The sequence below is a fragment of the Vibrio jasicida 090810c genome, from assembly GCF_002887615.1.
Lineage (GTDB): Bacteria > Pseudomonadota > Gammaproteobacteria > Enterobacterales > Vibrionaceae > Vibrio > Vibrio jasicida.
In genome coordinates this window covers 285,981-516,666 of record NZ_CP025792.1, presented here as the reverse complement: position 1 = coordinate 516,666, position 230,686 = coordinate 285,981, and the positions used below count along the sequence as shown (strand labels likewise).

The 230,686-nt window shown below is 44.8% G+C and carries 179 protein-coding genes and 2 pseudogenes (1 of these 181 running past the window's edge); 90 read left to right on the top strand and 91 right to left on the bottom strand.

Annotated elements, in window-relative coordinates; all coding sequences use genetic code 11:
• The 7 genes from C1S73_RS02525 to C1S73_RS02495 all read right to left on the bottom strand — a co-directional run.
• A protein-coding gene (locus tag C1S73_RS02525) for a glycosyltransferase family 4 protein (protein WP_038872668.1) crosses the window boundary here: on the bottom strand, positions 1-434 show its 5' portion. 646 nt of this gene lie to the left of the window's left edge; the window shows 434 of its 1,080 coding nt (coding positions 1-434); it begins with the start codon at positions 432-434; its stop codon lies off the left edge, out of view.
• The gene (locus tag C1S73_RS02520) at positions 409-1,935 is read right to left on the bottom strand and encodes a sigma-54-dependent transcriptional regulator (protein WP_038872671.1); all 1,527 of its coding nucleotides are present in this window, start codon (positions 1,933-1,935) and stop codon (positions 409-411) included. The genes C1S73_RS02525 and C1S73_RS02520 overlap by 26 nt, the downstream gene beginning before the upstream one ends.
• Before the next feature lie 278 nt (positions 1,936-2,213).
• Positions 2,214-2,597: an Hpt domain-containing protein gene (locus C1S73_RS02515; RefSeq protein ID WP_038872674.1), complete on the bottom strand. Its 384-nt coding sequence runs from the start codon at positions 2,595-2,597 to the stop codon at positions 2,214-2,216.
• Positions 2,598-2,609: 12 nt separating this feature from the next.
• The gene (locus C1S73_RS02510) at positions 2,610-3,296 is read right to left on the bottom strand and encodes an AAA family ATPase (RefSeq protein WP_038872677.1); all 687 of its coding nucleotides are present in this window, start codon (positions 3,294-3,296) and stop codon (positions 2,610-2,612) included.
• On the bottom strand, positions 3,296-5,395 hold the full coding sequence (locus tag C1S73_RS02505) for an SLBB domain-containing protein (protein ID WP_038872680.1): 2,100 nt from the start codon (positions 5,393-5,395) through the stop codon (positions 3,296-3,298). Before C1S73_RS02505 ends, C1S73_RS02510 begins: the two co-directional genes overlap by 1 nt.
• Positions 5,392-6,240: an OmpA family protein gene (locus C1S73_RS02500; RefSeq protein ID WP_038872683.1), complete on the bottom strand. Its 849-nt coding sequence runs from the start codon at positions 6,238-6,240 to the stop codon at positions 5,392-5,394. The genes C1S73_RS02505 and C1S73_RS02500 overlap by 4 nt, the downstream gene beginning before the upstream one ends.
• Positions 6,241-6,266: 26 nt before the next feature.
• Positions 6,267-6,587, bottom strand: coding sequence for an STAS domain-containing protein (locus tag C1S73_RS02495; protein WP_038872685.1), 321 nt, complete (start codon positions 6,585-6,587; stop codon positions 6,267-6,269).
• 316 nt (positions 6,588-6,903) lie between these two features.
• On the opposite strand from C1S73_RS02495, the gene C1S73_RS02490 reads away from it, so the two are divergent.
• Positions 6,904-7,746, top strand: coding sequence for a DNA ligase (locus C1S73_RS02490; RefSeq protein ID WP_038872688.1), 843 nt, complete (start codon positions 6,904-6,906; stop codon positions 7,744-7,746).
• A gap of 30 nt (positions 7,747-7,776) precedes the next feature.
• Here the strand turns inward: C1S73_RS02490 and C1S73_RS02485 are convergent, their stop codons facing one another.
• Complete coding sequence (locus tag C1S73_RS02485; RefSeq protein WP_038872692.1) at positions 7,777-8,808, bottom strand: DUF3080 domain-containing protein; 1,032 nt, start codon at positions 8,806-8,808, stop codon at positions 7,777-7,779.
• A gap of 106 nt (positions 8,809-8,914) precedes the next feature.
• Positions 8,915-10,285: an MATE family efflux transporter gene (locus tag C1S73_RS02480; protein WP_038872695.1), complete on the bottom strand. Its 1,371-nt coding sequence runs from the start codon at positions 10,283-10,285 to the stop codon at positions 8,915-8,917.
• A 297-nt stretch (positions 10,286-10,582) separates the two neighbouring features.
• On the opposite strand from C1S73_RS02480, the gene C1S73_RS02475 reads away from it, so the two are divergent.
• The gene (locus C1S73_RS02475; RefSeq protein WP_038872698.1) at positions 10,583-11,194 is read left to right on the top strand and encodes a riboflavin synthase; all 612 of its coding nucleotides are present in this window, start codon (positions 10,583-10,585) and stop codon (positions 11,192-11,194) included.
• 107 nt (positions 11,195-11,301) lie between these two features.
• On the opposite strand, the gene C1S73_RS02470 is transcribed toward C1S73_RS02475, so the two are convergent.
• On the bottom strand, positions 11,302-11,496 hold the full coding sequence (locus tag C1S73_RS02470; RefSeq protein WP_038872701.1) for a CPXCG motif-containing cysteine-rich protein: 195 nt from the start codon (positions 11,494-11,496) through the stop codon (positions 11,302-11,304).
• A 251-nt stretch (positions 11,497-11,747) separates the two neighbouring features.
• Entirely contained in the window at positions 11,748-12,614 is an 867-nt protein-coding gene (locus tag C1S73_RS02465; RefSeq protein ID WP_038872704.1) for a fructosamine kinase family protein, read from the bottom strand.
• Positions 12,615-12,838: 224 nt separating this feature from the next.
• Between C1S73_RS02465 and C1S73_RS02460 the strand changes: the two genes are divergently transcribed.
• The 3 genes from C1S73_RS02460 (at position 12,839) to C1S73_RS02450 (ending at position 15,254) form a co-directional block, all read left to right on the top strand.
• A complete protein-coding gene (locus C1S73_RS02460) occupies positions 12,839-13,807 on the top strand; it encodes a response regulator (protein WP_038872772.1) in 969 nt (322 codons plus the stop codon).
• Positions 13,807-14,769 (top strand): GGDEF domain-containing protein, encoded by a 963-nt coding sequence (locus C1S73_RS02455; RefSeq protein ID WP_038872706.1) that lies wholly within the window; start codon positions 13,807-13,809, stop codon positions 14,767-14,769. Before C1S73_RS02460 ends, C1S73_RS02455 begins: the two co-directional genes overlap by 1 nt.
• A gap of 140 nt (positions 14,770-14,909) precedes the next feature.
• The gene (locus C1S73_RS02450; protein WP_038872708.1) at positions 14,910-15,254 is read left to right on the top strand and encodes a DUF3802 family protein; all 345 of its coding nucleotides are present in this window, start codon (positions 14,910-14,912) and stop codon (positions 15,252-15,254) included.
• Between the two features lie 34 nt (positions 15,255-15,288).
• Here C1S73_RS02450 and C1S73_RS02445 read toward each other — a convergent pair whose 3' ends face one another.
• Positions 15,289-15,777, bottom strand: coding sequence for an NlpC/P60 family protein (locus C1S73_RS02445; RefSeq protein ID WP_038872711.1), 489 nt, complete (start codon positions 15,775-15,777; stop codon positions 15,289-15,291).
• Positions 15,778-15,916: 139 nt separating this feature from the next.
• On the opposite strand from C1S73_RS02445, the gene C1S73_RS02440 reads away from it, so the two are divergent.
• The 6 genes from C1S73_RS02440 to C1S73_RS02415 all read left to right on the top strand — a co-directional run bounded on the left by C1S73_RS02440 (position 15,917) and on the right by C1S73_RS02415 (position 20,363).
• Positions 15,917-17,935 (top strand): methyl-accepting chemotaxis protein, encoded by a 2,019-nt coding sequence (locus C1S73_RS02440; RefSeq protein ID WP_038872713.1) that lies wholly within the window; start codon positions 15,917-15,919, stop codon positions 17,933-17,935.
• A gap of 221 nt (positions 17,936-18,156) precedes the next feature.
• Positions 18,157-18,573: an NUDIX hydrolase gene (locus C1S73_RS02435; protein ID WP_038872715.1), complete on the top strand. Its 417-nt coding sequence runs from the start codon at positions 18,157-18,159 to the stop codon at positions 18,571-18,573.
• Positions 18,570-19,046, top strand: a complete 477-nt coding sequence (locus C1S73_RS02430) for a hypothetical protein (protein WP_038872717.1) — start codon at positions 18,570-18,572, stop codon at positions 19,044-19,046. Before C1S73_RS02435 ends, C1S73_RS02430 begins: the two co-directional genes overlap by 4 nt.
• 150 nt (positions 19,047-19,196) lie before the next feature.
• Positions 19,197-19,523, top strand: coding sequence for a YceK/YidQ family lipoprotein (locus C1S73_RS02425; protein WP_038872720.1), 327 nt, complete (start codon positions 19,197-19,199; stop codon positions 19,521-19,523).
• A 201-nt stretch (positions 19,524-19,724) separates the two neighbouring features.
• Positions 19,725-20,105 carry a hypothetical protein gene (locus C1S73_RS02420; protein WP_038872723.1) on the top strand — a complete coding sequence of 127 codons (381 nt, stop codon included), beginning with the start codon at positions 19,725-19,727 and terminating at the stop codon, positions 20,103-20,105.
• Positions 20,106-20,144: 39 nt separating this feature from the next.
• The gene (locus C1S73_RS02415; RefSeq protein ID WP_038872726.1) at positions 20,145-20,363 is read left to right on the top strand and encodes a hypothetical protein; all 219 of its coding nucleotides are present in this window, start codon (positions 20,145-20,147) and stop codon (positions 20,361-20,363) included.
• A gap of 6 nt (positions 20,364-20,369) precedes the next feature.
• Here the strand turns inward: C1S73_RS02415 and C1S73_RS02410 are convergent, their stop codons facing one another.
• A complete protein-coding gene (locus tag C1S73_RS02410; protein WP_050566735.1) occupies positions 20,370-20,594 on the bottom strand; it encodes a DUF7661 family protein in 225 nt (74 codons plus the stop codon).
• Positions 20,591-21,409, bottom strand: a complete 819-nt coding sequence (locus C1S73_RS02405; protein ID WP_038872727.1) for a sterol desaturase family protein — start codon at positions 21,407-21,409, stop codon at positions 20,591-20,593. The genes C1S73_RS02410 and C1S73_RS02405 overlap by 4 nt, the downstream gene beginning before the upstream one ends.
• A gap of 183 nt (positions 21,410-21,592) precedes the next feature.
• On the opposite strand from C1S73_RS02405, the gene C1S73_RS02400 reads away from it, so the two are divergent.
• The 3 genes from C1S73_RS02400 (at position 21,593) to C1S73_RS02390 (ending at position 24,138) form a co-directional block, all read left to right on the top strand.
• Positions 21,593-22,342 (top strand): tRNA-uridine aminocarboxypropyltransferase, encoded by a 750-nt coding sequence (locus C1S73_RS02400; RefSeq protein WP_038872729.1) that lies wholly within the window; start codon positions 21,593-21,595, stop codon positions 22,340-22,342.
• 173 nt (positions 22,343-22,515) lie between these two features.
• Complete coding sequence (gene nagK, locus C1S73_RS02395) at positions 22,516-23,424, top strand: N-acetylglucosamine kinase (protein WP_009706081.1); 909 nt, start codon at positions 22,516-22,518, stop codon at positions 23,422-23,424.
• A gap of 216 nt (positions 23,425-23,640) precedes the next feature.
• Entirely contained in the window at positions 23,641-24,138 is a 498-nt protein-coding gene (locus C1S73_RS02390; RefSeq protein ID WP_038872730.1) for a VPA0510 family protein, read from the top strand.
• Between the two features lie 79 nt (positions 24,139-24,217).
• Here the strand turns inward: C1S73_RS02390 and C1S73_RS02385 are convergent, their stop codons facing one another.
• From C1S73_RS02385 to C1S73_RS02360, 6 genes are all read right to left on the bottom strand, one after another.
• Positions 24,218-24,484, bottom strand: a complete 267-nt coding sequence (locus C1S73_RS02385; RefSeq protein WP_038872732.1) for a DUF2960 domain-containing protein — start codon at positions 24,482-24,484, stop codon at positions 24,218-24,220.
• A 74-nt stretch (positions 24,485-24,558) separates the two neighbouring features.
• A complete protein-coding gene (locus C1S73_RS02380) occupies positions 24,559-26,337 on the bottom strand; it encodes a bifunctional molybdopterin-guanine dinucleotide biosynthesis adaptor protein MobB/molybdopterin molybdotransferase MoeA (protein WP_038872733.1) in 1,779 nt (592 codons plus the stop codon).
• A complete protein-coding gene (mobA, locus tag C1S73_RS02375) occupies positions 26,334-26,921 on the bottom strand; it encodes a molybdenum cofactor guanylyltransferase MobA (RefSeq protein ID WP_038872734.1) in 588 nt (195 codons plus the stop codon). The genes C1S73_RS02380 and mobA overlap by 4 nt, the downstream gene beginning before the upstream one ends.
• Positions 26,899-27,618: an energy-coupling factor ABC transporter ATP-binding protein gene (locus tag C1S73_RS02370; RefSeq protein WP_038872735.1), complete on the bottom strand. Its 720-nt coding sequence runs from the start codon at positions 27,616-27,618 to the stop codon at positions 26,899-26,901. Before C1S73_RS02370 ends, mobA begins: the two co-directional genes overlap by 23 nt.
• A gap of 43 nt (positions 27,619-27,661) precedes the next feature.
• Positions 27,662-28,360, bottom strand: a complete 699-nt coding sequence (locus C1S73_RS02365) for an ABC transporter permease (RefSeq protein ID WP_005427748.1) — start codon at positions 28,358-28,360, stop codon at positions 27,662-27,664.
• A gap of 6 nt (positions 28,361-28,366) precedes the next feature.
• Positions 28,367-29,185 (bottom strand): ABC transporter substrate-binding protein, encoded by an 819-nt coding sequence (locus C1S73_RS02360; RefSeq protein WP_005441551.1) that lies wholly within the window; start codon positions 29,183-29,185, stop codon positions 28,367-28,369.
• 343 nt (positions 29,186-29,528) lie between these two features.
• On the opposite strand from C1S73_RS02360, the gene C1S73_RS02355 reads away from it, so the two are divergent.
• Together C1S73_RS02355 and C1S73_RS02350 are read left to right on the top strand one after the other, a co-directional pair.
• Positions 29,529-30,980, top strand: coding sequence for a sigma-54-dependent transcriptional regulator (locus C1S73_RS02355; RefSeq protein ID WP_038872736.1), 1,452 nt, complete (start codon positions 29,529-29,531; stop codon positions 30,978-30,980).
• Entirely contained in the window at positions 30,970-33,012 is a 2,043-nt protein-coding gene (locus C1S73_RS02350) for a sensor histidine kinase (RefSeq protein ID WP_038872737.1), read from the top strand. The genes C1S73_RS02355 and C1S73_RS02350 overlap by 11 nt, the downstream gene beginning before the upstream one ends.
• Before the next feature lie 107 nt (positions 33,013-33,119).
• Here the strand turns inward: C1S73_RS02350 and C1S73_RS02345 are convergent, their stop codons facing one another.
• The gene (locus tag C1S73_RS02345; RefSeq protein ID WP_038872738.1) at positions 33,120-33,998 is read right to left on the bottom strand and encodes a mechanosensitive ion channel family protein; all 879 of its coding nucleotides are present in this window, start codon (positions 33,996-33,998) and stop codon (positions 33,120-33,122) included.
• A gap of 2 nt (positions 33,999-34,000) precedes the next feature.
• Positions 34,001-36,346 carry an ATP-binding protein gene (locus C1S73_RS02340; protein ID WP_038872739.1) on the bottom strand — a complete coding sequence of 782 codons (2,346 nt, stop codon included), beginning with the start codon at positions 36,344-36,346 and terminating at the stop codon, positions 34,001-34,003.
• 400 nt (positions 36,347-36,746) lie between these two features.
• On the opposite strand from C1S73_RS02340, the gene C1S73_RS02330 reads away from it, so the two are divergent.
• Positions 36,747-38,339 (top strand): ABC-F family ATPase, encoded by a 1,593-nt coding sequence (locus C1S73_RS02330; RefSeq protein WP_038872740.1) that lies wholly within the window; start codon positions 36,747-36,749, stop codon positions 38,337-38,339.
• 284 nt (positions 38,340-38,623) lie between these two features.
• On the opposite strand, the gene C1S73_RS02325 is transcribed toward C1S73_RS02330, so the two are convergent.
• A complete protein-coding gene (locus tag C1S73_RS02325; protein WP_038872777.1) occupies positions 38,624-39,448 on the bottom strand; it encodes a formate dehydrogenase accessory sulfurtransferase FdhD in 825 nt (274 codons plus the stop codon).
• Positions 39,449-39,768: 320 nt separating this feature from the next.
• On the opposite strand from C1S73_RS02325, the gene C1S73_RS02320 reads away from it, so the two are divergent.
• The 10 genes from C1S73_RS02320 (at position 39,769) to cobB (ending at position 49,623) form a co-directional block, all read left to right on the top strand.
• Positions 39,769-40,233 carry a DUF3305 domain-containing protein gene (locus C1S73_RS02320; RefSeq protein WP_038872741.1) on the top strand — a complete coding sequence of 155 codons (465 nt, stop codon included), beginning with the start codon at positions 39,769-39,771 and terminating at the stop codon, positions 40,231-40,233.
• Entirely contained in the window at positions 40,223-40,861 is a 639-nt protein-coding gene (locus C1S73_RS02315; protein WP_038872742.1) for a DUF3306 domain-containing protein, read from the top strand. The genes C1S73_RS02320 and C1S73_RS02315 overlap by 11 nt, the downstream gene beginning before the upstream one ends.
• Before the next feature lie 310 nt (positions 40,862-41,171).
• Positions 41,172-42,833 (top strand): 4Fe-4S dicluster domain-containing protein, encoded by a 1,662-nt coding sequence (locus tag C1S73_RS02310; protein WP_005441573.1) that lies wholly within the window; start codon positions 41,172-41,174, stop codon positions 42,831-42,833.
• Between the two features lie 9 nt (positions 42,834-42,842).
• The gene (locus tag C1S73_RS02305; protein ID WP_038872743.1) at positions 42,843-43,475 is read left to right on the top strand and encodes a TorD/DmsD family molecular chaperone; all 633 of its coding nucleotides are present in this window, start codon (positions 42,843-42,845) and stop codon (positions 43,473-43,475) included.
• Between the two features lie 73 nt (positions 43,476-43,548).
• Positions 43,549-43,749, top strand: coding sequence for a twin-arginine translocation signal domain-containing protein (locus C1S73_RS02300; protein ID WP_005427585.1), 201 nt, complete (start codon positions 43,549-43,551; stop codon positions 43,747-43,749).
• A 10-nt stretch (positions 43,750-43,759) separates the two neighbouring features.
• Positions 43,760-46,615: a formate dehydrogenase subunit alpha gene (locus C1S73_RS02295; RefSeq protein WP_033006499.1), complete on the top strand. Its 2,856-nt coding sequence runs from the start codon at positions 43,760-43,762 to the stop codon at positions 46,613-46,615.
• A gap of 11 nt (positions 46,616-46,626) precedes the next feature.
• Positions 46,627-47,235 carry a formate dehydrogenase FDH3 subunit beta gene (gene fdh3B / locus C1S73_RS02290; RefSeq protein ID WP_005427693.1) on the top strand — a complete coding sequence of 203 codons (609 nt, stop codon included), beginning with the start codon at positions 46,627-46,629 and terminating at the stop codon, positions 47,233-47,235.
• 13 nt (positions 47,236-47,248) lie between these two features.
• The gene (locus tag C1S73_RS02285; protein WP_038872744.1) at positions 47,249-48,301 is read left to right on the top strand and encodes a formate dehydrogenase subunit gamma; all 1,053 of its coding nucleotides are present in this window, start codon (positions 47,249-47,251) and stop codon (positions 48,299-48,301) included.
• Positions 48,285-48,701 (top strand): hypothetical protein, encoded by a 417-nt coding sequence (locus C1S73_RS02280; RefSeq protein ID WP_038872746.1) that lies wholly within the window; start codon positions 48,285-48,287, stop codon positions 48,699-48,701. Before C1S73_RS02285 ends, C1S73_RS02280 begins: the two co-directional genes overlap by 17 nt.
• Positions 48,702-48,891: 190 nt before the next feature.
• Positions 48,892-49,623, top strand: a complete 732-nt coding sequence (gene cobB / locus C1S73_RS02275) for a Sir2 family NAD+-dependent deacetylase (protein WP_038872748.1) — start codon at positions 48,892-48,894, stop codon at positions 49,621-49,623.
• 179 nt (positions 49,624-49,802) lie between these two features.
• Here the strand turns inward: cobB and C1S73_RS02270 are convergent, their stop codons facing one another.
• From C1S73_RS02270 to potA, 5 genes are all read right to left on the bottom strand, one after another.
• A complete protein-coding gene (locus tag C1S73_RS02270; RefSeq protein WP_038872751.1) occupies positions 49,803-50,840 on the bottom strand; it encodes an extracellular solute-binding protein in 1,038 nt (345 codons plus the stop codon).
• A gap of 243 nt (positions 50,841-51,083) precedes the next feature.
• Entirely contained in the window at positions 51,084-52,115 is a 1,032-nt protein-coding gene (locus tag C1S73_RS02265) for an extracellular solute-binding protein (protein WP_038872754.1), read from the bottom strand.
• A gap of 102 nt (positions 52,116-52,217) precedes the next feature.
• On the bottom strand, positions 52,218-52,988 hold the full coding sequence (potC, locus tag C1S73_RS02260) for a spermidine/putrescine ABC transporter permease PotC (RefSeq protein WP_005389180.1): 771 nt from the start codon (positions 52,986-52,988) through the stop codon (positions 52,218-52,220).
• Positions 52,988-53,848 (bottom strand): spermidine/putrescine ABC transporter permease PotB, encoded by an 861-nt coding sequence (potB, locus tag C1S73_RS02255; RefSeq protein ID WP_038872757.1) that lies wholly within the window; start codon positions 53,846-53,848, stop codon positions 52,988-52,990. The genes potC and potB overlap by 1 nt, the downstream gene beginning before the upstream one ends.
• A complete protein-coding gene (gene potA, locus C1S73_RS02250) occupies positions 53,829-54,944 on the bottom strand; it encodes a spermidine/putrescine ABC transporter ATP-binding protein PotA (RefSeq protein ID WP_009706100.1) in 1,116 nt (371 codons plus the stop codon). The genes potB and potA overlap by 20 nt, the downstream gene beginning before the upstream one ends.
• A gap of 402 nt (positions 54,945-55,346) precedes the next feature.
• On the opposite strand from potA, the gene C1S73_RS02245 reads away from it, so the two are divergent.
• From C1S73_RS02245 to ttcA, 4 genes are all read left to right on the top strand, one after another.
• The gene (locus tag C1S73_RS02245; protein ID WP_038872759.1) at positions 55,347-56,144 is read left to right on the top strand and encodes a DUF2189 domain-containing protein; all 798 of its coding nucleotides are present in this window, start codon (positions 55,347-55,349) and stop codon (positions 56,142-56,144) included.
• The gene (locus C1S73_RS02240) at positions 56,137-56,973 is read left to right on the top strand and encodes a glucosaminidase domain-containing protein (RefSeq protein WP_038872914.1); all 837 of its coding nucleotides are present in this window, start codon (positions 56,137-56,139) and stop codon (positions 56,971-56,973) included. Before C1S73_RS02245 ends, C1S73_RS02240 begins: the two co-directional genes overlap by 8 nt.
• Before the next feature lie 17 nt (positions 56,974-56,990).
• Positions 56,991-57,653, top strand: coding sequence for a DUF2987 domain-containing protein (locus C1S73_RS02235; protein WP_038872917.1), 663 nt, complete (start codon positions 56,991-56,993; stop codon positions 57,651-57,653).
• A gap of 198 nt (positions 57,654-57,851) precedes the next feature.
• Complete coding sequence (ttcA, locus tag C1S73_RS02230; RefSeq protein WP_038872920.1) at positions 57,852-58,745, top strand: tRNA 2-thiocytidine(32) synthetase TtcA; 894 nt, start codon at positions 57,852-57,854, stop codon at positions 58,743-58,745.
• Between the two features lie 125 nt (positions 58,746-58,870).
• Here the strand turns inward: ttcA and uspE are convergent, their stop codons facing one another.
• The 10 genes from uspE to ccoN form a co-directional block, all read right to left on the bottom strand.
• Complete coding sequence (gene uspE / locus C1S73_RS02225) at positions 58,871-59,818, bottom strand: universal stress protein UspE (RefSeq protein WP_038872922.1); 948 nt, start codon at positions 59,816-59,818, stop codon at positions 58,871-58,873.
• Between the two features lie 181 nt (positions 59,819-59,999).
• A complete protein-coding gene (locus C1S73_RS02220; protein WP_038872924.1) occupies positions 60,000-60,746 on the bottom strand; it encodes an FNR family transcription factor in 747 nt (248 codons plus the stop codon).
• 90 nt (positions 60,747-60,836) lie between these two features.
• Positions 60,837-61,514: a sulfite exporter TauE/SafE family protein gene (locus C1S73_RS02215; protein ID WP_038872927.1), complete on the bottom strand. Its 678-nt coding sequence runs from the start codon at positions 61,512-61,514 to the stop codon at positions 60,837-60,839.
• A 9-nt stretch (positions 61,515-61,523) separates the two neighbouring features.
• A complete protein-coding gene (gene ccoS / locus C1S73_RS02210) occupies positions 61,524-61,688 on the bottom strand; it encodes a cbb3-type cytochrome oxidase assembly protein CcoS (protein ID WP_010447939.1) in 165 nt (54 codons plus the stop codon).
• A gap of 15 nt (positions 61,689-61,703) precedes the next feature.
• Entirely contained in the window at positions 61,704-64,067 is a 2,364-nt protein-coding gene (locus C1S73_RS02205) for a heavy metal translocating P-type ATPase (protein WP_038872930.1), read from the bottom strand.
• A 4-nt stretch (positions 64,068-64,071) separates the two neighbouring features.
• A complete protein-coding gene (locus C1S73_RS02200; RefSeq protein WP_038872933.1) occupies positions 64,072-64,548 on the bottom strand; it encodes a FixH family protein in 477 nt (158 codons plus the stop codon).
• A gap of 89 nt (positions 64,549-64,637) precedes the next feature.
• Positions 64,638-65,612 carry a cytochrome-c oxidase, cbb3-type subunit III gene (gene ccoP / locus C1S73_RS02195; protein ID WP_038872936.1) on the bottom strand — a complete coding sequence of 325 codons (975 nt, stop codon included), beginning with the start codon at positions 65,610-65,612 and terminating at the stop codon, positions 64,638-64,640.
• Entirely contained in the window at positions 65,612-65,788 is a 177-nt protein-coding gene (locus C1S73_RS02190) for a cbb3-type cytochrome oxidase subunit 3 (protein ID WP_009706108.1), read from the bottom strand. The genes ccoP and C1S73_RS02190 overlap by 1 nt, the downstream gene beginning before the upstream one ends.
• Before the next feature lie 9 nt (positions 65,789-65,797).
• On the bottom strand, positions 65,798-66,418 hold the full coding sequence (ccoO, locus tag C1S73_RS02185; protein WP_038872939.1) for a cytochrome-c oxidase, cbb3-type subunit II: 621 nt from the start codon (positions 66,416-66,418) through the stop codon (positions 65,798-65,800).
• 12 nt (positions 66,419-66,430) lie between these two features.
• Positions 66,431-67,858 carry a cytochrome-c oxidase, cbb3-type subunit I gene (gene ccoN / locus C1S73_RS02180; protein ID WP_033006505.1) on the bottom strand — a complete coding sequence of 476 codons (1,428 nt, stop codon included), beginning with the start codon at positions 67,856-67,858 and terminating at the stop codon, positions 66,431-66,433.
• Between the two features lie 256 nt (positions 67,859-68,114).
• Here ccoN and C1S73_RS02175 point away from each other — a divergent pair, with 256 nt between their 5' ends.
• The 4 genes from C1S73_RS02175 (at position 68,115) to C1S73_RS02160 (ending at position 72,252) form a co-directional block, all read left to right on the top strand.
• The gene (locus tag C1S73_RS02175; RefSeq protein ID WP_038872941.1) at positions 68,115-68,471 is read left to right on the top strand and encodes a hypothetical protein; all 357 of its coding nucleotides are present in this window, start codon (positions 68,115-68,117) and stop codon (positions 68,469-68,471) included.
• A gap of 113 nt (positions 68,472-68,584) precedes the next feature.
• Positions 68,585-69,772, top strand: a complete 1,188-nt coding sequence (locus tag C1S73_RS02170) for an FIST signal transduction protein (RefSeq protein WP_038872944.1) — start codon at positions 68,585-68,587, stop codon at positions 69,770-69,772.
• The gene (locus C1S73_RS02165) at positions 69,762-71,492 is read left to right on the top strand and encodes an ATP-binding protein (protein WP_038872946.1); all 1,731 of its coding nucleotides are present in this window, start codon (positions 69,762-69,764) and stop codon (positions 71,490-71,492) included. The genes C1S73_RS02170 and C1S73_RS02165 overlap by 11 nt, the downstream gene beginning before the upstream one ends.
• Before the next feature lie 289 nt (positions 71,493-71,781).
• Positions 71,782-72,252: a helix-turn-helix domain-containing protein gene (locus C1S73_RS02160; protein WP_081634806.1), complete on the top strand. Its 471-nt coding sequence runs from the start codon at positions 71,782-71,784 to the stop codon at positions 72,250-72,252.
• 95 nt (positions 72,253-72,347) lie between these two features.
• On the opposite strand, the gene C1S73_RS02155 is transcribed toward C1S73_RS02160, so the two are convergent.
• The 4 genes from C1S73_RS02155 to matP form a co-directional block, all read right to left on the bottom strand.
• Positions 72,348-73,562 (bottom strand): HDOD domain-containing protein, encoded by a 1,215-nt coding sequence (locus tag C1S73_RS02155; protein ID WP_038872948.1) that lies wholly within the window; start codon positions 73,560-73,562, stop codon positions 72,348-72,350.
• 131 nt (positions 73,563-73,693) lie between these two features.
• Positions 73,694-74,017, bottom strand: coding sequence for a hypothetical protein (locus C1S73_RS02150; protein ID WP_038872950.1), 324 nt, complete (start codon positions 74,015-74,017; stop codon positions 73,694-73,696).
• Positions 74,018-74,130: 113 nt separating this feature from the next.
• Positions 74,131-74,442, bottom strand: coding sequence for a DUF3634 family protein (locus C1S73_RS02145; RefSeq protein ID WP_038872952.1), 312 nt, complete (start codon positions 74,440-74,442; stop codon positions 74,131-74,133).
• 11 nt (positions 74,443-74,453) lie between these two features.
• Positions 74,454-74,903, bottom strand: coding sequence for a macrodomain Ter protein MatP (gene matP / locus C1S73_RS02140; RefSeq protein ID WP_038872954.1), 450 nt, complete (start codon positions 74,901-74,903; stop codon positions 74,454-74,456).
• A 211-nt stretch (positions 74,904-75,114) separates the two neighbouring features.
• On the opposite strand from matP, the gene C1S73_RS02135 reads away from it, so the two are divergent.
• Positions 75,115-76,755 (top strand): S16 family serine protease, encoded by a 1,641-nt coding sequence (locus C1S73_RS02135; protein WP_038872956.1) that lies wholly within the window; start codon positions 75,115-75,117, stop codon positions 76,753-76,755.
• Positions 76,756-76,825: 70 nt separating this feature from the next.
• Positions 76,826-77,344 (top strand): bifunctional 3-hydroxydecanoyl-ACP dehydratase/trans-2-decenoyl-ACP isomerase, encoded by a 519-nt coding sequence (gene fabA, locus C1S73_RS02130; protein WP_038872958.1) that lies wholly within the window; start codon positions 76,826-76,828, stop codon positions 77,342-77,344.
• A gap of 129 nt (positions 77,345-77,473) precedes the next feature.
• Here fabA and rmf read toward each other — a convergent pair whose 3' ends face one another.
• From rmf to C1S73_RS02060, 14 genes are all read right to left on the bottom strand, one after another.
• Positions 77,474-77,647, bottom strand: coding sequence for a ribosome modulation factor (gene rmf / locus C1S73_RS02125; RefSeq protein WP_005532367.1), 174 nt, complete (start codon positions 77,645-77,647; stop codon positions 77,474-77,476).
• Positions 77,648-77,817: 170 nt separating this feature from the next.
• Positions 77,818-79,551, bottom strand: a complete 1,734-nt coding sequence (locus tag C1S73_RS02120) for a DUF3466 family protein (protein WP_038872960.1) — start codon at positions 79,549-79,551, stop codon at positions 77,818-77,820.
• A 7-nt stretch (positions 79,552-79,558) separates the two neighbouring features.
• The gene (locus C1S73_RS02115) at positions 79,559-81,478 is read right to left on the bottom strand and encodes an ABC transporter ATP-binding protein (RefSeq protein WP_038872963.1); all 1,920 of its coding nucleotides are present in this window, start codon (positions 81,476-81,478) and stop codon (positions 79,559-79,561) included.
• Positions 81,456-81,707, bottom strand: a complete 252-nt coding sequence (locus C1S73_RS02110) for a glutaredoxin family protein (RefSeq protein WP_038872965.1) — start codon at positions 81,705-81,707, stop codon at positions 81,456-81,458. The genes C1S73_RS02115 and C1S73_RS02110 overlap by 23 nt, the downstream gene beginning before the upstream one ends.
• A gap of 22 nt (positions 81,708-81,729) precedes the next feature.
• Positions 81,730-83,856 (bottom strand): bifunctional 23S rRNA (guanine(2069)-N(7))-methyltransferase RlmK/23S rRNA (guanine(2445)-N(2))-methyltransferase RlmL, encoded by a 2,127-nt coding sequence (gene rlmKL, locus C1S73_RS02105; protein WP_038872968.1) that lies wholly within the window; start codon positions 83,854-83,856, stop codon positions 81,730-81,732.
• A gap of 512 nt (positions 83,857-84,368) precedes the next feature.
• The gene (locus tag C1S73_RS02100) at positions 84,369-84,911 is read right to left on the bottom strand and encodes a cell division protein ZapC (protein ID WP_038872971.1); all 543 of its coding nucleotides are present in this window, start codon (positions 84,909-84,911) and stop codon (positions 84,369-84,371) included.
• Between the two features lie 164 nt (positions 84,912-85,075).
• A complete protein-coding gene (gene pyrD / locus C1S73_RS02095) occupies positions 85,076-86,086 on the bottom strand; it encodes a quinone-dependent dihydroorotate dehydrogenase (RefSeq protein WP_038872975.1) in 1,011 nt (336 codons plus the stop codon).
• Between the two features lie 293 nt (positions 86,087-86,379).
• Positions 86,380-91,221: an NAD-glutamate dehydrogenase gene (locus tag C1S73_RS02090; protein WP_038872978.1), complete on the bottom strand. Its 4,842-nt coding sequence runs from the start codon at positions 91,219-91,221 to the stop codon at positions 86,380-86,382.
• 198 nt (positions 91,222-91,419) lie between these two features.
• Positions 91,420-91,638, bottom strand: coding sequence for a DUF2835 domain-containing protein (locus tag C1S73_RS02085; RefSeq protein WP_078607003.1), 219 nt, complete (start codon positions 91,636-91,638; stop codon positions 91,420-91,422).
• A 66-nt stretch (positions 91,639-91,704) separates the two neighbouring features.
• Complete coding sequence (gene pepN, locus C1S73_RS02080; protein ID WP_038872981.1) at positions 91,705-94,311, bottom strand: aminopeptidase N; 2,607 nt, start codon at positions 94,309-94,311, stop codon at positions 91,705-91,707.
• 232 nt (positions 94,312-94,543) lie between these two features.
• The gene (locus C1S73_RS02075) at positions 94,544-95,209 is read right to left on the bottom strand and encodes a hypothetical protein (protein ID WP_038872985.1); all 666 of its coding nucleotides are present in this window, start codon (positions 95,207-95,209) and stop codon (positions 94,544-94,546) included.
• A 210-nt stretch (positions 95,210-95,419) separates the two neighbouring features.
• Complete coding sequence (prc, locus tag C1S73_RS02070; protein ID WP_038872987.1) at positions 95,420-97,414, bottom strand: carboxy terminal-processing peptidase; 1,995 nt, start codon at positions 97,412-97,414, stop codon at positions 95,420-95,422.
• A gap of 17 nt (positions 97,415-97,431) precedes the next feature.
• Positions 97,432-98,058: an RNA chaperone ProQ gene (gene proQ / locus C1S73_RS02065; RefSeq protein WP_038872990.1), complete on the bottom strand. Its 627-nt coding sequence runs from the start codon at positions 98,056-98,058 to the stop codon at positions 97,432-97,434.
• Positions 98,059-98,156: 98 nt separating this feature from the next.
• Positions 98,157-98,630: a GAF domain-containing protein gene (locus tag C1S73_RS02060; protein WP_038872993.1), complete on the bottom strand. Its 474-nt coding sequence runs from the start codon at positions 98,628-98,630 to the stop codon at positions 98,157-98,159.
• 92 nt (positions 98,631-98,722) lie between these two features.
• Here C1S73_RS02060 and C1S73_RS02055 point away from each other — a divergent pair, with 92 nt between their 5' ends.
• The 4 genes from C1S73_RS02055 (at position 98,723) to rsmF (ending at position 106,006) form a co-directional block, all read left to right on the top strand.
• Positions 98,723-100,519 carry an ABC transporter ATP-binding protein gene (locus C1S73_RS02055; RefSeq protein WP_038872996.1) on the top strand — a complete coding sequence of 599 codons (1,797 nt, stop codon included), beginning with the start codon at positions 98,723-98,725 and terminating at the stop codon, positions 100,517-100,519.
• 24 nt (positions 100,520-100,543) lie between these two features.
• On the top strand, positions 100,544-101,791 hold the full coding sequence (locus C1S73_RS02050; protein WP_038872999.1) for a paraquat-inducible protein A: 1,248 nt from the start codon (positions 100,544-100,546) through the stop codon (positions 101,789-101,791).
• Positions 101,784-104,438, top strand: a complete 2,655-nt coding sequence (locus C1S73_RS02045; protein ID WP_038873002.1) for an MlaD family protein — start codon at positions 101,784-101,786, stop codon at positions 104,436-104,438. Before C1S73_RS02050 ends, C1S73_RS02045 begins: the two co-directional genes overlap by 8 nt.
• A gap of 131 nt (positions 104,439-104,569) precedes the next feature.
• The gene (rsmF, locus tag C1S73_RS02040; protein WP_038873005.1) at positions 104,570-106,006 is read left to right on the top strand and encodes a 16S rRNA (cytosine(1407)-C(5))-methyltransferase RsmF; all 1,437 of its coding nucleotides are present in this window, start codon (positions 104,570-104,572) and stop codon (positions 106,004-106,006) included.
• 324 nt (positions 106,007-106,330) lie between these two features.
• Here rsmF and C1S73_RS02035 read toward each other — a convergent pair whose 3' ends face one another.
• The gene (locus tag C1S73_RS02035; protein WP_038873007.1) at positions 106,331-107,167 is read right to left on the bottom strand and encodes a CvfB family protein; all 837 of its coding nucleotides are present in this window, start codon (positions 107,165-107,167) and stop codon (positions 106,331-106,333) included.
• Positions 107,168-107,349: 182 nt separating this feature from the next.
• Between C1S73_RS02035 and C1S73_RS02030 the strand changes: the two are divergent.
• Positions 107,350-108,703, top strand: a pseudogene (locus C1S73_RS02030) (hypothetical protein).
• A 25-nt stretch (positions 108,704-108,728) separates the two neighbouring features.
• Here the strand turns inward: C1S73_RS02030 and C1S73_RS02025 are convergent.
• Entirely contained in the window at positions 108,729-109,220 is a 492-nt protein-coding gene (locus tag C1S73_RS02025; RefSeq protein ID WP_038873013.1) for a PaaI family thioesterase, read from the bottom strand.
• A gap of 396 nt (positions 109,221-109,616) precedes the next feature.
• Here C1S73_RS02025 and C1S73_RS02020 point away from each other — a divergent pair, with 396 nt between their 5' ends.
• A complete protein-coding gene (locus tag C1S73_RS02020; protein ID WP_038873016.1) occupies positions 109,617-110,669 on the top strand; it encodes a 3-deoxy-7-phosphoheptulonate synthase in 1,053 nt (350 codons plus the stop codon).
• A 32-nt stretch (positions 110,670-110,701) separates the two neighbouring features.
• Entirely contained in the window at positions 110,702-111,184 is a 483-nt protein-coding gene (locus C1S73_RS02015; protein WP_038873018.1) for a YajQ family cyclic di-GMP-binding protein, read from the top strand.
• 105 nt (positions 111,185-111,289) lie between these two features.
• On the opposite strand, the gene C1S73_RS02010 is transcribed toward C1S73_RS02015, so the two are convergent.
• Positions 111,290-112,210, bottom strand: coding sequence for an NAD(P)-dependent oxidoreductase (locus C1S73_RS02010; RefSeq protein WP_038873020.1), 921 nt, complete (start codon positions 112,208-112,210; stop codon positions 111,290-111,292).
• A 461-nt stretch (positions 112,211-112,671) separates the two neighbouring features.
• On the opposite strand from C1S73_RS02010, the gene C1S73_RS02005 reads away from it, so the two are divergent.
• The 5 genes from C1S73_RS02005 (at position 112,672) to C1S73_RS01985 (ending at position 117,865) form a co-directional block, all read left to right on the top strand.
• Positions 112,672-113,700, top strand: a complete 1,029-nt coding sequence (locus C1S73_RS02005; protein WP_038873022.1) for an amino acid ABC transporter substrate-binding protein — start codon at positions 112,672-112,674, stop codon at positions 113,698-113,700.
• An 82-nt stretch (positions 113,701-113,782) separates the two neighbouring features.
• A complete protein-coding gene (locus C1S73_RS02000; RefSeq protein WP_038873025.1) occupies positions 113,783-114,988 on the top strand; it encodes an amino acid ABC transporter permease in 1,206 nt (401 codons plus the stop codon).
• 1 nt (position 114,989) lies between these two features.
• Positions 114,990-116,087 (top strand): amino acid ABC transporter permease, encoded by a 1,098-nt coding sequence (locus tag C1S73_RS01995; protein WP_038873028.1) that lies wholly within the window; start codon positions 114,990-114,992, stop codon positions 116,085-116,087.
• Positions 116,088-116,110: 23 nt separating this feature from the next.
• Positions 116,111-116,860, top strand: a complete 750-nt coding sequence (locus C1S73_RS01990; protein WP_038873031.1) for an amino acid ABC transporter ATP-binding protein — start codon at positions 116,111-116,113, stop codon at positions 116,858-116,860.
• Positions 116,861-117,202: 342 nt separating this feature from the next.
• A complete protein-coding gene (locus tag C1S73_RS01985; protein WP_005446774.1) occupies positions 117,203-117,865 on the top strand; it encodes a Bax inhibitor-1/YccA family protein in 663 nt (220 codons plus the stop codon).
• A 75-nt stretch (positions 117,866-117,940) separates the two neighbouring features.
• On the opposite strand, the gene C1S73_RS01980 is transcribed toward C1S73_RS01985, so the two are convergent.
• Entirely contained in the window at positions 117,941-118,297 is a 357-nt protein-coding gene (locus C1S73_RS01980) for a putative quinol monooxygenase (protein ID WP_038873032.1), read from the bottom strand.
• Between the two features lie 419 nt (positions 118,298-118,716).
• Here C1S73_RS01980 and C1S73_RS01975 point away from each other — a divergent pair, with 419 nt between their 5' ends.
• Complete coding sequence (locus tag C1S73_RS01975) at positions 118,717-119,046, top strand: TusE/DsrC/DsvC family sulfur relay protein (protein WP_038873035.1); 330 nt, start codon at positions 118,717-118,719, stop codon at positions 119,044-119,046.
• A gap of 47 nt (positions 119,047-119,093) precedes the next feature.
• Here C1S73_RS01975 and yccX read toward each other — a convergent pair whose 3' ends face one another.
• On the bottom strand, positions 119,094-119,366 hold the full coding sequence (gene yccX / locus C1S73_RS01970) for an acylphosphatase (protein ID WP_038873038.1): 273 nt from the start codon (positions 119,364-119,366) through the stop codon (positions 119,094-119,096).
• A 90-nt stretch (positions 119,367-119,456) separates the two neighbouring features.
• On the opposite strand from yccX, the gene C1S73_RS01965 reads away from it, so the two are divergent.
• Both C1S73_RS01965 and C1S73_RS01960 read left to right on the top strand, forming a co-directional pair.
• Positions 119,457-120,860, top strand: a complete 1,404-nt coding sequence (locus C1S73_RS01965; protein WP_038873042.1) for a methyl-accepting chemotaxis protein — start codon at positions 119,457-119,459, stop codon at positions 120,858-120,860.
• A 186-nt stretch (positions 120,861-121,046) separates the two neighbouring features.
• A complete protein-coding gene (locus tag C1S73_RS01960; RefSeq protein ID WP_038873044.1) occupies positions 121,047-122,240 on the top strand; it encodes a class I SAM-dependent methyltransferase in 1,194 nt (397 codons plus the stop codon).
• Between the two features lie 67 nt (positions 122,241-122,307).
• On the opposite strand, the gene C1S73_RS01955 is transcribed toward C1S73_RS01960, so the two are convergent.
• Positions 122,308-129,222: a Calx-beta domain-containing protein gene (locus C1S73_RS01955; protein WP_063344644.1), complete on the bottom strand. Its 6,915-nt coding sequence runs from the start codon at positions 129,220-129,222 to the stop codon at positions 122,308-122,310.
• Between the two features lie 393 nt (positions 129,223-129,615).
• Here C1S73_RS01955 and C1S73_RS01950 point away from each other — a divergent pair, with 393 nt between their 5' ends.
• Both C1S73_RS01950 and C1S73_RS01945 read left to right on the top strand, forming a co-directional pair.
• Complete coding sequence (locus C1S73_RS01950) at positions 129,616-130,932, top strand: TolC family outer membrane protein (protein WP_038873745.1); 1,317 nt, start codon at positions 129,616-129,618, stop codon at positions 130,930-130,932.
• Between the two features lies 1 nt (position 130,933).
• Positions 130,934-131,557, top strand: a complete 624-nt coding sequence (locus C1S73_RS01945) for an OmpA family protein (RefSeq protein ID WP_038873742.1) — start codon at positions 130,934-130,936, stop codon at positions 131,555-131,557.
• An 82-nt stretch (positions 131,558-131,639) separates the two neighbouring features.
• On the opposite strand, the gene C1S73_RS01940 is transcribed toward C1S73_RS01945, so the two are convergent.
• Positions 131,640-147,629, bottom strand: coding sequence for a tandem-95 repeat protein (locus tag C1S73_RS01940; protein WP_102778941.1), 15,990 nt, complete (start codon positions 147,627-147,629; stop codon positions 131,640-131,642).
• Positions 147,630-148,032: 403 nt separating this feature from the next.
• Here C1S73_RS01940 and C1S73_RS01935 point away from each other — a divergent pair, with 403 nt between their 5' ends.
• The 4 genes from C1S73_RS01935 to C1S73_RS01920 all read left to right on the top strand — a co-directional run bounded on the left by C1S73_RS01935 (position 148,033) and on the right by C1S73_RS01920 (position 152,587).
• Positions 148,033-149,343, top strand: a complete 1,311-nt coding sequence (locus C1S73_RS01935) for a TolC family outer membrane protein (protein ID WP_038867610.1) — start codon at positions 148,033-148,035, stop codon at positions 149,341-149,343.
• A gap of 3 nt (positions 149,344-149,346) precedes the next feature.
• Complete coding sequence (locus tag C1S73_RS01930; RefSeq protein WP_038867609.1) at positions 149,347-149,961, top strand: OmpA family protein; 615 nt, start codon at positions 149,347-149,349, stop codon at positions 149,959-149,961.
• Positions 149,962-150,074: 113 nt separating this feature from the next.
• A complete protein-coding gene (locus C1S73_RS01925) occupies positions 150,075-150,428 on the top strand; it encodes a DUF2750 domain-containing protein (RefSeq protein WP_038867608.1) in 354 nt (117 codons plus the stop codon).
• 191 nt (positions 150,429-150,619) lie between these two features.
• Positions 150,620-152,587 carry a tetratricopeptide repeat-containing diguanylate cyclase gene (locus C1S73_RS01920; RefSeq protein WP_038867605.1) on the top strand — a complete coding sequence of 656 codons (1,968 nt, stop codon included), beginning with the start codon at positions 150,620-150,622 and terminating at the stop codon, positions 152,585-152,587.
• On the opposite strand, the gene queC is transcribed toward C1S73_RS01920, so the two are convergent.
• Entirely contained in the window at positions 152,544-153,242 is a 699-nt protein-coding gene (gene queC, locus C1S73_RS01915) for a 7-cyano-7-deazaguanine synthase QueC (RefSeq protein WP_038867603.1), read from the bottom strand. The genes C1S73_RS01920 and queC overlap by 44 nt on opposite strands.
• A gap of 14 nt (positions 153,243-153,256) precedes the next feature.
• The gene (gene queE, locus C1S73_RS01910) at positions 153,257-153,907 is read right to left on the bottom strand and encodes a 7-carboxy-7-deazaguanine synthase QueE (protein WP_038867601.1); all 651 of its coding nucleotides are present in this window, start codon (positions 153,905-153,907) and stop codon (positions 153,257-153,259) included.
• Positions 153,908-154,071: 164 nt separating this feature from the next.
• Between queE and C1S73_RS01905 the strand changes: the two genes are divergently transcribed.
• Positions 154,072-154,881, top strand: a complete 810-nt coding sequence (locus C1S73_RS01905) for a Cof-type HAD-IIB family hydrolase (protein ID WP_038867598.1) — start codon at positions 154,072-154,074, stop codon at positions 154,879-154,881.
• 73 nt (positions 154,882-154,954) lie between these two features.
• On the opposite strand, the gene C1S73_RS01900 is transcribed toward C1S73_RS01905, so the two are convergent.
• From C1S73_RS01900 to C1S73_RS01855, 10 genes are all read right to left on the bottom strand, one after another.
• Positions 154,955-156,394: a bifunctional NUDIX hydrolase/phosphatase PAP2 family protein gene (locus C1S73_RS01900; RefSeq protein ID WP_038867596.1), complete on the bottom strand. Its 1,440-nt coding sequence runs from the start codon at positions 156,392-156,394 to the stop codon at positions 154,955-154,957.
• Positions 156,395-156,701: 307 nt separating this feature from the next.
• Positions 156,702-158,255: a trypsin-like serine protease gene (locus tag C1S73_RS01895; protein WP_038867594.1), complete on the bottom strand. Its 1,554-nt coding sequence runs from the start codon at positions 158,253-158,255 to the stop codon at positions 156,702-156,704.
• Positions 158,256-158,455: 200 nt separating this feature from the next.
• A complete protein-coding gene (locus C1S73_RS01890; RefSeq protein WP_038867591.1) occupies positions 158,456-158,938 on the bottom strand; it encodes a GNAT family N-acetyltransferase in 483 nt (160 codons plus the stop codon).
• Positions 158,939-159,097: 159 nt separating this feature from the next.
• Positions 159,098-160,978: a propionyl-CoA synthetase gene (locus C1S73_RS01885; RefSeq protein WP_038867589.1), complete on the bottom strand. Its 1,881-nt coding sequence runs from the start codon at positions 160,976-160,978 to the stop codon at positions 159,098-159,100.
• A gap of 61 nt (positions 160,979-161,039) precedes the next feature.
• Positions 161,040-162,227: a 2-methylaconitate cis-trans isomerase PrpF gene (gene prpF, locus C1S73_RS01880; protein ID WP_038867586.1), complete on the bottom strand. Its 1,188-nt coding sequence runs from the start codon at positions 162,225-162,227 to the stop codon at positions 161,040-161,042.
• Between the two features lie 23 nt (positions 162,228-162,250).
• A complete protein-coding gene (gene acnD / locus C1S73_RS01875) occupies positions 162,251-164,860 on the bottom strand; it encodes a Fe/S-dependent 2-methylisocitrate dehydratase AcnD (protein WP_038867584.1) in 2,610 nt (869 codons plus the stop codon).
• A gap of 133 nt (positions 164,861-164,993) precedes the next feature.
• Positions 164,994-166,136, bottom strand: coding sequence for a bifunctional 2-methylcitrate synthase/citrate synthase (prpC, locus tag C1S73_RS01870; protein WP_038867582.1), 1,143 nt, complete (start codon positions 166,134-166,136; stop codon positions 164,994-164,996).
• A gap of 119 nt (positions 166,137-166,255) precedes the next feature.
• Positions 166,256-167,152 carry a methylisocitrate lyase gene (gene prpB, locus C1S73_RS01865; protein ID WP_038867580.1) on the bottom strand — a complete coding sequence of 299 codons (897 nt, stop codon included), beginning with the start codon at positions 167,150-167,152 and terminating at the stop codon, positions 166,256-166,258.
• Between the two features lie 12 nt (positions 167,153-167,164).
• Positions 167,165-167,884 carry a GntR family transcriptional regulator gene (locus C1S73_RS01860; protein WP_009696948.1) on the bottom strand — a complete coding sequence of 240 codons (720 nt, stop codon included), beginning with the start codon at positions 167,882-167,884 and terminating at the stop codon, positions 167,165-167,167.
• A 277-nt stretch (positions 167,885-168,161) separates the two neighbouring features.
• Complete coding sequence (locus C1S73_RS01855) at positions 168,162-169,052, bottom strand: hypothetical protein (protein WP_005426534.1); 891 nt, start codon at positions 169,050-169,052, stop codon at positions 168,162-168,164.
• A gap of 134 nt (positions 169,053-169,186) precedes the next feature.
• On the opposite strand from C1S73_RS01855, the gene C1S73_RS01850 reads away from it, so the two are divergent.
• From C1S73_RS01850 to C1S73_RS01760, 19 genes and pseudogenes are all read left to right on the top strand, one after another.
• Positions 169,187-171,169 carry a type VI secretion system Vgr family protein gene (locus tag C1S73_RS01850; protein WP_038867577.1) on the top strand — a complete coding sequence of 661 codons (1,983 nt, stop codon included), beginning with the start codon at positions 169,187-169,189 and terminating at the stop codon, positions 171,167-171,169.
• The gene (locus tag C1S73_RS01845) at positions 171,169-171,777 is read left to right on the top strand and encodes a DUF6931 family protein (protein ID WP_038867575.1); all 609 of its coding nucleotides are present in this window, start codon (positions 171,169-171,171) and stop codon (positions 171,775-171,777) included. The genes C1S73_RS01850 and C1S73_RS01845 overlap by 1 nt, the downstream gene beginning before the upstream one ends.
• The gene (locus tag C1S73_RS01840) at positions 171,774-172,076 is read left to right on the top strand and encodes a PAAR domain-containing protein (RefSeq protein ID WP_005426629.1); all 303 of its coding nucleotides are present in this window, start codon (positions 171,774-171,776) and stop codon (positions 172,074-172,076) included. The genes C1S73_RS01845 and C1S73_RS01840 overlap by 4 nt, the downstream gene beginning before the upstream one ends.
• 201 nt (positions 172,077-172,277) lie before the next feature.
• A pseudogene (locus C1S73_RS01835) lies at positions 172,278-173,728 on the top strand (type VI secretion system protein TssA).
• A 33-nt stretch (positions 173,729-173,761) separates the two neighbouring features.
• Entirely contained in the window at positions 173,762-174,283 is a 522-nt protein-coding gene (locus C1S73_RS01830) for an Hcp family type VI secretion system effector (RefSeq protein ID WP_005443647.1), read from the top strand.
• A gap of 20 nt (positions 174,284-174,303) precedes the next feature.
• Positions 174,304-174,807 (top strand): type VI secretion system contractile sheath small subunit, encoded by a 504-nt coding sequence (gene tssB / locus C1S73_RS01825; RefSeq protein WP_038867571.1) that lies wholly within the window; start codon positions 174,304-174,306, stop codon positions 174,805-174,807.
• On the top strand, positions 174,807-176,285 hold the full coding sequence (gene tssC, locus C1S73_RS01820; RefSeq protein ID WP_005451931.1) for a type VI secretion system contractile sheath large subunit: 1,479 nt from the start codon (positions 174,807-174,809) through the stop codon (positions 176,283-176,285). Before tssB ends, tssC begins: the two co-directional genes overlap by 1 nt.
• A 68-nt stretch (positions 176,286-176,353) precedes the next feature.
• Positions 176,354-177,748, top strand: a complete 1,395-nt coding sequence (locus C1S73_RS01815; protein WP_038867569.1) for a type VI secretion system contractile sheath domain-containing protein — start codon at positions 176,354-176,356, stop codon at positions 177,746-177,748.
• Positions 177,748-178,170 carry a type VI secretion system baseplate subunit TssE gene (tssE, locus tag C1S73_RS01810; RefSeq protein ID WP_005451929.1) on the top strand — a complete coding sequence of 141 codons (423 nt, stop codon included), beginning with the start codon at positions 177,748-177,750 and terminating at the stop codon, positions 178,168-178,170. Before C1S73_RS01815 ends, tssE begins: the two co-directional genes overlap by 1 nt.
• Complete coding sequence (tssF, locus tag C1S73_RS01805) at positions 178,163-179,914, top strand: type VI secretion system baseplate subunit TssF (RefSeq protein WP_038867567.1); 1,752 nt, start codon at positions 178,163-178,165, stop codon at positions 179,912-179,914. Before tssE ends, tssF begins: the two co-directional genes overlap by 8 nt.
• A 12-nt stretch (positions 179,915-179,926) precedes the next feature.
• A complete protein-coding gene (locus C1S73_RS01800; protein ID WP_173399955.1) occupies positions 179,927-180,865 on the top strand; it encodes a type VI secretion system baseplate subunit TssG in 939 nt (312 codons plus the stop codon).
• A gap of 57 nt (positions 180,866-180,922) precedes the next feature.
• The gene (tssH, locus tag C1S73_RS01795; protein ID WP_038867565.1) at positions 180,923-183,529 is read left to right on the top strand and encodes a type VI secretion system ATPase TssH; all 2,607 of its coding nucleotides are present in this window, start codon (positions 180,923-180,925) and stop codon (positions 183,527-183,529) included.
• 12 nt (positions 183,530-183,541) lie between these two features.
• Positions 183,542-184,345: a hypothetical protein gene (locus C1S73_RS01790; protein WP_005426574.1), complete on the top strand. Its 804-nt coding sequence runs from the start codon at positions 183,542-183,544 to the stop codon at positions 184,343-184,345.
• 3 nt (positions 184,346-184,348) lie between these two features.
• A complete protein-coding gene (locus C1S73_RS01785) occupies positions 184,349-185,287 on the top strand; it encodes a type VI secretion system-associated FHA domain protein (protein ID WP_038867563.1) in 939 nt (312 codons plus the stop codon).
• The gene (tssJ, locus tag C1S73_RS01780) at positions 185,287-185,769 is read left to right on the top strand and encodes a type VI secretion system lipoprotein TssJ (RefSeq protein WP_038867561.1); all 483 of its coding nucleotides are present in this window, start codon (positions 185,287-185,289) and stop codon (positions 185,767-185,769) included. The genes C1S73_RS01785 and tssJ overlap by 1 nt, the downstream gene beginning before the upstream one ends.
• Positions 185,770-185,795: 26 nt before the next feature.
• Complete coding sequence (gene tssK / locus C1S73_RS01775; RefSeq protein WP_038867558.1) at positions 185,796-187,127, top strand: type VI secretion system baseplate subunit TssK; 1,332 nt, start codon at positions 185,796-185,798, stop codon at positions 187,125-187,127.
• 6 nt (positions 187,128-187,133) lie between these two features.
• Entirely contained in the window at positions 187,134-188,387 is a 1,254-nt protein-coding gene (icmH, locus tag C1S73_RS01770) for a type IVB secretion system protein IcmH/DotU (protein WP_038867557.1), read from the top strand.
• The gene (tssM, locus tag C1S73_RS01765; RefSeq protein WP_038867555.1) at positions 188,384-191,773 is read left to right on the top strand and encodes a type VI secretion system membrane subunit TssM; all 3,390 of its coding nucleotides are present in this window, start codon (positions 188,384-188,386) and stop codon (positions 191,771-191,773) included. The genes icmH and tssM overlap by 4 nt, the downstream gene beginning before the upstream one ends.
• Before the next feature lie 2 nt (positions 191,774-191,775).
• Positions 191,776-192,492, top strand: a complete 717-nt coding sequence (locus tag C1S73_RS01760; protein ID WP_038867554.1) for a protein kinase domain-containing protein — start codon at positions 191,776-191,778, stop codon at positions 192,490-192,492.
• A gap of 26 nt (positions 192,493-192,518) precedes the next feature.
• On the opposite strand, the gene C1S73_RS01755 is transcribed toward C1S73_RS01760, so the two are convergent.
• Positions 192,519-195,662, bottom strand: coding sequence for an HD domain-containing phosphohydrolase (locus C1S73_RS01755; protein ID WP_038867614.1), 3,144 nt, complete (start codon positions 195,660-195,662; stop codon positions 192,519-192,521).
• A gap of 207 nt (positions 195,663-195,869) precedes the next feature.
• The gene (locus C1S73_RS01750; RefSeq protein WP_038867552.1) at positions 195,870-198,998 is read right to left on the bottom strand and encodes an HD domain-containing phosphohydrolase; all 3,129 of its coding nucleotides are present in this window, start codon (positions 198,996-198,998) and stop codon (positions 195,870-195,872) included.
• Positions 198,999-199,515: 517 nt separating this feature from the next.
• Between C1S73_RS01750 and C1S73_RS01745 the strand changes: the two genes are divergently transcribed.
• The gene (locus C1S73_RS01745) at positions 199,516-200,004 is read left to right on the top strand and encodes a prepilin-type N-terminal cleavage/methylation domain-containing protein (protein WP_038867550.1); all 489 of its coding nucleotides are present in this window, start codon (positions 199,516-199,518) and stop codon (positions 200,002-200,004) included.
• Positions 200,005-200,096: 92 nt separating this feature from the next.
• The gene (locus C1S73_RS01740) at positions 200,097-200,546 is read left to right on the top strand and encodes a GNAT family N-acetyltransferase (RefSeq protein ID WP_009704384.1); all 450 of its coding nucleotides are present in this window, start codon (positions 200,097-200,099) and stop codon (positions 200,544-200,546) included.
• 158 nt (positions 200,547-200,704) lie between these two features.
• On the opposite strand, the gene C1S73_RS01735 is transcribed toward C1S73_RS01740, so the two are convergent.
• Positions 200,705-201,103 carry a GFA family protein gene (locus tag C1S73_RS01735; RefSeq protein WP_038867548.1) on the bottom strand — a complete coding sequence of 133 codons (399 nt, stop codon included), beginning with the start codon at positions 201,101-201,103 and terminating at the stop codon, positions 200,705-200,707.
• Between the two features lie 283 nt (positions 201,104-201,386).
• Here C1S73_RS01735 and C1S73_RS01730 point away from each other — a divergent pair, with 283 nt between their 5' ends.
• The 7 genes from C1S73_RS01730 (at position 201,387) to C1S73_RS01700 (ending at position 209,974) form a co-directional block, all read left to right on the top strand.
• The gene (locus tag C1S73_RS01730) at positions 201,387-202,364 is read left to right on the top strand and encodes a tripartite tricarboxylate transporter substrate binding protein (RefSeq protein ID WP_009704382.1); all 978 of its coding nucleotides are present in this window, start codon (positions 201,387-201,389) and stop codon (positions 202,362-202,364) included.
• Positions 202,365-202,592: 228 nt separating this feature from the next.
• Entirely contained in the window at positions 202,593-203,087 is a 495-nt protein-coding gene (locus C1S73_RS01725; RefSeq protein WP_005451900.1) for a tripartite tricarboxylate transporter TctB family protein, read from the top strand.
• A gap of 20 nt (positions 203,088-203,107) precedes the next feature.
• Positions 203,108-204,634 (top strand): tripartite tricarboxylate transporter permease, encoded by a 1,527-nt coding sequence (locus C1S73_RS01720; protein ID WP_005451899.1) that lies wholly within the window; start codon positions 203,108-203,110, stop codon positions 204,632-204,634.
• A gap of 152 nt (positions 204,635-204,786) precedes the next feature.
• A complete protein-coding gene (locus tag C1S73_RS01715; RefSeq protein ID WP_038867546.1) occupies positions 204,787-205,557 on the top strand; it encodes a sulfite exporter TauE/SafE family protein in 771 nt (256 codons plus the stop codon).
• Between the two features lie 559 nt (positions 205,558-206,116).
• Positions 206,117-207,532 (top strand): tryptophanase, encoded by a 1,416-nt coding sequence (tnaA, locus tag C1S73_RS01710; RefSeq protein WP_038867543.1) that lies wholly within the window; start codon positions 206,117-206,119, stop codon positions 207,530-207,532.
• A 94-nt stretch (positions 207,533-207,626) separates the two neighbouring features.
• Entirely contained in the window at positions 207,627-208,844 is a 1,218-nt protein-coding gene (locus C1S73_RS01705; protein ID WP_038867613.1) for an aromatic amino acid transporter, read from the top strand.
• A 26-nt stretch (positions 208,845-208,870) separates the two neighbouring features.
• Entirely contained in the window at positions 208,871-209,974 is a 1,104-nt protein-coding gene (locus C1S73_RS01700) for a porin (RefSeq protein ID WP_050566682.1), read from the top strand.
• Between the two features lie 138 nt (positions 209,975-210,112).
• On the opposite strand, the gene C1S73_RS01695 is transcribed toward C1S73_RS01700, so the two are convergent.
• From C1S73_RS01695 to exaC, 4 genes are all read right to left on the bottom strand, one after another.
• Entirely contained in the window at positions 210,113-211,084 is a 972-nt protein-coding gene (locus C1S73_RS01695; protein WP_009704380.1) for a TAXI family TRAP transporter solute-binding subunit, read from the bottom strand.
• Between the two features lie 213 nt (positions 211,085-211,297).
• Positions 211,298-214,345 (bottom strand): efflux RND transporter permease subunit, encoded by a 3,048-nt coding sequence (locus C1S73_RS01690; protein WP_038867541.1) that lies wholly within the window; start codon positions 214,343-214,345, stop codon positions 211,298-211,300.
• On the bottom strand, positions 214,342-215,112 hold the full coding sequence (locus tag C1S73_RS01685) for an efflux RND transporter periplasmic adaptor subunit (protein WP_038867539.1): 771 nt from the start codon (positions 215,110-215,112) through the stop codon (positions 214,342-214,344). The genes C1S73_RS01690 and C1S73_RS01685 overlap by 4 nt, the downstream gene beginning before the upstream one ends.
• 270 nt (positions 215,113-215,382) lie before the next feature.
• Positions 215,383-216,903: an acetaldehyde dehydrogenase ExaC gene (gene exaC / locus C1S73_RS01680; RefSeq protein ID WP_038867536.1), complete on the bottom strand. Its 1,521-nt coding sequence runs from the start codon at positions 216,901-216,903 to the stop codon at positions 215,383-215,385.
• A gap of 248 nt (positions 216,904-217,151) precedes the next feature.
• Between exaC and C1S73_RS01675 the strand changes: the two genes are divergently transcribed.
• A complete protein-coding gene (locus C1S73_RS01675) occupies positions 217,152-218,915 on the top strand; it encodes a sigma-54-dependent Fis family transcriptional regulator (RefSeq protein ID WP_038867533.1) in 1,764 nt (587 codons plus the stop codon).
• Positions 218,916-218,978: 63 nt separating this feature from the next.
• Here the strand turns inward: C1S73_RS01675 and C1S73_RS27870 are convergent, their stop codons facing one another.
• Positions 218,979-219,116: a hypothetical protein gene (locus C1S73_RS27870; protein WP_009704374.1), complete on the bottom strand. Its 138-nt coding sequence runs from the start codon at positions 219,114-219,116 to the stop codon at positions 218,979-218,981.
• A gap of 342 nt (positions 219,117-219,458) precedes the next feature.
• Here C1S73_RS27870 and C1S73_RS01670 point away from each other — a divergent pair, with 342 nt between their 5' ends.
• Positions 219,459-220,361: a LysR family transcriptional regulator gene (locus tag C1S73_RS01670; RefSeq protein WP_038867531.1), complete on the top strand. Its 903-nt coding sequence runs from the start codon at positions 219,459-219,461 to the stop codon at positions 220,359-220,361.
• A 99-nt stretch (positions 220,362-220,460) separates the two neighbouring features.
• Here the strand turns inward: C1S73_RS01670 and C1S73_RS01665 are convergent, their stop codons facing one another.
• Positions 220,461-221,981: a DUF1254 domain-containing protein gene (locus C1S73_RS01665; protein ID WP_038867529.1), complete on the bottom strand. Its 1,521-nt coding sequence runs from the start codon at positions 221,979-221,981 to the stop codon at positions 220,461-220,463.
• Positions 221,982-222,252: 271 nt separating this feature from the next.
• On the opposite strand from C1S73_RS01665, the gene C1S73_RS01660 reads away from it, so the two are divergent.
• Positions 222,253-222,459, top strand: coding sequence for a hypothetical protein (locus tag C1S73_RS01660; protein ID WP_038867526.1), 207 nt, complete (start codon positions 222,253-222,255; stop codon positions 222,457-222,459).
• A gap of 14 nt (positions 222,460-222,473) precedes the next feature.
• Here the strand turns inward: C1S73_RS01660 and C1S73_RS01655 are convergent, their stop codons facing one another.
• The 7 genes from C1S73_RS01655 to C1S73_RS01625 form a co-directional block, all read right to left on the bottom strand.
• Complete coding sequence (locus C1S73_RS01655; protein WP_020197503.1) at positions 222,474-223,007, bottom strand: hypothetical protein; 534 nt, start codon at positions 223,005-223,007, stop codon at positions 222,474-222,476.
• The gene (locus C1S73_RS01650; RefSeq protein WP_038867524.1) at positions 223,000-223,842 is read right to left on the bottom strand and encodes a hypothetical protein; all 843 of its coding nucleotides are present in this window, start codon (positions 223,840-223,842) and stop codon (positions 223,000-223,002) included. Before C1S73_RS01650 ends, C1S73_RS01655 begins: the two co-directional genes overlap by 8 nt.
• A 199-nt stretch (positions 223,843-224,041) precedes the next feature.
• On the bottom strand, positions 224,042-225,490 hold the full coding sequence (gene gnd, locus C1S73_RS01645) for a decarboxylating NADP(+)-dependent phosphogluconate dehydrogenase (protein ID WP_038867522.1): 1,449 nt from the start codon (positions 225,488-225,490) through the stop codon (positions 224,042-224,044).
• A 40-nt stretch (positions 225,491-225,530) separates the two neighbouring features.
• Positions 225,531-226,247: a 6-phosphogluconolactonase gene (pgl, locus tag C1S73_RS01640; protein WP_020197501.1), complete on the bottom strand. Its 717-nt coding sequence runs from the start codon at positions 226,245-226,247 to the stop codon at positions 225,531-225,533.
• Positions 226,244-227,746 (bottom strand): glucose-6-phosphate dehydrogenase, encoded by a 1,503-nt coding sequence (gene zwf / locus C1S73_RS01635; protein WP_038867519.1) that lies wholly within the window; start codon positions 227,744-227,746, stop codon positions 226,244-226,246. The genes pgl and zwf overlap by 4 nt, the downstream gene beginning before the upstream one ends.
• A 619-nt stretch (positions 227,747-228,365) precedes the next feature.
• Positions 228,366-229,052, bottom strand: a complete 687-nt coding sequence (locus tag C1S73_RS01630; protein WP_038867518.1) for a response regulator — start codon at positions 229,050-229,052, stop codon at positions 228,366-228,368.
• On the bottom strand, positions 229,049-230,668 hold the full coding sequence (locus C1S73_RS01625; RefSeq protein WP_038867517.1) for an ATP-binding protein: 1,620 nt from the start codon (positions 230,666-230,668) through the stop codon (positions 229,049-229,051). The genes C1S73_RS01630 and C1S73_RS01625 overlap by 4 nt, the downstream gene beginning before the upstream one ends.
• Positions 230,669-230,686 lie beyond the last annotated feature (18 nt).

Genomic DNA, 230,686 nt, shown 5'->3' with positions numbered 1-230,686 from the left:
AACCACACTTTTCCCGTTGGTGTTTCTCCGGCATGGTAGGTAGAAATAAGACGAGGGAAGGTACGTGTAAACAGTTCGGCGCTGCGCGCAAGTAAGCTAGCTTTGTAGCCGTGAGTGTGGATAACGCTTGGTTGATGCTCTGCAACCGCAATGGTAAGCCGTTTTACCGCAATGACAGAATGTGTGTCATTATTCTTGGGGCAAAGTTGGTGTAAGTAGCTTACGGGAACATCGGAATCGGCCAACCTAGAAACAAGCGATGCTGGTGGGTTGTACTCAACCACCAATACCACTCTAACGCGGACATGAAATGCTTGTAATCCTTTGGCAAGCTCAAGGACGTGACTTTCTATGCCACCAAAAATGCGGCTGTCGAGTAAAATCCAAACCTCGCCAGCGATAGGTATCTCACGATTGTTCGAGATTAGCCTCATCCGCTTCCCACGCTTGTTTTTTACGATAAACAGTAGATGGACTCAGCTCTAACATTACCGCGGCGTTGAGTACGTTACCATCGCAGTAGGCTATCGCATTTTGAATTGCTTCCCGTTCCACCTTCCACATCGGTCGAATGGTGCCGTCCGTATTAAAGTACGGTGACGCGACTTGTGCAGAAGCACTCATTGGTATCGGTTCGGGTCTGGTTACCGGTTCTTGAGGCAGCATATCGGTAGCGATATGTTCAACGGGCTGTATTGGAGAAGGCTTAGCAACGGTGGTCGGTGCGGGTTCTACGGGCTGCGTAATTACACGTGCTTTTGATGGCTTGCGAGTTAGCTGCGCGGGTAGATGCGCGACGGTGACTTTGTCTTCATTGTTTAACACCACGATGTTACGGATGATGTTTTGCAATTGACGAACATTCCCCGGCCAGTCGTAATGTTTGATCACGTACTGTGCTTCATTATCGATATTGTTGAACTTCTTTTTGTCCTGCTTGGAGTAGGTGGTCAGAAAATGCTTAGCAAGAGTGACAATGTCACTACCTCGCTCTCTGAGTGGCGGCATATCAATAGGTACAACATGGACGCGATAGTATAGATCTTCGCGGAAGCGGCCTTCTTCGACTTCCGTAAGTGGGTCGCGGTTTGTCGCACAGATGATGCGAACATCCACTTTCATTTCTTTGGTCGCGCCAAGTGGCGTGTAAGTGCCTGTTTGTAGAAAACGGAGCAGCTTTTTCTGCATTTCCAATTCCATCTCACACAGTTCATCTAGGAAGAGGGTTCCACCATGAGCAACGGTTGCTGCACCTTTCCTATCTGTTGTCGCACCAGTAAATGCGCCTTTAACGTGACCAAAAATTTCGCTTTCCATTAAATCTCGTGGAATAGCACCACAGTTGATGGCAATAAAGGGTTTGTCACGACGATCACTTTGACGATGGATTGCTTCGGCACAGACTTCTTTACCAGTACCACTCTCACCAACGATAAATACACTAGCAGAGGTTGGAGCAACAGCATCAATGGTTTTGTAGACGGCTTGCATTGGCAAACTAGAACCGATGAATCCATGGTAATTGTGTCGGTCGAAGGTAGATTGAATGTTTTCTACTAAGTTTTCTAACTTGGCACGTTTAAGGTGAAGTGCAACAGAGGTCTTGAGTCGGTCTGCGTTGATGGGCTTTTCAAGAAAGTCTTCCGCACCTTTTTGAATTAAACCTACCGCAATGTCTACGCTGCCATGTGCGGTTGCAATGATGACTGAGGTTGGAATTTCATTCTCATTGATCCAATCAAGAACGTCTTCCCCGGACATATCGGGTAATTTTAAATCGAGAATGATGAGTTGTGGTTTACTTCTCTCAATGAATTGGATGGCCTCACGCCCAGTTTCTACGTGAAAGATGTCGTAAGGTTCGTCCTTGACATACTGTTTGTATAGTATGGCTAGTGAGGTAGAGTCTTCTACCAATAACACCCTTGGTCTCATAGTCCTTTCCCAACTTTTATTCGCTTTCCGTTAAAACCTTTAATCAGTACTGACACTGTATTGGTTCTAACGTTGCTTTGTCAGCTTGTGAGTCAGTTCGCGAGAATGAATAGTTGTCGTACTCTCAAGCAGATAGCTTCTTTTCTATTCTCATTTTGAGAATCGTTATATTTAAGTATTAGCACAGGTTGGGAGTCTTGCAGAAAATTCTTTATTTTTTAGCTAATTAAATAAATCAATATATACCCAAGCGTGTTGAAGTTACCTAGGTATAGACCTTAATCCTCAAATCCTTGCTCCTTTCTCTGATTCAAGGCAATAAAGGAATTTTCGGCGAGTTGCGGCAATGATTGGCATAGGAGTAGGGCTTGTTGAGTTTCACCTTCCACGCAGTGTTTCTCAATGGTTCTCGCATGTCGAGAAAGGGTACGGTTCCCCAGGGCAAGTGCGGAGCTGCCTAGAGTGTGCACCTCAAACTCTAGGGTGTTGATATTGCAGGTTTCTAATGCTTGTTTGATCTTTTCTACCCGTTCGCGAGACTCATCGATGTAGTGCTCAATGAGTGTGGGCATTATCTCAGCGCACGTATCTTTGATCATTTGTTGAAGAATCAATTCATCGACCAATTCAGGCTCTACGGCCACATCTGTGTGATTGTTCATTGGATACGCTCCCTATAAGGTAAATAATTCGCTGTCTTTAATCTGTTGCGATATTTTTGCTTTTAACTTGCCTGGCAAAAAGCGCAGCTTTTTTACCTGACGAATCAATTCGTCTTTTAAGCCTGCATTGTGCTTCATGTTTAATACCGCCCCAAGTAGGTTGGCGTTACTGTTCTCTAATAGTTTTTTGGCTTGGTTAATTTGTGTAGTTGTGGTCGAACCGTAACAGGCGACTAATATGCTCGCATCACAGACGCCTGCAACCACTTGAGCGGGGATGTTATTACGATTTAAGCTCAATAATGGTGAGGTGTCGATGACGACACGATCATATTGGTCCAACCAAGTCTCAATGACTTTTTTAAGCATGGTTGGATCGCGATAAGCGAGTTGCGTGCTGGCCATCGATGGGGCCGTTAAGCCGACTAAGGTCTGATGATCTTCTTCTCTTGCGATGAGCTGTCCGATGCCGTCTTGCTCAGGAAATTCATGCACCGTATTGTATGCAGGCTTGAACAAATTCAAATCCACGTAAAGCGTGTTATGCCCTGCAAGAATCAAACGCTCGGCCAAAGCGGAAGCCACGGATGTCACGCCGTCTTCGGATTGACAAGCGACGATACATAGGGAGCGATGGCCTTTTAATTCGGCCTGTAAGTAGATTTGTTCGATTTCAGCATGAGTCGCAGGAATAGTCATTACAGCGCTCCTATTAACACAATGGTGGTCGTGATTTGCAAAAGGTCACGTAAGCCAGCCCGTGCTTTCTCTGCAAAACTCTCATCTTTGTGTGGAATATAGATAGTGTCGCCCGCGCGGATAACCGGAAGGTCATAAATGTTAGCGGTTTTACTAAACTCGGTTAGATCGAATGTACGAGCTTGGCCTTGGCAACAAGACATGTTGACCACGCTAATTTTTTCTACGTAAGCGTTATCACTTGGTCCTCCGGCTTCTGCCAATAGGTCAAGGATTGTCATATTGTCATTAAACACGTAACGACCTGGGTCTCTCACTTCTCCCAACACTCGTACGGTCGACTCTTTTGAGCGGTCAAGCCAGTTCTTATTCTTCTCAGGGATGTAGATGGTGTCGCCCGGGCGAACATCCGGCAAGATGTTTTCATCACCGGTTTCAAAATACATCGATAGGTTTAATTTGCTGACTTTAGCGTAACCAAGACCACGGTGCGTTACTCGAATATTATGAATATCGGCATCTTTCGTTGGGCCGTCAGCCGCAGAAAGAATGTCGAGAAAGTGCATCTCATTGGTAAAACGGTAGCGGCCTGGAGAGTTGATTTGTCCAAAAACATAAATAGACGCATCTGAACTTTGGCTAACCCATTGTGATTTGTTGTCTGTTGGATCATCTGGCAGGGCATGAATTCGAACCACGGTTCCTGCAGATACGCTCGGTAACTTAGAGGTTGGTGAGCCTTGTAGGATGTACTTGTCCAAATCAAACTGAGTCATCTTACCGTTATTCGCCACTTCTATTTTGCTGGTGTCTGCGCGGCGAGTAGGGCCGCCAACGTGGGCGAGTAGGTCAATCAAATCCATTTCATTGGACCATTCGATTCGACCTGGACGAACCACTTCCCCCATCACTGCGACAGCTCGGCTTGGTGCGACTTTCAACCATGATTTTTCATTCATATCGGTTTTCTCAGGGACGAAAATAGCGTCTCCTGAGGATATTGCAGGCGGTCTCGCAGAAGTGAGCCCCTCTGTGTGTGCCGTAAGGTCGAATTTGATCACTTGTCCGTTCGCTTTAATCACACGGATTTGGCGGGATTCAGCAAAACGAGTAGGGCCGCCAGCGTTGGCGAGAATGTCCATAAAGCTCGCGCCTTTTTTGCCTTCAAATGCTCCAGGGTTTGCGACTTCACCCATAACATAAACAACATTGGCACCCGCTTTTATCTCTTCCTCTTGCTTAGGCACAAAGATGGTTGCCCCTGGTAAGATATCTGGTAGTAAGTTGGAATCACCTGAGTCTAGGTAGCGCTTTAGGTTAAAAATCACTGGTGTATTGTTGGTGATCACACGGATTTGTTCGACACTCGCGAAGCGCGTAACACCACCCGCTCGCATCACAACGTCGACGAGTGTTGTGTTTGGCTTGTATGTGAATGAGCCGGGTGCGTTCACCTCACCAAACACTTTGATAGCTTTCGTTTCATCTGCACTGTCGCCAGAGTTGGCCAGTTTAGCAGCGTCAAATTCTTGCTCTATGTTACCAACGAGAGGAGAGGCAGGGACGAAGAGAACATCCAGAGATTCAAGCGTCGGCAGTTGGGTGTCATCACCAGTATCAAGGAAGCGTTTGTAATCGAATTCGATGTTCTTGTTACCGCGCTTGACGATGATTTTATCCAGCTGCGCACCAGCACGGAGTCCACCGGCTTCGTATAGGAACATTTGAATGTTAGAGCCGGCTTGTAAAGTGTATTCTCCGGGTTTGACCACATAGCCTTGAACGGATATGAGTAGTTGCTGCTGCTTGATGAAAACGCGCGCGTTGTTCACGTCTCGATAAACGGATTTCAGGTTTTCGATAATCACATCTTGAAGTTGCTTTTCATTATATCCAGCTACAAATACAGGTCCGATTTCCGGTAGGCTGATGCGACCTCGTTTATCGACTTGGAAGCCTTTGTTTAGTGAGGCTTCTCCTGGAAGGTTGATTTGGACTAAATCACCGACTTTAACGACATCGTCTTCCGCAGCCCAACTCGCATTTATGTTGATCATGCAAAGTAACAAAAGGGCGACAATCGATTTGAGGATGCTCATAGCGTGTCTCCCATTTCTGTTGTGCTGTCAGAATTTGAGTTGAGTACTTCAATGCTTACTCGGCGGTTGGTCAAGCGAATCGCTGGTGTTTGTCCTTCGTAGAGTGGGAGCTTTTCACCCACGGATTTTGTTTGCACGCGATCAGAGGTGATACCGAAGACATTGAGGTATCGTTTTACTTGTTCTGCACGTTCTTGTGCGAGCTTTTGGTTGTATTCCGGTTCGCCAGTAACGTCGGCATGACCCGTTACCACTAAGGAGAGAGAAGGGTGCTCTCGTAAAATGTAAGCCGCTTCCGCAAGGTGTCCCATGTACTTTGGATTGATTTCGGCAGAATCGACGGCGAACTGATTATCGATATTGAGCAGGTCATAGACGTCAGCGACGATGTTTAAGTCGCTGCGCAGAGCTTCAATGTCTTGCGGCGGCGAGCAAGTGGTTTGAGAGAGCACGTAATCAAGTTGTTGTTCCAGTTGGCTCAATCGACGACGCTGAATCACAATATCGTTTGCAGCATCAAGTAAAAGCCCGCCCTCGAGTTCTCTTGCGATTCGATTTTGCTTTTCTAATGCTTGCACTACGGCAGCAGGGAAACACCATCTTGCGCCTTCATCAATTAAGGCATCTAAATGAAGTTTTGTGAGTTGCCAATCGAAGCGAAGCCCATGCTCTGGGCCAAGAGGCTCATCAGGCATAACCGGTGAAAACTGATAATTCTCGATAGAAATATCTTGGTAACTTTCCGCCATGCCGCCCTGACCATGATCGGGGTAGCTAAACGCTGAGCAACCAACAACGCCGACAACGAGACCGCTCATTACACTTTGTCGTATTAGATTCACCATGCCAACCTCCGTATTAACCGGTGTTTTTAGTGGCCTTTTGAATTGACGGGAATCGCATGATTTATACGTAACAGGCTCATTATCTCTAACGGTTGTCCCGATACGTTTTCGATTATCATACTGCGTTCACGTTCAACTAGGCGCTTATATAAATAAACAATGGCACCAATCCCTGAGGAATCAAGAAATTGGACGTGTTTGAGGTTGATTTCGACTTCCTTGTGATCATCGCTGTGAATTACCTCATCAATATGATGCTGAGCTTGACGACAGCCTTTTGCGTCTAAATCACCAAAAAATTCGATGGTCAATGTGTTTTGGTCGGTTTCCAATTTTCGCAGTTCCATAGTGCATTCTCCGTTAACAAACTGTCTGGTTGGTATAGAGCACGGAACATGCCAATAATAAAAGTTCATAAAAACATGCAGTTACTTATGCAAGTTCTTGGTTTTTATATTGAGAATTAAGGCGATTTCATTTTGAGAATCAAAAACGCATACAGATCGAAGAATTTATAAATGCTATTTCGATCTGAACTTTATGTGCGCGTTTGCATTTGCTTACTTATGAGTGTTGCTCTAGATCGTAGAATGCAAAATGTTGAGTAGGTGAATTGATCGACTTACGGTTCAATGGAGATGCTTTTTTGTACAAGGTCCCCACATGCCATTAAGAATGACATTGATTGCCCTCGCTGTAATTGCTTCTGCTCAGCCACAAGCTGATCCTAATTTACTTCCACCTGTCTCTTTAGCTGAATCATACCAAGATGGTATCGATGTCTCTCAGTATTGGTATAGCGAGAAACTGGATGGGATTCGAGCGTATTGGACCGGTCAACATCTCGTTACACGCAACGGCAACCGCATTTACGCGCCAGAGTGGTTTACCAAGGTATTGCCAGATTACCCTTTGGATGGCGAGTTATGGGCTGGTCGAGGAAATTTCCATCTTGTTCAACAAACGGTATTGGATAAAACGCCAGTAGAAGGCGCATGGCGACGAATCGATTTTATGGTTTTCGATATGCCGTATTCTGCGGGTGATTATCAAAAGCGCTACTACAACATTCAAGATCTGGTGTTTACGATTGACGCCCCTCATATTAAATACGTTGAGCATCGTGCAATTCAAGATGAGAAACATTTGTTCACGCAATTGGACCGAATTTCGCAATCTGACGGCGAAGGTGTGATGTTGCGAAAGGTATCAAGCCGATACCAAGCGGGTAGAGGTAGTGATTTACTCAAACTTAAGCGTTATGAAGATGCAGAGGCCTTAGTATTGGGCTACAAACCAGGAACTGGTCGTTTATTGGGTATGATGGGCGCCTTGTTGGTTAGGTTGGCAGACGGCACTGAGTTTTACATTGGTAGCGGCTTTACCGATGACGTTCGAAAATCTCCTCCTCGAATAGGATCTACCATTACGTTTCGCTACAACGGTTTTACCCATAATGGCAAACCAAGATTTGCCCGATTCTTGAGAGAACGGGCTTCACAATAAATCTAAATAACGGCGTATAAACGGCTTGAGCTAACTATTTCCGACTTTCACACCACAACGTTTAAATAGATTTTTCCAAAATTGCACATGCTTCATTGTTTCCTCACGAAACTGATCGTGTGCTTTTTCTATTCCATAGTTTGCACCATGAGCTTGCATTCTCTTTTCAACAAGGGAAAGTCCCCCGTCGAGTTGCTGATAGGTACTGTCGACGTATGCCATGTAAGGTTGAACCTCTGCAACATAAATTGTTTGGAAGACGTTTCTCAAGTAACGAAATTGCGTGGTATCACGGTTGGCACCACAAATGATTTTGTCTTGGTTTGCTTCGAGCATGTGTGTGGTTTGTTCTAACCAATGAGTCGCATCAATCAAAGTGTAATAGAGTCGACCAACGAGACGTGTTTTTTCGATCTCTTCTTGGTAGTTCACAATGGTCACATCGGGCAAGCGAGAAAGAGTGCGATATGGTGTTTGATACATTTCATCCAAAGCAAGGAAAGCATCTCGTACGTGTGCAACTTGGTCTTTGCTTTCCAATGGTAACCATTCAGATCCTGTTAGCTGTTTGCGCATGGCATCGCTAGTCAGCAACATATTGTCGAGATGCACTGTTAGATGGTGCCACTTCTGGCCGTACAAACCGTTCAGCTTTGTATTTTCTTCATCACTCAATGGGTAATCACTCAAGCAGCCATTCAGTGTTCTCAGCAGGTTGGTTTGATAATCAAAGTCGTAAAAGGCGTCTTGAACTTTACCCAGTTGAGAGTTTTTTTCTGCTAGTAAGTTAAACAAACCACATTGACGCAGTTGGTAGCTTTCGAGTAAGCCAAGTGATAGACGAGGGAGCTCTTGAAACAGTTCTCTTTTATCAGGAATAGTGACAGCGGGAGAGGCTTCTAACTCCGACTCCGACGTATCTAACACGTTGGCTAGGCGTTGATTGTATTTTTCGAATACCGCTTTCTCTGGGTTAAACCAGTCGTTGCACCCACTTAGTAAGGTTGTCGGTAGTACAAGCGCCGCAGCAACAAGGGAGCTTCTTACAAGGGAACTTCTCACAGCATTTCCTTTTTAATCACTTAGATAAGTATACCGCTTAACGAATATGAGAGATCAAAAAAGCCAGCGAGTGCTGGCTTTAAAATTTGGCGGGTTGAAGTTCGAGTTATTGCTGAGAGAAATTCAACTGAACTTCTGGCTCTTGATGGTGCATCCAACGTAAACGAATACCCAATAGGAAAGCCGCTGAAGATAGGCCTATGATGAAGCCCAACCAAAAGCCTTGTGCGCCCATTGGTTCAACAATCCAATCTGTGCGGCCAAGAATGTAACCAATTGGAAGTCCCAATAACCAGTACGCAACAAAGGTACGGTTGAAGATTGCACGCATGTCTTTATAGCCACGTAGTGCACCAGCAGCGATAACTTGAACCGCATCAGTGCATTGGTAGATTGCAGCAAACAGCAATAGCACCATCGCTAGTTCGATAACTTCTGGGTTATTCGTGTAAAGCAAAGCGATTTGCTCACGGAACAGAACCGTAAGAATCGCGGTCATCATTGCTAACGCTAAACCGACCATGACGCCAACACGAGAAGCGACGCGTGCGCCATCGACGTTTTCTTCCCCTAGACGGTGACCAACACGAATACTGACTGCGGCACCTACACTCATTGGCAGCATAAACACCAATGAAGAGAAGTTAATGGCGACTTGGTGCGCGGCAACAATGATTGAACCTAATGGAGAGACCAAAAGCGCGACCACAGCAAACAATGTCACTTCAAAGAACAATGCAGCGGCAACAGGGAAGCCGAGCTTAAACAGACGAATCTGAGCTTTCAGCTGTGGTTTATGAAATTCGCCAAACAGATTGATGCTTTTTAGACGAGCAGACGTAGTCACATAAAGGAAAAGCAGCCCAAACATCACCCAATAAACGATGGCTGTTGCGACGCCACAACCAACACCACCAAGGGCTGGCATACCAAACTTACCGTAAACGAAAATCCAGTTTAATGGGATGTTCAACATTAGGCCGATGAAACCAATCACCATGGCAGGCTTGGTTAGAGACATGCCATCAGTAAAGCTGCGTAACGTTTGGAATAATAAGAAAGCGGGTACTGCAAAAATAACCGCGTGGATGTAACCAACGGTTTTCTCTGTCATCGCTGCTTCTACATCCATCAATCCAAGTATGAACTTAGTTTGGAACAAAACGCCGATAATAGGGATGCTGATCAACAATGCCAAAACGATGCCTTGTTGGATCTCAAAAGGAATTTTTACTCGACGGCCAGAACCATTTAATTGAGCGACAACAGGTACAAGGGCCATCAATAAGCCAACGCCAAATAAAATTGACGGTAACCAAATACTTGCTGCAACAGATACCGCAGCCATGTCAGTAGCACTGACGCCACCAGCCATGACGGTATCCACAAACCCCATCCCGGTTTGCGCGACAGAAGCGATCAACACAGGGGTCGCCAGTTTAATAAGACTCGATGCTTCTTCTTTATAGCGATGCACGAAATACTCCAGAGCGGAACAATAAGTTGAAAATGAAATAAGTTGAAAATGAAATAAGTTGAAAAGATAGGGAGTACTCGAGGACAAAAGATGTGATGAACTGATCTGATGGTTGATTTTAGTCACTATAAGGTGAAAAAATGCCTCGGAGGAACTCCGCGCAGATGATAAACAATTGTATGCCCAGATGCCATACCCACAAGATAGGGATTTTTGGTTAATTGATAGACAATGGTAAAAACAGCTTGCGAATGTTCGTTCTGGCTATCAGTCGCTTCTAACAAATAGGTAAAGAGAATGTTTACAGGAATAGTTCAGGGTACGGCTAAAGTCGTTCAAATCGAAAAAAAAGAGCGCTTTCAAACTCACGTTATCGAACTTGAAGGCTCGTTAAGTGAAGGGTTAGAGATTGGAGCCTCGGTCGCACACAATGGTTGTTGTTTAACCGTCACCAAAATTGAAGGAACGCACATCAGTTTCGATCTAATGCAAGCAACCTTAGCTCTTACAAACCTAGGTGCATTGATAGAAGGCGACAGCGTAAATATTGAGCGAGCAGCCAAATTTGGTGATGAGATTGGTGGCCACAGTATGTCGGGGCACATCAGTTTAATGGGCGAAATTGTTGATGTGATTGATACACCAAACAACCGCACCATTTGGTTTGCACTGCCGCAAGAATCAATGAAATATGTACTTGCTAAAGGGTACATCGGTTTGGACGGTTGCTCACTGACCATCGGCGAAGTCGAAGAGAATCGATTCTCGGTGCATTTGATTCCGGAAACCCTGCAAAGAACCTTGTTTGGTGCGCGCCAGGTTGGAGAGAAAATAAACATTGAATTTGACCCGCAAACCCAAGCCATCGTCGATACGGTTGAACGTGTATTAGCAGCAAAGCAGTTGTAAGGCGTTTACTTATGACCGGAAACAAGAAAGGAGCTTAACCGCTCCTTTTTATATTTTGTGTAGATGTTTACTTCATGTAGATGATTACTCGGGGGGATTAAAGCTCTCTATTCGTAGTTATCGTCAATGAACAGTTCTACCTTTTCGTGCATCTCATCCACTTTCATGTTGAGGTGGATGGCGTGGCAGCACGCAGGGCAGTCGTCATAAAACTCTTGGTTACCATTACTTGCATCTAAAGTGATACCGATAGAGTGCCCACAGTGAGGGCATTTAACATGTCTTTCAGTGTAATTTTGCATACAAAAACTCCTAGTATTGCAGGGCTTTTAATACTTTGGTGTCTCGAAAATTCAGCCCTTGAACACTCGTCTTCTCTCTGGTGCAGAGATTCAAATTAAGTCGAGTTACTTTGAATATTAGGTGCAGTTGTTGCTAATTGAGTCGAAATAAGTACAAAAGTTGACCCCAAACTCATGATTGAGCTTGGGGCTTTAAACTAGGGTGATGTGCGTCGAATTTTTACATTCGGCAATGATCTTTCCCTTCCAGATCAATAAGAAATAATCTTCTTAATTATCGATTGGGCCTGTTCAAGATAGTGACCTCCGAACAAGTTACAATGATTGAGGATGTGATAAAGGTTGTAGATGTCTTTTCGTTCATCATAGCCTGTGGGTAATGGCGCAACGGATTCATATCCTTGATAAAACTCCGGTTGGAACCCACCAAACAGCTCAGTCATCGCGATATCACATTCACGATCTCCCCAATAGCAAGCAGGGTCAAAGCAGATAGGGCCAAATGGTGTCAATGCCGTGTTCCCATTCCACAAATCACCGTGAAGCAATGATGGCTCTGGAGCGTGATTGGCTAAAAGCTGTTTCACAACATCAATAAAGTCATCGATATCGACGAGGGTGACACCTTTTTCTTTCAGCAACTGTAACTGCCAACCTATTCGTTGCTCAGAAAAAAAGACACACCACTTTTTATGCCATTGATTTGGTTGAAGGGTAGAGCATATGTAATTGTCGGAATCAAATCCGAACTCTTTCTGTTCTCCCCACAAATGTAAACGCGCCAGTTGCTGGCCAAACTTAAAGCTGTGCTTTGCATCTTCAAGTGGTTTGGTTGGTAGGTAATTCAGGATCAAGAATGAGTGGGTTTTGGTTTTGCCCGCTAACACGACTTCAGGGACGAAAACCGTCGAGGTTTCACGTAACAAGTGAAGGCTTTCTACTTCAACTTCGAACTTAGATAAAAAGTCTCGATCATTGAGTTTGACGAAATAGCGCTGTTCTCCGTCATTGATCATGTAACTCTCACTGATGTCTCCACCAGAGAGGCGTGTCTTCTCAGTGATTTGATATTCGAACATCAAGGTATCAGAAAGCTGTTGCGATATTGCTTGCCACATACAAAACCTCGCTTATCTATTTGACCAACAATAGTTTAGGATAAACGGCGGAAGATTGACGCGCAGTTGAGCAAACTTCGACAATAAAACTGCTGCATATAGTAGAAAATGTGCATAAGTGTGAATCATGTCGCCTATAACCCTATGATTTATGGACTTAACATATGGAGCTATTGGTATACAACGAGTATTATTATTTTTTTGACTTTAGTTCCATTGGTGGCATGAAAATACTGATTTGTGATGATTCGGCGGTAGCACGAAAGTTGATATCCCGTTCCATCGTACACGAAACATCATTGCACCTGATCGAAGCCCAAGACGGTTACGAAGCGTTGACGATTCTAGCGGAACAAAATATTGACGTTTTGTTTCTCGATTTAACGATGCCGATTATGGACGGGTTCGAGGTACTAGAGTCTCTACCGGTCAGCAATTATCCCACTCAAGTTGTCATCATTTCTGGTGACGTTCAGCAAGAGGCTAAACAACGTTGTTTAGATCTTGGCGCAATCGACTTTATCGCCAAGCCTCTGTCAGAAGAACAGGTTATCCCGCTATACGAAACGTTAGGGTTGCAATACGCATTTAGCTCGAGTGGGAATGCAGCGCCAGCCCCCGAAATTGAGATTACCCCTCTGGCGAAATTTCGTGAAGTGGCCAACATCGCGTTAGGCAAGGGTGCTGCGATTATGGCCGACCATCTTCATGAGTTCATTCAACTGCCAGTGCCCCACGTTGGTCCATTGTCGTATGGAGAACTGCATATGACGTTAGTGGACGTGATCGGTCGAGACAGTTCAGTTGCCGTTGCTCAGCGATTTGTTGGTGGTGGTATCCATGGTGAAGCTCTAGTTTGTTTGCGTGGCAAAGACATCAATCAAATCGGAGAGCGCCTTGGTTATTTGCTTGAGTTCACTCGGCACAACGAGATTATCCTGAATGTGTCGAATCTTTTGGTATCTTCATTCTTAACGTCACTGGGTACACAGTTGGATAAGCAATTTTCGTTGCGCCAGCCTGCCATTATAGAAAACGTCATTCCATACAATGAAGAGAAGAGTGAATCTGGTGAACTCTTTACCATCGAATACACCTACATGGCAGAGGCGCTCGATTTTGAGTGTGAAGTTCTGTTTTTGATAGATAAATCATCCGTAGAAATCATCTATGAAATTATGGAGCTAATCTAATGTCCGAAATTACGCTGGACATAGCAGACTTTCATTGGGTTACCCAAATACTCGATACCATGGACTCAGGGCTCATCGTTTTAGATGAAGACTATAAAGTCTGCGTGTGGAACAGTTTTATGCAGTCTTACAGTGGCATATTATCGCAGAATATCCTCGGTGAATGTTTGTTTGACCATTTCCAAGATTTACCCCGAACTTGGCTAGAGACCAAGCTCAAGACGTCCGCGGATTTAGAAACTCGTTCATTTTCAAGCTGGGAAAACCGTCCATACCTTTTTAAATTCAACAACTTTTCGCCGGTTTCCAACAGCAGTCATTTGATGTTCCAAGATATTGTTATCACGCCGTTACGCTCGTTATCAGGCGAAGTGAGCCACATAGCCATTCAAATCAACGATGTCTCGGAAACCGCGCGTAATAGAATCCACTTAAGAGAAACCAACCAACACCTGTCTGAAATCAGCCGCAAAGATGGATTAACCGGATTATTTAACCGTGCTTATTGGGAACAGTCACTGAAGGAAGAATTCAATCAACTTAAAGTGATGGAAGGGGCGTGCTCATTGGTTATTTTTGACATCGACCATTTTAAAAAAGTCAATGATACCTATGGTCACCATACTGGGGATGAAGTAATCCGTCGGACGTCCAGTTTATTGCGGAAAACCGCACGCAGTAGCGACGTGTGTGGGCGTTTTGGTGGAGAAGAGTTTACCGTTTTATTGCCACATACCAACCAAGAACAAGCGTCCTATTTCGCAGAGCGTCTTAGAAAACGAATTGAGCAAGAAATCGTGAAAGTTGAAGACTTTTTGATTAACTACACGATAAGTATCGGTGTTTGCGAGTATAAATCTAACTTTGAGAGTCACACACAATGGCTGAAGAGTGCCGATGCAGCGTTGTATCGCGCGAAAGAGAATGGACGCAATCAGACTTGTTGTCATCAAGACGACTAACCTAATTGGATAAAAATCATTCAGTTGGCGCATCAATGCTTGTTAATATGAAATAAGTTAATGAAATTTTCTCGGCATGTCTTACTATTGAAACTAATTCGCTTTCATCTTCGAAGGCTTGCATTAAACGGAGAAAAACAGTGGTTGTAGAAACCGATGGATATCTCGCTCTTATAGAGCACCTGTCACTTAACTTAGATATTTTCACGTCTGAAATTGGTGACACAGGAACAGAAAGCATCGAAGATGTCGTGAATGACATGGTGGCGTCGAACATCATGGCGATTTTCGAACAAAACCCAGAACTGCATTCAAGTGTACGTTTCAAGCTACTTAAAGAAGCGGATGCCGTTGTTGAAGACCTTGGTGAAGTGTTAGCTGGCGTTTGGGGTAAGAAAGCGACCAACGAGCAAATTGCATTCCTTGATGAATACATTGCGCTAGTGAAAAACTTATTTGATACCGCTGTCGCGACTTACGATTGAACCTAGTCTCTCGTCATTTCGAACTAAAGAGGAGTTACATGGTAACTCTTCTTACTTGCCAAAACTTCGATGCCCAATATGGGTTGTCTATTCTTGAAATGATCACGCCTTTCGATGTAGAAGCGTGCATAAACTGCTTATTCCCTAGATAGATACCAACATGGTAAGTGGTTCTTCTTGTTTTGAAAAACACTAGATCACCCTGTTGTGCATCTGACCAGCTCATCTCTACGCCTCGCTTAGATTGCTGTCTTGTCGTTCTTGGTAACGACATTTGATATGCCTCGACAAAGGCTTTCTGTACGAAGGCAGAACAATCAATACCAGACTTTTTGGTTCCACCCAAGCGATAAGGCGTGCCTTCCCACTCATCATAAAAGTCGAACAGGCCCCGATTGTCGGAGAGCAGTTCAGTAACAGGAAGAGAGACCTCAGCTTGTGTTTCTGGATCGGGGGCGGACGAACATGCACTAAGTAGTACACTGATTATCAAAGGAAAATAAATACGACGCACATCACCCACCTGTCATCCCTACAACTTAAAACTGAAATATTAATGTCATGACCAATACCTAGTATGGGCAACAAATCACGTTTTGTCTCACTTCTGTGACGAATAAACGGAAAGTTGATTCAAACCCAAGAAAGAACATTAATTGATTATGACAACGCGCAAACGTCTACGCTTTTCTTTTTCACTGATTCAAACGATCAGTGCAACATTTTTAACTATCATCGCTCTTGTTATAGCCCTTTCTGTCTCAAGTTTCAAAGGAATGGAGCAGGTTGGCAAACAATTTGAAGAGTTGTCTCAAAAAGCGTTACCGATGGCGATGGCAAATGCGACACTGACAAGAAATGTTTTAGAGCAAGTAAAGTTGCTTAACTATGGAATGCAAATTTCTGATCCAGATGAACTTCCTCTCATCACCGCCAAAATTGACGCTCTCGCACAGCAAACTGAAGGTTTAATAGAACAAACATCGGGAGTCGCGGAACATTTATCTAACATGTTACAAGTAAATGTTCAGGAGTTGCATCAAGTCACCAATTCCATTTTATCGAAACAATCTGCGGTGATTCAAATGCAAAGCGACATTAACTCGGCCGTTGGTGGGTTTCGGTATGGGTTAAGTTCGATTGGTCCAGAGATGAACCGTATCAGCTCGTTTCTCAGCAACGACAACCCTGAATCGAGTGATGCGGCAAATCGCTTCATTGCATCCGCGAGCTCGATGGAAAGTACTTTCTTGGTCATGATGATGCAAACCGAGCTAGAGAAAGCGGAGCAAGAATACAGAGAAATGCGAAACCGTATCGCTGGTATAAATCTCGCTTACGATGACTTCAAAGAATGGCACCCTGAAGTGACTGAGTTCGCCAGCCTAACAGCACCTTATGAGATGGTACAGGCAGGCTTCAAAGATGAAGGGGTTTTGCGTTTGATTCTGGCGAAACTCGAACAGAGCGAGCAGCAAAAAGTGGAGTTTCAACGCGCCTCTCAGCTCTCAAACGAAACCATGTATTTGCTCGACCAAGTATCTGATTCCGCCTCAGCGTTGATTGATGAGCGTGAAACTATTGTCCACAGTACCATTCAAAACGTCAGCTTAATGGTTGTTGTTGCCGCTGGCGTCATCTCGCTTGTGGTGTTAGCGACTTGGTTTGGCCTCCGTACTTGGATCAATCGAGGGTTGAAAAACATCCTTACTCGTCTCTCCGCTTTAACGGAACATGATTTCCGAGATAGAGCGCAAGAGATTGGCCCGTTTGAGCTTAAAGAAGTCGCACGCAAACTCAACCAAGTTATCGATTCAACCCACGATTCGATTTCTACCGTCACGCGTAACTGCGAAACCTTGTACCAAACCGCTGAGATAAGCCACGATGCGGCCGAGCAAACAAATCAAAGCTTAACTTTGCAAAATGAAGCGCTGGCGAGCATGGTGACGACCATTACTCAGTTAGAAGCATCGATTAGAGAGATCGCGACGGTGACAAATGCCTCTTCCGAAGATTCGCATTTAGCGACAGAACACACAGTGAAGGGGGTTGGTGTGGTAGAGCAAAACCGTCAGCGTTTGGAGTCTCTTGAAAGCTCCCTTAATTTGAACGAGCGGTCGATGTTAGAACTCGACCAACGAGTTAAACAGATCCGCGAGATGGTAGACATGATCAGTGGTATTGCTGATAACACCAACTTACTTGCTTTGAATGCGGCGATTGAAGCGGCGCGTGCTGGGGAGCAAGGGCGAGGTTTCGCAGTCGTCGCCGATGAAGTACGCAAGTTAGCAAGTGATACGTCCCAACAAACCACAAATATTCGAGAGATGATGAATGAGCTTGTGGCTGCCGCAGAACGTTCACGTAAAGCGGTAAGTGAGTCGCGTGAAGAGATGGCGCATGCACTTCAATCGAGTCATGAAGTAAAGTCGGCTTTTTCGGATATCGATGCGGCGGTTCGACATAAACAGCTACGTGTCGAACAGATTTCTGTTGCGACAGAAGAGCAAGAACGAGCAACAGCCGATGTATCGCAAGCCATTACACATATTTCTGACCAAGGTGAATACACTAAACTCCAATTAGAATCCATGGTTGAAAGCTCAGAGCAAGTCGCAGACATCGCGGGGCATCAACAAGCGATGCTGCATAAATACGAACTGCATCAGGTGAGTTGATCCAGCATTAGGTAAGACCAAACCAACTTCCAATACGATCAAAGGCAGGGCATCGCTCTGCCTTTTTATTTTTTGACTCCAAGAGTGAGTGACCCAAATCGCAAATTGATTAACGGCACGGGAGAAATGTGTCATTAGTATTTGTTAATTCTTTGTTGTCGCTTCAGGGTTGTTAGAATATCTCGCAACACAAATATGCCTTCAGAATGAGGAGATATTCGTTGGTTATTAAAGTATGTCCTCTGGTATTGCGAAAACAAAACCGCGAGATTCTTCTTTTCAAACATCCTCTTGCGGGCGTTCAGTTGGTGAAAGGTACTGTCGAACCATTCGATTGCGACTTCTTAAGCGCGGCAAAAAGAGAATTGGCAGAAGAGTCGGGCATCGAATTGGTCAATCACACAACCTACTTAGGGGCTTGGGAGAGTGGATTTCAGGAGCAACGTTGGCATTTCGTTTTGTGTGAATGTGAAGTGTTGCCGGAACATTGGGTCTTCCACACTCAAGATGATTGTGGACATGATTTCGAATTATTTTGGCATGAAGTTGCGAAAGACATTTCCTCCCATGCGCACCCTGTCTTTCAGCGTGCTTTAGAGCAAGTTCGTCAGCTTATCCGCCTTGGAGCAATTAAGTGAAAGTTGAAATCGGTAATCACACGAATGCAGAGTTGCTTCAAGAACTCAAAGATCAACGCATTCAATTCAATCCGTTTGCCTTACAGCTGTTTGAAGATCAATTGATACAAACCAAACAAGGTGGCCAGACATTGTCTGTATTGGTAACAACGCCTTCGGAATTGGGGGCACCTTTTGGCGCAACGCTGGCTGAGCTTCTTGCTCATGCAGCTCTGAAAGGGCTAGAGCCTTGTCCGCTCGCCGTCGCACCATACTTGTTACTTCAAGGTATTTCGCTCACAAAAGACGAATACATAACGCTCGCTTCTTTGCCTCTTGCTCAGGAAGAGACCTATCCCAGAGGTTTGTATTTGCGTAAGCGGGATGATGGTGTTTGGCTAAGAGGTTATCGATGTGATGATGCTTTTATCTTTCCTCCTTCGATGAAGTTTGTGTTCATTGATGCGAAGACTAAAGAGGGAGAGCAATATTGACGTTTGACTATTACTCTTTCCCGACAATTTCACTGGGAGATTTGTTGCAGCTTCTAAACCACATCCAAACGTCACATCTCACGTTTATCAGCAGTAAGCGAAGAAATACGTAAATCATTCTCACGAAGGAAGTACAAACAAGGAAAGTTCATGAAAAAGCGACTCGTCATATTGGCAGCCATTGCGTCGCAAGGTTGTGCAACAATAGAGACCCTAAACCCAACAAACAATCATGTGAGAATCTCTCATGAGGGGAAGCAGAGCTACTGCAAGGAAATACCAAGAATTTACAGTGGAGTGAATTACAACATGTGTTTGTTGAATGGTGAGCCTAGCTATTCTGAAAACACGGGGCCCAAACTAGATGGGGTGCCTTTTTTTGTGTTTGATACTGCTTTTTCAGCGTTGGCTGATACCTTATTCCTACCGTACACGATAACGATGCAGGTACAGAAAGGGTCAATAGAGGTTAACTAAGCTTTCAAGCGAACCATCAAACCAAACGCTATGCTTTTATCAGGAGCGAAATGATAAGGAAGAACAGCCATTGTTGTTATTTCAACCTCTCACGTACGGTTTAAAGGCACTGTCGCTCTCAAAAATGGCGTTGAAATTACAATTATTTAGCTGATTTCTATATGCTTTGCGCATTCATTCAGATAAGGAAAGGAAACGATAATGGATAAATTCGTACTGTTTCTCCTATGCCTTTGCCTGACGGTGGGTGGTGCCATCCACATTTACGACAATATTGTCGATGGTTTTTTGCCTTACGATTTTGCCCCAGGCTGGTTAAACATGTATTGGAGCGCGCTTGGTCTCCTTGATTTACTCGCCGTTTATTTGCTGATCAGGCACCGCCGGACTGGGTTGGTTTTACTGTTATTGATTATGTTGAGCAGCGTAGGCTTTAACTCTTATGCGCACTATGGATTGGGCGTGTTGGAGAGCAGTGGACAACTGCAATGGCAAACGTTGTTATTAGGGTTTTCTATTGGAGTATCAATTTGGCTGTGGAATTCGCAAAAGCATCGCCATTCACGTCAGATATTCCGTTAATTATTGTTTTGTTATTAAGTATTTTTACAGGGATGAGAAATGGACAATTTTAAGGATCTTGCGAGCTTCGGAATTTTTGCCGCGCTATCGGGCTTTAGTTTTGGCGCAATCTTTTTTGGTGCTGCATTTGTTTACGCAGCCATCAATAAACAACAGGATGTGAGTGTATTCGCCATCTCTTCAATTGTTCTTGGGATTATCGGTTTGTTTGTTGGTGTGACCCAATCAAACAAAAAACGCGATTTGATTAAAGCCTAACGGTTTCTATTCAATCCGAAATACATTGGGATGAGTTGCGGTCGCGTGTTCGTGATACATATCATCTAGGTAGGTCAGTAACTCGTCTTCATCGAGAAAGGGCGGCACTACAAAGTCTCTGATTGGGCGCTTTATCGAAGTTTCCGAATCGATATAAAGCGTCCAAATCCCATCTTTGCATTCAGCAAGCATGATTTTTCCAAACACATTCACTTTCATTGAACTGCTCATGAGGAAGACTTTTCCTTATAACGAAATGGTTGGGTGATTAGTTTATCCAATCTTTGCTCGTCTTTGTCGCGGATCTCTGGAACACCAATCACAACATCATCATGACCTAACTCTGGTTGAGCGCGGTAGGTGCCAAACAAACGATCCCATATCGACAAGAAGAAGCCAAAGTTTGAATGTGTCTCGCGCACGATGACAGAGTGGTGCACGCGGTGCATGTCTGGCGTCACAACCAATTTGCGTAACTTCGAATCCCAAGGTAGTGGCAGCTTTGCATTGCTATGGTTAAACATCGCGCTAGCATTCAATACGATTTCAAACACCACGATGGCGATAGGAGACACGCCTAAAGCAAACACCGCAGCGATTTTTACAATCATTGAGAGAATGATTTCTATCGGGTGGAATCGTGTTCCGGTTGTGACATCGATATCCAAGTCTGCATGATGCATGCGGTGAAGTTTCCACAGCGGTTTAACGCGATGGAAAACTAAATGCTGTAGGTAGATGATGAGATCGAGTAACACAACGGCTATCAGCACATTTAACCAAGTCGGGAAGGAAAGTGCATTGAGTAGACCCCATTGGTTTTCATAAGCGATGATAGCAGCTTGGAAAGCGGCAATAGGCATGACAACAGCAATAACGACACTATTCAGCGCGACCAGTGTGAGATTGTTAAACCAGCGAAACGAACGGTCGACGGTCAACTGCTTTCTCGGTAGCTTGTTTTCCCACAGAGTACAAAGCAACAACACACCAATAAAGATGCTGAGTCGTAGCCAAGAAGGGTCGTTAAATGCTGTTTCGGTCACGCTAATTTCCTTGATTGATTCGCTTATTTGTTAAGACCTTAAGACTCCACCGTATCTTTCACCGAGAAGAAAGGAATGTGAATGTCCGTCCGTTTACGAGCATTTCTTGAGACTCACTGGCGATGCAAGTAGAATCGCGCTCTACTTTATACATGCACTTATTCTAACTGGCACTTTCTATCCATGAGAATCCACGCTTTCCATCGTTTATACCAGCACCGTCAATCTATCTCAACGAAGCCGTTTAACGCTCGTGGCTGTAAAGTGGTTCGCTGCCCATATTGTCAGGTTTCTGAGCAATATTGTTTGTGCGACATTCAGCCTAACATCGAATCCAATATTGCCTGCCTGCTGATCGTATCGGAAAACGAAGTGTTCAAGCCGAGTAATACCGGGCGTCTAATTGCTGATACGATTCAAGAGACCTACGTGTATCAATGGAATCGTACTGAGCCTTCTCAAGAGATGCTCACACTGCTAGAAAACGATGCTTATCAGCCTGTGGTTGTGTTCCCAGCAGATTACGTGGATGAGCCTGAACGTTTATTGGATGGTTTGAATCCAGAGCGTTTGAAGGCTTCCGATGGCTCAGATAAAAAATGGTTACTGATCTTCATTGATGGTAGCTGGCGAGAAGCGCGCAAGATCTTTCGCCGTTCAGAGTTTCTTAAATCTTTGCCTGTGCTTTCTATTGAGCCGGAATCATTGTCTGAATACATCATGCGCCGCTCGAACAATGAGCAGCATCTGTCTACAGCAGAGGTCGCGACGTTAGTATTCAAACAAGCAGGTGAAGAGCAAGCTTCGGAGTGTTTGCAATTGTGGTTTGAAGCCTTCCGTGAAACCTACATGCTGACGAAAACTCGCGTGAAAACCGACTGGTCTCGACCACATCTGAAACGTTTCAAAGAGTGGGCTAAAATCGAGAGCTAACTCTAAGGAATGAACTTTTGTTGATGGCTTGTTGTTCAACTGGCTTCAATGAGGGGATAAATCTGCATTCGGTCACGGTTTGCAGGCGTACAGATATGGATAATGCCTAAAGTTTATCTTTTTTGACTCCAGCATATTTTGGGAGTCGTTTGAGCTTTTTAGGAGAGAATTGCATGTATTACGGCTTTGATGTCGGTGGCACTAAAATCGAGTTTGGTGCGTTTAACGAAAAACTTGAGCGTGTAGCAACTGAACGTGTACCAACACCAACAGACAACTACGATTTGCTGGTAGAAACCATCGCAGGTCTGGTTAACAAATACGATGCGGAATTTGGTTGTGAAGGTACGATTGGCCTTGGTCTTCCTGGGATGGAAGATGCTGATGATGCAACTGTACTAACGGTTAACGTACCTGCAGCAAAAGGCAAACCACTTCGTGCTGATCTTGAAGCTAAAATCGGTCGCAGCGTAAAAATTGAAAACGATGCAAACTGTTTCGCGCTTTCTGAAGCGTGGGATGAAGACCTTCAAGACGAACCATCTGTACTCGGTTTGATCCTTGGTACGGGTTTTGGCGGCGGCTTCATCTACGAAGGGAAAGTATTCTCTGGTCGTAACCACGTAGCGGGTGAGGTAGGTCATACACGTCTTCCTATCGACGCATGGTTCCACCTAGGCGACAACGCACCTCTACTAGGCTGTGGTTGTGAAAAGAAAGGTTGTCTAGATAGCTATCTATCTGGTCGTGGTTTCGAGCTTCTTTACGCGCATTACTACGGCGAAGAGAAGAAAGCGATCGATATCATTAAGTCACACGCAGAAGGCGAAGCAAAAGCGGTTGAGCACGTTGAGCGCTTTATGGAGCTTCTAGCAATCTGCTTTGCGAACCTGTTTACTGCGACTGACCCACACGTTGTTGTACTAGGCGGCGGTCTATCTAACTTCGAACTGATTTACGAAGAGATGCCAAAACGCATTCCTAAGTACCTGCTTTCTGTAGCGAAGTGTCCGAAGATTATCAAAGCAAAACACGGTGATTCAGGCGGCGTACGTGGTGCAGCGTTCCTAAACATCAAATAGTCGTCTGAGTTTTCGATAAGCCAAAACACATAAGACCAACATTGAAAGCCTCGTTCTCCTTTAATGTGAAACGAGGCTTTTTTGTTTTTGTCGAACCATACTGCTGCTCTGTATTGCTGAGCTGCCATCTTTACTCAGCTTTACGCTTCGTTTACATCCCTTGAACTCTCGATTGATAAGCTGTTTTTATTGCTTCCACGAACAGTAGGAATGAAGATGTTCAACTCATCAAAATTACGCTACGGCGTTCTTAGCATCGCCTTAGTTGGTATGGTTTCACCGACGTTTGCCAAGCCTCCCGCACCTAAGCCACTAAAGCATGGAAAGAAGGTGGTGGTGGTAAAGCCTGTCTACCGTCCCGTTTATAAAGCGCCAGTTCATCGCGTATACCATTACAAGAAAATTCCGAGAACCGCGACTTACCTAGTGATAGCGGGGATCACTTATGCCGTCGTTGATAATGTCTATTACAAGCGAAGTGGCGATCAGTATATTTATGTGGAGCAACCTCCGGTATCTGTGCAAAGCCAAGTGAATACGGGGAGTACCACTGTCGTATCAAATAAGGGGATGGCAGGTAAGATAGTCGACGTGTTGCCGAATGAAGCAACCACGGTGACCGTTAATGGGGCGACTTTCTACGTTCAAGGCAGTGACTGGTATGCGCCAATTGCGGGAACGAACCAGTTTGTGATCGTAGAGCCTCAGCTATAGTGTGTTGATTTTGGATTTCATACATAAAAAAACTCGCGATTTGCCGCGAGTTTTTTGTTTTTAACTTTTGTGGTTAAGCTTATTTGTTCTTTTTACCTACGCCCAAGTTTTCTTTTTGAGCTAGGGTGATTTTGCTAAAGCCTAATTTTCTGAAATGATTGTCGCGGTAGTTACGTACTGCCTTCGTGTCAGATACTGCTTCGATTTGCTGCTCCATCTTTAGGTACTCAGTGATGTCGATACCTTCCGCCTCTGCAACTGCTTCTTGAATGTTGCGGTGTTGCTGGTACGAGAACGTCAGTTCTTTGTCTTGGTCTTTGTAAGTGTAAAGAATGGTGCGAGCCATAGCTGTCTCTCTGAAAAATTTTTCTGTTATCAATAAAAAGGTCAGACACGCTGACCTTTGAATTCTGAATCGGCCTAGATTCTGCCTTGAAGTGGGATAATTGTCACGCTTTCTCCCGTTTTTACTGTATCAACAGCAGGGGAGATTTCGATCAAACAGTTTGCCTCACTCATTGAACGCAGAATACCTGAGCCTTGTTTGCCCGTTGTGCGAACCGTTAAACGACCTGTTTCGTCTAGCTCGTAAATACCACGACTAAATTCGGTACGGCCTTGGCGAGAGCGCAGATTTTCTGTCGCAATGGCGTTGACTTTAAGTGGCTTCCAACCTTGTTCACCTTGCATCTTACGCAGCGCAGGCTCAACAAAGTTAATGAATGAAACCATCACAGCCACAGGGTTACCCGGCAAACCAAAGAAAGGCTTATCGTTGATTTGACCGAACGCAAGCGGACGACCAGGGCGCATGTTGATACGCCAGAAATCAATTTGTCCCAGCTTATCCAATGCCAGCTTAATGTAATCTGCATCGCCAACGGATACGCCGCCAGAAGTCATCACTACATCGGCTTGCGCAGAAGCATTTTCGAGCGCGTCAATCATCAATTGCTCGTTATCTTCTAGGATACCGAAATCCAAGATCTCGCAACCTAGTTTCTCTAACATGCCCATGATGGTGAAACGGTTTGAATCGTAGATTGAATTCGCTTTCTGTTCTGTACCCGGCGCTTGAACTTCGTCACCGGTAGAGAACACAGCAACTTTCAACTTGCGGAACACGTTCGCTTCGCCAAGGCCAAGAGAAGCAATCATGCCCATCTCAGGAGAGGCTAGGCGAGTGCCTGCGGTAAACACATCGCTACCAATTGCTAAGTCTTCGCCCGCTTGGCGAACGTTTTGACCGGTTTTGAGGCTCGCACCATTGAACGTGACTGTATCGCCATCTTGGGAAGCTTGTTCACGCATAACAACAGTATCACCATTGATAGGTGTTGGAGCGCCCGTCATGATCTTAACCGCTTGACCAACTTCTAAGGGCTGATCGTAAGCGTGACCCGCCATCACTTCAGCAACCACTTGGTAGCTTTCACGCTCGACGTCATCACCGCGAATGGCGTAACCGTCCATCGCTGAGTTGGTGTATTGCGGAACATTCACTGGTGACACAACATGCTCTGCAAGCACACGACCGTATGCACCTTCAATCTTGCACGCTTCGGTTTCAGCAACCGTGTTCACCAAAGATAGGATCTTTTCTTGGCCTTGAACGACAGAAAGGAAAGCTGGAGAAAGGGTATCGCAGCAAGCGGCTTCTTTCTCTTTACTCTTTGGCGCTTTCGCTTCTTGAACATACTGAATAACGAACTGGGCAATCGCCTCAAGATCGTTGATGTTCATTTGTGGCAGTTCAGAGTCCAATTCGCCGCTGTCTGAAGCAATCGCGATGATGTTTTCATCGTTTGGATGAAGCCAAGGCTTGCCGACTTCTTCACGGTGCAATTCGATCTTAGGGAACGCAATGTTTTTGCAGCCTTCCACTAGAACCACGTCTAGCTTGTCTTCGTCGAAACGCGTTAGTAGGTAATCAAACTCCGATTCTGACTCTGGTGTTTCTGTCATCAGTGCGAAGCGGTTACGAGAAGAGATCAGCATTTGCGATGCGCCTGCTTTACGTAGGCGATGGCTGTCTTTGCCCGGTTGGTCGACATCGAAGTTATGGTGAGCGTGCTTTAGCATACCGATGCGTAAACCTGCTTCGGTCAACTTTGGTAGTAATGCTTCAAGTAGCGTAGTTTTGCCCGTACCAGAGTAGGCAGCAAAACCAAGAATAGGGATGTTTAGCGTGTGTTTCATGATTCAAGTTGTCCAAATTGCGCCAATTCTTCAGGCGTATTTAAGTTGACGAAACAGTTTGGTGAGTCGCTAAAGTCAACGTAACTGGTGTTGCACTCTTTGTAGAGTAGGATGATCTTACGATCGCCACGTTCTAAAAACGCGGTCAGCTTTGGCAGTACGCGCTTGTGATAAAGCGTGAAGACAGGCTGCTGGTGGTCGCCATCATGAGCAACCAAAATATCGGTGTTTTCTTCTACTGCATTGCAAAAACGCTCAACAAGATCAGTGTTGATTTGTGGGCTGTCGCAAGGGACGAAACCAACCCAATCGGTTTCTGCATGAACCAAGCCCGCGTGGATACCGCCCATCGGACCTGGGAAATCTTTAAATTGATCGCTGAAGACGAAACCAAACGCACGGTAGGCGTCTTGGTTTCGGTTCGCATTGATCAGAATGCGTGGTGTTTGCGGAGATAAACGTTCGATAACGTGTTCGATGAGTGGCTTCTGATTCAGTTCGATCAGACCTTTGTCTTTTCCACCCATACGGCTGGCTTGACCACCAGCCAAAATGACCCAACTAGTTTGTGTTGGCTGAAGCATATGCGTTCTCTTGGGATGTTTCTTTTGGTATGACATACAAGAGTGGAGACTCTACCAAAGTCTTGTCTTTAATCCACCACTGTTTTTTACATAAATCCGTCAACGCGTTCGCTTGGTGGCTGGTCACAACAATACTAGAACCGCGATCAAGCAGATCTTTTGCCATGATAACCAGACGTTCAATCGACTCTTGGTCGAGAGAGGCACTTGGTTCGTCCATCAACAAAATCGATGGTTTTAAGATCCAAGCTCGTGCCATTGCTACGCGTTGCTTCTCACCGCCGGACAATACAGAGATGTGTTCGTCGGCTAAGGTTTCTAACCCTACCATGCGCAGCGCACTAATAACTTGAGCTCGCTTATCTTTTGCCGTGTCTTGTTGATATTTAACTCCATAAACGACGTTTTCATAAACAGTGCCGTCAAAAAGGTAAGGAGACTGATGGAGATAAATCACGTCAACACGACCATTGCGACGCGTCCACTTCTTCAACCAAGTATCTTTCGGTGCCACCACTTTACCCGTTGAAGGCTTGATCAAACCTGCAAGGATCTTGAGTAGGGTAGTTTTGCCAACGCCATTGTCACCTTTTAAGTAAATCGCGTCGTTTGGACCAATGGCCAATTCAGGGATGTGGAAAAGCACACGCTCTTTAAAGCGCATGGACAATTGCTCGGCGGTAATTTTTATAGTCATAATTCACCCTTACATTGGGTCGATGGCGAGTCGATTGCTTGCTTCATGTTCTTAGATAGCCTTTGCCTCTCATGCTCGATAAGAGGAAGTTGAGCGCTAACGCTAAGGATAGTAATACAATTCCTAATGCAACTCCTTGCGCAAAAGCACCTTTACTACTTTCCATAGCAATGGCAGTCGGAATATTACGGGTTACGCCCATAATGTTGCCACCAACCATCATTGAACAGCCTACCTCTGTGACGATTCGTGAGAATCCCGCAATGATAGCTGCCAATAAAGGAAAACGTGTCTCCCAGATCATAGTAGCAGCGATACGAGGTATTGACGCACCTAACGTAATCGCTGTTTCAACTGCGCGACGGTCACTTGATTGAAGCGCACCGTGCATCATGGAAACCAGAACCGGAAAACAGACGATCATTTGTCCTAAGATCATGGCTTTTTGCGTAAACAGCATTTGCCAATCACCCAAAGGGCCTGCTCTTGAGAGCATCATGTACAGCAGCAAACCAATCACGACCGTTGGCACCGCCTGCAAGGTGTTCACAATGGACAGTAAGAACCACTTACCACGAAAGTCGGTGTAAGCTAGGACAAAAGACATCAAAATAGACGGCAATACCACCAAAGATATTGCCGTAATAGAAACACTAAAGGAGACCGCAACGATCTCCCATAGGTCTGCATCAAAATTCACCAATAAGCGCAAGGCTTCTAGTGTTGTATCAGCAAGATTCATATTGCGTTATTTGCTCTCAGCATTCGCAACGAACAATTGTTTACCATTCAGACGGAAGCCATTGATCAGCTCTTGACCGCGTGGGTTCACCAACCAGTCACTGAACGCCTTCGCACCTTGGTAGTTGATGGTTGGGTAACGCTCTGGGTTCACCAAAATCACTTGGTACGGGTTAAACAGTTTTTCGTCGCCTTGGAATAGAATCGCAAGATCCAATTTGTTTTGGTAAGCCAACCAAGTACCACGGTCGGTCATGGTGTAGCCTTGCATTTCTGACGCCATGTTTAGAGTAGGGCCCATACCTTGACCTACGCTGCGGTAGCCACCAAAGTTTGGTTCCATCTTAGTTTGCGCCCAGATGCCTAGTTCTTTTTTGTGTGTACCAGAATCATCGCCACGAGAGATGAATGTCGCGTCTTTGTTTGCGATCTCTTTGAATACGTCTAGTACTGACGCATCGTCTTTTACTTGTGCTGGGTCAGCTTTAGGGCCAACGATAACGAAGTCGTTGTACATCAGTTTACGAGGAAGGACGCCGTAGCCGTTCTCAACAAACACACCTTCTGCTTTAGGAGCGTGTGTCATAACCAAATCAACGTCGCCGTTTTCACCCATCTTCAGCGCTTTACCAGTACCAGCAGCGATGATATCTACTTTGTAGCCAGTGTCTTTTTCAAATTGAGGAAGTAGGTAGTCCAGTAAGCCAGAGTGGTAAGTACTTGTTGTTGTCGCCAGACGAATGTGTTCGCCATCTTGAGCTGAAAAAGCAGAGTAGCTTACAAGAGTGATTGACGTTGCAGCTAGAGTCAGCGCAATTTTTTTCATTTTAGTTGTTTCCTTTCCAATGATTCTTTGGCTTCTTAAGTCTTGGGTTACTAAAGAAGTCGCCAGAGCGTCATAGCGCGCTCATATCACAAGTCATCTTAGGGTGGAGGAGCGAGAAGCGATGGTATTGCATTGATGTCTCCCACATCCTGAGGTCACTTGGACACTCCATATAGCAAACAAGATGCCAACATTTTACAAGCTCAAAATGTTTGATTTATGCGCTAATTCATGGACTTATTTGCATAAAAATTTGCGTTGGTACAAAATGTCGCACTTTTTGTAGGGTATCTCTGTTTAAACTTGGTACACTCTGTCCCATTCCAATCCAACTGGGGTAAATATGTCTACTCAATCCCATATTAGTACAAACCAACAATACAACGCTTTTTCAGTACTGGTCGTTGATGACGAACTCGGTATGCAAGCCATCCTTAAAAAGGCTCTGGGCAAACTGTTTTCGCAAGTCGATACAGCGGGCAGCATTGAAGAAGCGGAAGAGCTACGTAACTCACGCCACTACGATTTGATTCTGTTGGATATCAACTTGCCGGGGCGTTCAGGGATTGAATGGGAAGAGGCGTTTGAAGATGACGACAAACGCGCGGATGTCATCTTCATGACTGGCTACGCGGATTTGGAAATTGCAATTCGAGCACTGCAGCTTGGTGCGTCGGACTTTATCCTCAAGCCGTTTAACCTAGAGCAGATGTTGAAAGCGGTCAGCCGCTGTATGGATCGTCGTTTGACTGAGCGCATGCAATACGCGATGAAACGTGACTATCAGCGTCTTCACACGTCAGAAATCATTGGCGGCTCTGAGAAAACCCGTCAACTCAAACAGCTGATTACCCAGTTTGCGCCTTCTCGCGCATCAGTCTTGGTCGAAGGTGAGTCGGGAACAGGTAAAGAGCTCGTTGCGCGCGGCATTCACCAAGCGAGTGGTCGCACAGGACCATTTGTCCCACTTAACTGTGGTGCGATTGCACCAGAGCTTTTAGAGAGTGAACTATTCGGGCATACCTCAGGTGCTTTCACGGGCGCTAAAAAGTCTCGCGAAGGCCTTTTCCGCGTAGCGAACGGAGGTACATTATTCCTTGATGAAATTGGTGAAATGCCGTTATCCATGCAAGCGTCACTGCTGCGCGTGTTAGAGCAGCGTACCATTCGTCCGGTCGGTTCTGAACGCGAAATCAGCATTGATGTTCGTATTGTCGCGGCGACCAACCGCAACCTGCAAGAAGAGGTCAACAAAGGCAACTTCCGTAGCGACCTTTACTACCGTTTGAACGTGTTGAAGATCGAAGTCGCTCCCCTGCGTGAGCGCAAAACCGATTTGTTCGAGCTTGTGCCTTATTTTAGCAACATGCTAACGAGCGAACTGGGTATGCAAGCACCGAAGTGGGCGCATGAGGATATGGAAGCGATGAGTGAGTACGAATGGCCAGGTAATATTCGTGAGCTGAAAAACCTCATTGAGCGCTGCATCTTGTTAGGCAAACCGCCCGCGCACCATTGGCGTGAATTGAATGGAGGACATGCGCTGCCTAACGTGTCGATTACGGTTTCTCATACTGCAGAGCTGCCAACATTCAAAGAGGGCAGAGAGTTCAGCGGTGAAGGTTACCCAAACACTTGGACGCTAAAAGAGGTTGAAAAAGCGCATATACAACAAGTGGTTACTCTTCATGAAGGCAATAAATCTGCCGCTTCACGTGATTTGGGTGTGGCAAGAAAAACCCTAGAGCGCAAATACAAAGAGTGGGACTCTGAGGACGAGGATTATGCCGAATAGTACTTGGCAGCAACGCAAGGGACTGTCTAAATGGGCGTATCGGTTCAAAACAATGGTGCGCTATCGATTATTGATTTTGACCTCCGCGCCAATCTTTTTAACGTCATTGGCATTGATTGGTATCACGATCTATTGGTCGATTCACTATACGTGGCAAAATGCGCTGTTGGATGTATCAGAACGTCTTGGTGTGGCCAATAACAGCATCACCTTGCTACAACAAAAACAAGCGAACTACGTGAAATCGTTCGCGGACTCTTATGATTTTCGTACCCGAGTGAACCAAAATGTCCCACAAGCAGAGTTGCAAAAGTGGGTTACTGCGCAGAAGAAACGCTACGGGTTGGATTTTTTGTCCTTCCAACGTGTTAATGCGATGGAAAACAAATTCCGCTTTATGGATTTAACCAAGCGCGAATCTTTCTTCGATGTTCTGGACAGAAAAGAACTGGAAAAGCTAGACCCCGAACTTGCAAAACGTGCTGAAGTACCGATTCTAAAAAATGGTAGTGTGGAAGCGCGTGGCTTGGTGAGTCGAACCGTAATACCGGTTTACAGCCAGCAGAATGATTTAATTGGCTTCTTAGATGGCGGTTTGCTGCTCAACAACAGCACGGTATTGGTCGATCAAATTCGTGATCTTATCTATTTGAGTGATAACGACACCCTCCGTCCTGTGGGGACTCTGACGGTATTTTTGGATGATCTTCGTGTTAGTACCAATGTTCCCTTAGACAGTGACCAACGTTTGGGGCGCGCTATTGGTACGCGAGTGAGTTCTGAGGTGTACAACAAGGTATTGGAGGAAGGTGAGCAATGGGTCGACCGCGCGTTTGTTTACGATGCTTGGTATATCACCGCATATCAGCCAATCAAAGACCAATACGATAATGTCATCGGTATGCTCTACACCGGTTACTTGATGTGGCCATTCGTAAAAGCCTACATGACCAATATCGTCGAGATAAGCTTGATCACTTTAATGCTGCTCTTAGTTTCTGGTGTGATGGTATATCGAGGCTCGCGAGACTTATTCCGTCCAATTGAACGCATCCATACAGTCGTGAAATTAGTTCAGTTGGGTAAAGAAAAACGTATTGGGCCTCTCGGACTAGACGAACACCACGAGCTGGCTCAGTTAGCTCGCCAATTCGACAATATGTTGGATGCACTTGAAGATCGTAAAGTCGAGCTTAAAAACTCTGCGATGCAACTTGAAGGTAAAGTTCAAAAACGTACGGCGAGTTTGAAGGAAAAAACAGAACAGCTCGAACTCCATATTCAGCTGCTCAACCAAACGCGTGACAAACTGGTGGTCAACGAAAAGCTTGCCGCACTGGGTGAGTTAACTGCGGGTATTGCACACGAGATTAACAACCCAACCGCAGTGATTCTGGGTAACGTTGAATTGATTCAGTTTGAGTTAGGTGAAGAGGCAAGCCGCGTTCAGGAAGAAATTGACGCCATTCACGCTCAAATTGACCGTATTCGTAATATCACGCGTAGTTTACTGCAATACAGCCGTCAGGGTGGTGTGCAAGACGAAATTACGTGGCAACACGTGAACCCAATCATCGATGAGAGTATTACGCTGGTTAAAACCGGTACTAAGAAGCGCGACATCGAGTTTGTCACCGATTTACAGGCTCATACTTCGGTCGAGATCAATCGCCACCACTTGTTGCAGATTCTAGTGAACTTGCAGATGAATGGCATTCATGCGATGGACGGCAGAGGTAAGCTAACCGTCGTGAGTGAAGATTGGATTGAAGACGGCGAACTGAAAGGCGCAGCGATTCATGTCACCGATGAAGGTTGCGGTATCAAGCCAGAAAACTTAAGTCGTATCTTCTCGCCGTTCTATACAACTAAGCGTGACGGTACTGGTCTAGGGCTTTCTGTTTCGCAAAGTATTCTTAGCCAAACAGGCGGCGAACTAAAAGCTGAATCGGAATGGGGCAAAGGAAGCACATTCAGTATCTATCTGCCTAAAAAAGCCGAGTTGCTACTTGACGTTATGAATATTGTTTAGCGCTATTCTTGAACTGACTATGAGTCCCAATCAAATAAAAAGGGTCAGTAAATTTACTGACCCTTTTTGTATCTGTTTCTCTCTAAGTGCGAGAGGAAAACGTCGAATTAACCCGTATGCACCGCAATCTTTGGAGGATTGATTCCGTGCTTTTTAAACTCTTTCATTACACGTAGAGTAATGTCGGTTTCAAAGAGCTTCTCGTAGGCGGTATCTACCACATACGCCTTACACGTTAACTGAATTGCTAAGTAGTTATCAGTAATCGTCTGTTTTACGAGAACCGTCACAGGCTTCGGTAGATGGATATAGCGACTTGAAGAGGCCGCTTCCTGAATTAAATCACGTGCTAACGCAATGTCTTCATTCATGCCTACATAGAACGGAATCACCACCTGCATATCCAACGCACCATAGTTGCCGCTGACCACAACTTCACTCAAGAACTTGTTGTTTGGAATCGTAATGATGTCATCGGTTAGGGTACGCATACGCACAGAACGCAAACCAATAGCAATAATATCGCCGTAATTTCCTTCAAACGTGACGCGGTCACCAACTTGGAACGGTCTATCCACCATAACCGTCATACCCGCGATGAACGATGCCGCTAGGTCTTTCATTGCAAAACCAACGGATACCGCCAACGTACCACCAATCAAAGCAAGGATCTGGTCGTTGATGCGAAAGCTCATCATAAATACCACAGAGCCGGCAGTTAAGTAGATAAAGAACTGCAGGAATGATTGGAGCTTTTGCAGCACCATTCGATACTGCACAAATTGGCTACCAATACTTTCTACCATCGAGCTCATGAACTTAAGCAACAACCATGTACATGCAATTACGATGATAGAGAAGAACACGCCGCTCCAGCGAATTAAGCTGGCAATTTGCGAGATATTATCGACACTCGCGATTTCTTCAGTCGCCAATGCAGGGGAGCTCAATAAACATAGAGCCAATACGGTGAGTAGTTTTTTCATCGTTATTTCACCAATAAATGTTGACGGTCGAGAACGTTAGTAATGTGACGGAACCAGTGGTCCGACACGCGAGCTTTGTCTTCGCTCCACTCAATAAAGCCACGGCTTTGGAAGTAGCGAAGAGTACCGATAACTTCCGCAATACTGAGCTGGGTACATTCAGACAACTCTTCCGGCGATGCCACTTCAAGCTGAACAATAGAACGCAGAACGGCCAGCATAGGCTTCGGCATTTTTTCTAGTTCTTGAGATTCTGGTGCGTGGAATAATCGAACCACCACTTGCTGCGTCTCTTTATCCTGACGCAGGGACAAGCGGAAAAAGCGTAAGCCAACTGTCGGGTTACCATCCGAGTAATGCCACAGAATACGGTAGAAACCTTGTTTAGCACGTTCTTCTTCCGTGATGTCTTCTTGGTCCCATTGCTTAGGGACGACAAGACCATCAAACGTTACTGGGTTCTCAATCTCTTGGTTAATACGCGTATCAAACAGCGCAGACAGTTGTTTTTCACTCCAGCGCGGCATAAACGCCACCCAGTCAAACAACAAACGTTCGCCACGAGCACGGTCGACAAAACGCCAACTTGCTTTCTCAATCGCCATGACAACGCGGTGGTTCTTCTTAGAGCGACGAAGTAGGTTAGTCAGTTTAATCAAACCGCTTAAACCGCCTACCATTGGCTTAACTAAGCGCTGGGCGTTATCAACTGCGATAAGGTAAGGCGTATCACTTTTACGAAGATGCGCAAGAACCTGAATTTCAGACGCGTCTTCTTCCAAACCAAGCTGCAGAGCCAACTCTTTTAGCAACTCGCTGTAACCCGCATATGGACAGTTCAAATAAAGCGGTTCGGCGTTCTTCACTTTATTCAAGATAGTGCGCAGGAAGGTCGTTGTACCGACGCCACGCTCACCCGAGATAACGCACACGGCAGGGCTGTCTGTCAGGAGATATTTAGACAGATGCTTGATTTCATCAGAGGCGTAGTCCACCAACTCGCTTTCTTCGCTACCTGGGAGAATATAGTCGAACGCTTGATCGCCTTTTATTCGCACAAGATTGGTATCTGCACCGTTATTTCCCGTTTGTTTTGCGACTTCAATACGGAACAAATACGCTAAAGCTTGGCTAAACATGGTGTAGTTAGACAACATGGCAACAATGCGGTGTTTAAAGCTGTGCAGCATGATCCATATAGCAGCAATGGCGGTGCCGATAATGCTTAGTAGCACGGTGTCTTTTCGGCGGATGGCCCAGTTTACCCAAACAGGGCGGTCAGAGAGCTTTTCCGCGACTTCAAATACCTTCTTACGCCATAGGCGCAATACCGACAGCGTCACCAATACAAACCAAAAGAACAGTGCGCTGTAGATCCAAGAATAAATGGTGCCTTTGCCTAGTGTTCGAATCGAGATTTGCAAAATCACGCCTGCGACAATCGCGCTCCATACATAGCGACGAATGGTTGAAAGGCGTAGGGCAATCACCTCTTGGCTAGTGCTGCGGCTGTTACGGTAAGCAAACTCTAAAATGAAGCTGATGGCAATAGAACCACCCAACACCCACCACGTGAAGATCTCGAGAATGATCAAATGCTGCAAGCTCGGGATTTCTGATAGCACGCGAAGAGAAAGCGTAATTGCAATCAACCACGCAATCGCTCGGTGTGCACGACTAATGTACCAAATCAAACGAACCCAAATCGGAGGCTTGGCCACATTGTCTAATTGCGTTTCACGGAACAGCGTAATGATGCGCTTGCTGTTGGTTAACCACCAAACCAAGCCAAAGTAAATAAACAGTACTTTAATGCCTGCCCAAAGTACTGGGATTGGTGAAATGAACACCTCTTTTATCAGCGATTGGAATGAACGAATCTGGAAGAACAGTAAGTATTCCGCATTCAATTGAGTTTGACGCCACTCTTGCTTGAATTGGGTCACACCATAAGGACCAAAGCCAGTTAGCTTGTCGTGTGTAATCGGATCCGTCAGCGCTAATAATCGCTCTTTGCTTTGACCAAGGCTGTTCAGAGTCAAATTGCTAGACTGCGTTTCAAACCACTCTTTGTCTTCACCAGACTCGCGATAAGCTTTTAAATGTTGGTCAAAGATGAGGGTTTGTTTGCGCTGCTCGTTCATCACTGCATTAAGCAGTTGATTGACTTTGCGTTTGTCTTGGTCAGACATAAACAAAGGTTCAGGCAATTTGTTTATCTCCTGAGTGATCTCTTGCGCTACTGGCAATACTTGAGGCTCAGGTTGGAATTCGTACTCCCACTCAGCGTGAGCGGGTAAAGAAAGCACGAGACCGACTAGCATTAAAATGCGCGCCATGAAATGCATAAAATTCTCTTAAAACTTATAAGGTTAGAGTTAGTGTAGTTGCTTTATCGCGATATGCGAGTTTTACCCAATGACCGTGCGTGATGTTGCGATTTCCTTTGAGAAACGGATGCTCAATAAAGGAATAACGTACGGAATTGATAAAAGGGGACGCACTATAAACCCAATCTCATGGGGTATGTCAATGCTTAGTCATGACAGATTTATGTCTCACTTTTGAACCCGTTAGGGTAATAACCCTTAGAAATGGTAAGGTTTATGTTAGCCAAATCTCAAAAAACAACTGAACGAAGAAAGCTTTTTCTCATTAATTAATAAAAACAAAACTTGAAGTGTGTAGCCTTAAGCAGTAACGTTGCGCGGTTTTTCCCAATAAACTTGAATTGCTAAGGTAAAGGTTTTGATTTCCACAGCGAATATTACTCAACAATTTGGCGCTAAGCCGCTATTTGAAAACATCTCAGTTAAGTTCGGCGAAGGTAACCGCTACGGCTTAATCGGGGCTAACGGTTGTGGTAAATCAACCTTTATGAAAATCCTGAGTGGTGAGCTAGAGCAAACTAGCGGTAACGTAAGCTACGATCCGAACGAGCGCGTTGCAAAACTGAACCAGGATCAGTTCGCATATGAAGAGTTCACGGTTATCGACACGGTAATCATGGGCCATAAAGAACTATGGGAAGTGAAGCAAGAACGTGACCGCATTTACTCTTTGCCAGAAATGAGCGAAGAAGACGGCATGAAAGTGGCTGACCTTGAAGTTCAGTTCGCGGAAATGGACGGTTACATGGCCGAGGCGAAAGCGGGTGAGTTGCTTCTTGCTGTAGGTATCCCAATGGAGCAACACTTCGGTCTAATGAGTGGAGTGGCGCCAGGCTGGAAACTTCGTGTGCTTCTAGCGCAGGTTCTATTTGCTGACCCTGATGTGATGCTTCTTGACGAACCAACCAACAACTTGGATATGGATACTATCCGTTGGTTGGAAGACACGCTAAACGCGCGTAACTGCACCATGATCATCATCTCGCACGACCGTCACTTCCTAAACTCAGTATGTACGCACATGGCTGACTTGGATTACGGTGAACTACGTGTTTACCCAGGCAACTACGACGAGTACATGACAGCGGCTTCCCAAGCTCGTGAACGTCTGCTGAACGACAACGCGAAGAAGAAAGCACAAATCGCTGAACTACAAACGTTCGTTGCGCGTTTCTCTGCAAACGCATCGAAAGCAAAGCAAGCGACATCTCGTGCGAAGCAAATCGACAAGATCAAACTGGACGAAGTGAAAGCGTCTAGCCGTCAAAACCCATTCATTCGTTTTGAACAGTCTAAAGAGTTGTTCCGTAACGCTCTGATTGTTGAAAACCTAAGCCAAGGTTTTGAAGACGATCTGTTTGCTAACTTCAATGCGATTTTTGAAGTCGGTGAGCGCGTTGCAATCATCGGTGAGAACGGTGTGGGTAAAACAACCCTACTAAACACACTTGCTGGTGTACTAGAGCCACGCTCTGGTGAGTTCAAGTGGTCTGAAAACTCAAACATTGGCTACTACGCACAAGACCACGCGCATGACTTTGCAGAAGACATGAACCTGACAGATTGGATGGGCCAATGGCGTCAAGAAGGCGACGACGAGCAAGTGGTTCGTGGTTTCCTAGGTCGTATGCTGTTTGGTCAAGACGACATTAAGAAGTCAGTAAAAGTACTGTCGGGTGGTGAGCAAGGTCGTATGTTGCTTGGTAAGCTAATGATGCACAAACCAAACATGCTGCTAATGGACGAACCAACCAACCACATGGATATGGAATCTATCGAATCATTGAACACGGCACTAGAGCAGTACAAAGGCACATTGTTCTTCGTATCGCACGACCGTGTATTCGTAGACTCACTAGCTACGCGTATCATCGAAATCCGTGATGGTAAAATCACAGACTTCAAAGGCACTTACTCTGAGTTCCTAAAATCTCGTGGTATTGAAGGGTAATCCTTCTTCCGAATAAATAAAAAGACCTCATCGCGAGGTCTTTTTTTATGTCTATTCTTTGTGAGCGCTAATTCTTTGCTAGCGCTAGGTTGTGGCGTTCAATCCTTAAATTGCCTCATTAGATAAGCATAAATGCCAACGAGCCCGAAAGTAATGATCATCGAAACGATGATACCGCTTGGGGTGAGTAGATAATTCCACAGTTGATCGTTGTTCATCGTTCACATCCTTTGTGAATCCATATGATTGTTTAAGTCTAACTCATTTGGCGACTTAATGATGAGTTATTGATTTCCCTTTACGTCAAAATCAATTTTCTCTGCGCCTGTGAATACTTGGAAACGTAAACCTTTAGCACGAGCGATAGTGGTAATACCAAACTTCTTGGCTAGATCTAAGCCCATTTGCGTAACGCCAGAGCGAGACAGCAAAACTGGAATGCCCATTTGAGCGACCTTGATTACCATCTCTGATGTAAGGCGACCAGTTGTGTAGAAAATTTTATCTTCGCCGGTTTCTTGGTTAAGCCACATTTCGCCCGCGAGGGTATCAACAGCATTGTGGCGACCAACATCTTCCACAAATGACAGTACTTTATCGCCTTTGCACACTGCACAGCCATGAACTGCACCAGCTTTCTTGTAAGTGTCATTATAGTGCGTCAACGCTTCTAACGAGGTGTATATCTCAGACTGTTTGAGTGGCATTTGTGGTACTTGATAATCTTCAAGCTGCTTCATTACGTTGCCGTACATAGTGCCTTGACCACAACCAGACGTGACGGTCTTCTTCTTCAATGCACGTTCAAGATGTTCAATGTTCTCTTTGGTGATAACCGCAGCTGTGTGCGTTTCCCAATCGATAATCACAGATTCAATCGCTTCAGGATCTGACAAGAAGCTCTGGTTCTTCAAATAACCCAATACAAGTGCTTCTGGGCGAGAACCGAGTGTCATCAGTGTGACAATCTCTTTCCAGTTCAACATGACGGTAAGAGGGCGTTCACACGCAATTTGCTTAGTCAGCTTCTCACCGTATTCGTCAAACACTTCTACTTCGATGGTCTGTAGGGGATTTTCACTGGTTTTAATAATGTTTGGTTTTACCACAGTCATGTCCTGATGAATGAGAGAGCTCATGGACGCTCTCATTGATGGGTTCTTTTGTCTTAACAAGGATTACAAAGCAATTCTCATTCCAAAATAGCGGGTATAAATGAAATTGCGAGGCTTTACGTCAAATGTCTGCTAAAACTGAGAGTTCGCAGTAATGACACAGACTCACACTGACGGCTAGACTAATTTTGTATAGAGAGAAAAGTGAGTTTGATTTGGCGCGTTTATTGCTTTGTAACGCTAAAATGGTTGAAAGCAAAGTACAAAATGTCCTTTTCTGTCTTCAAGCCTACATAGAACAAACTGGATGAGTTATGTCGAATACGAAAGAGTTCGAGAACAAATACGAAAAATCAGAAGATTCATGGCCAATTGGCGTTGATTTGGTAGAGCACGAAATCAGCACTGGGATTTGGGTTACGACGCAATGGCAGCTTGCAGGTTTTGAAATCACGCCAACGGATGAGACTCAAGATGTGTGTTTACTGCAACTGCATAAAGATGAGCGCACTGATTACCGATTTAATCTAAGTTCTCAGCAACCTAAGTTGTTTTTAATTATGGATAATGTGGATTCTGGTGAAAAACCAATAATTCAATTACTTACTGCCTCTCAAACGGTTGCTGCGCAATATATGGATGGCGATAACCTCGTATTATCTAATGATATGCCGTTAGCTATTCAAGCTTGGATGGAAGCCTTTATTGGGCGCCACGGTGAGTTGTTAGAAGTAAGACGCAAGAAACGCAAAGGAGCGGGCAGAGCAAATGGCAACTAGTTTTTTTAGCCGTTGGTCGAAACGTAAATTAGAAGAAACCACAACCGAGCCTACAGACGCGAAGGTTGTGGAGCCTGTTGAATCTACTGAACCAGAAACCGCGCAAGCTCATGAAGAATTAAGCACTGAAGCGCAAACATTGGCTATCGAGGCTTCTGTTAGTGAGACTGAAGCTATAGGAGCAATGGCTCAAGAAGCATCAAGCGAAACTACTGATTCTGAAGAGATGTCCGTAGCGCAGCTATTGGTGTCTGAGGCTTCAGAGAGCGTTAAGAAAGCCGCACTGCGTAAGATGTTCTTATCAGAAGAGTTTAACGTTCGTGATGGCTTGGATGATTACGATGATGACTACAGTAACCTCAAGTCGCTTTCTGAAGGGGTGGCTGAAACACTTCGTGATTGGGTAAAAGAGAAAACGGAAGAAGAACCAACAGAAGAAACCGCACAATCAACTGAATCTTATGAAGAAAGTGATATTGAATCGGCTGATGTAGAACTTGCTGAAGGTGTCGAAATTCCCGAAGAACAAAAAGAACTGGATATAAACACAGTGCCTAGTGAGGGTGATATTCCAGAGACAAAACTAGACCCTGAAGAGGTGAGACAAAATATACCACACAAAGAATAGGTACATTTTGACTAAACGCTCAATGAACCGGCTGAGACAAAATGTCCCAGTCGGTTTTTTTATCCCTACAATTTCTAAGATAAATAGCTAACCCATTGAAAATTAGATGATATTTAATTGGCACGACATTTGCTATCTGTTGCTCATTACCATTCTTGTTGAAGTTAGACCATTTGCCCAACAGGCAGTGATAACCCGGGTGGGACTACCTAAAAGGGGTAGTTACTGACGAGTTAATCAGCAGAATCGCCTGCGCTAACTACAATGAAAGATGGAAGAAACTATCCATGCGTATAAATGGAACTGAGCAATGTTGAAACAACTATTAGAACAAGCAACTTCCAATAACGGTAAAGCGCGTCTGTATGCGTTTGAGAATACCGTAGAGTTGACCAATCTTATTCCACCAACGGTGAGCTACGAGAGTGGCGGTAATACACTGATTGTTGGACCGACTGCCATCATTGAGAGTGCAGCCGCGCAGCTATCTCAAATGAACAGCCTGACACTTCTTTCTACAGACGGAGAGAAAGGCACCAATCCAGAACTGTACTTTGCAAACTCAGTTCAGGTTTCTGGTTTCCTAGGCACGTTTGAAGTGCTTATCGAAAATAACGGTCTAACAAGCAACCTAGCAAAAGTCGCTATTAATAGTGATTGTTTCGATGTTGTTCTCGATCTTTGTCTAAGCAGCTGTATGTCAGAAGAGGTTCCGGTTCCGGGTTACTACCCAGTAGGACGCGGTTATCCAAAACTGGCTGAAGCGCTAGAAGAAATCCCGACATTAATGGGTACTTTTGATAAGCCAAAGTTCTTCCGTCTGGACACTGATCTATGTGCGCACAGTTCTCGTGGCGTGAAAGGTTGTGAGCGTTGTGTGGATGCTTGTCCTGCTGGTGCACTATCAAGTGAAGGCAGCGATAAAACCGGTCATCGCATCGAGATTAACCCATACCTATGTCAGGGCGTGGGTACTTGTGCAACGGCTTGCCCGACAGAAGCGATTCACTACGCGCTACCTAATCCTGAAGATACGCAAAAATTCATTGAACGCACCCTAGCGAACTACGAGCAAGCGGGCGGTCTGGATCCTATCGTTCTTATCTGTAGTTCTCGTCACGAGACTTACAACGTGATGGCACTGAAAGCGCTACCAGATAACGTGATTCCAATTGTGGTTGAAGAGCTTCCTTCTATCGGTATCGATACATGGTTCGCAGCTCTAGTTAATGGCGCGACGCAAGTGCTATTTGCAGCTTCTCGTTTTATGCCTGCAACCATCATTCGTGTTCTAAATAACGAAGTAGGTATCGCGCAAGAGCTATTGGATCAACTTGGTATCGCAAAAGAGACCATCGATATCCTTTACTTGGAATCGCTTCGTGAAGGTCCTCCAACACTATGTACAGATTCATTCGACCTTGCCCTTGGCGATCTTCAAGGTAACAAGCGTCAACGTTTGTTTACTGCGCTGGATGCAATGTCTTCTTCTCGTATTCCGGTTGAGAACATTGTTGAACTGCCTGCGAACGCGCCTTACGGCAATGTTTCTTGTGAAAGCAAAGATTGTACGTTGTGTATGAGCTGTGTGGCGGTTTGTCCAACACGTGCACTACATACTGATGGTGAATCTCCATCACTTAAATTCGTTGAACAAGATTGTATTCAATGTGGTTTGTGTGAAAAGGCATGTCCAGAGAAAGTTCTGACTTTAACGCCACGCATGAACTGGGTGAAAGAAGAGCGCCAAAAAGCGGTGGTGATTCATGAAGAGAAAGCAGCGGAATGTATTCGCTGTCATAAGCCATTCGCACCTCAGTCTATGATTGATATGCTACAAAATAAGTTACGCGGTCACTCTCATTTCTCTGATGAAGCGGCGATCAATCGCATCGCAATGTGTGAAGACTGCCGTGTGATCGACATGTTTGAGTCGATGGCAGAAGACCCAATGAAACAACTGAAATACTAGGAGCTCGCAGTGGATACACAACGAGAACAAGAACAAACACTGAGAACAGAGATCTACTTGGTTCTGTCCGCGCTTTTCCGTAGCGCACCAAGTGAGGAGATGATCGAGTTCCTGACTTCTCTAGAAGTTGAACCATCAGAAAGCGCAATGCAAAAAGCGTGGATTGTGCTTCAGCAAGCGGCGAAAGATTCCAACCGCGAAGCGCTCGAAGATGAATACCAAGATCTTTTCATTGGTATCGGTCGTGGTGAAGTGATGCCATTTGGCTCATGGCACATGACGGGTGCAATGATGGAAAAACCACTGGCTGAAATTCGTCACGATTTGGAACTGCTTGGTTTCGAGCGCGATGAGAATGTGAAAGAGCCGGAAGACCACATCGCGGCACTCTGTGAAGTGATGTCGATGCTAACGGGTGAAGAAGAAGATCTTCAACAAGCGGTGTTTAACAAACACATCGCACCTTGGTTTAACTCTTTCACGCAGCAACTAGAAAACGCACAGAGCGCGAACTTTTATAAGCCAGCTGCTCAACTGTGTGAGGCGTTCTTAACACTGGAACAAGTGCGCTTTAGCGTGAACACCAAAAGCAGTAAGCACAAATTAAAAATTGATGTGAAAAACGTCACTGATTACGAGTAATCGGGCAGTACTTGGTCATATCGATAGAGGGGCAATAGCCTCCAAAGATCTACCGTAAGGTAAGGAAGCAATGATGAAAGATAATAAAGAAATAAACACAAGCCGTAGGGATCTCCTGAAAGGCTTAACGACTGCAGCCGTAGCTGGTGCGGTTGTCGCTGGAACAACAAAAGTGGCAAGCGCTTCAGAAACGGTTGAGCCTTCTGAAAAAGACGTGAAGAAGAAAGGGTATCGTGAAACTCAACACATTCGCGATTACTACGACACACTTTAGGAGATAAAGGATGAAACTTGTCAAACGCTCCGACAGTGTGAGCAAAGAAACCAATCAGCTTGGCGTTTCCCGCCGTGCATTCATGAAAAACACCTCGCTTGCTGCTGGTGGTGCGGTTGTAGGTGCTAGTCTTTTTGCACCGGGCATGATGAAGAAAGCACAAGCTAAATCGGTGGATCCAGAAGCGAAAACAGAAGTAAAACGTACTATCTGTTCTCACTGTTCTGTAGGTTGTGGTATCTACGCTGAAGTTCAAAACGGCGTGTGGACAGGTCAAGAGCCTGCATTCGACCACCCATTCAACGCTGGTGGACACTGTGCAAAAGGTGCAGCACTACGCGAACACGGTCACGGTGAGCGTCGTCTTAAATACCCAATGAAGCTTGAAAACGGTAAGTGGAAGAAGCTTTCTTGGGATCAAGCGATCGAAGAAATCGGTAACAAGGTGATGGACATCCGCAAAGAGTCGGGTCCAGATTCCGTTTACTGGTTGGGTAGTGCGAAGCACAACAACGAACAAGCGTACATGTTCCGTAAGATGGCGTCGCTTTGGGGTACCAACAACGTTGACCACCAAGCGCGTATCTGTCACTCAACAACCGTAGCAGGTGTTGCAAACACTTGGGGTTACGGTGCGATGACCAACTCTTTCAATGACATGCACAACTGTAAGTCGATGCTGTTCATTGGTTCAAACCCTGCAGAAGCGCACCCTGTTGCGATGCAGCACATCTTGATCGCGAAAGAGAAGAACAACTGTAAGATCGTTGTTGCGGATCCTCGTCGTACTCGTACAGCAGCAAAGTCGGATCACTACGTATCGCTACGTCCGGGTTCTGACGTCGCGTTTATTTGGGGCGTGCTATGGCATGTCTTCGCGAACAACTGGGAAGACAAAGAGTTCATCCGTCAACGTGTATTCGGTATGGATGAAATCCGTGCAGAAGTGGCTAAATGGACACCAGCAGAAGTTGAGCGCGTAACTGGCGTTCCTGAGTCTGAAGTTTACCAAACAGCGAAACTGCTTTCTGAAAACCGTCCGGGTTGTATCGTTTGGTGTATGGGTGGTACTCAGCATACTACTGGTAACAACAACACACGTGCTTACTGTGTACTTGAGCTTGCGCTGGGTAACATCGGTAAGTCAGGCGGCGGTGCAAACATCTTCCGTGGCCACGATAACGTACAGGGCGCAACTGACCTTGGCGTACTATCTGACACGCTACCAGGCTACTACGGCTTGTCTGAAGGTTCTTGGCGTCACTGGTCGAAAGTGTGGGAAATCGATTACGAATGGATCAAAGGTCGTTTCGATGACAACGCTTACGGCGGTCAAAAACCAATGAACAGTGCAGGTATTCCTGTATCTCGTTGGGTGGATGGTGTTCTTGAAAACAAAGATAACATTCGTCAACGTGAAAACATCCGCGCAATGTTCTATTGGGGTCACGCAGTAAACTCTCAGACTCGTGGTCCTGAGATGAAGAAAGCGATGCAGAAGCTGGATATGATGGTTATTGTTGACCCATACCCAACAGTCGCAGCGGTAATGAACGATCGTACTGACGGCGTTTACCTGCTTCCTGCAACGACTCAGTTTGAAACGCACGGCAGTGTAACAGCATCTAACCGCTCACTTCAGTGGCGTGATCAGGTTATCGAACCATTGTTCGAATCTAAACCTGACCACGAAATCATGTACCTGCTAACTAAGAAGCTAGGTTATGAAGATCTGCTGTTCAAAAACGTACGCGTAGAGAACAACCAGCCAGTAATTGAAGACATTACTCGCGAATTCAACAAAGGCATGTGGACCATCGGTTACACAGGTCAAAGCCCAGAGCGTCTAAAAGCGCACCAACAAAACTGGCACACATTCCATAAGACATCTCTGGAAGCAGAGGGTGGTCCTGTGAATGGTGAGACTTACGGTCTACCTTGGCCATGTTGGGGTACGCCAGAGATGAAACACCCAGGCACACACATCCTGTACGATACGTCGAAGACGGTTGCAGAGGGTGGCGGTAACTTCCGTACGCGTTTCGGTGTTGAGTTTGAAGGTCAAAGCCTACTTGCTGAAGACAGCTACTCAAAAGGCTGTGAAATCAAAGACGGTTACCCAGAATTCTCTGACAAGCTAATCAAACAGCTTGGTTGGTGGGACGACCTAACGGCTGAAGAAAAAGCAGCAGCGGAAGGTAAAAACTGGAAAACTGACCTGTCTGGTGGTATCCAACGCGTAGCAATCAAGCACGGTTGTATCCCATTTGGTAACGCTAAAGCGCGTGCGATTGTTTGGACATTCCCGGACCGTGTACCGCTACACCGTGAGCCGCTATACACGCCTCGTCGTGACCTTGTAACGGATTATCCAACTTGGGACGACAAAGAAGCAATCTTCCGTGTACCAACGCTTTACAAGTCTATCCAGAAAGAAGACAAGTCTGGCGAATACCCAATCATCCTGACTTCTGGTCGCTTGGTTGAGTACGAAGGTGGTGGCGAAGAGACACGTTCAAACCCATGGCTTGCTGAACTTCAACAAGAAATGTTCGTTGAAGTGAACCCGAAAGACGCAAACGATCTTGGCTTCAAAGATGGCGATGACGTTTGGGTTGAAGGCGCAGAAAAAGGCCGCATCAAGGTGAAAGCGATGGTTACTCGTCGTGTTAAACCGGGTCTGGCGTTCATTCCGTTCCACTTCGGCGGTAAGTTCGAAGGTGAAGACCTACGTCCTAAGTACCCAGAAGGTACGGACCCTTATGTTGTTGGTGAAGCAGCCAACACGGCAACCACTTACGGTTACGACCCTGTTACTTTGATGCAGGAAACTAAAGTAACCCTATGTAACATTCGTAAAGCGTAAGGAGTCTGACAATGGCACGAATGAAATTCCTATGTGACACCAAACGCTGTATCGAGTGTAACGGCTGTGTTACTGCATGTAAGAACGAAAACGATGATGCGCTTGAGTGGGGTATTCAACGTCGCCGCGTAGTAACACTGAACGACGGTGAACCAGGCGAAAACTCAATCTCTGTTGCTTGTATGCACTGTACAGACGCGCCTTGTATGGCGGTTTGTCCAGCTGACTGTTTCGAGCACACAGAAGATGGCATCGTCCTTCACAACAAAGATCTTTGTATCGGTTGTGGTTACTGTCTGTTCGCTTGTCCATTCGGTGCGCCTCAGTTCCCGAAACAAGCATCGTTCGGTGAGCGTGGCAAAATGGACAAATGTACTTTCTGTGCAGGTGGCCCAAACACAGAACCAGGTTCTCTAGAAGAGCGTGAGAAGTACGGCGCGAACCGTATTGCTGAAGGTAAGCTACCTATGTGTGCGTCACTTTGTTCAACAAAAGCACTGCTAGCGGGTGATGCAGAGAAAGTTTCTGACATTTTCCGTCAACGTGTGGTTGAGCGCGGTGCGAAAAACGCAGGTTGGACAGACGGTAACGATCTTTCTTACGACGCAACTAAAAGCTAAGTAGGAGAGACACATGTTAAATACTCTTAAACGTGCGTCTCTTGTAATGCTGTCTATGATGACAGCATTACTGCTGACCTTTGCGATGCCAGCGTCTGCGCAAGAAGACACATCTCCAGTGGTACAACAGGAGATGACGCAACTTGCAGGTGCAGACTTTTGGCGTCAGGTCAAAGAGGGGCAAGAAGGCTATACCACGTCGAAATCAGCGGAACACGGTGTGCTGATCAGTACTCCGGGTGAGACTTGGTACATTCTTAAAGAGAAATGGATGTCTCCTGCGGGCGCTGTCGCAATTTTCGGCAGTATCGCAATGGTTATCATGGCTTACGTATTCGTTGGTCCTCTGATGCTAAGCAAGCCACGTACTGGCAAGAAGATGAAACGCTGGTCTCGACTAGACCGCGCACTACACTGGAGCATGGCGTTTACCTTCTTAACGCTAGCATTCAGTGGTTTGATGCTGGTTTACGGTAAGCACTTCTTAAAACCGTACGTACCGACTGAGTTCTGGGGCTTCATCGTCATGTTGGCGAAGCAGTACCATAACTACATGGGTCCGCTGTTCTTCATCTTGCTGATGTTTGTTCTGTTGAAATGGTGGCGTAAGTCCATTCCAACAATGACTGACATTCGTTGGTTCATGAAAATGGGCGGCATGGTTGGTAAGCATAAAGGTACGCATCCATCGGCTGGTTTCTCAAACGGTGGTGAGAAGGCGATTTACTGGCTGTTGATCTTCTTCGGTGCTATTGCTGCAGTGAGTGGCTTAGTTCTGGATTTCCCAATTTTCGGCCAAACTCGCCGCGATATGGAACTATCTAACCTTGTTCACGCGATTTCAGCACTGATTCTGATCTGTGGCTTTATCTTCCACATCTACATCGGTCTATTCGGTATGGAAGGTGCACTAGAAGGTATGGTTACTGGTGAAGTTGACGAGACATGGGCGAAAGAGCACCACGATCTTTGGTATGAAGAAGTGAAATCTAAAGAAGCGATGGGTGAGGCTGACACAGCTCAAACGGACGTAAAAGGAGCAAAGACGAATGAACAAACCTCATAACGGGATTTGGGTTGCCTACATCCTGAGTTGTTTTACTCCGTTTACGTTTTTGATCTCAGGCGTTATCGCAATCATTTACGCGGGTTACCGTTTGGATAAAGGTGAAGACAATGACGTAGTGAATTCACATTACTACGGCTTGATTCGCACATTCTTCCTGTACTTCACGTTCTTTGTTGTTCTGATCGTAACAGTGGCAACATCGAATGGTGTATTGGTTGGCGTAAGTGATTATTGGGTACACAGTACCTTGTTAGACACGGTTGCTTATTTCATTCCTTGGGTAGGTATGCTGTTCGCAACGCTTGCGATTCTCGTGTGGTTCCTACGTATGTACCAAGGTATGAACCAACTGCGCAACAATATGCCGCACAGACCGTCTACAGGTCCAAACCTTTAAAACGGTCTATCTGTTCAAAAGCCTCGCAAACGCGAGGCTTTTTTATTGTAGAAAATCTTCTTAATGTCACCAGTTTTTAAGCAGAAATTAGAGGCAAATCAGCAGGCTTACGACCATGGTCTAATCCTTATTGCTATTGTTGTTTTTGTATCGGTGTTAAGCTTAATAAAAAGAGCAACAAGGATAGGTTATGAATTTCCCATACAGAAATATTGTCGTACTTACTGGCGCTGGCATCTCGGCTGAGTCTGGTATTCAAACATTTCGAGCTCAAGATGGTCTTTGGGAGAATCACCGAATAGAAGACGTGGCAACGCCAGAAGGTTTCGACCGCGATCCGGATCTTGTTCAAAGCTTTTACAACCAACGTCGTTCAAAGCTTCAAGGCGAAGATATCAAGCCGAATGCGGCTCATATCGCACTAGGACGCCTAGAAGAGCAGTTGGAAGGCAAAGTGACTATTATCACTCAGAACATTGATAATCTGCACGAGAGAGGCGGTAGCGCCAATATCATTCACATGCACGGTGAATTGCTTAAAGCACGTTGCAGTGAATCCAACCAAGTCATCGAACATTCAGAAGACATTGAAACCGGTGAATTGTGCCATTGTTGCCAGATCCCAGCGCAAATGCGCCCTCACATTGTTTGGTTTGGTGAAATGCCACTACGCATGGGTGAGATCTATGCGGCTTTGGAAGAAGCAGACTTGTTTGTTTCTATTGGTACTTCTGGCGTGGTATATCCAGCTGCAGGCTTTGTACATGATGCGAAGATGCATGGTGCACATACGATTGAAATTAACTTGGAGCCAAGTGCTGTCGAGAGTGAATTTGAAGAGAAGCGTTACGGCAAAGCAAGTATTGAAGTGCCAAAATTGGTTGATGAAATTCTTGCTCTGGAAAACGAAGCCAGCGCTTAATTAAACGGACAGAACCTTCTTTAACAAAGGCATCGAGTGATTCGATGCCTTTTTGTATCTTGAAACGTTGTATTCTGATGCTTTGCAATTTGAGCAGTATGGATTGAGCCACAAATAGCGATCTTCAGATACAAGAAAAGCGGCCTAAGCCGCTTTTCTACACTATCTCGACAGACTGATTAGTTGTCTACTTTTAGCTTTTGGAAGTACTCATCGTAAAGCACACTTGCTTCACCAACTTCGTCTTGCCATGTACCGCTGTCCATCACTTCTTGTGGTGGGAAGATGCTTGGATCGTTAGCAAATTCTTTCGGTAGTAGGTCGTGCGCTGTTTTCACTGGAGTAGGGTAACCAATCTCTAGTGCAATCTTAGCAGCATTCTCAGGACGTAGTAGGAAGTCGATCATCTTATGAGCTGCATCAACATTCTTCGCGTCAGCTGGAATTGCTAGGCTGTCCATCCAGAAGATAGTGCCTTTTTCTGGCCAGATGATGTCGATGTTCGCGCCTTCTTGACGAGCCATGTAAGCAGAACCATTCCAAAGCATACCAAGTGATACTTCACCTGCTAAGTATGGGTTCGCTGGGAAGTCTGAGTTAAATACCAACACGTTTGGCATTAGCTTTTTCAGTTCTTCGTAAGCTGCTTTGATCTCGTCTGGGTTAGTCGTGTTTGGTGAGTAACCAAGTTTAGTCAATGCAATATGGAATACTTCGCGAGAATCATCCATCAGCATTAGTTGACCTTCCCACTTGCTATCCCAGAAATCGTCCCACTTAGAAACCGATGACTTGTCTAGCATGTCAGCATTGATACCAATACCGGTAGCACCCCAAATGTAAGGGATAGAGTAGTTGTTGTTCGGGTCGAACGGCTTGTTCAGGAAGTTAGTGTCTAGATCAGCAAAGTGAGAAAGCTTCTCTTTGTCGATCTTTTGCAGCATGCCTTCTTTACGCATTTTAGATACGAAATAGGTAGACGGTACTACCAAGTCGTAACCAGAACCTTGAGTTTTCAGCTTTGCGTACATGCTCTCGTTAGACTCGTACGTAGAGTAGATAACCTTAATTCCGGTTTCTTTTGTAAAGTCTTCAAGAACTTCGTTTGGAATGTATTCCGACCAGTTGTAGAAATACAGTTCTTGATCAGCAGCCATTGCAGGGGAAGCGATTAGCGTCGCTGCACACAGTGCGCTTGCGTAGAATTTACTTTTCATTTTATTTCCGTTTTGTTCAGCAACAGGTCAAATCAATACTAGTAACAGATACCGATTTGAGCCAAGTTGCGATAAGCACAATCCTGTTTATTTGAGCACGAACGTTAAACATCATGTCTTCATCGACGGAGAATGTTGAAGCTGTGTCAAATAAACCTAGCAACGTGTAATTATATCAGTCAATTACGAAAATAGGCAGCGTATTGCTGCCTATTTTCATTTACTAGATGGCTTATTAAGCGATTATTGGCCCGCTTTAAGCTTTAGGAAGTAATCTTCGTACTTCGCTGTCATGTCACCAACAGAGTCTTGCCATTCAACACGGTCAAGATCTTCTTGAGAAGGGAACAATGGTGCAACGTCTTTAAACTTAGCGTTAGACTCTGCAACAGCAGTCAGGTAACCCGTGTCAGCCGAGATTTGCTCTGCGATTTCTGGACGTAGTAGGAAGTCGATCATCTTGTGAGCAGCTTCTACGTTCTTCGCACCAGAAGAGATTGCAAAGTTATCAACCCAGCCGATACCGCCTTCTTTAGGGAATACAAGCTTTAGGTTCATGCCTTCGTTTTGAGCAGCTGCCGCGCTACCATTCCAAAGCATACCAACGCCAACTTCGCCAGACATGTATGGAGCGCCTGGGTTATCAGAGTTGAATACTAGAACGTTTGGCATAAGCTTTTGTAGCTCTGCGTACGCTTCGTCGATTTGTTTTGGATCCGTAGAGTTACCTGAGTAACCTAATTTACGTAATGCGATATGGAAGACTTCACGAGTGTCATCCATCAGCATTACTTGACCTTCAAGCTCAGGTTTCCATAGGTCAGCCCAGCTTTGGAACTCGTTTGGATCGTACATGTCAGCGTTAACCGCTAGACCTGTAATCGCAACAACGTGTGGAATAGAGTAGTCGTTGTTCGGATCGTAAGGCTTGTCTAGGTAGTTAGTATCTAGGTTACCGAAGTTTTTCAGTTTAGTCTTATCGATCTTTTGTAGCATACCTTCGTCACGCATCTTCGCTACGAAGTAAGTGGAAGGTACCACTAGATCATAACCTTGGTTATGAGTTTTTAGCTTTGCATACAAGGTTTCATTCGACTCGTAAGTCGAGTAGATGACTTTGATGCCAGTTTCTTTAGTAAATTGTTCTAGGATATTACTGTTGATGTAAGGACCCCAGTTCATAAATACTAATTCTTTATCATCCGCTGCCGCTGTACCAGAGAACAGAGAAAGCGCACATGCACTACCAGCTAATAGAGTAGCCCATTTTTTCATTGACGTTAGCTCCAAACCAAACGTTGTCCAATTTTGGACGATAGATAGAAAAACAGAATGGCATGTAACCATTCTGTTTCGTGATGTTAACGGATGCGGATTCTACTTTACTTTTTCTCTTGCTAGCAACTGAGAAATCACTACCAATACCAAAGAAACAATCAACATGACCGTTGCTAGGGCGTTCACTTCTGGTGAAATGCCCACCTTAACCATTGAGTAAATCTTCAATGGCAAGATTTCGTAAGTTGGACCTGTTACGAACGAGCTAATAATTACGTCGTCCAGAGACAGGGTAAAGCTCAATAACCAGCCCGCAGCTACCGCAGGTTTTGCAAGAGGAAGAATGATCTGTTTTAAGATTACCCATTCACTCGCGCCTAGGTCTTTCGCTGCTTCCAACATTTTCACATCAAAGCCATTTAGTCGGCTGTACACTGTTACCACAACGAATGGTAGACAGAAGGTGATGTGAGCAATCAATAAGGTAAAGAAGCCAAGCTGTGCACCTAATACAAGGAACAAAGCAAGTAATGAAATCGCCATAACGATATCTGGTGACATCATTACAACAAATAACATGCCGTTGACCGCGCCTTTACCTTTGAACGAGTAACGGAATAGGGCAACAGCCGTTAAGCTACCAATGATGGTTGCCGCTGTTGCAGAGAATACCGCTACGTTCAATGAATGCCATGCAGCCTGCATTAGGCTGTCGTTGTTTACTAAGGTTTCGTACCATTTCGTGGTGAAACCACCCCATTTCATACCAAATTTGTTGGCATTAAATGAGTTAACAATTAAGACGATAATTGGTAGATACAGAAAAGCATATACCAGCGCCATAAAGCTAAATCTAACTGTGCGTCCCATTAGTCTAGCTCCACTTTCTTATTCAATAGTTTGCCTGCTCTGTAGTAAGCATAAAGCATAACAGCCATTGCGAAGGTGAGGGCGATACTGGTCGCAGCACCAAATGGCCAGTCACGAGCGTTCAATACTTGGCTCTTAATTACGTTACCGATCAGTAGGTTCTTCGCGCCGCCAAGAAGGTCAGAGATGTAGAACATACCCAGTGCAGGTAGTAGAACCAACAAACAACCGCCGATAATGCCAGGCATTGTTAAAGGCAAAATTACTCGCGTAATGGTTTGAAACTTGTTCGCACCAAGATCTTTTGCCGCTTCAATGTAAGTGTTGTCTAGCTTCTCGATTGCCGAATAAAGCGGCAAAATCATGAACGGAAGAAGGATGTATACAAGACCGATCATCACTGCCGTTTCTGTATACATTAAGCGTATCGGCTTATCGATGATTTCCATTGCCATCAGCGATTTGTTTAAGACACCTTGTGTACCAAGAACAATCTTTAGTCCGTATGTACGGATCAGAGAGTTTGTCCAGAACGGTACGATAACCAAGAACAACATAAACGGACGCCATTTCTCTGGCATTTTCGCTACGATGTAGGCAAATGGATAACCGATAACCAAACACAACAATGTCGCGATGATCGCCATGTAGAAAGAGTGCATTAGCACTTTCGCGTACAGAGGGTCAAGCAAGCGAAGGTAGTTGTCGAAAGTAAACGTTAATTCAATTAGGTTTGCTTCATCACGCGTCAAGAAACTTGTACCAATAATCATTAGGTTTGGTACCAACACGAAAAGTGTTAACCAACCAACAATTAGGGCAATGATCGCGTTCTGAAGATTAAGCTTCTTGCTTATCATTTAGTACTACCTCCCAGCTCTCAACCCAAGTGATAGCGACTTTCTGGCCGAGTGAGTGGTCCACATCTGGATCATCTTCGTTAAAGAATTCGCTTACCATCACGCGCATACCAGAATCCAATTGAATAACTGAATCTAGCGTCATACCTTTATAGGTACGCTCTGTTACGTGACCTACGATGCCTTTTTCTTCAGACTCTTTAATCTCTTCGATACGCAAGTCTTCTGGGCGAAGTAGTACTTGAAGTTTGTCACCGGCTTGTGCTTCTTGATCGTAGTAAACCACCGATTCAACACCTTCAATTTCTGCACGGATACGTTTCTCATCTATACGATCTAGCATGGTTGCGTTGAATACGTTGATCTCACCGATAAAGCGAGCAACAAATAGGTTCTTAGGTTCTTCGTAGATCTCACGTGGAGAGCCATCTTGTTCGATAACACCGTCGCGCATAACAATAATACGGTCAGACATCGATAGGGCTTCTTCCTGATCGTGCGTAACGAAGATAAAGGTAATACCAAGTTGACGCTGAAGCTGTTTAAGCTCGATTTGCATTTGCTTACGTAGTTTGTAATCAAGTGCAGATAGAGATTCATCTAGCAGCAGTACTTTTGGCTTGTTCACAACCGCACGCGCAATCGCGATACGTTGTTGCTGACCACCAGAAAGTTGATGAGGCTTACGCTGTGCCATTTTTTCTAGGCGAACCATGCGCAGCGCATCCATTACTCGTGGCTCGATCTCTGCAGCAGGTGTTTTCTGCATACGAAGACCAAATGCAACGTTTTCAAATACGGTCATATGAGGAAAGAGTGCGTAACTCTGAAATACCGTGTTGACGTGCCTTTGCTCTGCAGGAACCTGTGTTACATCTTGGTCATCTAATACGATTTGACCGTTGTCTGCCGTTTCAAAGCCAGCGATCATGCGTAAAACCGTTGTCTTACCACAACCAGATGGGCCAAGAATCGTCAGAAACTCACCATGATTAACATCCAGATTTAAATTACCGATGATTTCCTTGCCATCGAAACTTTTGCTAATACCAGATAGACGAACTACTGGCTTTCCTGCTTGCTGTTTAGCGTTCAACGTCTGTATTTCTCCCACGTTCAAATTGGGTTATATCCCATTGATGTGACATTAGTCATTCACTTTTGAGGCGCGCATCATAATCACCAAAATTGTGAAATCAAAGCATTTTCTTATCTTGAAACAGAAAAAATTTTGCAGGCAAAAGTAAACATTCCTTACCATACTGTTTTTATGGGGGTATTTACGCTTTCGCTATCGTTTTGTAGGGTTTTAATTTCGCCAGCAAATGTTTTCAATTTCATAGATTTGCGAGTGGTTAATTATCGACCAAATAGAAGATATTGCAAGTATTGAGGCCGAGATCTGATTTTAGACTTGGAAAGATTTCATTTATAATGACGCCCTTATTAATTGGCTGGTTTTCCAGAAAAAAATTTACAAGTTAGCCTTGGATAACATATGAACAACGATTTTGAGAAAGATTTCAATTTAGGAGGGAGTGTAGAGCGAGCTCTTTCTGGCAAGTATGAACTAAAAGCGGGTGCTGTTTTTAGTGAGGCTTGGCGCACGACCATTCAACAATTTTTGTCCTTCTCGCCAGCGATCATCTTGTTGCTTTTCGTTCAGTTGGGCATCTTCTATATCGCATTGCAACTTCAATTAGGTGACCCAGGTGTGATTCTTGATGCGTTGCAAGACCCTGAGTCTTTTACCACTGACATCGTCTCTGCTATTTATGTCGCTAACTTTAGTTACGAAGTGATCAGTGCGCCAATTTATGCGGGTATCAGTTTGATGGCTATGAGCCATGTCGCTGGGTTGAAAACAAAAGTACGTCACGTTGGTAAAGGCCTACAATTCACGGTGCCAGTGATTTTAGCGACGCTATTTAGTCTAATGCTGCAGGGCGTAGCTGGGATGATTTTTCCTCTGCTATCGTTATACCTTTCTTTAGCTTTTAGTCATTCTATCTTATTGATTTGTGAGAAAAGAGTGCCACCAATGCAATCATTACTATTGTCTCTTCGTGCAGTCAACAAGAAGATTTTTGTTCTTGCAGGGCTTTACTTGGGCGTGATGTTGATGTTTATTATTGCTGCAATGTTCTACGGAATTGGCTTGATCTTCGTGCTACCGTTCTTCTTCCATTTGAAGGGAATCCTGTACCGCGAAATGTTTGGTATCAAGTTAAAGATCGTAGCGACACAGCAAAATGATAACGATCACGATGGTAACTCTCAGGTGTTTGATGCCTAAATCTTTAAAATCAATGAGTTTACGAGTGGCGGCTATCACAATAGCCGCCACTTTTGTTTCTGTAGGACCATATTTGCACTATGACCGCGAATATCGCAATGCGATTGACTCGCAGGTGGTACACGGCCCGGTAACACACCCAGACTTGTCTAACCTCCCTTATATTGGTGACATTCCTGATTTCAACTCGATTAAGGACACGAAAGATAAGAAGACAGCGTTCTTTGACTTCCTTCGACCGAAAATTACGTTAGAAAATCAGCGCATAGAAAAAGAGCGTGCCTTCTTAACGGCTTTGAAACTTGGCGAGTTAAGCTCAGAACAAACTTCATATGCTAAACGCTTGGCTGCACTTTACTCTTATCCATTACAAGACGAGACGGTAACGGAAACTTGGTTGGATGAAATGCTTAAGCGAGTTAATGTTTTGCCTGAGGCTTTGGTGTTAACACAGGCTGCGAATGAATCTGCGTGGGGCACCTCTCGTTTTGCAACCGAAGCAAACAACTTGTTTGGTCAATGGTGTTATAAGAAGGGCTGCGGAATCGTCCCTGCGAAACGCGGTGCAGGTAAAACGCACGAAGTAGAGAAGTTTGACACTGTACAAGAGTCTGTACATGGCTATTTTATGAATGTGAATCGTAATCGTGCGTATGTTGATTTACGTGATATTCGTGCGAATTTAGCAGGGAAACACAAGGATTTGTTATCTGTGGCGACGGCATCAGAACTTACTCACGGTCTGCTTGCTTATTCTGAACGCGGTATCGCTTATGTGAATGACTTGCGGGCGATGATTCGTCACAATAACGCTTACTGGACACAATAAAAGAAATAACGGATCGGATGAAGAAGTTAAGCCTAAGTTTACTGGGTAGTGCGGTACTGATCTTGGCATCGCCTATCACTCACGCTCAAGAATACATGTTTACGTATTCTAAACTTTACACGCAATTAAAGAACAATATTAAAGACGGCCATGATGACGTTAGAGTCGGTGTTTTCTTTGTTGATTCTGATACAAAACAATTGTGTGAAATCGAAAAAGCATGGATGGAAAAGGAAGAGCATTTTGAGGAGTTTGTGATACCAACTTCGAAAGAGCTACCGCTTCCTATAGATAAAAACCTAAAGTCAGCGAATCCACTTGTCTTTGTACAAACGCCCAAAGATACACGCTGTGATTACTCTCTTGTAGTCATGACGAAAGAACCGTTACAGGGTAGCGTTACGTACGAAGAATTGAAGCCTTTGATGCCTCAAATGCAAGCCTTACTTGAAGATCTTGGAGGTATGTTTGCGGGTTGGTTTACGCCCCAAGTACAAGGTGTAACCATGGAGTTCGCTAACGAACTTAATGATACTATTACGTTCTCTAATGGGGCTCAAAAAGCGATTGTTAATGGGAAGGTGCAAGTCGCAATGAGTGAAATTGGCGAGGGTGGTCATATGACATTACCTCAACCAACGACTCGTGTATTACCTTATCTACCGAATGCAAAAAAATAAGCATAAGAAACCGAAGAAGAGCTGCAATTGCGGCTCTTTTTTTGTTTCTAACGTTCATGACGCTGTTTTTGAGTGCATTTATTGATGAGTCCGTCACACAAACATTTAATCCTGCGCAAAAAGCTCGTATAATCCTCGCCCCATAGAAATCCAAGTTAGGAAGCCCTAGTCGATTTATCGGCGATGTGAGAGCCCGCAATGAACCAAGTAGATACAAGAAAAGAAACCCTAGAATTCAACAAGCTTCAGAAACGTCTTAGAAGACATGTTGGAAATGCCATTACTGATTACAACATGATCGAAGAAGGCGATGTTGTGATGGCATGTATTAGTGGTGGTAAAGATTCATTCGCGATGCTTGATATCCTGTTGAACCTACAAAAGGCAGCGCCTATCAAGTTTGAAGTTGTCGCAGTTAACCTTGACCAGAAACAGCCAGGTTTCCCTGAGCATATTCTTCCAGACTACTTTGAAACGCTGAACATTCCTTACTACATCGTAGACAAGGACACTTACTCAGTGGTTAAAGAGAAAGTGCCAGAAGGCAAAACAACTTGTGGCCTATGTTCACGTCTTCGTCGTGGTACACTTTATTCGTTCGCAGAGAAGATTGGCGCGACTAAACTGGCGCTTGGTCACCACATGGATGACATTGTAGAAACAATGTTCTTGAACATGTTCCATGGCTCACGCCTTAAAGCGATGCCACCAAAACTTCGTTCAGATGATGGTCGTAACGTAGTTATCCGTCCACTGACTTACTGTCGTGAAAAAGACCTAATCAAATACGCAGAACATAAAGAGTTCCCAATCATTCCTTGTAACTTATGTGGTTCTCAAGAGAACCTTCAACGTCAATCGATTAAAGCGATGTTGATCGATTGGGATAAGAAAACACCTGGTCGCGTAGAAGCTATCTTCAAGTCAATCCAGAACGTAAGTCCAAGCCAGCTTGCTGACCGTGAACTCTTCGACTTTGTAAACCTACCATTAGATCGTGAAGGTAACCGCGAAGAATACGAATTCAGTGAAGCAGTGGTATCTTCGACAAACATCGACGAATCAATGTTTATCGATGTAACCAACATCTAATTCGAAAAGAGGAGGCGAAATAAGCCTCCTTTTTAATTTGCGTGCCTTAAGGCCGTGAACAGAATAAAAAATCCCCCAACAAGTGGGGGATTTTCATTTCTATATCATTTCAAAAACAAGCGCTGTTATGTCGCTGTATTCGGATCGAGCGGACTGATGTAACCGTTTGGTTTTAATGCCAGTACGTCGCAATTGATTTTATCAATCACATGCTCAGCAGTGTTACCAATAAACACCGCAGAAAGCCCAGTGCGACCAGTTGTACCAAGAATCACCATCGCTGCACTTAGTTTTTCTGCTGTTGCTGGGATAATATCTTCTGGTAAGCCTTGCTCGACGATCGTTTGCTCTTCATCAAGACCATGTTTCTGGCGAAGCGCTTTCATTGCGGTTAAATGATGCCCACGTACAGCGTCTGTATAGGTTGTAGGATCAAATTCCGGCAACTCAATTGTGATGTTGGCTGGCGTAACAGGGTACGCATTAACAAGGTACGGGTCGGCATCAAGTCGGTTACTGATTTCTTTAAGACGCTCTACCATCGAATCATTCAAGTCAATATGTGTTGGATTTTCCGAGCCTACGTGAACAGAAGCGAGTATCTTCGCATGCTCAGGCCAATCAGCGTTCTTAATTAAAAGTACAGGGATAGGGCACTTACGCAACAAATGCCAATCTGTAGGAGTGAAAATGACGGATTCTAGAACGTCGTGCTTACGCGTTCCTTTAATAACGATGTCGTGACCGCCAGCAAAGACTTCAGCGATGATCGCTTCATAGGGGCGATTATGCCAAACAACACAAACATCAAAGTCGAAGCTATCGTCTAAATACGGTTGGGCTATCTTACGCATCCATTGTTCACGTTGGTGGATAACACCGCGACGCATAGCATCTCTTTCATCGACCGACAGCATTGAGGTCATGTCATACGAAAAATCGTAGATTGACAGAAAGAAAGTGATTCGGCTTCTGGATACACTTTTTCGAGCGAGTTGAACCGCTCTTGCAAGTGCTGGCTGCTCATCATTATTGATGTCAGCAACAACAAGGATCTTACTGTATATACTCATATCTAAGCCCACTTATTATTGTAAAACCAAATACTGAATATAAAGTAAATCAGTATATTGGAGTACACAAGGTACATTTTTACTGTAGCTCAGTTTGAAGAAGAATTTGAGGACTTTCGAAGGGATTTTAGAAGAAATATGATGTAGCTCATTTTCGAGCTACATCAATTGATAGGGCAAATTAGTCTTTGCTAACGCCTGCAAGTTCCATCAATGCATCGTGATCTAAGATGGTGATGTACTTACCTTTTACGCTCAGAATTTCAGATTTCTGGAAGCGACCAAGTAAACGGCTAATGGTTTCTACCGTTAGACCAAGATAGTTACCAATGTCACCACGAGTCATGGTTAAACGAAATTCACGAGGACTAAAGCCGCGCTGGGAAAAACGTGTTGATAGGTTGTACAGGAATGCAGCAAGACGTTCTTCTGCATTCTTTTTAGAAAGAAGCAGAATCATTTCTTGGTCGCCTTTAATCTCGTTACTCATCAAACGCATGATTTGTTGGCGAAGCTTAGGCATTTTTCCTGATAGGTCATCAAGGATTTCGTATGGAATCTCACAAACCATAGAAGTTTCAAGCGCTTGAGCAAAACTTGGGTGTTGGTCACCTGTTATTGCGTCAAAACCTACAAGGTCACCAGCTAAGTGAAACGCAGTGATTTGCTCATCGCCTTGCTCTGTAATGGTGTAACTCTTTATCGTGCCAGAGCGGATAGCGTACAGAGATTTTAGCTCATCACCTGCTTTAAAAAGCTCTTGGCCTTTTTGGATCGGCTTTTTACGCTCGATGATTTGATCCAACTGATCCAGCTCAGACTCGTTTAGAGTGAACGGAATACACAGTTGGCTAATGCTACAATCTTGGCAATGAATCGCGCAACCACCTGATTGGATACGCTTTGTTGCAGGTTTTTCAGAAATCATAACAACCTTTCACTATTTGATATACATCAATATTTTATCACCGCTTACTTCTAAAGGGTAGCAAAAAAATTATTGAAAACGACTTTCATACTATATGAAACCGAGCATTCGCATAGCTCCGGCGGCAGTATACACGCCATAAGTTATTAAGATTAACGCTGAGATGTTTCTAAATATTAACGACTTTTGCAACTTCTGAAAGTGGCTCGCTCCGTATCCGATCGCGAGCATCGATGGAAGAGTACCAAGACCAAATGCCAGCATGATCATCCCGCCACTTAATGCGCTTCCTGACATTGCTGACCAAGTGAGAGCCGAGTACACTAAGCCGCACGGTAACCATCCCCAGATAAACCCAAACGGGAGGGCATGTAAAGGGTGTTTGAGTGGGAGTAGGCTCCTACCGGCAGGTGAAATCAATTTCCAAAGGGACTGCCCAAGTTTTTCAATAATCAGCAGGCCTTGCCACCATTTAGCAATATATAAAGCAACCAAAATCATGAATATAGCCGCAATAAAGCGGAGCCACGCTAATGATTGGGTTAATCCACTCAGTTCAGACAAGCCAGAAATAGCCCCACCAACCATTGCTCCAACACAACCGTAGCTAGCGAGGCGTCCAATATTGTAGAAGAGAGGGATAACGGGTGAAGGCTTAGTGTTTTTTGTGCCCATAGAGAGTAGTGACGCGATACCACCACACATCCCCATACAATGACCAGCCCCGACCAAGCCAATCATAAAAGCACCGATAAAATCTGGACTCATAGAGTAACGTTACGGTTTTTTGTTATTTGGTTTTTCATCTTCATCGAGAAGAATGTTGTGGCCTTGTCGCTCTAGATCTTCAAACTGATCACTGCGAACGGCCCATAGGAAAATAGCAACCGCCACACAGACCAAAACAATGGCGATAGGGATTAAAATGTAAAGACTTTCCATGTTAGCTCTCTTACTTTACTTCTCTTTAAGCAGTCGCAATGAGTTGGATACTACAATGATAGAACTCGCAGACATACCAACAACGGCAACATAAGGTGCGACAAGACCTGCAACTGCCAATGGCAAAATTAGCAGGTTGTAACCTAAAGACCAAGCCAAGTTTTCTCGGATTATCTTTCTTGTACGTATCGCAAGTAATCTTGCTTCTAATAGCTTCTCTAAATTATCGCCTAGAAGGGTCATATCTGCAGAAGCTTTGGCGACATCCGTACCACCACCCATCGCAACGGATAGGTGTGCACCTGCAAGAGTAGGTGCATCGTTAATGCCATCACCGACCATCATAGTGATGTCGTTTTTATCTAGTCCTTGAAGATACGCGAGTTTGTCTTCTGGTTTTGCTGAGGCGATCACATGGTCAATACCCATTTCGTTAGCGACTGGTTGAGCGTTTTGCAAAGAATCACCAGTCAATAGCGTTGTCTTGATACCTGCATCCGCAAAACGCTGGATGAATGCTTTGCTCTCTTTACGAATCGGGTCACGGTAATTGAAGGTTGCAACGTGTTTTTCGTCGACAGAGAGATAGACGGCGTTGCTTTCATCTCGGTTCTCACCAACCACAAAAGTAGCGCTGCCGATCTTTACTGTCTTATTGTTCCAATTACCTTGAATACCAGAACCAATGATGTTTTGAACATTACTTACAGTAACGTCTTCTTGACCAAACCCTGAGAATGCCCGAGCAATAGGGTGGTTTGCGTGCGCTTCAAGTGCCGATGCGATCGCAAGTGCTTCACCTTCGTTAAAGCTAGCGAAGGTTTGAGTTTGATTAATTTCGATGTCGCCTTTGGTCAGCGTACCTGTCTTATCTACGACAAGATGATTAATCTTACACAACGTTTCGAAAACATGGCCTTTACGTAGCAAAATACCAAAATTACCCATTCGAGAGGTTGCACAAGTTAGTGCGGTTGGCGTTGCTAAGGATAGGGCGCATGGACAAGTCGCTACCAAAACAGACAGCATAATCCAGAACGCATCATCAGGTTTGGTTTGGTGCCAGTAAAGCCACGTGCCAGCTGAAATGATTAGAATCGCGCCAACAAAATAACGAGCTACTACGTCGGCAATTTCAGCGATTTTAGGCTTAGAATGCTGAGCTTCATCTTGAAGACGAACGATATTAGAAATCATCGAATCTGCTTTTGAATTCGTCACTTCGAGATCGAAAGACTCCTCGCCATTCAATGTGCCCGCATAAACGGCATCTCCCGCCTTCTTAACTACATGAACAGACTCTCCGGTCAGCATAGACTCGTCGATATGGATACGACCAGAAATCACTTTGCCATCGGCAGGAATATGTTCGCCAGGAAGAACGCGAATGCGATCGCCGACCTTTAGTGTCTTAACTGGGATTTGTTCACCGTCTAACGTGGTGGCAATCGCAGGAATGAGTTTAAGAAGGTTACCGCTAGCAGCCGCGGCTTTGCGACGAGCACGCATTTCTAAGAATCGACCAACCAACAAGAAAAAAGTAAACATCGAGATGGATTCAAAGAATACTTCACCTTGCTCTGTCACCGTTGCGATTAGACTTGCCACATAAGCAAAGATTAATGCGATGGACACAGGAACGTCCATACCAAGCGTTCGTCCTCTAATACTTCGCCATGCATTGAGGTAAAAGGGAAGCGCAGAATAGAGCAGTACAGGAGTTGCGAAGATTAAGCTTACCCATCGGAAGTAGTTTTTAAACTCCGGCTCTAAATCGCCAAAAACTTCCAGATACAACGCCACTGCTAACATCATTACTTGCATGGTTGCAAGGCCTGCAATGCCTAAGCGATACAGGTATTGCTTCATTGTGTGGTGATATGCGGCTTCTTGTTTATCCGCTTCAAAAGGTGCAGCCTTATAACCGAGTTTGTGAATCACAGAGAGCAATTCGCTGAGACGAACTTGTGTTTTATCCCACGCAAGTAAAGCTCGGTTCGTGGTGGTATTTACACGGATTGACACTAAGCCTTTTACGCCCGAGACTTGCTTTTCGATTAGCCAAGCGCAAGCTGCGCAAGAAACGCCATCCAAGGAAAGCGTGACTTCAGAGGTGTTCTCATTATTACGAACAAACTCCGATTGAACTTCTTCATTATCATAATGAATCAGCGCTTGGAGCTGTTCCGGAACTAAATCTGCTTTTTCAGCTGGTGCAGTGCGGTATTGGTAGTAGGAGACGAGCCCACTCTCGACAATGGTCTGTGCCACAGTTTCACAACCCGGGCAACACATGTCGCGAATTTCACCCAATATTTCTACTTTGAAATCCGTGTTGGCTGGTACATCTTCACCGCAGTGATAACAGGATTTACACATAGACTTACTTCATTAATATTGTTGGTTGTGCAGGGAATTCAACTCGACCTTGAATCATCCATTCTTTGTTGTGTGGTTCAAGTTCAACAAACCAAGGACCTTGAATAGAGTCTTCTTGCGTCAAACGATAGTTGCCTTTCGCATCGGCAGTGAGAAGCTTAGTAAAATCACGGTCTGGCAACGTGCGGTGTGTAAACGTCGCGGTTAGCGCAGGGAAGTGCGGCAGTTCTCCTTTGTTAAAAGAGATAACTACCGTGTTATCATCTGATGAAACGGTAGCGTTAAGACCAAGGTCTCGAGCGACATTCATTTTACTGATGTCGATGTTGATACCTTTGCCTTTTTTATAGTAATCCTCAGCGACCAAAGATACCGAGTTGTTGGCGAATACGATCACAGTAACGATTGTCCAAATCACCACAGTTAGAGGTAGGATGATCAGGAACCACGGCCAAAATTGTTTATACCAAGGCTTTACCATAAAAAAGTTCTCAACAGCTAAATGAAAAAATGTAAGGCTTTAAATTTAAAGGAAAGACAGCCCCTATGAAAGGGGCTGTTATTGAAATGTTACTTATTGTCAGAGTTGCTTAAACTCCAGACGTATGCCGCGACAAGTTGAACTTTGTCTTCGCCTAGAATGTCCTTCCAAGCTGGCATCACACCAGAGCGACCGTTCATAACTGTTTCTGTTACTGCAGCGCGTGAATCGCCGAATAACCAGTCTTGGTCAGTTAGGTCAGGTGCACCTACAGCAGGGTTACCTTTACCATCTGTGCCGTGACAAGCTGCACACACTACAAAGCGAGCTTTACCAGCTTCCGCTTCACGTGCATTCACTTTACGACCAGATAGGCTTAGCGTGTAGCTTACTACTTCTTGAACACCTTGTTCGCCAAGTGCATCTTTCCACGCAGGCATCTGCCCGATACGGCCTTGCATGATAGTAGTAACAATAGCTGCTGGCTCGCCACCGTATAACCACGCGTCGTCAGTTAGGTTAGGGAAGCCTTTCTGACCGCGAGCATCAGAACCGTGACATTGCGAACAGTTCTGTAGGAACAAACGTTGACCAACTTTAAGCGCTTCAGGATCTTGCGCAATCTCAGGGATAGGGCGTAGACCTTCTGAATTATGAGCAAGTGCACGGAACGCTTCTCCGAAGTAAGCATCTGCATCATCAAGCTCTTTAGCATATTGGTTAAGCTGCTTGTTTTCTTGTGCTCGTGCGATGGCTTCTTTAGATTCTTCCAACGTACGTACGGTTTGATCTGAACTCTGCCAGTTGAGGACGCCTTTAAAGCTACCTAGACCTGGAAATAGAGTTAGATATACAGCTGCAAACACAAACGTGCTCACAAATAAGTATGTCCACCATTTTGGCAGAGGGTTGTTAAGCTCGCGAATACCATCGTACTCGTGGCCCATGTCTTCCCCTTCCTCGACGCCCATTTTATCTTTAGCGCACCAAGTCAAGAGGATCGCACAGCCTACCAGCGTACCGACAGTAATCACGATAATCCAGAGACTCCAGAATGTAGTCATTACTTCTTCACTCCTTGGTTATTTGGGGTCGTTTTTTGCTCTTCGTCTGCAAACACCAAGTTAGCATCTTCTTCGAAACGTGCTTTACGTTTCTTACCAAATGCCCACCATACGATGCCAATGAAACTCGCGAAGAGTACTACGGTATAAATACTATGAATTGTACCGAAATCCATGTAACCCCCTTACTTCATTGCATGACCAAGAGACTGAAGGTAAGCGATGATTGCATCCATCTCTGTTTTACCTTCTACATCTTTAGCCGCATTCGCGATTTGTTCATCCGTGTACGGAACACCGAACTGGTTGCGGAATACTTCTAGTTTCTTCTGCGTCAGTTTGCCGTCTAGTACGTTCTCTTCTAGCCAAGGGAAACCAGGCATGTTTGATTCAGGTACTAGTTCACGAGGATCAATAAGGTGAACACGATGCCACTCATCAGAGTAACGTCCGCCTACACGAGCCAAATCTGGACCAGTACGCTTAGAACCCCATAAGAATGGGTGTTCCCAAACACTTTCACCGGCTACAGAGTAGTGACCGTAGCGCTCTGTTTCAGAGCGGAAAGGACGAATCATCTGACTGTGACAAACGTTACAACCTTCACGGATGTAGATATCACGACCTTCCATTTCCAGAGGAGTGTAAGCGCGTAGGTTTTCTACAGGCTCCGTCGTTTGCTTCTGGAAAATTAGAGGAGTGATTTCTACGAGCGCACCCCAACTAATTGCAAAGACGATGAAAATTGCCAACAAACCGACATTACGTTCTAGGATTTCGTGGCGATTATTCGAATTATTACTCATTCTTTAATCTCCTTATGCCGGTTGAGGGATAGCTTTTAGGCTTTCTTTAGGCGCCGTTACTGTTTTGTACGTGTTGTATGCCATTAAGAACATACCGAATAGGAAGATGAAACCACCTAAGAAACGTACGAAGTAGAACGGGTAAGATGCTTCTACAGATTCTACAAAGCTGTAAGTCAGTGTGCCGTCAGAGTTAACTGCACGCCACATTAGGCCTTGCATCACACCAGAAATCCACATTGCTACGATGTAAAGAACTGTACCGATAGTTGCCAACCAGAAGTGAACATTGATTAGGCTAACAGAGTACATGCGCTCTTGACCAAATAGACGAGGAACAAGGTGATATACAGAACCAATGGAAACCATAGCAACCCAACCTAGAGCACCGGAGTGAACGTGACCAATGGTCCAGTCGGTGTAGTGAGATAGTGCGTTTACAGTCTTGATAGACATCATTGGACCTTCAAAGGTAGACATACCGTAGAAAGACAACGAAACGATTAGGAAACGTAGGATAGGGTCATAGCGAAGCTTATGCCATGCACCAGACAGCGTCATGATACCGTTGATCATACCACCCCAAGATGGAGCAAATAGAACCAAAGACATCACCATACCTAGAGACTGAGTCCAGTCAGGTAGTGCTGTGTAATGCAGGTGGTGAGGACCAGCCCAAATGTACAGAGAGATCAGTGCCCAGAAGTGAACAATAGATAAACGGTAAGAGTAAACAGGACGTTCAGCTTGTTTAGGGACGAAGTAGTACATCATACCAAGGAAACCAGCGGTTAGTAGGAAACCTACCGCATTGTGTCCATACCACCATTGAACCATCGCATCCACGGCACCGGAGTAAATCGAGTAAGATTTACCAAGCGATACTGGGATTGCCATACTGTTCACGATGTGAAGTACTGCTACTGTGAGGATAAAGGCCCCGAAGAACCAGTTAGCCACATAGATGTGAGACGTATTACGTTTGACCAATGTTCCAAAGAACACGACCGCGTAAGATACCCATACAATCGCGATTGCAATATCAATAGGCCATTCTAACTCAGCGTACTCCTTACCTGAGGTAAAACCTAAAGGTAGGGTGATTGCTGCGGCTAGGATAATTGCTTGCCATCCCCAAAAGGTGAAGGCAACGAGTGGGCCACCAAAAAGACGTGTTTGACAGGTGCGCTGAACAACATAATAAGATGTTGCGAACAGAGCACTGGTACCAAACGCAAAAATTACCGCATTAGTATGCAGTGGACGTAAACGACTGTACGTCAACCACGGCGTATCAAAGTTTAGCTGTGGCCAAACTAATTGAGCGGCAATCAAAACACCAACAGCCATACCAACTATGCCCCATAAAATGGTCACAAGGGTAAATTGGCGAACGACTGTATAGTTGTAGTTTTGTTCAAGCTGCTTTACTTGGCTCATTTGCATGCTTCCAATTTCTAATTAACTACACTTTACTTCCAACACGACTTGCGTCGTAACACCACCCAAGTAAACTCTAGAATTTAAGTGTTATCATCACTTTATTTCCATTGCTGACTTTAATAAAAAGTGGCATTTTCAGCGAGTCACTATACTTGAATTAACAATTCAATGACAGAGTAGTAACCTTACTAGGCCTCTGGAAATCATTTTTTATTTAAAAAGTTTGAAGTTTGTAACAAGGATATTAGGAATTATGGCTGCACAAAAGTTAACAAAGGCAAGACTTGCACAAATCTTAATCATGCTCAGTCTTTTAATTGGTGCATTTTTCTGGAGAACCTTTACTTATGAGACGAGTAGCGTTGTGGATTGTTCACAAAAACAACGATGTGATGTAACAATCGGAACAGAAAAAATCACGATAAACAAGGGTTCTGATGGCTTTTCGATCGAAAGCATAGAAAATGGCAGTATAAAAATTGATCTAAATCAATCTGGTGAATTTATAGATCTGTCGGATAAATATCGCCAGAGTAATTGGAGTGATATTTCTGAGACTCGAGTAATTAATTTCAAAATAAGCGAAAACATTGTCCAAGTTCATTTATAAATCAGATCTGACGCGAGATAATGACGCTTCTTTATACAATTATTACTTTATTGTCTAGCGCTATATTGTCGTAATGGTATAACGGTTAAAGATCACACAATAATTAAACTCGTATGCAGTGCCAATCATTATTTACTCATATTACAGACGAATATTTAGCGATTAAGAAATTTCGCACGGAACTCTTTGAAGAGAACCTCTCTCACCTCATCTGCTATTACACAGAGGAGTATGACTTCCGTGCTATTCAATCAGCGTTTCGAGAGCTGTTTCCTAAACAGTCTCTCCACGGTGCGAGCTCGTGTCAGGCAATTATGACCAACCAAGGTTACCATCGTGGACCAGTCATCGCCGTTCTGGCTATCTATGATTCGGGACCACATTCCTATGGTACTGGAATTTCGAAATGTGGTGATTCTGTCGATACTTATGTGGATGAAGCGCTGAACATGGCCTTATCTCATGCTAACCGGGTCGGCGAGGTACCCAACCTTATTCTTTTACATGCCACGCCAGGGAATGAAGAGGCTGTAATTGAAGCGATCGATCAGCGGTTTGGTACTTTGGTTCCCATTATTGGCGGCTCTTCTGCCGACAATAACATAGAAGGGAACTGGTCTATTATAACCACGCAAGGAAGTGAAAAAGCTGGCATTAGCTTAACACTATTTTATTCATCTCAACCTGTCGATATTGCGTTTAGTGCAGGGCATTCCCCAACGGATATTACGGGAACTGCAACGAAAACCCATAACCGATGTTTATTAGAAATTGACGGTGAGCCAGCACTAGATGTTTATCGAAGATGGACAAACCACCAAAATAATCAACCAGATAACGAACAATTTCTGTTTACTAATGCCAGTGCTTACCCGTTAGGTCGTGTTGCCGGGTACTTATATGAAAGGCCTTATTACAAGCTGTCCCATCCCATTCGCGAGACCTCACACGGTGGCATCGAGTTGTTCACAACTATCGAAGAAGGCGAGCAATTAACGCTAATGAAAGGGAGTAGGGAGCATCTAATTGCAAGAGCTGCAAGGGTTGTTAATGCCGCTTTTAATCAAAAATTAGAAGAGTCTCGAAAAATAGGTGTGATCAATATCTTTTGTGCTGGTCCTATGTTGCACTTAAAGCAAGATATAAACAGTGTTTGCGAACAAATTAACCAAGAATTAGAACACCTGCCTTTTATTTGCCCATTCACATTTGGTGAGCAAGGAAGATTCATTGGTGGTGAAAATGGACATGGAAACTTGATGATATCATCAGCGATTTTCCATAAACCTTATGAAAAATAAATATTTAGAGATATATCAACAAGAAGCGTTGCAAGAAGCGTTAGTCGAACTTAAAGAAGCAAGGCAACGAGAAAAACTTCTGGCAGATGAAAACAAAGCCATTCTATCTGCTATCTCTGCAATGAGTGAGGCTCGAAATCGACACGAGATATTTTCCGGCCTTAACAACGTACTTAAAAAGTACATCAATTTTGATGACTTCATCGTGATCACTCGAGACCATACTAGAGACGCATTTAAAACCTTAATCTCTACAAATAGTGTGTTCGATAACTTAGATTGGTTACAGGGTAGCGTTTCCGAGCGAGCTTTAAACGGTGAGTGTATTTTACTGTTTGAGCCGCTAAGGTTACGTGAGTTTGAAAACCTTAACAGCTTCATACAAAGCCATGTTAATTCAGTTGTCTTAACTGGGATTAGAACCGAGGTAACCCAAAATATCATCTTATTGATCGGTGCTCAAAAAGGGCATTTTAGCATCGAGAACAAAGAGACATTAAGACGCTTTAGCCCCTTAATTGAACGCGCTGTTATAGATATTGAAACCAAAGAGAAGTTACAACGTATCGTTGACGTGCGTACATCTCAACTCGCCAGAGCAAGAGAAGAAGCGGAAAAGGCAAACCAATCGAAATCTGAATTTCTTGCCATGATGAGTCATGAGATTCGAACGCCGTTAAACTCGGTATTGGGAATGTTAGATATACTGCGCCAATCCATGCTTACCGATGACCAGTCCGAAGTCCTTGATCAAATGGAATGCTCGGCAGAACTCCTATTAGCGATCATCAGTGACATCCTTGATTTATCTAAGATAGAGTCGGGCAGCTTTCAATTAAATGAACAGTGGGTTGATTTGAGTGACGCTGTAACATTTGTTATTTCCCAACAAAAACAAGTAGCTACCAGTAAAAATTTGAACTTTAATTTAAGCTTCGGATTAGAAAAAAGTAAACAATATTGGATAGATTCCACCAGGCTTTCTCAGGTGTTGTTCAACCTGATCGGGAATGCCATAAAGTTCACTGACTTTGGTGAAGTTAATGTTACGGTCGAAGAACAAAATAACGAACTTAAAGTTTCAGTTATGGATTCCGGTATAGGTATTCCAAAGGCAAAATTGAATCACTTATTTACTGCATTTCATCAAGGTGATGGATCAATCACGCGTCGTTTTGGTGGTACAGGTTTGGGGCTTGCAATTACCAAACATTTAGTGGAAATGATGCGTGGTTCGATTTCCGTGAGCAGTAAAGAAAATGTCGGGTCTCATTTCTCTATAAGGATTCCAGTTCTCACACGTAATAACCAAGAGCGCCCAGTAAAGATTGAAGCGAACAGACCATCGAAGGCTCTGAATATACTTATTGTCGAAGATACCGAATCAAATCAGTTGGTGATCAAACTGATTCTAAATAAGTTGGGACATAATGTTTGTATAGCAAACAACGGATCTGAGGCCATCAAATTCTTGGAGCAAAATAGCCAAGAACTCGACATGGTACTCATGGATGTTTCAATGCCGGTAATGGATGGCATAACTGCGACAAGACTTATCAGAAAAAAAAGGATTTCAATTCCCATCATTGCTCTGACAGCCCATGCGTTGGAGAGTGATAAGAGAATGTGTTTGAAGGCCGGAATGGATGGCTTCATTTCAAAGCCAGTTCGCAGGCAAGATATTTACGAAGTGATTCAGTCACTAGTAGAAACTGCATAGCTCCTTAATATAGATCTTAACAATCGCAAGATTATTAAGATCTATATTAAGTATTTTATGGTAAATCACCATTATGTTTAATGAACCTAACAACCGATGTCTGAATTTGAAATCTGAGAGGGATAGGAGACCAATGTAGAGAAGATTTGGCGTACGCCTGTAGCACATTTAACATAATATACATAATGCGCACTTAATCTGTTAGAGCAATTTAGTAATGTCCGGTTTTAGCCACTTTAAAATGTCCTCCTAAGATTAACAACATTGTTTGCTTTTGAGGCTTTAACCGATGTTGATTACGATGGGTGAAAAAGATATTTATCGATTTAAGGTTCTGTCTGACGTCCGTGAAAAGCGATTACGTCAAGTTGATGCTGCAGTTATTTTAAATGTGTCTGTTCGTCATATCCGGCGTTTACTCAATCGACTCTCCACTTTAGGAGCTCAAAGTCTCGCGCACGCAGCTCGTGGTCGTCCAAGTAACCGACGTTACTCTGAAGATTTTAAAATTGAAATACTTAAGATCATCCACAAGTATTATTCTGATTTCTCACCAACGCTCGCTCTAGAAAAACTCTCAGAGCAACACAACATCGCTGTATCTAAAGAGACTCTGCGTCAATGGATGATCGCCGACAGACTTTGGGTCACACACTCTAAACGCAAGCCCCGAGTTTACCAACCTCTTTACCGACGTGATTGTTTAGGCGAGCTCGTTCAAATTGATGGCTCTCACCACGATTGGTTTGAAGGATCGTGACGCCGTAACCTTATCTTATTCAGTTCTATTTATTACGACATTAAAAAAGCGACTTGATATAGTCGCTTCAAACTTTTTGTGACACTGTCGCTTCTTTATATCATGAGCGTCATCTTCCCTGGAGCACTCATTCTAATTGATGATAATGCTTCCGCCGATATCTGGACGTTAGCAAACCAAAATGGTTTGTGCTTTTCTGCAAATACTGCACTTCTTGATAATCCATCATAGATTGCATATGCCCTAGCCTGCGCTAATGCTGCGCCATAGACACTACGCTCTAAAATTGGTTTGCTTTCTATGTCTTCAAGAACGGCAACTTTTATATGCTCTACATTCTTCGGCCATTGAAAGTTTTCTAAAAGTCTTTTAGTCACCAGCGCTTCCATATCGACAATGACTTTAGGCAAGAAAGCGGAATTTGGTCGGACATCTGCACAGGCATAATACTCATCTTTCCTGTTCGTTTTTCTATAGTTCAGCATGACTTCAATGAGTGCGTCTTCAAACGTATCTGTGAAGTGATTAATCAATACGATGCTACCTAAGCTACGAAGCGTTCCGATCAAAACACCACAATCGGGATCTTGAACATCTGCCGATTCCAATCGCATTTTGGTGACGTTGGCAGTCAAAACCAATTGTTGCCAAAACTTGGGAGTCAGGATTTTAGTATTACTATCTGACCATCTCATCATTGGGCGCGTCATTAAAACTGGGAATAGTTTGCGGCAATTTTCAATTCCAAGGCGACCAATCGCGACTCTTGCATCTGAACTAGTTTTAGCAGCACTTCCTCGCTCACGCAGTCTTGAGTTTTCAATCAGGTCTATAATCGTTGAGCTTAGCTGATGGCTATTGTTAGCCAAGTCTGTCAGTTTTGAAAAGCTTAGAGATGGAGAATAGGCAAACGATGCGAACAGCTCAAATGCGGGTATAATGCTCGATAATTTATCAATTGGAAGCGTTTCAAGCTTTTTCATTAACATTCGATCGGCGACTTTCGATACATCGCTGATGACTTTTTGCAGTGTTTTCTGCTTGTCTTCCACAATTTGGCGCTTTTCTTTTACTCGCTCTTGTTCGCACATGAGAAGTATTCTTTGGTTGCGCGTGATTCTGTCTTCTTCACTAAAGATCACGTCGTCACAATATCGCCCCTGTAAACTAAGGAGCTTATCCACTTGTGACTGATCCACTTGGTGATTCATACTAGCTAGCCACTTGGCATGTCTAAGTTCGACTTCTTTCGATACCTTGACTGCGATGTCCATTGCTTCTGGTGTATAGTTTTTCTGCGTGAGCAACAAACTGCTATTCCTAACGTTGTTTTTATTTTCCTGTTGGCAAGTTTATCTATAAAGACACAAGCAGTAAATGGAATGTGACATTAATTCCACTTATAAATATATCCAAGTTATCGAAATATTATTAGTGAATGCTAATCACCCGTTGTTATGTGAAGTCGTATGTATTTTTCCGCAAACTTATAACGATATCGTTTACCAATTTTTAAGTTTGATTTTGCAAATTTACAAACGCTTTTATCACCACTTCCCTTTACTTTTTTAATCTTCGCAGTCTTACCTTTATGCTCCATCTCAATCATTAGGTCACAATAACCTTCATAGCTATCAAATCGTCTATTGGTCTTCTTTTGCAATTCTGTTTTAATTTTCTTTGCAATGGGGTTCGTCTCTGAATCATCGGCTTTCGCGGCTGATACCCCAATTAAAAAACAGATTAAAGTGACAGTGTATCGCATGGAGCTTCCTTATGATTCATAAAAGAAAAACTCTAACTTACTGACTTAATAGATATAAAACGGGGCGCAATTAATGCGCCCCATTTAACAAGAATAAGTAACTGATAGTTTTCTTAAGCTCTTTTTTTCCCTTTGCTTGACTTAAAGCCTTGATGAGGGAAGACGTTACGAATTCGCTGCTGCACTTTCTTCGGAACTTGTTTCGAAAAGGTCAAACGCATTCCTGTTCGCTGATTATAAACTTTCATCTCACCATCAAAAGGGTCATGCTCAGCAATGTCTTGCAAGTTGTGTTTAAAGGAAGGAGGAATATGACCTTTCACTTTTGTAATGTGCCCTTTCTCAAACGATATTTTTAAGACAGGTCTATCTACAGCGATAAGCCAAAAAATAACAACAGCAGCAATCAAGATTACATAAAGCATTTGATACTCCATTAACTAGACAATAGTTTATTTAAATCTTCTTTAATCGAGGTTACTTTTTGACTGGCCTTCTCACTGCGAGAAGCTTCTGAGAGTAAATATTCAATTGCGTCAGAGAGTGTACAACCTAACTCGTTCGCACGATTTGACAGTTTCTCCCAAACTCGATAGTCAAGATCAATCGATTTCTTTTTGGTATGAACTTGTTCAGCATTGAAATGGCGCTTACGCTTGGCACGAATTGCCTGTTTGAGTTTATTCTCTAACTCTTCAGACATATGATTTTCAATCCAAGCAAGCACTAAAGTTGGTTCATGTTCTAATTTTCGTAGTTCTGCAACGGCAGCATCCGCTTCACTGGTATCAATATACTTGGTGATCGACTCACCATCTTTCCATTTTTTGATCAGATATTTCCATTTCCAACCACACTCTAGATTTTCAAGCTGCTGATATTTCATCCTTTCGACCCTTAAAACACATCTGGTGACAGCGTAACCCAGATGTTGCTATACAGCAATTAAAACTCCATAAAGTATCGATGTTGATCACTCATTTGTCGAAGGTTTAATCATATGAATATTCAGTATTTTTATATTGCTCAAATTCTCGCTATGGAGTTATAGGACGTTTCGTTATAATGAACTCAACATTGAATTAAGACGATTATTAATGAACCAACTTGACTGGCAAGACGTAACTCCTTCATTTAAGCCATATGAAGCACTATTAGAAACCGCCCCATTTCTCCCTGCAAAGACGTTTACTGACCTACAACCTCGCTTGACGGCAACGTTGAGTCGATTTGCTCGGGTAAATGGCCTCACAAGAGTCCTACTCGTAAACTGCGCAGATAATGCAATTTACCGTGAATTCGTTCGAGAAGCTGTAATCGATATTGCGTCTTTGCCAGTGGTTTCAACAGAGTCTCTAGACGCAAAAGATCTATTTGATCGATATAGCGTCAATACTGAAGGTCAATCAACTTTCGAGAATGGCTTATTATCGAAGGCTCATGGTGGCTATCTAATCGTTCCTGCTAACCTCATTTTGGCAAACGCAGTAAGATGGCCGAGTGTGAAAGCTGCGATACAAGGGGAAGCTTTTGCTCCGATTAACTTAACCCCGAATCGTATTGCATCCTCTCCTTTTGTAGCTCAGCATTATGACGTTAAGTTGATCATCACAGGTGACCGAACTCAATTGGCAGAGATTGAGTTTGTAGATGGCGATTTTTCTACGGGAATGACTATGTACACCGAAGTAGAAGAAGATATTCACATCTCTGAGCGTAGCCTCGCTCTTTATTTCGGCTTAGTGAATTGGATATGTAAAAAATATCAGCACCCTAGTTTGGACGATTCGGCATTTAAACGCTTAATGCTTGCCGGTATGCGTTATACGGAAGATCAACATTACCTACCTCTTGGTGTTCTTTGGCACAATCAATTGATTAGTTTAGCCAGTCAATATACTGAATGTGACACTATCAATTTTACATCGATTGATGCTGCCATTGATGACAAATACTATCGTGAGTCATATCTACCACAACGCGCCGTTGACGACATTCTTGATGGGCAAGTGATCATTGAAACTACCGGTGAACAAGTTGGGCAGATCAATGGCCTAACCGTTATTGATATGGCCGGACACCCTGTTTCTTACGGAGAGCCCGCTCGCATTTCGTGTGTGATTCATTTTGGTGATGGTGACATCTCCGACGTTGAACGAAAAGCGGAATTAGGCGGTAACTTGCACGCCAAAGGTATGATGATCATGCAAGCATTCTTGAGCTCGGCGTTAAACCTTGATGAGCCTCTGCCATATTCTGCATCTATTGTATTTGAGCAATCTTACAGTGAGGTTGATGGCGATAGCGCCTCATTAGCGGAATTGTGCTGTTTGGTGAGTGCCCTGTCTGAGTCTCCCGTTGACCAACAAATTGCGGTTACCGGCGCGGTTGACCAATTTGGCCGTGTCCAAGCCGTTGGCGGCTTAAATGAAAAAATCGAAGGTTTTTACCAAGTCTGTAAGCACCAAGGCTTTACCGGGGAGCAAGGGGTTATTTTACCTAAGTCAAACCTTAAACACCTTGCGCTACACAAAGATGTAATAGAAAGCATTAAAAATGGCGAGTTCCATATTTGGTCGGTTTCTACGGTAGATGAAGCTATCCCAATTCTGATGTCGAAGCCATTCCGTGGTGAAGATGACAGCATCATTGGCAAGATCGCCGAACGTATTGAAAACTTTGAAAGACATGAGCATCCTTTAGGAATTGTGGAGCGCATCAAAAACTGGTTTGTCTAGTACTGATCGGAGTTGTTTAGCGTACACGTGTTCACTAAGATGCAGCTATCAAAAATTGGAGTAATTGATAATGCAAAACAAACGTGATTCTTATAACCGTGATGATCTTTTAGCCTCTAGCCAAGGAGAGCTGTTTGGTCCTGGTTATCCGCAGCTTCCTGCGCCGAACATGCTAATGATGGATCGCATCAGTAAAATGTCTGAAACTGAAGGGGATTTCGGTAAGGGTTTGATCCTTGCAGAGTTGGACATTACTCCGGATCTTTGGTTCTTTGATTGCCACTTCCCTGGCGACCCAGTAATGCCAGGTTGTCTTGGTCTAGATGCAATGTGGCAACTGGTTGGTTTCTTCCTCGGTTGGGTTGGCGGCAAAGGTAAAGGTCGTGCTCTAGGTGTCGGCGAAGTTAAATTTACTGGTCAAATCCTACCAACAGCGAAAAAAGTAACGTACGAAATCCACATGAAACGCGTTGTTAACCGCAAGCTTGTAATGGGCTTAGCTGATGGTCGTGTATGTGTTGATGGTAAAGAGATCTACGTTGCGAAAGATTTGAAAGTTGGTTTATTCCAAGATACTTCTAGCTTTTAATCTCCTGCTTACAGATTATTCTTAAGGCTCCTTTTTGGGGCCTTTTTCATTTCTACATTCATCCTCGTTACAAATGTAGAAAAGGCTCTTAAAGAGCCTTTTCAAATCCTTCTGTTTGTATGTGGAGAGTTATTTGTAGAGACCAGATTGTTTTTCATCTCTGGCATCACGCCAACCACCTAACCAATATGACCGAGCATCAATTTGTTGATACGGACAAGCCTCTTGAGACCTCCCATTCAACCCAGCTTTATAGCCTTGAGATTGAGCTCGTTCTAGGCGATCACGCTTTTGTCTCTTCATAGTTAATTCCTCATACAGGTCCATTTACTAACGTACAGCTGATATTGTGAAACTTTGATGGAGCTTTTATGACTCCACTTATAAGAATCGATCAATTTGAGGATTTTCTCAAGGCATAAAAAAACAGAGGCTCATTTCTGTGAGCCTCTGCTTGATTTAAAAAATACTGACTATTTTCTACGGAACCCGAACAAACCTAGCATGGTCAAAGCCAACCAACCTAGACCCGCACCTTGTCGTTCTGCCGAATCTTCTTCAACGCTACGCGTTTCAATATCAGCAGCCGTTGCCCCAGCAATTGGAACTAGCTTAACGGCAACGATCTTCTCTTCACCATCACATGACGAGTTATGCGAGGTCGTTTTATAGCCACCACTACACATCATCGCTGTACCGGAAATTACGCCTGCATCGTTGATGTCCGTAGCATTAATGATACGGAATGCATTGTTCTCATCAGAGTGATCACCACCATTCGTTAAGTTATCTAAGAACCATGGCTTACCATCAAATAGTGTTGTAGAACGATCACTTGTCAGCTGTCCATCTTGGGTATACGGATAAATGAAACCACGTTTACGGCGAGGTTTACCATCATCTTCACGAGTGGCCTCTGCATCTAACTGACCCACAATTTCATTGTAAGCGTTAATACCACCCATGTGACCACCGGCGCCACTGAAGAAAATCCCTGTTGTTGGATAAAACGCACTAACAGACTCAGCACTCACGTTATCAACGATAAACAATCGATTAGGAGCAGAGCCTGTTGGCATTAAATAACCACCGGAACGTTTTGCTTCACCAATGGCGACAAAATTGTCATTGACGTCGGTTAAGCGAGAGTTTGAATGGACTGTATCACCATCTATACGTTGCTGTGCACCACTAACTTGTTTATTTTCCCAAGTAACGCCTGCGATAGAACCTGCTGTCGGCAATGTACCAACAAAGACAGTCGCATTCATGTAGTTGTCATCAGAGTAAGTGTTGTAACCGACACCGTATACAATACTTCCATCCTCAACAACACCACGCATGCTGCCTTGCGCTAAACGCTCGCCGTCTTTGGAAGTGTTGCTAGGCCAATCAACCTGACTTACCGTGCCAGTTGCATCCCAAATTGCCGCTTTTGAGGTATGGTGTGTACCATTATCGTTGGTTGCTTGTTCTGAGATGCTACCCACTGTAAATGTGTCATCGGTGCGCCATGCTCGGCTCGCAACAACGACAGCCTCATCACTACTTGGTACGATAGTTGGAGGCACTGGAGCTACTACCGTGTTTCTTGTTTCCAATTCAGAAGAGTCAGCATCGCTTACTACACTTTGGTTGCCAACGGGTTGACCATCAGCAGTAAGACTATTGATTACATTGTTGTATTTGTTTTCGTAAGCGTTTTCATCGCCTTCGACGAATGCAAAAGCATTTGTTGTAAAGTCTTTACTTAGCTCTTTACTCCATGGCTGCCAATGAACTGATGCCCAGGACTCACATGTTGAATAACGACGTTCGTTGTAACAATAGCGTTCGAAGTCGTCATATTCTTGTACATAATAGAAGCCAGAGTCCATCGCAAAAGGCACTTCCTCTCGGTAGCTAACACCATCAACGGCTTCACTTGCAGATAACGGTGTTGTACGAGTCTCGAGAGCCAGCTTGAATTGTTCTGCTGTACACCCTGCTGAATCGTTGAAACAACCTAAGGCATACGGAGCATCTGTACCAGGGTTTTCTACATCCCCCTGTTGGATCGCGACACCATAAGCTGTTGAGTAATCAATATTGTCCCCGTTGACTCCAGGATCCACCTCAACCACTTGATACAATGCTGCATTCGCATTCATTGCCGTGCCAACCATCATCGCGACGGCGGTCAATTTGAATTTGTTACTACAATTCATCGAATTCTTAACTGTCCTGTTGCATTGCTTCGAGTTCTTCCCATCTCTCGAATGCGATTTCCAACTCCTGCTCTACAGCAGTGAGCTGTTCCAATACCGGTTGAGTTTCTTCTACAGATTTGGCAAAAAACGATGGGTCATTCACCTGTTCTTGTAGTGCCTCAATATCCGACTCTAATTGTTCTAGTTTAGCTGGAAGAGCTTCTAATTCTCTTTGCAGCTTATACGATAACTTCTTCGAGTTGTTCTTAGGTTGCGTAGTTTTGGGAGTTTCCTCAACCACTTTCTCTTTCTTCGCTGTTTTTTCAACCGAGCTGCGCGAAGCGAGAGCTTGTTCACGTTGCTGTCTTGCATCGTGATAACCACCAACAAACTCCTCGATTATGCCGTTACCTTCAAAAATCCAACTGGTCGTTACTGTGTTGTCGACGAATTCACGATCGTGGCTAACTAATAGTAACGTACCCTGATAATTGGCAAGCATTTCTTCTAAAAGTTCCAACGTTTCGATATCCAAATCGTTAGTTGGTTCATCAAGAATAAGTAAATTGTTTGGTTTCAACAATATACGAGCAAGTAACAAACGGTTCTTTTCACCACCTGAAAGTGCTTTAACTGGCGTTCTAGCACGCTTCGGAGCAAACAAGAAATCCTGTAAATAACTCAATGCGTGACGCTGGCGACCACCAACCATCACTTCTTGTTTGCCGTCTGCTAGGTTATCGATAACCGTTTTTTCAGGATCGAGAATTTCTCGGTACTGGTCGAAGTAAGCCACCTCGAGTTTTGTACCGCAATGCAAACGGCCGCCTTGAGTTTCTAACTGACCTAATAGCAGCTTGAGCACGGTACTTTTACCGCAGCCGTTAGGACCAATTAGTGCAATACGATCGCCGCGCATAATGTTGAAGCTGAAGTTATCAACGATATTTTTACCGTCAAAAGCAAAAGAGATATTCTCTGCTTCAAAGACAATCTTGCCTGAACGAGAGGCATCATCGATGTTTAAGTTTACCTTACCCTGAACTTCACGGCGGTCACTGCGTTCTTCACGTAATTTTTTTAGAGCTCTTACTCGGCCTTCGTTACGAGTTCGACGTGCTTTAATGCCCTGTCGAATCCACACTTCTTCTTGAGCAAGTTTTTTGTCGAATTCTGCATTTTGCATTTCTTCAACACGAAGCATCTCTTCCTTCTCTACAAGGTAGTTCTCGTAATCTCCAGGGAATGATGCTAATTGACCGCGGTCGAGATCGACAATACGCGTTGCCATTGACTTGATAAACGTGCGGTCGTGCGAAATAAAGATGATCGAACCTTTAAAGTCTTTGAGGAAGCCTTCTAACCACTCAATGGTGGTCACATCAAGGTGGTTGGTCGGTTCGTCCAAAAGCAATACATCTGGATCGCATACAAGCGCACGCGCAAGTGCGGCTTTACGTTGCCAACCACCGGACAAATCCGTCAATTTTGTTTCGGGACTCAGCTTGAGAGCGCCCAAAACGTTATTAACGCGGTCATCAAAACGCCAAGCGTTCAAGTGGTCGAGTTGTTCTTGCACTTTTGCAAGACGATTAATGTTCTTTTCGCTCGGGTCATGCGTAACAAGATCAAGAAGATCATGGTAGATCTTGAGTAAATCGCCGACTTCTGCCAACCCGCCAGACACGAATTCGTAAACCGTGCCCTCTTGGTTACGAGGGGGATCCTGTTCTAAACGCGAAACCACCACATCTTGAGTCACTTGAATTTTGCCATCATCAAGCAAAATGTCTCCAGCGAGTACTTTCATCAAAGTTGATTTACCAGCACCATTTCGCCCTACTAAACAAACCCGTTCGTTTTCTTGTAGAGCAAATTCTGCTTTATCAAGCAGTGGATGGTCCCCAAATGCAAGTTGTGCATTATGAATGGTAAGTAATGCCATTATTTTCCAACCAATTTTTGAGTTGTTCCAAGTTAAACGGCCAGTTCAACTCAGAATTTTGATATTTTAATACAGGAATTGTGACGCCGTAACGCGAGAAGAGTTCATCATCTAGTGCAATATCGACAATGTTTGTGTGTTCGGCGAGACCTGCCTGACCCATAAGGTCATATGCCATCTCACAGAGATGGCATCCTTCAGTGCTGTATAGTGTGAACGCTTGTAACATCCTTTTATCTTTAATCCTTTGCTTATTCTACGTGAGACACTAACCAACAGTTGTGAATATGTTTATTGCGAGAGAAGTCTAGTGGCAATGTTTGCGAAGAAATATTCTGCGCTTTTAGCCCTAACTCTGCCAACGCAGCTTCATCCATTTTAAAGTGGCGTTTATTGTTTGAGAAAACGATCGTGCCACCTGAACGCAACAAACGCTTGAGATTGGTCATCAGCTTAATGTGATCACGCTGCACATCAAATGAAGTTTCCATACGCTTAGAGTTGGAGAATGTCGGTGGGTCAATAAAAATCAAATCATACTCACCTTTCGCATTCTCTAACCATTGCAAACAATCTGCTTGTTCAAAACGATGTTGACGACCAACACGACCATTTAACTGCATGTTGTCTTTTGCCCAGTTCAGATAAGTATTCGACATATCTACCGTGGTTGTCGAACGTGCGCCACCCATTGCTGCGTGTACGGTTGCGCTACCTGTATAAGCAAACAAGTTAAGGAAGTCTTTACCCTGAGCCATTTCACCCAAGCGACGACGAGTGATTTTATGATCCAAGAACAGACCTGTGTCTAGATAGTCGTGAAGGTTTACGATCAACTTCACGCCGTACTCGTTCACTTCAAGAGTTTCAGACTCCTGACCTAATTTTTGATACTGGCTACGACCTTTCTGCTTTTCACGAACTTTAAGAACAACTTTATTCGCTTCAACACCTGTCACCTGAATTGTGGCACGGATGATATCGGTCAAACGGCGTTTCGCTTTCTCTTCTGGGATATTCTTCGGAGCTGCGTATTCCTGAATCACAATTTGGTCGCCGTAAACGTCGATTGCTACGTTGTATTCTGGAAGGTCTGCGTCATAGATACGGTAACAGTCTAACTTCTCTTTACGAGCCCACTTACCAATCTTACCAATGTTTTTCTTCAAACGGTTTGAGAAGTCAGGTGCGATTTGAACTGTGGTACCGTTCGCTCCCTTCACTTCATCAGCGCTACGCTCTGCAATGCTGTAGTTCTTTTGGTGACACGGTAACGCACCGTTATTCAGTTTAAACTGTTTATCAGCACGCATGCGAAGACAGCTTAATAGTTCGTCTGAACTAGAGAAGATAGACGCGTTACAACCGCCAAATTCTGCTTTTAATTGGCCACCAAATGCTGTGTATAGCGCAATTAGACCTGGCTCAGTTCCAAGACGTTCACCATAAGGAGGGTTAGAAACGATAACGCCCGCTTCGAAACCAGCCGGACGGGTAAGAGTTGCAGCATCACCCTGAGCGAATTCAATCAACTCTTCGACACCAGCTCTGCGAGCATTGTCTTGCGCTACTTTCAGAACTCTTGGGTCGTTATCGAAGCCGAAAAACTTAGCGTCAACTTTTTTGACGCCACGACGAGCTTGTACATTAGCTTCAGATTTAATCTCTGCCCAAAGCTCAGGTTCGAAGTCTTCTAACGCTTCAAAGCCCCACTGTTTACGTTTAACACCTGGTGCCATGTTAGCAGCCATCATTGCTGCTTCAATCAATAAAGTACCAGAACCACACATAGGATCCAAAAGCGGTTGGTGAGTGTCCCAACCGCTGCGCATGATAATAGCTGCGGCTAGCGTTTCACGAAGTGGAGCTCGGCCAGATTCTGGACGGTAACCACGTTGATGAAGACCACTACCCACCATATCGACACCAAGAATCGCTTTGTCTTTATGCAGACGGACGTGAACACGGATATCCGGGTTCTCTTTACTGATGTTAGGACGAGGGAGCCCTTTTTTCTCGAAGCAGTCTACGATGCCATCTTTTACTTTCATTGCACCATACTGGCTGTTGCGGATTTCGCGGTTAGTACCGTTGAAGTCAACCACAAAACGCTTTGAGCTATGGAATTGGTTTACCCAGTTGATTGCAGACGTTGACAGATAAAGGTCCATGTCGTCGTTACAGGTAAACTCCGATAAAACACGTACAAATCGAGACGCCAAGCGGCTCCACAAACAGCAACGGTAAATCTGCTCATTCGTTGCTTTAAATTTTACGCCTGCCTGTACTGGTTTGGCGTTTTCAATGCCTAGTTTAGTCAGTTCTTCAACCAGCAAGTTTTCCATGCCATTTGAAGTTACCGCGAGATATTGATTCATAGTGTTCTTTCGTCGATAAAAAATGGCTTTGATTATACCTGACTTTACGATCAATGCCTCGTTTTTAAAGGCTTTTTCGATTTGTTAGCGCAATCCATCACCAACCCTTCCCGCTGAAAGTCAAAACACAACGCCTGTCATCAAGAAATAAGTCTCTTTTTCATTACCTAATAAAAACAATCTCTCCAGAAGGAGTGAATACTTATTTACCTCAAACCTGGTCTATACCAACCGAGAGTTGATTGTGTAATTTACTTACAAAGCGAACGTATAGGGGAATAAAAGGTGAAATATTAGGCGCAAAATTGCCTAATTTAAGGAAGCGCTAATATGAAAAAAGTGAAATAAAAGTGAGCTGCTTCATATATGAGATACGAAATCCCCCTCACCTAGGGGTGAGTTTGGAGAATGTACTAGGAGAGATTTGGAAAATTCTAGGCAAAAAAAATCGACCTAGTACGGTCGATTAATGCAAACAAAGGAACGAAATACAAAGAAAATCAAAAAGGAAACTACCCTACCATTGCCATTGGTGTCATCATAAATAAGTGATTAGCACATGACATTCTGTCATGCATGACTTTGATAGGCTGGCCGAAACCAAGTGCTTTACTTCCATTGAGCAAGAACTCTTCTTGCCCTACATAAGCACAAAGGCTAGAAGTATCACCTGCCTCAAGGACAATAAACACACCTTCGGAGTGTTGATTCGTTAAGAAAACCATATCCCCTTCTTCCGGTTCGTGATCGCATGCTTGAGCATCGAAGAACCAGCTCTTAGGCTGTACAGGTTTGTGGAAGCGTTTGGCGGCCACACAATAAAGTGTTAACTCTGCTTGGCGGTATTCGTTTATGTCGAGACAGCGAATTCGTTCGTTGTATGTTTGAAACGCGCTTGCATCATCAACTGTGAATTCATTTTCTGAGAAGGCGCAATTGACCAACAGCTTACGGCATAGATTGGTTTGGAAAATCATTTCCTCCCCTAAATCCAGCATTAAGCAAGCTTTGTGCTCGTCAAAATACCAATTCCATTTGTCGCTGGGTTTAAGCATTATTCCGTTCTCTTGTGACTAATTAAACAGCAATAAGAGGTAAGACGCTTAATTACCTACTCATGATTTTTAAATTTTACAAACGAACGGACAAAAAAAAAGAGGAAACGAATTCCTCTTTTTTAGTAACAAGCGTCGATTTCTCAACGATTTAGCGATTGATCTTATAGATTTTTAACAATATCGCGTACGAGACCAGGTCCGTGGTAGATAAAGCCTGTGTAAACTTGAACAAGTTGCGCACCTGCCATCATTTTCTCTTTTGCGGCAACGTATGAGTCAACACCGCCCACACCGATGATCGGAAGTTTGTCGCCAAGCTCTTCATGAAGTTTACGCACAACTTCTGTTGAACGTGATTGAACCGGACGTCCGCTTAGACCACCCGCTTCGTTTGCATGTTTCATGCCTTCAACAACAGTACGATCCAGCGTTGTGTTTGTTGCTATAACGCCGTCAATGTTGTTCTTGATCAGAGACTCACAAATCTGGCTGATTTCATCATCGCTCAAATCTGGTGCAATTTTCAGAGCAAGTGGTACGTACTTGGCATGCTTTTCTGCAAGTTCTGACTGTTTTTCTTTAAGTTCAGACAGTAATTCGTCTAACGCTTCACCGTACTGAAGCGAACGAAGTCCTGGTGTATTTGGTGACGAGATATTCACAGCGATGTAACCTGCGTACTCGTACACTTTTTCCATACAAATCAGGTAGTCCTCTGCCCCGTTCTCAATTGGTGTGTCTTTATTCTTACCAATGTTAATACCAAGAACGCAGTTGTATTTTGCCTTTCTCACATTCTCAACTAGATGATCCACACCTAGGTTGTTAAAGCCCATACGGTTGATGATACCTTCCGCTTCAACTAGGCGGAACAAGCGTGGCTTGTCATTACCGGGTTGCGGACGAGGAGTAACAGTACCAACTTCGACAAAACCAAAGCCCATAGCGTCAAATGCTTCGATACATTCGCCGTTTTTATCCAAGCCAGCAGCAAGACCAACTGGGTTACGGAATGTAAGTCCCATGCATTCTACTGGACGGTTCGGTAATTGTTGACGATAGAAAAGATCGAGAGGAGTGCCGTTGAAACGTTGGAAGTTTTTGATTGCAAGATCATGTGCCTTTTCGGCATCAAGTTGAAAAAAGCCAGTTCTGGCTAGACGGTAAAGCATTGTGCCTCCGAAAGAAAAAAGCCCCGTGTAAACGGGACAATATTATTTACTGTTTTTCGTCTCAATTCAATGAAAATGAATGAATTCAGCAAAATTGTACTTCTTATTTTAATTTTTCTTATAAAAACAGTCTATTACCTATACAAAACTGATGGCTTTTCGTTAAAAGCAAACGATTTCACGCCATGAAAACTTGAACTCTACGTTACATTGTCACTAAGGTTTGTGGTTTCGATTGCTTTAAGCATTAAAAAGCCTCGCATTTGCGAGGCCTTTATCTGAGTCAACTTACCCTATTCGTTCGAGGAACAATTTAGGTTAAGCAAAACCAACTCTCGAAGTGCTACTGAGAACTTCGCAAACTCATGAACTGAACCGACTTTAAATTCGTTTAGAATACTCTCCCAACGATGTAAAGACAGCTCATTCGTTGACATCCAATCCTCTAACGCTTGAATCACATCAAGATCTTCGCTTGAACAACCACAAGTCAACACTTGAGCCGTCAACTGACGTTGTTGCCAGTCTAGATCTTCACGGAATGCCGCTCGCGCCAATGCCTGCCAATTATTATCAACGGCTTGGCTATTGATTTGCTTCAAGAACCAGTGAAGTGATAAACGGTCACCCAAGTTGAAGTACAACTTCGAAGCTTGCTCTACTGTTTTACCTGTTTCGCTTGCTACTGTTGAAATATCCAGTGCTGATTGTAAGCTTGATAGACGAGCAACATGATGTGCTAGCTTCTCTTCTACTCCGCGTTCAACCCACTTCTTCGCAAGTTCGTTGTGCTCTTCTACTTCAGACTCAACTAGCATGGTGTCTAGTGTTTCAGTGATAGTGTGAACATCGTCTTTATACAAAGCAACCAACTCAGTCACTGTGCTCTTACTGCTACGATTACGTAGTAACCAGCGAGAGATACGACGCAGTGCACGGCGTACGTAGAACATGATTTCGTACTGTGCTTCCGCTGTTGCAACGTTATCTAGAGCACGGGTTTGCTTGAGGATATCTTCCAATCCGAAGATTTCACGGGTTGCACTGTAAGCATTTGCGATATCAACCACACTCGCGCCCGTTTCTTCTTGAAGACGAGTCACGAAATTACAGCCCATTTCATTAACCATTTGGTTAGCTAACGCCGTCGCGATGATTTCTGCACGCAGCGGGTGGTTTACCATTTGATCTTTGTAGTTACGGCGTAACTCACTTGGAAAGTAAGCAACTAGTTGTTTTCCATGGAATTCATCATTTGCAATCTCGTCAGCAACGAGTTGCTCTTTTAGAACCATCTTGCCGTAAGCAACCAACACTGAAAGCTCGGGACGCGTCAGACCAAGACCTTGTTTTTCGCGTTCAATCAGTGTTTCGTCGTCAGGAATGTATTCAAGCGCACGATCCAAGTACCCAGCTTTCTCCATCGTATGGATAAAGCGGATTTGCTCTTTAACAATGCCAACACCTTGCTGCTCGGTCACTGAAATCGATTCAGATTGACGGTAAGCATCGTCCAAAACAATTTCGCCAACTTCGTCTTCCATTGATTCAAGAATCAGGTTGCGTTGTTTAACCGTTAAATCGCCATTTGATACAAGGCCGTTCAAGAAGATCTTAATGTTCACTTCGTTGTCTGAACAATCTACACCACCAACGTTATCCACAAAGTCGGTATTTACACGTCCACCTGTGGTTGCGTACTCGATACGACCAAGCTGAGTCATACCTAAGTTACCGCCTTCACCAACGACTTTCGCTTTTAAATCACGTCCGTCGATACGGAGCACGTCGTTTGCACGGTCACCAACATCGGTATGCGTTTCGCTAGATGCTTTAACGTAAGTACCGATACCACCATTCCAAAGTAGATCCACTTCCATTTGTAAGATCATCTTAATCAGATCGTTTGGCGGCAAAGATGCTTTCTTAGTGCCCAACATCTTTTGGATTTCTGGTGTTAATTGGATCGATTTAGAGCGACGAGAGAAAATACCACCGCCCTTCGAGATCAAATCCGCGTTGTAGTCTTCCCAGCTTGATCGAGGGAGGTTGAATAAGCGATCACGCTCTACCCAACTGGTAGCAGAGTCAGGATTCGGGTCAATGAAAATGTGCATGTGGTTAAACGCAGCTTGTAAGCGAATGTGCTTAGAGAGCAACATGCCGTTACCAAATACGTCCCCAGCCATATCACCGACACCAATAGCCGTGAAATCAGTGGTTTGACAGTTGATACCCATTTCACGGAAGTGACGTTTTACCGACTCCCAACCACCTTTCGCAGTGATACCCATTGCTTTGTGGTCGTAACCATTAGAGCCACCTGATGCAAACGCATCACCTAGCCAGAAGTTATACTCGTCAGATACAGAGTTTGCCAAGTCAGAGAAAGTTGCAGTGCCTTTATCGGCTGCAACAACCAAGTATGGGTCGTCCTCATCATGACGCACGACACTCTTCGGCGGAATGACTTCACCTTCGATGATGTTATCGGAAACATCCAATAGTGCGCGGATGAAGCGTTTATAACAACGCTGACCTTCGGCAAAAATTTCATCACGGTTAGTTAGAGTGTGCTGACGTTTACATACGAAGCCACCTTTTGCTCCCACTGGAACAATCACCGTGTTTTTAACTTGTTGAGCTTTGACTAGGCCAAGAATCTCAGTACGGAAGTCTTCTTGACGGTCTGACCAACGTAGACCACCACGCGCGACTTTACCGCCACGTAGGTGAACACCCTCGATATCCGGTGCGTACACGAAGATTTCAAACGCAGGCACTGGCTGAGGAATGTCAGGGATTTCGCTTGGCTTCATCTTCAATGATAACCAAGGTTTTGGCTGCTTATCTTCGTCTAACTGGTAGTAGTTCGTACGTAGCGTTGCTATGATCATTTCCATATAACGACGGATAATACGATCATCATCTAGGCTTTCAACGCGATCCAATTGCTCGGTTATTTTCTTGATAAGATCGTTCTGACCTTTCTCACTACCCTTGTGTTTTGGATCGAATCGCTTAGCAAATAGATTCACCAGACCTGTTGCTAAATCAGGGTAATGGCTCAGGGTATCTTCAATATATTGTTGACTGAATGGGAAGCCAACTTGGCGCATGTAGCGAGCGTATGCACGAAGAATAGAAATTTCACGACCAGACAGTGAAGCGCCTAGCAACAAACGGTTGAAACCATCACTCTCTAAATTACCTGCCCAAATCGCCGCGAATGCTTGCTGGAAACGATCGCGAGCTTCACGAAGATCAACGGTCTTGTCGCTCTTATGCAGCATTGAGAAATCAAGGATCCAGAACGTTTGACCGTTGTTGGTTTCGATCTCATATGGAGATTCGCCGATTACACGTAAGCCAAGGTTTTCCAACATTGGCATAACGTCAGATAGGTGAATTGGCTCGTTGCGGTGGTAAAGCTTTAAGCGAACCGCTTTAGATTCTGCCGCTTCTTCTTGCGGACGGTAGAACAGCATACCCAGTTTGTTGTCATCGCTTAACGCTTCTAGACGTTCGATGTCAGCAACCGCAGAACCAGGCATCATGTCTTCTTTGTATGAACGAGGGAACGCGCTCATGTATTCTTTTGAAAGAGGAAGACCTTTACTCTCACCGAAGTTAGCAATGATGGATTCTTTTAGGCGGTCATCCCATGAAGTCGATACTTCCATTAAGTTCTGCTCAATCTTTTTCACGTCTACATCAATGTTGTTGTTGTCTACACGAACAATGTAATGGGTTCTTGCCAACGGACTTTCAGAGAAGAAAGTCGTAAATTCAACCTCTTGCTCGCAGCCAAAGTACTGCTTAAGAATGCGTTGAGTTTGGCGACGTAGTTCGGTGTTGTAACGATCTTTTGTCACATAAACCATGCAGCTAAAGAAACGCCCAAAAGGGTCTTTACGAACAAATAGACGTAACAAGTCACGATCTTGCATTTGCACGACGCCCATCCCCACTTCCAGTAGTTCTTCTTCACGAGCTTGAAGCAGTTCATCACGTGGGTAGTTTTCTAGGATGTTGTGCAGAGCTTTATAGGAGTACGATCCGTTGCGGTAGCCACTCGCTTCTAGAATGCGATCCACTTTCTCGCGGATAAGAGGAATACTTTGTACGGCTTGGTTGTATACAGCAGAAGTGTAAAGACCTGTGAAACGGTGCTCACCAATCACTTTGCCGTTCTTGTCGAATTTCTTAACACCAATGTAGTCAGTGTACGCTGGGCGGTGAATACGAGAGGCTTGATTGCCCTTAGTGATGATCAACGCATAAGGTTTTTTCGCTTCAAGGCGCGCAGAGTCTGACAGCTCAGAAAGCTTGATGCTGCGAACGCGACTGTCATCAGCAAACATGCCAAGGCCTTTCTCTTCCACCGGCTGAAGCTCAGTATCACCGTTGACGTTAACAAGATCATATTCCTTATACCCCATGAAGGTGAAGTTATGATCCCCTAACCAGCGTAGGTATTCGATCGTTTCATCTAAACGATCTGTTTTCATTGAAACACGATCTTTATTCTTCTCAAGGTCGTTGGTAACGATCTTAAGTTTTTCAACCATTTGCTTCCAGTCATCAACGACTAAGCGCGTGTCAGACAAGATAGTGAGCAGCTCATTTTTTAACGCTTGCATTTCATCTTTACTGGTTAAGCGATCAACTTCGATGTGGAATAGAGATTGAAGGACGCCGCCTTCACCATTAATGTCTGTCACTTGCCCTTTCTTATCGCGTTCTAGTTGCGTTGGGTTGTTAAGCATTAAGTGAGAGACAAGATCGAGTCGCGTTAGCGCCATCTTGATGGAATCCACCAAAAATGGGCTATCTGGAACAACAATTTCAACAATAGTGTGAGTCGATTGCCAACCTTGGCGGCTGACTGCTGGGTTAAATACCCTTACAGAGATGTCTTCTGGTTTCTTTTCATTGACGTGATGCCACAGACTAACCACGGCACCATAAAGGTCGGATTCGTTTCGCTGAATCAAGTCATCATCAGCAATGTTACTAAATAAGTGTTGAGCAAGTTTAGTTACAAGCGGTTGGTGAGAAAGCTCGAGTTTGTCTTGAATTAGTTGGTATACCTTTTCAAGCAGAACCGGCACTACATTTTCACGCGCGGTCATATTCACACTCCACATTAGAATTGTTGTTTTGTAGGGGGACTTAGTTTGGGGTTTAACCCCGAAACTAAGCATAGGTAATGCATACACTTATTGTAAAAGCATAATTACAAATGTTTAACAAAAATTCGCAGTGGTAAGAGGTGAAATGTTTGATTATGTGACTAAGATTCCTGTTTAACTCACTAGGAATATCAGGCATCACAGAGTTTCTAACTTTAGAAACTTATTATTTTGGTCAGTTGTGAGTCTAAAACGACCTCTAACGCCTAATTGACTAAGAAATGGTCTAAATTTTGATGCATCTAGTTGCACTCTTAAACCATTGTCAGTGATGACTTGTACCGAACTAGCGGCACCGGAATAGTGTGAAAGAAATGTTTGATAAGAGATATTGAGAGAGAAGTAATACTGGTTCATTAGAATGGATTATTGTCAGAACAAAAAACTAGGGTGACCTTAACGACCACCCTATTCTTTTGTAGATTATTCGTCTAGTGCTTTAGTCACTTTTTCGAATAGGTCTTTCGCTAAATTGTCCATCGCTTTAAGCTTTTCAAGCTCTGCACGGATAAGCGCTTGGCGGCCTTCATCGTATTTACGGAACTTCAATAGAGGATCGATCATACGAGACGCCACTTGTGGGTTGGTATCGTTCAACTGACGAAGGATCTCACCAGCAAACTGGTAGCCAGAGCCTGATTTATCATGGAAGCGTATAGGGTTTGCGTTTAAGAAAGAACCAATCAAGCTACGCGTACGGTTCGGGTTCTTCAAGCTAAATGCTTCGTGGCTCATGGTTTCTTTCACTTTCTCAAGTGCGTTTTCAACCGGGTTGCTGCCCTGAAGAACAAACCATTTGTCCATAATCAGACCATCGTGCTTCCACTTGTCACTGTAGTCCGCCATTAGGGCTTCACGACATGCAAGTTGCGCATTGTTCGCTGCACTCATTGCCGCGATCGTGTCTGTCATGTTGTTTGATGACTCGTACTGCGCTTTAGCTAGTTCATTGCCCTTTTCAGTGTGAGCTAGGAACTGCAGACATTGGTTACGCAAAGCTCGTTTACCAATAGCGTCATGATCAATGCTGTACTCCGCTTGGTTCAATGCGTGGTAAGTGGCACTAAGTTCATCTTCTAGTTCTTTAGAAAGTGACACTGTAATGCTATTCAGTACCGTATCTACCGCATCAATATCAATCTGCTTGTACCAGCCAGTGATTTCGTTAATTGAAGGTAAAGACAGAACTTGTGCGATAAACGCTGGCTCAAGATTCGCATCAAGTAACACGCCACGGAATGCATCGATTAAGTCTTCTGATAACTTAACCTCACCACCCGCTTGAACGTTAGTTACGTTTTGACGAATGTACTTCGCTAGTAGCATTTGGCTTGCATCCCAACGAGCAAAATCGTTTGTTGCGTGCTTCATCAAGAAGATCAGTTCATCATCGCTGTAATCGTATTCCAATTTAACCGGTGCAGAGAACTCACGAAGCAATGATGGCACTGGTTGTTCTGCGACGTTTTCGAATACGAAAGTCTGTTTGTCTTGCTTCACGTCCAGCACGTTGTGTACTGATTCACCGTTGATAACCAGTGGAATCACGTCACCGTTTTGCGCGTATAGCTCAATATCGAATGGAATATGTAGCGATTGTTTTTCTGATTGGTCGTGCGTTGCTTCAGTAAATTGCTCAACCGTTAGTGCGTAAGTTTTTGCTTCCGCATTGAATTCACTGTTTACACGAAGTGTTGGCGTGCCAGACTGGCTGTACCATAAACGGAATTGCTTAAGGTCAACGCCCGTTGCGTCTTCCATTGCAGAAACGAAATCTTCACACGTTGCTGCAGTGCCATCATGACGGTCAAAGTACAGTTTCATGCCTTTTTGGAAACCTTCTTCGCCAAGTAGCGTATGATACATGCGGATCACTTCGCTGCCCTTTTCGTACACGGTTAGCGTGTAGAAGTTATTCATTTCAATAACTTTATCCGGACGAATTGGATGCGACATTGGGCTTGAATCTTCCGCGAATTGAGGACCGCGGATAATGCGAACGTTGTCGATGCGGTTTACTGCACGTGAACCAAGATCAGATGAGAACTCTTGATCGCGGAACACGGTTAGGCCCTCTTTCAAACTCAGCTGGAACCAGTCACGACAAGTAACACGGTTACCCGTCCAGTTGTGGAAGTATTCGTGACCGATTACCGCCTCAATACCAAGGTATTCACGGTCAGTCGCGGTTTTTTCATTCGCAAGGACAAACTTCGAGTTGAAGATGTTTAGACCTTTGTTTTCCATCGCGCCCATGTTGAAGAAATCAACGGCCACGATCATGTAAATATCTAGGTCGTACTCAAGACCAAAGCGGTCTTCATCCCACTTCATTGAGTTGATAAGTGAAGTCATCGCATGACCAGCACGATCTAGGTTGCCTTTGTCGACAAAGATTTCTAGGTCAACTTTACGGCCAGATGTCGTAGTGTATTTATCACGTAGAACATCAAAATCACCTGCAACTAGTGCAAACAAATAAGCAGGCTTTGGATGAGGGTCTTGCCATTGAACCCAATGACGACCGTTTTCTGCTTCGCCTTCTGCAACGCGGTTACCGTTGCTAAGTAGGAACGGATAAGCAGCTTTGTCTGCAATCACTTTTGTTGTGTATTTCGCAAGAACATCTGGACGGTCTAGGTAGTAAGTAATACGACGGAAGCCTTCTGCTTCACACTGCGTACAAAACGCACCACCTGATTTGTACAGACCTTCAAGTGCCGTGTTTGCTTCCGGGTCGATCTTAGTAACGATTTCTAAATCAAATTCCGCAGGCAAATCACTAAGCACTAAAGAGGCTTCTTTTACTTCATGATGAGCCCAATCTTCACCATTTACTTTTACGGAGCGAAGCTCTAGCCCTTCACCGTCTAATTCTAAAGTTGTTGATTCGCCCTTTTGAACTACTTTTGATACTGCGGTCACGATAGTGTCGTTGTCGTAAAGATCAAACGTTAAATCGATATCAATAATCGCATGCGAAGGCGCTTGATAATCTTTGCGATATTTTGCTTGGGGAGCTTGAGACATGTCCATAAATCCTTGTATATAGAACCACAAAAATACCAGGACCGGAGGCTCAAACACCTCACACTGGTATCACGATATAAGCTATTTGTAGGGGTTGTGGTATCAGAATACAAGTCTTTCTATAAAAAAACGGAGCTTTTAGTGGCTTAGCTCCGCTTTCTGTTTAACATTTAATCAACATCAGAATATTTCACTATTAATAAACCAGCGTGAAATAATGGAAATGAATCATTTAGGGTGTGACTCGATTGAGTACCGCGTACATCTCTCCACTAGAATCCTCAATAGTAAGCTCGTTTTGGTTCAGCTTATAGCGCGTGCCATGCTCACCGTTTTCGTACAAAAGGACTAGGTGTTCACCCTCGGTATAAAAGACACCCTGTTTCACTGATTCTTCTCCAGATTCATTAGCGACACGGAACATAAAGACAAAATCAGGCTGGAGGATAAGGTCCATTTGGTTGATGTTGTTCGCCAACATACCGTCTCCTGCAACATGAGAGCTTGACCAAATACCAGCTAGTGCGTTGGAGAGTCCTTTGGTAAAAGTCACACCGTTTAGGTCAAGCGTGTTGTGGTTGTTTTGATAGGCGTAGATTTGAGGTTCATCTGTGTTTAACCCAAGAACAATGGTGTCCTCATTAGCGTTATATAGTCCTTCCCAATGATCGATAGAATAGTCTTTCTTTTGGATATCTATTGAGAAAGTATAATTAGAACCAAGTGTCAGTTTGATTGCGCGAAAATTCTCCGCTGAATCCTCAGGGTTTGGGTTCATTAAGTACCAATCCCCTATGAGAAAAGGAGTATCAAAGTGACTGAGTTCATCTTCTTTGTTGGTTTCCGCACTAGAAACGCTAAAGCAGCAAAAGCTAAGTAAAATAATGAACCATTTCATAACGGTATCCTTATCGTTTTCTTTTAGCTTAGGCTTTAGATCTCACTTTCGCGAAATATTTGATCTACATCACGTAAATTGTTTAAGAAAATTAAGCGCAGAATTAACTCATTTGCAGTGAATACTCCTAGCGAAAAGCGCATAAAAAAAGAGCGAATCACTATGACTCGCTCTTAAACAACAGAATTGCTAGTTGTTATGACTAAATTTTTAGCCTTTCAACATATCAACCATGACGGCTACTGATTCGTCCAGGTATACGTCTGGTGCTTCGTAGTCTTTCGGCACGTCATCCAAAGTCTTAAATGGTTTTTTGCCCATTGCAACTTGGCGTTCGTTGATGCGCTTCAAACGTAATGCTTCTGCTTCATCAGATTCTTCTTCACGAACTTTTTCGTTAAGAGACAATAAGTTATCATCCTTCTCTTTACGATACTTTTCGATATCTTCATTGATAAAACGGAACTCCATTTCATCAGCGATACGTTTGTTGTGAAGTTCTGTTAGTTTGGTAACCAAAGCGTCATTACTTGGGAACATCTGATATTTCGCTTTATCAATGCTGTCCCATGGTAGTGCATTGTCCTCAACACTCTCTCCAGTTTCACTTGGTTCCACAGGCGTTGGATAAGCAATATCTGGAGCAACACCACGGTTCTGAGTACTTCCGCCATCAATACGGTAGAACTTTTGAATCGTGTACTGAACATACCCGAGTTCTTTATCGAAAAGATCATAAATATGATTCAATGAACGATGTTGCTGAACCGTCCCTTTACCGAATGAGTTTTCACCCAAAATCACGGCACGATCGTAATCTTGCAGTGCTGCGGCAAAGATCTCAGAAGCAGAAGCACTATAACGGTTAATCAATACCGTCAGTGGTCCATCATAGCTGACTTGACCATCAGTATCCGCGTTAACTTTGATGCGACCATAACTATCACGAACTTGAACAACAGGGCCTTCTTTGATGAATAGACCAGTCAGTGCCGTTGCTTCGGTTAGAGCACCGCCGCCGTTGTTACGCAAATCGACGATAATGCCATCAACGTTTTTCGTTTTGAGTTCAGAAATCAGTTTATCTGTGTCTTTCGAGAGACCAACATAGAAACTTGGTACCTCTAGTACACCAATTTTCTTACCGTCTTTCTCTATTATTTCAGATTTGACTGCCCTGTCTTCTAAACGAACTTTGTCACGCACAATAGTGACAACGTAACTCTTAGCTTCTTTACCATCCGGCAAGATTTCTAGGTTAACTTTAGTCCCCTTAGGGCCTTTAATTAACTGAACAACGTCATCTAAACGCCAACCAATTACGTCAACAACATCTTCACCATCTTGCCCAACACCGATGATGCGGTCACCCTCACCTAACTGCTTACTTTTAGATGCCGGACCACCTGCAACAAGTGAACGAATCACTGTGTAGTCATCCGTCATTTGGAGCACTGCACCAATACCTTCAAGAGAGAGGTTCATCTCAGATTGAAATTGTTCAGCGTTGCGAGGTGATAAGTAGCTAGTATGCGGGTCGACTTCTCGAGCGAATGCATTCATGTACAGCTGGAAGGCATCTTCGTTACGAGTCTGAGTGATTCGCTTCATTGCGTTATTGTAACGCTTCTCTAAAACCTCTTTAATTTCTGGCCAGTCTTTACCAGTCAGTTTTAGGTTTAGAGCGTCGTATTTAACGCGTTTACGCCAAAGCTCATTTAACTCTGCTTCGTCTTTAGGCCAAGTCGCTTCAGAACGATCCAGTTCAATAAAGTCTTCAGTATCGAATTTGATTTCTTTATCAAGCAGAGTCAACGCATAGGCAAAACGTTCGAAACGTTTTTGCATCGAAAGGTTATAAACATCAAATGCAATCTTGTTGTTACCAGCTTTTAGCTGATCATCAAGACTGATCGACCAATCTTTAAAAGAATCAATGTCCGCTTGAGTAAAAATATTTCTATTGTAATCAAGCATTTCTACGTAGCGTTCAAAGATCGCTTTAGAGAAATCATCATTCAGATTGAAGTGCTTATAATGAGAGCGGGTAAATCGAGAAGTTACTCGTTTGCTGGCTGTTTCATGCTGAACTTCAGGAGCAAGAACCGGCAAGTCATCTTTGTTTAGTTTGGCTTCGAGAGCCTGAGCTGATGCTGCTAGCCAGAAGCTAGCAGCAATCAGTGTCACTTTTGAACGGCAATTCATGCGTAGGAGTATCTCCCTTATGCGCGCAAGTGCTCCGCTTTCACAACCATTTGCAGGCCGTTAGCAAGTTGAACACGTACATCTTCCTTATTGACTTCAACAATGGTCGCTGCCATGTTTCCTTTACCCATGTTCACGTTTACTGCATTGCCGATTGTGATTTCATCAGCGTTTAGCGCGCGTGTTTCAACAGGCTTACTTTCTTTTTGTACTTTTGGTTTGTTAGTACGACGAGGCTGTTGTGGCTTTTTAGCCGCAGGTTTCGCTTTCGCCTTACCCTCTTCACGAGCTTTTTGTGCTTGTTCTTTACGACGAGCCTGAACTTTCGCTTTGCTTTCAGCTAGTGTTGCTTTTGCGTGTTCTACGTGTTCTTCCTCTAGCTCACCACATGGGTTGCCATCTAGATCAACACGTACTGCACCTGGTTTTACACCGTGTAGGTAACGCCATGATGAAGTGTACTGTCTTAACGCTGCACGAAGCTGAGTTTTGCTTACTTTTTCGTCTTCATTTAGACGTTCCGCAAGATCTTGAAAAATACCAATTTTCAGAGGCTTTGCTTCACCTTCTAAAGTAAAGCACTTAGGGAAACATTCAGCAATGTATGCGATAACTTCTTTGCTGTTTTTTAACTTTTCAGTCATGAGGGTTCCTGGTTTGAGCGGATTTCCGCGAAGCATTAAGAAAAAATATTCTCGTATTATAGTGACATGCCAAGGAAAAACCACACTAGAGGACGAATTTATGCGTCGTTAGCGTGCGAATTAAGCAGCTTTTCTACTTCTGACATAAAATGAGTGAGTTCTTCTTCGTCTGTTTCATCGAATCGGCCGATATTTGGGCTATCAATATCCAATACGCCAGCCACTTCTCCATTGATAGTAAAAGGAATAACAATTTCCGAATTACTCGCAGCATCACAGGCAATGTGACCTTCAAACTCATGAACGTCGTATACTCTTTGTACGGTATTAGTTTGAGCAGCTGTACCACAAACACCACGCCCCATTGGGATACGAACGCAAGCAGGTTTGCCTTGAAATGGCCCAAGTACCAGTTCATTTCCTTTTTTAAGGTAAAAACCCGCCCAGTTGAGCTCGTCAAGCTCCATAAATAGTAGTGAGCTGATGTTGGCAAGGTTCGCGACGTAGTCTTTTTCTGACTCGATCAGCGCTACGGCTTGTTTGGTAAGTCTTTGGTATTGTTCTATGTTCATATTAACTTCCTACTTTTTATTTAGGCTTCCATTCTTACAGTATGGCGCTACAATGCAGCCCTACTTTTTAATAGGACTTATTCTCAATTACAATGAATCCGAAAAACGACACTATTAGCCGTTCTTGGTTGATAACACAAGTCAAAAAGCACAAGTCCAAGTTGATTGTGGCGAACTTGATTGCTGTTCTTGCAACCTTGATTAGTGTTCCAATCCCTCTTCTTATGCCTTTAATGGTGGATGAAGTCTTATTGGACAAACCGGCATCAGGCCTTGCGGCAATGAATGCAGTCTTACCTGAAACGTGGCATACACCTACGGGATATATTTTCTTTACTCTCTTTTTGGTTGTGCTCATGCGGGCAGGCAGCCAAGCGTTCAATATTCTTCAGAGCCGACAATTTACTTTAGTCTCCAAAACCATCACGTTTGAAATGCGAAGTAAAATGATCGACAAACTCGGTCGCATCAGTATTCGACAATACGAGACAAAAGGCAGCGGTGGCATCAATGCTCACCTTATCACCGACATTGAGACTATTGATAAATTCATTGGTTCTACGTTAGCTAAATTTGTTATCAGTTTTCTAACGGTGATTGGTACCGCCATTGTCCTTCTATGGCTCGACTGGCGTCTCGGCCTCTTTATTCTTTTGGTTAACCCTATCGTTATCTACTTCTCTCGCAAACTGGGGAGCATGGTTAAACACCTAAAACGTAAGGAAAACCATTCATTCGAAATCTTCCAGAATCGATTAGTCGAAACGCTAGATGGTATCTATCAATTACGCGCAGCAAACAAAGAACGAGAATTTCTACAGCAATTGAAGAACAACGCTGACCAAGTTCGTATTGATGCGGACAAGTATGCATGGCAATCCGAAGCCGCGGGTCGAGTTTCTTTCCTCTTATTTTTAATTGGCTTTGAGCTGTTCCGTGCTGTTGCGATGTTAATGGTGATGTTCAGTGACCTCACCATTGGTCAAATCTTCGCAGTATTCGGTTACCTTTGGTTTATGCTCTCTCCAGTCCAAGAACTACTGGGCATCCAATTCTCTTGGTATAGCGCAAAAGCCGCACTAAAACGCATTAACGACCTATTAGAATTGGAAGAAGAACATAGACCTGTCTCTAAGGTAAATCCTTTCAAAGAAAATAAAGAAGTTGATGTAAAAATCGAACATGTTGATTTTTCATACAATAATGAAAACAAAGTGTTGGACGATCTCTCGTTACACATCCCAGCTGGTAAGAAAGTAGCCTTGGTCGGTGCAAGTGGTGGTGGTAAATCGACGCTGATTCAGCTGTTGATTGGCGTATACAGACAAAACGCAGGTTCAATCCGTTTTAATGATGAACTGACAGACGACATTAGCTTTGAAGTGATACGCGACAAAATTGCCGTGGTTTTACAACAACCTATACTATTTAATGACTCGTTGAGGCATAATCTGACCCTCGGTGGGGATTTTGACGAAATATCATTGTGGCGCGCTCTAGAAGTTGCGCAGTTGCAAGATGTAATTTCTCAACTAAACCACGGTTTGGATACGCAAATCGGACGCAATGGTATTCGCCTATCTGGGGGCCAACGTCAACGTTTAGCTATTGCACGAATGGTGTTGAGTAATCCACAATTTGTTATCCTAGATGAAGCAACGTCTGCATTGGATACCGCAACTGAAGCGGCTCTTCATAAGGCGTTAACTGAATTCTTACGTGGTAGAACGACACTAATCGTCGCGCACCGCTTATCTGCCGTTAAGCAAGCTGATTTGATTTATGTGCTTGAGGACGGAAGAGTGACGCAAACAGGAACCCATGGTGAGCTTGTTGAGCAAGAAGGCTTATATCAAACCCTATACGGGGGCATTCAGTCCCACGCTTAAACCGTTCTTAGTGGAGAGGTCGTTGTGACCTCTCTGTCTAAACATGCGTCGCAACCCAATAATGTTCGCTTATGCCAAGGTTGCGAGTTACCTGTCGATATTGTCGATTTACCTAATCGAAGAAATGCGCACTGCCCACGCTGCGGTACTGAGTTGTATCGAGGTGGCAGTCCAAGCTTGTCTGGTAATCTTGCTATCGCGGTTACCTGCATTCTCCTGTTCATCCCTTCACATTTTTTTAATTTCATCAGCATTCGTCTGTTCGGTGTAATGATACCGGCAACACTGCCATCTGGGATGATTACGCTGTTTCAAGAAGGCTTTGTCCTTCTTTCTATCTTAATTCTGTTTTGCAGCTCCCTCGCCCCACTCATCGTATGCAGCTCTGTCGTAACCGCACATTGGTCATTACACAAGCGTTGGTTTAAAGGACTTAGGGTTTCACTGTGGCTAATCCAACACCTTAAACATTGGGTCATGCTGGATGTATTTTTGGTCAGTATTGCAATCTCCTGTTTCAAGCTTCAGGACTACTCTGACATTTTCGTCGGACCAGGATTGATCGGCCTCGTACTACTGCAAATCTTCACTGTTTTGTTGATTTCTCGTATTAGCGTCCGTCGCTACTGGGAGTCATGGCAGTCTGAGACGAGCTATGACTTTGAACACAAGGACGTACATTGTCACGAGTGTCACCTTTCTCAACCAGAAGGTGATAAATGCCGCCGTTGTAATCATGCGCTTTACCATCGTAAGCCAAATTCAATCCAAAAAACTTGGGCTTACCTAATCGCAGCAACCATTGCTATTTTTCCGGCGAACCTAATCCCTATCTCTATCTTGCTTACGAACGGCAAACGTTTAGAAGATACGATATTTTCGGGCGTTGCTGGTTTAGTCAAAAATGGGATGTACGGTATCGCAGTGATCATTTTTGTTGCCAGTATTGTCGTACCTGTGGCAAAAATCCTTGGTCTCACCTACATCTTGCTATGTATAAAATTTAAACGTTCGGTGTTTCGAAGACAGCGAATGATGGTTTACTTTGCAGTAAAGTGGATCGGTAAATGGTCCGTGATGGATTTGTTTGTTATCTCTATCATGATGACATTGGTCGATCGTGGACAAATTCTCGATTTCACACCAGGCTACGGTGCGGTAGCGTTTGGTGTAGTTGTCGTTCTTACAATGCTCGCCGCGGAGAGCATTGATCCAAGGCTTATCTGGGACCAAGCCCCAAAACAATCAGAAAAAGAGTCAATTAATGAGTGATCAGAACAGTTCTCAAACGTCATACGAGCCAGAGATAAAGAGGAGTAAAGGCATTTCTCCTCTTTGGCTCCTGCCGATCTTGACGATGATTTTAGCCGGTTGGCTCGTCGTTAAGTCCATTCATGACGCTGGACAGCGGGTACAAATCCACTTCTCTGATGCAGCCGGTTTAATTGCTGGCCGTACGACGATTCGCTATCAAGGCTTGGAAGTGGGTATGGTACGCGACATCAACTTGTCTGAGGATTTAGGCAGCATTTATGTCGATGCAGACATTTACCCAGAAGCAACCAAATTGCTTAATGAGAAAACACGCTTTTGGCTCGTTAAACCGACCGCAAGTTTAACTGGTGTATCTGGGTTAGATGCTCTTGTCTCCGGTAACTACATTTCTATCCAACCGGGTGACAGTAAAGAGTTTGAAACGTCGTTCCACGCACTTGACTCCGCACCTACTGATCTTCGCGTCACTCAAGGGCTCAATATCAAACTAAAAAGTCGTGACTTAGGCGGCGTTTCTATTGGTTCTCAGATTGTTTATAAAAAAATCCCTATTGGTGAAGTTTACAGCTACCAATTAAACGAAGATGCGAAATCCATTACGATCCAAGCCAACATTCAGGATCAATACCGACACATCATCAACAACCGCAGTCGTTTTTGGAATGTGAGTGGTATTGGTGCAAGCATCGGTTTTGAAGGCGTTGATGTCCGCCTAGAAAGCATGAGCGCCCTACTTGGTGGTGCGATCGCAGTCGACTCACCAGACGATGGTGAGCCAGTCGAAGATTATAAAGAATTTCGTTTATATAAAGACCTTAAAACCGCAGGCCGTGGTATCGCAATCAAAATTGCCCTTCCAGATGACAACAAAATCAGCGCTGAAGGTGCTCCGATCATGTATCGTGGGATTGAAGTCGGCCAAGTCACGGATTTAAACCTATCTGAAGGTCGTGAGGTCATTCTTGCTTCTGCTGCAATCCAACCCGCATTCAGTGACATGCTTACCTCTGGTACACGTTTTGTTCTTGAAGAAGCAAAAGTATCACTCTCTGGCGTCGAAAATATCGCTAACCTTGTTCGTGGCAATTTCTTAACCATCGTTCCAGGTGAAGGTGAACGTGCACGTCAGTTTACTGCTATTCGTAAAAACGTCTTTAATCAGCAGCAGGAGAAATCGATAGCGATTCGCCTTGTTTCGGACAACTCATTTGGCTTAGATAGCGGTGCAAACGTCCTCTACAAAGGCATTGTTGTGGGTTCAATCATTAAAGTAGGACTACTCGATGAAGAGAAAGCTCAGCAAGCGAATCATGAAGTTTTCATGGATGTGTTGATTGATCAAGAATACAAACACCTCATCAAATCCAACAACCGCTTCTATGTAACAGGCAGTGCATCGGCCGAGCTCACTGAATCGGGCCTCAGTGTGACGGTCCCACCGGCCAAACAACTGTTAACAGGTTCAATCAGCTTTGTTAGCCAAGGCGCGGAAAAGATTCAAAAAGAGTACCAGCTATTCCAAAGTGAATCTTTAGCTGAATTAGCGCAATACAACCAGAGTGGTTCGAAAACGCTTAACTTATTTGCTTCTGAGTTGCCTCCGATTTCAAAAGGCAGTCCTCTGCTCTACCGAAATCTGCCCGTGGGCAGCGTGTCTGATTTCAATTTAGTCGATGGTGGCGTCATCGTAAAAGCCACGATTGAAAACCGCTACGCACATCTGATTGCGGCTCAAACCGTATTTTGGAATCGCTCAGGCGTTGAGGTCGACGCTTCACTTGCTGGAATCACCGTTAAGGCACACCCGCTTAAATCCTTAATTAAAGGCGGTATCGCGTTCGATTCAATTCCAGGTATTGAGAACAAAATTGGCCAACGCTGGAAGCTCTATCAAGATCAAAAGCAAGCGCGTAAGTTTGGACGTGTCATCGCTTTGGAAACAGACGGTTCTCAGGAAGTAAGCAAAGGGATGCCAATAAAATACCAAGGTGTCAAAGTCGGTGAAGTCACTTTAGTGGTCCCTAACTTCCGCCGAGAAATGGTTGAAGTGACTGCCCGTATTTTGCCTGAATATGTGGAAGATATTGCCGTTACCGGGTCACACTTTTGGCTAACTGAGCCAGAAATTGGCTTAGGCGGTGTTAAAAACCTAGGCGCATTAGTATCTAAATCCATTAGCGTGGAACCGGGCCAAGGTGCAGCAGCATTCAAATTTGATCTAGAGAAAGGTAATGCGCGCTCACAAGGGATGCGTTTTACCTTACAAAGTGAACAGCGTGGCTCAGTACAGATTGGCACCCCTATCCTATACCGTCAAATGGAAGTTGGTCAGGTAACGGATGTGCATTTAGGAGAATTCGCTGATCGTGTGATTACCCAGATTGAAATTCAGCCAGAATATGCCTACCTAGTTCGTCAGAACAGTGTATTCTGGAACGTGTCTGGCGTTGATGTTTCGATTGGTTTAGGTGGAGCAAACATTAAAGCAGGTACAATTGATAGCCTTGTACGTGGTGGTATCGCTTTCTCAACACCAGAGCAATCTCAAATTCCACCAGCAGCAAAAAAAGGTCACTCTTTCTACTTGTACCCTCAAGCTGAAGAGAGTTGGTTGGAATGGCGCACAGCGATCCCCAAACCATGATTCATAGATAACCAAGATAGACTAAAGAGCAGCAATCGCTGCTCTTTTTATTACCGTAGCCTTTGTGGCTATTCGTTTCTAACCCAGTTTCGTATATCATTTGCAGCAAATTCTGCAATCGAGATTCCACTTTGCATCCTAATGTTTACATCCCAGAAGCATTTCTGGAAAAAATCAAAACTATTCTTCCTGCCCACCTCAACATGGATGACTTCGTAGCGTCGTGCCAAAAGCCGTTGCGCAAGAGTATTCGCGTTAATACGTTGAAAGTCAGCGTAGAGGCGTTTTTAGAGCGAGCAAAGGCAAAAGGTTGGAAGTTATCTCCTGTACCCTGGTGTGAGACTGGTTTTTGGATCGAAGCAGATGAATCGCTCGTACCATTAGGCAATACCGCAGAACACATGTCTGGGTTGTTTTATATTCAAGAAGCCAGCTCAATGATGCCGGTATCCGCCTTATTCATGAATGACGAATCGTATGACGCAGTGCTCGATACCGCTGCGGCTCCGGGCTCTAAAACAACTCAAATAGCTGCCTTAATGAACAATGAAGGCGTTTTGGTCGCGAATGAATACGCGGCAAGTCGTGTAAAAGTGCTACACGCAAACATCGAACGTTGTGGTGTGCGTAACGCAGCATTAAGTAACTTCGACGGTCGTGTGTTTGGTGGCTGGCTACCAGAACAATTTGATGCCGTTCTGTTAGACGCACCATGTTCCGGTGAAGGTACAGTGCGTAAAGATGAAGACGCAATGAAGAACTGGACGCAAACATCAGTCATTGAAATTGCAGACACTCAAAAAGATTTGATCGAAAGTGCGTTCCACGCTCTTAAACCCGGCGGCGTGATGGTTTATTCAACCTGCACGTTGAGCACGGAAGAAAACCAACAAGTTTGCCATCATCTTAAAGAAACATTTGGTGACGCGGTTGAATTCGAGAGCTTAAAAGATCTGTTTAATAATGCCGAGGCGGCGTTGACTGAAGAAGGCTTCTTACACATCTTCCCTCAAGTGTATGACTGTGAGGGTTTCTTTGTTGCACGTATACGTAAGCTTGCTGCCGTAGAAGCACCAAAAGTCAAAAAACGCATGGGTAAATTCCCATTTGTTAAAGCGTCTAACAAAGAATCCACTGATATCGCTAACCAGCTTCAAAGCGCAATGGAAATCAAGTTACCTGAAGACAGTACGGTTTGGATTCGTGATAAAGATGTGTGGCTTTTCCCAGACGCACTAGAGCCGATGATTGGCGAACTGCGTTTCTCTCGCATGGGTATCAAGATTGCCGAAGCGCATAAGAATGGCTACCGTTGGCAACATCAAGTAGCAACGGCGCTGGCGACAGGTTTAGAGAAAAATGCGATTGAGCTTACGATCGACGAAGCTCGTGAATGGTATATGGGCCGAGACGTTCGCCCTCAAAACATTCCAGCTGAGATGAAAACCGGCAAAGGCGAAGTATTAGTGAAGTACGAAGGCGCGATCATTGGCCTTGGTAAATGGGTAAGTAACCGCATTAAAAACGGCCTTCCACGAGAATTAGTGCGAGATAAGAACTTATTTTAGTAGCAAAGTGAAATGCTATAAATAAATGAAAAGCCATCGTATTTACGATGGCTTTTTGGTTCTAAAGCATGATTGGAACTGGGTTCACTAGCGATTCGAGTCCCCTGTACTAAACTGAAGATATCAAAGCATCGCTTTGAAACGGCATTTCTCTCTATGTTCACCAACAATATGTGTTGGTCAAAAGTTTAGCGCAGGCTCTATGAAAGGAGCCGTTTCCCCTAGGCCCAAAATAAGGACGAGTTTGGGCCATTTTTTTGACTGCTATTTTCGTCCAAATCGAGTTTGAACTTGATGAACCTCCGCCACCAGCAACTTAAAGCTCTATTCAGCGAGACGAATACCGTCTTTTTCAATCACGAGCTTACCTTGCTTGTACAAACCGCCGATGGTTTTTTTGAACGTGCCTTTACTTGTACGGAAAGCTGCAAAAATCGCTTCTGGCGTAGATTTATCGTTTAGAGGTAGGAAACCACCCTTCTTCTCTAAAAGCTCTAGGATTTTACTCGAAAGATCATCCATTTTCGCCACGCCTACTTTTTGTAGCGCAAGGTCGATTTTGCCGTCTTCGCGAATTTGCTTAATGTAGCCTTTCAGCTTTTTACCAATAAACAGCTTACCGAACACATCCGATGGGAAGATCATTCCCCAATGCTCGCCGTTCACAATCGCTTTATAACCAAGTTGGCTACGTTCTGCGATGATTAGGTTAACTTCTTCGTTCACTTCATAGTTTGCTGGCGTTTTATCCAGCCACTTATTGAACTTAGTTGTACCGACAATACGACCAGATGCTTTATCTGTGTACACGTAAACCAGAATGTTTTGACCAGCGGTAAAGCGCGCACGTTGCTCACTAAACGGGATAAGAAGATCTTTTTCTTTGATGCCCCAATTTACGAAAGCACCAGTGCTACTGACTCCTTCGACTTGCATTAGGCCCCACTCGCCAACCTGAGCAATGGGTTTATCAATGGTCGCAGCTAGCTGACTTTCTGAATCAAAGTAAAGAAATACGTCAATATGATCGCCTACATTCGTACCTTCTGGTACATATTTATTAGGCAGCATGACTGAACCGTAATCATCACCATCCAAAAATACGCCAAAATCAGCCGTTTTAGTGACTTCTAAGCTGTTAATTTGACCAATTTTAATCATTGAATTTGTCTCTTTTTAAATTTACTGGGAATTATACCCAAACTGACAAGAAAATCAGAGAGAAATACCATCCTCTCTGCTATGCTGTTGTCGTTCAACTACTTATCCTAGTCGACCTTAAGTTATTGTGCTTAATGGACGCTTATGGGTATAGGATGCTTTAGCAAAATCAGGAGCCTTCCTTGGTCACCGTCGACAAACAGGATTCGATAACCTTAAAAATTAGCCACGCATTGGCAAAGAGCAAAACGCTTGATCTTGATATCTATATTTTTGTGCCTGGTGAATTAGGTTTAAACTCCGACATCATCAGCGAGTCTGAGTTCTATTACACTTCCATCACGCAAAAACGTTCTTACTACAGTACAGAAGTGCTACTTCCTCTCGTGCATAGCCGCTTGGCCAAACGAGGGCGCCTATCTAATCGACAGTATCGCGTAAGTTTGAGTTTGTTTGCGTATCAATACGTCACAGCTCTGGATAAGGCCGTTGCAGCATTGAATAAGCATGACAACGACAGTGTTACCGCAGAAGAAGTGGATGAAGTCATCGAATTGACTATCGACATTCTTAAGCGTTTGAGACGTTCCATTCCTTATGAAGAAAATCTCAAGCGTTATTACGTAAACATTGATAACTACTTGTCTTGGTACACTGAGCAAAAATTTTTGTCTCTTGTCGCGCACCTTCCTCGCGAAGGCGATTACAGCACAATTAAAGATCGTCTGATTACTTTATGTGAGAAAGAGCAAGCCCACCGTAAACTCAACAACTATAACTCGCCGAGTGTCGTTGAAGATGTAACTCGTTTGTCGAATAAAATGCGTTTGCTGAGACGTTTGATTGAGCACCCTATCGTTTTAAGCGAAAAAAACGATGTCGATGGGAAACAACATCAAGCGTGCGATTAAAGGCATAGCCACGGGCTTGGTGATGGTCGTGGTCACAAGTACCGTTATTCTTGCCCGAGATTACTTAGGAGAGATTTCTGCATCTTTTATCATTGCGATGTCGTTTATCTATGCTCTACGTGAAATCTTTAAAGATGACCTACGCGACGCGATGTGGCGTTGGATCCGCAAAGGCAAACCGAAGTGGCGTAAGAAGTACATGGACCCGACAACAAAGAAAGTGGTGGGTCGAAAATTGGAATGGTTGGACTATCGTTCCCTTTCGAGCTTGCCTGATCGCATTCAGAACATTCGTAAGAAACGCGTCGTGCAGCGTGAAGAACAAATTCTTCATTACCATGCAAAAACTGAGATGGCGACGTCGTTATTTTTGAGTGGCTATGAACAAACTCGTGAAACGCTAAACATCAGTTTGCGCCCAATTATCCGTTTGATGGACAAAAGCTCTAACCGCGTATATCGCCTGAACGAAGGGCAAGTGAGTAAAGAGTCTGTAGAGAAGCGACACTTGGTCAACGTGATTGTGAAAGAAGACAACCACACTGACGAGCCTGTCTTCTATCGTTGGAAAGTCGTGTTAAACCGTTCGAAAATCGTGTCTATTGAGAAAATAGAATTGAATTAAACTAACGTCAGTCACCATTCTTAAGTTAAGCAGCCTGCTTTTGGGCTGCTTTTTTGATGGAGAGCGTTAAAGAGAACTCGGCCATTGGTTCATCACCATTAATCTTTGGACACAATGCGGTGATCTTCACATCTCGATTAACGCGTTCACCGGTTTCTAGCGTGATTTTGAGCATTTCATCAATCACAGGGCCATCATGACAGACAAAGTGTACGTCACCCTCAGGACGTTTTAAGAATTCAGCACTTACTCCTTTAAACGCGAGTGAAATCTTCTCTCCTTGCTCTTGTGCTTTACTCATAGCAAGAAAGCCACCAGCAACATCTGCCCCAACAGCCAATGCGCCAAAATACATACTATTAAGATGATTCTTGGTTCTTCGCTTGAGCGGGATTCTTACTTCGACATGCTGATCATCAATCGCAAGGATCTTCGGTCGACATAGCCAAATTAAAGGCACTTTTGAAAAGCCAAACAGATTGAGGTAAAGGTTTGCACGACGAACCGCTGAAAACATTTTGAAACTCCCCTTAAACTAGTCTGACCAGTCAATCAACAAACTTCAAAGATGTCAAAGAAATGTTAACGAGAAATCGATCTTGGTTAAAAAACAAATCGTTTGCGCATTTTCGCGTGACATGGTCACAATATATGAAACTCCCAACCTACAACGCTTTGCTTACGATTTGGCACAATTATTCTGTTAGCAAATAGAAAAAACGGTTATAAATTCAAACAACTATGTATTGATATCCAGAGCATGTTTTGTCATTTATATATAAGCAACACCAATGAATACCAACAGCAGTACATACAATTCGGTATTTACTAGATAAGAATCCCGTGAAACGGTTTATTCCTAACTATAATTCCGTTATCTTTACCGCTTCGCAATAGAGAATAAAGCTATAACATGCCTATAAAAACAGATGAATTGAGAACCCAACCTTTGGGTCCAATGCCGACACCCGCAGAGCTAGGTAGTGTACATCCAATCACTGATGATGTAGCTGACCGTATCGCTCAATCTCGTCGACAAATTGAAAAGATTTTAACTGGTGAGGATGACCGTATCCTCGCTATCGTTGGCCCATGTTCAGTGCATGACACTGAAGCGGCAATTGACTACGCGACGCGTCTTAGCGAAATTCAAGATCAGTACAAAGACGAACTGTTCATCGTTATGCGTACATACTTTGAAAAGCCGCGTACAGTAGTTGGTTGGAAAGGTTTGATTACTGACCCTAACCTAGATGGTTCTTATGCGCTTGAAGCCGGTCTTCACAAAGCGCGTAAACTGCTACTGGATATCAACAAGCTTGGTCTTGCGACTGCTACTGAGTTTCTTGATATGATTACAGGCCAGTACATTGCTGATTTGATCACATGGGGCGCAATTGGTGCTCGTACGACTGAATCGCAAATCCACCGTGAAATGGCGTCTGCCCTATCTTGCCCAGTTGGCTTCAAGAACGGTACTAACGGCAACGTGAAAATTGCCATTGATGCGATTCGTGCGTCTAAAGCATCACATTACTTCTACTCCCCAGACAAGAATGGGCGTATGACGGTGTACCGCACTAGCGGCAACCCTTACGGTCACATTATTCTTCGTGGTGGTGAGAAAGGCCCTAACTTTGACGAAGCTTCTGTTAAGCAAGCTTGTGACGCGCTAGCAGAGTTCGATTTGCCGCAGCGTTTGATCGTCGATTTCAGTCACGCAAACTGCCAAAAACAACACCGTAAACAAATCGATGTTGCTCAAGACATTTGCGACCAAATTAAGTCAGGCAGCACACGTATTGCTGGTATTATGGCAGAGAGCTTCATTATTGAAGGCAATCAGCCAATGACTGATATTAACAACCTAACTTACGGTCAATCGATCACTGACCCATGTCTAGGTTGGGATGATACTGTAACCATGCTAGATATGCTGGCAGCCGCAGTTAAATCCAGTAAGTAATTTCCCTATAACAAGATAATCAAGGAATCTTCATGCCATCGTTTGATATTGTTTCAGAAATCGATACCGTCGAACTACGTAACGCGGTTGATAACGCTAACCGTGAACTGTCTACTCGTTTCGATTTCCGCAATGTGAATGCGAGCTTTGAGCTAGTAGAAGAAAATGTAAAAGTGTCAGCAGAAGGCGAGTTTCAGCTTAAGCAAATGCGTGACATTCTGCGTAGCCACTTGGCTAAACGCAACATTGATGCAAATGCTATGGACGCAAAAAATCCAGAAGCAACAGGTAAAAACTGGCACCAAAACGTTGCTTTCCGCCAAGGCATTGATACACCAACCGCAAAGAAAGTGGTTAAGCTAATCAAAGACGCAAAGCTTAAAGTTCAAGCTTCTATCCAAGGCGACAAAGTTCGCGTAACAGGTAAGAAGCGCGATGATCTCCAAGCGACGATTGCAGCGATCCGTGAAGCAGATATGGGTATCCCATTTCAGTACAACAACTTCCGTGATTAATTCGGTTCCTCAATTAACACCTGTCGATTGAGGAAACCGAGAATTGAAAACGTCGACGAGTTATTCGTCGGCGTTTTTTATGTCCGTAAACTATATGCAAAATAATCAGATAACTAGGTCTTGCCCTTGCAATAAAGAGAATTCACTCGTCCCTGAAGGTACAAACACGCACACACGTAAGTTTTCTTTTTTCGCTTTAGTCAACATATCAGAAAGTTCGGTGGCACTTCTAAAAGGTTCACGTTCAGCATCCCTTCTTACCAACTCCATGACGTCCACTTCGCACATCGTCGAATATAAGGCAAGTTCGGCTTGCTGCATGTAACGGACTGCTTTGATAGGCAGCATTTCGACATCTTGCCCAACTTGAATCCAGGTACAGCTTCCCTCCTCGTCCAAAGGTTTTGCCATGGTTTGTTGATAAATGATTTCCAATTCGCGATTATCGCGAGCGTTCTCTACTTCTGGATGAGAAAAATAACTTTCCCAAAATTTCCTGCGTAAGTCGACGCTCGGTAGTGCCTCTTTAATCGAATTGCGTTTGGAGTTAGCGAACTCCGCCATCAATCCCATATTTTGCGGAAGAATAGCTTCAAGCTTTTCACGAATATTTCGAATCAAAACAGGAGACGCGCCACCACTTGAAATGGCAATTTGAATGCGACCACGATTAATCATTGAAGGCGTAATAAAATCACAGTACGGCTTGTCATCAACAACGTTAACTAATATGCCAAGCTCTTTAGCGTCTTTGTAAACCTGATGGTTTAACTCTGGATTATCCGTGGTTGCCCAAACTTGAATGAACGATTTCGTGACAATGTCACTAGAATAAAAACGTTGAATCCATCGCACTTGTTGCTCTTGCGCAAGCTTATCAAGAAAGTCGACAAGGCTTGGGGAGACAATCGTAACGTCCGCCCCAGCTTTAAGTAGGGCTTCTACTTTACGGCTTGCTACTTCACCACCGCCTACAACCAGCACGGGTTTATCTACTAAATCTAAGAACAGAGGAAAATATCGCATTTCAATCCATGATTACTTCAAATAACTGTCGAAATTCATGCTACCAAAAACAGGGCAACCTGTTCACCTAGTTTCGATGTCACAAATAATTTTTGTTCAAATTTTCGGCTTACTCAGCCCGCCTCTACTAATGATACTTTTAATAACAAATTATTATCCTTTTGTTTTTGACACTCTTTTAGTGATTGTTCTGATGCACTAATTTGACAACCAGTTGCACTATTTACAAACATTTAACATTTCGCCATTCTAAATCGCAAGGTTCTTTGTAAGTTCTCTCCAAAACTCTTTTTAAATTATATATTTGAGAATTAGCAGATCCTTACCTACGCTTATAACTGGTTGATTTGTCGATTACCGTTTCATTGAAAATCAACCAGATAGGACGATAACACAAATAAATTGGACACGTTGTATCAGGTCGCTCCTGATTAAACATGGATCATACAGGAAGGATACAAATGGCAAATAAACTCACAGTTCTTGCTTCCGTCGTAGCGGCTTCTACTGCCATGATGGCGACATCAGCGCAAGCAGCAGACACGACTCTGGACAAAGTCACAAAACAAGGTTTTATCACTTGTGGCGTAAGTACCGGTCTACCTGGTTTCTCAAACCCTAACTCTAAAGGCGAATGGGAAGGTATCGACGTAGAATATTGCCAAGCACTGGCCGCAGCCGTTCTTGGGGATAAAACGAAAGTTAAATATGTACCCCTAACCGCGAAAGAACGTTTCACTGCTTTACAATCGGGTGAAATCGATGTGCTTTCACGTAACACCACCTGGACACTTCATCGCGACACTGCTCTTGGTTTGAACTTCGTAGGCGTTAACTACTACGATGGTCAAGGCTTTATGGTGAAGAAAGATCTTGGTATCTCTAGTGCAAAAGAACTCGATGGCGCTTCTGTATGTGTGCAATCAGGTACAACCACAGAGCTTAACCTAGCAGATTACTTCCGTAACCAAGGTATGGCTTACAAGCCAGTGGTATTTGATACCGCCGCGCAAACCTCTAAAGGTTTTGATGCTGGTCGATGTGATGTTCTTACTACTGACCAATCTGGCCTTTATGCCCTTCGCTTAAACCTTAAAGACCCTTCTTCAGCAACCGTACTTCCAGAAATCATTTCAAAAGAACCACTAGGTCCTGTTGTTCGTCAAGGTGATGATCAATGGTTCAACATCGCTAAATGGACGCTATTTGCAATGGTGAATGCGGAAGAATATGGCATCAGTTCTAAGAACGCTGATGAAATGTTGAAATCGAAAGATCCAAACATCAAACGCATTCTTGGTGTTGACGGCCCTAAAGGTAAAGGTCTAGGTATCCGTGACGATTGGGGTTACCAAGTTATCAAGCAAGTCGGTAACTATGGTGAGAGCTTTGAGCGTACGGTAGGTACTGGTTCGCCTCTTAAGATTTCTCGCGGCGTAAATGCGCTGTGGAATGCAGGCGGCTTTATGTACGCACCACCTATCCGATAGAAACGAGTTAAATAAGGGCGGTGCATGCCGCCCTTTTTCTTGGCTGAATCTATTCTATATAAGGGTTTGAGGTTATCGCTGTATGAAACCGACGAATAATGCATCGCAAAGTACGATGTCCAAACCAAGCGGAAGCAAGAGTCTGATTTATAACCCAGCTTTTCGCTCTGCTATTTTCCAGATCATTGCCATCGCCGCACTGGTATTTTTCTTTTACACAATCATCAACAATGCACTAACCAATCTCGACGCTCGTGGTATCGCCACCGGCTTTGGTTTCCTAAATCAAGAAGCGGGCTTTGGTATTGGGCTCACACTCATCGAATATGACGAAACTTTCTCTTATGGGCGTACGTTTGTCATTGGCTTACTTAATACTGCACTCGTGTCTGTGTTGGGTATTATCCTCGCAACCGTCATAGGTTTCGTTATGGGGATTGCACGCCTTTCTTCTAACTGGCTGGTCAGTCGTTTAGCGGCTGTTTACATTGAAACGTTCCGAAATATCCCTCTACTTTTACAGATCTTTTTTTGGTATTTCGCGGTTCTACAAGCCCTTCCATCCCCAAGACAAAGCTTAAGTCTTGGCGAATCCGTTTTCCTGAATGTGCGCGGTCTTTACTTCCCCTCACCGGTAATTGAAGCTGGCGGTGGTCTTGTGGTTGCAGCACTCATCATAGGTGTCATTGCAAGTTTCTTAATCAATCGTTGGGCTAAAAACAAACAGCGATTAACAGGTCAACAAACACCAATGGGACGAATTGTGTTCGGTCTAGTGATTGGTCTGCCTTTGGTGGTTTACTTTGTAACAGGCATGCCGATCTCTTTGGAGTACCCAGAATTAAAAGGCTTCAACTTCCGCGGTGGTATCAGCATTATTCCGGAGCTCGCAGCCCTTCTGTTAGCGCTAAGTGTTTACACTGCATCGTTTATTGCTGAGATTGTTCGATCTGGTATTAATGCAGTGAATCATGGTCAGACCGAAGCCGCGATGTCGCTGGGTTTACCAAGAGCAAAAACATTGAAACTGGTGGTGATTCCGCAAGCATTGCGAATCATTATCCCTCCTCTAACAAGCCAATACTTGAACTTGACGAAGAACTCTTCGTTGGCAATGGCAATCGGTTACCCAGACCTTGTTTCGGTCTTTGCCGGTACAACGCTGAACCAGACTGGACAAGCGATCGAAATCATCGCAATGACGATGGGTGTATACCTAACATTGAGCTTGATAACGTCGGCGTTGATGAACTTGTACAACCGAAAAGTAGCGCTGGTGGAGAGATAATATGAGCACACATCAATTTCAGCCTGATCTCCCACCTCCGTCCAATACCGTCGGTATTGTGGGATGGCTGCGCAAAAACCTATTCAATGGCCCAGTGAACTCGGTTGTTACCATCATCCTTGCCTACATCGTGTTTTCTGCACTTTGGAACATTGCGGATTGGGCATTCATTAATGCCGATTGGGTTGGCACAACGAGAGATGACTGTTCCCGTGAAGGCGCATGTTGGGTATTTATCAGCGTACGCTGGGAACAGTTTATGTACGGTTTCTATCCAGAAGCTGAACTGTGGCGGCCACGTCTGTTCTACATTACCTTGGCGATATTCACAGTACTCCTTGCTTACGAAAAGACTCCAAAACGTATTTGGATTTGGTTGTTCTTTGTGAACATTTATCCGTTCATTATCGCAACATTGTTGTATGGCGGGGTATTTGGCTTAGAAGTGGTTGAAACACACAAATGGGGCGGCTTGCTGGTTACTCTGATCATCGCCTTAGTCGGTATCGTTGTCTCCTTACCTATTGGTGTGGCGTTAGCGTTAGGCCGTCGTTCCGATATGCCGATCATCCGCAGTATTTGTACTATCTATATTGAGGTATGGCGTGGGGTACCTTTAATTACAGTACTCTTCATGGCGTCCGTCATGCTCCCGCTCTTTCTTGCCCAAGGCTCAGAAACAGATAAGCTCATCCGCGCCTTAATTGGTGTTGTGATGTTTAGTGCCGCTTATATGGCAGAAGTGGTTCGTGGTGGCTTACAAGCCATTCCAAAGGGCCAGTACGAAGCCGCCGATGCGTTGGGTTTAAGCTATTGGAAAAAGATGGGACTGATCATATTGCCTCAAGCTCTTAAAATTACTATCCCTTCTATCGTGAACACCTTTATTGGTTTGTTCAAAGACACCAGCCTTGTACTTATTATCGGTATGTTTGATGTACTGGGTATAGGACAAGCAGCGAACACTGACCCTGAATGGTTAGGCTTCGCTACAGAAAGTTATGTATTTGTCGCGTTAGTGTTTTGGGTATTCTGTTTTGGCATGTCACGCTACTCGATATGGCTCGAAAATAGACTTCATACCGGTCACAAACGATAACTCATCAAGATCAAGGACGTATTATGACGCAACAACAAGACTATATGATCCAGCTGAAGGACATGAATAAGTGGTATGGTGAGTTTCACGTACTAAAGAACATCAACCTCGATGTAAAGAAAGGCGAAAAGATTGTTATCTGTGGTCCTTCTGGCTCTGGCAAATCGACCATGATTCGTTGTATCAACCGCTTGGAAGAACATCAAGCAGGCAACATCTATGTGTCAGGCACCGAATTAACCGAAGACCTAAAGAACATCGAAGCCGTTCGTCGCGAAGTCGGCATGTGTTTCCAGCACTTTAATCTCTTCCCTCACCTAACGGTCCTCGAGAACTGTACACTTGCCCCAATTTGGGTGAAGAAGATGCCAAAGGAAGAAGCGGAAGCCATCGCGATGCAGTACCTAGAGCGTGTTAAGATCCCAGATCAAGCAGATAAGTATCCAGGTCAGCTTTCAGGAGGCCAACAACAACGTGTAGCGATTGCGCGCTCTCTTTGCATGAGCCCAAAGGTAATGCTGTTTGATGAACCGACATCAGCGCTTGATCCAGAAATGGTTCGTGAGGTTCTTGATGTAATGGTTGAACTGGCGGAAGAAGGCATGACCATGCTTTGTGTAACACACGAAATGGGCTTCGCGAAAGAAGTCGCGGATCGCGTTATCTTCATGGATGCAGGTGAAATTATCGAAGAGAATAACCCTGTCGACTTCTTCGAGAATCCGCAATCGGATCGAACCCAGAACTTCCTCGCGCAAATTCTTCATCATTAATTAGTCGCAAAAAACGCTAAAAAAATGAAGCGTCGATTCGAAAAAATCGGCGCTTTTTGTTTGCCTCAGGTCGATGTTACTAAAATCCAGTTGATTCAATACGTTGTAAATTTGTTCGATTTTACAAAAAAGTTCGTGAGGTAACCTTCATCCCTTTGATTGCCAAGCCCTTCCTAACTATGCAAGGCAGTAATATTGTGTTACAAGTTGCCACATACATAACACACTATTTCTATTATTATTTTGTTCTAGAGATAGACGTGTCGGGCTTGATTTTTTGAACTTTCGGGCCCATATATGTCTATATATCAAAGATAAGACGGTCCCTTATAGAGGAAGATTATGAACAGTCCTATGTTTTCACGCACTACTACTCAAGAGAGTGCTCTACAAACCAACAAAGTATTGCGTAATACATATGCACTACTTTCAATGACTTTACTATGGTCAGCACTGGTTGCTGGCGTTTCAATGGCGTTTAACTTGCCACGTCCGGGCATTATCCTGATGTTGGTTGGTTTCTACGGCTTACTATTCTTGACTGAAAAAAACCGTAACAACAGCATGGGTTTGGTATTCACATTCCTATTTACTGGTTTCTTGGGTTACACCATCGGTCCAATTCTAAACATGTACATCGGTGCTGGTATGGGCGATGTGGTTCTTACTGCACTTGGCGGTACCGCACTGTCATTCATGGCAGCTTCTGCTTACGCTCTAACGACCAAACGCGACCTATCTATGATGGGTGGCCTGATGTTGTCTCTATTCGTTGTTCTAGTGGTGGGCATGATTGCGAGCATCTTCATCCAATCAACTATCCTGCACCTAGCAATGAGCAGCTTGTTTATTGTTTTCTCTACCATGGCTATTTTGATGACTACACAAGGCATCATCCGTGGCGGTGAAACAAACTACATATCTGCAACGATTACGCTATACGTTTCAATCTACAATATCTTCATCAGCCTACTAAGCATTCTAGGCATCATGAACGACGACTAATTCGTTAGATTGAATCCAAAACTCAAAAGCCCGAAGTTATACTTCGGGCTTTTTCTTTTCACTTTTTAGCAGTGTCTATTCTGGTTCATAGATGGGCGCATCGTAGTCATACCCTTCATCGCTGTATGCCGTAACCATCGCGTCTTCAACTAATCCTGTCTCGGCTTTCACTTGAGTTTCAAAGAAATGTTGAATCTGCTTTCTTCGCCCATGCGCTGCCCAAGATTCTGCATCTTCCCAAATTTCATTAAACACAATCGGATAGTCATTTCTCATCGCACTGGGGTGATCAATTTGCCGAGTGAGCATATATTGGATGCATCCCTCTTCTCGATAGGAATCTGGCTCTAGTGCTTTGAGTACTTCAAATAACTCGGCTTCTTTTCCTTCTTTTGGTTTAAATTGAGCTAAAACATAGACACGGCTTGTCATTCGATTTCCTTCATTGTTGAGTAGTGCTATCAAAAAGGTAAACGAACAATGAAAAAGTTCACGTCCAGTAACGATAAAGTGCGATACACATCGCCAGCAATAGCTGAATAAAACAAAAGGCAGTGAAATAACGATAACTCTGCTCTATTCCCACTAATAAAACAGAGACATTATTCCAAATTCAGCATAAAAATGCAGATACCAAAATACTCACCCCGATAATTTTCCAACAACGTGAATAAACTTACATTTTTGTGAATAATGGAAAAGTAGTTAGGCTCAACGCCTTTACCTTTACGTGAGCTCTCGATTGTGTAAATTTACTTCGCTCAGAAGCTTTCATAGATTCTTTTGTTGAGTCTAAGCTTCGCTCTACGCTACCCTATACACACCAGTGTTTACTTAGCGGATACAAAGCGATGTTCGTATACAACGGCAAAGAAATAGAAACCGATTCTCAAGGTTACTTACTTGATCACACCCAGTGGGAAGAAGGTATGATTGCGCTTCTAGCAAAAGATGAAGAAATCGAACTTACCGAAGCTCACTTAGAAGTAGTTCACTTCGTGCGTAATTTTTATGAAGAGTTCAATACATCACCAGCAGTTCGAATGCTTGTGAAAGCGATGGAAAAAGCGCACGGCCCAGAAAAAGGTAACAGTAAATACCTATTCAAATTATTTAAAAAAGGCCCTGCAAAACAAGCGACAAAATTGGCAGGATTGCCAAAACCAGCGAAATGCTTGTAGTACTCTAGTTTGCAAAAACACGACTAAAAAGATCACTGCTTATAAAACTATAAGATCTTAAATCCGCGGAAAGGTTTGTAAGATAGACTCTCTTGGGTAACGCTATCTACTGTTGCCGTCCGCGGTCCATCCTCCAACCACGCCGAAAACGCTGCGATTTGCGCCTCTGTACCACAAGCGATTACCTCAACATCACCATTGTTCAAATTCTTTGCATACCCCGTTAAACCTAACTTCAAACCTTGATGTGACGTGTGGTATCGAAATCCTACCCCTTGAACATGCCCTACTATCAGAAACTTCTCACACTTTAGTACCATCCGTATACCGCTCCCTATATTTGAGTGATATATTATTTGCGTCTATTTACCCCACTAAGGATAGTGGGTTTTTATATGGTTATAATAATTATGAAAGAAATTCCCTTCCGTTGGATTGATAAGTATCTCATCCATTTAAAAATTCAAGAAAAGTTCTATTTACTCTTCTTTCTTCCTCTTCTTGCATTGGTCATTCTCACTTTAGTCTTAAACAGTGCTGCTGACTCCATGATTTCTGGTTTGTATCAGGAAGAATTAATGCTGATGAAAGGGCTAATCGAGGCTGGTAACCTTTCGCAATCTCAAGTTGCAAACCTTATTGCTGGCTCAGACACCATTACCTTTGGTACTGGTCCAGATTCCGTGTCCGTGCTGAATGGCGCATTTAGCCTTGTAGCAAACCATGAGCAGTCTTTATGGACCGCACTTTCTACAACGCAAGTCAGTATTATTCTTGTGACTCTATTCATCATGGCGATGGGTGTTTACTACATCATGACTTTCATCGGTGGTGCGATGTTTACGATGAACAAAGCGCTCAACACGCTGGCAGATGGTGATCTAACCGCGCGTATGAATTTCTTCCGTGTTCGTGATGAGTTCAGCGAAATCGCGATTACTATCGACAAAGTAGCGGATCGCGAACAAAAGATGGTTCAGTCGATTCAAGAATCCGTAGCGCTGATGCAGCAAATCAGCTCAGACCTTAACCTTTCGATTCACAACAGCTCTGAGATCTCTAATACCCAACAAGAGCACCTTAACTCACTAGCAAGTGCAACAGAGCAGATGGCTTCCACGATTCGTGAAGTGGCAACGCTGGCTCATGACTCAAGCACACAAACTGATGATGCTCGCAGCGTCGCGCAATCAGGTCAGGTGAAAGTGGAAAATACCCTTCACTCTATCTCGAACCTTTCTACTGAGATCCAATCGGCATCTCAAGCGGTTGAAGAGCTAGATGCAAACGCAGCGCAGATTGATGAAGTGGTCACAACCATCAACGGTATCTCTGAGCAAACTAACCTACTCGCCTTGAACGCTGCAATTGAAGCGGCTCGTGCAGGCGAACAAGGTCGTGGCTTTGCGGTTGTTGCTGATGAAGTTCGTGCTCTTGCAGGCCGCACTCAACAAGCGACAGTTGAGATTCAAGCAATGATTGAAGCGCTACAACGTAACAGCCAATCACTGACTAAACTGATGGAAGTAACGGTTCACAATGCGAACGAAGGCCAAACTCTGATGGCTGAAGTGAACCACGAAATCGGCTCACTAGCAGACAAGAACCAAACTATCTCAGACAGCAGCATTCAAATTGCGACAGCAGCTGAGGAACAAGGTGTCGTGGCAGACAATATCGCATCAAGCGTTGAAGAGATTCGCATACAAGCAAACAATGTATGTACGATGATCAGCACAACGTCGCAAAACGTTGAGCAGCTTCGAGCTCAAAGTGACACCATGGAGTCGCTACTGACTGGCTTAAAAGCGTAATCGCTAAAACGAATAACTAGGGTCACTTCGGTGGCCCTTTTTTGTGTCTGGAAAACCCATCCGTTACTCCACTCATCAGTTTATAATTAAAGCCTCTACAAATGATTGGATTGTCGATGGATATTGCTTTTGCGGGCAACATCCCGGACAATACGCCCCTTTCAAAATTCAACAAGAGCTAAAGAAATGACAGCTGCTATCTATTTGGTTAAAGGTCGTGAGAAATCGGTTAAGCGCAAGCACCCTTGGATCTTCTCTCGAGGCATCAGTAAAGTTGAGGGCGAACCAGCGCTCGGCGAAACCGTTGATGTATTCACTCACGACGGAAAATGGCTAGCTAAAGCAGCGTACTCACCAGAGTCTCAAATTCGTGCTCGCATCTGGAGTTTTGAAAAAGAAGAAATCAACAAAGCCTTCTTCGTTAAGCGCTTCAACAACGCTCAGCTTCTTCGTGAAGACATTATCGAACGCGATGGCCTAACTGGCTACCGTCTTGTCGCGGCAGAATCTGATGGTATGCCTGGCGTTACTATCGACCGGTACCAAAACTTCTTTGTGTGTCAGCTTCTAAGTGCGGGCGCAGAATACAACAAGCAAGTGATTGTTGATGCTTTGGTTGAGTGTTTCCCTGATTGCAACGTTTACGAGCGTTCAGACGTCGCGGTACGTAAGAAAGAAGGTTTGAAAGAAACCACTGGCGTACTGCACGGTGAAGAGCCACCAAAATCAGTGGTGATTGAAGAGAACGGCGTGAAAATCAGCGTAGACATCGTTGGTGGTCATAAAACGGGTTTCTACCTAGACCAACGCGACAGCCGCCAACAAGCGATGAAGTACGTGAAAGATAAAGAAGTTCTGAACTGTTTCTCTTACACTGGCGGTTTTGGTCTGTACGCACTAAAAGGCGGCGCAAAACGCGTTATCAATGCGGACGTATCACAACCAGCTCTAGACACTGCTAAGTTCAACGCAGAACTGAACGAGTTTGATATCTCTAAAAAACGCGCTGTGTTCCTAAACGCTGACGTGTTCAAACTACTACGCGAATACCGTGACCAAGGTACGAAGTTCGATGTTGTGATCATGGACCCACCGAAGTTTGCAGAAAGCAAAGCACAGCTAAACGGTGCATGTCGTGGCTACAAAGACATCAACATGTTGGCGATGCAAATTCTAAACCCAGGTGGCACACTACTGACCTACTCTTGCTCAGGCTTAATGGACCAAGTTCTGTTCCAAAAAATCATTGCTGACGCCGCAGTAGATGCAAACCGCCAAGTTAAGTTCGTAGAGCGTTTTGAGCAAGCTGCCGATCACCCAACGGATACGGCTTACCCAGAAGGTTTCTACCTAAAAGGTTTTGCGTGTAAGGTCCTATAATCGGGCTTAGTCATAGCCAACGATAAAGAATTGAAACATAGAAAAAGGGCCTGTTGGCCCTTTTTTATTATGAATCTAGATTAACTTTCGTGAGAGCCGATAAGACATCTCTTTCAAAGTCCATATTTCCGATGATCAAGTCGCTAAACTCGGAAGCTCCTTTTTCAATGACGATCGTTTGGATGGAATTACCCTCGTTGTGGGTGATTTCAAGCGATAGATCTTCGCCGTCCACATTTAGGTCGATACTATTGAGCAGCTCTTCAATGGTGTTATGCCCTGCATCTTCAACAACTTGGTTTAGATCTAGAGTGTCGAGGTCTCGTTCAAAGCCACGCACCAAGTCCGTGCCGGAATCTAGTGAGTCATTAACCCATCTAAATATGTCCGCTTCGTTGTCATTACCAATTAAAATGTCATGGCTTACATCCACTTCCGCTTCGATGATGTTCGCAGTACCACCGCTCGCCGCGTTTACGCCACCATTTTCGTCAATCACAAACTGAAATGTATTTTCAGATTGGTCACCATCGTTATCGGTCAGTACGTAATCGAAGTCTAACGTTTCTACTGTGTCGCCTACCGCTCCATAGAAGGCATATGCGCCATCATTCAAATCGACTTCCAACGAGTGCTTACTGTCGATGTAGATAGTGAGCAACTTCGTGATATCGTCAAACGCATGTGAGATGTCGTTGTTGTTGTCTACAACCGTCAAGTCTGTACCGTCAAATGAATAAGTGACACCGTCATGTTCTATTTCGCTGATGTAACCGCCATCTGCACCAATACCTGTATCCGGTGATGTGGTGTACATGAGGTTACCACCAACAGGTTGAATCACGGACTGCAACATAACTGGAGGCAGCTGAGTAACGTCAGGCACGACTACACCATCAAGGTCTTGGTTTAAGAAACCATCGTAAGCAACACGGTCTAACTGATCAGGCATCAAGTTCACACCCATACCATAAGCCAACGCCGTGATCTGATTATCAGAATCGGTCAAGTGATCTATCCAACTGTCCTCACGGGCATCGTTGATGAATGATGAGGCTGGATTTGGTTGACCATCAGATAAGAAGTAGCTCACGTTTGATGCACTAGGTAACTTACCCGCATCATCCCAAGAGTCCTTCGCTTCATTAATTGCGCGATTGTAGTTAGTTGCACCGCCAGCAGTAAGTGTATCAATGTACGCTTTCGCTTCATCTACGGTTAACCATGTTGCCCCAGCAATGGCGTACGTTGTTGCTGAGCCACTGTATTTTATGATTTGAACCCGAGTTTGGCCAATCGATTCGTACTGATTTAATAACTGAGTTGCCGAGTCCTTCATTATTTGAAGACGATTACCCGTACGCATCGACCCAGAGACATCCATGATCAATTGAACGTTAGCGCTCTCTTTTGTTTCCGCGACCACATCATGAACAATGGATGTCGAATCAGGTGAATCATCTTCAATAACAACATTTGCTACCGCAGAGTTCGTCAAGCCAAGTGCATTCGAAACAATGACAGGAACCTCAATGTTTAAAGAATCCTCGCCAGAAGTATCTGGGTGATCTATTGGGCCAAGAAGTTCAGTAGAGATTGCCCCCGTATCATTGACCGTGATCTTAATGACCTCTTCTCCATCCGCTGAACCAACAAGCAATTGGTCGTTGTTGGACAAGATCCATGTGATTGCCTCACCGTTACTGGTTAGGTTCGCAGTTGGGACATTCAGTGCGACCGAGTCAACCGTTTGACCAAGTGTTAACTGATCCATATCTAACGTTGAATCTGTGGTGTCCATAAAACCATTCAGCGCGAAGTCATCGGCAATGGCATTACCCAAACCCTCTTCAGAAACATTAAGCGTGACGCCTTCAACAATCGGAGGCGCATATGGATTAACCGCAAAATTCCCCGTTTTACTGTCACCATCGTTATCGGTAATCGTGTAACTGAAGTCGATATCTCCATCACCACTCGGAGAGGTCAAAGGTACGTACTGGAAGAACTCCCACTTCCCAGTACTTGGCGTTAATTGAACTTCAAACGCCAACTCGCCGTTCGCTTCACCGACTAATCTGTTTGGGTTCTGAGGATCAATCGCAACACTAATAGCCTCGCCATCAAGCGTTTCTAGACCATTATCAGCACCATTAAGAACGATACTTCCTGGGCCATCCGCACCATAGAGTGCGCCTAAATTCCCCTCTGCTGTTGCAATTGGAATGGAGGAGTCAGCCCCAGTAAAGGTGATAGATTTGACAGTAAAGTCACTGTTGTCTGCGGTATTTGGCCCGTTCCCGTTGCCAGTTGCTTCAAGAATAACCTTGTCAAAACCACCCTGTTGAACACTAAAGTTAGCCGCATAGTCACCACTTGCCGCATCAGAGTTAAACGCTTGCTGTGCGATCAAAACACCATCTCGATAGAAAGACGCAAGACCTTCTTCTAGCTCCCCACCAAACATCTTCTCGAATTCGATCTCAGCCCCAAATGCAATCTTATCGCCCAAGTCGATGACCAATTGCTCTGAGACACCAGTATCATTGGCAAAACGATAGTCCACTTCATTAGCAAGTGGATAGCCGTTATTACCGACACTTTTCACACCAATACCTGATGAAGTTTGATTAATCTCTGCGGCGCCAAGATCGGTAGATTCATTAGACAAAAATCCCAAGGCAGTCACTTCGACATCTCCGAAAGTTCGGCTGAATGCATCGGATTCATTACCAACAAAACTAATATTGCCGGTGAGAATTTCCGGGATATCTGCCAGCGACACATCTACGGCTTGAGAAGACGTTGGAACATGTGGACAGTCATCCTCGACAACCACGTTCATACTTTGGGAGCTCGTGGTTTGACCATCACTCACTGAGATCTGCACATCAAAGTCGATCAAATCTTCGACGTCATTAACTGGATGATCGAGTGGCTCTAAGAGTGTGATGGTGTAACCCCATGTTCCTTGCCCTGCGGCACTTGGTTCTGTCAACACGACTGTTGCTACACTGGCAATACTTGCCGTTGATGCGGTGAGTGTTTGAGTATTGGCGTTCCAAGACCAAGTAACAGGTTCACCTCCAGATGCCAATCCATTTGGTCCGGAAAGTACAACACTCACGTTCGTCGTATCAGGGTCACTGACTGTGAATGAGCCAACAAAGCTCGCCGAGTTCGTGGAGTCTGAAGGAGTTCCCATAGTATCGGCGATACCATCAGGTAACCCTTCTTCAGAAACAATCGCATCAACCACATTGCCGATGGCCGGAGGCGCGTCGTTATCTAAAATCGTACCAGTACCTTGCACTGGCGTATTTTGGATAGAGGTTGCACCATCAAGCGTGAAGGTTTCAGAACTCTCAAAGACAGTATCATTGATGGTGTTTACAGTAACGCTGTAAGTTGTATCGTTCGCCGGTACGGTAACGTCAAAAGTACCATCTGGATTCACAGCCACCACTTGCGTTGAATTGTCCGCATAAGTAATAGTTGCTGAGGTCTCAGTGTAATCAACGCCACCATCTGCTGTACCATCAGCGAGTGTCATACTCACAACAGTATCTGTCGTACTCGGATTGCTTAACGTGACATTTAATGTGGCAGGATCACCTTCATTGACTGTCGCGCTGCTAATTGCAGCAACAACTGGACGGTCGTCATCTGGCTCAGGACCTGGGCCAGTACCATCATCAACAATGGTCCCCGTGCCTTGTGCTGGAGTATTTTGAGTCGATGTTGCGCCAGACAATGTGAAGGTTTCAGGGCCTTCAAAGACATCGTCATTGGTAGTATTTACAGTAACGCTGTAAGTTGTATCGTTCGCCGGTACGGTAACATCAAAAGTACCATCTGGATTCACAGACACCACTTGCGTTGAATTGTCCGCATAAGTAATAGTTACTGAGGTCTCAGTGTAATCAACGCCACCATCTGCGGTACCATCAGCAAGTGTCATGCTCACAACTGTATCGGTCGTACTTGGGTTACTTAACGTGACATCTAATGTGGCTGGATCACCTTCATTGACTGTCGCGCTGCTAATTGCAGCAACCACTGGACGGTCGTCATCTGGGTCAGGCCCCGGGCCGCTGCCATCATCGACAATCGTACCTGTGCCTTGTGCTGGGGTATTTTGAGTTAAGGTAGCGCCTGACAGTGTGAAGGTTTCGGGTCCTTCAAAGACATCATCATCGGTCGTATTAACGATAACACTGTAAGTGGTGTTATTAGCTGGAACAGTCACATCGAATGTACCATCCGGATTTACAGCCACCACTTGGGTTGAGTTGTCTGCATAAGTGATAGTGACCGAGGTGTCTGTGTAGTCCACGCCACCATCGGCAGTGCCATCAGCAAGTGTCATGCTCACAACTGTGTCCGTCGTACTTGGGTTACTTAACGTGACATCTAATGTGGCAGGATCACCTTCATTGACTGTTGCGTTGCTAATTGAAGCGACAACTGGACGGTCGTCATCTGGCTCAGGTCCCGGGCCACTACCATCATCAACAATGGTACCCGTGCCTTGTGCTGGAGTATTTTGAGTTGAAGTGGAACCTGACAATGTGAAGGTTTCAGGGCCTTCAAAGACATCGTCATTGGTAGTATTTACAGTAACGCTGTAAGTTGTATCGTTCGCCGGTACGGTAACGTCAAAAGTACCATCTGGATTCACAGCCACCACTTGCGTTGAATTGTCCGCATAAGTAATAGTTACTGAGGTCTCAGTGTAATCAACGCCACCACCTGCTGTACCATCAGCGAGTGTCATGCTCACAACTGTGTCCGTCGTACTCGGATTGCTTAGTGTGACATCTAATGTGGCAGGATCACCTTCATTAACTGCCGCGCTGCTAATTGACGCGACGACTGGACGGTCGTCATCTGGATCTGTGCCCGGACCGCTACCATCATCGACAATCGTACCGGTACCTTGTGCTGGGGTATTTTGAGTTGACGTAGAACCTGACAATGTAAAGGTTTCAGGACCTTCGAAGACATCGTCATCGATAGTATTCACCGTAACGCTGTAGGTTGTATCATTCGCAGACACAGTCACATCGAACGTACCATCTGGATTCACTGCCACCACTTGCGTTGAGTTATCTGCATAAGTGATGGTGACTGACGTATCGGTGTAGTCCACTCCACCGTCAGCAGTACCATCAGCAAGTGTCATGCTCACAACTGTATCGGTCGTGCTTGGATTGCTCAAGGTGACATCTAATGTAGCAGGATCACCTTCATTGACTGTTGCGTTGCTAATTGAAACAACAACTGGACGGTCATCATCTGGCTCAGGACCTGGCCCAGTGCCATCGTCAACAATGGTACCCGTGCCTTGTGCTGGTGTGCTTTGTGTCGATGTTGTACCAGTCAGCGTGAAAGTCTCCGCACCTTCCAAAATATCGTCATCGAAGGTATCGACCGTAACACTGAAAGTCGTTGTGTTTTCGGGTACATTTACCTCAAACGTACCGTCTGGATTCAGTAACACGACTTCGCTGGTATTATCTGAAAACGTGATCGTGACGGTTGTGTCCGAAAAATCCACACCACTTGTCGCAGTATCACCTGCAAGTTGCATGGTAACTACGGTGTTTGTTGTACTCGGGTTACTGAGATTTACGACAAGCGTAGCCGCCTCGCCCTCATTTACCGTTGCATCCGTAATAGATGCAACATTAGGTCGATCATCGTCTGGATTTTGACCAGGACCATCACCATCATCGCTTACGGTTGCTGTTCCTTCTGCGGGCTCTTCTTGAGTAGGTGTACTTGCAGTGAGCGTAAACGTTTCATCCCCTTCAAGTATTTCATCATTGTTCGTTACGACCGTGACAGAAAAGTTAGTATCATTTGCAGGAACCATCACTGTGAAAGAACCGTCCTCTGCAACGCTTACAGATTGCGATGTACCGTCTGAGAAGGTAACCAAAACAGATGTGTTATCGAAGTCACTCCCTCCTGTTGCACTGCCGTCGGCAAGTGTAAGAGTGACAGACGTTTCAGATTCACTTTGATTGCTTAAGACGACCTCAAAAACCGCAGGCTCTCCCTCATTAACGGTGACATCTGAGATAGAAAGCACAGTAGGACGATCATCATCAGGATTCTCTCCCGGACCACCCCCATCATCGCTGATGGTTGCTGTGCCAGTTACGGGGGCTTGTTGATTTGGCGTTGAACCACTGAGAGTGAAAGTTTCATCACCTTCTAAAAGTTCATCATTAAACGTTTGTACAGTGACAGTAAAAGTGGTCGTCTCGCTTGGTAAAACAATAATGAAATCACCATTCTCGTCGACGCTCACTTGTTGTTCTGTGCCATCTTCAAAAGTAATCGTCACGATGTTATTGAGGAAATCAGCGCCACTGTCTTCTTGTCCACCTGACGCACTGCCATCATCCAAAGAAAACGCTAACTCGGTTTCTTCGCTTGTTGTCCCATCAAGAGTGACATCAAAGTTTACATCTTCACCTTCGCTTACCGTTGGACTTGATATGTCCTGTATGATGACGTCAGCAATTTGACTCGGTTGTGAGACAAAACCACTAAAATACAACTCTAACAAGGTTAAGATCTGTGTCTCTGAAAGGCCAAGAGAGGCCAACCCTACTGTTTCGAAATCAGTCGCAGCAAGACTTTCAGCACCAGTCCGATCGATTACGCCACTCGCCTGAGGACTCGAACCCTCACTCTCACCCGCTGCTGGTTCAAATTCTGTTCCTAACAGTGTTGGGTCATCACCTTGTGCTATCGCCTCTACAACTCTCGCAACGTCGTCTGTAATTTCTATAGGCTCCTGACTTTCCTGAGTCACAATCCGCACGTTAGGCGTAGATTCATTCGATAAATCAGAGACTAGCACTTCACCTTGAGCCGGAGCTTCGCCCTGTTCCAACTCTCTTAAATTACCGTCTAAACCGATAACCACTGTCTGGCCCAATAATGAGCGTAAGGTTGCATTATTCATAGTTACCTCGACTCGCATCGTGCTGCGTCAAAAGTTTGTCACCTCATCATTTACGACTATAGTTTAGTCAAAATAATCGCAAATTTTGCTTACCTACACGGTTCTCAGAGCTTTACTTTCCTAGGGGCGGGACAAGTGAAGATCGATAAAGCCAAACGGTTCAAAAGCGCTATGACCTTAAAAAATCAGGATTTTTTTTGAGGAATTTCGCTTAAAACATAAGCAAACTTAGTCATATGTGCTACGGTGTTATAAGGGGTCAGGCTGAGAATTAACCTCAAAAGCCTAGGGATAACAGTGAGTTGATAAATAATGCATTCAACCGCTGTTTAATGTCGTTGAATCTCATTTGTGAGAGCGGCAAATTGTATGGATTTTTCTGGGAGAATCGCCGTGAAGTGGAGCCGACTAAGCATAGCGTGCTGCAGTTGCCTAATAGTGTCATTTCCTATTTTCGGTCAAACGTTAGAACAGGCTGTAGCCTTAACGCTGAAAACAAACCCTGATTTGAAAGCTGCATTTAACGAATTCACAAGTAGTCGTTACGTTAACGACGCTTCATCAGGCGCATATTTACCACAAATTGATTTAGACGCTGGTATTGGTTACGAGGGAATTGATCCAGCCGAGAGTGTCGGACGTGGACAAACCGACTTAACCCGTAAAGAAGCGGCCGTGACCTTAACCCAACTTATCTGGGATGGGTCTGCAACTCTGAACGACATCGATCGAACTGCGGCAGACGCAGAGTCACTGCGTTATCAACTCCTTGCTGATGCATCGGACAAAGCGCTAGAGGTGACAAAAGTTTATTTAGATGCGGTGAAAGCCTATGAAATTTTGACCTTGTCTGAAAACAATCTAGCGGTGCACAAACGCATTTACTCAGATATTAAAAAGCGTGTGAACTCCGGTATCGGTTCCACTGCAGATTTGACGCAGGTAGAAGCACGTTTAGCAAAAGCGCACGGCAATCTTGCTGCTGCACAAAACAACCTCTATGACACACATACCATGTTTACTCGGTTAGTGGGTCAATCCCCACAAGGCCTAATTTTCCCTAGAGCTGATGAGAACTTCATTCCATATACTGTCGATGAAGCTGTAGGAATCGCTTTTGAGGAACACCCAGTGGTGAAAGTAGCGGTTGCTGATGTCGACTCAGCTAAGTTCCAGTACAAGCAATCCAAAGGGGTTAACCTCCCTACTGTCTCTATCGAAGCTTCACAAACTTGGCGAGATGATGCAGATGGTATTGAAGGTCGAAGTGACGAAACACTCGCAATGTTGCGTTTAAGATACAACCTTTATAACGGAGGCAGCGATGCGGCAAACTCAGAAAATTTCGCCTACCAATTAAACAAGGCGAAAGATTTACGCGCGTCCGCATACAAGAATATAGAAGAAGGGTTACGACTTTCTTGGAGTGCTTTAGATTTAACCTTGCAGCAAAAAGAATTCTTATCTGATCACGTAGACTCCGCAGCAGAGACCGTAATTGCCTACGAAAAGCAATACGGCATTGGCAAACGAACTCTCTTGGATTTGCTCAACACTGAGAATGAACTTTTCGAAGCACGTAAGGATTATCTGGATTCAAAATACGCCGAGCAATACGCAAAATACCGCGTAATGAATGCTACAGGACAACTGCTCAACTCTTTGCGCGTCGATATTCCGCAAGAGTGGCTAGAGAAAGTGGAGTATTAATATGAGAGTAATACCTATTTTTTTCATGGCGTGTTTGATTTCAGCGTGCAGTTCTAATTCTAATACCGAAACGGGCGATGAATACGAGTACATTGAAACACCCACCGCCAATCAAATTGCCGACCTGATCGATGATGATCGAGATGGTGTCATCAATGCTCGAGATTTGTGTCCTGGTACACCGATTGGTTCAGAAATCGATAATGATGGATGTGGGGAATTCTTAAAAACGTCCCAAGAAATGCAAATTCGAGTCTTGTTTGCGAACGATTCAGACGAAATCAATCCTATCTTTTCACAACAGCTCCGTGAGTTATCTGAGTTCTTGAAAGAATACCCAAGCACTTCTATTGAACTTCAAGGATATGCGAGCCGAACAGGGACTTCGCAACATAACTTAGACTTATCCAAACGCCGAGCTGAAAATGTAAGAAGAATCTTGCTTCAAAATGGCATATCACCGAACCGAGTAACCATTGTCGGCTACGGAGATACGATTCTGGCGTCTACTGGCACGGATGAAACAAGTCATGCGCTTAACCGACGAGTCACCGCTACCGTCGTCGGATACAAAGGAGAAGTGAAGAAAGAATGGACCATTTTCACCACTCTTCCTAAAAGCTAGCTAAGCCCATACGCTCACATAAACTAAAAAGGTCTAGTGTTTACTAGACCTTTTTGATTGATAGTACTGCCTTACGGTTTACCTAGTTACTAGATAAATCGTTGATCTTAAGCAGATCATTCAAGATTGCACTGCCATCTATTGGGGATAATACGCCATCGTTAAGGTATTCACCGTACTGACTTGAGCCTCCCTCAATCACGAGTTTCTGGCTAGATGAACCATCCGATTCTGAAATCGTTAGGATCAGGTTCTCTCCATCGGCTTCCAACCCAATCTCATTGTTCGCAAGTAGTGAATCAATAGAGTCTGAATTATCAGTATGAAGCAAATCAGAAATATCAATCTTATCTTCGCCTTTAGTGAAGTCTGTGATCGTATCAATCTCACCATCTCGAATTCCGGAACCTTCATCGACAAGTTTAAAGATATCATCACCAGAACCACCTATAAGGATGTTGTCCCCTTCGCCACCGACCAAGATATCGTTCCCGCCGTGACCAAATAAGATGTCGTCACCTTGTTCTCCATAGAGTGAATCTGCTTTATCTCCTTGGTGGTTTTGATTAAATTCATCGATATGATCTTTCACATAAGTATGAATAGCTTCGGCATCAACTTTAGAAATATCTTGACCAGTTTCTTGTGCGACATGGGATTGAATTGCACTGATTCCCTGTTCATTGCCACCAAACTCGATCAAGTCACCAAGAAGGATGTCATCACCCTCTCCACCGCGGATGATATCCGAACCTTGTTTCAATGGAACATCTTGACCAAGTATCGTTTCTGCAAGTTTCGTAACATCAATTTCTGATTCGACAACGCCATCGGTGTCGTATTGTTGCAGTATGCTTTCCGATACGCCGCTTCCCAGACCGATTGCCTCCACACTCGAAAGGAGAGCTAGAACTTGATACATATGCTGAGCCTGAACGGAACTTCCACCTCTGTCATCGTATTCAAGGATTCCATTCTTACGGTCTATATCACCGATTTTCTGCCCCGTTTGAGGAGAGAAAAGATGCCCATCACTGTTGATTAAGACGTTACCTTTGTAACTAACGGTTTGACCAAAGCTGTAGCTGTTATCATTAACCACATCTTGCAACGTAACAAGCTGCCCATCGTCACCCACATCAAGTATGACTTTAGAGAATTCAGGACGCTTTATATTGTCGAGGTTATCGTATGTATTTGGCTGACCGTCGGTAATAAAGTATGTGATATTTTCTCCATTGACGTTTGGCTGAGTACCAAACCAATCGACTGCCGATTGCAAACCAGATTCATAGTTCGTATTACCACTACCGTAATCACCGATCTTATTGAGTTCCTCGACAAAATCAGTTCTTGCAGTTGCAGAACTCAGATCCACTTCAATCACCTTCGTCGCCCCAGTAGCAAACTCAGAAAGCAATATGTTTACCGTACCAGGCTCAACACCTTGGTTAACGGATGCAAGTAGCTCATCAAAAACGTCCAGAACTTCATCTTTTGCACTACCAACCCAGCTGCCCATGCTGCCAGACGTATCAAGCACAAACGCAATGTTGTAATCCTGTCCTGCGATGATTTCTAAACCTTGGACATCACCAACAATGAGGTCATTGTCGGCATTACCTTTGATCGTGTCATCTCCGTGCGAACCTGACTTAAGCTCAAACTCACGAGCAGTAATGTCAACCGATTCCGTTGTCGTTGCGGCATCATTATTTGATGCTTCTACAGACGTTGCGGTAACACTCATAGGAAAATCAAAGCTGCCTTCATAATCGAATGGTACTTTAATCTCCAACGATGCGTGGCCTTGACTATCGATATTGACAAGGTAACTGCCATTGAGCTCTGGAGTAACTATCAGGTCATTTACGTATAGCTCTACGCCCGACGGTAAGCCGTCGATGAGAACAGTTTGGTTCAAGCTTTCGCTGCCATCAGCGTCGACTAAATCGACATTAATATCGATAGGAATCCAACGATCTTGCAGTATCTGATAAGTCCCGTCAGGGTTAAGTTCTACTACTTTGTCGGCAAAGACGACACGCTCGATCTCATATAAGTGATCTCCACGGTCTTCTTGTCCTGTATTGTCATTAACCGAATCGATGGAACGGTTATCCAAGAAGATCCAGTATGGAACATCACCACCGTGGTTATTCTTGAAGGTAAACTCGTAGTCACTAAAGTTACCTGTTAAGTAAGCCGTATCTGTCCCATCGTGTTCCGTGATAGTTGAAGCATCATCACCATAGAATGAGTCATTCTGCCCACCTCCAACAAAGACATCGTCACCGCCACCACCATAGAAGGTATCGTTGTAATCGGTACCAACAAACAGACTATCTGTATCTGAAATGTCGTTATTATTGCCAAGCATTACGTTTGCTGGTGGGTTGTCTTCTTGATAAACACTGTCTAGCCCCAGCCCAGCGGCAACTGATGCATTCTGAGGTTTGGTACTATCAATCGCTGATGTAACTAGGCTGTGGTTTGAATCAACCGCATCGTTCTTTGAAATATCGCCAACTGAAATCGTAACTTTTGGCGCGTCTGCGACAGCAACGACCTCAATATCCAATGTCTCTGTTGCGCCAGTATTCGTGGTGTATGTAATCGATGGAACATCACCAGACCAATGTTCAACCGGTTCGAACTTGTAGCTACCGTCTTGGTTTACCACCAATGAACCACTATCTAGCGAGACCGTTTCACCAACAGCGTAGTCTGTATTGTTAACGGTAATATGGTCGACCAATAGGACATTATCGCCATCAGTATCATTCAATAAAACGTTACCCTGTAGCGACACATCTTCATTCGTGATGCCAACATCACTAGTTGTGTTTGTCGCTAGATTTTCATGCACGACGACATTAATCGTGGCATGTGAGTCTTCAGTATCACCATTCGAGCTTTCTGTACTTGTCGCCGTTACCGTAATGGTAAAGTCATCGTGCGATCCCGTTGGTGGTGTCACCGTCATAGAGTCAAGTGACCATCCTGTAACATCCAGTGCTTCGTTCACTGTCGCTACCGTAATAGAATTCACTCCATCAGAGAGCACCGCACCAATTGGCAAACCTTTTAATGTCACTGCAAGTGATTCAGAGCCATCAGTATCAGTCAGACTTGCTCGAATTTCTGAAATTGGAATAGCGGTATCTTGCAACCCTTCATTGACTTCATACGTCTCATAGAACTGAACGCCGTCCACTTCTTTTAACTCAGAAGTTCTTGCATCGATTGCATCCAAAGCAACTGAGTCACTCACCACATACAAGTTGCTGTTACTTAAATTAACTGGCGTTTGGCCATTGATAGAGACATCTACATTAAAATTGCCTGGCCCACTCTGGTTGTGATGATAAATCTCTATCGGGTAGAAGCCGGAAACAGAAGGTACAAATTCACCACCTTTAATGTCGCCACTCCCATTACCCCAGCGAGCCTCATCAACAAGTGTTCCACCAATTTTAATTGCTAAACTATCATCAGCGGTACCTACGAAGTCGTAGCTTGTACCAGCTTCTAGGTAGACTAATGCTGTCACTAATACGGCTTCATCCGCTGCTGTTGCCCCTGACGCGGTATCCTGAACATTGGTGGTGGTCGATTGGCTGCCATCTTCTAAATCTAAAGCTTCAATAGCATCAACCAAAACTTGTCCCGCAACACCTTGACCGTTATCAGAACCAATAATGACATTTGTCCAAGAAGTCACGTTGAAATCTTGTTGAGGAAGAGATAACCCTGGAGTCACTGTAACCAAATTCGGCGCATCTGCATCTGGGGTAACATCAATCGTCAATACAGATTCTTGCCCCGTATCTTCCCCATCCGTTGGTTTAAAACCAATTTGCGCATAGCTCCCTTCTTGATTACCAACTCCATTTCCAGTGAAGCTGTCATCACCAGATTCGTTTACCTCTGGAGTGAAACGTACACTATCGGCATCAAACTGCGATTTACTCAATACTTGGTCTGTTTGAACCGTCTGCCAATTTCCTTGCTCATCTTTGTACTCAAGTGCACCGTCGCTAGGAAGCGATGTAATTTGGACAGACAGCGTCGATGTTTCTGAGTCGGCATCCGTGACGCCAAATGATGCCCAATCCAGAGTGACTTGGGAATCTTCTAGAGTGGTAACTGACGAAGGCGAAGCTTCTGGTGCATCATTCACGTTTACAAGTGAAACATTAACCTCTGCTGTGTCTACGCCACCCGTACCATCGGCAACCTTCACCTGCAGTGTATAGTCGCCTAAATCAACATCATCAATAGTCTTGTTGAGTGAAACCTCACCCGTCGATGGGTCGATATCAAATAGGCCGTTCGTTGTTGTTCCATCAGCAAAACTGTAAGTAAGTTCATCGTTATCTAGATCTTCAGCAACAAGCGTACCCACAACAGTGCCACTAACACTGTTTTCATTTACGGTGCCAAAGTCATAAACATCATTGTTTGCTGCATCGCCAGGAAGATCACCGTCAGAAATAAACTCCGGCGCATGTTGAGCGTCTGCGATAGAAACAGATGCCTCTTTAGAAACCGTATTCAACGAAGAGTCAGCACCACTCGTTTCAGTTAGTGTCACTGTCAGATCTTCAGCACCTTCATAGATACCGTCATCCAGCGTCTCAATATCAAGGGCGACTGAAGTTTGGCCTGCAGGAATAGTCACAGTGTAATTGTTTGGCGCGGTGTAATCATCACTATCAACATCACCACCAATCGTGAATGTCACTACAACATCCTCATCCGCTTTCTGGTCGATACTTACCGTAAAGTTCGCATCACTACCTTCAGCGGTAGAACCTGCGTCAGCAACAATGCTTACCTTCGGAGCTTGCTGAGCGTCATTGATTGTCACGCTCGCACTGTTGTTTGTAGAAGCGGTTGCATCTGCGCCATCCACATCTGTGATCGTGACAGTAAATGACTCTGCACCTTCGTAAGTGCCGTCAGTTAGCGTAGTGATATCGAGGTCGACAGAAGACTGACCTGCTGGTACTTCAATGCTTGCTACGCCAGTAAAGTCAGAGCCATCTTGAGCAGTACCAGAGTATTCGAACTCAACCGTTACTTTCTCATCAGCGACTTGGTCCAAGCTCACAGTAAAGCCAGCGGTTTGACCTTCGTTGACGCTGTCTTGGTCAGCAACAATGCTCACTTTCGGTGCCGTCTGTGCATCTGTTACAGAGACCGATGCCTCTTTAGAAGCCGTATTCAAAGAAGAGTCTGCACCACTCGTTTGAGTTAGTGTCACTGTCAGGTCTTCAGCGCCTTCATAGATACCGTCATCTAACGTCTCAATATCAAGGTCGACTGAAGTTTGGCCTACAGGAATAGTCACGGTGTAAGTGTTTGGCGCTGTGTAATCATCGCTGTCAACATCACCACCAATCGTGAATGTCACTACGACATCTTCATCCACTTTCTGGTCGATGCTTACAGTAAAGTTTGCATCACCACCTTCAGCGGTAGAGCCTGTGTCAGCAACAATGTTGACTTTCGGTGCTTGCTGGGCGTCATTGATAGTCACGCTCGCACTGTTATTTGTAGAAGCGGTTGCGTCTGCACCTTCCACATCTTTAATCGTGACAGTAAATGACTCTGCACCTTCGTAAGTGCCGTCAGTAAGCGTAGTGATGTCTAGATCGACAGAAGACTGGCCTGCCGGTACTTCAATACTTGCTACGCCAGTAAAGTCAGTACCATCTTGAGCAACACCTGAGTACTCGAACTCAACCGTTACTTTCTCATCAGCAACTTGGTCCAAGCTCACAGTAAAGCCTGCGGTTTGACCTTCGTTGACGCTGTCTTGGTCGGCGACAATGCTGACTTTTGGTGCACTTTCTGCGTCTAAAATTGTTGCCTGTCCAGTTGCTTGACCATTAGTCGTCACCCCATTACTTTCTATCACAGTGAGGCCAAACGTTTCATTTCCCTCGTAGATATGATCTTCGTTAGTCGGCACAGTAACCGTGATATCCTGGATTCCCGCAGGTATTGTTACATCCCCATTTCCATCAACATTCAATGATTGTGTTTGGCCATTAGTGTCTACATAAGTCACAACTAAATCGCCAAGGTCATTATCCCCTGCTGAATAGTTTCCGTCCGTCTCTACCGATAGGTTAACAACAACAGCACTTTCAGTTTGATTTGATAACGAAACCGTAAAGACTGCATTTTCACCTTCATCAACAGTCCCGCCACCATCTACGATTAGCGTAGGCTTGTCGTTGTCTGGTGTTGTCGGCCCCACAACAGAGCCGTCATCTTTTATGTTCGCTTGACCAACGGCAGAACCATTTGAAGTGATGCCAGCAGACTCCGTCGCGACTAAACCAAAGCTCTCAGAGCCTTCGTAGACATCATCCTGAGTCGTAGGAACAGATACTTCGATTGCAGTAATACCAGCAGGAATAGTGACATCACCATTGTCTGAAACGGTTAGTGATTTCGTTTCGCCTTCACTGTCTTTGTAGGTTACGACAAAATCTTTAATGTCAGAGTTTTCTGCTGTATATGCGCCACTCGTGCTCGTGGCCAAATTGATAACGACTGGTGACTCTGTTTGATTAGACAAAGAAACAACAAATATTGCTTCTTCCCCTTCATTAATATCACCACCACCGCTGATAGATAGCAGCGGCTTATCGTTATCTGGCGTTGTTGGACCGACAGCTGAGCCATCATCCTTTATCACTGCCTCACCACTCGCCACGCCGTTTGATGTAATACCGCCAGTTTCGGTCACAACCAAGCCGAAAGATTCTGCACCTTCGTAAACATCGTCTTGTATCGTTGTTATTGTTACCGTGATATCAGTAACTCCGGCAGGAATAGTAACGTCTCCACTTGGACTAACATCCAGAGTCTGCTCTTGGCCTTCTCCGTCAATATAAGTCACCGTCATGTTACCAAGATCTTCATCTTCAGCTGTGTAGTTGCCATCTGTCTTTGGACTTAGATTGACGACAACAGGACTTTGAACTTCGTTAGACAGCGACACCGTGAATACTGCGTCAGAACCTTCGCTCACGTCGCCAGCATTACTCACTGAAAGTGACGTACTATCATTATCCAAAATTGTTGATGAGCCCGACTCGCTACCGATTTCAACTTTCATCGTCTCGTCATTTTCAACAACAAGATCATCAATCGTCGGCACAATGATCTCGAAGCTACTAACACCTGCAGGAACAATCAGGTAGCCCCCTGCAAAAACAACACCATTCGTGTAGGTTGCATTTGAGAGGTTGATGTCTGAATCATCTGCCGATGAGCCTGGAGCCAATGTAGTTATTGGATACTTAACCGCCGTTTCTGTCGCCTCATCCATTACCACAGAAAACGTAACGTCTTCTCCTTCTGTAACAGTGTTCCCTGTTAAAGATAGACCCGGACCGTTTTCCGACACGTTGCCGTCTAGAACCTGATTAGCAATAGTAACCGTTGCAGGGTCACTTTCAGCGTTACCAGAATCAACTACAACGTAGTCAAAACTGTCTTCAGGTGGGAACCCCTCTACATAACGCAACTCCCAATTCCCAGATGTTTTTGTCGAGAAGTCTAATTGAGTAATCACCGCCCCTTCAGGTAGAGGGTAATCCTTACCGAAGCCAATACTAGTCTCCTGAAATAGCATGTTGTTGCCTTCTGGCTTCAAGAACTCAATAACTTGAGTTTGCTCTGTGCCGTTAGCATCAAGGTATGTCACCGTGATAAGAGCAGCATTGTTGTCGCCGTGCTCAAACAAGCCTCCTAGACCATCCAGACCAAGATTCACGCTGCCAACAGGGTTCTCAGACAAATCAATGCTGATGGTTTCGCCGCGCTGAATGCCTTGCCCATCGTTATCAGCAATACCATGACCAATATGTGAGACTTCTCGGTTGTATTGAGCTAGCACACCACTATCAGAGGAGATATCAATAGACGCTCCATTTACTAGATATTCGGTTCGACTGTGTGACTCACCAACGTCTGCACTTAAACCCCAGTTGTAGAAATCCGTCGTTGACTCTTCTCCATTTGGAGAATTAGGTCTGTCTTTGATACCAAGCAAGAATCCAACATTATCCGCTTCGTAGTAGATGCTGTCTTTGTTGTACAACGAGCCATCGGCCGATGTAATTTCTTGAAGATCGCCATTTTCATCTTTGAAATACAAGGTGCCAGATGTAGGTAGCTCTGTTATCCGGATCTGAAGATCATCACCATTTAAGTCATCCTCAACGTCAGAAATATGATCGCTTTCTGAGCCTTGGTCCAAAGGCTTATCATCAGTATCAAAAATTACGTTAGTAATAAGTTCGTCAACGCTATGGTCAAAGTCTTCGTTAAGTGGCTGGTCGTTAACTGGTGTAACGTTCAGAGATACTGTTGTGGTTTCAGTTACACCGCCAGAAGTAACCGTGTAAGTGAACTCATCCGCACCGTTGTAATCTTGGTCTGGCTTGTAAGTGATCGTGCCGTCGTTGTTCACAAACACACTGCCATTTGCAGGGCCATCGCCCACTTCTACGGATACAATTGGTGATTGGCCTTCAAAGCTATCATTGTCTAACACATCCAAAATTGTTGGCGTATCTTCAACGATATCTGCACTATCAGCGACAATATCGGCAACGGCATTGACTGTGAAATCAACTTTCTGACTCACTTCCAAACCACTTGGATCTGTGGCTGTAAAAGTAAGCTCTTCAGAACCATTCCAGTCAGCGGTTGGGGTGATCGTCGCAATACCATCGACAATTGACACTTGAATGTTACTGTTCCCAGAAACGCTAAACGTCAATTCGCTATCTGCGTCGTCAACATCGCTAAATGCATCATTTAAGTTAATCGTGTACTCAGCAAAATCCTCAGGTAGAACTTGGTCAGCAATAGTGTTTTCTACCACTGGTTTGTCGTTTACAGGAGTAACGTTCAGCGTAACTGTTGTGGTTTCAGTGACGCCGCCAGAAGTGACTGTGTAAGTGAATTCATCCGCGCCGTTATAATCTTGGTCTGGTGTGTAAGTAATGGTGCCTTCGTTGTTAACAACCACACTGCCATTTGCAGGGCCATTGCCCGCTTCAACTGATACTACTAGCGATTGACCTTCGAAGGTGTCGTTACCCAACACATTCAAAACAGTCGGCGTATCTTCAACGATATCCGCGCTGTCAGCGACAATGTCGGCAACTGCGTTGACTGTGAAATCAACCGCCTGACTCACTTCCAAACCACTTGGGTCTGTCGCGGTAAACGTCAGCTCTTCAGAACCATTCCAATCTGCAGTTGGTGTAATCGTCGCGATGCCATCAACAATCGATACTTGAATGTTGCTGTTGCCAGAAACGGTAAACGTCAGTTCGCTGTCCGCGTTATCAACATCGCTAAATGCGTCATTCAAGTTAATAGTGTATACAGCAAAATCTTCCGGTAGAACTTGGTCAGCAATGGTGTTTTCCACCACTGGCTTGTCGTTAACAGGCGTAACGTTTAGCGTAACTGTTGTGGTTTCAGTGACACCGCCAGAGGTGACTGTGTAAGTAAACTCGTCAGCGCCGTTGTAATCTTGGTCTGGTGTGTAGGTGATCGTGCCGTCGTTGTTCACAACCACACTGCCGTTCATCGGACCATCTCCAGATTCAACCTTAACAACTGGCGACTGGCCTTCGAAGCTATCGTTGTCCAACACGTTCAAAATTGTTGGTGTGTCTTCAACGATATTCGCGCTGTCAGCGACAATGTCGGCAACGGCGTTGACTTTGAAATCAACCGTCTGACTCACTTCCAAACCACTTGGGTCTTTTGCAGTGAACGTTAACTCTTCAGAACCGTTCCAGTCTGCTGTTGGTGTAATCGTCGCGATACCATCAACAATCGAAACTTGGATATTGCTGTTACCAGAAACGCTGAACGTCAGATCGCTGTCTGCATCGTCAACATCGCTAAACGCGTCATTTAAGTTAATCGTGTACTCAGCAAAATCTTCCGGTAGAACTTGGTCTGCAATGGTATTCTCAACCACTGGCTTGTCGTTTACAGGAGTAACGTTCAGCGTAACTGTTGTGGTTTCAGTAACACCGCCAGACGTCACTGTGTAAGTGAATTCATCAGAACCGTTGTAATCTTGGTCTGGTGTGTAGGTAATGGTGCCATCATCGTTAACGACCACACTGCCATTTGCAGGACCATTGCCCGCTTCAACTGAGACAACTGGTGATTGGCCTTCGAAGCTATCGTTATCCAGCACATCCAAAATGGTTGGCGTATCTTCAACGATATCTGCACTGTCAGCGACAATATCGGCAACAGCGTTAACTGTGAAATCAACCGTCTGGCTAACGCTTTCACCATCAGGATCTGTCGCGGTAAACGTTAACTCTTCAGAACCATTCCAGTCTGCTGTTGGTGTGATAGTCGCAATACCATTAACAATCGAAACTTGGATATTGCTGTTACCAGAAACACTAAACGTCAGATCGCTGTCTGCGTCGTCAACATCGCTAAATGCGTCATTTAAGTTGATGCTGTATTCAGCAAAATCTTCCGGTAGAACTTGATCTGCAAGGGTGTTTCCCACCACTGGCTTGTCGTTTACCGGAGTAACGTTCAGCGTAACTGTTGTGGTTTCAGTGACACCACCAGACGTGACTGTATAAGTAAACTCATCCGCACCGTTGTAATCTTGGTTTGGTGTGTAAGTGATCGTGCCGTCGTTGTTCACAACCACACTGCCATTCGCAGGGACATTGCCAGCCTCTACTGACACGACTGGCGACTGACCTTCGAAGTTATCATTGTCTAACACATCCAAAATTGTTGGTGTGTCTTCAACGATATTCGCGCTGTCAGCGACAATGTCGGCAACGGCGTTGACTGTGAAATCAACCGTCTGACTCACTTCCAAACCACTTGGATCTGTGGCTGTAAAAGTAAGCTCTTCAGAACCATTCCAGTCAGCGGTTGGGGTGATCGTCGCGATGCCATCGACAATCGATACTTGAATGTTGCTGTTACCAGAAACAGTAAACGTTAGCTCGCTATCTGAGTTATCAACATCACTAAATGCATCATTTAAGTTAATCGTGTACTCAGCAAAATCTTCCGGTAGAACTTGGTCAGCAATGGTATTCTCAACCACTGGCTTGTCGTTTACAGGAGTAACGTTCAGCGTAACTGTTGTGGTTTCAGTAACACCGCCAGAAGTAACCGTGTAAGTGAACTCATCCGCACCGTTGTAATCTCGGTCTGGTGTGTAAGTGATCGTGCCGTCATCGTTAACAACCACACTACCGTTAGTCGGACCATCTCCAGATTCAACTGTAACAACTGGTGATTGTCCTTCAAAACTATCGTTGTCTAACACATCCAAAATGGTTGGCGTGTCTTCAACGATATCTGCACTATCTGCAACAATATCAGCAACAGCGTTAACTGTGAAATCAACCGTCTGGCTAACGCTTTCACCATCAGGATCTGTCGCGGTAAACGTCAACTCTTCAGAACCATTCCAGTCAGCGGTTGGGGTGATCGTCGCAACACCATCGGCAATCGATACTTGAATGTTGTTGTTGCCAGAAACAGTAAACGTCAGTTCGCTATCTGCATTATCAATGTCACTGAACGCGTCATTTAAATCGATGGTATAAGGCGTAAAGTCCTCTGGGAGAACTCGGTCTGCAAGGGTGTTTTCTACCACTGGCTTATCGTTTACAGGAGTAACGTTCAGCGTAACTGTTGTGGTTTCAGTGACGCCGCCAGAGGTGACCGTGTAAGTGAACTCATCCGTACCGTTGTAATCTTGGTTTGGTGTGTAAGTAATCGTGCCGTCGTTGTTCACAACCACACTGCCGTTAGTCGGACCATCTCCAGATTCAACTGTAACAACTGGTGATTGTCCTTCGAAACTATCGTTGTCTAACACATCCAAAATGGTTGGCGTATCTTCAACGATATCTGCACTATCAGCGACAATATCGGCAACGGCATTGACTGTGAAATCAACTTTCTGACTCACTTCCAAACCACTTGGATCTGTGGCTGTAAAAGTAAGCTCTTCAGAACCATTCCAGTCAGCGGTTGGGGTGATCGTCGCGATACCATCGACAATCGATACTTGAATGTTGCTGTTACCAGAAACAGTAAACGTTAGCTCGCTATCTGAGTTATCAACATCACTAAATGCATCATTCAAGTTGATGGTGTACTCAGCGAAGTCTTCCGGTAGAACTTGATCGGCAATGGTGTTTTCTACCGCTGGCTTGTCGTTAACAGGCGTAACGTTTAGCGTAACCGTTGTGGTTTCAGTGACTCCACCGGAGGTGACTGTGTAAGTAAACTCATCCGCACCGTTGTAATCTCGGTCTGGTGTGTAGGTAATGGTGCCGTCATCGTTAACAACCACATTGCCATTTGCAGGGCCATTGCCCGCTTCGACTGATACAACTGGCGATTGACCTTCGAAGCTATCGTTGTCTAACACATCCAAAATGGTTGGTGTATCTTCAACGATATCCGCACTGTCAGCGACAATGTCGGCGACAGCGTTAACCGTGAAATCAACCGTCTGGCTAACGACTTCCCCATCAGGATCTGTCGCGGTGAACGTTAGCTCTTCAGAACCGTTCCAGTCTGCTGTTGGGGTGATAGTTGCGATACCATCGACGATCGAAACTTGAATGTTATTGTTGCCAGAAACAGTAAACGTCAGTTCGCTGTCTGCATCGTCAACATCGCTAAATGCGTCATTCAAGTTAATCGTGTATTGAGCAAAGTCTTCCGGTAGAACTTGGTCAGCAATGGTGTTTTCTACCACTGGTTTATCGTTGACTGAAGTTACGTTTAGCGTGACCGTCGTAGTCTCAGTGACACCACCAGAGGTGACTGTGTAAGTGAACTCGTCAGCGCCGTTGTAGTCTTGGTTTGGCGTGTAAGTGATCGTGCCATCATCGTTAACAACCACACTGCCATTTGCAGGGCCATTGCCCGCTTCTACTGATACAACTGGTGATTGACCTTCGAAACTATCGTTGTCTAACACATCCAAAATGGTTGGTGTATCTTCAACGATATCTGCGCTGTCAGCGACAATATCGGCAACAGCGTTGACTGTAAAATCAACTACCTGACTCACTTCCAAACCACTTGGGTCTTTTGCAGTGAACGTTAACTCTTCAGAACCGTTCCAGTCTGCTGTTGGTGTAATCGTCGCAATACCATTAACAATCGAAACTTGGATATTGCTGTTACCAGAAACACTAAACGTCAGATCGCTATCTGCGTCGTCTACATCATTAAATGCGTCATTCAAGTTGATGGTGTATTCAGCAAAATCTTCCGGTAGAACTTGGGCAGCAATGGTGTTTTCAACCACTGGCTTATCGTTTACAGGAGTAACGTTCAGCGTAACCGTTGTGGTTTCAGTTACACCACCAGAAGTAACGGTGTAAGTGAACTCATCCGCACCGTTGTAGTCTTGGTCTGGCGTGTAAGTAATTGTGCCGTCGTTGTTCACAACCACACTGCCATTTGCAGGGCTATTGCCCGCTTCTACGGATACAACTGGCGATTGGCCTTCGAAGCTGTCGTTGTCTAACACATCCAAAATTGTTGGTGTGTCTTCAACGATATCTGCACTATCTGCAACAATATCAGCAACAGCGTTAACTGTGAAATCAACCGTCTGGCTAACGCTTTCACCATCAGGATCTGTCGCGGTAAACGTCAACTCTTCTGAACCATTCCAGTCAGCGGTTGGGGTGATCGTCGCAACACCATCGGCAATCGATACTTGAATATTGCTGTTACCAGAAACGGCAAACGTCAATTCGCTATCTGCGTTATCAACATCGCTAAAGGCATCATTCAAGTTAATGGTGTATTCAGCAAAGTCTTCCGGTAGAACTTGGTCTGCAAGGGTGTTTTCCACCACTGGTTTGTCGTTCTCTGGGGTAACGTTTAGAGATACTTTTGTGGTTTCAGTGACACCACCAGACGTGACTGTGTAAGTGAACTCATCCGCACCATTGTAATCTTGGTTTGGTGTGTAGGTAATGGTACCGTCATTGTTCACAAACACACTGCCATTTGCAGGGCCATCACCCGCTTCTACGGATACAACTGGCGATTGGCCTTCGAAGCTATCGTTGTCCAACACGTTCAAAATTGTTGGGGTGTCTTCAACGATATCTGCGCTGTCAGCGACAATGTCGGCAACGGCGTTGACTGTGAAATCAACCGTCTGCCTAACTTCCAAACCGCTTAGATCTGTCGCAGTAAACGTCAGCTCTTCAGAACCATTCCAGTCTGCAGTTGGTATAATCGTCGCGATGCCATCAACAATCGATACTTGAATGTTGCTGTTACCAGAAACGCTAAACGTCAATTCGCTGTCTGCGTCGTCAACATCACTAAACGCGTCATTTAAATCGATGGTATAAGGCGTAAAGTCCTCAGGTAGAACTTGGTCTGCAAGGGTGTTTTCCACCACTGGCTTGTCGTTTTCTGGGGTAACGTTTAGAGATACTGTTGTGGTTTCAGTGACACCACCAGACGTGACTGTGTAAGTGAACTCATCCGCACCGTTGTAATCTTGGTTTGGTGTGTAAGTGACCGTACCGTCGTTGTTCACAAACACACTGCCATTTGCAGGGCCATCGCCCGCTTCTACGGATACAACTGGTGATTGGCCTTCAAAGCTATCATTGTCTAATACATCCAAAATTGTTGGTGTGTCTTCAACGATATCCGCACTGTCAGCGACAATGTCGGCGACAGCGTTAACCGTGAAATCAACCGTTTGGCTAACGACTTCCCCATCAGGATCTGTCGCGGTGAACGTTAGCTCTTCAGAACCGTTCCAGTCTGCTTTTGGGGTGATCGTTGCGATACCATCGACGATCGATACTTGAATGTTGCTGTTACCAGAAACGGCAAACGTCAATTCGCTATCTGCGTCGTCAACATCGCTAAATGCGTCATTCAAGTTAATGGTGTATTCAGCAAAATCCTCAGGTAGAACTTGGGATGGGATAGCATTTTCGGTTGTCGGAGCATCATTAAGTGGATTAACTATTACCGAAACCGTTGCTTCATCTGTTAGTTCACCATCGCTAACAACATAAGTGATAGTTGCTTCGCCGTTGAAATTCTCCGCTGGAGTGAAAACAAGTTTGCCATCTACGATCTCAACAATACCTTGTTCAATAGGAACAGATGCACTCACGATGGTTAACGTATCGTTATCTAGATCAGTATCATTTGGCAAAACATCAATCGTAACCGGAGTATCTTCATCGGTGGTAGCGATATCGTCTACTGCTACTGGCGCATCGTTAACAGGATTCACACTGATTGTCACAGATGCTTCGTCTGTCATTTCTCCATCAGTCACTACATAAGTAACCGTTGCGTCACCATTGAAATCCTCAGCAGGAGTAAAGATCAACTCACCATCAACAATTTCTACTGTTCCTTGCTCATCAGGCACGGTAGCAGATTCGATAGATAAGTTTTCACTGTCTTGATCGGTATCATTAGCTAGAACATCAATTGTGACAGGTATATCTTCGTCGGTTTGAATATTGTCATCTTCCGCAACAGGCGCCACAGGGGTAACTGTCGGAGATGTTTCGTCAGAACGGATATTACTTAAGTAGAGCTCAGCTAATGACAAATTCTGAGTTTCAGAAAAACCTAGCGCTGCCAACCCGGTCGTTTCAAAATCCGTGTCGGCTAATAATTCTGCAGCAGTGCGTTCAACAGTGCCGCTAGTTTGCAAACTAGAACCGTTACTTTGACCTGCAGCTGGTGCAAAATCTTCGTTTAGCAACGTTGGGTCTTGCCCTTCTCGAAGAGCGTCAATAATTTGAGCAACATCGTCAGAAACGTCTTGCACCCCTTCTTGTTTTGCAACTAAAACCTGAAGCTTATCTGGTTCAGCTCCAGTTTTAGAAACAATCAACTCACCAGGTGACGGTTGTTCGTTTTCGGCAAGCGCTCTTAACTGCCCATCCAAACCTATTACGACTAATTGCCCACCAAGTGAAACTAAGGCTGTACGATCCATATAAACCTCTGACCTAAAATTACTGTCAACATTTTGACCATTGATACTTATTCGTTATATATTGCCCGAATATATAACGCAATAACAGTGCATTAACACTAAATTACAACTTCTAAGTCACATATTACTCAGAAGGATGTGTCATGTGATAAAAAGAGACTACCGTCACTAATATATAGACACCCATGCTGAACAAGGCGTTGAAAATATGATCTTTATTCAGAATATAAAGTGCCTTCCGTGCGGTAACTGAAGATTTGCTTACACATCGACAAGCATAGCAACTAGTTCCATAGTTGATTGTTAATAGCTTTGTACGTTAAATTATTGACGCCTATAGAGGTGTCGCTATCTATAAGAACGATTTCTCACCCCAGACAATTCACAATCTAGGAGAATCACAGTGAAGTGGACTCGTGCCAACGCCTTTTGCTTGGGTGTGCTCGCCGCTAGCCCTGCTTTAGGGCAAACATTAGAGCAAGCGGTTGAAAATACGCTTAAAACAAACCCAGACATAAAAAGTGCGTTTAATGAATTCGTAAGTAAGCAGTATGTGAATGAAGCCTCGAGTGGCGCTTACCTTCCCTCTGTCGACCTTGATGCGGGTATTGGATACGAAGGTATCGATCCTGCAGAAGCGGGCCGCGAATCAACGGATTTAACGCGTAAAGAAGCAACTGTCACGCTTACCCAGCTTATTTGGGATGGTTCGGCAACATTGAATGATATTGATAGAACCGCAGCTGATGCAGAATCAGTACGCTATCAATTACTTGCTGATGCTCAAGATACAGCGCTAGAAGTGACTAAAGTTTATTTGGATGCAGTGAAGGCTTATGAAATCCTGACACTCTCCGAAAATAATTTGAAAGTTCACAAGAAAATTTATCAAGACATTAAAAAGCGCGTCGACTCTGGTATTGGTTCAACAGCTGACTTGACTCAAGTTGAGGCTAGACTGGCAAAAGCCCACGGCAATTTAGCAGCAGCGCAAAATAACCTGTTTGATAGCCATACCATGTTTACTCGCATTGTCGGCCAATCTCCACAAGGGCTTACCTTTCCGCGTGCCGATCAAAACTTTATCCCATATACGGTAGATGATGCTGTAGAGTTGGCATTTGATTCCCATCCGGTCATTAAGATTTCTACTGCAGATGTTGATTCAGCTAAGTTTCAATATAAGCAGTCAAAAGGTAACTATTACCCAACCCTTTCGGTTGAAGCAGCTCAGACATGGCGTGACGATGCTGGTGGTATTGAAGGGCGTGGTGACGAAACAACTGCGATGTTGAGAATGCGCTACAACCTTTACAATGGGGGCAGTGACGCAGCAAATGCAGAGAGTTTTGCCTACCAACTAAACAAAGCAAAAGACTTACGTGAACGCGCTTATAGAAACGTTGAAGAAGGCTTGAGACTCTCATGGAGTGCTCTCGATCTGACGTTACAACAAAAGGAATTCTTATCAGATCACGTTGACTCTGCTTCACAAACCGTCATCGCGTATGAGAAACAGTACCGTATCGGTAAACGAACATTGCTGGACTTACTTAATACAGAAAATGAATTGTTTGAAGCGCGAAAAGATTATTTAGATGCTAAATACGCTGAACAGTATGCAAAGTATCGAGTCATGAACGCCACTGGCCAGCTATTAAATGCATTACGTGTTGACGTCCCGACCGAGTGGAATCAGAAGGTGGAGTACTAAACCATGAAAGTAACAAAGGTTCTATTCACTCTAAGTATTTTTGCTTCTGCCAGCTTCGCAGCAACGAATGATGAATATGATTACATGCCAACCCCAGATGCTCAGCAAATTGCCGATCTGCAAGATGATGACAATGATGGCGTGATCAATGCTCGTGACTTGTGCCCTGGCACTCCGGTAACGTCAGAGATCGATAATGATGGGTGTGGTGAATACATTAAAGCATCCGAGAAGATGCAAGTCCGCGTTTTATTTGCCAATGATTCAGACGAAATAAACCCTGTATTTCGTCGTCAAATTCGAGAACTCTCAGAATTTCTGAAAGAGTACCCTTCTACCTCAATTGAACTGCAAGGTTACGCCAGTAAAGTGGGTGGTTCTTCCCACAACTTAGACCTTTCAAAACGACGCGCAAATAATGTTCGCGAAGCGCTATTGCGTTATGGCATTGATACTAACCGAGTTCGCATTGTCGGTTTTGGTGATACCCATTTAGCGACAGAGGGTACCGACGAAGTGAGTCACGCACTGAACAGAAGAGTAACGGCTTACGTTGTCGGCTATAAAGGTGAGATAAAGAAAGAGTGGACCATATTCACTACTCTTCCAAAAACCTAATAAAAGGAGCTTCGGCTCCTTTTGTTTTTTCAAGCGTACGAAAACCGTATTATGCTTTAGGAATCGACACTTTAATGGTAATCTAGCCGCGTCATAACAATGAGAGTTTTGAAATGAGCAAACTTACAACAGATATCCAAGCAAACCTTGATCTTTTTGTTGCTGAAACAAAAGAAAACCAGCTAGTTTGGGGTCTACGCAATGAAGAAGGTTGGTTATCTTGCGATTCAACTGAATTCGAAAACAGCGAAGTCATGCCTTTTTGGTCTGCTAAAGAAGATGCAGAAGCACACAACGTTGAAGAATGGGCAGATTTTGAAGTACTAGAGATTCCTCTGGATATCTTTGTTGAAGATTGGCTTTTAACTCTTGCTGAAGATGGTGTTCTTGTTGGTGCTAACTGGAACGCACAGCTAGAAGGTAAAGAGCTTGAACCTCAAGACCTAGCTAAACTATACCTAAGCTAATTCTTTAAGACCTCAGCACCAAGCTGGGGTCTTCCTCTTTTCACTTACCTTTTCGATATAAAGCTCGACCGAGCGCATAGTTTTCTTCATTTCATTATCTATACCCTTCGTGTTTTGTCACAATGACTCAACCTCAATTGGTATATCATACCGAACAAACTATATTAGAAAGAACATAAGGTTACATCACTATGCGTACGCTGCTCTCTTTGCTTGCGTCACTATTTTTAGGTAGTCAAGCAAACGCAAGTGACACTCAAAGCATCACCCAATGGCATGCTGTCTATCAATCGACTTTGAAGACGAATGTCGAATCGGCTTTGAGTATGCTCCAAGATCGCTATCACACGGCAAATACCGACAGTGAAAAGCTGTACGTGAGCGGGCTCATCTATGAATACATGGGCAACATCGATCAGCCCTACTTTGGCAGCAGCCAAATTTTAGACAACCGTTTCGCGAAGCTAGAATCTCGATACATTTTAGCGCTAAAAGAACGTAAACAAGGCAACTATGATGATTCTGTCAACCTTTTCACCGCGTTGCTACAAAGCACCAAGCAGCATCAGGATGTAGAAAGCAAAGCCTTAATGAACTATCAATTGTGCTACACCTTGAATCAACAAGGTCAGTACCACAAAGCCAATTTCTTCTGCTCTTCTTTGAACAATCATTTAGCAATCGACCACCCAGAAAGTTTCCCAAGTGATCTAGCTCTGCGCGTTATTGCTAATAACTTCGATTACCGCGGCGAATACGATGTAGCTCTAGAGCTTTATCGTCGCTTGTTAACCAAAATGCCAACGCAAAGCGATCCTTCAGGAGTTTACAATGATGTAGGCAATTTGTTGAGTGTACTTGGGCAGTACGAACAAGCAGAACAGTACCTTATTCAAGCGCTCCTCGCTCGACAGCTTGAAGCCTCCCCGCTTGAAGTTGCTCAGGTCGAACACAGTCTTGCGGCTATGTATAACAAATCTAAAGACTATGATAAGGCCATTAGTCACTACAAAAATGCACTAACTATCTTAGAAGACATGGACTACCCATACGGTAAGGGCTTGACCTATCTTGGTCTTGGTTCTGCGTACGTTGAATCAGGAAACTTACAAAGTGCTGTACCTTACATCAGGAACGCACTAGAGCTCGGTAAACGATATGAAAACAAACGCTTAGAGACAGAAAGTCATTTGGCGGCAGGGTTTGCATACTTAAAAAACACAATGCTCGCAAAAGCGCTAGAACATGGTATTGCCGCACTTGAACTTGCGACAGAAAACTCAAATTCAGCATTGCAAGCTAAGGCCCAACTTTTACTTTCGCAAACCTATCGAGAACAGGGCAACCATCTTGCCGCCCTATCTCATTATCAAGATTACGCCACGCTAGAACTTGCGAACCGTGATGCAAACAATGTCAAAGCAATAGAGGCACTCGATTTAACCAAGAATGAATATGAATACGAGTTGCAGCTGACAAAAATAAATAATGAGCGCAACTTAAAGTTACTCGAAGTCGAAAAGCTTGCAGAACAAAAAAGAGCATATAACTTCGTCATTTTCTGCTTACTGACTTTGCTATTCGTCGCCCTATTTATTCAACGAAAAACGAACATAAAATCGAAATTAGATCGTCTTACCGGTTCACTTAATCGAAGTACAATTATTGAGAAAATTAGAGCACAAACAATCAACGCGCCCGAAGACATGCGTTATGTTTTAGCGCTTATCGATCTCGATAACTTCAAGTCTATCAATGATCAATATGGCCACCCTACTGGCGACATCGTATTAAAGCACGTATGCAAAGCGATTAGAGCTAAGTTGAATAGAGGGGAATATCTTGGGCGCTTAGGCGGTGAAGAGTTTATTTTACTTCTGAAGAATGTCGATGAGATCGACGTGCCATTTCGTGTTCAAAGCCTACACAAAACGATATCTGATAAGCAGATCAAAACTGAAAATGCTACGGTACTGAATGTAACAGCAAGCTTGGCCTATTTGTCTACATCAAAACCATTAACGAACTTTGATGAACTATATTCGATACTAGACCAAGCTTTATATCAAACGAAGCAAAGTGGGCACAACGTTATGATTGATGCTTACAACGAGCCTATTGACCTTCCGTCTTCTGCTTTTGAATCAACGACTGCGTAACTGCGTCTTTGTTGTTCAGATAGTCATCTAAGCCCGCTTTGCGCAGGTCGCATGACGGGCAATCACCACAACCATCACCGATGATGCCGTTGTAACACGTTAGCGTGTTTTCACGGACTAGTTGCAACGCATCATATTGATCTGCCAGCGCCCATGTCTCTGCTTTGTTCAGCCACATTAGCGGTGTTTTGATTTCAAACTGACGATCCATACCCTTAACCAAGGCACTGTTCATCGCTTTCACGAAATCATCACGACAATCTGGATAGCCACTAAAATCTGTTTCACAAACGCCCGTGATGACGGTTTCTGCGCCAATTTGATAAGCGTAGATGCCAGCAAGCGTTAGGAACAAAATATTGCGACCAGGAACGAATGAGTTCGGCAAACCGTTTTCTTGCAGTTCATGAGAAACTGGAATGTCGTCACGTGTCAGAGAGCTAATGGCCAGTTCATTCAGTAAGCCAACATCCATCACTTTGTGTGCAGCGACGCCAAGATCTTTTGCGACTTTCTCAGCCACTTCAATCTCCAGCTTATGACGCTGACCGTAATCGAATGTGATGGCATGTACTTCGTCAAACTCTTTTAATGCTTGAACCAGACATGTTGTAGAGTCCTGCCCACCACTGAAAACAACGACTGCTTTTTTCATCTTTCTCTCCGAGCTTAAGCAATACTTAGGTATTTATGAGTTTGAACCGACAAACGCCAGTTGCGAGCAACACAGGTATCAATACACAGTTGTGTAGCGCGAGGCTTCTGACTGATAGGCTGAAGTGCGATTACTGTCTTTTCAGCGATTTCTGCTGAGGCCAACAATGCATCAAGCTGATCGATGTCTTTTTGGGTGCCCACCGGATGTTTAATTTCATTCGCTCGCTCCAAAGCACTCTTCAATACTGGCAACTTACCCTTCATCGCAATTTTAGGTGACACCGTCACCCATGTACTTTCTGAAGTCACGACCTCTGAAGTGCCGCTGGTTTCGATTTGGCATTGGCAACCCATTTCTTCAAATGCAGCCGTCAAAGCACGTAAATCATAAATGCATGGTTCGCCACCAGTGATCACAATATGCTTCGCATTAAAGCTCTGCTTTTTGTATTCAGCTACGATGTCTTCCGCAGATGCGAAACACCACGTTGGAGAATCTTCTGTTTTCACCAAGATATCACCGATCTGGCGCTGGTCTTCTTCTTCTGCGTACCAAGTCTGTTTCGTATCGCACCAAGAACACCCAACCGGACATACTTGCAAACGCACGAAAACCGCTGGCACACCGGTGAAAACCCCTTCCCCTTGGATGGTTTCAAACATCTCATTTAGCTTATACAACGTAGAACTCACTCAACTCACAATACTTCGAGGCGAAGACCTTAATGGAGAGGCGCACTCAGGTCAATTTAAACCAAAAATAAATTGTTAAAATAGGTCTTTTTGTAGTTTCATACACGGGTTCCCCAATTTTAAGGTAAGTAAAGATGTACAAGCTGATCGCCCTCGACATGGACGGTACGTTGTTAAACAGCGACAAAGTAATTTCAGATGAGAACAAACAGGCAATAGCCAAAGCTCGCGAAGCCGGTGTGACTGTCGTATTGGCATCTGGTCGCCCTCTTGAGGGTATGCAAGACAAACTTGACGAATTGAACATTAATTCCGATAAAGACTTCGTGCTTTACTACAATGGATCAATGGTAAAAAACATTGGTACAGAAGAAATCATCCACCAGCAGATCATCGATGGCAAAGCAGCAAAGAAGATCGCACGTAAAGCGCGAGAGCTTGGCGCTTATGTTCACGCATTCAGCCAAGAGCACGGCCTAATCACAGAAGAAAGCAACCCTTACACAGACATCGAAGCGAGAATTAACGGTCTTGAAATTACCGAAATGAACTTCGACGCGCTAGAAGATGATCACGCGATCATTAAAGCAATGATGGTTGCAGAGCCAAGCAAACTAACTGAAGTTATCTCAGCCCTACCAGCAGAGCTAAAACAAGAGTTTACAGTTGTGCAAAGTGCGCCTTTCTTCTTGGAGTTTTTGAATCCATCAAGCAACAAAGGCGTCGGTGTTTCGGCAATCGCAGAATACTTAGGCATCAAAGCTGAAGAAGTGATTTGTATGGGCGACGCCGAGAACGACCACCACATGCTTGAATACGCAGGTCTTGGTATCGCAATGGCGAACGCAATGGAAGAAACCAAACAAATCGCAGACTACATCACAGTCAGCAACGATGACCACGGTGTAGCAAAATCGATCGAGAAATTTGTGCTTAACGCGTAATACTCTGAATCGATCTGAATTGATGTAAAAAAGCCTCGCATTTGAGCGAGGCTTTTTGTTATCCATTTTCTAGCTAAGCGCCCTGTTTCGCACGCTTTCCACACGTCAACTTTCTAGCTAACGTAATAAAAGTCAGCATTAGCAACGGGTAATGGAACGTATTAAAGACCAGAGACCAGAACCCACTGAACGAAACCGTTGTTCCCAAGTAGAGATAGAGTTGATCAACTAGCAACAAGGCCAAAATAACGAACAACATCTGCTGGCGTTCAAATCGAATATCAGACTCTTTGAATGTCATAACCAGTGCAGACGCTGTAATTAAAATCGCTAACCAACTGGTGAACACAGGCAATGGCCAGATAACAGAGATCACTGCCGTAATTGCTGTCATGGTGAACCAAACCCCTTTCGAGGTGAGTAGTCTATCGACGTCTATTTCTGGATTATCTTCCAAACGTAAAACATGCCATGCCACTAGAACGCCCAGCAACGCACCAACAGACATATCCAGAATAAACGCAGTCCCTAAGAAGAACTTGCAGAACATTACGGTTAAAGTGACCAAGCCCGTCAACAAAGTGACTCGATTTAATCCAAAACTCTTCGTTCTTTGGAATAAGAAGGTCATCACACAGAACCAAATCGCGATCGGCAAGCTTGGGAAACTAAAGCCAAAGCTATGCGTTAACTCTGTGATCGGCATATAAACATGCGGCCTTGGTAGCGAGAACCCCTGTTGCGCAACCAATACCATCAAAGAAGTCGCAGTGATTGAGAAAAATAGACGGTACACGAAACGGCTATCAAACTTCATCATGACAAACGGGAACAAAAACAGCAGAAACGTTGGATTGCTGATGCTCGTTACCAATTTTGCAACTTCACAGGTTGTTTCACGGCTTGCTGACGAAAATGACGCGATCCAGCTTTGTAGATCAACCATCCAAGAAAGCTCAAGTTGACGAAAACCCGGTGCGGAGTCTATCAAATGGTCAACATAGACGACTGATTGATTTGTCGCTCGCGAATAAAATTCAGCCACCTCTTTCCATTGCGCAGGATAACGGTAAAGAGAAGCAGACATGTTGCTCGGGTTTGCAATCATTGCAGAGGCGACTTCTACGCCATAATGCGGCGCAAACCAAATTGGAAGCTCGTTCCCATCTAAGGTGTTGGTCATCGAAAACGCAATCACTTCTGAATCAGAGACACAATCATAGAATACGGCTGTATCCGTTCTACCTAGCTCCTCGCCAACGGTGACAACTAAGCCAGTTTCTTCCCAAGTTTCTCGCTGAGCAGCGAGCTTTGGTGACTCACCTTCAATAACAGTGCCACCAGGAAGAGAAATCTTATTGGTTAATATTTCATGGATTAAAACCAGTTTGTCATCTGCGCGGACAATACAAAGCGCCCCTTTAACGTCTTCAGGAAGAGGATTCGCGGCAGATGTAGGAGATACAAACAAAGAAATGGAATACAGGATGAGAAAAAACAGCTGTCTCAGCACAAAATACGACCTTTAACAAAAAAGAAGAATCACTCAGCTATGATGGCAGGATTACCAATATTTTTCGACATAAATTAAGTAACCAGTTGTACATTTAGCACACATGTCAAAAAACGCTTTGCGACACTCTTCAAAATAGTTCTGACAAAAATCAGACATAACTCGAAATATTGGCTGCGATTTTGCCAGTTATATTAAGTTAACGTCAGAGGAATTTACGTGGATTTTACGCCTTCTCAGAATTGAAACAAGAAAGAGAGCTTATTGTCGACAACAAATAAACTCTCTTTATGATTCATTTATACTTTTACAGCTTTAACCATGCATCTGTCCAAGCTGAGCCCACGCCCGGCTCATATGCACTTGGAGTTGAGCCACACCACAAACTGTTTGGCCAAGGCTTACATTGATAACTTGCACCATTATTCGTCACCACATCCCCTGCAGAATAATTCGTACCCGCTTGGTAAGCATCACCCGAAGTTGGCGGCGTTGGTGGTGTAGGCTCTGTTGGAGGCTCTACCGGAGGATTAGTCCCAGAACAATCTGAACTGCCAATTGGCTGCCATACTCCCCATGGGCCAGATTCTGATGGGTTATCGCCTTGAGTCCACCATTGCGCTTGCCATAATTGACCAGCCCAAGTAACGGTTTCACCCGTGTTGTATACACCACTCACTTGCCACTCATTGTCACAACTGCCTGACGGGGGTGTCGTTCCACTGGTCGCGGAAGCTGTTGCCACAGCTTGGTATGTAGTACTGGCTTTATCAATACCAAAGTTCAGCGTAACGCTCGCATTCCCAGTTTGAGATGCTCCAAACTCAACGTCAACAACACATGAACTTCCTGCACTAAGGGTCGATAGTGCACATTGGTCTCTGGTGATCATCGCAGATTTCGTGACTCCAGAACTTTGCAATCCCACACTTTCGACAGTAAACGCAACATTACCGATATTTTGAATACTGAAACTGTGTTGCTTCAGCTCGCCCACTTTAAAAGAACTCAAAGTCTGATTTGCCGTGTAACCAACAGAAACATTATCTGTCGGAGGCGTTGTCGTACCTACTACGCCATCAACAAAACTGCGTAACACCGCAATGTCGCTATACACGCCGTACTTACCCGGTCGGGCACAACCTATACCCCAACTGACGATACCTAGCTGAGTGACGAGACCGTTGTTCTTAATGACGATGGGACCGCCGCTGTCTCCCTGACAAGAATCAATGCCACCTTGCGGAACACCCGCACAGAATGATACGGAGCCAACTGTGGTGTAATTGCCGCCAGCTTGTCGACAAGTCGCATCAGAGACCAGAGGAACATCCACTTCTTGCAGCGCGGTTGGTGAACTGCCCCCCTCCGAAGTTCGGCCTAGGCCAGCGACGGTTAACCAATCACCGACACCTGCATATTGCGAGACACTGCCTGCGGCTATATCCACTTTCGCAACACCAGAGGGAATTGAACTGAGCTTAAGCAATGCGATGTCGTTAGAAAGCGTAGAAGCATTATAAGAAGGGTGAACATAGATCTGGCTAACGTTGGAGCGTACACCATCGGTACCGTTATAAATCACACCACCAATTTTTACCGCTATCTGATTTGGTGTGTCACCGTCCACACAATGGGCAGCAGTAAGTACGAAACCATCCCCAATATAACTCGCTCCGCAAAAAGAACGATTACCATTGCGGCTGACTATCTGCGTGTAAAATTTCCAGTCATTGGGGTTTGCCGTGATACCACCCACGATATCCGGCTGAATTTCATTGTTTTGTGTCTGCGTGACTTGATCTGCACTTGCCAACATTGGCAATAACGCCGTTGCAAGTAAGGTTTTTGATAGGTTCAATGTTATTTTCCTCTTGTTTTATGAGGCACTATTCATGTGCCACTTACAAAACAAGCAAACAAAAACAACATCACCAATTTGGATGAGAGTGAGTCGCCGCACATTGCGACGCAACTAATAGCAAATACTGACTAGTAGACTCAACTTTTGCACCGTCAGATTACATAAGTCACTAAGTTACCGTCTTAGCTACGCATTAATTAACGTTCAGATAACGACTTTCTTAACCAATGAATATGATGATCAAACCCTTGGTTTTCATAAAGAGAAATTGCGGTTTGATTGAAATCCCACACCTCAACGAACATTTGTTTTACGCCATAGTCGACGAACGTCGCTTCAATTTTTTCAATCAAAGCCTTCGCGGTACCTTGCTTGCGATACTCGGGTAAAACGTATAGCTCATCAACGCTTCCCATCATCACAGGCTTACTAACCGTAGAAATAAGCTCGCAGAAATGCCCGGACACAAAGCCGATGATCTCATCCTCTACTCTAGCGACATACACCAAACATTCAGGATTATCGAGATAGCGAGCAATACTCTTTTCTTGTTCGATTTCTTCTGCGGTTTTAAACAGCTCTGGGGATTGGATATGGTGCTCATCATGCAGCTCGAACATCAAATCATTAAGTTGTTCAAGATCGTCAAAAAGCGCTGGTTTGATTACAAAAGTAGACATAGGAAAAGAAGCCAAAAACAAGAATCCATATAGTGTGTGTTTAAACACGAGTTTAGGCAAGCAGGAATGCAAAAGCCTCTTGCCGACAAAGCAAGAGGCTCCGGTGTTTGCGCTTGCTCCTAGGTAACCTAAGGGCCACTTAATTAAGATCGTACTTAACTAGTCACGTTTAAGCACTCGTTCGATTTCGCCAAGACTGGATGGATCATCAATGGTTGATGGCACCACGTATTGCTCGCCATCGGCTATTTGACGAATGGTTCTTCGCAAAATTTTACCTGAGCGAGTCTTTGGTAAACGGTCAACAACCAGCGCATGTTTAAAGCAAGCCACAGCGCCAATCTCGTTGCGTACTTTACCCACCAACTCACCTTCTAGCGTTAGATCATCAATCTTCACGCCATCTTTAAGAACCACGAACCCAAGTGGTAGCTGTCCTTTTAACTCATCGTGGATACCGACTACCGCACATTCCGCAATCGCTGGGTGACCACCAACGATTTCTTCCATCTCGCCAGTAGACAGACGGTGACCAGCAACGTTAATTACGTCGTCAATACGACCCATAATAAACAGATAACCATCTTCATCTAGGTAACCGCCATCTCCCGATACGTAGTAACCCGGAAATTGACTTAGATAACCAGTTTCAAAGCGGTCATGGTTGCGCCAGACAGTCGGTAAACAGCTTGGTGGTAATGGGCGCTTCAAAGCCACAAAACCTTGTTGGTTTGCACCTACTGGCATGCCCATTTCGTTGAGAATTTCGACCTGATATCCAGGTATCGGCTTGGTAGCAGAGCCTGCTTTTACCGGCATCATCTCGATACCGGTCGGATTGCCCGCGATAGCCCATCCGGTCTCCGTTTGCCACCAGTGGTCAATGACCGGCTTATTTGCTTTGCTTTCAACCCATTCTAGCGTTGGTGGGTCAAGGCGTTCGCCTGCCATAAATATTGAGTCGAGGTTGGACAAGTCGTATTGCTTAATGAACTCGCCTTCTGGGTCTTCTTTCTTAATTGCACGAAAAGCGGTTGGCGCGGAAAAAAGCACATCCACTTTGTATTCATCACAAACACGCCAGAATGCACCCGGATCCGGTGTTCTCACTGGTTTGCCTTCAAATAGAATAGTTGTACAGCCATGAATCAACGGTGCGTACACAATATAAGAGTGACCAACGACCCATCCTACATCCGATGCAGCCCAGAACACACCATCTTGAGGAATGTTATAAATCGACGTCATCGAATATTTCATCGCCACGGCATGACCACCATTGTCACGCACCACGCCTTTTGGTTTCCCTGTTGTGCCAGAGGTATACAGAATATAAAGAGGATCTGTCGCTAGCACAGGGACACACGCATGAGGCAAAGCTTGCGCGTATTCTTGCTGCCAATCTAAATCACGTTCAAGGTTAAGTTCGGCTTCGCACTGCGGGCGTTGAAGAACAAAGACTTTCTCAGGCTTCCAACGGCTGTCCATAATGGCTTTATCAACCATGGGTTTGTACGGGATCACCTTGTTAATTTCGATGCCACAAGACGCCGTCATGATGACTTTGGGTTCCGCATCTTCAATTCGAACGGCAAGCTCATTCGGGGCAAAACCGCCAAACACCACCGAGTGAATCGCACCCAATCGAGCACAAGCCAGCATCGCCATCGCCGCTTCTGGGATCATCGGCATGTAGACGACCACACGATCGCCTTTGGTTACGCCTTGATTAGAAAGCATGCCCGCGATTTTTGCCACTTGGTCGCGCAGAGCTTGATAGCTGTAAGTTTGTTTTTGACCCGTCACTGGCGAATCATAAATCAGTGCGGTTTTATCCCCCCTTCCTTGCTCGCAATGATAATCCAAGGCGAGCCATGATGTGTTCAATACGCCATCAGGAAACCAACGTTCAATCCCATGTTCGTCAGCTTGCAAGATGGTATTTGGCGCTTCAAACCAATCGATGTTTTCAGCTTGAGCACGCCAAAAGTTTTCCGGTTCATTTTGTGCCCAAAGGTATTCTTTTTGATATGCAGACATATTGCTTCCTCCAGTATGTCCTGACATTGCTTCTCTTAAGTATCACTACCATGCAATTGTGTTATTCAAAGACATTGGAGGGAACACGCACACAGCCCTCCATCAGTATTCTCGCGCTGCGGCTCATAATGACTTTCTCAACCACCCAACCTTGTTCTGTTTGTTTGGCTTTTGCCCCCACCTTAAGCGTTCCTGATGGATGCCCAAACGTCACAGATTCTCTCTCGCCGCCGCCAGCGGCCAAATTAACCACAGTACCGGGAACGCATGCAGCGGAAGCAATGGCAACCGCTGCGGTTCCCATCATGGCGTGGTGAAGTTTGCCCATAGATAAAGCTCGGACGAGAATATCGACCTCACCTGCCTCTACGGCTTTACCACTCGACGATAAATAGGATTTAGGCTGGGAAACAAACGCAATCTTAGGCGTATGTTGACGTGTTTGAGCCTCTTCGAGCGAATCAATCAGCCCCATTTTTAGCGCGCCATGAGCACGAATGGACTCAAACCTCGAGAGCGCAAATTCATCGTTATTGATGTCATCTTGAAGCTCAGTGCCTTGGTAACCCAGCGCTTCTGCGTCTACGAAGATTGTCGGTATGCCTGCGTTGATGAAGGTGGCATTGAAGGTCCCTACATCTGGCACGACTAAATCGTCTACTAGATTGCCGGTTGGAAACATGCTTCCTTCGCCATCAGCAGGGTCGACAAAATCAACTTGGATTTCTGCCGCAGGGAACGTCACACCATCAAGCTCAAACTCCCCTGTTTCTTGAACGAAACCATTTACGATTGGCACATGAATCAATATGGTTTTGCCAATATTTACCTGCCATACACGAACGGTAACGATGCCGTTTTGAGGAATACGATCTTCGTCGATCAACCTTGCATGAATGGCGAAAGGTCCGACTGCAGCAGAAAGGTTGCCACAGTTACCACTCCAATCGACAAACGGCTTATCTATCGATACTTGCCCGAACAGGTAATCAACGTCGTGATTAGCTCGCTCACTGCGCGACACAATCACAGTTTTACTGGTGCTGGAAGTCGCGCCGCCCATGCCATCAATTTGTTTTGCGTACGGATCTGGGCTGCCAATCACACGAAGTAGCAGTTTGTCTCTTGCCTCACCTGCGACTTGCGCTGGCTGTGGCAAGTCTTCAAGGTTGAAGAACACTCCTTTGCTCGTACCGCCGCGCATGTAAGTCGCCGGGACTTTGATTTGGCTTTGCATCTTGCTATCCATATCTTGCTCCGTTATTGCGCTATCTATTGCGAGAGGAAATCTTGAGCAAAGCGCTGTAACACACCGCCCGCTTTGTACACGTGAACTTCATCTTCGGTATCGAGTCGACAAGTCACCGGCACATCAACCTTTTTGCCATTAGCACGGGTAATCACCAACGCCAAATCAGCACCAGGAGTGATATCGCCTATAACGTCATAAAGTTCAGTGCCATCTAATTCGAGTGTCTTTCGGTTCACACCATCTTTAAATTGCAGAGGAAGTACGCCCATCCCAACTAAGTTGGTACGGTGAATACGCTCAAACCCTTCAGCTACAATGGCTTCTACACCCGCCAAGCGAACGCCTTTCGCCGCCCAATCTCGCGACGAACCTTGACCATAATCCGCACCTGCGACCACGATAAGTGGCTGCTTACGATTCATGTAAGTCTCAATCGCTTCCCACATGCGCGTCACTTTGCCTTCAGGTTCAACTCTCGCCAGCGATCCTTGCACGACTTCGCCATTTTCCTTGACCATTTCGTTAAAAAGTTTTGGGTTAGCGAAAGTAGCGCGCTGCGCGGTTAAGTGATCGCCTCGGTGAGTCGCGTATGAGTTAAAGTCTTCTTCTGGCACGCCCATCTTCGCGAGGTATTCGCCTGCGGCGCTGCTTGCCAAAATTGCGTTCGATGGCGACAAATGGTCGGTTGTAATGTTGTCGCCTAAAACGGCAAGAGGACGCATTGAAGACAGAGTTCGCTCACCAGCCAGTGCTCCCTCCCCCTCTTTTTGCCAGTAGGGAGGTCTTCGGATATACGTACTCATCGGACGCCAATCATAGAGCGGATTCGGGTTACGAGCCTCATCATTCAGTTTGAACATTTGAATGTAGACTTGATTAAACTGATCTGGCTTAACGTACTCACCCACCACAGCATCAATTTCTTCATCCGTTGGCCACAAGTCGTTGAGATAAACCGGCTTACCGTCTTTGTCTGTACCTAAAGAATCACGTTCGATATCAAAACGAATCGTACCAGCTAACGCGTAAGCAACGACCAAAGGTGGCGATGCTAAAAATGCTTGTTTTGCGTATGGATGAATTCGACCATCAAAGTTGCGGTTCCCAGAAAGTACCGCCGTTGAATACAGATCTCGGTCGATGATTTCTTGTTGGATTTTCGGGTCAAGTGCGCCACTCATACCGTTACAGGTTGTACACGCATAAGCGACGATACCAAAACCAAGTTTCTCCAATTCAGGGAGTAAGCCAGATTCTTCAAGGTAGAGTCGAGCAACTTTAGAACCCGGAGCAAATGAAGACTTCACCCAAGGTTTGCGCACCAAGCCAAGCTCATTCGCTTTCTTAGCGACCAGACCTGCTGCCACAACGTTTCTTGGATTACTGGTATTGGTACAAGAAGTAATCGCCGCGATGATCACAGCGCCATCTGGAAGTTCGCCTTTCTTCTCTTGCCACTCGCCAGAAACACCACGTTCAGCAAGCTCTGCGGTAGGTAAACGACGATGAGGATTAGATGGACCTGCCAAATTGCGGCCGACTTGGGATAAATCAAACTCAAGTACGCGCTCGTAAACCGCCGTGTCTAAATCATCTGCCCATAGACCAGTTTGCTTGGCGTACTTCTCTACCAAGTCGACCTGTTGATCATCGCGCCCTGTCAGTTTGAGGTAATTAATGGTCTGCTCATCAATGTAGAACATCCCAGCGGTTGCGCCGTATTCTGGCGTCATGTTTGAGATGGTCGCGCGGTCACCAATGGTTAGATCTCGAGCCCCTTCGCCAAAGAATTCGAGATAGGATGAAACCACGCGTTCATTTCGCAAAAACTCAGTAATCGCTAGTACGATATCGGTAGCGGTAATACCCGGTTGACGCTTACCAGTCAGCTTCACACCAACAATGTCTGGCAGACGCATCATCGACGGGCGACCAAGCATAACCGTCTCCGCCTCTAATCCGCCGACACCAATCGCAATAACGCCAAGAGAATCAACGTGAGGTGTGTGACTGTCTGTGCCGACACAGGTATCTGGGTAAGCAATGCCTTGCTTGGCTTGCACAACCGGAGACATCTTCTCCAAGTTGATTTGGTGCATGATGCCGTTACCCGCAGGAATAACACTGACGTTCTCAAACGCCGTTTTACACCACTCAATAAAATGGAATCGGTCTTCGTTTCTGCGCTCTTCTATCGCGCGGTTTTTCTCAAACGCCTCAGGGTCAAAGCCTGCGTGTTCAACAGCAAGTGAATGGTCAACGATCAATTGCGTTTCAACCACTGGGTTTACTTTCGCTGGATCACCGCCTTGTTCGGCAATCGCATCACGCAGACCAGCAAGGTCGACCAATGCGGTTTGTCCAAGAATGTCATGACAAACCACGCGGGCCGGATACCAAGGAAAATCAAGATCACGCTTGCGTTCTATTAACTGTTTTAGGCTATCAGTGAGCGTGCTTGGATCGCAGCGACGAACCAACTGCTCGGCTAAAACGCGTGAGGTGTATGGGAGCTTTTCATAGGCTCCAGGAGAAATATCGTTAACTGCTTCTCGGGTATCAAAATAATCGAGTTGGGTTCCCGGGAGCGGCTTACGATATTGAGTATTTATATTTGTGGTGATACTCATGGGCTTGCTTCCGCTTTAGTGTACATCTTGTGCCTGAACGCACCGCGATACTGTTTTTGAAATGGATTCGCGGTGAAAGAGACGCCCCTTGTGAATGCCATGAAAGACGAAGCTCACAAAGAGGCGTCACGCGCTAGCGTTGTTCGATTGGCACCCAGTTTTGATGATCCGGTCCGGTATAATCCGCACTTGGGCGAATGATTCGGTTGTTCGCGCGTTGTTCATACACGTGCGCCGCCCAGCCTGTCAGTCGGCTCATCACAAAGATTGGCGTAAACAATTTGGTTGGAATATCCATGAAGTGGTAAGCCGAAGCATGGAAGAAGTCGGCATTACAGAACAGACCTTTCTCGCGCTTCATGACGGATTCCACACGCTCAGAGACCGCGTAAAGATGTGTGTCACCCACCTCTTTCGATAACGCTTCTGACCAACGCTTGATCAGTGCATTACGAGGATCACTTTCGCGATAAATCGCATGCCCAAAGCCCATGATTTTGTCTTTGTTCTTTAACATCTGAAGAATGTTGGCTTCTGCTTCATCTGGCGTTTGCCAATCTTGAATCATCTCCATCGCCGCTTCGTTTGCACCGCCATGAAGTGGACCACGTAGCGTGCCGATAGCAGCTGTGATACAAGAATGAAGATCAGAAAGCGTAGAAGCACACACGCGCGCCGCAAATGTTGAGGCATTAAACTCATGCTCTGCATAAAGAATCAAAGAACAGTGCATCACCTTTTTGTGCGTTTCGCTTGGTGCTTTATCAGTAAGGAGTTTTAGGAAGTAGCCGCCTATGCAGTCTTCGCTGTTATCGTGCGTTTTGATTCGTACGCCATCGTGGCTGAAGCGATACCAGTAACAAATGATGGCAGGGAAAAGCGCCAGCATTCGCTCAGTAGCATGGAGCTGTTGCTCAAAGTCCATTTCTTGCTCTAAGTTACCCAGCATAGAGCAACCTGTGCGCATAACGTCCATCGGGTGAGCATCAGAAGGGATCAGCTCTAACGCTTGCTTAAGCTCCGCTGGTAAGCCACGCAAGCTCAATAGATGTGTCTTGTAGGCGTCTAGCTCTTGTTGATTAGGTAAGTGACCGCGTAACAGCAAATGCGCGACTTCTTCAAATTGAGCATGATTTGCCAAGTCCGTAATATCGTAACCACGATACGTTAGACCCGTCCCCGTTTTACCGACAGTGCATAAAGCTGTGCTTCCAGCGCTTTGACCGCGTAGACCTGCGCCACCTATCTCAGCTTTCTTTTCTACAGAATGAGGCATTGTTGAACTCCTTTTCTGTCTGATTTGGCTCTCTTAGTGGGCTCTTTTGAATCAGACAATTTTCACGTTATTGGATTAGAGATTCTTTTCTTGGGCTTCCGTTTGTTTCTTTGTTGACCTTATTTACCCTCCGAAAACAGCTTGTCTAACTTATTCTCGTAGTCGTGGTAATTAAGGTGCTCATACAGCTCTTTTCGTGTCTGCATTGAATCAAGCAACGCTTCTTGGTTACCAACTTCTAGTAAGTGTTTGTAAACCATCTCAGCCGCTTTGTTCATTGCACGGAATGCGCTCAATGGGTACAAAACCATATCCACTTTGGATTGGGCTAACTCTTCACAGCCGTATAACGGCGTTTGTCCAAATTCAGTAATGTTGGCAAGAATTGGAACGTGCTTCCCTGTCGCGTCTCCGAGCGCTGCCGAGAACTGTTGATATTGGTCTAGCTGATTCATTGCCTCTGGGAAGATCATGTCTGCGCCCGCTTCCACACATGCAATCGCACGTTCAATTGCACTGTCCATGCCTTCTACTGCTAGTGCATCAGTGCGAGCCATAATGACAAAGTTCTCGTCATTACGCGCATCCACCGCCGCTTTCACTCGATCAACCATTTCTTGTTGGCTAACAATCGCTTTGTTTGGGCGATGACCACAACGCTTCTGCGCCACTTGGTCTTCCATGTGCACTGCCGCCGCACCGGCTTTTTCCATCGCTTTGATAGTGCGTGCGATGTTAAAAGCTCCACCAAAACCGGTATCGATATCAACCAATAACGGCAAATCACACGCGTTGGTGATGCGGTCTACGTCCACCAAAACGTCGTTCAATGTCGTAATGCCAAGATCTGGCAAGCCGTAAGACGCGTTAGCGATGCCGCCACCCGACAAATAGATAGCTTGGTGACCCAAGTTTTTCGCCATCATGGCGCAGTATGGGTTAATGGTGCCGACGATCTGCAGCGGGTTGTTTTGCTCAATGGCGAGTCTGAACTTCGCCCCCGGAGATAAGCTCATGACAATTTCCTTCTAGTCTTGTTCTCTATCTTTACTTTCAGAATGTAGAATCTGTAATTCGATTAGTTTTCGGCTGCCTGAGATGTGCCTTCTCATCAGCATTTCTGCCAGTTCTTCATCACGGTTGCGAATCGCTTGCAGAATGAATTTGTGTTCGTTGAGTGCTTCGTTAGGACGAGATTGCGCTCGTGGTGATTGGTAACGATACATGCGCAACAAGTGATACAACTCGTCGCAAAGCAGAGAGATAAGCTTGCTGTTTCGGCTCGCTTGAATGATTCGATAGTGGAAGTCGAAGTCACCATGCTGGTGGAAGTAAGACGATCCTTCAACTTCGTCTATATGTTTGGAATGTGTCGACAATAGCATTTCCAAACTGAGTAATTCTTCTTGAGTGATATAGCGAGCCGCAAGTCTGGCAGCCATACCCTCTAATGCTTCGCGGACTGAATACAATTCGATGAGTTTTTCTGGAGAGAAAGTGATAACGCGAGCACCAACATGCGGAATGCGCTCAATCAAACCAAGTCCTTCAAGGCGCATCATGGCTTCACGTAAAGGACCTCTACTCACTTGATATTTCTTGGCTAATTCAGGCTCTGAGATTTTACTGCCCGGTTCAATTTCACCACTCACAATCGCTTCCACTAACGATTCGGTCAGCGATTCAGATTTAGTGTGCTCTTTTTCAGAGACAATCACTTTATGACGAGTTTTCAATTCTGTATTCATATTCAAGGCACTCGTATTTAGAAACCAAAGTGTCAACAATTTGTTAACTTGAATATAAAATAGACGATCAGATTGTCGACAATCAAGCAAATTGTCGACAATTTAGACTAAGGTATAGTGTTACTGAGTGATTTATGAGTGGAAAAACATTCAGTTCGATAAGAACAAGCTGAAATTGTCGACAATAAAAATTCAATAAATTCAGCAAGTAAAAAGAATTAGGGAGCACATCAGCTCCCTATTTGTGTTTAATTTGCTAACGAACGGTCATATTTGCTTAGTTGACCAGCTTGTAGGTTAAGTCTTTTTCATCCAACAAACCGGATTCAACGAGGTTTCTCTCTAGCATCATATCTTGCAGTTGTTTCAGCGAATTGATGTTGCCGTAACTACGGCGGATCTGGTCAAACGCCTCTTCCAGTTGCGGTAAGTTTTGCGCATTCATCTGATCCGTCGTTGCTTCAGAAGCCGCCAAGAACCACTCCACATCCTTGGTGATTTCTTGCACTTGAATCAGGCTTTCACGCAATTTCGCTTGGTAGTGCTCCACCTCTTTGATGGCAGAAAAGAACTCCGTCCAAGCTTGCATGTTATCGATAGCCGATGTGGAAGACATGGTGGTTTTATTGAGTTTCACACGGGATTCATTGATCGCCTCTTTAAGCTTGAATAAACGCAAACTGAGCTCATCAGAACGCTTTGGTAACAACTTCACCTCGTACTTCACTAACTTACGAATCGCATGAATGTGTTCATCACGCTTACGCGCAGAAAGCGCCAGGAACTCGTGATCGACTTTTCCTACCGAGTTGGTTTTAAGCTGCTTGCGAGCAGATTCAATTTTTTTGTTAAGAAGAGATTTAACGCCTTTCTTTGAGCCCTCTTCCCACGCTTTACGAGATGCTGCTTTTAACGCTGCACCACCTGCGACTTCCAACAGGGCTGCCCCCTCTTTCGAGCCGGGAAATGGAATCATCCCGATACCAGTCCTTACCCCTTTTTGCGCAATATCCATCGCGACCATTTTCTTGTCACGTTTTACCCAGTTCTTGGCAGATTGGTATTTATTACCGAATTTTCTCGCCCAACTTTTGTGATATGACTTACTGTCCTTTTCTACATTTTGCAAAAATTCTTTCGCCATCTTTTTTGCATTTTGACTCGCCATAAAGAACTCCTTTTCTTTTAATAAATCGAATAGCGAATAAGATCTAATACTGCTATTTTTTGAGTAATTTGATTAATAATAGTATTTATATTTCAAATTTTTATTATTGAAAAGTTCAAGCATAAGGATATGCAATGGCTGATAAATACAGCAGTTCGGCTAGTTTGATGTCTGCAAAAGACTCAAGTAATCAAGAACATATCATAAGTAATGCAACAATAAAGCAAGCCTTATCAGAGCCCTTTGAAATCAAAGCAATGCTGGTATCCAGTGGCTTTGACATGCAAGATCAACTAGGTCAGTTCCTTACAATAAACCGTTATTTCAACGAATCTGGCAGCAATACACTCAATCGTTCCTACAATGGAGTTGTGACATTGATCCAACATTTAGGAATGGATTCTAATTTGCAAAATCACCAATACGAAATAACGCTCAAACCGTGGTTTTGGTTATTAAAACACACACATTCTTTCCGGGTTTATCAAAATCAATCCACACAAGAAATTGTCAGTGATATTTTCGATAACGCAGGTTTCAAAGGTAACTATAAAATATCCAGCATGCCTTCGACCAAGCGTGAATATTGTTTGCAATATAATGAATCGGATTTTGACTTCGTTTCTCGCCTGCTCGCTGAAGAAGGCGTTCATTATTATTTTGAGCATGCGAGTGGTTCACACACCATGATTTTGCAAGATGCTCAAACCCCATTTGATAAAGCCAGCACAGCGAAATTTGATATGAAGGAAGCGCCGACAGGCTCACTTCCTTTGCTTGAAGATTGGTGCCCTACCGTCGCCTTTCATGGCGCGAGTGTTGAGCTATCAAGCTACGATTATTCGCAGACGAAACTCATCACCAGCGGCAGTAAAACCTCCAGCAATACCATTGCCAACAACACTAAACTCGCCAACACGCGTTACCCGACTTTGGGTATCAGTGGTGACATGACGGATCTCTCAAGCAATCTTGCCAAACGTCGAATCGAGTATGTCGAGCAGGATTACCAAAGTGTCATTGCCAGCGCAAAACATGATCTCTTCGAGCTCGGTACTTACTTCTCGCTCTCAAGCCATCTAGACAAAGATCAACTTGGCGACTTTTCGGTCATCAGTATGGAAGTGGAATACACTGAAAGTGCACAGAGCAGCACCAGACTGAAAGTGATCCCAAAAGATACCCCTCACTACCCTCAACCTCGCTCAAAACAAGTGGTTCAGGGTTTACAGAGCGCAGTCGTTGCAGGCTCAACCGCGGGTGATATTAATCAGGACGAACAAGGTCGTGTGCGTATTCAGTTCCAATGGGATACAGACGCAAGCGGTGACAAAACCAGTTGCTATGTTCGTGTTGCACAGATGCTTGCGGGAAGTGGTTACGGTGCTCAATTTGTGCCGCGTGCCGGACAAGAAGTACTGGTCTCTTTCATCGATGGCGATCCAGATAGACCTATCATCACGGGCAGCGTCTACAACAGCAAAAATGCCCCGCCTTATGCCGAAGCCAATACAACAAAGTCTGGCATCAAAACCCAGCTTTCCGGTGAAAGCAATGAGCTCTACTTCGATGACAAAAAAGACAATGAATTACTTTACCTTCACGCAGCCAAAGACCTGACACAAGAAGTTGAAAACAACCAAACCGAAACCATCAAGGGTGAATTGAGCCAAACAGTCACCAAAGCGGTATCAGTGTCGACAGAAGACAACTACTCGCTGAGCGTAACCAAAGCATTAAGCGAAAAAGCCAAGTCGATTTCGATTGAAGCTGACGATTCTATCGAGCTCAAAGTTGGCTCAAGCAAAATAACCCTGTCCTCATCATCCATTGCCATTGAAGCAACCAATATCGACGTCAAAGCCAGCAGCGCGCTGAATTTGGAAGGGACCAACGTCACCAGCAAAGCCACTTCAGCCAACAAGGTTTCAGGCACCACAACGGCGCTTGAAGCAACCAGTTCAAATAGCATTTCTGGCCTGAGTATTTCCATCAAAGCGGACACCACGCTCTCTGCTGAAGGCTCTTTGAGTGCGGAGTTTAAATCAGGCCTCAAAGCGACATTCGATGGCGGCGTAATGGGTGAAGTGAAAGGCGCAATTGTAAAGGTTAACTAATGAAATATAAGAAGATTCCATACCAAACGGCAGAGCAAATACTACCGAGATTCAAAGCCAGTGACGAGGCTAAAGCGCTACTCAACGAAGAAACCAGCATCAACGATGCAATTCAATCACTTACAGACAAAGAGCTCTACAACGATCTCGTTCAGTTTTTGACGCACGCTCTACCCGTCCGGGAGGCAATCTGGTGGGGAGCGTTGTGTTTAAATCAACGCAATGAGGAATGGTCACCCCTTCAAAAACAAAGTGTCGAAACTTGCATGGCTTGGGTGCGGTCACCCTCCGAAGAATTGCGCCGCAAAGCCGAACATCTTTCTCATCGATTGGAACTGAATTGTGGGCCATCTTGGCTTGCTCAAGCGGTATTTTGGAATGGTTCTGGCAGCATCGTTGCACCAGATATTCCACCCGTTATGCCTGATCCATTTTTGTACGCGAAAGCGACTGCGGGAGCGATCAATCACGCAGCCGCCCTTCCTGAATGGGACAAAACTAAACCTTACTATCAAGCCGCAATCGCGATGGCTCTGAATATTGCTGCGGGCGGTCAAGGCACTTCAGATAGCCAATCACAAACTGCAGTACAAGGAGAAGTACGATGACATTACCTGCTGCTCGTATCACTGACATGCATGTATGCCCGATGCAGACACCAGCAACTCCACCAATTCCTCATGTGGGTGGTCCGGTCACCGGTCCTGGAGCTCCAACCGTACTGATCGGTAGCTTACCTGCTGCCACAGTGAGTGATGTTTGTGTTTGCGTTGGAACCCCGGATTCTATCGCGATGGGAAGCACGACCGTGCTATTAAGCAATAAGCCTGCAGCCCGAATGGGAGACACGACTTCACATGGTGGCAGTATTGTCGCCGGTATGCCCACAGTCCTTATAGGGGGATAAAACCTCTTTATAAATCAGGGCATTATATTGATAGATACATTCCTCCGACCAATTTTTTGGATCAACCTCTTAGTTTTTATTAAATAGTTAATTTTTATCGGCTATTTCAGAAAACTCTCACTAGACTGAAGTTTACAAACTATGAAACCAGAGTAACGGATTTACTTCTGGCTTAATAAAATAACAATTCATGGATTGAATATGGTTAATATTGATAGTCTTTTGGCTCCGATCACAGATGGCTCGCCAAGTGGTGTCTATCTGAAGCTTGATAGAAGTGCCTATCGAGCACTTAGAAACAGTTACAATGCCGCGCAATCATCGTTTCGCCAATTGGTTGAAACTCCTGATGCATCCAGTGATCAAGCACTGCTTGAAAGCAATGATGACAACTGGGCACAGTTGCGTACCGCGACATACCACGCCCTCACCCAGTCGAGCAAAGACTTGGAGCTGCTCGGTTGGTATATCACCAGTCAGTTGTTCACCGACGCTCCCTATCGAAATCTTGCCGACGCAACGCAAGTGCTTCTAAGCACCGTGGAGCAGTTTTGGGATTCGCTCAATCCGTTCCTTCCTGAAGACAAATTAAAAAGCGCAGAAGAGTCTGGCATCGCTAGAGAACGGGCCGAGTTCCGGATGAAACCTCTGCTACAACTTGTCGGCGAAACTCACGATACCACTGCCCTGTATATGCCTTTACAGTTGATTAGCCTGATTGACGATGTCACCTTTGGCGATTATCTACGCGCAGAGCGCAACGGCTCGCTTAGCGAAATCAAAACTAAAGCGCAAAACCTATTCAACGCTGACACGCAAGACACCTTAATAGATTTGGCGCAAACCTATCAAAATCTTGATGCTATAGAACAAGCCATCGCTCAACAGTGCCAACCCGTTAATGCAACCCATGTAAGTTTTAAATTCATCAAAGAAAACATCGCGGAACTGATTAACGCGATCCGTTATCTCACTGAAGACAAGTTTTCTAAATGGCCGCTAGATGATCAATTTAGATTGATTGCCGAAGAAGCCCAGGCTCCCCCGTCGTATCAAGCTCTCCTGAAACAACCTATCAGGCAACTGAAAATGCAGAAGTAGCACCAACCTCATCAGAGCCAGAAGCAGAACAAATTACGACGACGCCGTTGCTAGAGCCGACTCCTTCAAATGAAACACACCAGCCAGCGGCACCAACTACGATGAATATCGCTGGCCAGCTCCAAAATCGCGACCATGCTTTTCATGAACTTAGAAAGCTCGCCGATTACTTCAAACAAACCGAGCCACACAGCCCTGTTCCGTTCTTGTTAGAGCGCGCGATTCGATGGGGTTATCTAAGCTTGCCAGAACTACTCCAAGAAATGACAGGCGGCAACAGCCAAGTTCTGAGTCATATCAATCAACTCACCGGAATGGACAACTTAGAACAAACCATTCTGAAGACAATTCCTGAACCACAATCAGTGCCAGAGTCGGTTCCGACCGTACCACCAGCGACTGAGGTTCAAACTGCCTCTAATGAGGAGTCTCAAAGTGCAACGTCAATTGAACCTACAACGTCAGAGCAAAGCGACACTCCTAATACAACCAACCAACCAGAAGTAAAAACTACTCAATCGTCGAGCGGTATTACCGATTTCGAGTGGTGAAGCAAAAAATGCTAATGAGCAAAGGAGAACCAAATGGCTTCTATTTACATGAGAATTGATGGCACTACACCAAAAGGTGCTGCAACGGTGGATAAGATCGGTGGCAAGGATGGATTTTTTGCTATTGATACAGTGAACTGGAGTGCCGTTCGTGGCGTTGGCATCGACGTCGGTAATGCGAACAACGCAGACCAAGGCATGGTCGCGCTAGGTGAAGTGAACATCACTCGTGGCTGTGATGGTGCAACGCCATACTTAACGACTTTCCTTTACGCACCAGGTGGTGAAGGTAAAACTATCGAGATCGTGATGACTAAGCCAAACCGTGAAGGTTCTGGTGCGGATCCATACCTAATCCTGACACTAAGCGCAGCACGTATGTCGAGCTACAACATGGGCGCGTCGGATGGTCACCTGCCAAATGAATCATTCAGCCTGACATACACCGAGATTTCGAAAGCGTACTACATCGAAGGCGAAGGCGGCAAAATCGAGAAAGGTCCTGAAGTGGGCTTTGACGCAACGACAGCGAAAGTTACTTCGACAGCTTCTTAATGGAATAAGGAGATACCATTATGGCACTGAACTCCCAACACAAGCGAGTTAGCAAAAACCGTGTAAGTATTACTTACGATGTCGAGACGAATGGCGCAGTAGAAACCAAAGAACTCCCTTTTGTGGTGGGAGTCGTCGGTGATTATTCGGGTCACAAGCAAGACAAAGAAGACGTGGAAGATCGCACCTTCTATAACGTCGATAAAGACAACTTCGATACTGTCATGAAACGCGTTGGCCCTGAGTTATCACTCAAAGTGGACAACGTTTTGGTTGATGACGACAGCCAAATCGAAGCGAGTCTGAAATTCTCATCAATGAAAGATTTCGAGCCTGAAGCCATCGTTAAGCAAGTTGAACCGCTCAAGAAGCTTGTTGAGACTCGTAACCAACTCAAAGTACTGCTTTCAAAAGCGGACCGTTCTCGTGATCTAGAGAAGCTACTCAAGGAAGTTCTGCAAAGCGCAGACACCATCAACGCCCTTTCCGATGAGCTAGGCATCCAGAAAGAAGGAGCAGAATAATGACGACGGAAGTTGAAAACCAACCACAAGCAGAAGCGGCTGAAGCCTCGTTGAGCTTTCTGGATCGTGCAATCGAAGCGACCACACAAACGCCAGCGGACACAACAAAAGAACTGTTCTCAGTGCTGGCAGAGCAAGCGCTAAGCGGCACGGTAACATGGGACAAGAACGTCACCAAAACGATTGAAAACGCCATCGTAGAGATCGACAAAAAGCTTTCTAAACAGCTATCGAAAGTCATGCAAGAAAATGACTTCCAAAAGCTAGAAGGTTCATGGCGTGGTCTGCAAAAACTGGTTAAAGAGAGCGACTTAGGACGCTCACTGAAAATCAAAATGGTCGACTACACCAAAGACGAGCTACTTGATCAATTTGAAGATGCACCAGCCATCGACCGTAGCCCACTGTTTAACGCGGTATACCAAGGCGAATACGGCACAGCAGGTGGTGAACCATACGGCACCTTCATCGGTGACTACGAGTTCAGCGCAAAAGATGAAGACGTCGCCCTACTACGCTACATGGGTGAAGTAGCCGCTGCGTGTCACGCTCCGTTCGTTGCCGCAGCAAACGCAGAAATGTTTGAGTTCAATGACTTCACTACCTTCGAAGAAGGCAAACCTGTCGCGGCTGGTTTTGATTCTCCGGCTTACGCTGCATGGAACTCGTTCCGTGAAAGTGACGACGCGCGCTACGTAACTCTAACACTACCTCGCACACTGGCTCGCCTTCCTTACGGTGAGAAAGGTCTTGGCACCAAGCTGTTTAGCTACGAAGAATTGAACACTGACCAAGATGGCAACCCGAATCCATCAAGCAATGATGAGTTGGTTTGGTCTAATGCCGCTTACGAGTTAGGTCTGAAAATGACGCAAGCGTTCACTGCGTACGGTTGGTGTACAGCGATTCGCGGTCTGGATAACGGTGGTAAAGTGGAAAACCTACCAAACCTAACGTACAAGACCGAAGCTGGCGACTTGGTTCAGCAATGTCCAACAGAAGTGAACCTAACCGACGAACGCGAGAAAGAGTTAAGTGACCTAGGCTTCTTGCCACTGGTTCACTATAAGAACTCAAACTACGGCGTATTCATTGGCGGTCAAACAACGCAGCAACCGAAGACCTACACAGATCCAGATGCAACAGCAAACGCAGCAATTTCAGCGCGTCTTCCTTACATCATGGCAAGTGGTCGCATCGCTCACTACTTGAAAGTCATGGGCCGCGACAAGCTAGGTTCAAACCTAGAAGCGCCAGACATTCAACGTGAACTTCAACTGTGGATCGATCAATACACCAACGCAGGTGCAATTGGTAACGATCAACGAGCGAAAACGCCATTGGCGGAGTCTCGCATTGAAGTGGTTGAACAACCGGGTAAGCCGGGCGCGTATTCAGCCGTTGCTCACCTAAGACCTTGGCTACAACTTGAAGAGCTGACTACGTCGGTTCGCATGGTAGCGAAGATCCCAGGTTAAGCACGATAAAGCTTGGTCGAAGTAGGATGCTTCGACCAAGCCAATTCGATTTAGGTCACAAGGATAGTATGAGTAAGATTTATCACTCAGGTTGGCAGACCCAATTTACACAGCTAGACGATAAAGACAGCGACTTTTTACAAGAGGCGCTCTCTTTACTGTCTCAAGTGTCTCGCTCCGCGCTAGACAGTTCCGATGCGCTTATCACACATGTTTCACGCTTAATTGCAGAGATTGACAATAAGCTCTCGAAACAGATGGATACATTACTACATCATCCAGAATTTGAGGCGCTACAAACCAATTGGCTAGGCCTTCAAGGCTTAGCCACACTGCCCGTTAATTACCAGCGTACTCAACTCAAGCTGCTCAATATGAGTTGGGAAGAAGTGTCTTCCGACGTCAATCAAGCCTACAGCACCAAAACGTCTGAGTTATACAACAAGATCGGCAACCAAGAGTTAAACACCTTGGGCGGACATCCATTCGGCTGCTTGTTGTTCACACAGCCAGTAGCAGCAGATATGGATTTCGAATCTGACTACGATGATTTGTTCACCGTCGAGCTATTGAGCCGCTTGGGTGAAGCGACGTTATGCCAAATGCTATTTGCTCCTAATCGCGATTTCTTTGTCGAATCCGGCGCAGACTGGCTGTCTGATATCAACCGAATCGAGAAGATCCTTGCTAGTCCTGATTACCAATCGTGGCAGTCTTTACGCAGTAAGTCCTCTGCGCGTTTTGTCGGTTTAGTGATGCCAGAAATGTGTATGCGTACACACTATCAAAACGCCAAAGTGGGATTCATCTACAGCGAGAAGCAAAACGGGCTTTGGGGCAATGCGGGCTTTGCGTTTGTATCTACCATTATGCGAGAACATCAACGTGTGAGTTGGTTTGGCTTCTTGAAATCTCGCTGGAACGACAACAACCAAGGTGCCGTGGTTAATCAAAGCCAAAGCGATAGTCATTTTCTGATTCAACCACAAACCAAAGTGACTTTGTTTGGGCAACTGTCGACCTTCTACAGTCGCAGCGGTTTTATCCCTCTTACTAAGAGTCCTTTGAGCGACAAGTTTTACTTCCATGGTAACAATTCGATTTGGCACAACAGCGAGTCTGATAACGAGAAAGTCCTCACTCAAATCCAAACCTCGTTGATGTCTTGCCGTATTGCACATTATCTCAAAGTACAAGTGCGAGAGATGATTGGCAGCTTCAAAACAGCCGCTGAGTGTGAATTGTTTCTCTCTCAATGGATAGAGAAGTTCTCTAGTAACGTCGCGTACGCCAACGAAGAAACCTTATCAAAATACCCATTGAGTTTTGCAAAGATCAGCGTATGCGACTCCGATCATCATCCGGGCAATTTCGTCTGTACCTTGCGTATCGTCCCGCAGTATCAATACGACCATTTCAGTGGCGAAGTGGTGCTGACAACAGAATTGGATGAGGTGGCATAATGAGTTTTTGGCGTACCTTTGTGCAAACTGCCCCTACCACTCGTCGAGATGATATCGAGGACATCAAATATCACCTGACTCGTCTGTTCGATTCGGAGGCGTCGCTGATGAGCATTGATGATCGATTAACTGAAGTGCAGCGCTCTAACTACCGTTTTGGCATCGAGGATGTGCACCTGTTGAGTGCCAGTCTCGACCACCAGCAATTAGCCCTCAAACTAGAAAACTACATTCGACATTTCGAGCCACGCCTAAGCCAAGTCATGGTTGAACTTGTTGAGCGCAAAGCGGGAGAAAACACCATCGCGTTCAATATTGTCGCTAAAGCCAAAACGGCACAGGGCGAAAAAGAGCTGATTTTTGATTCCAAGATTTCATTAAGCGACATGACCACCGATATGAAGGAGGATTTGTATGAGTGATCCTCTACTGCGTTATTACGAACAAGAGCTGACTTTTGTTCGCCGAGCCCTCGGTCAATTTGGTTCTGAACATCCAGAACACGCACAACGCCTCAATATTCATCAGGGACAAATCGAAGATCCAAGTTTGGCTCGCTTATTGGATGGCGTGGCACTATTGAATGCCAACGTCGAAAAACGTCTATCTGAGCAAATCCCTGAAGTTGTCGAAGGATTACTTGGCGTACTCTACCCAAGTTACATTCAAACTGTGCCAAGTGTGGCGTATCTAGAAATGAGCACAGGCGCCCCTTCCACAGACAGCACGACGCTTCCCAAAGGCACACGCTTTTCTTCCGAATCGCAAGGCAAAACATGTTTGTTCACCACAACGGACGAGCTCAAAACTACACCATTTGCACTGATTGACACCAAGGCAAGCAGTGCACCTTTTGACTTCAATCGCCCACAAGGTAGTGAACAAACTACCGCCGTTATTCAGCTCACTCTGTCAACTGGTGATGATGATGTGCATTTCAGTCAATTAGCGTTAGAAGATCTCGACTTCTTCGTTCAAGGTTTCGAGAACAATGCGGATTCCTTGGTTGAACTGCTGCTCAGTGAAGCGCGTGCAATATCGATTTCCGACATAAATGGCGAGAATCACGCTGTCTTGACTGCCAATCAGCTAAAGAGCCGAATCAGCGATAAACAGTTTCAATTTCTGCCACAAAAAGGCAATCAATTTTCTGGCTACCATTTGATGAATGAGTTTTTCTTCTTCAAAGAGAAACGTCAGTTCTTCCGTCTTAAAGGCTTTGGTGAAGCCTGTCAGCAACATGATTGCTCCACTGTGGTATTAAACCTGTTCATGCACTCTTTGCCGATGGAGTTTATCCGTCTTTTCGATAACCAAGTGTTTAAGCTCAATGTCGTGCCTGCGGCGAACTTATTCGAACAAACGGGCGAACCAACCAGCTATGACCAACGTAGCCTGACCATTCCCGTTAATGCCGATGCGCATACCGATAATGAAATTCAAGTAGTCGACATTTTGGATGTGTTTGAGATTACGTCGAGCGGTCAAAAACTGCTGACGCCACTGTTTAAAGACAGTTACCAAAGCGACCCACATTGTGATTACTGGCAAAGCCGAAAAGATTCCACAGGTGAACTGCGATTGGCGATCAGCCTAAACGCCAACCAAGAGCTCGAATTCAACAAACTCTATGGTACTCGCCTTCTTTGTACTAATGGCAAACAAGCATGCACCATCAACGGTGAGATGACATGTTTAGAGCCGATCGATTTGCCCGGTGATTTTCATTCGCTCTACCCGCCGTCGGCTCCGATAGAACGTGAATCTGACGCCAATATGCACTGGCAATTTATCGGGCTACTGAACAGTAACTTCTCGTCACTTTTACACTCTGAAGATCCGACTCAGCAGCTTAAGCAAATGCTGCAATTGTGTAGCCGCAATCAGTTAGTAAGCGATGAAATTCAGATGATTCAGTCAGTAAAAGTGCGCTCACAAGTTTCATCAATGCGTATTCTAAGCAAGAACGTCTTCTCTCCGGGCACAGAGATTGAAATCACTCTCGATACGTCTGGCAACTATCTGACTTTCACCGATGTGTTGAATCGCTTCTTCCAACAGTTCTGTAGTTTTGATCGCTACATTCAGCTCACAATTCGTCTTTATGGCAAAGATGGCATTGCGAGGCGTTATCCAAAAATCCACGGGAGCCAGCGCTCGATGTAGCGTGGAAGATAGATGATGTCGATGTCACTGATTAACGATTTAAAAGCGAACCCACATGAGTATGACTTTGCTCAAGCAATGCGATTGCTGATGCAAATGGCAAAGCAGTCTGGGCACAAGCTGAAGTTAGAGCTCAAAGCAGAAGCCATGCCCCATGGTGATGCCGACGATATTCAATACTTTTCGTTCAGTGACCACAGCGCCAAAGTTCGTATTGCTCAGCAAGCGCTATCTGGCTCACAAGGGGTTATCCCAAACTACATCTATGAAGAATTGTTGTTTGCACTGCATAACGATGATCACGCACTGAAGGACTTTTTAGACGTATTCAATCAACGCCATTTTGAACTTGCCGCGCAACTAGAGCTCGCTCCTCACCTCTTGGTTCAAAAAGAGCTGGCAAAAGAAAAAACCGATTTACTCAAACAACTGGCGAACCTGAAACACGAACACGGCGCGCTGTTCCAGTATTCACTGTTGTTCGCTCAAGGGCATCGTAACTTAGAAACGTTAGAGCAGATCCTTAACGACTACTTCCCTTACCAAATCGATGTGTCGACTAAGAGCCATGAACGTCGTCAGTTACCAGCAAGTTCTCTTACCCGTTTGGGACAAAAAGACGACTATAACAGCGGAATCGGACAGGGTTTCCTCATTGGCAAAACGTGCATGACTTACAACCAGCATTTGGTGGTGAGTATCCAACCTGCCAACCGCAAAGAGCTGCATCAGATTCATAGAGATACTCAGTTGGCGAGCCACATGCGCCAGCTCATTCAACATTATTTACGAGACGCCACGCCGATTTCTATTTATCTCAACGTTAAGCGTGCGTATCTCGAAAAACCAAGGCTGTCTGCTCAACCAGATCAAGCCGCGAAATTGGGTGAAGTGGATTGCCTCGCCCCAGAACGTAAACCTACAGAACGGATTCGGATTCTTCTGAAATAGCTAGGTAGACATCGCGACGACAAAGAAGGTTATCGCGCAAAAGACAAGGATAAGGTTATGACACAAGTAACGCTGACAAATTTAGTCGCCAAGTTATCGCCAGAGTTAAAACGCGCATTGGAAGCTTCTGCGGGTGCAGCTATGAACCAAGGCGTTGCTGCCATTGAGCCAGAACATTGGTTGCTCACGCTATTGAATCAGCAAGACGCGCACTTAAAAACTCTGATTGAAAGTCAGAAGATCAACCAAGATCAACTTGCCAGTGAACTAGCAAATCGCATCGAGCGCTTACCAAAAGTACAAGACAGCCAACCAACGCTCAGCCATGCACTGACTGAACTTCTAAAAGACGCTTGGATGATTGCCTCCGTTAACTATGGACATGGTGAAATCATCAGTCTGCATCTCGTTCAAGCGCTGTTGCAGCAGAACGTCATGGGCGTATCGAGCAACAATCTCGAATCACTACAAAACGTGTCAACCGAGTCCCTGCAAGGTTTAATCAACAAAACGCCGGTTAAGCGAGCAACGCAACAAAGCGCGGGTGAAGCAAGTTCAGCAGTAAACACAGCAAGCGCGAACGATGCATTAAGCAAGTACACCATCAACCTGACTCAACAAGCGATTGAAGGCAATATCGACCCGATTTCTGGGCGTAATTCTGAAGTAAGAAAAGCCATCGACATTCTTTGTCGTAAACGCCAGAACAACCCTATTTTTGTTGGTGAGCCGGGCGTGGGTAAAACCGCTGTTGTTGAAGGCTTAGCGCTGAGAATCGCAGCAGATGAAGTACCAAGTGCGCTGCAAGGCGTTCAACTCCATTCGCTTGATTTAGGGCTATTACAAGCAGGCGCGAGTGTAAAAGGTGAATTTGAAAATCGCCTGAAAGACGTCATCAACGAAGTGAAAAACAGCGATGTGCCAATCATTGTATTTATTGACGAAGCACATACGCTGATCGGCGCTGGCGGTGCAGCAGGACAAAACGATGCTGCCAATCTATTGAAACCGGCTCTTGCGCGTGGTGAGTTCAAAACCATTGCCGCAACAACATGGGCAGAATACAAAAAGTACTTTGAGAAAGATCCTGCTTTGACTCGCCGTTTCCAAGTCGTCACGGTGGAGGAGCCAAATGCAGAAGATGCCAAACAGATGCTACGTGGCATTGCGGCTTCATTGCAAAAGCACCACGGCGCGTTTATCACTGAATCCGCTATTGATGCGGCGGTTAACCTATCCATTCGCTACTTACCTTCTCGCCAATTGCCAGATAAAGCGATCAGCTTGCTCGACACGGCTAGTGCGCGTATTGCATTAACTCAAGGTGCAAAACCAGAAGTGATTGAAGCGTTGGAGCAAACCATTCGTTATCAACAAAACGAACAGTCTGCTCTAGAGAAAGAATTTGATTTGTTCGGCACAGGCGCAGAAGAGATCGCCGAATTGAAGCAAGAAATCACTACCAACCAATTTCAATTAGCGGACTACCAAACACGTTGGGAGCAAGAGATTACATTGGTTGATGAGATTAAAGCGCTTCAACAAAGCATCACAGAGAGTGAAACGCCGGACGAAACTCAGCAAAGCCAGTTGAATGCCCTTCTCGACCAATTGCACGAGCTTCAAGGTGAAGAGCCATTAGTTAATGCGATGGTGGATGACGCGACCATTGCTCAAGTCATTTCCGGTTGGACAGGCATTCCCGTCGGCAACATGATGAGTGATGAAATCGCTCGCCTATTGTCACTGGAATCAGAGCTGGATAAACGCGTTATCGGTCAAAACATGGCGAAGCAAGAACTGGCAAAAGCGATTAGAATCTCACGCGCTGGCTTAACAGATAATCGCAAGCCAATCGGTGTGTTCTTGATGTGCGGTCCAAGCGGTGTCGGTAAAACGGAAACCGCCATGGCGCTCGCGGAGCAACTTTACGGAGGCAGCAACGATCTCACGGTTATCAACATGACCGAGTTTAAAGAAGAACACAAAATCTCAATGTTACTTGGCTCGCCTGCCGGCTATGTTGGCTTTGGTGAAGGTGGCGTGTTAACCGAGGCGATTCGCCGCAATCCCTACTCTGTCTTGCTTTTGGATGAGATGGAAAAAGCGCATCCGGGCGTTCATGACCTCTTCTATCAAATCTTCGATAAAGGACACATCAAAGACAGTGAAGGTCGCACGGTCGATTTCAAAAACACCTTAATCATCATGACTTCTAACGCCGCTGACCAAGCGATTTGCGATGTGTGTGATGAAAACGCCGAACGCATCAGCAACGATGAACTGCTTGAAGCGATTCGTCCCGATCTACAACGCTACTTCAAACCAGCGTTCTTAGGACGTACTAGCATCGTGCCTTATTACCCACTCAACGATGATGAGTTGGCGAAGATCACCGAAATCGCGCTAAACCGCATTCGTAAAAAACTGGCAGAACAGTATCAAGCGAGCTTTACGTGGGATGCAGGTTTTGTGGATTTGGTTGTCAGCAAAAACACCGACCCTACGACAGGTGGTCGCGCGGTTGAGCAAATCATTAACCGCTCTTTGATGCCGAAGTTGGCAGAAGAATGCATCGCGCGTCTAAGCGCACAACAACCGATTAGCCAAGTGACGGTGACCGCAGCGTCGACGCCACAGGGCTTTGAACTGGATATTCAGTAGTAACGAATCATGATGTTTAGAAGCGTACATTCACCCCATCTCGTCACCACCTCGATTCTTGCTCAAGAGGCGGCGGTCAGCTGTGGGGTGAGCTTTTTCCGCAAAATAACCAAGCTGGTTTCATCGCTGTTTATTTTGCTTGGTGCCCTATTTTCGTTCGAAGCATGGGCGCAAGTTTGGATTGGTCCCGACCGATTGCTGCTTGCGACCCACAAATGGGCACCGTACCAAACTCACCAGAATCAAAACATGGATGGGTTTGCGCTCAATCGCGTCAAATGCGCGCTGGGCGAAATGGGACAACCTTACCAACTGACCATGACGGAATGGTCTGACGCACAGCTTCACGTGCACAGTGGTCAACAACATGGCTTTTTCGTCTCGCCGAAAACCAGAGAACATGACAGCTACGCAACGTTGTCTGCTCCCATTACCGAGCAAAAACTGCGTTGGTATTTTGGTCCCGGTGTAGAACCTAAGCTTGATGATTTGTCAAAGTTGAACCTTAAGTTCTCGGCAGAATTTGGCTCAAGCACATGGTTTTGGCTGAAACGTAATGGATACAACGTCGTTAAGCAGCCACGAGATGCTAAGGTTTTACTAAGGCTTTTAAAACAAAGAGAAATTGACGTCGCACTGGAAGATGAAAGAGTGTTCCACACGGAAATCAGCCAAGCTTCTCTTCCAAGCGATTACTTCTATTCTCAAGTATTCGAAACTAAGCCAATGGGCGTGTATTTCTCTAACCGCTTTTTGGACAAATATTCTGGTTTCTTAACCGCTTTCAACACAGCGTTGGCTAAATGCGAGGGATAACAAGTGGCGATCAGCATACATTTGATTTCTGTACCCTCTGAAGAGGTGGTGACTTCAAGAGTCATCTATTTGCCCGAGTCTGGCGGGCAGTTTGGACGTTCTGCTTCTTGTGAGGTGGCATTGCCCGATCAATCAAAGCGCATCTCGCGTATTCACGGACAAATTCGTCTCACTGAAACAGGTTATTTGGTGAAGAGTACCGGCAAGAACCCGGCTCGCCTCAACGATAAAGCCATGGTGAGAGACAAAGATTACCCACTCAACGATGGCGACATTTTAAAGATCGAAAGCTATTCGATGTTGGTATCAACACTTACGTCGAGCAAAGCGCCTGTCGAAGAGCAATCCGATGAACTCTTTGCGACCAAGTTCGACCTGCAACTGGAAGACAATGTCGATTTTCTCGATGAAGGTGACATCGTCGAACCAGTGAAATCGGAGGTCCATTACTCTCACCAAAATGTAATGAGCGATGACCCCTTCTCCTCCGACCCGTTTGAAGACATCGATGATGATGAACTGGCGGATCACTTTGAAGTGGATGAAGTGTCGAAACAGCAGCAAGCAATGGAGCGTTCTACGGAGATTGAGTATCTTCCGGGCGACCACCTTCCAACGTCAGAGCTGGAAGCCTCCATCGAAAAGCTGATCACGATTACCGAGAAGAATCAGCAATACCTTCGCAACCCACCGCTTGCACATGATGCTTTGTTTGATGCGTTGGACAAAACGCTCGAGCAGTTCCTCAATGAATTCGCTCCGAACCAACTAGAGAATCAATTTAGCGAATTTGTGTCTGGCGGACTGTTTAGCAGCAAAGACAAGAAGTATTGGAAAATCTACCGCAAACACTTCCAACATCGACAAGACAATGGTGATTTTCGTCGCCAATTCAAAGCGATGTTTATGGAAAACATGCAAAAGCAAAGCGAGGAAAGCTGATGAAGATTTGGCTTAGTTTACTCGCTTTCGCTTTGGTGGGATGTTCATCCGACCCAACACCGGTTGTGACGCAATATCAATTGGCGGTAAGCGCCGAGAGGACGATTAACCCCAGCGTTAACAACAGTACCAATCCCGTGGTAGTGCGCTTGTATCAACTGACTGATGCACAACAGTTTAAGCAATTGCCGTTTATCGATTTATATAACGATGACGTGAGCCTATTAGGCGCAAACTTGGTGTCGAAACAAGTGCTGCCCGTGGTGATGCCAGACAGCAATAGCAAACAAACCTTAGACATCAACAAGACCACTCAGTACATCGGCGTATTGGTGGAATTTTCCGAATATGATGCAAGCACGGCGACGGTAGTGACAACCACGCCTCAGGAAGAAGAACAATATATACAATTAAAGATCAGCGGTAACAAAGCAGCATTGCAAACCGTGACACCAGATTCGCCTTGGTGGGATGTCTTTTAATTCGATTCAGTAGATAGGGAAATCTCGTGGACGCATATAAAAAAGTCGTTTGGCAAGAAGGCATGTTCATTGCCCCACAGCACTTTCAACAACAAGACAGATACACACAAAACTACGTCAGACAAAACGTCGAAACGCTTGCTGGTTATGCCCCTTACTATGGTGTGACCGACTTGGTGATCAATCACGATCTACTTAAAATTGGCAAGCTTTCCGTCTCTTCTAGTGCGGGTTTGTTCCCAGATGGCACGCATTTCGAACTGAAACGCGAAGTCGCCAGAGATGTGCCGCACGGTACGATTGAGAAAATGGCTTACTTAGCACTGCCTGTCTCTCTGCAAGGCAATAATGATTACGCCAATGATGAATCGGAACAAAGCCGCTATCTCACGCGCACCATCAATGTGTTTGATACTTCAACCTCTGAAAATGCCAGCGTTGAAGTGGACGTCGCGCAGCTCAATATAGTGATTAAGCTTGAAGGCGAAGACACTTCGGGCTTTACCCTGATTCCGTTCGCCAAAGTATTGGAATGCAGCGAAACGGGGGAAGTGATGCTAGACCGTTCCTTTATTCCTGCGTGTTTGCACTATGGGGCATCACAGCTATTGGTTGAACGTTTGAAAGAGATTCATGCCCTCACTTCCAACCGTGCCACCAGCTTGCTCAAACGTATACAAGCTGGACAAGGACAAAAGAGCCCACAGTCGATGATGCAGGATTACCTATGGCTGCAAACACTCAACACTTGGCTTCCGTGGTTTGATTTATCTTTGTCGAATCCAAAGTTTCAAACCCATCAGCTTTATTTGGAGCTACGTAAGTTTGAAGCGCAAGTCATGGCATCTACACCCGCGATTCCAGAGCCTTGCCAACCGTTGGATTTCCACCGTCTTTACGATTGCTTTAATCCGCTTTTTTCGAATCTGCGCAATATGCTCACGCTGGTTCAACAAGACTCTGTGATTGAGTTTGCGTTTGACACTTCGTTGTTTGAACGACGCCGCTTGCTTCGCACGTTGGTAAAAGATGGTCACAACCTATCTGATCGCCGATTCGTTCTCAGTGTCCGCTCTAATATCAGCAGCACCGAGCTCAACGAGTTGTTCCCTGCAGCAGCCAAACTTAGCAGCAATAACAAGATTGTCGAGATTGTGCGTAATGCCCTTTCTGGCGTGCAACTGACGCCGCTTCCTGTTGCGCCAAGTGAACTAAAACCGATGCAAGGCACAGCGTATTTTGAAGTGGATACGTCAGACCGCAATTGGTTAGAAATGATTGAAAACCGCGATGCACTGGCGCTGCACGTCGATACACGTGTTGGCGACCTAGAAGTGATGCTGTACGCACTGAGGTAGTAAGTTATGAAATATTTGGATGAAGACACCTTAGTTTGGGACAGCAGCGAAAACGACTTCGTAAGTAAAGACACCGACATGCCAGACGTAAAGTGGCATTCGGTCAACGCTGCGCAAGCCAACATAGGGTTCTTACATCATTTCGATAAAGCCGAGAATCAGCTGATCAACATCAGTTCTGAGTTGTTGGCAGTCACGCTTAAGATCAACACATTGCCGGAGCCCGAAGACATCACCACGCTCAGACATCAACTGGTGGCTTCTATTAATGAGATCAAAACCAAAGGCGCAGAGCTCACCTACCCCGTCGCCGTGATCGACAAGCTCTGTTTTCTGTATGCTGTGGTTTTGGATGAATTGATTGTCTACACCGATTGGGGTGAGAAACGCGGCTGGGAAAACAAAACCCTACTCAGTGAACTGTTTGGCATGCGCAACGGTGGTGAGCTTTTCTTTACTGTGGCAGAGAAAGCAGCGCGCCAACCGCACAAGCTGATCGACTTATTAGAAGTGGTTTATCTGTTTCTCAATATCGGGTTTAAAGGTCAGTACCGCGAAACGGGCAGCGAGCAACTAAAGAGCTTTACCTACCGTCTAGAACAGATTTTAAGTCAGTACCGACAAGCCGGTGGAATCTATTGCCATACTAAGGTTTCGGTGCCTAAAACACGTAAACCAACGCGCAAAAAACGTTACCTTGTCACCACGCTATTTTTCCTAACTGTCATTGGTTTGAGTGTTGCACTCACCTATTTCTGGTACAACAAAACCAAACCACAGCGGGCACGTGATTTTGTCCAACTTGGTGAGTACAGCCAGCGCTATGTTGAATCTGGTCGTGCGGAAGACATCGTTTATGTCAGCACTGACGACGATTTAAAAGGCAATAAAGTCGCGGCAAATACCACTCAACCACCTCGTCCAGTGCCGAGCCAGCCAAAAGTTGTGACGCCACAAGCGAAAACTTCGGCGCCGGAGACGACGAGCGCTCTAGTCACGAGCCCTGTAGCGGACACTGATTGGCTGGTGCAACTTGCGACCTTCTCTAACCTTAAAAACGCCGAGAAGTTTATCGCCCAACTGCCGACATCCAACTATCAACCTGTCGCGGATAACATCAACTCCTACGTACGCGTCATTGTTCGATGTGACAACTCAGAACAAGCGAAATCCATCAATAACTGGTATCGAGATAATGCCAACGTCAACGGCTTAGTGGTGCATAACAAAAACAAACAAAGCGAGGTTGAGTCACGATGACGCAAGACAACCCAAACACACCAACAAGAAAAAAGGCAATCATTTGGGGCCTTGTTACCCTTCTGCTTCTGGCAACCTTAGGCGGCTTACTGACTTGGTTTGTTGCGTATCCTGATTTCTTATGGACAGGCGTCATCACGACAACCATTGTGGCACTGCTCTCTGCTGGGCTTTGCTTTTGGTTAATCAACCGCAAGGTGAAAAAGAGTCTTGAGCAAGACCAAGAGCGTGCACTAATTATCAAACGCTCCAAGTTACTCGCTTTCCACTTCAAGAAAATGCTCGGCGTACAAAAACGTAAAAAGCGCTTAACCAGCCGTTACGATCAGCCGATTTATGTCTTACTCAGTGACAACCCGAGCAAAGACAAAAGCATCATCACGCAGATGGGTTACGAAGCTTATAAGGTGGATGACTTTGGCAACGACATTGAGTTTCCGATTCTGTTTTGGCTCAGTGAACACTCAATTCTGATTTCCGTCAGCATGGGCGAAGATCAACAACCGCTTTACTTAAAAACACTGTGCCAGTGCCTCAATAAATGGCGTCCGAGACAAGCGATTAACGGCTTGTTGCTAACCACAGAAATTGAACAGTTAGTAGGTAATAGTGAAACCCTTTCACAAAAAGCCGACCAATTGAAATCGCAAATCAAAGCATTCAATCGTTCATTTGGTTTGAACTTACCTGTCTACAATGTCCTAACCAACATGGGTCAAGTGAGCGATTTCTGTCAGTTCTTTTCTGCGTTTGATGAAGCGAGACGCAATGAAGTGTTCGGCGCCACCAGCCCAGTGCAAAAACATGGTGGCATTGATGCCGATTGGTTCAATGACGAATACGACCACCTCATTGGTCAGCTGATTTCGAACATGAGTAACGCGTTGGGAGCGCAGCTTAACCAAGATTTCCGCAATGCCATTTGTGGGGCTCCTTACCAATTTGGTTTGCTTAAACAGAATTTGTGGCATTTCTTACAACGCTTGCATCGAGGTGACCAATACACAGATGGGCTCAACTTCCGCGGCTTCTACTTTACCCACAGTGGCAGTGATTTCGCACAGCATGATTTACTGGCGAACGTGGTCAATCAGTCCCTCGGCAATGAGCAATATCAGCAACACCAACAAATGCCCGTTCAACAAACCTTGTTTGCCCAGCATTTGATGTCTCATGTCGTGCTAAATGAAAACACTTTAGTCGGGGTTAACCGCCATAAAGAGAATTGGTTGTGGTTCAGCCAAACCTCATACACCCTAATTTGGCTCAGTTTATTGATTGGTACACTGACGATCCTCAAGCTCGACTTCGATTATCAAACCAATCGTGAAGCCAAAGCCGATGGTATGTTAGAGCGTTACAAAGAAGCGATCGCAGCACAGCCATACAGCAAAGAAGATTTGGTGGGCAACATTCCGAACCTTTACACCATGCATCGCATTTACGCGCTATATCAGGAGCCTGAACCTTGGTATACATTGCCATTCCTACCGACTGCGACCATCAAGCCAGAAGTTGAAGCGGCTTACACCAAAGAGCTGCAACAAGTACTGATCCCTTCCATGGCACACACCATTGAGAGCGATTTGTATGTGTATGTGAACTTGGAAGATCAAGCCAGAACGCTCGAATTGCTGAACGACTATCGACTGTTGTTTGATAAAAATCGCACCAACATTGAAGAGCTCAAAAGCTACTTCCTAGCAAACTTAGAGCACCAAGGCGAAGCAGACAAAACTAACGTCGCTCAGCTTAAAGTGTTGCTCGACGATGTGTTTAACCAGCACTTGGTGGCGACAACTGCCAATCAAGAACTTGAAGGGCTGGCGAAGCAAGTCATCAATCAGTCCAACATAGAGACGCTACTCTACCAACACATTTTGAACGATCATGCGTACGAGAAACGTATCGATGTGCGTAAAGAACTTGGCTCCAACTTCAACCAAATATACCAATTCAAACCTGGTTACGTGGGTTACTTCGTGCCTTTCTTGTACACACCGACTGGCTTTAACGAGTTGGATCTTTCGGTGGAATCCCCTCTTCTTATCGAAGCGTTATCCGCTTATGAGGGCATCGCAGGGCAAGCACCAAGCGCGCTAGAGATGCATAGAATCAGCCACGATTTGAAGCGTATGTATCAGAACGATTACATCAATTACTGGCGAGATTTTATTAACAGCATCGAGGTGAAAACCATTTCCGGTTCTGAGCAGTTAAATGCAAGCTTGAACGTGCTAAACAATGCCTCAAACAATCCAATGTCTAAGCTGTTCACCACCATCAGAAACTATACTTCGGTTCTTCTACCTGAGCCAAAAGATGCGAAGAAGAAAACCGATGAAGAGATTGCCGATGCTGCGCAAGACAACGAGAAGAAAGAATCCGCCCGACAAATCACACTGACGTTTAATGATTTCCACAAACAAGTGACGCCAGACGATCAGGGTAAGAGACCAATAGATACCGTTCTGGAAGGTTTCGCTAACACGGCAAAATGGCTCGATCAGTTTTACAAATCCAACACGCCAGACAAAGTGGCTTACGAAACGTTATCTGCAGGTTTAAAAGCGCAAAATCCGGTCGCACAGTTGGCGTCATTGACCGATTCCCAGCCACCGCTATCCGGTGAAGTGATTGGCTATGTGACAGTGCAAACCAATGAGTTGGTGATGAACTTAGCTCATCAATATCTTAATAGTATGTGGAACAGCGAAGTCTACCAGCCTTATGAAAACACCATCGCGGCTTTCTACCCGTTTAAGAAAAGTGCCAACAGCGATGCAAGCACGGCGGATGTTGCTGCCTTCTTTAAAACCGATGGCACATTGGACACCTTCTATCAAACCATGTTGAAAGGTTTCTCAACAGAGCAACGAGCGCCGTTTATGTCCGGCTTATTGCCAAATACTGGCTTTGCGTTAGATCCTGCGATTTGGCTGATGTTTGATAAAGCCAAAGACATTCGCTCTGCCCTGTTTTTAACTGACCCGAAAAACGTTGCGATTCAATTCCAGATGAAACCAACAGAAATGAGCTCGGCGCTAACTGAGTTTTCCATTCGTGCTGAAAAACCGATTTTCACCTATCAACACGGTCCGATGCTGTGGACACAGCAAAGCTGGAAAGGTGATTCTGTCGCGCAAGATGCACTAACGGTGCGTCTACAAAAACAAGCAACGCCGATTGCCAATGAGCAGTTTAAAGGCAGTTGGGCATGGTTCCGCTTGATTGAGCCGCGCGTCACTTCAACCTCTTCGCAAAGCACCCAACTTGAGTTTGATTACAATGGCGATAAGGTTCGTTTAACGATTAAAACTCAAGGTCAGAACAATCCGTTCGTGCCGAACTTCTTTGCGGGCTTTGTGTTACCTGCGAGCATTTAGTGATGAACACGTTCGCCAACCAAACCCTGTTTAGAGCCTGTGGCGTTACTTATGTAGCGCCTTTGAGCGAAAACGTGTTTCAGTGCGAGCACAAACTTTATGGTTCTGTGGTCATCAAGGTAGCGCGCAGCTTGGCTGAGAAACGGGCCTTGATGGCTGAAGCGGACTTTCTATCTAAATACGCGTCGGATTACTGGGCAAACTTTCACGGTTATGGCTCGCAAAACCACGCCGACTGGTTAATGAGCCAATATCTGGAAGGCAAAACACTTAACGCAATAGAACCTGATTTATTACCGCAAGACTTAATAACCAAGCTTGAATTCGCTTTACTAAACCTGCATAAAACCGGTTATCTGCATGGCGATATCAAGCCACATAACGTCATCGTGACGTCAAAGAACCAAGTTCGGCTTATCGACTTTGGCAGTGTGATTCAAATTGATGCTAAATACCGAGAGCATACACATACAACCGTTAGCCGAGCCTATAGTGCGACCCGCCCTTGTCTGCGAATCGGTCAGGCAAGTAAGAACGATGATTTCTATGCCTTGGCAATGACCTTGCTCAGCTGCCACGATCAACATCCCTTTGCTGGTCTCTCGTTACAAGTAGCGGCAGAACTGCTGCCTACCCCAAGTAACATTGATTTACCAACACGCTACCAAGTTCTGATACAAAAAGAGTGGCAACAAATGCGCCACTCTTTGAAGTTGTAGGAATTCCACGCTCTAAGCTCTCTGGCTTACGCGTCTGATGATTTGGACTTCAGATACTTCTCAATATCCACCTCATCAACCTGTTCGGCTGGCATAAACTTGTTGGCATAGTCACGGTAAACACCGCTTTCTAAGAACAACAAGAACAAGTCCATATCCAAATGCTCATCCAACGCCATCTTGTACATGATGTCGACCGCAATACTTACTGGCTTGGCTTTCTTGTAAGGTCGATCTCCTGCAGTTAATGCTTCGAAAATATCGGCAATAACCAATATGCGTTCTGGGGTTGATAAATCTTCTGCACTCAACCGACGTGGATAGCCTGTGCCTTTCAGCGTCTCATGGTGAGTCGAAGCGTAACGCGGCACGTCGCTTAACTCCGGAGGGAATGGCAGTGCCCCCAGCATTTTGATGCCACTGATCATGTGCTCGTTAATTTTGAAACGGTCTTCTGGTGTTAACGTCCCGCGGGAAATGGTCAGGTTGTACACTTCACCCAAATTATATTGATGTTCTGGCACTTGCACCTTAATGCCATGCTCAGGTGCAAATTCCATTGGGCGAACGCGCTCAATAATATGGTCAGGCTTATCTGCTAAAAGGTTTTCAACCACGGGCAGCGTCACGTCAGATTTTGACTTAATCATTTCTTCAAACGGAGAAAGACCAAGATGATCATCGTAGTGACGTAACCAAGTTTGCTGCGCGATATGTTTAATGCGCTCAATCTTATCGTCGCTCATGAACTCGCCACCCACATTGGCGTTGGCAACAAATCGGAAGTCTTCGTCCAACTGCGCAACTCGTTGGGCGAACTTGGCTTGCGCCTCTTCTTTTGACAGTTCACCAGTAGATATCGACTTCCACATTTCCACTTCAGCATCTCGTCTTAATACCTCGAAACGAGTGCGAATTTCATTGATGCGGTTGTAGTTGGCTTCCAACTTAGTACCTTTATCAACGATGTGCTCTGGCGTGGTGATCTTACCGCAATCATGTAACCAAGCCGCGATACGGAATTCTCGTCGTTCATCGTCATTGTTGAACTTAAAGTCTTTAAACTTGCCTGTGTCGCACTTCTCTACTGCCTCTGCCAACATCAAGCCAATTTCTGGAACACGATTACAGTGCCCCGCAGTATAAGGAGACTTGTCATCGATCGCTTGCGCAATAAGGCGAATAAAAGCTTCAACAAACTCTTCTTGCTGTTGCTCGTGATGCTGAATCTCTTGCGTCATTTCGGTGACCGAATCGGACAAGTCAGAGACTTCTTTGATACGCGTTTCTACCGGGACGAGTTTATCAAACTGACGGTCTTTGATTTTGATGGTCTCTTTTCTCAGCGCAACAATTGGGCGCACAATTGGCGAACCCACCCTCCACGCCAATGGGAAGAGAATCATCATTGCGAACGCCGTAATAGCAATCGCTTTAGACAATCTACTTGTCACCGCATCCGTCACTACTTGGCCAGAAACGATCACAGCAAAGTAATCGATCGTGCCACGAGTCGAATACAACTTGGTGATGTAGAGGAATCGACTTTCACCATCAATGGTCACTTTGTTCATCGTGTCATGTTTGTCTTTCTGAATCACTGCCTCATAGACCTCTGGATAAGGGACAAAACTCCCCCTCCATTGATGTGGCTTGAGCCATTTTTCTTGCAACGCCACTTTTTGCTCGGGTGAAATAGCTGTGATCGCTTGATTAATCAGCTCGACCACATCTTTATCTTTCTCCTTCATAAACAGAGAAAACTCCAAAGGTGGCGCGTTGAGCAACCCGACATGAACATTGGTCAGTTTCACTAACCGCTTCATCTCAACCATGGTTAAGTAACTGTCTACAAGGTACTGAATATCCCCCATATGCAGCGCTCGCTTCGCTAAATCGAGATTCGGCTGCTCGACAATATTCAGTGACGGATAGCGTTTAAGCAGCCACTCTTTCATACCAAAACCCGCCACCACACCAACGCTTTCATCACCTAATTCCCTTAATGATGTAGGCATTGGATTGGTTGTTTTAGTTGCAATTGCGAGCTGCCCGATGAAAAGAGTGTCACTTTTGATACCTAACTCTGCCGGAGTACCAAGCACTGGCTGGAGGATATCAATCTCTCCCCTGCGATATTTCTTTTCCAACTCTATTGAGCTGAAACCATTAACGAACTCTAACCTCATACCCGTTTTCTGCGAAATCAGGTTGAGTACATCAACAACATAACCACTAGGTTCGCCACTTTGGGTGTAGTCGTAAGGTCCCCAGTCGTTTTGATTCGAAACCACAAACTCTCGGTCGTCTAGCAAGGCTTTTTGCGGTTCGCTTAACACCAAAAGCGATGAATCAGGAATATCCACTTCATGAAAAACATTGATGTTAGATGCAACAACTTCACCGCGGTTATTAAAAATAAACGCTTCAACGCTGTCGTCCTTTTTCATTCCAAGTTCGGTGGTACTGATCTTTTCGCTCAACGACGAGAGGACTGTATCTACACCAATAACAGCGCCTTTACTACGCACAGAATAAGACTGTCCGGTGATCTTTAGATGCTGAAAAAGGTAAGGATCGGTTTTGTAAACGCTGTCTCTTGATGCGCTAGCAAACCAAGGTCGGCGAGTTGGATAAAAGTTACTTTTCTGTTCTGTTTGGCGGACAACCTCAAGCGACTCGGAGTAATACATGGCTTGTCGCATTCGCGCCTCGCCGTCACCTTTGATGGTAATGATGACCCAGCGCTCATTGGCGGTTGCCCCTATCTTTCCTCTAACTTCCGGGGACGATTCCAAGTTGATGACTTGGAAGAAGTACTCGTTGTTATTGGCAAAATAGATACTGTAAAAAACGGGATTGTCGATGAGCGCTTGAACGAACACTCGTTGGATTTCGTCCACACTGAATTGCGTATCACTGAAGTCCGCTACACTGCGCAAGATACCCGCGCTGCTGGTCGCACTGGCATCTATTTGATGGATATGATTGCTGACGTCTTTGGCTGTCATGGTTAAATGCGTCAGGATATGTTCTTCCGACATCTGTTTGCCGAAGTAGTACTGCATGCCGAGTCCAAGCAGCGCCGTCACCGCTGTCGCAATTACAAACAAACTCCCGACGGTGAACTTAATCGAAAATTTACGAGAGGTACCAGATTTAGTCTTCACGCGATAAAGCCCTCCGATGGCTTCAACAACAAGCTCAGCAACTCGCTTTATCAAAGCAACCTGAAGCATATACTTTTCAAGTCTAGTAGATATTTTTCAGAGACTTGCGTCGCATACAAGCCAGAGATCACTTTTACGCAATAAAAAAGAGCGATACCGAAGTACCGCTCTTAGCTGATGTTTTTGGGAGGGTTAAACCATTGTGATTCAGTGAGAGAGATACTTTTGAATATCAACCTCATCCACTTGCGTTTCTGGCATAAACTTCTTCGCGTATTCGAGGTAAACGCCGCTCTCTAGGAACAACAAGAACAGGTCCATATCCAAGTGCTCATCCAGCGCCATCTTATACATGATATCGATAGCCACACTCACTGGCTTCGCTTTCTTGTAAGGTCGGTCTCCCGCCGTTAGTGCCTCAAAAATGTCAGCAATCACTAAGATCCGCTCTGGAATCGACAAGTCATTCGCACTCAACTTACGAGGGTATCCCGTCCCTTTCAGCGTTTCGTGGTGAGTAGAGGCATAACGCGGAACATTGCTTAGCTCTGGTGGGAACGGCAAAGCCTCTAGCATCTTAATGCCACTGATCATGTGTTCATTGATTTTGAAGCGATCCTCTGGTGTCAGCGTACCGCGAGAAATCGTCAGGTTATAAACTTCACCCATGTTGTACTGATGCTCCGGTACTTGCATTTGAATGCCATGCTCCGGCGCAAACTCAACAGGGCGAATACGCTTGATGATATGTTCTGGCTTGTCTTCCAACAGCTTTTCCCTAACCGGCAGCTGCGTGTCGGAAGTTGGCTTGTTCATTTCTTCAAATGGTGACAAACCTAAGCGGTCATCAAAGTATCGTAACCACGTTTTCTCAGCGATTTGCTTCACTCGCTCGATTTTATCTTCACTCATGAACTCACCACCAATGTTTGCATTAGCGATAAACTCAAAGTCATCGTTGAGCTGGCGTATTTTTTCTTCAAACTCGGCTTTTGCGACGTCCTTGTCTACCTCGCCACGTAACAAGGCGTTTAGGTAGTCGATTTCTAGGTCTCTGCGTAACACTTCAAATCGAGTGCGAATTTCATTGATTCGGTTGTAGTTCGCCTCTAGCTTGGTGCCTTTATCAACGATGTGTTCTGGTGTGGTGATTTTGCCGCAATCGTGCAACCATGCCGCGATACGGAACTCTCTTCGCTCTGCGTCATTTTGGAAGGCGAAGTTTTTGAATTTACCGCTTTGACATTTTTCAGCCGCTTCCGCCAGCATCATGCCGATTTCTGGCACTCGGTTACAATGCCCTGCGGTGTATGGTGACTTGTCATCGATCGCTTGTGCGATAAGGCGAATAAAGGCTTCAACAAACTCTTCTTGCTGCTTCTCGTGTGACTGAATCTCGGCCACCATTTCCATCATTGCATCTGAGAGTTCATCAATCTCTTTTACTCGCGTCGTCATCGGCCACACTTTATCGAAGCGACGAGCACGGATCTTTCTCGTTCTTGCTTTCAAGGCGTAAATTGAGCGCGTCATTGGTGTACCAAGTCGCCAAGCAAGAGGGAAAAGACCTAACATGACCAGCGCAGTAAACAACAGCGAGTTAAACAAGCGCTTTGTTACTGCATCGGTGACAATTTCTTTTGGAATCACCACCGAAAAGTAGTCATCACCGCCGCTGGAACTTGAGATTGGCGTGACATAAACAAAGTAGTTTTGCCCTTCAATGCTTCGTCTCACCATGGTGTTGTAGTTAGACGTGTCTTTCAACAGTTGAAATACTTCTGGGTATGGCACAAACGTTCCGCGCCAATGGTTTGATTCCAGCCATTTTTGCGTTAATGCTTCTCTTTGCTCCGGTGTAATCGACTCGATGGCAAGGTTAAGCACCTCTAACAAACCCGCGTGCTTTTGGTTTATGTAAATGTGATAAGGCACTGGCTTCGCATCCAGTTTTCTTACTGTGACGGTCGATGTTTTCTCCAAGCCATTGAGTTCATCCAACGTCAAATAGGTATCAACCAAATAAGGTATCTCGCCTTTCTCTAGCGCTTCTTTTGCATCACTTAGACTTTCAAATTCAACAATGTTCAGCTTAGGGTAGTTTTCTTGTAACCACTCCTTCATGCCAAACCCGCAAACAACGCCCACTTCATCAGTGAAATTCTCAAGAGAAATAGGAATGAAACGTTGGCTCTTCCCTGCTATCGCCAAGCCGGCGGTGTACATGGTTGCGCTTTGCTCGCCGTACTCCGGCACTTCGCCAGACACGGAATGAAGAACATCAATGGTGCCCCTCAAGTACTTTTTCGAAAGCGTAATCGATTCAAAACCATTGATAAAATCGAACTCTAAGCCGGTTTGCTGAGAGAGTATTCTCAACAAATCGACGGCATAACCCTGAGGTTCACCAGCTTGAGAAAAGTCATAAGGTCCCCAGTCGTTTTGGTTCGAGACCAATAATGCAGGTGAGTTAATCACAAGCGCACGCTGAGGCTCAGTCAGCGTCAATGGTTCGGACGGTGGCACTTCGATATCGCGTTCTAGATCGATGTTCGATGCGATCACTTCACCCTTATGGTTGAAGATAAAAGACTCTGCCCCACTTTCTAAACTCATACCCAGCGCGGTTGAAGCGATTTTTGAGTTCAGTGTCGACAGTTCAATATCGATACCGATAACATCTTTACCACTGCGGATCGCATAGCTCTGACCCGTGACCTTCATATTTTTAAACAGGTAAGGCTCGGTCTTATAGACGTTTGTTTCTGTCGCCCCGATAAACCATGGTCTGCGGGTAGGATAAAATGACGTTTTGCTCGCAACGGTTCGATTCACATTAAAGTTGCTATCCACGTAAGACACGATCATTTGTCTATCCGGACCAATCCCAGTGGCTTTAGCGATGGCCCAGCGATCTACCGCGTCGGCGCTCATCTTATCGCGAATCGTTACCGAGGTTTTTAGGTTTATGATTTGAAAGAAATCTTCATTCTCGCTACCCACATACAAGCTTTGAATGAACGGGTTTTCATCCAAAACCTGAGCAAACAAGGTGAGGATTTCTTTTTCAGAAAAGTTGTGGTCAGACATAGAAAGAAAGCTCTTGAGCATTCTTGTACTGCTGATCGCATTGCTATCGACTTGGTGAATGTATTCACTTACATCTGCCGCCGCCGTACTCAACCTTGAGATGACGTGCTCCTGCGACATTTTCTGCCCAAAGTAATACTGCATACCCAAAGCGAAGATCGCCGTAAGTGCCGCCACTAACATGAACATGCTACTTACAATGAACTTGATTGAATATTTACTTTTTAGCTCAGCACTGCGTTTCATTCTTGCACCCCAGCATCACTATAAAGTGCCAAAACTGTCGGCTTTACATCACCATTTACTATCAAAATACTAAATAACCCCATACATAAGCGTAGACTTATACAACGTAATATTTGCTATCAATTTTGCAAAACCTATGTTTAAAACGATCCGATAAATAAGATTGTCCTTCACAGAACCAAATTTATTACTTGTTAATTGACTCAAATTGATGGTTAACAGCGATTATTTTTTGATGCATATCGCAAGCAAATCCATTCTTCAAAAGGCATTCACAAAACCAGACAACACCTACATCGACACCACCTTTCTAATAAGCTCAATATTTATACTAGTGGGAATGAAGACACACTGCTTGTCGTGAAAATAAGAAAAAAGCATCGCTTGTATTTGGTTGAGAAGAAGCACTGATAGGTTTTATCTGTTGAAACAATCGTTCATCTCAAATTTAACCTGAGCACCTCACTCGCTACCATGTCGCCTCTCTTGTGTTACACCCCATTTATAAGAAATCTCTATGAAACAAAAAGGATTCTCCCTAACGGAAGTGGTGGTTGCAGTTGTAGTACTGGCGATCATTGGACTGTTTTCTGCACCTAAGATGATGCAAATGCAACGCGAGGCTCGAATCAATACCCTAGAAGCTTTCGTTGGTGCTTTTCATGCCACCAATGAGGTCGTGATGACCAAGGCCAAAATACAAGGGGTTGAAAAGGAACCGTTGGCAAAACTGTCAGATCATGACATTTATATTCGAATGGGTTCACTCGCGTTGGATGATTTTAACGTGGCGAATGCAATGCAAATCGATGGGTTCAATCTTGCCAATACGGGCTCGACGGAAACACCTTCATTACTGGTCTATTTAGGTAAGGAGAAATCCCTACAACAAATCCGAGATTCGGGCTGTTTTATCAATATTCATCGTCCCTTCACGGCTTTCGATGTAGAAGGTATTGTGGCCATGGATGAGCTGAAAGTGAGTAAATTCTACGACTATTGTTAGCTCATCATTTTAGAGAGATTAGATTACCGGAAAGCCTTACTGCACATTAGGCGTATGCTTGCTAACGTCCTGTATGCCTTTGAGGTTTTATTATGATCGTTGTAAAAAAAGCAGACGCCTCTGACGTTGCGAAAATTGCCCCTCTTTACCTGAAGTATCTTGAGTTCTACCAAGTCGATGTTTCAGGTAAAGATCCCGAGGCTTTTATCAAAGCTCGTATTGAGAATGAAGAATCAGTCGTGTACTACGCGACTGATGAAAGTGGGCAAACGCTTGGTTTTGCGCAGCTTTATCCACTCTTCTGTTCGTTAGAAATGAAAAAGATTTGGCTTCTCTACGATTTGTATGTGGATTCATCCCAGAGAAAACGAGGGATTGGTGAACGCTTATTGGAACAAGCAGACCAACTGGCGAAAGAGACCGACTCTGCCTTTGTTATGTTAAGCACAGGCATAGACAACAAAGCTGCTCAATCTGTGTATGAAAAACACGGTTACGTACGCGATGTCGAGTTTTATAACTATGTTCACATGCTTAAGTAATCAAACACACACGTGAGCAAAAAGCGAAAAGCCGAGTTGTACTCGGCTTTTTATGTTCAACTTACGCCACTTTGTACTTGCTGATAGACAATCAAAAACAAACCAGCAAATACCGCTACCGTCAGTAATACCTTTAACCAAAGAAACTTCATGATTATCTACTCTTCTGGCGCATATTGTTCAAACACTTCTTGAGCTGTCATTTTCTTGCTGTGTGGCTGCAAATCATAGTACGCGGGCTTCTCATCAGTGAATATTTCTAAGCTCAATTTGAAATCTGGCTCATTAAATAACCCGGCGGAAAGAATGTATTCATCCGTTGCCAATAAATGGTAATAAATGTTCGTACCGCATTCAGCACAAAAACCTCGTACTGCCCATTGGGATGATTGATAGCGTTTGGGCTCAGCACCACTAAATGTCACATCGGGGCCGCAATGCACCGCATGCAGAGGCCCACTTGACCACTTTCGACACATATCGCAATGACAAAAGCTCACTTCATTGTGTTTAGGTGCGGTCACTTCAATAGCGCCACATAAACATGTTCCTTTCATCGCTGTTCCTCCCTATTCAACCTCCATCATTATGGCGGTTTTAGACTCTTAATTGATGTGACCAACCTAGTCTTTCACCACATTCTCTGGCCGGATGTTTGCGTGAACTTTATGAACAAAATGTCGCTTATGCTCAATATTCTCTTTATCTACGCATTAGAGACATCGCGTTAACACCTTATTAACCTTTAGCTCATCACTAGCGAGCCTCCCTACCTCGTTAGGAGAACAAATAATAAGGCTCTTCAAAACAAGAGAGTCACCAACATAAGGAACGTGAAACATGTTAAAGGTACTCAAACCAACGCTCGCCGCATCCATCATTGCAGCCTCATTTTCTTTCCACGCTTTTGCTGCTGATGTTGAAAAACTCCACTTTCTAATCCCAGGTGGTGCTGGTGGCGGTTGGGATATGACAGCTCGTGGCACAGGTGATGTACTGGTTAAATCCGACATCGTTGAAAATGTCTCTTTCCAAAATCTCTCTGGTGGCGGTGGTGGTAAAGCCATTGCACACCTCATCGAAACCGCTGAGCGCCAACCTGATACGTTGATGGTGAACTCAACCCCAATCGTTGTTCGCTCACTGACGGGTATCTTCCCGCAGTCTTTCCGAGATCTAACGCCAGTAGCCGCAACGATTGCTGACTACGGCGCTATCGTGACTTCCGCGGATTCGAAGTACAACACATGGGAAGATGTGGTCAAAGATTTCGAATCTAACCCACGTAAAGTAAAAATCGCTGGCGGTTCTGCTCGTGGCTCGATGGATCACCTAGTCGTCGCAGCCGCATTTAAAGGCGAAGGTTTTGACGCACGTAAAGTTCGCTACATCGCGTATGATGCCGGAGGCAAAGCAATGGCAGCACTTCTGTCTGGCGAAACGCAATTGCTTTCAACCGGTCTTGGCGAAGTGCTAGAGATGTCGAAATCTGGTCAGGTAAAAGTACTGGCGATTACGGCACCGAAACGTCTAGACGCTGCACCAAACATCCCTACCCTGAAAGAATATGGCAATGAGACTGTGTTCGCGAACTGGCGTGGTTTCTTTGCCGCTCCTGGCACAAGCCAAGCCAAACTCGATGAATGGAACGCAGCTCTGACCAAGATGTACAAAACGGACGAATGGCAAGTTGTTCGTGACCGCAACGGTTGGATTGACAACTACAAAGCGGACAAAGAGTTCTTCGCGTTCCTAGAAGAGCAAGAGCAGCAAATGGGCGATCTAATGCGCGAATTAGGTTTCCTGAAGAAGCAATAACTCCCATCCGAGTTTATGGGGTTAGCTATCCCTGACCCCAGTTGTATTTGCACTCTAATTTCACCGTATATGGGCATTGTCGATAATCGACAAGTAAAAACTCCTTTGTTTATTGATTGGTAAACACTAAGTAACTCGACTATCAGCGATGCGCTTAATTGTTAATGACTTAGTCCTTCTTCATTAACGCCCATATACGGTCTTTTCCTGTCGCTCTAGGAGTTGGATATGTCTCATTCAACCAATATTTTTACCAAAGAGAATTTGCTGTGCCGCGATCGTGTCGGTGCGATGATCTTTTTGTTGTTTTGCCTATGCTATGGCTACCAAACTACGCAAATCCCTCTCTTTCCCGGGGATGAATACGAACCCTTCACGGCTCGCACCTTACCGACCATTCTGACCTACGTTGGGATTGGTTTAGCATTAATGCTACTGGTCACTGGTCAGCCCGATAAACAAAGCGGCGCTGTGATGTCATTCAACTGGAAACTGCTCATCGCCTTTTTAGTTTTGATGGCGCTTTATGGCCTGGGTTTGACTTACATCGGCTTTGTATTAGCGACGGGATTCTTCCTGCTTGCGGGCTTTTACCTTCTTGGCGAACGACGTAAATCGGTGTTGTTTGGAGCCTCATTCCCGTTCGTTATCGCGTTTTACTTGTTGCTCACTCAAGGTCTTGATATCTACCTTGAGCCTGGTCTGATTTTCACCATCTGGTAGTCAAAAGAAAGGACTGAATTATGTTAGATGGAATTCTACAAGGTTTATCCACCGCCGTGATGCCAATGAACATCATGATGGTGATTGTTGGCTGTTTTGTCGGTACGTTTATCGGCATGCTACCGGGGCTTGGTCCTATATCTGCCATCGCTCTGATGATCCCTATCACCTATGGCTTGGATCCGTCTTCGGGTCTGATTCTGATGGCAGGCGTTTACTATGGTGCGGTATTTGGTGGTTCAACTTCTTCTATTCTTATCAACGCACCGGGTTGTTCTTCAACCGTAGTCACCGCGTTTGATGGCTACCCAATGGCACAGAAAGGACAAGCAGGTAAAGCACTTGCGCTGGCGGCTTACTCTTCTTTCACTGGCGGCACGCTTTCAGCCATCATGCTGCTTGTGGCGGCACCAGCATTGGCTAACGTTTCGTTAAGCTTCCAATCTTCTGACTACTTTGCGCTAATGCTTCTTGGCTTATCCGCAGTGGCTGCTTTCGCAGGTAAAGGACAAGTAATAAAAGCATGGATGATGACCATTCTGGGTTTGATGCTATCTACCGTCGGTATTGATAAAGGCGTCGGTGTTGAACGATTCACCTTTGGTCTAACGGATTTGATGGACGGCTTTAGCTTCCTATTGTTGGCGATGGCGACCTTTGCACTAGGTGAAACTTTGATGGGCATTTTGAAGCCTTCTGAGGACACTCGTGATGAGGAACAAGATAAGCTGAGCAACATTGGTTCGATGAAAGTCACCAAGGAAGAAATCAAAGAAGTAGCACCGGTTTCTATTCGCTCTTCAATCCTTGGCTTCTTTACTGGTGTTCTACCGGGCGCAGGTGCAACCATCGCCGCCTTCTTAAGTTACGGCATGGAACGTAACCTTGCTCCAAAAGATAAAAAAGAACAGTTTGGTAAAGGCAGCATCCGAGGTTTGGTTGCTCCGGAGTCAGCGAACAACGCAGCATCAAGTGGTTCTTTCGTTCCTCTCTTAACCCTTGGTATCCCGGGATCTGGTACAACCGCAATCATGCTAGGAGCGTTAATCGCTTACGGTATTCAGCCGGGCCCTCGTCTGTTTGTTGAGCACCCAGATGTATTTTGGTCGGTAATTATCTCCATGTACTTCGGCAACATTGTGTTGGTGATTCTTAACCTACCGCTGATCCCATACATCTCAAAACTGTTGGCCGTACCAAGAACCGTGTTGCTGCCGATGATTCTGTTCTTCTCCATTACGGGTGTGTATCTGGTTTCTTTCAACACCATGGACGTGTTTGTGATGTTACTTGTGGCAATGGCTGCCATCGCACTAAGGCTGGCAAACTTCCCTCTCGCACCGCTGTTGCTTGGCTTTATCCTTGGTGGATTAATGGAAGAGAACCTACGCCGTGCATTGATGATTTCCGACGGTGAACTGAGCTTCTTATGGGAACGCCCAATCACACTGACATTCACAGTGCTTGCGGTATTGGTACTTGGCAGTCCGCTGTTTGTAAAACTCTTTCAAAAGCTTAAAGCACAACCAGTAAAAGTTGAGCAATAAGCATTCTATCTCTCCCTCAAGATAGACCTTGAAACCAAGCCACCCTCTGCGGTGGCTTTTTTATTGGACTAATCGCTACTTTATTTCTTTGCGTGAGTTGCGTAGTGTTAACAGTTATGAAACAAAAATTATAAGAACAAAAAAGGACCTCTATGCTGCTGGAATTTGCTCTCTTGTTTGCTGCAGGCGTCGTTGGTGGGATCATGAACTCCGTCGCCGGTGGTGGTAGCTTCATTACCTTCCCTGCATTAATGGCGGTTGGCGTGCCTCCCATCATGGCGAACGCGACGAATACTTATGCTTCTTGCGCAGGCTACATCAGTGGTGCAATCGGCTTTCGCGAAGAAATCATGAAGAACAAGCAAGAACTGGCTTTCACTATCTCTTTCAGTTTGATTGGTGGCGCTGTCGGTGCTTACGTTCTGTTGAATACGCCAGAATCTGTTTTTCTTGAAGCGATTCCATGGCTACTGTTATTCGCAACCGTACTCTTTTTAACTGGCTCTCGCATCACTGCGTTGATTAAATCTCTGACCAAAGAGACCAAACACGCCGGCATTCTGGGTGTGATTGCGCTGAGTCTTCTTTTGATTGGGGTCTCTGCTTATGGTGGGTTCTTCAATGCCGGATTGGGCGTCATCGTGTTGAGTTATTTAGTGGTTGCAGGACACCAAGATATCAACCTAATGAACGGGCTTAAGCTGCTGGTTTCGACCTGTGTTTCTCTGATTGCTATCGTGATTTTTGTTGCTAACGGTTCAATCGATTGGACCAAAGGCAGCGTTGTGATGGTTGGCACATTAGTGGGCGGCTACTTGGCAGCACGTGTGTCTCGCCAGTTGAATCCCAGCCACGTAAAAGGCTTTGTTGCCCTTTCTTCTATCGCCATCACTATCTACTTTTTTATCGATGTATATATGTAAAAAGAACATGGCTATTGCTAACATTTTAATACGCAATCAATTGCTATTTCTTTAGAAAATATTAGAAACAAGTTAATTATGTAAACCTTAACTACTCATTAAATTAAAGTTGTTCATACTAAAAAACACCAACTAAAGCATTATAAGTTAAAAAATCTGGATAGAAACTCCTTGCATAATCACGGATTTATTATGTGAACGTATATAACATTTTCCCAGTATATACATTAACAACCTCACAATTATTGCACGTTTACATTTTTAATTTATATTAGTTATGTAAGCATAATAATGTGTCTAACCACTATAACTCACAGGATTAAATATGAAGTATATTCAGATCCAAGAAAAGTTATGGTCAAGCTCAATAGCTTGGTACACCAACGACTTTAAACTATCTGTCCTACCTCTTTTTTCTATTCTCTAGTCTCATCTTACTAACCATCGGTAAGAAGGTTAGTCGATCCTTATTACATTTATTTTCTTAGCACTTCCTTTATTAAATATAAAAATATTAAAGGCTAGCTTCGCACGTCTATATAAAATAAGAGACTTAATTATGGAAAACTTTAAACATTTGCCAGAACCATTCCGCATTCGCGTCGTAGAACCAGTAAAAACCACCACACGTGAATACCGAGAACAAGCCATTCAAAAAGCAGGCATGAACCCATTCCTGCTCGATAGTGAAGATGTGTTTATCGACCTACTCACCGACAGTGGTACTGGTGCTATTACCCAACAAATGCAAGCTGCAATGTTGATGGGTGATGAGGCGTATAGCGGAAGTCGTAGTTACTATGCCCTAGCCAACGCGGTTAAAGACATTTTCGGCTATGAACTGACCATCCCGACCCACCAGGGCCGCGGTGCAGAGCAGATTTACATCCCAATACTCATCAAAAAGCGTGAGCAGGAAAAAGGCTTAGATCGCTCAAAAATGGTGGCCCTATCCAATTACTTCTTCGATACAACGCAAGGCCATACGCAAGTGAATTGCTGCGTTGCCAAAAACGTTTATACCGAAGAGGCGTTCGATACGTCCGTCACTGCTGACTTCAAAGGTAACTTTGATCTAGAGAAATTAGAACACGCAATATTAGAGGCGGGAGCAGAAAACGTCCCTTACATTGTCAGCACTATTACATGTAACTCAGCCGGTGGTCAGCCTGTTTCTATCGCCAACCTAAAAGCCGTTTATGAGATAGCTCAACGCTACGACATCCCTGTCATCATGGATTCTGCACGTTACGCCGAGAACGCGTACTTTGTACAACAGCGTGAGCCTGAATATAAAGACTGGACCATCGCAGAGATCACCAAAGAAACTTACAAATACGCTGATGCCCTTGCGATGTCTGCGAAAAAAGATGCAATGGTACAAATGGGAGGTCTGTTGTGTTTCAAAGATGACTCAATGATGGATGTGTATACCGAGAGCCGAACTTTGTGTGTCGTGCAAGAAGGATTTCCTACTTACGGCGGCTTAGAAGGCGGTGCCATGGAACGCCTTGCCGTGGGATTGTATGATGGCATGCGCACTGAGTGGTTGGAATACCGCATTGGACAAGTCCAATACTTGGTGGATGGCTTAGAAGCCATTGGCGTAGTCTGCCAACAAGCGGGCGGCCATGCAGCATTTGTTGACGCCGGAAAATTACTCCCACACATTCCTTCAGAGCAGTTCCCCGCTCATGCGCTCGCCTGCGAACTGTATAAAGTAGCGGGCATCCGTGCGGTTGAAATCGGTTCTTTGTTGCTTGGCAGAGATCCCGCTACCGGCATACAACATCCGTGTCCCGCAGAACTGTTACGTCTTACCATTCCTCGCGCTACTTACACGCAAACCCATATGGACTTTGTCATAGAAGCTTTCCAAAAAGTGAAAGAGAACGCTCAAAACGTAAAAGGCTTGAATTTCACTTATGAACCAAAAGTACTACGTCACTTTACTGCTCGCTTAAAAGAGGTCTAAAAGACACTCGCGCATCGATAATTAGATGCGCGAGATTCCTTTCTTACACGTTATTTGGTTTGAGTTTATTCACTTCATTTACAGGAATATAAACATGGAAAAGAAACCGTCCTTATTTGGCGGCGCTTGTATAATTGCAAGTGTTTGCGTAGGTGCAGGAATGCTCGGATTACCAAGTGCTGGAGCCGGCGCTTGGACAACCTGGAGTATTATTGCCATTTTAGTAACCATGATCATGATGACAATATCAGGATGGATGCTTTTAGAATCTTTTAAGCGATATGATTTAAAAGTATCTTTTAATACTGTCACGCAAGACGTTCTTGGCAATAGAGTAAATATTTTAAATAATATCGCAGTTTATTTTGTTGGAGGCATATTACTTTATGCTTATATCACATCATCAGGTCTGATCATTGAAGGTATCCTTGGTATTAACAGTAAAGTTTCCTCTGTTTTATTTGTCGCTATATTTTCTTTATTTGTTTGGCATTCCACACGAGCTGTAGACAGAATTTCAGTCATTCTGATTATCTTCATGATATTGAGTTTTATATTTGGAGTATCAGGTTTGGCCATCAATGTTGATACCAACATATTGTTTGACCATATCAGTACAGAGACAAATTACGCGCCTTTTGCTTTAGCGATGCTACCCGTAGCGTTAACCTCCTTCGGTTACCATCACTCGGTAGCGACTATGCGTGCTTATTACAAATGTGAGTACCACGCCAAGTTGGCGATTCTCGGCGGTACCAGCATCGCATTCACACTCTACGTGCTTTGGCTAGTGAGTATTAATGGCAACTTACCTCGTTCTGAGTTTATTCCCGTAATCGAGCAAGGCGGAAACGTCGAAACACTACTTGCCGCGTTAGATTCCGTCATTGACTCAGATAAGGTGTCCAACGCGATTAACGCCTTTTCAATGGCTGCGATTCTTTCTTCTTTCATCGGTGTGGGACTAGGGCTATTTGATTACCTTGCTGACTTTTTCAAGTTTTCAGATACGCGGCAAGACCGAACCAAAACGTGTCTCGTAACCTTCCTTCCCCCACTCATCTTATCCCTACTATTCCCATTTGGTTTTGTCCTAGCAATTGGATACGCAGGCGCTGCCGCAACCATATGGACTTGTTTTATCCCGGCCTTACTTGTTTATAAAACTCGTCAACTCGAAGGTGGACAAGAAGGATTTAAAACCCCGTTTGGCAACACAATGATCGTCATGGTGCTTCTGTTTGGTTTGCTTACTGCCACCTTCCACTTCATGTCGATGATGGATCTCCTACCCACCCTTATTAACCAATAAACAGAGATTTTGAAATGGAGTTTAAGATGAAAACTAAGTTACTTATTGTCGCTTCTACGGTTCTACTTTCTAACAATGCTTATTCGGTAACTGTTTATGAAGACGAAGTAAACAAAGTCGATATTGGTGGTGCATTTCTCACGGACTACTTCCAACCTGTTCATTTTCTTGACCACTTCTTTAACACGAGTCGCAGTACATTGAACATTGGTGTAGCACGAGCCCTCAATGACAAGTGGTCTACGGACGTTAAGTTTGAATGGGACACGATTCTCAATCCACCATCGAATGAATTTGGAAATAAAAATGGAGATAAATTCCGTAGTCGTTTGGGTTACATATCCGTCAACCACACTGAGTTGGGTAGTTTACGAATTGGTAAGCAATATTCTGCTTATTACGACGTCGCGGGATACATGGACAACCTCATTGTTTTTGATCCGGACGCAACACCACTATTCAGTGATGGAAAAGACGGTGGTTTTTTAGCGACGGCACGCGGTGATAACCTTGTCGTTTATCGTAATAGCTTTGATGCATTGAACCTATCAGTTCAATACGGCTTCAATAACGTGAGCAATCAAATGGGTGGGCTGACTAGGGATAACAACCTAGCACTCGCACTAAGTTACGATTTTGATTCCGGCCTGAGCCTTGGTACTACCTATATGCGCAACAAAGTGGAAGGTAGCTCTGGTGGTTTAAATGATGGTGATTCGCAAGAACTAACGACTCTTGCCGCAAAGTATGTAAACCAAGGCTTCCAAATATCGGCAGCCTATACGATCGGGGAAAATGCACACGAAACCGATTTGTTTGGTTACGGATTTGATGGTACAGCGCCAACAGGTAAACCCAACCTTTACGCTGATGCAAATGCCTATGACGTATACGCACACTACTACTTCGCCATGGGTATTCGTCCTTACATTTACCTATCTAACGTAGATTTCGATGACTCAACGCTACAGGTAAACGGCAATCGCAATGTCTACTCATTCGGCATCAGCTACCACGCGACACCACAATTCATCATTTCAGGGGAAGTAAGAGCAACAGAAGAAGATGGATTAGGAGCAGGAAAAAGAGACGACACGCTTAGCGGAATGACGATCATTTACGCATTCTAAATAGCGTTCGAGAACCCACCTCTAAAGGTCTTGAATATTAGCCTCTACTTTATACTTCAATAACAACAAGTTCAGATAGCACACAAACAAAAACGCCATCGCAAATTACGATGGCGTTTTTATTGGCTCTGAGTGAGATTACTTAATCAAGCCCACTTCTTTGTAGTACTTCTCAGCACCTGGGTGAAGCGGCGCAGATAGACCATCTTTCACCATTTCTTCTTTCTTCAAGTTTGCAAATGCTGGGTGAAGACGGCGGAAATCGTCAAAGTTTTCGAATACCGCTTTCACTACGTTGTAAACTACTTCGTCTGGCACTGCCGTTGAAGAAACAAACGTCGCACCTACACCAAAGGTTTGTACATCGCTTTCTGAACCACGGTACATACCACCCGGTACGTTTGCAATGCGGTAGAAGCTGTTATCAGAAACCAACTTCTCAACTTGTGGGCCGGCTACCGTTACGATGTTGCTGTCACATGAGGTAGTCGCTTCTTTAATCGCACCACTTGGGTGACCTACTGTGTAGATCATCGCGTCGATCTTGTTGTCACACAGTGCTTTAGACTGCTCTGATGCTTTTAACTCAGACACCAGTTTGAAATCGTCATTCGTCCAGCCGTACTCTTTCATCAACACTTCCATTGTACCGCGCTGACCAGAGCCTGGGTTACCAATGTTCACTCGCTTGCCTTTTAGGTCATCAAACGTTGTGATATTAGCGTCTTTACGAGCCACAACGGTGAACGGTTCTGGGTGTACAGAGAACACAGCACGAAGCTCTTTGAAAGGTCCTTTATCTTCAAACTTGCTCGTACCGTTATAAGCATGGTACTGCCAGTCTGACTGAGCGATACCTAAATCCAACTCACCTGCACGAATGGTATTGATGTTGTAGATAGAACCACCGGTACTTTCTACTGAACAACGGATGCCATGGTCGGCACGTGATTTGTTCACCAAACGACAAATAGCACCACCTGTTGGGTAGTACACGCCAGTTACACCGCCCGTACCAATGGTTACGAACGTATCTTTAGCAGAAACTGAAAAACTTGCACTTAGTGCAGCCAGAGAAGCCGCAACAGCAATTTGCTTGAGCTTTAACATTGAACGTCCTTATTTTTTCCTTTGTTTATGGCCAGATAAGTATAGCAACCGTTAACAAGTTGATAACGTTCGAGATCACATCCTGAGAATTATCACCACGTCGCAAAAGGCATTGATCGGTAAGCAATTATGAACCGCGTACGACTTTAGCTTTAGTCCAAAGTAACAAGCCCGCAGAGTTTGCCTACGGGCTGTCCGGTGTTTCCAGCGTACTTAGTCGGTCGCTAAGGTTCTCTCCTCGCTGTTGTCATTGACTGCGGATACACTTTGATTCCCTTTCCTGTGAGTCCATAGATAAATGGATGGAATCACGGTAAGTGTGACGATCATCGAGATCACGCAGCCCCAACCGACCACCAGCGCCATCGGTGACATATAGTTATCGTAACCACCCAAGCCATACGCAAGCGGGATAAGCCCTGCAACGGTTGTAATTGTTGTTAAGGTGATTGGCCTTACGCGGCTTTGTGTTCCACGAATGACAAAATCTAGCAAGTTGGCTTCGTTACATTCCGCTTCGTGTTCTTTGAAGTGCCAAATCAGCACCAAGCTGTTGTTCACCATAATACCAATCAAGGCAATCATCCCGATGATAGAGAAAAAGCTCAGCACCTGATTGTGTAAGAACAGAATGAACAGCGCGCCTGCGATGCCAAATGGAATCACCGTCAATACAATCAAGGTTTCGCGCATTCGGTCAAACAGAAGAATCAGAAGCAACGCAATACCAATAAACGCCACGCTAATCGCGATCATAAAGCCTTGTTGCGCTTCTTGTGTTTCTAAGATCTGCCCTGTCGCGATGATAGAAGCGCCGCCGTATTCTTTATTGGCAAAGGCTTCTTGAACCGCAGAAAAAACGGCAACTGGATCGGTCACAGTCGAATCGACACCGGACGACACACGAATCACTCGCTCACCATTGAAGTGTTTGATTTGCGCTTCTGCATCGGCATTTTTCCAGCGAACCAGCTCACTTAATGGCACCAGCTTGTTATTGCTGGCACGAACCAGAATGTTATCCAGTTCTTTTAAGGATTTGTCGTCTTCTTCTAGCGCGACTCGGAAGTACACTTCTTCTTCGCCATTAAAGATCCGCGTCACGCGTTGACCGTCAATCGCAAACTTAATGATATCCCCAACCTTGTTGGCACTGATGCCGTAGTACTTGAGCCAATGATGTTGCAGCTCAGCTTGAATTTGTGGTGCTGGAGCATTTAAATCACGACGTACTCGGCTAGTCCCTTCCAATGACTCAATGTACGCCGTCAGCTCATTAGCTAGCTTTTCTCGTCCTTCATCCGTACCGCCGACGACACGCAAATCCACAGGACGCCCTACCGGAGGACCGCCACCATCAATATCGAACTCAATTTGAGCCAAGCCAGTAATTTGCGTTGCTTTCTCTTCCCACTCTTCGACGATCTGCTCTGCGGTTCTTGTTCGGCTGTTTGGTGGCGTCAATGAAATCACCCAATAACTATTTGGTGAGCTCACTTCGCCATACCAATAATTCACCTCTTCAGTGCTTTTGATCAGCGCTTCGAGTTGTTGTGTTTCTTTCCAGACGTCATCCAAATCCAACTCTGGATTCGATTCAGCACTGATTTCTATCAAATACGCGCCGTCTGTTGGGAAGAACAAGAAGCTCAAGCTCTTATATGAGATTGCCCCTAAAGTCAGAATCACTACGGTAATACATGGCAGCGCTACTTTGCTGTTTCGAATGACAAATTCAATCAAACGATTCAGTGCGCTTAAATCTAAAAATGGCTTTTTCTTTACCTGACTCTTCTTACTCAAAATGCCTTTTAAATGGGCAGGAATAAAGAACAGCGCGTCGATAAACGAAAAGCACAACGCAATAATGACCGTAAGCGGAATCACATACACCAATTTACCGCTGTTCCCCGGTAAGAAAAGCAAAGGTATGAAGGCAATCATGGTCGATAAAATGCTTGCCAACACCGCTGGGAATACACTTTTCACCCCTTGCGAGACCGCCTTATCAACCGGATAACCTTCTTCAACTAGTGCCACGATTTTATCGCTCACCACCACGGCATCATCGACAATAATTCCGACAATCAAAATTAAGGCGGACATAGTGAACACATCGAGTATCTGGCCGAAAGGAGGCAGCAAAGCCAGCGTGCCGAAGATACATACGGGAATAGAAACCGCGACCCAAAATGCAATGCGTCTATCAAGGAAAAGCGCCAACGTAATCAACACCAAGCCAAGCCCAACCAAGCCGTTGTCTTGCACGATGCGCGCTTTCTCTTGGATGTCTTCGGACAAGTCAGAACCGATGGCGATAGTGTATTTGTCACCGAGTAGTTTTTGCTGATTTGCAATCAGAGCTTTCACCGCGTTAGAGGTGCTAATAACGTCCGCACTTTCATTGGTTCTTAAGTCAAAAAGAATGCTCTTATTACCATTGATTGAGCCATAAACCTCACCTTTTTCAAACCCATCCTCAATGAGACCTGCGACGTCTTTGAGCTGAATATTCGGGCTGAATGAGATGAACATTTCACGCAGTTCTTCAATGCTATCCAGCTCGGCAGAGGTCATCAGTTCAGGGTTGTTCTTTAAGGTTTCCAGACGACCACCGCTGATCAGCGTATTACGCTCTGCAATCAATGCCGCCACTTGATCCAATGTTAAGCCGTAGCGTCTTAAAGAAATTGGTTCGAGTTGAATTAAGAACTCAGGTGCACGCAAATCGACGGTATAAACTTCACCAATCCCCTCAACACGCCGCAAAGCCAACTCTAGGTCTTTGGCTTTATCTCGCAGTGCTTTATAACCAACATCACCAGAGATACCGACCACCATGAAATCCAAGCTGTACGACTTTTTGATCGACAACGCTGGTGCTTCGGTCACACCAGCAGGTAAATCCGTAACCCTTGCCAGAGCATCTCGAATGTCTTGGTAAACCGCATTCGGATCAGAAACATTGCTGTCCAACACCACGCTGATGTTTGAGACGCCCGTTTCCGACGTAGAGGTAAACTCTTTCAAACCTGAAATAGACAGCAGTTCTTTCTCAATTTTACTGGTGATGTTGCTTTCAATGTCTTTCGCACTGGCACCAGGATAAACCGTGACGATATCGCCTTTTCCTAAGTCAAATCGAGGCTTCTCAGCAAGGGGAAGATTGTAGGCAGTGAGGGCACCAATGCTGATGATCAAAATGGTCAGGATTTTAGACGCAAACTTTCGATGAGAGAGCAAATCTAAGAAGAAATTCACATAGCCTCCTGATCATTGAAATACACGTACGATTCCATGCCCGGATTAAGCTCACCGTTGGCGTTATCGACCGTCACTTCGACAAGGAAGCCCGGTTCACTGTTTTGGAAAGCAGGAGAAAGCAAGGTGATGGTGCCATCTAGTGTTTGCTCAACGGAAGGCACTTCGACCTTAACCTTCTCGCCTTTACTGAACTTGTTGAAATCAATTTCTAACAGGTGAAAACGCACTTTCAATCGTTCCATATCTGCAATGGTAAAGAGCGCATCGCCCACCGAAATGAACTGGCCTAACTCAACAGAGCGATTGATGATCACTCCATCAAAAGGCGCATCTGGAGAGGCTTTATCCAATGTTCGTGCGGCAATTTTGTAGTGAGTATTGCTTACGTTGAATTGAGCTCGACCAATGTTAGTCACACGAATTTGGTTGTCCACGTCACTTGCCGAGACGCCATTGCTGGTCAGCAAGGATTGATAACGTTTTAGTTGTTTCTCTTGAATATCCAACTCAGCGCGACTCACCTCTAACTCGTTACGGGCTAAGTCCAAACTCAATGCATAATCTTCTGAGGATAAAGATAAAAGCTCCTGCCCTTTAATCACAGAGTCCCCGTTATCGTAGCGATAAGAATCCACCACGCCGACGACTTCACTTTTTACCACGACGCTTTTTTCAGGAATCAATTGACCAACGACATAATCGCTCGCCGCATGAGCTGCACTTGATAAGAGAAACAAGGGTATTAATACGGATCTTTTTTTCATTTAGTTATCTCATTTCCGATGAACCAAATGACTTGTGTAATCGTTCTGTCCGAAAGGAACCACTGAGTTGAACATACAAGCCATTGATGTTTAATAAGGCATTAACTAAAAGCAAAGCCAACAGTTAACGCATTTATTCATTGATGCTTGATATATAAATTATCAGTGATGGTGTGGAAAAAAAGTGAGTCGTTATGACTGGGTTTTCAGAGATGAGCAAAGCCCTGAATGATTCAGGGCTTTCTAATTAAAGTGTTTTCTATCTTCACTCTAGAAGAAGCCTAGCGGATTGACGTCGTAGCTAATGAGTAGGTTTTTCGTATTCTGGTAGTGATCAAGCATCATCTTATGGGTTTCACGGCCGATACCTGACTTCTTGTAACCACCAAACGCAGCGTGTGCAGGATATGCGTGATAGCAGTTAATCCAAATACGCCCTGCTTCGATGTTTCGTCCCATGCGATAAGCGAGGTTTTGGTCTCGCGTCCACACACCCGCACCCAAGCCATATTCTGTGTCATTGGCAATTGCTAGTGCTTCCGCTTCATCTTTAAAGGTGGTCACTGCGATGACCGGGCCAAAAATCTCTTCTTGGAATACGCGCATTTTGTTATGACCTTGTAACAAAGTCGGTTGAATGTAGTAGCCCTGCTCCAAGTCGTTTTCTTGTTTCGCTACATCGCCACCAAACACGACTTTCGCACCTTCTTGACGACCGATTTCTAGGTAACTTAGGATCTTATCGAACTGCTCTTGCGAGGCTTGAGCGCCAACCTGAGTATCGGTATCGAGTGGGTTACCCTGCTTGATTGTCTGCGCGCGCTCCGCAACTTTAGCGATAAACTTGTCGTACACAGACTCATGCACTAACACACGTGATGGACAGGTACACACCTCGCCTTGGTTGAAGAACGCAAGCAAAGTGCCTTCAATACACTTATCTAGATATTCGTCTTCATGATCAAACACATCTGGGAAGTAGATGTTCGGAGACTTACCACCAAGCTCAACCGTCGATGGAATAAGGTTCTCTGCGGCACATTTCAGAATATGGTTACCGACTTCTGTTGAACCCGTAAATGCCAACTTAGCGATTCGGTTACTGGTCGCTAGTGCTTGCCCTGCTTCTGAGCCAAAGCCATTGACTACGTTCACTACGCCAGCAGGCAGAAGATCACCGATTTTCTCCATGAGAACGAGAATCGAAGTTGGCGTTTGCTCGGCAGGTTTTAGCACGACACAACAGCCCGCAGCCAGTGCAGGAGCCAACTTCCAAGCGGCCATCAACATTGGGAAGTTCCAAGGGATGATCTGCCCCACGACCCCAATTGGCTCAGGGAAGTGATAACTTGCGGTATGCTCATCTAATTCAGCCGCACTGCCTTCTTGAGCGCGGATACAACCTGCGAAGTAGCGGAAGTGGTCGACAACCAAAGGCAAGTCTGCGGCTAACGTTTCACGAACGGGTTTGCCGTTTTCCCATGTTTCTGCCACAGCCAACTCTTCAAGATGTTGCTCAATGCGATCTGCAATCTTAAGTAGGATGTTCGAACGCTCAGTCACACTGGTTTTCGCCCATTGCGCTCTTACGCCATGTGCAGCATCAAGTGCAAGATTGATGTCTGCTTCTCCGGAACGAGCTACCTTACAATACGCTTGACCATTGATTGGCGATGTATTGTCGAAGTATTCACCACCCGTTGCTTTTACCCATTCGCCACCGATGTAGTTGTCGTAATGCGATTTGAAATTAACGATGGCATTTTCACTACCTGGCTGTGCATAAATCATAACTCTTCCTTTTGTTCTCGTTCAGTTTTTTGTTTTAAACAACCGAGTGTTCAACTCTGTTGTGTTGTTCACTTCATTACTCAAGTCACATGCCAACAACGCGCGTCTTGTTGTTAATTAAATGTAAAACTATGATTACCAAGCGATAACAAACCAAGTGAGTGACGTTTGAGCGGATGTATGGTGTGAACACCAGTGTTCAAGTGTTCCAAAATGGCACACCCTCACTGTGACAAAATGGTACAGTCATGGAACTTCAACACATTACCAACAGCAATTGGCTTTCCACTTCATGGGACAGAAGTGAGCAAGCCGGTTTAAAACAGCGACGTCGACCAGACGATATTCGCGTGACTTCCGCGTTTCTTGAAGACAGACGCCACCAACTCAATTTCTTGATCGATGCGGTCAAACAATTCGCTCTGCCCCTGTTTAACCAGTTGTTTGCGCACAGCGACAGTCGCCTAATATTGACCGATACGGAAGGCGTGATCATTGGGAGCTGGGGACAACCTAAATTCCGCGAAAAGTTGACAGAGATTGCTCTCAGTTCTGGTGCATGCTGGCAAGAAAAACTCAAAGGTACGAATGCCATTGGTACCGCATTAGTAGAAGCAACACCGGTCTCTGTGATTGGAGACCAACACTTCATACAACATCACCGTTTCATCAGTTGCTCGGCAAGCCCTATCTTTGATCATTTGGGGAACTTAATTGGGGTTCTGGACATCACCAGTGAACAAAAAAAGCATGACTTTTCAACACAGGTCTTAGTGCAAAACATGGTTCAACAGGTGGAGAACCAACTGCTCAACCAAATCCCTCAAGGACACATTCGAGTTGATTTAGCCTGTGAGCAAGGTCTACTGAATAGTGGTTGGCAAGGCATCATCATCGCCAATGAAGAGGGTCAGATTCTGGCTCATAACCAAGTTGCATCACAACTACTTGATCAAACCAACGTTATTGGACAGCAACTCGCCTCCATACTCGACGATTCTGCCAGTAACCAATCTTTAGTCTTCAAAACTCAGCCACTATCGGAGCGTAAAACATCATCTCGTGCCATTTCTGCTTCGAATGACCTGCATTATGGCGACACCACCGTCGAACACTGCTGGCAGCAAGCCAATCGCGTAATCGATAAAGACATTAGCTTGTTGATCCTTGGCGAAACGGGCGTAGGTAAAAATGAGTTCGTTAAAGCTCTGCACAAAAATAGCCAAAGAAAAAACGGCCCCTTGGTTTCCGTTAACTGCGGTGCGCTGCCGAAAGACTTGGTCGAATCCGAACTGTTTGGTTATGTCGCAGGTGCATTCACCGGAGCAAACAACAAAGGTTACCAAGGTAAGATCCGTCAAGCACACAAAGGCATCTTGTTCTTAGATGAAATCGCAGACTTACCATTAGAAGCACAAAGCCGACTGCTGCATGTGCTCCAAGACAAAACCGTGTTGCCTGTCGGCTCAAACCAAACCATCCAAGTGGATACACAAATCATCGCCGCAACGCACAAAGACTTAGAGCTCTTGGTTGAACAAGGTGCATTTCGGCAGGATCTTTATTACCGCCTGAACGGGCTCATCGTCGAATTGCCTCGTTTCCAAGAGCGTAGCGACAAACAAGCACTGATTGAAAACATTCATCGTCGTCACGCCGAGTCTGAACAAAGCATTTGCCCTCACCTACTGTCATTAATGTTGGGCTATGGTTGGCCGGGGAATCTTCGTGAGCTCGACAGCTTAATAAAAGTATCAGCCTTGATGGCACAAGGAGAAGCGCAACTCGAGCTTAGCCACGTACCGAACCACCTTGCCAAAAAGCTAAGCCGAACAAACGTTATCGAACAAGTGGATACGTCAAAAACCAGAGACATGCGTACGACTGTGGAAGATAAGTTGGTGAAAACCTACCAAGCAAACCAAGGCAACATCAGTAAAACCTCACGCATGTTGGGTCTGAGCCGCAATACCATTTATCGCAAGCTCAAGAGCCTTGGTATGCTGAAATGATGAAGTGTGAGAAATAAAAAAAGAGCACCTCTTGGGGTGCTCTTCTTATTTTGAAACCTAGCCTTACAGTCCGCCTTCTTGCTGCGCCTGTTTTACTAATGCCTGACGTTGAGTTTCCGTTTCAGAATTCACTTTCTGTTCCTTGTGCGTTTCCTGATCCATATCTGCCGGAATGAAAACAAAGTACTTGTTAAGAGTCATCGTAAGAACCTCAATTAATAGTGTTAAATCACCTTCTTGGTAAATATAAACAACACCAGCAAAAACAACTTATGCCGGTTCCTTGTTGTAGGTTTCAAAAAATAGAGGATGTTTGTCTACTAAACATCCTCCATATGCAAGCTAATTATAGGAGGAGAGCAAGGGCTTACCTAACACTGTTTTTCATCTTTTACGTAATCTTAGTTTCGATATCAGTATTGATACACCATACCCTTACGAGCTAACTCTATGTCACAAAAGAAAAAAATGATTCAGATTTTATTGGAACAGAGGATGAGAGGCGTTGATACTTAAAGCTCAATGTTTTGAGGCGCTTACTTCGTGAAAAATACCATTGACCTAAATTTATATCGCTTTCTTTACCTGCTCAACCAGCAAAAAACGCAGGCAAAAGTGTGTCACACCCTCGACATCAGCAAAGCGACTTTTACTCGACAACTCGCCGAATGTCGCCAGCGATTTGATAACGAACTGTTCAATGCAGAGAAAGGGTTCTACACCCCCACTCTCCTTTGCCAGCAGCTATGTGAAGCCATAAGCGAGCCGTTAGAACAACTTGAGCAGATACCGCAACTGGCACAAAGCTACAATGCGAATCAGCATGCTAACGAATACCTATTCAGTATTATCAATCCTCTTTCTGCCATGTTGACGATTCCTTTGGTCACCGCCCTCACAACAGAAGAACAAAAGCCTAAGATCGCCTTTATTGATTGGTCGATTGAAAGCATAGAAAACCCCAAACGTGGTGCTGTCGCGATTGGTATTGGTGGTTTTCCAAATGAACTCAATGAAAGGATGGTAGAACGCAAAGTCAGCTCAGTGCCGATTTTCGCTTACGTCAATGATCAACACCCACTCAGTCAACAGCAAGAAATAGAGCTGAGCGATATGGAAAACCTAGATACTGTGCGCGTCTCAATGGGATCGCTCGATGTGAGCGCTTATTACGAGCGAATGCGTAAGTTGACTGGCGTGAATCTAGAACAAAAACTGACTGTCTCCTCCATGAGTGCTGCGCTAGATTGCGTCAAAGTCAGCCCGTATGTATTTGTCGGTATGTACATCGAAGACCAAGAGTTGCCCGCAGGCATTCGTCGATTACCTTTGAAGTTAGAAGGCAAACCTATGATGTTTGACGTAGGTATTCAGTACCATCGTGCCTTCTACCAACATCCAATCATTGCGCAAGTAGAAGCATTTATTAAACAAGCACTTAGATAAACCACTAGATTCAATTGCCACATCGTCAACGAATACAAAAAAGCCGACCAATAAACAGGCCGGCTTCCTTCTTCAGCTTCTAGGACTTAAGCTCTTATCTTATTTAACCTCAGTGATATCACTTGGCTTCCAAGTACCGTCGTACCAAGGTTCTAGTGGACCATATACTCGCAAGATGGTGAACCAACCTTTGTTAGGTACGGTTTGAATCCAGTTTGCTTCTTTGCCTTTTGGTGTTTTCGGGCCAAAGTACAAGTCAATCGAGCCATCTGAGTTCTCAATCATCTCATCACGTTTGTCGTTCTTACTTGGGAACGGTTGGCTCGTTTGGAGCTCCGAACGTGTTTGCGTATCGTAAGCCACCACAGACCAGAAGTTCTTCGCAGGCACATTGGCAGGAATCGTCAGTTTGTAATTCTTGCCACCATCAAAGTACTCGCCTTGCGCAGACTTATCGACAATCGCGTACTTAGACCCTTTACCAACCATCTTCAATGCCATTGCAGGCGTGTTAACCGTTGCCATGTAGAAGAAATAGGTACGTGCATCTAGGTTTCGTCCACCGTTCCCTTCTTCAATTAGCCACTGGTAATCGTTGCCGATGAAGGCAGTCTTCCAGTTACGGTCGTTCCAAATATATGCATTCTCGGTGCGTGGGTTAAACATCAGTGCACGTGCCGTTGCATTACCAATCGCGGCACCATCTTCAAGGATCTTTTGCATGCGAGCATCCGGTGCAAATGGTTTGCCCTTCTGAATACCGATAGTTGCAATCAAACCACGCATTTCTGGGTCGATGAATTCAATCAGCTCTTTGTCGATCACCGTTTTGATTTCATCATAGAAATGGTCGTCGTTCGCATGGATAGTATTGAAGGACTTACCACTACCTGAGATGAATTCCATCTTCGGTGGTTCACCTTTCTTCGCCAGTGGGTAAATCTTCAAACCTGTGTGGTATGAGTTAACCGCTGCATCCGTCTTACCATCTTTCAGGAAGCCACGCGCAATAAACCAGTTGGTATAACTTGTCGATTGCGAAACATGATAACCCTCAGGTACTGGCCCCTCATAGTTTGGTGGCAAGATGAGGTATTTACCGCCCTGACCTTTATCTGGACCTACAACGCCCATATCGGTCACAAAACGGAAGAAGGCATCGTTGACTGTAGTTGGCCCCATGCCCGGCGGGATTTCCACAACCGTTGGACCATCACGTTCTAAATCAAGAAATGCCGATGCGTAAACCGTATCCGTGTTACCCGTTAAAAATAGAGGGTTTGAATCCATCAGATCATCAAACAGCATCACCTGATTTGAATTGGTTAGCCCCATCTTCTCATGCCCGACTCTCAACGCTTCCATAGAGGCCATAGGAATCGCGTTCATAAACACTTCTGTCGCACGCATGGTATCGAGATTGTTGTACAGCGTATCCATGGTTTGTTGGCTTGGCACGCCATCCTTGAAATTCAGAGTACCAATGCTGGTTTCAACCTTATCAGGTGTCATGATGCTTGATGGAATGTCAGTGTTGTAAGCGCCTGTGCTTGCCATCACTGATGATGAAACCAATAGGCTGGTAATCAATGCGACACGTTTAAGTTGAGTCTTTAACATAAGAGTTTCCTGCGTTTTCAGTTGGGATGCATTTACTTTAGTCAAAGATAAAAATCATTTTTGACGCTCAACAGAATCAAAAATGCTGTCCTAAGCATTATGCAATGAAACTCACAACAATTGGCGATTAAAAACTGTCTACTAGGTCAATATTTAATCTTTTTTGAGAAATATTTAGCCTACTTTTTGGGTATCTTCTGAGCAAAAAAGAGACAATACAAATGCGGAGTGAAAGCACTCTGGCTCTACCCACTCAGCTCTGGGAGGCGTTATGAAAAGTAAAAAATTAGGTCATGTGATGTCATTCAGCAGAATGTTTTCCTTCATTGCCTTTCTGACAGCCACATTCGCTTGGGTATTAAGTATGTATGCCCTCTTTACGGTTTCCGTTGTGGCTCTCTTCGTCAGTGCACTTCTCTACTTGAATGACAAATTCGGCCATCACCCAAAAGGCAATGTAAAAGAAAAGAGCGCTTAGGCGCTCTTTGAGTACTAATGAACAATGCTCCTAGACTTCAGATAAGCATTTATTTCATCAAGTTGATATAAGTTGCCGTCTTCGGTCATAGTCAACATCGTCTCATCTCGACATAACTCAGGCTCTCTGACCATTACCTCAATGCTCGGCTTACTCGATGCTAAAGAAAATAACGGGCATTCATAGTAGCCTTGACCTGTCGCGAGTGAAATTAATCTTTCTTGCTCTATAAGAGAAGCGGGCCACGCTAGAGCTATTGCTGACAACAACATAACTTCAAGCGAACGACTTAATGCCGTCGACACGGCTTTGCCTATCTTTGCTTTGTATATGGCATAAACACAACTTACAAGAATAGTGATACTAGCGCCAATAACGATTACATAGCGCGTATTAATGTAGATTATTTGATATTGCTTAGCTAATTGAACCTGTAAGCTTAGAGATTCGAAATGATCACTGAGCAACGTAAAAGCAATGCCACATGTAATCAAGCTGATAACAAGAGCGACCAGGCTAACTTTTTTTATGCTTGGCGTATCATCCATTGTTAAACCTTAGAAACTGATTCATAGCTCGAGCTGATTTATATCTTTGAATCTTCATCTCGCTTTCATGTTTTACTTGAGCCTCAACAAAACTGTTTAACTGAGCGATCAGTCTCTTTTTAACTAGGTATTCGCCCTCCAAATACTCTAAAAATAATCCGAAGATTGCTGCGACAGCGATACCGAATCCTATTGGCACTAATACCGTAGTTGTCACAGCAGAAATCATTACACCAGCGACATAGCCCAGTACTCCAGAAATAGCGGCTATTACAATATCAGTTGAAACATTTACAACCCAGTTAGACAGTAAGTAGTCTTTTTTGAGAGCAAGTTCTAGTGTTCTGAAAGGCACAGAATAAATAACCGTTAAGATCACACCACCTTTTGCAGCAGCCTTTAAGCCAAGTTTTCCTATCCCCAAAGCCAGCATCTGTGCATTCGAGGATAAATACCTTGACTGTTTGATAATACTACGTAATTTATGGTTGCCAGAAAAACTAATATAACTTTGTGCTCCCTTCTTTGTGATTTCATACTTCCCTAGTATTGAACCACCTTTCTTAAGGTCCTCAGCTAAGAGATAAAACGCAGATAAGTCATGTATTAAACTTCCCTTTGCACTGATAACCTCTACTAACTTCATTCCCGTTATTAAGTCGGTTATTTGCTGTTCATTTAACCCTTTCATTTTCTTTTCAAATAACCAAAGATCGACGAGTCCCTTTTGGTCTAGTACATAAATATCTACTTCATGCATGTCTAAAGACTTTAGACATTGATCTCTTTGACTTTTGTTTCTCTTGCTCAAACACTGAAATCTATCGCTTGCCATACTCTTATTCCCAAACCTGATGTTGAGAAGTATTTTAAGGAGAGTGCTGAAAGGTTCTTTTCCATTTGTGAGAACTGCGTTTGACTTCAAATCATTGTGAAACTGTTAGTTTTAGTAGTATCTCTCTCATGAATTGCAGGTAATAAAAAAGGATGCCACTTGGGCATCCTTTTGCTTTGATCAGCTTACTGACCGCGGATTAAACGTCGTACGTTGTAGACGCTGTGTCGCCGCCTGTACCAGTCCAGTTAGTGTGGAAGAATTCACCACGTGGACGGTCAATACGCTCGTAAGTGTGAGCACCGAAGTAGTCACGTTGAGCTTGAAGCAGGTTCGCTGGTAGACGAGCTGTTGTGTAACCGTCTAGGAAAGATAGCGCTGAAATCGTACATGGCATTGGGATACCAGACTCTAGAGATTTCGCTGCTACTTTACGCCATGCTGCTAGGCTGCCTTTTAGGATGTTTTTGAAGTACTCATCAGAACCTAGGAACGCGATGTCTGGGTTCGCTTCGTACGCATCACGAATGTTGCCTAGGAACGCAGAACGGATGATACAACCACCACGCCACATTAGGGCTACGTTGCCGTAGTTTAGGTCCCAACCGTTCTCGTTAGACGCTTCGCGCATTAGCATGAAGCCTTGAGCGTAAGAGATGATCTTAGAAGCCAGTAGCGCTTGACGTAGTGCATCAACCCACTCTTGCTTGTCACCTTCAACTGGAGTGATTGTCTTACCGAATAGAGACTCAGCTTCAACACGTTGGTCTTTCAGTGCAGATAGACAACGAGAGAACACAGACTCAGAGATAAGCGTTAGTGGAATACCTAGATCTAGTGCATTGATACCAGTCCATTTACCAGTACCTTTTTGGCCTGCTGTGTCTAGGATCTTCTCAACTAGAGGCTCACCGTCTTCATCTTTGTAGCCAAGGATGTCAGCAGTGATTTCAACAAGGTAGCTGTCTAGCTCAGTCTTGTTCCAATCAGCGAATACTGCTTGCATCTCGTCTGCAGACATACCAAGACCGTCTTTCATGAACTGGTAAGCTTCAGTGATAAGCTGCATGTCACCGTATTCGATGCCGTTGTGTACCATTTTAACGAAGTGACCAGCACCATCGTTACCAACCCAGTCACAACATGGCTCGCCAGCGTCAGTTTTTGCAGAGATACCTTGGAAGATTGGCTTAACCGCTTCCCAAGCTTCAGCCGCGCCGCCAGGCATGATTGAAGGACCAAAACGTGCACCTTCTTCACCACCAGATACACCAGTACCGATGAAGTGAATGCCTTTCTCACGGCAATGTGCTACGCGACGGTTTGTATCTGGGTAGTTAGTGTTACCACCGTCGATGATGATGTCACCTTCGTCTAGAAGCGGAATTAGGTTGTCAATGAACGTGTCAACAACGTCACCAGCACGAACCATAAGCATCACTTTACGTGGTGTTTCTAGCTTCTCTACTAGTTCTTCTAGAGAGTATGCACCGATGATGTTTGTGCCTTTCGCTGGACCTTCCAGGAACTCGTCTACTTTAGCAGCAGTACGGTTGTGAGCCACAACTTTAAAGCCGTGGTCGTTCATGTTTAGGATAAGGTTTTGACCCATTACAGCAAGGCCGATTACACCGATATCACCTTTCATTGTTTCTCTCCAATTGTCTTTTATTCGACCAGCGGCCGCATTAAGCGATTTTTGCCGCTGCGTCTAAATCTAAATACCATTCCGTCAGACCCGCTTTCGCTTGGATCTTCGCTGCCGGATATGGAAGTACGCGTGCTGGTGAGCTATTAATCTCTTCGATAATGTCTGCTTTACCAGCGCCAAGTACCAAGTAACTGATGCGCTTCGCTGCTTCTAGTACGCGTGCCGTTTTCGATACACGAATCTGACCAGACTCAGGATGAGACGCCAATACTGATAGGTTCTCATCATCGTAGTTTGTCTGACCTGGGAACAGCGATGCGGTATGACCGTCTGCGCCAACACCAAGCAAGATCCAATCAAACACAGGAGTGCCATTTTCAGTTGGAATCACTTCTGCCATCTCTTTCGCAAAGCGCTGTGCTTCAACTTCTGGCTCGTCTTCACCACGAATGCGGTGGATGTTCTCAGCAGGAATGCTTACTTGGCTAAATAGTAGCGTATTTGCTTCACCGTAGTTGCTTTCTGCATCATCAGGAGCAACGCAACGCTCATCACCCCACCAGAAGTGTAGGTTTTGCCACTGAATTGACGTCGCATAAGCTTCTGTTGCCAATAGCTTAAACAGCATTTTAGGTGTGCTGCCGCCAGAAAGAGAGATGTGAACAGGTCTGCCCATTTCGCTAAACGCTTTCATGTCGTTAGCAAGGCTTTCTACTACCTGCTCTGCTGTTTGGTAGATCTTATGGTTGATCATAGTTCGCAGTAGTCCGTATCTGTTAGGTTTTTACAAGGGAAGCGCCATGCGCGGTTCGCTCGCTGTAGCAAGTCGTCCGCCTCTTTTGGTCCCCATGTACCACATGCGTATCCGAATAGCGCTTGTGGGTCTTGCTTGAAATCTAGAATTGGTTGTACGTATTTCCAACACGCTTCAACCGCATCGCTACGAGCAAATAGCGTTGCATCACCGTTTAGGGCATCAAGTAGTAGACGCTCATAAGCAGTTAGCATTTGAGTTTCTTGCAGATCAGCGTAATGGAAGTTCATTTTCACTTCCTTCGCTTTAAAGCCTGCGCCCGGCTCTTTCAGACCAAAGCTCATTTGGATGCCTTCGTCTGGCTGAATACGAATAATCAGCTTGTTCTCTGGTGCGTTTTGACCAAACACTGGGTGTGGTGTCTGTTTAAAGTGGATAACCACCTCTGTCACGCGAGTCGGTAGACGCTTACCTGTACGTACGTAGAAAGGCACGCCATTCCAACGCCAGTTGTTGATGTAAGCTTTCAGGCCGATGTAAGTCTCAGTACGAGAATCGTCTGCTACGCCGTTCTCTTCACGGTAACCAGGAAGTTGTTGACCACGAACTTCAGACGCCGTGTACTGACCCAATACAAGGTCATTGCGAAGTGCGTCTTCATCCAGTGGTTTAAGACACTGCAGCACTTTCACGACTTCATCACGCATCGCGTCAGCATTGATTTGTGCAGGCGGCTCCATACCAACCATTGCCAATACTTGTAGCAAGTGGTTTTGGAACATGTCGCGTACCGCACCTGAACCATCGTAGTAACCGCCACGCTCTTCTACGCCTAAGAATTCTGCGCCTGTGATTTCCACGTAATCAATGAAGTTACGATTCCACAACGGCTCAAACATAGCGTTAGAGAAACGAAGTACAAGAAGGTTTTGAACCGTTTCTTTACCTAGGTAGTGGTCGATACGGTAGATTTGGTGCTCTTGGAAGTGCTCGTGAATTTCTTTATCCAACGTACGCGCTGATTCAAGATCGTAACCAAAAGGTTTCTCAATGATCAGACGTTTCCAACCATCATCCTCGTTATTCAGACCGTGCGCTGCAAGGCTTGCAGGGATCACGCTGTAAAGGCTTGGTGGTGTAGCAAGGTAGAAAAGCGTATTACGTTGTTCGAATTGATATTCGTCTGCGAGTTGGTCTAGTCGAACCACCAACTTGCTGTAATCTTGTGTGTCAGAAGTATTGATTGCTTGGTAATGCAGGTGGTTGATAAATGCATCAAGCGTTTCTGGCTCTGTCTTTTCCATTTCCTGAAGCGATTTTTTCAACTTCTCGCGGTAAGACTCGTCACTGTATTCAGTACGACTTACACCTAGAATGGCAAAATTCTCTGGAAGCTGCTTGTTCGCATAAAGGTGGTATAGAGCAGGAATTAACTTACGGTATGTAAGGTCACCTGAAGCACCAAAAATAACGATGCTGCTGTTTTCTGGTATTACCATCATCTTTCCCTTAAAAACGAGGTACTTATTGTGTGCCCGGATACGGCTAAAAGGATTGAGCCAACCCTATCAATGGCACCCCAAAATAGAAAATTGGTCTTACCTATTACGTTGATAGGTAAAGCCTATAGCCCTAAAACCCACCTCAACGGTTGAACTCCTTAACCATAGTTTGAAATTCAACAACTGGCGGTCTTTTAGGACACTTATGTCTCTCGAGTACAACCTTGCACTCTACGGAGGAGATTTCCGACACGGGGGCGTATTGTCTACGACTATTTGATTTACATCAACACTTGGTAGTGCAAACGTTTAAATAATTTACACAATACGACATAAGCAATTGAATATAATGGAATAAAGCCAACTCATTTTGACTGGGCAAAATTCAAGCAAAAACTCTAAATTGAGGAATAATTGTTCAGATTTGCAATCCATTACATAAGTAATGTGCAATAGGCTACATTTGTCATGTCGCGCGTTTTTTGTTGCGTTTGATTTTGACTGAACAACACTCGAGTGTTCTATCAGAAACCTCCCCGATCTGGAGTGGCAAATTCTTAGGAAAATGAAAGCGGCGGGAAATCGTGCCGCCGTTCTTGCGTGTAAACAGTACGAGCTATCGAATCACTTTTTTATAACTGCGTTCTGGTCGCCCTACTGTGCCATAGTTTAAGTCGGCTTCCAGTTCACCCGAACTGATGAGGTATTCAAGATAACGTCTGGCCGTCGTGCGACTGGCACCGATCTGCTCGCCTGCTTCGTCCGCCGTAAACATGCCTTCTCCAACAAACAAAGCACGAATCTTGTCTAGAGTTACGCCATCGATTCCTTTTGGTAAGCGTTGTGGCGCATTGTCTAATCTTGCATTTGATTGCAGCATCTTATCAACCAAGTTCTGATCTAAGCTTTCTGCAACGTTCAGCTGTTGACGTTGAGATATGTACTTTTGCAATGCCGCCTCTAATCGAGGGAACATAACGGGCTTGAGTAGATAATCAACGACCCCGCCTCGCATCGCTTGTTGAAGCGTATCTACATCTCTCGCCGCGGTAATTAAAATCACGTCACAAATTTGATTGTTTGAGCGCAGCGTATTGAGAATCTCCAAACCCGTTCCGTCTGGCAAATAAACATCCATCAGTAACAAATCTGGTTTAAGGATCTCTAGCTGCATTTCTGCTTCCATCCGTGTCGTTGCAATGCCCACTACTTCCAAGCCGGAGAGTTGGCTAAGATATTTATGGTGAAGCTCTGCAATGGCAATATCATCCTCGATGATCATGACTCGCGTTGCCGTATTCATACTTGTTCTTCCTTAGGCAAATACACGGTAATTCTCGTTCCATGTTCTGTATTTGGTAGCATCTCAACATAACCGTGATAACGCGTCGCCAGTTGATTCACAAGGTGTAATCCTACCCCTCGATTCTGGCGAGACTTGGTTGAAATGCCCTTTTTCAAGAGCTCTTGTGGCTCAATGTTTTCCGGTAGCCCACAACCTTGGTCGACCACCTCTAAAATCACTTCGTTTCCGTAATCACTGATCGAAACATCAATGCTGCGACGCTCTAACGCAAACGCAGATTCAGCACGAATAGCAGACAAAGTCGCGTCAAATGCGTTATCGACAAGGTTGCCGAGAATGGTCACCAAATCTTCGGCGTTTAGCCATTCTGGTAGCGGCTCTAGGCGACTGCCTTCTTCGACCACCAACAGCAAACCCAACTCCCGTGCTCGTTCTGTTTTGCCTAAAAGCATGCCAGCGATAAGAGGATCTTTAATGGTGTCCCGTAAGAACTCAATCATCGCTTGGTAATGCGCCGTCTCTTGTCCAATAAGCTGCTGCACCGCTTCTAGCTCACCCATTTGAACCAAGCCGCTAATGGTGTTGAGTTTGTTTCTGTGTTCATGCGTTTGTGAGCGAAGCAAATCCGCGTACTCTTTGGTTTGCGAAAGTTGCTCGGTGAGTTCATTGATTTCATCACGCAAACGGAAGCTCGATACGGCACCGACAATTTTGCCATCCACAAAGATCGGCGAACGGTTTGCGATTAAGCGTTTGTGATTCAGGAAGATCTCGATGTCGTGATCTTCTTGTCCTGTTTCTAACACCGTATACAAATCGCTATCTCGGAGCGTATCGGTCAACGGTTTGTTGAGCGCAGCCTCTCGGTTAATACCTAGAATTTGGCATGCGCTACGGTTGATTGAGCGTAATACACCTTGCGCATCAACACTGAGCACCCCTTCTTTAATGGTGCTCATAGTCACATCCAATTCACCGTATAAGCGACCAATCTCTTCCGGCTCAAAGCCCATTATCGCTCGTTGGAATTTACGTGACGCATAGTTAGAGACCACGGCATTGGCTGCAACCACAACCAATGCCATTACAATTAGAAAAGCAAGAAACGGCTCGATTCGATCTTGTAGGCGCTCCAAGAGATAACCGACAGAAACCACCCCAATGATGTTGCCTTGCTGGTCAAAAATCGCCGCTTTACCACGAACGGAATAGCCTAGAGAACCTTGAGCCGTTGAGATATAGGACTTCCCCTCCACCAACGCTCTTTGGTTATCACCGCCTTTCATCGGCTTGCCAATACGTTCATCGACAGGGTGAATCAGACGCACGCCATCTTTATCGCCGATAACAATAAACGCAGCACCTAACGCATCGGTCATTTCACGAAATCGCTGTTGGTATGGCTCAGGGTTTTGAGATTCGATCATCTCGATGACGATGTGGGATGTCGATAAGAAACGCGCAACACCCAGTGCCTTCTCACCCATCTCTTGTTCTTGATCGAATTTGAGGTAAGTAAAGCCTGCGGCAACAAGAATAAGAAGTTCAATCAAACCCGATAACGTCATAATAATGAGCATCCGCTTGCGAAAGCTGATCGAACTCCAACTCATTGATATATCCTTTATCGA

Coding starts and splice junctions, on each gene's coding strand:
- C1S73_RS02520 (WP_038872671.1), bottom strand. CDS start 1,935: ATGAGACCAAGGGTGTTATTGGTAGAAGACTCTACCTCACTAGCCATA.
- C1S73_RS02515 (WP_038872674.1), bottom strand. CDS start 2,597: ATGAACAATCACACAGATGTGGCCGTAGAGCCTGAATTGGTCGATGAA.
- C1S73_RS02510 (WP_038872677.1), bottom strand. CDS start 3,296: ATGACTATTCCTGCGACTCATGCTGAAATCGAACAAATCTACTTACAG.
- C1S73_RS02505 (WP_038872680.1), bottom strand. CDS start 5,395: ATGAGCATCCTCAAATCGATTGTCGCCCTTTTGTTACTTTGCATGATC.
- C1S73_RS02500 (WP_038872683.1), bottom strand. CDS start 6,240: ATGGTGAATCTAATACGACAAAGTGTAATGAGCGGTCTCGTTGTCGGC.
- C1S73_RS02495 (WP_038872685.1), bottom strand. CDS start 6,587: ATGGAACTGCGAAAATTGGAAACCGACCAAAACACATTGACCATCGAA.
- C1S73_RS02490 (WP_038872688.1), top strand. CDS start 6,904: ATGCCATTAAGAATGACATTGATTGCCCTCGCTGTAATTGCTTCTGCT.
- C1S73_RS02475 (WP_038872698.1), top strand. CDS start 10,583: ATGTTTACAGGAATAGTTCAGGGTACGGCTAAAGTCGTTCAAATCGAA.
- C1S73_RS02470 (WP_038872701.1), bottom strand. CDS start 11,496: ATGCAAAATTACACTGAAAGACATGTTAAATGCCCTCACTGTGGGCAC.
- C1S73_RS02465 (WP_038872704.1), bottom strand. CDS start 12,614: ATGTGGCAAGCAATATCGCAACAGCTTTCTGATACCTTGATGTTCGAA.
- C1S73_RS02460 (WP_038872772.1), top strand. CDS start 12,839: ATGAAAATACTGATTTGTGATGATTCGGCGGTAGCACGAAAGTTGATA.
- C1S73_RS02455 (WP_038872706.1), top strand. CDS start 13,807: ATGTCCGAAATTACGCTGGACATAGCAGACTTTCATTGGGTTACCCAA.
- C1S73_RS02440 (WP_038872713.1), top strand. CDS start 15,917: ATGACAACGCGCAAACGTCTACGCTTTTCTTTTTCACTGATTCAAACG.
- C1S73_RS02425 (WP_038872720.1), top strand. CDS start 19,197: ATGAAAAAGCGACTCGTCATATTGGCAGCCATTGCGTCGCAAGGTTGT.
- C1S73_RS02420 (WP_038872723.1), top strand. CDS start 19,725: ATGGATAAATTCGTACTGTTTCTCCTATGCCTTTGCCTGACGGTGGGT.
- C1S73_RS02415 (WP_038872726.1), top strand. CDS start 20,145: ATGGACAATTTTAAGGATCTTGCGAGCTTCGGAATTTTTGCCGCGCTA.
- C1S73_RS02410 (WP_050566735.1), bottom strand. CDS start 20,594: ATGAGCAGTTCAATGAAAGTGAATGTGTTTGGAAAAATCATGCTTGCT.
- C1S73_RS02400 (WP_038872729.1), top strand. CDS start 21,593: ATGAGAATCCACGCTTTCCATCGTTTATACCAGCACCGTCAATCTATC.
- nagK (WP_009706081.1), top strand. CDS start 22,516: ATGTATTACGGCTTTGATGTCGGTGGCACTAAAATCGAGTTTGGTGCG.
- C1S73_RS02390 (WP_038872730.1), top strand. CDS start 23,641: ATGTTCAACTCATCAAAATTACGCTACGGCGTTCTTAGCATCGCCTTA.
- C1S73_RS02385 (WP_038872732.1), bottom strand. CDS start 24,484: ATGGCTCGCACCATTCTTTACACTTACAAAGACCAAGACAAAGAACTG.
- C1S73_RS02380 (WP_038872733.1), bottom strand. CDS start 26,337: ATGAAACACACGCTAAACATCCCTATTCTTGGTTTTGCTGCCTACTCT.
- mobA (WP_038872734.1), bottom strand. CDS start 26,921: ATGCTTCAGCCAACACAAACTAGTTGGGTCATTTTGGCTGGTGGTCAA.
- C1S73_RS02370 (WP_038872735.1), bottom strand. CDS start 27,618: ATGACTATAAAAATTACCGCCGAGCAATTGTCCATGCGCTTTAAAGAG.
- C1S73_RS02365 (WP_005427748.1), bottom strand. CDS start 28,360: ATGAATCTTGCTGATACAACACTAGAAGCCTTGCGCTTATTGGTGAAT.
- C1S73_RS02360 (WP_005441551.1), bottom strand. CDS start 29,185: ATGAAAAAAATTGCGCTGACTCTAGCTGCAACGTCAATCACTCTTGTA.
- C1S73_RS02355 (WP_038872736.1), top strand. CDS start 29,529: ATGTCTACTCAATCCCATATTAGTACAAACCAACAATACAACGCTTTT.
- C1S73_RS02350 (WP_038872737.1), top strand. CDS start 30,970: ATGCCGAATAGTACTTGGCAGCAACGCAAGGGACTGTCTAAATGGGCG.
- C1S73_RS02345 (WP_038872738.1), bottom strand. CDS start 33,998: ATGAAAAAACTACTCACCGTATTGGCTCTATGTTTATTGAGCTCCCCT.
- C1S73_RS02340 (WP_038872739.1), bottom strand. CDS start 36,346: ATGCATTTCATGGCGCGCATTTTAATGCTAGTCGGTCTCGTGCTTTCT.
- C1S73_RS02320 (WP_038872741.1), top strand. CDS start 39,769: ATGTCGAATACGAAAGAGTTCGAGAACAAATACGAAAAATCAGAAGAT.
- C1S73_RS02315 (WP_038872742.1), top strand. CDS start 40,223: ATGGCAACTAGTTTTTTTAGCCGTTGGTCGAAACGTAAATTAGAAGAA.
- C1S73_RS02310 (WP_005441573.1), top strand. CDS start 41,172: ATGTTGAAACAACTATTAGAACAAGCAACTTCCAATAACGGTAAAGCG.
- C1S73_RS02300 (WP_005427585.1), top strand. CDS start 43,549: ATGAAAGATAATAAAGAAATAAACACAAGCCGTAGGGATCTCCTGAAA.
- C1S73_RS02295 (WP_033006499.1), top strand. CDS start 43,760: ATGAAACTTGTCAAACGCTCCGACAGTGTGAGCAAAGAAACCAATCAG.
- fdh3B (WP_005427693.1), top strand. CDS start 46,627: ATGGCACGAATGAAATTCCTATGTGACACCAAACGCTGTATCGAGTGT.
- C1S73_RS02285 (WP_038872744.1), top strand. CDS start 47,249: ATGTTAAATACTCTTAAACGTGCGTCTCTTGTAATGCTGTCTATGATG.
- C1S73_RS02280 (WP_038872746.1), top strand. CDS start 48,285: ATGAACAAACCTCATAACGGGATTTGGGTTGCCTACATCCTGAGTTGT.
- cobB (WP_038872748.1), top strand. CDS start 48,892: ATGAATTTCCCATACAGAAATATTGTCGTACTTACTGGCGCTGGCATC.
- C1S73_RS02270 (WP_038872751.1), bottom strand. CDS start 50,840: ATGAAAAGTAAATTCTACGCAAGCGCACTGTGTGCAGCGACGCTAATC.
- C1S73_RS02265 (WP_038872754.1), bottom strand. CDS start 52,115: ATGAAAAAATGGGCTACTCTATTAGCTGGTAGTGCATGTGCGCTTTCT.
- potC (WP_005389180.1), bottom strand. CDS start 52,988: ATGGGACGCACAGTTAGATTTAGCTTTATGGCGCTGGTATATGCTTTT.
- potB (WP_038872757.1), bottom strand. CDS start 53,848: ATGATAAGCAAGAAGCTTAATCTTCAGAACGCGATCATTGCCCTAATT.
- C1S73_RS02245 (WP_038872759.1), top strand. CDS start 55,347: ATGAACAACGATTTTGAGAAAGATTTCAATTTAGGAGGGAGTGTAGAG.
- C1S73_RS02240 (WP_038872914.1), top strand. CDS start 56,137: ATGCCTAAATCTTTAAAATCAATGAGTTTACGAGTGGCGGCTATCACA.
- C1S73_RS02235 (WP_038872917.1), top strand. CDS start 56,991: ATGAAGAAGTTAAGCCTAAGTTTACTGGGTAGTGCGGTACTGATCTTG.
- ttcA (WP_038872920.1), top strand. CDS start 57,852: ATGAACCAAGTAGATACAAGAAAAGAAACCCTAGAATTCAACAAGCTT.
- uspE (WP_038872922.1), bottom strand. CDS start 59,818: ATGAGTATATACAGTAAGATCCTTGTTGTTGCTGACATCAATAATGAT.
- C1S73_RS02220 (WP_038872924.1), bottom strand. CDS start 60,746: ATGATTTCTGAAAAACCTGCAACAAAGCGTATCCAATCAGGTGGTTGC.
- C1S73_RS02215 (WP_038872927.1), bottom strand. CDS start 61,514: ATGAGTCCAGATTTTATCGGTGCTTTTATGATTGGCTTGGTCGGGGCT.
- ccoS (WP_010447939.1), bottom strand. CDS start 61,688: ATGGAAAGTCTTTACATTTTAATCCCTATCGCCATTGTTTTGGTCTGT.
- C1S73_RS02205 (WP_038872930.1), bottom strand. CDS start 64,067: ATGTGTAAATCCTGTTATCACTGCGGTGAAGATGTACCAGCCAACACG.
- C1S73_RS02200 (WP_038872933.1), bottom strand. CDS start 64,548: ATGGTAAAGCCTTGGTATAAACAATTTTGGCCGTGGTTCCTGATCATC.
- ccoP (WP_038872936.1), bottom strand. CDS start 65,612: ATGACTACATTCTGGAGTCTCTGGATTATCGTGATTACTGTCGGTACG.
- C1S73_RS02190 (WP_009706108.1), bottom strand. CDS start 65,788: ATGGATTTCGGTACAATTCATAGTATTTATACCGTAGTACTCTTCGCG.
- ccoO (WP_038872939.1), bottom strand. CDS start 66,418: ATGAGTAATAATTCGAATAATCGCCACGAAATCCTAGAACGTAATGTC.
- ccoN (WP_033006505.1), bottom strand. CDS start 67,858: ATGAGCCAAGTAAAGCAGCTTGAACAAAACTACAACTATACAGTCGTT.
- C1S73_RS02175 (WP_038872941.1), top strand. CDS start 68,115: ATGGCTGCACAAAAGTTAACAAAGGCAAGACTTGCACAAATCTTAATC.
- C1S73_RS02170 (WP_038872944.1), top strand. CDS start 68,585: ATGCAGTGCCAATCATTATTTACTCATATTACAGACGAATATTTAGCG.
- C1S73_RS02165 (WP_038872946.1), top strand. CDS start 69,762: ATGAAAAATAAATATTTAGAGATATATCAACAAGAAGCGTTGCAAGAA.
- C1S73_RS02160 (WP_081634806.1), top strand. CDS start 71,782: ATGTTGATTACGATGGGTGAAAAAGATATTTATCGATTTAAGGTTCTG.
- C1S73_RS02150 (WP_038872950.1), bottom strand. CDS start 74,017: ATGCGATACACTGTCACTTTAATCTGTTTTTTAATTGGGGTATCAGCC.
- C1S73_RS02145 (WP_038872952.1), bottom strand. CDS start 74,442: ATGCTTTATGTAATCTTGATTGCTGCTGTTGTTATTTTTTGGCTTATC.
- matP (WP_038872954.1), bottom strand. CDS start 74,903: ATGAAATATCAGCAGCTTGAAAATCTAGAGTGTGGTTGGAAATGGAAA.
- C1S73_RS02135 (WP_038872956.1), top strand. CDS start 75,115: ATGAACCAACTTGACTGGCAAGACGTAACTCCTTCATTTAAGCCATAT.
- fabA (WP_038872958.1), top strand. CDS start 76,826: ATGCAAAACAAACGTGATTCTTATAACCGTGATGATCTTTTAGCCTCT.
- rmf (WP_005532367.1), bottom strand. CDS start 77,647: ATGAAGAGACAAAAGCGTGATCGCCTAGAACGAGCTCAATCTCAAGGC.
- C1S73_RS02120 (WP_038872960.1), bottom strand. CDS start 79,551: ATGAATTGTAGTAACAAATTCAAATTGACCGCCGTCGCGATGATGGTT.
- C1S73_RS02115 (WP_038872963.1), bottom strand. CDS start 81,478: ATGGCATTACTTACCATTCATAATGCACAACTTGCATTTGGGGACCAT.
- C1S73_RS02110 (WP_038872965.1), bottom strand. CDS start 81,707: ATGTTACAAGCGTTCACACTATACAGCACTGAAGGATGCCATCTCTGT.
- rlmKL (WP_038872968.1), bottom strand. CDS start 83,856: ATGAATCAATATCTCGCGGTAACTTCAAATGGCATGGAAAACTTGCTG.
- C1S73_RS02100 (WP_038872971.1), bottom strand. CDS start 84,911: ATGCTTAAACCCAGCGACAAATGGAATTGGTATTTTGACGAGCACAAA.
- pyrD (WP_038872975.1), bottom strand. CDS start 86,086: ATGCTTTACCGTCTAGCCAGAACTGGCTTTTTTCAACTTGATGCCGAA.
- C1S73_RS02090 (WP_038872978.1), bottom strand. CDS start 91,221: ATGACCGCGCGTGAAAATGTAGTGCCGGTTCTGCTTGAAAAGGTATAC.
- C1S73_RS02085 (WP_078607003.1), bottom strand. CDS start 91,638: ATGAACCAGTATTACTTCTCTCTCAATATCTCTTATCAAACATTTCTT.
- pepN (WP_038872981.1), bottom strand. CDS start 94,311: ATGTCTCAAGCTCCCCAAGCAAAATATCGCAAAGATTATCAAGCGCCT.
- C1S73_RS02075 (WP_038872985.1), bottom strand. CDS start 95,209: ATGAAATGGTTCATTATTTTACTTAGCTTTTGCTGCTTTAGCGTTTCT.
- prc (WP_038872987.1), bottom strand. CDS start 97,414: ATGAATTGCCGTTCAAAAGTGACACTGATTGCTGCTAGCTTCTGGCTA.
- proQ (WP_038872990.1), bottom strand. CDS start 98,058: ATGACTGAAAAGTTAAAAAACAGCAAAGAAGTTATCGCATACATTGCT.
- C1S73_RS02060 (WP_038872993.1), bottom strand. CDS start 98,630: ATGAACATAGAACAATACCAAAGACTTACCAAACAAGCCGTAGCGCTG.
- C1S73_RS02055 (WP_038872996.1), top strand. CDS start 98,723: ATGAATCCGAAAAACGACACTATTAGCCGTTCTTGGTTGATAACACAA.
- C1S73_RS02045 (WP_038873002.1), top strand. CDS start 101,784: ATGAGTGATCAGAACAGTTCTCAAACGTCATACGAGCCAGAGATAAAG.
- C1S73_RS02035 (WP_038873007.1), bottom strand. CDS start 107,167: ATGATTAAAATTGGTCAAATTAACAGCTTAGAAGTCACTAAAACGGCT.
- C1S73_RS02025 (WP_038873013.1), bottom strand. CDS start 109,220: ATGTTTTCAGCGGTTCGTCGTGCAAACCTTTACCTCAATCTGTTTGGC.
- C1S73_RS02020 (WP_038873016.1), top strand. CDS start 109,617: ATGCCTATAAAAACAGATGAATTGAGAACCCAACCTTTGGGTCCAATG.
- C1S73_RS02015 (WP_038873018.1), top strand. CDS start 110,702: ATGCCATCGTTTGATATTGTTTCAGAAATCGATACCGTCGAACTACGT.
- C1S73_RS02010 (WP_038873020.1), bottom strand. CDS start 112,210: ATGCGATATTTTCCTCTGTTCTTAGATTTAGTAGATAAACCCGTGCTG.
- C1S73_RS02005 (WP_038873022.1), top strand. CDS start 112,672: ATGGCAAATAAACTCACAGTTCTTGCTTCCGTCGTAGCGGCTTCTACT.
- C1S73_RS02000 (WP_038873025.1), top strand. CDS start 113,783: ATGAAACCGACGAATAATGCATCGCAAAGTACGATGTCCAAACCAAGC.
- C1S73_RS01995 (WP_038873028.1), top strand. CDS start 114,990: ATGAGCACACATCAATTTCAGCCTGATCTCCCACCTCCGTCCAATACC.
- C1S73_RS01990 (WP_038873031.1), top strand. CDS start 116,111: ATGACGCAACAACAAGACTATATGATCCAGCTGAAGGACATGAATAAG.
- C1S73_RS01985 (WP_005446774.1), top strand. CDS start 117,203: ATGAACAGTCCTATGTTTTCACGCACTACTACTCAAGAGAGTGCTCTA.
- C1S73_RS01980 (WP_038873032.1), bottom strand. CDS start 118,297: ATGACAAGCCGTGTCTATGTTTTAGCTCAATTTAAACCAAAAGAAGGA.
- C1S73_RS01975 (WP_038873035.1), top strand. CDS start 118,717: ATGTTCGTATACAACGGCAAAGAAATAGAAACCGATTCTCAAGGTTAC.
- yccX (WP_038873038.1), bottom strand. CDS start 119,366: ATGGTACTAAAGTGTGAGAAGTTTCTGATAGTAGGGCATGTTCAAGGG.
- C1S73_RS01965 (WP_038873042.1), top strand. CDS start 119,457: ATGAAAGAAATTCCCTTCCGTTGGATTGATAAGTATCTCATCCATTTA.
- C1S73_RS01960 (WP_038873044.1), top strand. CDS start 121,047: ATGACAGCTGCTATCTATTTGGTTAAAGGTCGTGAGAAATCGGTTAAG.
- C1S73_RS01955 (WP_063344644.1), bottom strand. CDS start 129,222: ATGAATAATGCAACCTTACGCTCATTATTGGGCCAGACAGTGGTTATC.
- C1S73_RS01945 (WP_038873742.1), top strand. CDS start 130,934: ATGAGAGTAATACCTATTTTTTTCATGGCGTGTTTGATTTCAGCGTGC.
- C1S73_RS01940 (WP_102778941.1), bottom strand. CDS start 147,629: ATGGATCGTACAGCCTTAGTTTCACTTGGTGGGCAATTAGTCGTAATA.
- C1S73_RS01930 (WP_038867609.1), top strand. CDS start 149,347: ATGAAAGTAACAAAGGTTCTATTCACTCTAAGTATTTTTGCTTCTGCC.
- C1S73_RS01925 (WP_038867608.1), top strand. CDS start 150,075: ATGAGCAAACTTACAACAGATATCCAAGCAAACCTTGATCTTTTTGTT.
- C1S73_RS01920 (WP_038867605.1), top strand. CDS start 150,620: ATGCGTACGCTGCTCTCTTTGCTTGCGTCACTATTTTTAGGTAGTCAA.
- queC (WP_038867603.1), bottom strand. CDS start 153,242: ATGAAAAAAGCAGTCGTTGTTTTCAGTGGTGGGCAGGACTCTACAACA.
- queE (WP_038867601.1), bottom strand. CDS start 153,907: ATGTTTGAAACCATCCAAGGGGAAGGGGTTTTCACCGGTGTGCCAGCG.
- C1S73_RS01905 (WP_038867598.1), top strand. CDS start 154,072: ATGTACAAGCTGATCGCCCTCGACATGGACGGTACGTTGTTAAACAGC.
- C1S73_RS01890 (WP_038867591.1), bottom strand. CDS start 158,938: ATGTCTACTTTTGTAATCAAACCAGCGCTTTTTGACGATCTTGAACAA.
- C1S73_RS01885 (WP_038867589.1), bottom strand. CDS start 160,978: ATGTCTGCATATCAAAAAGAATACCTTTGGGCACAAAATGAACCGGAA.
- prpF (WP_038867586.1), bottom strand. CDS start 162,227: ATGGATAGCAAGATGCAAAGCCAAATCAAAGTCCCGGCGACTTACATG.
- acnD (WP_038867584.1), bottom strand. CDS start 164,860: ATGAGTATCACCACAAATATAAATACTCAATATCGTAAGCCGCTCCCG.
- prpC (WP_038867582.1), bottom strand. CDS start 166,136: ATGCCTCATTCTGTAGAAAAGAAAGCTGAGATAGGTGGCGCAGGTCTA.
- prpB (WP_038867580.1), bottom strand. CDS start 167,152: ATGAGCTTATCTCCGGGGGCGAAGTTCAGACTCGCCATTGAGCAAAAC.
- C1S73_RS01860 (WP_009696948.1), bottom strand. CDS start 167,884: ATGAATACAGAATTGAAAACTCGTCATAAAGTGATTGTCTCTGAAAAA.
- C1S73_RS01855 (WP_005426534.1), bottom strand. CDS start 169,052: ATGGCGAGTCAAAATGCAAAAAAGATGGCGAAAGAATTTTTGCAAAAT.
- C1S73_RS01850 (WP_038867577.1), top strand. CDS start 169,187: ATGGCTGATAAATACAGCAGTTCGGCTAGTTTGATGTCTGCAAAAGAC.
- C1S73_RS01845 (WP_038867575.1), top strand. CDS start 171,169: ATGAAATATAAGAAGATTCCATACCAAACGGCAGAGCAAATACTACCG.
- C1S73_RS01840 (WP_005426629.1), top strand. CDS start 171,774: ATGACATTACCTGCTGCTCGTATCACTGACATGCATGTATGCCCGATG.
- C1S73_RS01830 (WP_005443647.1), top strand. CDS start 173,762: ATGGCTTCTATTTACATGAGAATTGATGGCACTACACCAAAAGGTGCT.
- tssB (WP_038867571.1), top strand. CDS start 174,304: ATGGCACTGAACTCCCAACACAAGCGAGTTAGCAAAAACCGTGTAAGT.
- tssC (WP_005451931.1), top strand. CDS start 174,807: ATGACGACGGAAGTTGAAAACCAACCACAAGCAGAAGCGGCTGAAGCC.
- C1S73_RS01815 (WP_038867569.1), top strand. CDS start 176,354: ATGAGTAAGATTTATCACTCAGGTTGGCAGACCCAATTTACACAGCTA.
- tssE (WP_005451929.1), top strand. CDS start 177,748: ATGAGTTTTTGGCGTACCTTTGTGCAAACTGCCCCTACCACTCGTCGA.
- tssF (WP_038867567.1), top strand. CDS start 178,163: ATGAGTGATCCTCTACTGCGTTATTACGAACAAGAGCTGACTTTTGTT.
- C1S73_RS01800 (WP_173399955.1), top strand. CDS start 179,927: ATGATGTCGATGTCACTGATTAACGATTTAAAAGCGAACCCACATGAG.
- tssH (WP_038867565.1), top strand. CDS start 180,923: ATGACACAAGTAACGCTGACAAATTTAGTCGCCAAGTTATCGCCAGAG.
- C1S73_RS01790 (WP_005426574.1), top strand. CDS start 183,542: ATGTTTAGAAGCGTACATTCACCCCATCTCGTCACCACCTCGATTCTT.
- tssJ (WP_038867561.1), top strand. CDS start 185,287: ATGAAGATTTGGCTTAGTTTACTCGCTTTCGCTTTGGTGGGATGTTCA.
- icmH (WP_038867557.1), top strand. CDS start 187,134: ATGAAATATTTGGATGAAGACACCTTAGTTTGGGACAGCAGCGAAAAC.
- tssM (WP_038867555.1), top strand. CDS start 188,384: ATGACGCAAGACAACCCAAACACACCAACAAGAAAAAAGGCAATCATT.
- C1S73_RS01760 (WP_038867554.1), top strand. CDS start 191,776: ATGAACACGTTCGCCAACCAAACCCTGTTTAGAGCCTGTGGCGTTACT.
- C1S73_RS01750 (WP_038867552.1), bottom strand. CDS start 198,998: ATGAAACGCAGTGCTGAGCTAAAAAGTAAATATTCAATCAAGTTCATT.
- C1S73_RS01745 (WP_038867550.1), top strand. CDS start 199,516: ATGAAACAAAAAGGATTCTCCCTAACGGAAGTGGTGGTTGCAGTTGTA.
- C1S73_RS01740 (WP_009704384.1), top strand. CDS start 200,097: ATGATCGTTGTAAAAAAAGCAGACGCCTCTGACGTTGCGAAAATTGCC.
- C1S73_RS01735 (WP_038867548.1), bottom strand. CDS start 201,103: ATGAAAGGAACATGTTTATGTGGCGCTATTGAAGTGACCGCACCTAAA.
- C1S73_RS01730 (WP_009704382.1), top strand. CDS start 201,387: ATGTTAAAGGTACTCAAACCAACGCTCGCCGCATCCATCATTGCAGCC.
- C1S73_RS01725 (WP_005451900.1), top strand. CDS start 202,593: ATGTCTCATTCAACCAATATTTTTACCAAAGAGAATTTGCTGTGCCGC.
- C1S73_RS01720 (WP_005451899.1), top strand. CDS start 203,108: ATGTTAGATGGAATTCTACAAGGTTTATCCACCGCCGTGATGCCAATG.
- C1S73_RS01715 (WP_038867546.1), top strand. CDS start 204,787: ATGCTGCTGGAATTTGCTCTCTTGTTTGCTGCAGGCGTCGTTGGTGGG.
- tnaA (WP_038867543.1), top strand. CDS start 206,117: ATGGAAAACTTTAAACATTTGCCAGAACCATTCCGCATTCGCGTCGTA.
- C1S73_RS01705 (WP_038867613.1), top strand. CDS start 207,627: ATGGAAAAGAAACCGTCCTTATTTGGCGGCGCTTGTATAATTGCAAGT.
- C1S73_RS01700 (WP_050566682.1), top strand. CDS start 208,871: ATGAAAACTAAGTTACTTATTGTCGCTTCTACGGTTCTACTTTCTAAC.
- C1S73_RS01695 (WP_009704380.1), bottom strand. CDS start 211,084: ATGTTAAAGCTCAAGCAAATTGCTGTTGCGGCTTCTCTGGCTGCACTA.
- C1S73_RS01685 (WP_038867539.1), bottom strand. CDS start 215,112: ATGAAAAAAAGATCCGTATTAATACCCTTGTTTCTCTTATCAAGTGCA.
- exaC (WP_038867536.1), bottom strand. CDS start 216,903: ATGATTTATGCACAGCCAGGTAGTGAAAATGCCATCGTTAATTTCAAA.
- C1S73_RS01675 (WP_038867533.1), top strand. CDS start 217,152: ATGGAACTTCAACACATTACCAACAGCAATTGGCTTTCCACTTCATGG.
- C1S73_RS27870 (WP_009704374.1), bottom strand. CDS start 219,116: ATGACTCTTAACAAGTACTTTGTTTTCATTCCGGCAGATATGGATCAG.
- C1S73_RS01665 (WP_038867529.1), bottom strand. CDS start 221,981: ATGTTAAAGACTCAACTTAAACGTGTCGCATTGATTACCAGCCTATTG.
- C1S73_RS01660 (WP_038867526.1), top strand. CDS start 222,253: ATGAAAAGTAAAAAATTAGGTCATGTGATGTCATTCAGCAGAATGTTT.
- C1S73_RS01655 (WP_020197503.1), bottom strand. CDS start 223,007: ATGGATGATACGCCAAGCATAAAAAAAGTTAGCCTGGTCGCTCTTGTT.
- C1S73_RS01650 (WP_038867524.1), bottom strand. CDS start 223,842: ATGGCAAGCGATAGATTTCAGTGTTTGAGCAAGAGAAACAAAAGTCAA.
- gnd (WP_038867522.1), bottom strand. CDS start 225,490: ATGAAAGGTGATATCGGTGTAATCGGCCTTGCTGTAATGGGTCAAAAC.
- pgl (WP_020197501.1), bottom strand. CDS start 226,247: ATGATCAACCATAAGATCTACCAAACAGCAGAGCAGGTAGTAGAAAGC.
- zwf (WP_038867519.1), bottom strand. CDS start 227,746: ATGGTAATACCAGAAAACAGCAGCATCGTTATTTTTGGTGCTTCAGGT.
- C1S73_RS01630 (WP_038867518.1), bottom strand. CDS start 229,052: ATGAATACGGCAACGCGAGTCATGATCATCGAGGATGATATTGCCATT.
- C1S73_RS01625 (WP_038867517.1), bottom strand. CDS start 230,668: ATGAGTTGGAGTTCGATCAGCTTTCGCAAGCGGATGCTCATTATTATG.